Raw genomic sequence first — 230,686 nt, forward strand, 5'->3', positions numbered from 1 at the left:
TTATTGTTGAATAAAGATTGTAAACGGACGGGGATATCGCGTCTGAACCAATATTTCAGTCCTCTGAGTTCAATGTAACGGGGGGATTTTTTTGACATTTCCGACCAAGTTCCGACCAATTGTTACGACTAAGAACATGATCGGGTAATGGGGCCATAGCTCAGCTGGGAGAGCGCTTGCATGGCATGCAAGAGGTCAGCGGTTCGATCCCGCTTGGCTCCACCAAAATCTTACAAAACAATTTATTAGATGAAATCAATGATTTAAATAAACTGCCCCGGTTGTTCGGATGATTTTTGGCCAAGCTATGACCGATTCTTTCTGATGGGGTCAATTACGTTTAAATTGCTTTTAATGGCATCAGTTTTGTTTCTTTTGGGTTATAAAAAACATCAGATAATTCGTTATGTTTTTAGGGCTGATCCTCTAGCGGACTAGATTTTGAAGCTCAGTTAGGTGAGCTTGATGGTGCTCTATGAGCCAACATACGATATGGCTATTAGACAATAATTCGGTGATATAGCTCTGCACCAGGAGCAAATGAGGATTGTCTATTCTATAGATCTTTAGTGTCCGGCCGCTTTTCCTTTCGGAGTCCTGACTATAAGGCATTCGATTTTACCTATAAAAGACTCCACCTGCATATAAATTTTGAAGTGCCATTCTACTTCTCTGGGGAGGATCAATCCATTAATCGTTAATTGTTATTAAGATTGTGATATTTACTTTTTCTAAGATGTGACACACCATCGATTGTCAATGAATTGCTCTTGGGTTCTTAAAAGTACTATTGATGGAGCGCAGTGCTATGAACAGGTTAATGCGACAGCTTATCCAGCCACATATGCCATATTTTCCTGTTCTATGTATGTTTAGATTGCCATGCACTTATACGACTAACAGAGCAGCTATAGCTATAACTGCACTGATCTTGCTTTGTCAGCCCATTCCGCAAGCCCAATCGAATGATCATATGCTGCTCTACGATGCGGACGGCCTTAAAATACGTGCGCATCTACAGGCAGGCCTCAACGGAGTTGCAGAGCAAAATTTATTCTGGAACTTTGCTGACAGTTTTGCTCCGTCATCAGACTACAATCCGCGAAAACAGTGGCTCGAAGGCTATATCAAGCCCGGCATCAGCTTCAATAATGATCTTAATGAGCGATTACATCTCTACGGCAAGGCCTCAGCAGTTGCTTCAGGAACGCTTGGCATTGATGCTTATGACACTGGCAATACTGGCAGGATCACATTGGAAGAAGCATATCTGGGTGTACGCACCGAGATGAGTGCCGGCACATCTTTAGATTTTTCATATGGTCCGCGAGAATATAAAGTGGGCACAGGTATGCTGATTGCCAATGGCGGTAATAGTGGCTTCGAACGGGGCGCGCTAAAATTCGGTCCGCGCAAAGCATGGAAATCTGCGGCGATTGCTAAACTCAGTTATGATGGTTTCAATGCCACGGGTTTCTATCTGCAACCCAACGAACTCCCGGACAGCAGCAGCAATACGCAATTCCTCGGTACCGAGTTGCGTTATAACTGGGGAACAGAAAGTTTTGCCGGTATTACTTACGGTCACGTCGTAAAGTCAAACTCCGCCTATCCGAAAGCAGCGCCCGATGGCATCGGTGCTCCGAGCATCCTTCCGGATGCACGCGAAGGCCTGAATTTCATTAATGCCTATGCAATCGGAAAACCGCTTCCGAATATAATTGAAAATCTGATTGCTGGGGGTGAGTATGCATATGAATGGAATGACCAGATTAATCTTTCCGCCTGGGCCGGCCGCGTTTATATAGGCTATAATTTCACTGATGCCGTCTGGTCACCAGAGTTAGCGGTCGCGTATCAAACTTTTTCAGGTGACGATCCTCATACATCGCGGCTCGAAAGGTTTGATCCACTGTTCTATGAGGGCAATCCGAGCTCATGGTCAACCGGCTCAAAATCTTCCATGGTCTTTATCAACTCCAATGTCAGCGCTTATCTTGTTAGCCTGCGTGTCAAGCCAACAGAACGCGATGCATTAACATTGCGATACGCCCATATTCGCGCCAATGAATTACTTAGCCCTATCCAGTTTGGTCAGGGCACACGGGTTGAAACCAATGATGGAGTGCCCAACCCAATAGCGGGCGTGACCAGCCATCATCTTTCTGATGACGTGTTTCTTGAATATAATCGTGTTTTAAATTCGCATACCTATCTCACAGTCGGGTTCAGTGTATCATTTCCCGGTTCAGGCATAGATTCAATGATCAATGGTAAAGCACCAATCTGGACAGGGGGATTTGCGAATGTTGTCGTTAATTTTTAATTCAGCATGTAGCAAGAGTATGGTTTCCGTCCAAAATACCCCGAGAACATTATTGGCCGCGGCCCTGATCTCAAGCCTCTGGTTAACCACCAGCTTACAGCAAGCCTTTGCGCAAGAGGCAATCACGATGACAGCCCAACAATCCGATCCGCAGCATTTAGGTTGGATGAACGGCTTTCCGCCACCGGTTGATAAAATTATCCGGTTCACTGATCCGGATTACTTCAGTTTTCCAAAATTGCGTTGGACTGTTTGTCACTTTCGCGAACTCATGCCAACCGTCAATGTCAGCCGAGGCATTGGCGCTCCTGCCATGCCGGAGCAGAAGTTTGACCCAGCTATTGATGCTTTGACATTTATGCCCCTCGGCAGCTCCCAAGCGATGACATGGGCTCAGTCATTGGAGGCCAATTATACTGACGGTATTATCGTTTTGCATAAAGGCACTGTCATCTATGAGCATTATTCCGGCTGCTTGAATATCCTTGGCCAGCATGGCGCTATGTCAGTCACCAAATCCATCACCGGGCTTCTGAGTGAGATTTTAGTTGCGGAAGGCATTCTGGATGAAACGGCAACAGTCAGCACCATTGTGCCTGAGTTATCTGACAGCGCTTTTGGTGATGCAACAATTCGTCAGGTAATGGATATGACGACGGCTCTCAAATATAGCGAGGATTATGCTGATCCTAATGCAGATGTCTGGATTTATTCTGCTGCAGGAAGCCCGCTGCCTAAACCGTCGACCTATCAAGGGCCGAAGACCTATTACGAATATTTGCAAACAGTTCGCAAAGAGGGCGAACACGGTGTAGCCTTTGGTTATAAAACCATCAATTCCGATGCATTGGGCTGGATCATTGCCCGGGTCACAGGAAAATCTGTAGTGACCCTGTTATCAGAAAAAATTTGGCAAAAAATGGGAGCCGAACAGGATGCCTATTACACTGTTGATTCCATAGGCACCCCGTTTGCCGGCGGCGGTTTTAATGCCGGCCTGCGGGATATGGCACGTATCGGTCAATTATTGCTCAATGACGGGGTCATCAACGGACAGCGTTTGATACCTGAAGCGGCGATTGCCAGCATACGTGCGGGCGGCAACAAGGAGGCTTTTGCTAAAGCCGGATATAATCTGCTCAATGGTTGGAGCTATCGTGGCATGTGGTGGGTCTCACATAATGAAAATGGTGCGTATATGGCGCGCGGTGTTCATGGTCAGGCACTTTATATCGATCCGAAAGCTGAAATGGTAATTGCCCGCTTTGCATCACATCCGCAGGCAGGAAACACAGCAAATGACCCGACATCATTGCCAGCCTATGAAGCCCTTGCACAATATTTGTTAAAAGGCGCGCCTCAGTAATGATCATCGACGTATCTTAAGCTGATTGAGTCCAGACTGGGTCATAGCACTCGCTCATCCGATGTTGGTTCATTAAATTTGCGCCTTATCACAGCCGCGAAATGCAATGATTTGTCCGCATGCGGCCTTTTCGTAAAATTTTAGCGCATGCAGAACAGCAGCATAGCAGAAAAGTTACCGGCCATTTTAAATCGGCTACAGTAATGTGCTCTCAAAGGGTTATATATACGACATAACGGCTGAACAGGCCGTATAGCTTTTATGAAAACAGATCTCACGCAGAAACGGGATACGTTATGAAAAAGAAGCTTGTGGTCATTGGTGCCGGTTTTGCCGGTTTGCAGGTCGTTCACGGGCTGAAAAATGCCGATGTAGAAATCACTCTGGTGGATCGTCGTAATCATCACCTGTTCCAGCCCTTGCTCTATCAGGTTGCAACCACAGTGCTTGCAACATCAGAAATAGCGTGGCCTATCCGGCATCTGTTTCGCGATCGCCCCGAGGTGACAACGCTGCTCGATGAAGTTGTCGGTATTGATCGTATCAATAAAACAGTGCGCCTGCGTAATAGTGCCGAGCTGCCCTATGATCTACTTGTGCTGGCGACAGGTGCATGTCACGCATATTTCGGCAAAGATACATGGGAAGCCTTCGCGCCGGGTCTGAAGACGCTGGAAGATGCAACGACAATCCGCAGGCGAATGTTGCTGGCTTTCGAGCAGGCGGAACTGGAGATTGACCCTGTTAAGCGGGATGCATTGCTGACATTTGCGGTGATCGGTGCCGGTCCGACAGGTGTTGAAATGGCCGGTATGATCGCAGAGCTTGCCCATCATACGCTGCCGCGCGAATTCCGGCGTATTGATACACGACAGGCCAAGGTTCTGCTGGTTGAGGCAGGGGCGCGCGTCTTGCCGAGCTTCAGTGAAGACTTGTCTGATTATGTCCGCAATGCCCTGACAAAACTTGGCGTCACCGTTCGTACCGGTGTGCCTGTTACAGCCTGTGATGAGAGTGGTATAAAAGTCGGTGAGGAGCCGATTGCCTGTCGCACGATCATCTGGGCGGCCGGTGTGCAAGCATCGCCTGCGGCGCAATGGCTGGGAGCAGAATCGGACCGTGCAGGCAGGGTGGTCGTGACCAAAGATTTGCGGCTTGTTGATGACCCGTCAATTTTTGTGATTGGTGATACGGCCTCGGTGAAATGGGGCGAGGATAAATCTGTTCCCGGCATTGCACCTGCTGCCAAACAACAAGGCAGCTTTGTTGCAAAGTGCATTCGTGCCCAACTGAAAGGGACCGCGCAGCCTGAAGCCTTTACATACCGGCATCAGGGTAATCTGGCGACAATCGGCCGTAAAGTTGCTGTTATAGAATTTGGAAAATTCAAGCTGAAAGGGATCTTGGCGTGGTGGATTTGGGGGCTTGCCCATATCTATTTTCTGATCGGAACACGCTCACGGCTTGCGGTTGCGTGGAGCTGGCTCTGGATTTATCTGAGCGGTTTACAAAGCGCACGTCTCATCACACAAAAAGAAACCATGCGTGATCCTAAAGTTTGAAGTCACAGCATAAAAAAATCCCGCCCCAAGCATTTCCAGCAAAAGTGCGAAGCGCCTCCGCAGGGAAATCAGTTCGCCGGACTGATTTCTTTTCCTGCTGCGATGCGTCGGACAATGCGTGAAAGTAACAGATGGGGCGGGATTTTGTATTTTAGGCTGCGATTTTCCGGCGCATAAACGGGCCATGCGGAATTTCCGGCGGCGCGAAAGTTTCTGCAGAGGCGCGGTCCCAACGGCTGTACCAGTCTGACAATTCTTCAATCTCAGGGCCGGAGACCAGAAATCCGTTTGGCAGATACGGATAGACTTCATTGCCGTCGAGGAATTCATTGTCCTTTTGACGGAACATGAAGTGATACGGCATGAAGTCACGCGGATCGCTGAGACCTGCCGCACCGGCAAGTTCGCCCAGTGCGTGCATCGTATTGCGGTGGAAGCGGGCTACACGATCGCTTTTATCGCCGACATCAATCGCGCGCTGGCGCAGTGGGTCTTGCGTGGCAATACCAACAGGGCAGGTATTGGTATGGCAGGACTGCGCCTGAATGCAACCGACAGCAAACATAAAGCCGCGTGCCGAGTTACACCAGTCCGCACCCAGCGCGAAGGTACGCGCAATGTCAAAGGCTGAGACGATTTTACCTGCTGCGCCGATTCTGACTTCGTGGCGAATACCTGCACCGCGCAGCGTATTATGCACAAAAGTCAGACCTTCAAGCATCGGCATGCCAACACGGTTGGCAAATTCCAATGGCGCTGCGCCGGTGCCGCCTTCTTTACCGTCGACAACGATAAAGTCCGGATAAATTCCGGTTTTCAGCATCGCTTTGACCATCGACATAAATTCGCGGCGATGACCGATACACAGCTTGAAGCCGACAGGCTTACCGCCGGAGAGCTCACGCAACTGGCCGATAAACTTCATCATGCCGATCGGCGTGGAAAAAGTGTTATGTGCAGGAGGCGAAATACAGTCTTTGCCCATCGGAATGCCGCGTGCTTCAGCAATCTCAGGTGATATTTTCTTGGCTGGCAGCATACCGCCATGACCTGGTTTCGCACCCTGACTGATTTTCAGCTCAATCATTTTGACCTGAGGATCAGCAGCCTGAACCGCAAATCTCTCCGGAGAGAATGTACCATCATCATTGCGGCAGCCGAAATAGCCCGATGCAACCTGATAAATCAGATCGCCGCCGCCTTCACGGTGATAGCGGCTGATGCTGCCTTCACCTGTATCATGCGCAAAACCACCTTTTTGCGCGCCCTTATTGAGCGCGAGAATGGCATTGGCAGAGAGCGCGCCGAAGCTCATTGCAGAAATATTATAAAGGCTTGCATCATAAGGCTGTTTGCAGGCAGAGCCGCCGATACGAACACGGAAATCCGTGTCTTTAATCACCATCGGCACGGCAGAATGGGTGAGCCAAGCATAGCCGGAGCTGTAAACATTTTCGATGGTGCCGAAAGGGCGCTTATCTTCAACGCCTTTTGCCCGCTGATAGACCAGTCCGCGGATTTCTCTGCTGAACGGTTCCTCATCGCGGTCACCTTCAATAATATATTGCCGGAGCTCGGGGCGGATGCTTTCGAGAATAAAACGCATATGCCCGATGATCGGGTAATTGCGCAGAATTGCATGTTTTGACTGAAAAATATCATGCACGCCAAGGCCAAGCAGAGCGCTTGAAACCGCGGTTATGATCAGGAGCCATTCGCTGTAAAAAACTGCCCCGATAAACGAGGCAATTGTCAGGAGCGCAACACAAATGAAAACTGTATAACGCTGATAAGAGAACATGATTGTCACCATTTTTATATGAGCCAAGAAGGCGCGCCCTTGATTGATAAGAGTCGCTCACCCGGCCGGTTGGCGTCTCCTTAGCCCACCCGACCTGTGAATGCGAGAGGGATTATTGTTTTGTAGTGGGGGGATTTAAGGGAGATTCTGAGCAATTATTTGTGACTTTGGTTCTGTGCAGGTGTTTTTCCTCGTGAGGCTCAAGGTTTCCATCCTTTAAAAGGAGCAAAAACTGCTTGCGGTCTGCGCGACCGCTTGTCTGCGCTATACACATATCCGCTTATTTGAAAATCCGGCAGTGAAGAAATATTGTTGCGGCAGGTGATGGGGTGTCCAGTAAAGTTATAGTTCATTGAAAATATTATATAAAATTGAATTTTATTGCTAAAAACTCTGATGTTTTCCGCTCCGCCCGGCCGATCACAAGTGCGTTTTGGAAGGAACTTATTAACCTTCATTTTTTATTACTTTGTGGACAGAACTCAGTAGCGTATTTTTGGTTTTTCAGGTCCATGCGTATTCCCCGATCCAATTTCTCCATTGCACCGCCTGACCGCTTCGCGGCTTCCGCTGACATGCGTGAACCGGAATCACTGCCGCAGGAAATGCAGATGCCGGAATTGTCCGCGTCTGGCTCTCACATATCTATGGCACCACAGCAGGCGGCGCAGGCCATCACAGAATCAGAGGCTGCAGAAATTATTCCTGCAGCGCCTCTCAGCTATGCTCCGGCAGTTGTGACAGTCGTCACGCCTGCCGCACCTTCTGCTGCTACCGTGTCCGTTATCCCTTCATACCCGCTTAGGAGTAAGCAGATGAGCAACAATTTTGCGGTTAAACATTGGATGGATCAGGACCGGTCTGTTAAAGCGGAAGAACAAGCCGTTGTTACGCAACCGGCTGTTGAGGCTGTTGCGCAGACCCTTGCTCAGCAAAAAGGTGTTGCTGCTGTGCCTTCAGCACCGGTTGCGCCTTCTGCTCCGGCAAATCCTAAACCTGCAAATCCGACAAAGATCATGACCAGCCCGCATGTCGCCTATCAGGGATTGTCGGTGCGTGAGCAGTTCGGTTCGGGTGAACAGGTTTGGAAGAACGCTTTTGCACTGGCGGAAAATGTCCGTTTTACCCGCACGCCGGAAAATGAGCTGATGCGTTTGCGCGCCAAGCTGATTGAAGAATTCGGTGCGGAAGAAGAAGTTCAGCCAGCGGCTCACCAGCAGGCTGTGATTGAGCCTAAAGAAGTAACCGTGCTATCTGTGGCGCAGGCTGCTCCTGCCGCCGCACAACCAGCACGGACTGCGCCGGTTTTGCGCGGCCCTTCGAGCATGATTGTTGCCGCACGTCTGCGTTTGCCGGTTGTGCCGGTTGCACCGCATGTTGAAGCCGCAGCCCCGCTGGCCGGAGCCGTGGTATCGCCGGTGGTTTCCGTTATACCGGAAGCAGAAGTTGTGAATGCCGTGGTTTCGCACCTGCCTGAAGTGCAGCCGGTTGTTGTGGCGGTTGCACCTGTTGTTGAAAATGAGCAGAGCGGTTTGCAGCTTGCACATTTGTCTGACTTTGCATTCTGGGAGTTTGCCGGGTTGCCGGAAGTAGCACCTGCTGCAACTACGCCGGTTGAAGCTGTTGTAGCAGTTCCTGCACCGGCTTTGACGCTTCCGGTTGAAGAAGTCATCGCTGAACCTGTTGTGGAAGCAAAATCAATTCTGAGCATGTTCCGTTCCGTTGAATGGCGCCCTGCACAGGAAGCTGTAACACCGGTTGAGCCAGTGGCTGAAACCGTTGCCGTTGCAGAGCCGCAGGCAGAAGTCACAGCTGAGATTTCTGCGCCGGTTTTTGAGGCTGTTCCGGTCATGGAAACCGTTGCGCAAGTCATTGAAGCTGTTGCGCCGGTCGCACCTGTTGCGTCTGTCAGCAATCCGTTTCTGCCGTCTTTCAGCTTTGGCCTGTCGGGCTATCAGATGCCTGTCTATTCTATCGCCACGCAGGCGCTGCATGTTCAGCCGTCTCTGGACGAGGTTTCCGTACCGGTTGCAGAAGAGCCGGTTGCAGAAGTCGTTGCCGAACCTGTGGCCGAATATATTGAACCGGTGCAAGAAGCTGTTGTTGTGCAGGAAGAAACACCTGTTGCACCAATTGCAGCGCCGGTTGCCATCAGTGCTGCCGCGCCTGCGCCACGCACTTCGTCTTCTTCGATCAACTTGTCGATCTTCTCGCCAACTGCGATTGAAACTGGCACGGTGATGTCATCAGCAGGTTATGAATATCCGCCGCGTGCTTTGCTGCAGGAGCCGGTCTATAAAGACGGTGCGATTATTTCGCAGGAAATGCTGGAGCGCAGCGCTGGTCTGTTGGAAAGCATTCTCGAAGATTTCGGTGTACGCGGTGAGATTATCCATGTGCGTCCGGGCCCTGTGGTTACACTCTATGAATTTGAGCCTGCGCCGGGTGTTAAATCTTCCCGCGTGATTGGTCTTGCCGATGATATCGCCCGTTCCATGTCGGCTCTGTCTGCCCGTGTTGCGGTGGTGCCGGGACGTAATGTGATCGGTATTGAACTGCCGAATTCGATCCGCGAAACCGTTTATTTCCGCGAGCTGATTGAATCACCTGCTTTTGAACGCACCAATTGCCGTTTGGCGCTCTGCCTTGGCAAGACCATCGGCGGTGAGCCGGTAATTGCTGAATTGGCAAAGATGCCGCATCTGCTGGTTGCCGGTACCACCGGTTCCGGTAAATCCGTGGCAATCAACACCATGATCCTGTCGCTGCTCTACCGTCTGAAGCCGGAAGAATGCCGCCTGATCATGATTGATCCGAAAATGCTGGAGCTGTCGATTTATGACGGCATCCCGCATTTGCTCACCCCTGTCGTGACTGATCCGAAAAAGGCCGTTGTGGCACTGAAATGGACAGTGCGCGAAATGGAAGAGCGCTACCGCAAGATGTCGCGTCTCGGCGTGCGCAATATTGACGGCTATAATGCCCGTGCAGCGGCTGCGCGTGAAAAAGGTGAGACTGTAACCTGCACTGTGCAGGCCGGTTTTGACAAGGCGACCGGTGAAATCCTGTATGAAGAACAGGAAATGGATCTGACGCCAATGCCTTACATCGTCGTTATTGTCGATGAAATGGCCGACCTCATGATGGTTGCCGGCAAGGAAATCGAAGGTGCGATCCAGCGTCTGGCGCAGATGGCTCGTGCGGCCGGTATTCACCTGATTATGGCCACACAGCGCCCGTCGGTTGATGTGATCACCGGTACAATCAAGGCGAACTTCCCGACCCGTATTTCCTTTCAGGTGACGTCGAAGATCGATAGCCGCACTATTCTCGGTGAGCAGGGTGCAGAGCAGCTGCTTGGTCAGGGCGACATGCTGCATATGGCCGGTGGCGGCCGTATCGTCCGTGTTCACGGGCCGTTTGTGTCCGATGAAGAGGTTGAAAAAGTCGTCAATCATCTGAAGGAGCAGGGGCGTCCTGATTATCTGGCCACTGTAACCGCTGATGAAGATGATACGGAAGCGGCTGAAGAGGACAGCGCTGTCTTTGATAAGAGCGAGATGGGCTCTGAAGATGGTGATGATATGTATGAGAAAGCCGTCAAAGTTGTGCTGCGTGATAAGAAATGCTCGACATCTTATATTCAGCGCCGCCTGTCGATCGGTTACAACCGTGCTGCCTCACTGGTAGAGCGCATGGAGCAGGAAGGCCTTGTCGGCGCTGCCAATCATGTGGGTAAACGTGAGATCATCGGGCAGGGTGACGGGGTATAATCCTTGTATCTGTAAAACAAATCCGGATATCTAAGTAATAAAACACCCGCAGATAATAAATCTGCGGGTGTTTTTTTAATTTTCGCATTTTATTTATTGCTGCATTAGATTTTTCCGATGTTTCATTTATCAGTTTTGCTGCGTTAAAATATTATCTCAAGATATGCTTGCTTAAAATTGACAGTTATTTTCAATTGGTGAATGTTCTATCTTTATATGATGTTAACCATATTGGTGCATAAAGAGGGGGAGGGCTCTGAAATGCGTGAGGTGGGTTATGCAACGCTACAGATTTGATCAGAAAACTATCGTCGTACAAGCGATTGTCGAAATGATTAAGCGTGGTGTACCTTCCAGCGAGATGGATATTTATCTCAGTCGTATGGGGCCGGTTGATCTCGACATGCTGCAACAATGCATGGATGAGGTTTATGACTATATTGCTCAGGAAGATGAGAAGCAGCAGACTCTGCATCAGGATCGTGCTGTGGCATGAGACCGGACTATGCGGCAGATATGCCAAAATCTGTCATGCTCTTGAAACAATTGATGTCTATACACATATAGAGTTTAGCGAAATCGCCTGATCTTTGACCACGGATGTACTGGCACTGATTGAGGCGTTTCATGGAAGGTCGGGACATCCCGGCCTTTTTCATTTTCAGGCTTCGCTGCTCCCCGCTCCGGTTTTCTTAAATTTACGCAGGCTTGCCTGTTTGCGGTTTTCGCTTTTGCATCAGCCACAGCGCGAAAAAGTGACCGAGATTCATCTTGCCGTTAGATGCTTTCCTGCTTATAGAAACCGCAAAAGTCTCTGGATGACAGAGTGAATCGGCATTGTGCTGCTGTTTTCCCTGCAGATACTTTTATGGTGAGACGATGAAATGCGTGCTCGCAGTCTCGTCTATGGCAGAGCCGGTTTTATCTTCAATATGAAATGAAGCTGTTCTGACAGGGTTTTCTGAAGTGTTGAGTTAAGCGGCCGGTGTTGAAATGCCGCGCTTTTTTGTTTATGAATTTCAGAATTTACCGAAACTACTGTATGTTCTTCTTCATCTGAAACAAGTTCAGATAAGAAATAATACAGCATTTCAAAGCGGTTAAGGTGCTTTCAAGTTTGCTTATAAACATGAAACACCTTGTTGAATGTTGATATGTAGCCTGTCCCGGGCGCATTCAAGACGGAAAAATTAAATGAAACACAGATTATTCCGCTCAGTAGGCATCGGTGCGGTTCTGGCGCTGACGGCAATTCTTGCAGGTTGCGAGCAGGTTGTACTGTTTCCTAAAGGTGAAGTCGGCATCAAGGAACGTGACCTGATTGTTTTTGCAACAGTCATCATGTCTCTGATTGTTATACCGGTCATTATCGCGACGCTCTATTTCGCGAATAAATATCGCGCCCACAAAGAAAACGAATATCAGCCTGACTGGCATCACTCGAACAAGATTGAAGCCTTTGTCTGGGTTATTCCGTGCATCGTCGTTCTTGTTCTTGCCTATGTGACCTGGGTTAAGACCCATGAGCTGGATCCGTTCAAGCCGCTGGAACATGCTGCAAAACCTGTACAGGTGGATGTGGTTGCGATGAACTGGAAATGGCTGTTCATCTATCCTGAGCAGAATATTGCGACGGTGAATGAACTGGTCGTACCGGTTGATCGTCCGCTGAATTTCCGCATCACCTCCGGCCATATGATGAATTCCTTCTTCATCCCTGCGCTGGGTGGTCAGGTTTATGCAATGCCTGCAATGCAGACCAAGCTGCATCTCATCGGCAATGTTATTGGTACCTATGAAGGTATTTCCGCCAATTACAGCGGCGACGGCTTCTCCCAGATGCGCTTTGCGACCCATGTGCGCTCTGAAGCGGATTTTGATAAATGGGTTTCTGAAGTTCGCGCTTCCGACAAAGTGCTGAACCGCGCCGGCTACATTGAGCTGGATCAGCCGACAGAAAAACATCCTGTAACACATTATGCATCAACAGAGCCGGGTCTGTTCAGCGCCATTATCGGACGCTGCGTGGATGGCAAGACCCCATGTCTCAGTCATGGTGGCGGTAGCGTGCAAAAGCTTTCGCCGTTCATCACGTCTTCTGTGAAAAAAGAATCGCCTGCGGAACCTGCGTCGAACTGACAAGGTGCCGTAATTTTAGGCAGGTAAACCATTGGCCACCCGCGTGCTCAGTGGTTTTACCATTAAAAGTGTAGAGAAATGTTCGGAAAACTTACCCTGGCGGATATTCCGCTTCACGAACCGATACTTGTGGTCACTTTGAGTGCCGTTGTACTCGGCGGTTTGTCTCTGTTCGCAGCCATTACCTATTTTGGTAAATGGGGCGTGCTGTGGCGTGACTGGCTGACAACAGTGGATCATAAGCGCGTTGGTATCATGTATATCATTCTGGCGCTTGTGATGCTGTTCCGCGGCTTCTCCGATGCCGTTATGATGCGCGCCCAGCAAGCTATGGCCTCCGGTGCAAATGAAGGCTTTCTGCCTCCGCACCACTACGACCAGATCTTCACCGCCCACGGCGTGATTATGATCTTCTTCGTGGCGATGCCGTTTATCGTTGGTCTGATGAACTTTGCCGTGCCGCTGCAAATCGGTGCGCGCGACGTTGCTTTCCCTTACCTGAATAGCTTGAGCTTCTGGCTGACAGTTGCCGGTGCTATTCTGGTGAATATCTCACTCGGTGTCGGTGAGTTTGCCCGTACCGGCTGGCTGGCCTATCCGCCGCTGTCCGGTCTGGAATACAGCCCCGGCGTTGGTGTGGATTATTACCTCTGGGCATTGCAGATCTCCGGTATGGGTACGCTGCTCTCCGGTGTGAACCTGATCGCAACCATCATCAAAATGCGCGCTCCCGGCATGACGATGATGAAAGTTCCGGTTTTCACATGGACAGCACTCTGCTCGAACATTCTGATCGTAGCATCTTTCCCGATCCTGACCGTTACCCTGTCACTGCTGCAGCTCGACCGTTATCTTGGTATGCATTTCTTCACCAGTGATTTCGGCGGCAATCCGATGATGTATATCAACCTCATCTGGATCTGGGGCCACCCGGAAGTTTATATTCTGGTTCTGCCTTGCTTTGGCGTGTTCTCTGAAATTATTGCAACATTCTCGGCCAAGCGTTTGTTCGGTTATGCCTCGATGGTTTATGCAACTGTCGCGATTACCGTTCTGGCCTTCCTCGTCTGGGCGCATCACTTCTTCACAATGGGTGGGGGCGCTTCCGTTAATGCTTTCTTCGGCGTGGCGACGATGATTATCTCGATCCCGACGGGGGCGAAAGTCTTCAACTGGCTGTTCACAATGTATAAGGGCCGCGTCCAGATGGATACGCCGGTTCTGTGGACACTCGGCTTCATGTGTACCTTCGTTGTCGGTGGTATGACCGGTGTTATGCTTGCTATTCCGCCTGCGGATTTCGTACTGCACAACTCCGTGTTCCTGATCGCTCACTTCCATAACGTGATTATTTCCGGTGTCTTGTTCGGTTGTTTTGCAGGTTTCATCTACTGGTTCCCGAAAGCATTCGGTTTCCGTCTTGATGAAACATGGGGCAAGCGCGCGTTCTGGTGCTGGCTGACAGGCTTTATTACTGCTTTCATGCCGCTTTATATTCTGGGCTTCATGGGCATGACCCGTCGTGTCAATCACACAGAAAATCCGGCATGGCAGATTTATCTGATCATTGCTGCGATCGGTGCTGCGATTATTCTGGTTGGTATTGCCTGTCAGGTTATTCAGATTCTGGTGTCCATCCGTAACCGCGAAGCGCTTCGCGATCATACAGGTGATCCGTGGAAAAACGGCCGTACACTGGAATGGGCTGTGGCTTCTCCCGCTCCGTTCTACAACTTCTCTGAAACACCGCGTGTTCAGGATGTTGATGCGTACTGGGATATGAAGAAGCGTGGCGTGAAACGCAAAACCGACAAGTTCAAGCCTATCCATATGCCGCGTAATACCGGTACGGGCTTTATTCTCGGTATGGTGGCGATCGTGCTTGGTTTTGCCGGTGTATGGCATATCTGGTGGCTGGCTATTGCCGCTGCTCTGGCCATGATCGCGATCAGCATCATCCATTCCTTCAACAATAACCGCGACTACTATGTCACTGCGGAAGAAGTGCAGCGCATCGAAGATGAATATACGCACAAGCTGCAGTCTTTAGGAGCTAAGCCATGAGCGCCGCTGTAACGCACGCTAATGATCATGCCCACGGGCATGACGACGATCACGAGCACCACGATTCCCGCGGCACGACTCTGATCGGCTTCTGGATCTACCTGATGAGTGACTGTGTCATCTTCTCGGGTCTGTTTGCTACTTTCGCAGTTCTCTCGCGTTCATACGCGGGAGGCCCGACCGGCTGGGAACTGTTCGATCTGGAATTTGTTGCCGTTGAAACAGCACTGCTGCTGTTCTCCAGCCTGACCTATGGTCTGGCGATGATTGCCATGTCGCAGAAAAAACAATCTGTGATGCTCGGCTGGATCGCTGCAACCTTTCTGCTCGGCGCAACCTTTCTGGCGATGGAAATCTATGAATTCCATCACCTGATCGAAATCGGTGCCGGTCCTGGCCGTTCTGCATTCCTCTCAGCCTTCTTTGTGCTGGTTGGTACGCATGGTCTGCACATTCTGTTCGGTCTGATCTGGATTCTGGTGCTGGTAGGGCAGGTTCTGCGTTCCGGTCTCACAGAAGCCAACCAGACCCGTCTGATGTGCCTCAGCCTGTTCTGGCACTTCCTTGATGTTGTCTGGATCGGTGTTTTCTCCGTTGTTTATCTGATGGGAGTTCAGGCATGAGTTCCGCGCATAAAACTGAAGCATCTGCCAGCGAAACCAAAAATTACATCATTGGTTTCATTCTGGCCGTCATTCTCACCGCCATTCCTTTCGGCGTGGTGATGGGGCAGTATTTTGATACCACGACGACTGTTGCCATTATTATGGTCTTCGGTGCGGTGCAGATGATCGTCCATCTGGTTTACTTCCTGCATATGGATTCCAAATCGGAAGGCGGCTGGACATTGCTGGCTCTGCTGTTCACCGTGCTTATTCTGGCGATTGTTCTGATCGGCTCATTGTGGATCATGAACCATCTGGCAGTGAACATGATGGAAGTCAGCCCTGAGGCAGCGCGCGCGCTGCCATAAAAGCCGGATGCGTGAGCCTGTCTCACTCATCAGACTTTAAAATATCAACGGCGTTGCACATGCAACGCCGTTTTTTTATGCGTTTTATATTGAAATGCATGGGTAAGCTGTCTCAATTTACAGTAATTATTCCCTCATAATTTTGATCTTCTTGAATTTATTCAATTTTATTTTGGTGATTTTTATGAAGATTACGAATGTGAGTATGATTTCAATAATTTCAGGGATAATGGTGTTGACCGGAGCCGGTATTACACAGGCGCAGGTTGCATCTGTTTCCGCATCCGTGAATTTGAGGCAGGGGCCGGGCGCGCAATATGCGCGAATTGCGGCTTTGCCGCAGGGGGCTGCGGTTCATATTAATTCCTGTCGTGGCGGCTGGTGCCAGATCAGAAGCAGCTGGGGCATAGGCTGGGTCAGTGGCCGGTATCTGACGCAGGGTTATAATGCTGCGCCGGTCTATAATACGCAGCCGCAAGTCACGTTGGGGCTGAATATCGGGTCAGGTTTCTATGATGATCCTTTTTATGCCCCGTATTACCAACCTTATTGTACTGGGTGGCATCCGCCTTTTTACCAGCCTTGGTATCGCCCCGGTTACAGACCGGGTTTTAATCCGGGCTACAGGCCCTATGGCCCGCATTATTCTCCCCGCCCTTTCGGACGGCAGGGCTGGAACCCGCGTTGGGGTGTGGGGCCCGCGCATTTTCCGCGCGGAGGATGGCGGCGCTAATGACTGGTGTGGTGCTTTCTGTAATCGCTGTGTTGTAGCGGCCAAGTGTTACTGTTGGCTGCTTACTATGTCTGCGAATCCGTTGGCGGGAATGGAGCTCCGCTTACAGGGGCGATTATTTCTTAACGTCTGTCGTGGCGGGAGACGGATTTTTTCTGCGAGGAGGTTTGTTCCTGTATTTTCTATGTTTTAATGGGGGCTTCTGCTGGCATTTAGAAAATACCACAGCGCAAAAATAGTAAAAACTCAGCATTTTCAGAGATTTATGTGATGTGCAATGTCATACTTTATGACTTTGTGCTTTTCTTAATATTAGATATTTTTAAATGATGCTTTATGAGAAATCACAATTTAAGTTCCCCTTTAGGTAAAGAAAAATACAAATTAATATTTTGTTAGGCATAAATTTTAAAAAAGCAGTGTGAGCTTCAGGGTTATACTCTCCAGTAAGTTGATTGTAAGGTAGCGCGCGATGGGTGGAGCGGGCGGTGCCGTGGAATATGTATATTGACCCCGTAGAATGGGATGATATGCAGGTAATAGATTAAGGAGAGCTCCAATCCGTAAAGTCAGCACCCTCCTGCTGTTCACTGCGCTGCTGCCTGCGATGGCGGCATCGCCTGCGCATGCTTTTGAGCTCTTTGGCATAAAACTCTGGGGTAAGGACAAGGCTGAGAATGCCGATGATGTCATTGCCGAACCGAAGCGTTACAGCGTTGAAGTTAAGTCCGACGGTAACCGTACGAATAAAGACGGCAGCGCTGCAGATGTAGACAGCCTTATTAAAGGCGCTTCAAGACTGATCGCCGATGAGGAAAAAGCAGCGTCGGGTTCCGGCGGGCTGCTTGCTAAGGCACGCGGTGATTACCGACGTATTCTGATGGCGCTTTATGGTGAAGGCCGCTATGGCGGCACAATCAGCATTCAGGTTGATGGTCAGGAGGCAGCTAATCTGCCGCCGGACACGCAGTTGCCCGATACATCGAAAATTGTCATCAGTGTTGATCCGGGCCCGCAGTTCCTGTTTGCGCGCGCCAGTATCAATGAACTGGCGCCGCCAACCGATGATCGCCGCGATCAGGTGCAATCCCCTGAAAAAGCCGGTTTCAAAAGCGGTGAACTTGCTAAATCCGGTGCGATCCTGAAAGCAGAGCGACTGGCCGTTGAGGCATGGCGCCAGCAGGGTTACGCCAAGGCGAAAGTAACCCGCGAAGATATCGTTGCGGACCATGAAGGCAATGTGGTGAATGCGGATATCACGCTGGAGCCTGGTCAGGTCGCGCATTACGGCCCTGTTAAAGTGCAGGGCACAGCCCGCATGGATCCGGAATTCGTCGCCTATATGACGGATTTGAAGCCGGGTCAGGAATATGATCCGGATGATATTGAGCGTGCACGCCGCCGTTTGGCGCGTATGGATGTTTTCCGCTCAACCTCCATTCAGGAAGCACAGGAAATTAGTCGTGACGGCATTTTGCCGATTGATCTGATTGTTCAGGAGCGCAAGCCGCGCCGTTTTGGTTTTGGTGGCAGTTACTCGACGCTGGACGGCGCAGGGGTGGAAGCCTTCTGGATGCATCGTAACCTGTTTGGCAAGGCGGAGCGTCTGCGTTTTGATGCTAAAGTGAGCGGGATCGGCGGGTCGCAGGATAATTCCTATGATCCGAAGAACTTCACCTATCTGCTTGGCACCACATTCACCAAGCCGGGCGTGTTTACACCGGATACGGATTTTGTTTCATCTCTGAACGGTAAGCGTGAAGTGCTGGACAATTATACCGAGACTTCGGTGAATGGTCAGGCAGGCTTCACGCATATCTTCAATGAGGATCTGAGTGGCCGTGTATTCGCCAATGTCTCCCGTGCGCAGTTTGACGACGACTATTACGGCAAGCGCCAGTTCTTCACAGTGGGGATGCTGGGCGGCATTTTGCTGGATAAGCGTGACAATAAAACCAATGCCACCTCCGGTTATTATGCCGAAGGTGTTGTTGAGCCGTTTTATGAAATCAAGAATGGCAGCTTCTCAACCAAATTTACCGCAGAAGGCCGTGGCTATTACGGCTTTGGCGAGGATAACCGCGTTGTGCTGGCCGGTCGCGTTAAAGTCGGATCGATTGTCGGCGCAGATATGAGCGATCTTCCGCCGGATAAAGTGTTCTTTGCCGGTGGTGGCGGATCGGTGCGCGGTTATGCCTATCGCAGTATCGGGGTTAAAAAGCCGGGTGATGTTGTCATCGGCGGTCGCTCGCTGATGGAAATGTCCGGTGAAGTACGCACTAAAGTTACGGATAGTATCGGTGTGGTCGGGTTTGTAGACGGAGGATATGTCGGGGAAGAATCTTATCCTGACTTTGCGGAGGATTTGCGTTTGGGAGCAGGTGCGGGCTTGCGTTATGATACGAGCCTCGGGCCAATCCGTTTCGATGTTGCCGTACCGCTGAACCGCAGTAAAGGTGACTCAAGTTTTGCATTCTATGTCGGCATAGGACAGGCGTTTTGAACCGTTTTCTGAGCTTTGTAGCCACTTTCTTTATTATTCTGCCGCTCGGTATTTATATCGGGGCATCGCTGCTGCCTCAGGGAACGGATGGCGTAACCACGCCTGCAACTGGCCAGAGCAATCCTCCTGCTTCGCAACCACAGACCGCACAGGCTGACACTCCTGTTTCCACGCAGGAAGCCGAAGAGGAGAAGTCCTACTTCCTGTCCTTTGTTGAAGAAAAACTGTCTGGCCCGAACCGTAAGATCAGCATTTCCGGTATTGAAGGCGTTTTGTCTTCTGAGGCAAAAGTCGGTTCGATCACTGTTGCTGACCGTGAAGGCGTGTGGCTGCGTATCAAGGATGCCCAGCTTGTCTGGAGCCGCCTGGCACTGCTGCGCGGTCGCCTGAGTGTCGATACGCTCTCCGCTAAGGAAGTCGAATTTATCCGTACACCACTGCCGGATGAAAGCCTGCCGTCACCGGAAGCCGGTGGTTTTGCTCTGCCGGAACTGCCGCTGGCAATTTTGCTGGGTGAATTGGATATTGAACGCCTGAAATTTGGCCAGCAGGTTTTCGGCCTTGCATCGGAAGTGGCGCTCAAGGGCAATCTGACATTGCAGGACGGCTCGCTGCAATCGCTGTTTGATATTCAGCGTCTGGATGGTCCGGGCGGGACAATGAAGCTGAAGGCGAATTATGCCAATGCGGATCAGAACCTTGATCTGGATATGCGCCTTTCGGAACCGGCTAACGGTATTGCTGCAAATCTTTTGAATATTGAGGGTAAGCCGCCGGTAGAACTGGCTCTGACTGGCGCGGGCAAGCTTGATGATCTGAAAATTGATCTGAAACTTGATGCGGACAGCCAGCGTATTCTGACCGGCCTTTTGACCCTCAATCGCAATGCTGACGGCACTGTGACCGGTCGTGTATTTAATGCCGATGTCAAAGGTCCGATTGCTGCCCTTGTACCGGAAAAATTCCGCGATTTCTTTGGCGCAACCTCCAGCCTTGCAGCCAATGGTCTGATCAAGGATGGCGGTGGATTCCGTCTGGATAATTTTAACCTCAGCAATGCCGCGCTGAAAGTTCAGGCTAAAGCTGAAACGGCCAATGATGGTTTTCTGACGCGCCTCAATGTTGATGCGCTGATTGCCGATCAGGAAAAAGGCCGTGTGCTTTTGCCGGTCAGTGGCGGTAAAACATCTTTGGCTTCCGCTCATCTGACGCTGGATTACGGTGATCGTCAAAGCGGAGACTGGACCGGTAAGTTGCAGATTGACGGTTTGCAGGCCGGAGATTTTTCTGCGCAGCAGACAGTGCTGGATATGGGCGGCGCGGCAGAAAACTTGCAGGATGCACAAAACCGTCTTGTCGGCTTCAATGTGACAGGCGCCGTTACCGGTATCAGTGCAAAGCAGCCTGAAGTAGCGCAGGCGCTGGGTGATCGTTTTGATCTGGCCGTTCTGGGGCAGTGGCGTGCAGGCACACCCGTGCAGCTTGAAAAGGTGCAGCTCACCGGCAATGGCCTGAGTGCAGCTTTAAAGGGGGCGATTGATAAGTTTATTTATACCGGCGATATTGAGTTGCAGGCAAACAGCCTCATGCCGTTTTCGGCGCTGGCTGACCGCTCGCTTGCCGGTAGTCTTGACCTTAAAGCGCAAGGTACTGTGGCGCTTCTGACCGGTGGCTTTGATCTGGCACTGGACGGTACTGCTGAAAATATCAAAACCGGTACGGATATTGCTGACCGCATTATCAATGGCCGCTCTACTTTGAGCGGCGGTTTGGCGCGCTCGGAAAACGGCTTTACGGCACGCCAGTTCCGTATTGGTAATAATGCCAATGCAGTGACTGCAAATGGTACATTCTCCAGCAAAGACGCTGATTTTGATTTCGGCGTGGAGCTTGGTGATATTGCTGATCTGTCTGAAAAAGCCTCGGGGCCATTGTCGCTCAAGGGCAGCGCTCGCGGAACGGACAGTCGTATTGCTCTGGCAGCCCGCGCCTCTGTGCCTTCCGGCTCGCTTGAAGGGCGCAAGCTCAATGATGGCCTGCTTGATTTTAACGCAGTGCTGGACGGTTCCGATCCGAAGCTTGCTCCGTCTTTGAGCGGCGGTTTCACCGGCGGCGCATTCCTTGGTGGTGAAAAGCTTGATCTCTCCGGCAATATTGCGCTGGATGAACAGGGTAAGCGCCTGAGCGACCTGAGCTTTGTTGCCGGTGGAACGCGTGTCAGCGGCGATCTGAACCTTGCGGATAAAAATCTGATCGCCGGTCGTTTGAAAGTGGATGCACCGGATATCTCGACTGCGGCTGCTCTGTTCCTTGCCAAAGCAACCGGCAGCGTGAACGCGGATATTGATCTGTCCTATGAAAATGATCGTCAGAATGCGGTGGTTAAAGCAGATATCCGTAATCTGAATGTTGAAGGCAATGTGGTTGGTCAGGCCGATATTAATGCGACGCTGGCCGATTTGTTCAACGTGCCAGTTGTTGACGGTACGGTTAAAGCGCAGACAATTCGCGTCGGTACGTTTGAAATTAACAGTGTAGATGCCACTGCACAGGCCGATGGCAGCAAAACAGTTTTTCAGGCTGCGACTGATCTTAAAATCGGCACAAAAGTTAAAGTTGAAGGCGCACTTGAGCCGAAAGACGGCGGTCTGCTGCTGTCTCTCGCCAATGCTGATCTGCGTCAGGGCGCTATGGTTGCTCGGCTGGCACAACCGGCCTCTTTGGCACTCAAAGGCAGCGATGTCAGCTTTAACAATATTATCATGCAGGTCGGCGATGGTCGTCTGAGCTTGAATGGTGCTTTGGCTGAGCGCTTCGATCTGGATGTGACACTGAATAATCTGCCACTGTCTGTTGCGAACAGCATTCAGCCGGAACTGGGGCTTGGCGGCATCATCAATGGTCAGGCCAAGGTTACAGGATCGCGGACACAGCCTGATGTGAATTTCGATATCAATGCCCGTGACGTGATTGCCCGCCAAACCCGTGAAATGGGGATCGGAGCACTGAATGCTACAGCCAAAGGTGCATCGAGCCAGAACCGTCTGAAAGTGGACAGCCGCATTACCGGCGGTAATGGTCTTGATACACGTATCAATGGTTTTGTGCCGCTGGGCACGGATAAATCGGCCGGTGCGCTGGATGTGAATGTCGAGCTGGCAAATCTGCCGCTGGCCTTGCTCAATGGTGTGGTCAAAGATCAGAATCTGGGTGGTAATGTCACAGGCACGGCCAAAGTCACCGGCGCTCTGACCAATCCTGCCGCCGAGTTCAATCTGAACGGACGCGCGCTGAGCGCAAAGCCTTTGGCTGAAAGCGGCCTTGCGCCGCTGAACCTGAAAGCCGCTGGCCGCTATGGCGATAAGATTGTCAATATCAGTTCACTGGCGATTGATGGTCCGCAAAATCTGAGCGTAACAGCGCAGGGGCGTGTGCCTCTGGCTGGCAGCGGTCTGGGCATTGATGTGACAGGACAGATTCCGCTGGCACTTGCCAATCGTTTTCTGGCTGACCGCGGTGCGCAGGCAACCGGCACACTGGCCGTGACAGCCAATGTCAGTGGTGCGTTCGACAATCCGCAAATCCGCGGCATGTTCTCGACAAGCGGCGCACAGATGGTGGATCCTGAAACCAATATCCGCCTCAATAATATTACCATCAATGGCAGCATGGATGGTCAGACAATTCGTCTGCGTAATGCGAGTGCTGCTTTGTCAACTGGCGGTTCGATCAATGCGGACGGTACGATTTCGATCAACGCAGCGCAGAATTTCCCTGCGGATTTGCGGATCAATTTTGACAAGGCCCGCTATGCTGACGGTTCAATGGTGGTGGCAACCATTAATGGCGGCCTGACAATCACCGGTGCCTTGATGCGTGATCCGCTGATTGCCGGTAAGATTGAAATTGAGCGTGCTGAAATCACCGTGCCGGAAAGCATGGGCGGCGGCGGCGCCAATATTGATGTGCGTCATGTCAATACACCGGCATCTGTGCTGATGACTTTGCAGCGTGCCAAGGTTGAAACCCGCGCCAAGGGTTCAGCGCCTGTGCCGACATCCCGCCCTACTGTGCCGCAACTGGATGTGCGTGTGATTGCGCCAAACCAGATTTTTGTGCGTGGCCGTGGTCTGGATACGGAGCTGGGCGGCGCGGTGCGTCTGACCGGCCCTGTGACCAATGTGCGTCCGGTCGGGGCTTTTGAGCTGCTGCGTGGTCGTCTGGATATTCTGACCCAGCGTGTGACTTTTGATGAAGGGCGCGTCACCCTGATCGGTGATATGAACCCGCAGCTTTATTTCGTTGCCCGTACAGATGGCGGCGATATTACAGTGCTGGTGACTGTGCAGGGTACGGTGGATAACCCGGATATCAAATTCTCTTCGGAGCCGGAATTGCCGCAGGATGAAGTTCTGGCACGCCTGATCTTCAAGCGCTCAATCTCGGAACTGTCTCCTTTCCAGATTGCACAGCTTGCCGCTGCGGCAGCTGAACTGGCTGGCGGTAAAAACGCCAATCTGCTGGGCGCTCTGCGTCAGGGCGTGGGGCTGGATGATCTCGATGTTGTGACCGACAGCAAGGGCAATGCAGCGGTGCGTGCAGGTAGCTATATCCGTGATAATATTTATCTCGGCGTGGAGGCCAGCGGTTCTAATGGTACCAAGGGAACAATCAACCTCGATATTACGCGGAACCTCAAAGCCAAAGGCTCTGTCGGCACGAATGGTGATTCCGGTATGGGTGTGTTCTACGAAAAAGATTACTGATCCGGCTGACCGTCAGATGCTGACCAAAATTGAGAAAACCGGCGCAAATTTGTGCCGGTTTTTTGCTTTTCATTGCATTTATAATGTGTGGTGATTGTTTATGGTAAATGAAGATCTGGCGAGTTTAATGATTTTTCAACCATGCGGGCGCACAATCCGGAACATATTAAGTTTTGAAGTAACGGATTAATCATGGCAAAGCAGGGCAATAAACTGAACCGCCGATTTTTTCTGACCGGCGCCGGTGCTTTTGGTTTGGCTGGCGTGGCCGGATGCTCGCAATCTCTGGATCTATCGGCCTTTCAGCCGAATATTGATATGTCCTCCACGGGCAGTGTCATGCGGCCGCAAATCAGCGTTGATAAAGGCATCACCAGCAATGAGGTGATGTATGCGGCGGTACACGAGAATGGTTACGCGCTTCCTGCTATCCCTTATGAAAAAGTACCGAAGCAGTTCCGCCGTCAGATCGTGCCAGACCCGACCGGAGAAGCTCCGGGCACGATTGTCGTGCGTCTGAATGAGCGTTTTCTTTATCTGGTTATGCCAGGCGGAGAGGCCATGCGCTATGGCATCGGTGTGGGACGTGCAGGCTTTGAATGGTCAGGACGCGCCAATGTGCAGTATAAAAAGCAATGGCCGCGCTGGACACCACCGCCGGAAATGATCAAGCGTCAGCCGGAACTGGAAAAATACCGCAACGGTCAGGAGCCGGGGCCGACCAATCCGCTTGGCGCCCGTGCGTTTTATATTTTCCGTAATGGGACTGATACAGGATACCGTATTCACGGCAATCCTGAATGGTGGTCAATCGGGCAGGCAATGTCTTCCGGCTGCGTGCGTCTGATGAATCAGGATATTATTGACCTTTATGACCGCGTACAGGGCAAAGCACCGATTGTTGTGCAGGCCTGATTACGGGCGTTAGAAAGTTAGAATAAAAGCCGCGCTGAGCCAGAGCATTTTTAAATGCTCTGGCTCTTTATTTTACGCATTTTCATATGCAAAACCGGTTTTTACTTTTACTGAAAATGCTTTAGCGCGGCTTTTGCTGTCTTGGGAGGACAGTGGTCAATTCGGTCAGGATCAGCGGATAATTTTGCCGGTCACAGTGTTCTGAGCGAACATGAGCATATGGGGCACATCTTTCACTGCTTCTTCAGTCATGCTGAGAAAAGGCAGTTTCTGATGTTGCTGGATCGGGTTGGGTGCAACAAACATAGCAGCAGTCAACAGAAATGCTGCCATAACACCTAAGCGCTTTTCAGTCTTCGCGTTCATTTTTTAGTCCTGTCGGTTTTGCCCGAAAATCCGGAGCGCTTCGCTCACCTATTTGGGCGGAAATCATGGTAAAGTTATGAAGGCCGGTTAAGACATTCATATCAGTGAAAAATTTGGCTCCCTGCCGGTGACAGAACACAGTCAACGGCATAATGCGGGATCGGCAGCAATACCTGATCCAGTTCCGCCATTGTCTGCGCATAGTCCTGCGCGGCCTTTTTGACCTCTGCAATCCGGCTGCTGCAAACCAGCGCATCAAGACAGGCGTCACGGGTTGTGTCATCGCCGTTTTGCAATGCGGAGATCAGGCCCATCAACAGGCATTCTTCACGACAAATATGCATGGAACCATAAGGAAAGGCTTTGAGCTGGCAAGCTGCGCAAAAATGCAGGGTGCGAATGAAATGCGAGAGCTCTGTTACAGCGCGCTTGGCATTGGTAAGACCAAGCTCCTGCGTGTAAATCGTCCAGGCCATTTCCCAAGGGATAACGGACCCGGTTTCAAAGCCGGATGTCCAGTGGCGATAGCCTTCAAGAACCAGCTTTTCAGCCTGCCGCTCGAAATAATGACTGGATGTTTCAAAGAGATTGCTGACCTGCATATTCATGATCTGCCTCCCGCCTGAAAGGGACGGGAAGGGGATATGAAAATACGTCGCGGTTGCGGACGCAAAGGCAGAACCGCCCTCGGGCGGCATAGTGTGTGACCAAACATAGGTCCTCCAATCGAAAGGGTTCAAGGCCCAGACATCAAAGGTTAAATCTCGTGTCACAAACATTCAGGATCATTCACTGAGCGCTCTGACAGGGGGAATATGCCGGTGAAACCAGCGGATTGTCAAACCTAAATTACATGGAATATTTAGAAAATCGTTCTTATTTCAATGACTTAGAATTATTCTAGACTATTTTTGTCATGTTTAATCTTTGAAATAACAAGCTATCTATATGAAACCGTGAAGGTTTTGCGTGATTGTCGCATGAGGCCGGATTACACCGCATTCCGGCCGGATCATCACACGATGCGACGTCGCGCCTCACGCAAATTCTGCAATACAGAGCCTGCACAGACCCTGCGTGAGGTGCTTTCTCAGAATCAGCGCTTAATGCTGGCTATGATCATTTGCTTTATCAGCCGAACCTTTGGCCGGATTCACGTGAAACGGTAAATTAACCTTTCCGGCTTTTTCAAATTCCAGCTCAACATTAACTGTTTCACCTTCTTTGAACGGCTTTGCCAGATCCATGAACATGATGTGGAAACCGGATGGTGCCAGTGTTACAGTCTGACCGGCAGGAATAGCCAGTGGTTCGCTCAGTTTGCGCATTTTCATGACATTGTCTTTCATCGACATTTCATGAATTTCCACTTTTCCTGCTGCATCACTGGTGCCGCCGATCAGATTGTCATCTTCTTTGCCATTATTGGTGATCACAATATAACCGCCTGCCACACGCGCATTCGGGATTGTTGCCACACTATGTGCTTTTGAAAGTGTCAGATCGCCGAGCGTTACTGCTTCCGCAGCTTTGTTGTCATGACCATTGGCATGACCGGCATGGGCACTGTGATCTGCGGCTTTTGCAGCGCTAGCGCTGACAAGCAGTTGCGGCGCAGGATTTTTCAGATCATGCGGGTTCTGGCCTTCTGTGGCAATATCCGTCCAGTTTTCAGTTTTATCATTTTCGCAGGTCTGGACGGTCGGAAAAGACAGAGTGGTGTCCTTATCAAAAGAGGCGAGTTTACCGACGACCGCAAATTCATCATAGAAATCGCCTGGCAGCTTGCCGCCCTTCCAGATGATTTCGGTCACGCCGTTTTTCACATCTTTGCCGTGAACTTTATAACTGTGCTGATAATCGGATTTGACAGTTTCGATCTCCCATCCGGCCTTCACCTGTGGCTGGGCAGCGATAAAACCTTCCGGAATTTTGATGCTGACCTGTGTGGTCGCGGCACCCTCACAGCCATGCGGGATTTTCAGAACAGCTTTATAGCCGCTGCCTGCCGCTGCCTGTGCGGTTTCAAGGGAAACATGCGCCTGTGCCAGACCGGTTGCACCGAGAATAAGAGCAGAGATGCAGAGCGGCGTAAAAATCGTTTTCATATATTTATTCCTTGCAGAAACAGGCTTTCTGAACTGCATTTGGACAGACAGAAAGCGTGGGAACGCGCATATGCGCGCGTGACTGAGCAGTCCTGCAACATTTTTGGATGTGCAGGTTTGTTATCAGGCAAGGAAAGGCGGCGCCTGCGGCGGGGCGGCGGGCGGATAAGGTCGGGAGCGGGGCAAAACCTGAGCGGTACGTTTGACGCTGCTATTGTGGTCTTTGCTAACAACAGGGCCGCCTGTTGCGGGCGGTGTAACCAGTGCGAAACCTGCCGAGATGCGGCAGGCCTCACAATCAGCCATCATATTATGGTTCTTGTGATGTTTGTCCGCAGCCGCACTGTTTTCTGAAACACAGATAGAAACAATACTGCCATCCGGCATGGTTTCATAACGGATGAAGACCGGCTCGGCTGCTGTGCCGCTTTGCGCGGTCATTTGTAAAAGCGGCGCGCTGACATCAACAGGTTTATGGGCAAAAGACAGCAGAACAAGCGCCAACACGCACAGAATGCGTATCAGGATTTGTTTGTGCTTTTGCGTTTGAACCATCATTCAAAAACTGTCGGTTTGCTCATTGTCGCTTTTTAACGCGGGGTGTGCAGGAAAGAAAGAGCTTTGCCGCTCAATAATAGCGCAAGTCCGCCCTCTGCCTCATGATGTCACAGAGGTTTGCACGGAAAGAGCTTAAGATAACTTTCTCTCGGACACAAAATCATTTAACGATGATGCACGAAATACCGGTGACGGGGTAGCCTGTTGTTCCGGCAGTGATGAACAGATTTTGCCACGGGGTATGAGACATGTCACAGGTCACGAAAGAGGTGGTACTGGCTCAACTGAAACAGGTCACAGGACCGGATTTTGAAGGTGATATTGTCAGCCTCGGACTGGTGTCTGATATTTTTATTGCTGATAATAAAGTGTTCTTTTCCATTACAGTTCCTTCTGACCGCGCGCAGGCTATGGAGCCGCTGCGTCAGAGAGCCGAAAAGCTGGTCAAGGATATTCCGGGGGTTGCCGGTGCGCTGGTAACACTGACCGCCGAGCGCAAAGGCGGCCGCACCAGCGATGATGCCCCGCAGAACCGTCCTAAACCTGCACCGCAATCTGTGTCTCAGGCGCGTCCTGCTGCACATGCTCACGCAGCCCCGCAGGCACCGGCAAAACCGGGTATCCCGGGTGTGGGCAAGATTATCGCCGTTGCCTCGGGCAAAGGGGGCGTTGGCAAATCCACCACTTCGGTCAATATCGCACTCGGACTTCAGGCTCTGGGATTGAAAGTCGGTATTCTTGATGCCGATGTTTACGGCCCTTCCATGCCACGCCTGATGGGAATTTCCGGCCGGCCGGAAACCACCAATGGCCGTATTATGAAGCCGATGAGCAATTACGGCATCAAGGTCATGTCGATGGGCTTTCTGGTGGAAGAAGAAACGCCGATGATCTGGCGCGGCCCGATGGTGATGTCTGCTCTGACCCAGATGATGCGTGAAGTGGAATGGGGCGATCTCGATGTGATGGTTGTCGACATGCCTCCGGGCACCGGTGACACGCAGCTGACAATGGCGCAGCAGGTACCGCTGGCCGGTGCGGTGATTGTTTCCACACCGCAGGATCTGGCGCTGATTGATGCCCGCAAAGGGCTGAATATGTTTGCCAAGGTCAATGTGCCGCTGCTCGGCATTGTCGAGAATATGAGCTATTTCATCGCGCCGGATACAGGCAACCGCTATGATATTTTTGGTCATGGTGGTGCGCAGCGCGAAGCCGAGCGGCTGAATGTACCGTTCCTCGGTGCGGTGCCGCTGCATATGCAAATCCGCGAATTATCTGATGCCGGTATGCCGGTCACAGTTAAAGATCCGGAAAGCCCGCATGCGCAGATTTATCGCGATATTGCTCAGAAAGTTTGGGCTCAGGTGAGCGGCGGTTCATCCCGCGCGGCACCGAAGATCGTATTTGAATAACAACTTACGAAAAAGCCCCGTTTTAAACGGGGCTTTTTCGTTTGGTCAGGTAATAACGCTTGGTCTTTCGCGGCCGGTATAGCGGGTGATCTTTGTGAGTTCCGCCGCCGCTGCAATCAGTGCGGTTAAAGCACTTTGCGTTTCCAGATCATGCTTGCTGCTGTCAGCCTCATAGCGTTCCAGATAAATGCGGATGGTTGCCCCCGCGGTGCCGGTGCCGGACAAACGCACCACCAGGCGGGAGCCGCCGGCAAAGAGAATGCGGATACCCTGATGCTTGCTCACGGAATGATCAACCGGATCATGATAGGCAAAATCATCGGCTGCCTCCACGACCATGCCCTGCACAGTGGTGCCTTTGAGATCAGGCAGTTTTGCTCGCAATGCATCCATCAGTGCATTGGCACCGTCTGAGGCCACTTCTTCATAATCGTGGCGTGAATAATAATTGCGACCATAGGTCTGCCAATGCTCGTGCATAATCTCGGCGACAGATTGCTTGCGCACTGCCAGAATATTCAGCCACAGCAGCACTGCCCATAACCCGTCTTTTTCACGTACATGGTCCGAGCCGGTTCCGGCACTTTCCTCACCGCAAATGGTCACAAGGCCGGTATCCAGCAGATTGCCGAAGAATTTCCAGCCGGTCGGTGTTTCATGCATACCGATCTTCAGTTTTTCGGCCACACGGTCTGCGGCGCAACTGGTTGGCATAGAGCGGGCAATCCCGGCAATGCCTTTACGATAGGCCGGAGCCAGATGCGCGTTGGCGGCAAGCACAGCCAGAGAATCAGATGGTGCAATATACATGCCTTTGCCGATAATCAGATTACGGTCGCCGTCGCCATCGGAAGCGGCACCAAAATCCGGCGCATTGGCCGACATCAGTTCTTCATAAAGCTCGTGAGCATAAACAATATTCGGATCTGGATGGTGGCCGCCAAAATCTTCCAAAGGCACGGCATTGAAAACGCTGCCCGCTTTTGCACCGAGCCGGTTTTCAAAAATCTCTGTGGCATAAGGGCCGGTCACCGCATGCATGGCATCAAAACGCATTGTGAAGCCGGATTGCAGCAGATTGCGGATGGCCTGAAAGTCAAACAGACTTTCCATCAGCGCTGCATAATCCTTCACCGGATCAATGATCTCAACGACTGTATCGCCGATCTGATGCGAGCCGAGTGTATCAATGTCGATATCGGCGCAATCGGCAATCTTGTAGGAAGTGATGGTTTTAGAATGGGCGAACATCGCTTCGGTCAGCTTTTCCGGAGCGGGGCCGCCATTGCTGATATTGAATTTGATGCCGAAATCACCCTGCGGTCCGCCGGCATTATGGCTGGCCGAGAGAATAATACCGCCAAAGGCTTTATTCTGGCGGATGAGATTGGAAGCTGCGGGCGTTGAGGTAATGCCACCAAGACCAACCAGAATACGGCCAAAACCATTTGCCGCAGCAATTTTGATGGTGCTCTGGATCACTTTGCGATTGAGATAGCGCCCGTCACCGCCAAGCACCAGTGTTTTGCCCTGAAAACCTTCCAGACTGTCAAAGATCGACTGGATAAAGTTTTCCGCATAATGCTCCTGAGCAAATACAGTCACTTTTTTACGCAGGCCCGATGTACCAGGCTTCTGATCGGGAAAAGGTGTGGTGCTGATGGTTTTAAAAGTCATGGTCTGGCTTTGTCCTGACGATAAAGGCTTTCGCAAAAGATAAATGCAGATGCGTTATACCGGTTCCGTTTTATGGCGGATATTAAAGGCACTCTCATGAAGCCCAAGTAAATGATTGCGCATAAAAACCGGTTTATTGTTCAATTTTGGTAAGACAGTTTTACTGTATGTGTTTGAAAAGAACATTCTGATCAAAGAGATAGCGGCTGAAAATTGGCAGTCGTGCTGCTCCCAGAGCTTTGGCGTGAACACCGACAGTCCCTTCCTCAATTACCGGCGGAATAATCCCCTGTAAATTGAGCAGGGCAATTTCCGCCCGTGTCGTTTCAACTATTCTGGCACGGAGCGCTTCCGGCATCCAGCCGTCAATGATGGCAGCAGGAAAATCAATCACACAGGCAGCTGATGATATGGCGTGAGCAAGGCTGCGTGCGGTCAGAATAATCCATTCATCAAGGACAGGGCTGAAGATTTCCCAGTTGTCCGGTGCAGTCCAAAGCGGGGCGGTATCAATGTGTTGTTGTTTGAGGCTGCGCTCCAGAATGAAGAGCGATGCTGTGTCAATCAATTGTGCAGGGCGACTATATTGCTGTGCAGTTGTAACCGTACCGCTGCCCATCGGCATGGAGCCCAAAGCACCGGCATTGCCGCTGCGTCCGGCATAAAGCGTATTGTTGAGCACAACACCGCCGCCAATAAATGAGCCGATGAAAAAATAGACATAATCGGCGTAGTCCGCGCCCGTGCCAAAGGTGAGTTCCGCGCCGCAGGCGGCCGTGGCATCATTCTGGATCAGTACCGGAAAAGGCAGCTTATGGCTCAGTTCCTCGCAGATATCGGTGCTTTGCCAGGCCTGCAAATCGGCAGGCGGTGCGCCGACTTCTTCAACCCAGTTCCACAGCTCGAAAGGCATGGCAATGCCAAGGCCTGCGATGCGGCTTTGCTGTGCAGGTGAGAGCAGGGCGGTAAATTGCTCAATACCGGAGCGTGTAAAATGCAGAATATCATCAGGTACCGGCCAGTCATAAGTCTGGTGCAGGCGGGCACGGATGGTGCCGGTAAAATCCACGAGAACCAGTTCTGCACTGCGGCGACCGATCTTCAGACCAAAGGAAAAGACCCCGTCAGGATTGAGCATCATTGGTTGACTTGGCTGGCCGACACGCCCGCGTTGTTTTTCGCCACTCAGTAGCAATCCGTCCTGTTCAAGATTGCGGATAATCACGGAAACTGTCTGCGCGGACAGGCCGGTTAATCTGGCAATCTCCGCCCGTGGCATAGCACCCTGACGGCGCACGACGGAGAGGATCAGGCGTTCATTATAGGCGCGCATTCCCGCTTGGTCAGAACCACGGCTGGTTGTTGCAGGGTCAAAAGGGGCGCCTTGCGGATATTGCATCGGGTGTCCTGTGCGGAGCGCTATGGATAATGGTTTGGAATAAGAGAATTATTTTTGAAGTAAAGTCTGAAGATCGCATTTTTGTATGACGTTTCCTGTCAGACTGGCACAGCGAATTAATAAATCAAGTGGATTTATTAATTGACAGGGTTGAAATCCCGTGTTTCCATGATCCGGCTTGCGCATATTTCTGGGAGCAATAAATTTCAGCTCTCTCAAATTGCAGAGCAGAGGCGACTGAAGAGGGTGCCTGAGATTGTTGATCTGAGACTGTTATTGGCTGGTCCATCACGGAGTTCATGGACTGAACTCATCGTAGTGAAATGACTCTGGGAGGAGTTCATGAAAAAAACTATTCTTACCTCTGCTTTTGCCCTTCTGGCATTAGGTGTTGCGGGTGTTGGTGCACAGGCTGCTGAAGTCACAGCATGTGTGATTACCAAAACAGATACCAATCCGTTCTTTGTAAAAATCAAAGAGGGTGCGGTTGCCAAATCCAAGGAGCTTGGCATCAATCTGAAATCCTATGCGGGCAAGATTGACGGCGATACGGAAAGCCAGATTGCAGCAGTAGAAACCTGTATTGCTGATGGCGCCAAAGGGATTCTCATCACTGCATCCGACACCAAAGGCATTGTTCCTGTGCTGAAACAGGCGCGCGATGCGGGTATGCTGGTGATTGCGCTCGACACGCCGCTGGAACCGGCAGATGCAGCGGACGCAACTTTTGCAACCGATAATTTTCTGGCCGGTGAACTGGTAGGCAAATGGGCTGCAGGGCGTCTGGGTGATAAAGCCAAAGAGGCTAAAGTTGCCTTCCTCAATCTCACAGCCATGCAGCCAAGTGTTGACGTATTGCGCGATCAGGGCTTTGCCACAGGCTTCGGTATTGATACGAAAAACAAAGACGTGCTTGGCGATGAAGATGACGCACGCATTGCCGGCCGCGATCTGACCGACGGCAATGAAGAAGGCGGCCGCCGTGCGATGGAAAATCTTCTGCAAAAAGACCCGAATATCAATGTTGTTCATACCATTAACGAGCCTGCTGCTGCCGGTGCCTATGAAGCGCTGAAAGCCGTAGGGCGTGAAAAAGATGTGATGATCGTATCCATTGATGGCGGTTGTCCGGGTGTGAAAAACGTGGCCGACGGCGTGATCGGTGCTACAGCACAGCAATATCCGATGCAGATGGCAACGCTTGGTATTGAGGCGATTAAGAAATTCGCTGATACTGGTGAGAAGCCGAAGCCGACAGATGGTAAAACCTTTGTCGATACCGGTGTAATGCTGGTGACAGATCAGCCGGTTGACGGTGTTCAGTCGATCGACACCAAAGAAGGTCTGGCGAAGTGCTGGGGCTGATTGCCGTTTTGCACTTTTAACGCATAAACCGGCATGATATTCATGCCGGTTCCTTTTTCACCGACTGGCAAAACCGGAAACATCCATGACTGAAACCACGCAAAATCATGAAACGGACGTCAAACGCAGGCCGCAGGATTTTGAGCAGGTTCTGGTGAACAGCGCTTCCGGTGTTGCCAGTTTCGACACTGAAGACCGTAGTCTGCTTTATAAAATCCGCACGATTTTACATCAAAATCCGGCAGCAGTGCCGCTGATCGTGTTGGTAATGTCACTGGCGATTTTTGCTGTTCTGGTCGGGTCAAAGTTTTTCTCTGCCTTTGCGCTGACGCTCATTCTCCAGCAGGTGGCCATTACCGGTATTATTGCGTCTGCGCAGACGCTTGTTATTCTCACCGCCGGTATTGATCTCTCCGTTGGCGCGATCATGGTGCTGTCTTCGGTGATTATGGGGCAGTTCACTTTCCGCTATGGTTTGCCGCCGGAACTCTCCATCCTGTGCGGTTTTGCAGTGGGTGCTTTATGCGGGTTTTTCAACGGCTGGTTCGTGGCCTATTGGAAACTGCCGCCTTTCATTGTCACGCTCGGCATGTGGCAGATCGTGCTGGCAACCAATTTTCTTTATTCAGCCAACGAAACCATCCGCGCGCAGGAAATTACGGAAAAAGCACCGATATTGCAGTTTTTCGGCAATAATATCCGGTTCGGCGGAGCGGTTTTCACCTATGGCGTGATTGCTATGGTGTTGCTGGTTCTGGCTCTCTGGTATGTGCTCAATCATACGGCATGGGGGCGGCATGTTTATGCGATCGGCGATGATCCCGAAGCGGCGCAGCTTGCCGGTGTCCGTGTTAAGCCTGTGCTGATGTCTGTCTATATTATTGCCGGTCTGATCTGTGCGCTGGGTGGCTGGGCGATGATCGGTCGTCTCGGTTCGGTTTCCCCGACGGCGGGGCAGTTTGCCAATATTGAATCCATTACGGCTGTGGTGATCGGCGGGATTTCGCTGTTCGGTGGACGCGGTTCTATTCTCGGTACCATGTTTGGTGCATTGATCGTCGGTGTATTTTCACTGGGGCTGCGCCTGTGGGGAACCGATCCGCAATGGACCTATTTGCTGATTGGTGTCCTGATTATTGTTGCGGTTGCAATTGACCAGTGGATCAGAAAGGCTGCGGCATGAGAGATTCAGTTCAGCCGGTATTGTCGGCAAAAGCTCTTGTTAAACGCTACGGCCGTGTCACGGCGCTGGATCATGCGGATTTTGATCTCTATCCGGGTGAAGTGCTGGCGGTTATCGGGGATAATGGTGCCGGAAAATCCTCACTGATTAAGGCGCTGTCCGGTGCCATCCAGCCTGATGAAGGCGAGATTTTTCTCGACGGCAAGCCGGTGAGTTTCCGCTCACCGATTGCGGCACGCGCTGAGGGCATTGAAACCGTTTATCAAAATCTGGCTTTGTCGCCTGCCTTGTCGATTGCCAATAATATGTTTTTGGGGCGCGAATTGCGCAAACCCGGTCTGATGGGTAGCCTGTTCCGTCAGCTCGATCATAAGAGAATGGAGCAGATTGCCCGCGACAAACTCTCAGAACTCGGGCTGATGACCATCCAGAATATCTCGCAGGCGGTGGAAACACTCTCCGGCGGTCAGCGTCAGGGTGTTGCTGTGGCGCGTGCTGCGGCTTTCGGCTCCAAAGTGGTGATTATGGATGAGCCGACTGCCGCGTTAGGGGTTAAAGAATCCCGCCGCGTGCTTGATCTTATTCAGGAAGTGAAATCACGAGGGCTACCAATTGTACTGATTTCGCACAATATGCCCCATGTGTTTGAGGTGGCGGATCGTGTGCATGTGCACCGGCTGGGCAAAAGGCTGGCGGTGATCAATCCCCGCCAATGTTCCATGTCGGATGCCGTGGCGCTGATGACCGGCGCATTAACCCCGACTGATGAAATGCTGGCCGCGTAATGTCGGATGCACAAGTGATGAAACGTGAAGCACTGGCGGCAGATATTCTGGCACGGGCAAAAGGGCGACATCGTCTGATTGTTGCGATTGCCGGTGCGCCGGCTGCGGGAAAGTCCACGCTTGCCGAAGAGCTTTGCCACGACATAAACAGATTGTCTGCTGCACAGCCGTCCATCGTCGTGCCGATGGACGGGTTTCATTATGATAATGCAATTCTGGATGCGCGCGGGTACAGGGCGCGCAAGGGAGCGCCGCATACATTTGATGCCGATGGTTTTAAGGCTTTGCTGGCGCGATTAAAAAATGAAGACGGCGATATTGCCATTCCGGTTTTTGACAGGGCTATGGATTTGGCGCGTGCCGGTGCAGCAATGGTCACAGCGCAACATCAGATTTTGCTGGTTGAGGGCAATTATCTGCTGCTGGATCAGCCGGTATGGCGCGATCTGCGGCAGTATTTTGATCTGAGCATTTTCTTGCAAGTGCCATTCTCTACATTGGAACAACGTCTTATTCAGCGCTGGCTGGATTATGGCGCGGATGAGCATGCTGCGAGAACCCGCGCCCTTGCCAATGATATTCCTAATGCGCAAACCGTTGTGGAGCAGTCGCAACCGGCAGACTTTATCTTGCAGGATTGAAACTTTCCTGTAGGCTCGGGTAAATCCAGAATTTACCAGCCAGAGTTTACCAGTAAGAGAATGCTCATGTCCGACAAGCTGATTTTTCCTGCCCGCCCGCCGGTAACATTGCCGATTGAGGGGAGTGATCAGCACTTTCCGGTGCATCGCATTTACTGTGTCGGACGCAATTATGCGGACCATGCGCGGGAAATGGGACATGATCCAGATCGTGAGCCACCGTTTTTCTTTCAGAAAAATCCGGATAATCTGGTTACGGATAACGGCAATTTTCCGTATCCTCCGCTGTCAAATGATGTGCATCATGAAATTGAGCTGGTTGTGGCACTGCAAAAAGGCGGAAAAAACATTCCGGCAGCACAGGCCGATGAGCATATTTACGGCTACGCGGTTGGGCTGGATATGACACGGCGTGACATGCAGGGGCAGGCCAAAAAACAAGGCCGCCCGTGGGAAACAGGCAAGGCTTTCGAACAGTCCGCACCTTGTTCTGCGCTGGTGCCGGCAAGCCGTATCGGTCATCCTGATATGGGCTCTATCTGGCTGAAAATTAACGGAAAAACCGTACAGAAAGGCGACATTAATCAGCTGATCTGGTCCGTGCCGGAAACAATCTCCATCCTTTCCACGCTTTATGAATTGCAGGCCGGTGATCTGATTTTTACCGGCACACCTGCCGGTGTCGGGCCTGTTGCGCGGGGCGATATTCTGGAGGGCGGCGTTGACGCTATCGGACATCTGACAACAAAAGTTGTCTGATCCTTGACGACTGCTTGCATTTTACGGCTGGCCTCATAGGCGGAATCCCTGTAATTATTTATTTAACCATGAGACAGGGTCCCCGATCTTCGGACTTTGTGACGACTTTTACTGCCTGAGCGATACACTGTTCGGATTGCGTTCAATCAATGCTTTCTGCCGTATCGTTTCATACGCTTTATGACGGGGACATTCCCTTATCTGCGAGCGGAGACAACAAAAAGGATCGCCCGATGGCATTCGAAGAGATCAAGGCGGAAATCGCTTTGTTATTTGAGCAGATGGTCAATCAGCCTGAAGATATGCACGAATTGGCGGAAACCATTCGTGAAAAGCTCAATGCGATGAGAGCCAGCGGCCTGCCGGTACCGGAAGATCTGGTCGAACTCGAAAAACGTCTCAACAGCGATTTAGGTGCCTGATGCAAATTTCATCTCTGGCACTGCGCTCTGCTCTTCTGCTTTCCGGTGTTGTGGTGCTTTCTGCCTGCACCACGACCAATAATCCTAAAACCGCAGCAAACACAGCATCAACACAGGCTGTTGATATGGCTGTGGCGGATATGGCCAAAGCTGTTAACACGCCTGAAACTGTTGCGGGCGTGCCAAACCCTGATGGCAGTGCCAAGGGTGCAATAATTGCTGCCGCTGCTCCCGCCGATGCGGCGCAGGTTGCCGGTCAAACACAGGTTCTGGCTTTGGCAGCAACGGATGTCGCTGATCCGGTTTTGCCTGCCGCTGTACCGTTGCCGATGTTCCGCCAAACGGCAACTGAGGCTTTGCTGGCAACGGCAACACCGTCTCTGGCAACCGGTGCACATAATACACCGGGTGAAGTGAAATATACCGGCGTTACCAAATCCGGTACGGCCAATCATCTGGTAGAGCAGCGCGCCGAGATCGCGGCAGACAGCAAGCCGGAACTGCATAATCTTATCGGGCAATATGCGGCCGCCTATCAGGTGCCGGAGCGTCTGGTGCATCGCGTTGTGCAGCGCGAGAGCCGATATAATCCTGTTGCCCGCAATGGCCCGTATTTCGGTCTGATGCAGATCAGCCATGCCACAGCGCGTGGCATGGGCTATCAGGGCAACGCGCAAGGCCTGCTCAATGCCAATACCAATCTGCGCTATGCGGTTAAATATCTGGCCGGTGCTTATAAAGTTGCCGGCGGTAATGAAACGCAGGCAGTGAAATTCTATGCACGCGGCTATTATTATGATGCCAAGCGCAAGGGGCTTCTGGAAGAAACCGGTTTGCGCACAGGGCCTAATTCCGTGCGCACGGCGTTTATTGAACCGGGTAAGACCACAGAAGCGGCCAAGGCCGTGACAGCCGCTGCAACCGGCAATGCTGTTGATGTGGCACAAACTGATCCTATGGTCACGCAGTCTGTTGCTAAATCTGCAAAAACTGCAGGCAAATCATCCCGCGTTTCCTTTAAGCCGCGGGAAAATATTCAGCGCTGATTTCGGTGCTGTTTATAACCACCTTCTTTTGACCGCTTGCCTTTGAAGTGAGGCAAGCGGTTTTTTATTACCTGTGTTCGGCGCAGCTCTCGGAATTTTAAGAAGCGGTCATTTTGTCGTCATGAATCTATAATCATTCTGACGCATACTTATTATGCGTCAGGCTCTGAAAGGTTCAGATCACACGCTCCGGTAATTTTAGCAGGCGGTCTGATATGAACCAGATTTTACAAAGGGCTGAAGCGTCCGTTGCCCGTCTTTATGACAACGCCGAATTATGGGCAGACGGCATTGTGCATGTGGTCGGTGTCGTGCTGGCCGTGAGCGGTGCCGCAGCAATGCTCTGGTATTTCGCTGGGCAGATATCACCGGTCATTTATATCTCCGCGCTGATCTATGTTCTGAGCCTTGTGGCCGCGCTGACGATCTCTGCAATCTATAATATCTGGCCGGTCTCGCCGGTGAAGCAGTTTCTGCGCCGCTTTGATCATTCCATGATCTATGTGCTGATTGCCGGAACCTATACGCCCTTCATCATGAAAATGGGCGAAGGGGCAGGCTGGCATTTGGGGCTGGTCTGGCTGATTGCGTTTTGTGGTATTGCGCTGAAACTGACAATGCCCGGTCGTTTTGACCGTTTGGCAATCCTGCTCTATCTTGCGCTCGGCTGGAGCGGCGTGCTGATTTACGATCAGCTGTTGCAGTTCCTGCCCCTGCAAGTGGTAGTGCTGATTGCTGCTGGTGGGATCATCTATTCCCTCGGCGTTATTTTCCATGTCTGGGAACGCCTGCGCTTCCAAAACGCAATCTGGCACGGCTTTGTCGTAGCAGGAGCTACTCTCCACTACAGTGCAGTCTTCCTCGCCGTCCATTAATTTTGGCTCTGGCGGCCTGCAAATGGCAATTTCCTCCGATCCGGTGCTCACGCACTAGCAGTGCGCTCCGCTCCGGTTCTCGAAAATCACCATTTTCGTCACGCCATAACCAAAATTCGCTTCGCGTCGCGCTTGTTATCTGAAAAAAGACAAATAAAAAACAGCCGGATTGCTCCGGCTGTTTGTATATTTAGATAATCTGGTTTGATTAGCCGCGGTTGCGGGCTGCCAAAGTGCGCAGACGCAGTGCATTGAGCTTGATAAAGCCTGCTGCATCTTTCTGGTCATATGCGCCGTGATCATCTTCAAATGTCACCAGCTTGTCGGAATAAAGCGACTTATCGCTTTCGCGGCCGGTCACAATCACATTGCCCTTATAGAGCTTGAGTGTGACTTCACCTTCTACGTGACGCTGGCTGAGGTCGATTGCAGCCTGCAGCATTTCACGCTCCGGTGAGTACCAGAAGCCGTAATAGATCAGTTCCGCATAGCGTGGCATCAGTTCATCTTTAAGATGCGCTGCGCCGCGATCCAGCGTAATGCTTTCAATCGCGCGGTGTGCTGCGAGCAGAATGGTGCCGCCCGGTGTTTCATAAACGCCGCGGGATTTCATGCCAACGAAACGGTTTTCAACGAGGTCAAGACGACCGATACCATTGTCACGGCCATAATCATTGAGTGCAGCCAGCAGGGTTGCTGGTGACATGCGCACGCCGTTGATCGAAACCGCATCACCGCGTTCAAAGCCGACTTTGATGATGGTTGCTTTGTCTGGTGCTGCTTCTGGAGAAATAGTGCGCATATGCACATATTCAGGTGCTTCAACAGCCGGATCTTCCAGCACTTTACCTTCTGATGAAGAGTGCAGCAGGTTGGCGTCAACCGAGAATGGGGCTTCGCCCATCTTGTCTTTTGCCACCGGAATCTGGTGCTGTTCAGCAAAGTCCAGCAGATCTGTACGGCTCTTGAACGACCAGTCGCGCCACGGAGCAATGATCTTGATATCCGGGTTCAGTGCATAGGCGGATAGTTCGAAACGAACCTGATCGTTACCCTTACCGGTTGCGCCGTGAGCAATTGCATCTGCGCCGGTTTTTTTAGCGATTTCGATGAGGTGCTTGGAGATCAGCGGGCGGGCAATCGAAGTACCGAGCAGGTAAACGCCTTCATAAACAGCATTGGCGCGGAACATCGGGAAAACGAAATCGCGGACGAATTCTTCACGGACATCTTCAACGAAGATTTCTTTGATGCCGAGCATTTCAGCTTTTTTGCGTGCCGGTTCCAGCTCTTCACCCTGACCGAGATCAGCGGTGAATGTCACAACCTCAGCACCGAGCTCGGTCTGCAGCCATTTCAGAATGATTGAAGTATCGAGACCGCCGGAATAAGCGAGCACGACTTTTTTAACGTCTTTCCAGTTATTCATTTTTGCATCCAGTACGAGCCGGTACGGCTTAGGAGTGGTTTCCGCATCGCAGCGGAGAGAATTCTGGCTTTTCTTTTATCATCTCAATAATGTGAAGCAAGGTGTCTTAATGCCGGAGTTGTCAGATTGTTAAATTTTAGCGACGGACGAGTAAATCCGGTTCCGTGTAAACAATTTCTGCGTTAGCTTGGCAAAATTCATCTGCTTCGGGGCGCATTCATGTCATTCTTAAGTTCTCTGACTTTTATACCGGACTGGCCGGTGCTGGTTCAGTTCGCCATTGCCACATTTATCCTGTCGATTACGCCGGGTCCCGACATGACATTATTTGTCGGCCGCGCTTTGTCTGAGGGTAAGGTGGCCGGTTTTGCCTGTCTCGCCGGTGCCTCCAGCGGCATTGTCATCCATACCACGATGGTGGCCATTGGCTTGTCTGCGCTGATTATTGCTTCGCCAAGTGCGTTCTGGGTGCTGAAAGTTGTTGGTGCCGGATATTTGGTGTTTCTGGCTGTTCAGGCGCTGCGCAAAGGCTCGGCATTCGCGCCGGAAAAAGGCAGCGGTAAAAAGCACACATTGTTTCAGAACTGGGCAACGGGACTGGGAATTAATCTGCTCAACCCGAAAATCATCCTGTTTAACATGACTTTCCTGCCGCAGTTTGTTTCCGCTCATGATCCGCATGCACCGGGAAAACTGTTTTTCCTCGGGCTTTCCTTCATTCCGCTCAGCTTGCCGGTGGTGGTGCCGATGATTTTAGCCGCGGATAAATTTGCAGGGCTTTTGAAGAAGAATCCAACAGTAACACGCTGGGTCGATTATATTTTTGCGAGCGTGTTCTCGGTCTTTGCTATGAAAATTCTGCTGGCCGAAGGCAAGTAATTTATAGCATGTCTCCCAAAAGTGGATACCGGTTTTGGGGCAAAGATATGCGTGAAAAGAAAAACTATTTGGTTTCCGGTGTCTCTTTGCCGGAAACCATATTGGTCCAGCGCCCAGATACCAGCCAGTAGACGAATCCGCCGGTAATTCCGGCGGCAGCAATGCTCATCAGCATCATCGCTTCGTCGGCGTTTTTCACATCTGGTTCAAAGCCTGCAATGAAGAGAATAATGCCTGAAATCATGCCGCCAAGGCTATAAAACAGGCTATCGCGTTTGTTGAAATATTCACCGCATGCGATGAGTACAAGAGCGGGCCAAAAGGCAAGATAACCGACAATTATGGCCATGAACGGCGTAGCAACAAACAGCCCCGCTCCGAAGCCATACTCAAAGCCGTCATTGATAATATCCGGCAGGAAACCGATGGTTGCCAGAAGCAGCACATTGAGTAACAAGCCCGCAGCCAGAACGGCACAGCCATAGCCAAAGATGATGACTGTGAACCGGCCGATCAGTTGCAGGCTTTTATCCATATTGAGTGTATCTTTGATTGAATTGAAGGTTATTTCTTTAAATTATAGTGTACTATATTATTCTCGTTGTGATGGAATATTTGTCCATCGACCTGCAATCATCCAGTATGTTAGGCCACCAATAAAGCCGCAGCTTAAAATTCTTGCAAATATAGCGATTATGCTATCGCCTTGTTTTCCAACATCTGAGTAAGCTGCATACAGAATAAGGTTCATGGTAATTGCGGATAAAATGTAAAATAATTTATCTCTTCTGGAAAATACTTCTCCAAGCGCGACGATAAGTAATGCCGGAAGAAATGTGTAAGGTAAGGTTATATAACTGTAAAATATTGATATTAATGCAATTCCTAAAAGACCTAAAAAATTATTTCCGCCTAAAGGGGGATCTATAAATAGAATATTCGCAAATCCTAAAAAGGCAACTGCAGCAGATACAGCAAGAAAATATCCCAAAAATATTACGAAAATACGTGCAGTTAAATTCGTTAGGGTAATCATTTTGCATCCGTTCTATGTGGAAATCAGCGGATTTTTTCAGTGTAATGATATTTTATTTAACTAATATGCAATTTACATTGCATCACAGTGTAAACTTATGCATGTAACTATATATTTCCAGAATGATTAATAGTTTGTTCTATTAATCATTCTGGAATTGTTTTTTGGATGTATTGAATAGGTGGTGGTGCCGCTTAATCTTCGCCGTGATTGGCAATCATCATGGCTTCAAATGCCAGACGATCGGTTTTGCGCATACGCTCGGATTCTGATTTCAGCTGACCGCAAGCAGCGAGAATATCGCGGCCGCGCGGTGTGCGGATCGGAGAGGCGTAGCCTGCTGCATTTACGTAATCGGCAAAGCGCTCAATCTGTTCCCAATCCGAGCACTGGTAATTTGTACCGGGCCAAGGATTGAACGGGATGAGATTGATTTTGGCCGGAATGCCTTTGAGCAGCTGCACCAGTTTCTTGGCATCTTCTAAGCTGTCATTCACGTCTTTGAGCATGACATATTCAAAGGTGATGCGCTTGGCATTGGAAAGACCCGGATAGGCGCGGCAGGCTTTGATCAGCTCTTCCAGCGGATATTTTTTGTTGATGGGCACAAGCATATCGCGCAGATCGTCGCGCACTGCATGGAGCGAGATTGCCAGCATCACGCCGATTTCTTCACCGGTACGGTAAATTTCAGGCACAACACCGGAAGTGGAAAGCGTAATGCGGCGCTTGGAGAGCGACAAACCATCACCGTCCGAGGCAATGAGCAAGGCCTTCTTCACTTCTTCAAAATTATAGAGCGGTTCGCCCATGCCCATCATCACGATATTGGTGATCTTGCGCCCTTCCGCCGGCACAATCGCACCATCGGGCGTATTGGCTTCAGGGAAATCGCCCAGACGGTCGCGTGCAGTGAGAAGCTGGGAGAGAATTTCCTCAGCAGTCAGATTGCGCACCAGTTTCTGTGTGCCGGTATGGCAGAAAGAGCAGGTGAGGGTACAGCCAACCTGAGAGGAAATGCACAGCGTACCGCGACCTTCTTCAGGAATGTACACACATTCGATTTCAACCGGACGACCGGCGCCACGCGGCGGAAAGCGGAACAGCCATTTGCGGGTGCCATCGGTGGAAATTTGCTCTTCCACAACCTCCGGACGCGCAATCGTATAGTCTTTGGTCAGTGCTGCGCGCAGATCTTTGGAGATATTGGCCATATCGGCAAAATCCGATACGCCGCGCACATAGAGCCAGTGCCAGATTTGCGCGACGCGCATTTTTACCTGTTTGGGGGCGATGCCAACGTCCAGCAAGGCCTGTCCCAGTTCCTCACGGGAAAGACCGATCAATGTCGGCTTTGGCGCCAGCATCGCACGGGCATTAGCGGCCAGAGCATCGCGGGACTGAGGCGTGGTAAGGTCATAGGAAATAGACATCAGCTTTACTTAAGGCTCACAATTGCATGGCCGCATCAGAAGGACAGAAATCCTGACGTATGACTGATAAAGCGGCACTGTTGCATGATTTAAAGGGGGCTTTTTTCGCGGTGAGATCCGCAAGAATACCCTGAAGTGCGGCCTCATAGCATGGAAATGGCGCTACGTCACGCTTTTATCAAGAGGTGGTCTGCGACGTAATTTCTAAAATACCGGCGATGATGCAAAAAAAGCCGGACATTAAGTCCGGCTTTTGAATTTTCAGATTGAACGCTGCGTTTGCGGTACTTCTAGCCTGCCCGCCTTAACGGCATTTTTGACCAGCCCGCTTTAGCGGCACTTCTAGCCTGCTCGCTTTAGCGGCATTTTTGAATTGCAGCGAGAGCTGCTGAAATGCCTTTAAGCGAATAGGTGTAGGTGGTTTTTGTGCCGCGCTTCGATGCCGCATTCACAACCATGTCTGAACCACCGCGCATCGCAGCAATCAGCTTCGGCTCTTCCGCAGCATTTTCCATCCAGCCGGATTTGCCGTTGGTAAACATGTTAAAGCGCGCATTGCCGATGGTGACGACGACTTTAGTATTGGCCTGCAATTCATAGCCGGCCATAAATTGCGGCTCAAAAGATACGTTCTGACCTGGCTTCTGGCTGACGAGGAAGAAATTATCTCCATGATCAACAGATGCAGGCTGCTTCTGGGTCGGGACGGACAGGACATAGCATACCTTACCGTTGCCCGACTGATAGCTGTATGCGCCCCAGGCGTTGAACTGGCTGATCTGGCTCGGGGACTGGGCAAGCGCGGAGCCTGCCATAGCCATTGTGAACACAGAAGCCGCGACGATCGATTTTCCAAGCATAGGTCCTACCGGTTCTCTTTCGTTTGCTTCAAACTCAAAATTCGGGAAACACGCTGATTAAAGCACGTCCCGTTTGTTTGTCTTAATTTGACTTAATCTGGGTTACCAAACCGTGAAGTTTTGAGGAAAATGAGTTGTTTTCCTGCGCAATATGCAAAATTTCTCACTCACCCGCCTGCATATGTGACTTCAGCATCAGGAAAGAGGCAATAATTTGTTCGCTTCGCCGTTGATTCTGGTTTCTTTAAAGCGGCTCGTAGCAGCGCTTGTTTTTCGACAGGAAAATCAGTTTTGCTGCGTATCTGTCTCGGCATCCTGACGCAGCGATTGCTGCGCGGCCGCGTAATGTGCGGGTGTGATGTGGCTGCGAACAGAGGCCAGTGCTGCCATTAAGACCGCCATGTCATCTGTGAAGCCGATACCAATCAGAAGATCGGGCACAAAATCGAACGGCAGGACAAAATAAGCGAGTGCCGCGAGCAGCGTGGCACGGACACGGCGCGGTGTTTTGGGATCGAGCGCGCAATAATAGGAGGCAACTAGCTCCTCGGTAAAAGGAACATGCCGTGCCGCTTTTTTCAGCGTTTTCCAGAAATTTTTACGCACACGATGCGCGCGACTGGTCTGCTCGCGCTCGGAGCCGGGCTGTAAAATTTCACCGATTTTAATATCGTCCATAGCAAATCCTCATCAACGGACAAATGGTGCAGATGATGCGCTATTACAAGATACGGGTGTTTGACGGGACAGGCGTTGCGGCTGTTTTTCAGGCAGCAAAATCATTGATCAGTTTTGCCATACGCATATCAAGTTCTGTCAGGCCTTTGGCCGAATGGGTCGTCAGGGTGATGTCGACTTTATTATAAACATTGAACCATTCCGGATGGTGGTCGAGCTTTTCGGCCGCCAGAGCAACGCGGGTCATAAAAGCAAAGGCTGCATTGAAATCGCGGAATTTAAAACTTTGACGGATGGATAAATGATCTTCCGACAATGCCCATCCTGAAAGCTGTGACAGGGCTGTGCGTATGTCTTCATGGGACAGAGGCGTGCGTGACATGCGAGGGCTCCTTGAACAGGCGGCTATATATGCCGGATTATTTTATAGCATCATATGGTTTTTGTATTGGCGCAGATGGTCGGATACTGCCATTAAACGGCAATTAATTCTGTATTTTGCGTTTTGTACAGTTTCCGTTCATGTTCCTGTCTGTATGAGCCCAATGAATTACTGAATTATCTGAATATATTGTCATATCCGGAACGTTCGGTGTTTTTGACATTTAATGTCAGCGGGGGAACTATGCAGCAGCCATTTTCAATTCTTTTTATCTGTCTTGGTAATATCTGCCGGTCGCCGCTTGCTGAGGGGGCGATGCGTGCGGTGTTGCAGGAGCGCTTTCCGCAGCGGGACTTCATCGTCGATTCCGCAGGCACCAACGGTTATCATACCGGTGAGGCACCGGATTATCGTTCGGTCGCGGTTGGTTTGAAACACGGGCTGGATATTTCCGATCAGCGCTGCCGCCAGCTTGTCGATGAAGACTTTACCCGTTTTAACCTGATCCTGGCGATGGATCAGAACAATCTGATGACGATTAACCGCCTTGCTCCAAAAGGAGCGACTGCTGTGACGGGATTGTTTACGGCTGTCGCACGGGACGGCCTGAGCGGGCATAGTGTGGATCGGGGGGAGGAAATCCCCGATCCTTATTATGGCGATGCTGCGGACTTTGAACGGGTTTATCTTATGGTTCGTGATGCAGCTGAGGCGCTAGCCGATCGGTTGTCCTGAGGCACTAGCCGATCGGTTGTCCTGAGGCACTAGCCGACCGGTTATCTTGAGGCGCTAGCCGACAAGATGGAAGTGGCGCTAGCCTAACGGCTAGCGTGAAACTCCGGCGGATAGTGGATGATGCCTGTGCGGCGCATCATTATTGTTTTCAAAGGCGGATTTGAAAGCTGCACTGCGCAGCGGCCAGACCTCCTCTGTCACATAAGGGCCACCGCCGGTCGATTCCTTGGATGACATTAGGACAAAGCGCGAGACGTTAAACGGCAAAGTGGTGAAATTTCCCCGCTCGGAGAGGTAGCGCGCAAGCTGCATATCCGGCAGTCCTTTCAAACGTGCCAGTGTCACATGCGGGGTAAATTTGCGCGGATCAGGCGGCAGGCGCAACCTTTGGCAGATACGCTCCATTTCTGCCTGCAGGGCCAGCAATTCCGGCACCGGTGTAACACCGGCGTAAATGCTGTGCGGTTTTTTACTACCGAATGCATCAACGCCTGTGAGTTGCAAGGTGAAGCTTTCACGGTCAATCCGGTCTAGCGCATGCACAATCTCATCGGCGACATGTCCCTCGACATCGCCGATAAAACGCAGAGTGATGTGATAGTTTTCCGGATCAATCCAGCGGACAGAGCCTTTGGGGCCGATAAGCCCGCCACGCAATAATGAGAGTGACAGAGCGGCATCCCTGGAGATTTCAAGGGCAGTGAAAAGGCGCGGCATAGCATCCTCCTCAATGGGATATAATCTCAAAATGTGGCTCTGCAAGACGGTACCATTGATTTGCGGTCTGGCTTGCAGCGGACACAGAGCCTGAAAAACGAAGCAGGCTATATGTCCTGATTATAGCGAAACACTGATCTGCCCGTTGCACAAGTGCTTTGTTACGTAAATCCTCAGAGTTTATTCACTGGTTTAAACTTTTGCGGATTATTACCAGATCGTGTGTTTCGTATTGAAGAAGTAGCATACAGATTGTGTCAGTAAGATGAAGCCCGTTTGGTCGGGGTCCATGTTTGTGACATCAGTTCAAATCAATTGATTCCTGATCAAGCATGGCTTTTACAGCAGGCAGAATATTCGCCACCATAACCTTCACGCCTTGCGGATTGGGGTGCATGCCATCATCCAGAAGCAGTTTTTTATCCGCTGCTACACCGTCGAGAAAAAACGGATAGAGTTTGATCTGATATTTATCGGCGAGCGTCTGATAGATCGGATTAAAACCGGCAGCATAATCTGCGCCCATATTCGGCGGTGCAATCATACCAGCGAGCAATACCGGAATGCCGCGTTCCTTTAAGCGCGCCAGCATCTGATCTAAATTTTTCTCACTCAGTTCAGGAGAAATACCGCGCAAGGCATCATTGGCGCCGAGTTCTAAAATGACGAGCTGCGTTTCATCCGGCACCGACCAGTCAAGACGTGCCAGTCCGCCGCTCGTGGTGTCGCCTGAAACGCCGGCATTGGCGACGGAGGCTTTATATCCGGCATTTTGCAATGCGCTTTGTAATTGTGCGGTGAAGCCGTCACTTTGCGCCAGCTGATAGCCTGCCATCAGGCTGTCACCAAAGCCGACAATCTGTACGGTGTCTGCGGATGCTTCCTGTGCCGAAACAGGGGAGGCAACAGAAACGGACAAGCCGAACAGTAAAGCAATGGCTGTAAGATGAGCGAACCGAAGCGACATTCGTTTTGATCCTGTATGAACTCTTTTGTTTGCATATGGCGAATATTATGGGGCATGCAAGAGCCAAATTTATGATCAGCGGAAACAGTATTTAGCTCGCTGCTCTGTACATTCGCCCTGTGTGACCCCAGATAGAAAACAATGTGCCTTTAAGGCCTCCGCCATTTATCAGGGAAATGACGTGACCATGCAGCCTCTACAACCACAATCCGTGAATACACAGTCAGATATCGAGCTGGAAAATATTGATCTGACTTTAGGCAACCATGCCTCCCGCGTCCATGTTCTCAATGATATTTCCCTGAAAATACAAAGCGGAGAATCTGTCGGAATTGTGGGGCCTTCCGGTTCAGGCAAATCAACATTGCTGATGGTGCTGGCGGGTTTGGAAAAAGTTGACAGCGGCAAAGTGCTGATCAGCGGCGAACGCATTGACCGGATGAGCGAAGATCAGGCCGCCGCGTTTCGCGGACGCAATATCGGCATTGTCTTCCAGTCTTTCCATTTGATCCCCAATATGACCGCATTGGAAAATGTGGCTGTGCCGCTTGAGCTGGCAGGGCGTGAAGATGCTTTTGTGGTTGCTGAACAGGCTTTGCAGTCTGTGGGGCTCGGGCATCGCCTGTCGCATTATCCGGCAGCGCTTTCCGGTGGTGAGCAGCAGCGTGTGGCAATCGCCCGTGCTTTGGCGCCAAGTCCGGCGATTTTGATCGCGGATGAGCCGACCGGTAATCTGGACACGGAAACTGGCGGGCAAATTGCTGATCTGCTCTTTGCCAAACAGCAGGAATATGGGCTGACGATGGTGCTGGTCACGCATGATCCGGCACTGGCTGCCCGTTGCGGCCGTGAGATTCAGGTGCGCTCCGGTCAGATCCATGCAGCGTCTGTCCATGCGATACAAAGCCGGACAGATGAGGACACTGTGCAGGCGGAAGCGGCACAATGAAGACAGATACAATGGCGGTTAAGAACTCTTTCTCCCTTGCATTGCGTTTTGCTCTGCGCGAAATGCGAGGGGGGCTGACCGGCTTCTATATTTTTCTGGGTTGTATTGCCCTTGGCGTTGCTGCAATCGGTGGGGTGAATTCGGTTGCACGCTCTATCGCTGATGGTCTGGCCGTCGAAGGGCAGGCCATTCTGGGCGGTGATGTCAGCTTTATGCTGAACCAGCGTGAGGTGAGCGATCAAGAACGGCAGTTCCTGAACGATCAGGGGGCGGTTTCTGAAAATATCACTATGCGCTCGATGGTGCGCTTAACGAACGGCTCCGATCAGGCGCTGGTCGAGGTGAAGGCTGTTGATAGTGCCTATCCGCTCTATGGCACATTGAAATTGCAACCGGATTTGCCCGCATCTGAGCGCTTTGCGCTGCAAGACGGAGCCTATGGCGCGGCCGTGCCGCAACTGTTGCTTGACCGGCTGGGCTTGAAGCTCGGCGATCAGATTATGCTTGGTTCGGCAAAGTTCGGCTTGCGTGCGGTTATTGAGAGCGAGCCGGATATGCTTGCCTCCGGTATGGCTCTGGCACCGCGTTTTTTGACTTCGGTTGAAGCTCTGCGTGCGTCCGGTCTTATTCAGCCGGGCAGTCTGGTCAATTATATTTATAAAATTGCATTACCTGATACAGTACAGGCAGGCGCGCAGGACACCCGTGTGGCAGCCATTGAGCGCGAGGCGGAGAAGGCCTTTCCGGAAGCGGGATGGAATATCCGCAACCGCACCAATGCGGCACCGGCATTATCGGCCAATATTGAGCGGTTTTCGCAATTTTTGACCCTTGTCGGGCTGACCTCGCTGATTATCGGCGGCGTTGGTGTGGCCAATGCCGTGCGCAGTTATCTTGATGGCAAAAGACCAGTCATTGCGACCTTTAAATCGCTGGGCGCATCGGCTGATTTCGTGGTGCTGATTTATCTATGTCAGATTGTGGCGATTGCGCTGATCGGCATTGTTGCGGGGCTGGTTCTGTCGGTGGCTTTGAGTGCTGGTGCAGTTTATGGCCTGTCATCCTATCTGCCGGTGAGTGCGGGATTGAAGCTCTATCCGCAGGCACTGTTGCTGGCGACAGCATTTGGCGTGATCACCACACTGATCTTTGCGCTCTTGCCGCTGGGGCGCGCACGTACAGTTCCGGCGACAGCTTTGTTTCGCCAGAAAGGCTTTGACCAGAGCGGCTGGCCGCCCTTGCTCTACACCCTTTCAGCTGGGCTGTTACTCGCGGCGCTGATTGGCTTGGTGCTGTTTTTTGTTGAGGATCAGCGCATTGCCGGTGTGTTCATTGTCGGCGCGGTTGCGGCTTTTATTATCTTACGCGGCGTTTCGTCTGTGCTGCGGTTACTGGCACGCCGTGCGCCGCGTTTCCGCTCTCCGGCATTGCGTCTGGCGGTTGGTAATATTCATCGCCCCGGAGCGTTAACACCTTCTGTGGTACTGTCTCTCGGTCTTGGTCTGACGCTGGTTGTGGCGCTGGCATTGGTGGATGGTAATCTCCGCCGCCAGATCACACAAAGTCTGCCTGCACATGCACCGAATTTCTTTTTCGTGGATATTCAGAATACGGAGATTGATGCGTTTCGTGATATGCTGGCAAAAACAGCGCCTGAAGGCAAGGTGGTCAGTGCCGCCATGCTGCGCGGACGTATTGTGGCGCTGAACGGTACGGATGTTGATAAGGTCAATGTGCCGCCGCAAGGCGCATGGGTGCTGCGTGGCGATCGCGGAATTACCTATGCCAAGAATCTGCCGGAAAACTCCACGCTGAGCCAAGGCGAATGGTGGCCTGCGGATTATAGTGGCGAACCGCTGGTGTCTTTTGCAGCGAAAGAGGCTGAAGAGCTTGGTCTTAAAATCGGTGATACAGTGACAGTGAATGTGCTTGGCCGCAATATCACTGCGAAGATCGCCAATTTCCGGCAGGTGCAGTGGGAAACGCTGGCGATTAATTTCGTCATGGTCTTTTCTCCCAATACTTTTGCCGGTGCGCCGCATTCATGGCTGGCCACGCTGACCGATGCTGATGCTGCTCCTGCGCAGGAGGCAACAGTGTTGCGGACAATCACCCAGACTTTCCCTGCGGTAACCTCGGTACGGGTCAAGGATGCGATTGAGGTGGCGAATGATCTCATTGGTCAGTTGGCAACGGCAATTCGCTGGGCCGCGTCTGTCGGGCTTTTGGCTGCTATTCTGGTGCTGGCAGGGGCACTGGCTGCCGGAAATCATGCGCGGCAGCATGATGCGGTTGTTTTGAAAACGTTGGGTGCCACACGAATTACGTTAATCCGTGCCTTTATTTATGAATATGCATTGCTGGGTTTCGCAACGGCGGTTTTTGCACTGACAGCGGGTGGTTTGGCGGCTTGGTTCGTTGTTGAGCGTTTGATGAATTTGCAAATGCGCGTGCTGCCGGATGTGGCGTTTTTTACCGTTCTGACCGCGCTGGTTCTGACTGTCGGCTTTGGTCTGGCCGGTACATGGCGGGTGCTGGGGCAAAAGGCAGGCACAGTCTTGCGTGAGTTGTAATGGTGTGAGCAATAAAAATACTGTCCTGCAAAGAGAAAACAGACACCTAAAAGATTCAAAAAATACGGCTTTTTGCTGATATAAGTTTGTTTGGTCTTGTTTTGGACAGTATAAATAACCATTATATCAGGCAGGCATGCTGGGGTTCCGCCAGCGGCGCCTGGGGAGCGCCCCCGACACCGGACGGAACAAGGCAAGAGGAATATTATGGTAGATTTTCGTAATGTACAGGCGCAGAGCCCGGTCGGGGCGCGCGCAGACGCAGCCATCGATCAGGGACTGCGCTCATACATGCTTGGCGTTTATAATATGATGGCGATTGGTCTGGCCGTAACCGGTCTGGCCGCACTCGGCACCTCATATCTCGCCATGAACAATCCGGCCTTCGCACAACTTATGTATGGCAGCCCGCTGAAATGGGTCATTATGCTTGCCCCGTTAGCTGCCGTATTTTTCTTAAGCTTCCGCATTGAGCGTATGAGCGTTGCAACCGCACAGCTGACATTCTGGGTTTATGCCGGTCTTGTTGGTCTGTCGCTGTCTTCGATTTTCCTCGTTTTTACCGGCGAGAGCATCGTGCGCACGTTCTTCATTACCGCGGCCTCTTTTGGTGCCCTGTCGCTCTACGGCTACACCACCAAACGTGACCTGTCGGCAATGGGCTCGTTCCTGATGATGGGTCTTTTCGGCCTTATCATTGCTTCCGTGGTTAACATCTTCCTCGGCTCTTCTGCGCTGCAGTTTGCAGTTTCGGTTCTTGGTGTTCTGATCTTTGCCGGTCTGACCGCCTATGACACACAGCAGATTAAGGAAATGTATTACGAAGGTGATGCATCGGATGCGATGGGGCGTAAGATTGTAATGGGCGCTCTGCGTCTTTACCTCGACTTCATCAACATGTTCATGTTCCTGCTCAACTTCCTGGGCAATCGTGAATAGTGCTGAAGACATTCGGTTTTTGAAATCAGAAAGGGCAGCCGCGAGGCTGCCCTTTTTCTTTGTTTGTTTTACCAGCGTATCTTAAATCCGAGATTGCCGGAGAGGCTGTAATTGTCACTGATATTTTTCGTGGCACCGCTGGTTTCAACTGTCCCGAAGACGGCATATTGGCCGTCATTCCAGCTATAGGTGGAGCCCAGTGTCAGCTGGAGCTGTGTACGCTCATCCCCGCCGGTATAAAAAGGTGTGCCGGATACGAGGGTGAGATCGGAATTGCCGGTGAAGTTTTGCTGCACACCGACCATGCCGTAAAGATCCAGCTTTCTGGTGAAGCCGGCACTGTCCTGCCATGCATTTTCATAATTCGCCGCCAGCGCCAGACGCCCGAGTATATCATTTTCGTTGGAGTGATGAACTCTGGCATTATAAAAATCCGTATAATCTTTCAGGTTCAGGCCTGAATAGGTTATTTGCGCTTGCGGTGTGAAAGACCAGAAATCATTATATTGTATGCGCTTTCCGATCTCTATACCGAGACCGTAGCCGGTGTTGTTATGATCTGAGACATGATTTTTTCTGGTCAGATCAGAGTAAAGATCGGTTTTGTACCAGCTGAACTGCCCTTGTGTATCAATATACAGACCGTTATCGCCGTACCATGTCAAAGCGCCGCCAAAACCATAGGCCTGCGTGTTAATATCACCCGTACCATATCGGGATGATGTTTTGCTTTTAGCGTCAAGATAATGCACCCAGCCGCTACCGATCAGGCGTCCGTTTTCAGTTTCACGCAGCTGGCTGTCCAATCCTGCCTGCACCAGCCAGTAATTTTGGCGGGTTTTACTGGCAATGGTTGAAGACTGCGCGCCAATGCGATCCTGCCCTGCCTCTGTTCGAGCCCAAAACAATCCGGTATCCGTCAGCACTGTACCTGCTTCAGGTGGCTGATAGCCGCGTCCGGGTCCGTCACCTTGGGCAATATGATAGGCACCGGCTCCGCTCCAGTAACGGTTGCCCGCACGGGTATAGAGTGATGACATCAATGTTTGGTTGAGGCTTTTCATGTTCTCAACATTAGCATTATAGAGCGGAACGCCCGGCTGATAGCGAGGATCAGGATTTGGTCCCGGTGGCAAAGGAGGCCCTGGAGGGTTTGGCGGGCCGGGAGGGTTAGGAGGTCCCGGAGGATTTGGTGGCCCAGGAGGATTAGGGGGACCTGGAGGATTTGGAGGTCCCGGAGGGGTGGTTTGGGTGCTTCTCAGATACCAGTTACCATCATCCGTAGCTGGTAGTCCTTTTTCCAGTGTATAGGCATAAGCACCGGCGATAATGGCATCTTTTTCATCTGTTGTGGTGTAGTCGGGGTTGCCAAGTAGGAATGTGGCGTCGGATTGACCGCTTACTTTAACAACCTGAATGCCATTGACAGTGGGTGCGCCAGTTCCATTTTTGTTGCGGATTATCATGGCCGAAGAGCCTAATGTGAGACCTGTAATATCAAGCATGTCGGTGGCGGAGTTATCATCACTCAAGCTGACGTCAATAATAATCTTACTATTTTCATTGCCCACATAATTTCCATTTATTGTCATTTTATAGAAATTTGAATCATCGCCTGGAGATAATGTTGCAGAGTTAGAGATGTTATTGATGCTGACAAACCCGGATAAAACGGATGAATCTCGCAAGTATATTTTATTTTCTATGCTTATTGGATTGTTGATTGACCCTGAATGTATAACAGAATCGTTGAAGGCGTAAATTTCTCCATTTCCTGTAATGTTGTTTTTTAAATTAAATATTCCATCCGTATTAAAAAAATTTATTATTGCAGTTCCAGCGCCTGTTTCTATTGATTTTGCAATAATCTGACCGCCTTTTTGAGTATTGCTGCCAATATTAAGTGTTCCTTTAGATCCTGCATTTTGGGCGATTATAATTTTATTTTCGGCTTGCAGGATTGCGCTGTTCAATAGGGTAATTGTAGCGTCACCAGCTTCACCTAAAATAATATTATCTTTTGAAAGTAATTTGCTATTGGTGTCAGATAATGTTGCCTCTAAATCGGAGTTCTGAAATTTTGCTAAAGTCAAACTTTCAGTAAAAATCTGAGCGCCTTCAAAAATATGTAGATTCGTAAAACCTTTATTTGCGAAAGTTGTATGGCCAAGGGTTGCTTTTGTGTCTGAATCTTTTGCAATAATTTGCAATGAGGATGCATAAGCTTCGCCCGTTAAGAAGATGGAGTTGGTGTTGGTTTGAATTAACTTTGAGCCAGATTGTAGTACAATTTTAGTTGGGCCGGGATTGATCCCATGATTTAAATTTCCGCTAATTGAAAGTTTTCCATTACTGGAAATGCTGATTGTATTTCCAGTTTCTGCTTTCTCAAGTAGAACAAAATCTATTACATTTAGTGTTCCGCCATCAATATTTAAGATAGGAGAGTCTGTACTTTTTGTTGCGCCAAAACTCAACTGATTTATTGTAGTATTGCTTCCTGTTGTAATCGATGGGGCGAAAATAGCCGATTTGCTAAATATTGCCCTGTCGGCTACCCCCGGTATGCCATTGACTTCGGCTCCATTGCCTTTCGCCCAATTGCGTGTATCAAACCAGTTCGTGTTAACTGTTCCGTCCCAAATATATTCTCCTGCATATAATTTATTCACTGGGGAATATAATATCGTTGTAGATAAAATTAATGCGTAATATTTATTTGATGTAAGAACCATGATTATCTCCTTGGTTCTTAATTGATATGTTTAATATTTATTCATATCAGCTGTTATATTTGACAAGATTTAGCGTCGAATGATAATTTAACACTTATAAATCTGCACTGTGTCTTTTATAGCAAAACGCCGCTGAATTTCTTCAGCGGCGTTTTCATTTGTAATATGCGTTGAGCTATCAGGCTTTGGCCAAATCACGCAGAACTGTCTGCAGAATGCCGCCGTTCTTCATGTAGTCCAGCTCATCCAGCGTATCGATACGGCAGATTAATGGTACCTGTTTCACAGTGCCGTCACCATAGGTGATGGTTGCATTGGTCTTCTGGCGTGGACGAATGTCTGCCAGACCTTCAATGGTAACCACTTCATCGCCCTTCAGGCCGAGGGACTGCCAGCTTGTGCCGTCTTCAAACACAAATGGTACAATGCCCATGCCCACGAGGTTGGAACGGTGAATACGCTCAAACGACTGTGAGATCACAGCTTTAACGCCGAGCAGATTGGTACCCTTAGCAGCCCAGTCTCGGGACGAGCCGTTACCATATTCAACACCGGCAAACACAACCAGCGGAACGCCCTCAGCCTTATACTGCATTGCTGCATCATAGATCGAGGTTTCTTCCTTGCTTGGGTAATGAATGGTGTAACCGCCTTCACGACCATTCTCACCCAGCATGTGGTTGCGGATACGGATATTGGCAAAAGTACCGCGCATCATCACTTCGTGGTTACCACGACGTGTACCGTACTGGTTGAAGTCTGCAACAGCCACGCCGTTATCAAGCAGATATTTACCGGCAGGGGACTGTGCCTTGATCGAACCGGCTGGCGAAATGTGGTCAGTGGTGATCTTGTCGCCGAACAGGCCGAGCACGCGAGCGCCCTTAATGTCGGAGATTTCACCAGCTGATTTGCCCATGCCTACGAAATATGGCGGGTTCTGCACATAGGTCGAGTTATCGTCCCATGCATAGGTCTGACCGGCTGGCACCTGAACGGCTTGCCAGTTTTCATCACCCTTGAACACGTCGGCATATTTTTCCGAGAAGATCTTGCGGGTAACGTTCTTGGCAATGAATTCCTGAATTTCAGCCGATGAAGGCCAGATATCGCGTAAGTATACAGGATTGCCGTCTTTGTCTTCGCCAAGTGGTTCTGTGGTCAGATCCTTGGTGACAGTACCGGCCAGAGCGTGAGCAACAACCAGTGGCGGGGAAGCCAGATAGTTGGCCTGAACATCAGGCGATACGCGACCTTCAAAGTTACGATTACCGGAAAGAACCGCAGCACCGATCAGACCTTTTTCATTGATGGTCTTGGAGATCGGAGCAGGCAGGGGACCGGAGTTGCCGATACAGGTGGTGCAGCCGAAGCCGACCAGGTTGAAGCCCAGCGCGTCGAGATCGCTCTGCAGACCGGCGGATTCAAGATAGGCCGCCACAACCTGAGAGCCAGGTGCCAGCGATGTCTTAACCCAAGGCTTGGTTTTCAGGCCTTTGGCAACCGCATTGCGGGCAAGAAGACCGGCAGCAATCAGCACGCTCGGGTTCGAGGTGTTGGTGCAGGAAGTGATCGCAGCGATCACTACATCGCCGTGGCCGAGGTCGAAATCTTCGCCTTCAACAGCATAACGTGCGGTCTGACCGGTTGTCTTCTTATATTCGTTTTCCAGAGAGGTCGCAAAACCGGAGGCAATGCCTTCCAGCGGAATGCGGCCTTCAGGGCGCTTAGGACCAGCCATGGATGGCACAACGTCAGCCATATCCAGCTCAAGAATGTCGGTGAAGACAGGATCAGTGCTGTCCGCTTCACGCCACATGCCCTGTGCACGGGAATAGGCTTCAACCAGAGCAATGCGATGTTCATCGCGGCCGGTTGTGTTCATGTAGTTGAGGGTTTCTTTGTCGATTGGGAAGAAACCACAGGTCGCGCCGTATTCAGGGCCCATATTGGCAATGGTTGCGCGGTCTGCAAGGGTCATATTGTCGAGACCCGGACCGAAGAACTCAACGAATTTACCGACAACGCCTTTTTTACGCAGCATCTGGGTAACGGTGAGCACGAGGTCAGTCGCGGTTACGCCTTCTTTGACCTTACCGGTCAGGCGGAAGCCGATAACTTCCGGCAGCAGCATGGAAACCGGCTGGCCGAGCATCGAAGCTTCCGCTTCAATACCACCAACACCCCAGCCAAGAACGCCAAGACCGTTGACCATCGTGGTATGGCTGTCGGTACCAACGCAAGTATCAGGATAAGCGGTGGTTACGCCGTCTTCTTCCTTGGTCCAGACGCCCTGCGCCAGATATTCAAGGTTAACCTGATGGCAGATACCTGTGCCCGGAGGAACAACGCGGAAGTTCTGGAATGCCTGCTGGCCCCATTTCAGGAAGCGGTAACGCTCGGCATTGCGCTGATATTCGAGATCAACGTTGTTTTTGAAAGCCTGCGGATTGCCGAATTCGTCAACGATCACCGAGTGGTCGATCACGAGGTCAACAGGAACCAGCGGGTTGATCTGTTCGGCATTGCCGCCGAGTGCCACCATAGCATCGCGCATGGCTGCAAGATCAACAACAGCAGGAACGCCGGTAAAGTCCTGCATCAAAACGCGGGCAGGGCGATAGGCGATTTCCGCGCCGGCCTGACCACGGTCTGCAAGCCACTTGGCGACATTTTCGATGTCCGCTTTTTTGACGCTGCGGTCATCTTCAAAGCGCAGAAGGTTTTCAAGCAGAACCTTCATCGAGAAAGGGAGTTTGGATACACCTTCAAGACCGTTCTTTTCAGCTTCGGTCAGGCTGTAATAAACATAGTCTTTGCCGTCGACGGTAAGCGTCTTACGGCATTTGAAACTATCGATGTGAGACACGATGTTCGTCCTTCATGCTTACTGGCCGGAAAACCAGGACGAACGCCTCTGCTGCGTTTCAAGGACGCGCTTAGGTGCGGGTGCAGTCATTTCCGCTGTCCGTCCCGAGGCCTGTGCTTAACAAGGAACTTGTTTAACAAACATCAGGCTTTAGAGATCGGCCAAAAATGGTTTCCACGCCGACCGCTGGCATGGTAGCTGCTATATAGTCAGTTTTTTAAAACTGTTCCAGACTCTTAAAGCGTAAAATTATGCTGTTGCGTCGAAATGTTGCGGCTTGTTTATCCGTCGTTCCTGATAGGGAAAACCGGACAATTTGATGAATATTCGTGTGATCGGAGGCCATATGCGGCTCGTTGCGGAAAATCTGAGTGGGGAGCGGGGCGATAATCTCCTGTTCAACTCTCTGTGCGCAAGTCTGCAAAATGGTCAGGCGTTGATTATTACAGGGCCGAATGGTGCAGGAAAATCAACGCTGCTGCGAATCATCGCCGGTCTTTTGCCCGCCGCTGAGGGGGCGGTCTGGTTGGAGGCGGATGGTGTGCAGGAGCCGGTGATGGCACACAGCCATTATTTGAGTACGCTCAATGCGATGAAGCCGGCGCTGAGTGTTTATGAAAATTTGAAATTCTGGCAGGATTTTCATGGAAGCCCTTTGCACGACATTGATGAGGCTTTGGAAACAGTCGGCCTCTTCAATATTGATCATCTGCCTTATGGCTATCTCTCAACAGGGCAGAAGCGCCGCGTAACCATTGCCACGCTGCTCTGCTCGCACCGGCCTTTATGGCTGCTGGATGAGCCGACCTCGGGGCTGGACACCCATGCGCAAACGATGTTTGCCGGTGTGATGCGTACCCATTTGGCTGCGGGTGGTATGATTGTTGCTGTCACCCATATTGCGCTCGGTCTTGAACAGGCGGGTTCTGATGCGGTGCAGCATTTGCGGCTAGAAGATTACCAGCTTGGCGATCATAGCGCTGAAACGCAGGGCTGGCTGCTATGAAAGCTTTGTTCTGGCGTGATCTGCGCATTGCCATTCGCGCAGGCGGCGGTGCCTTAACCGGCATCCTGTTTTATCTGGCGGTAGCCGCTGTTGTGCCTTTCGCCGTGGGGCCTGACCTCAAACTGCTGGCGCGCATTGGCCCGGCAATGTTGTGGCTCGGCGCGCTGCTGGCAGTGCTGCTCGGCCTTGACCGGCTGTTTCAGGCGGATCGTGAGGACGGTTCGCTGGATGTGATGATCATGGCGCGCGAACGCCATTTCCTGACGCTGACAGTCATTGTGAAATGTCTGGCGCATTGGGTGGCAACGGTTCTGCCGCTGGTGATTGCCGCGCCGTTTCTGGGGCTGATTATGAATATGGAGCCGCTGGCAATCGGCGCTACCACGCTCACCTTGCTGATCGGTACGCCTGCGGTTATTTTTATCGGCGCGTTAGGGGCGGCGCTGGCCGTTTCTATGCCGCGCGGCGGATTGCTTGTTTCGGTGATGATCCTGCCGCTGACCATTCCGGTGCTGATTTTTGGTGTTTCGGCATCTTATGGCGCGGTGACAGAAAACGCAGCATTCATTTCACCACTGCTGATGTTGTCGGCGAATACGCTGATTGCTGCGATTATCGGGCCATTGGCCGCAGGTTACGCGTTGAAAATCTCAACGGATTAAATCGACATCCTGAAGATTGTTTCATAGTTTTCAGGATGTATTCTAAGAATGGCTTAAGCTTGCAAACATATCCGGGTTCCTATGACTGAACGACCAACTCATAAAGCTGCACCACAAGCTGCATCGCGCCGCTTTCAGGCGCTGCTTGATCTGGCAAATCCGACAAGATTCCTGAGCCTGAGCAGTAAAATCCTGCCCTGGCTGTCAGGATTGACCGTGCTGTTGCTGTTGATCGGCCTTTATATGGTGTGGTTTGCACCGGAAGATTATCAGCAGGGACTGACCGTTAAAATCATGTTCATCCACGTACCTTTCGCGTGGCTGTCAATGATGTGCTATACAGTGATGGCTCTTGCAGCGCTCGGCACACTGGTCTGGCGGCATCCGCTGGCCGATGTTTCGGCCAAGGCTGCGGCACCGCTGGGGGCAATGTTTACCGCATTGGCGCTGATCACCGGTTCGCTGTGGGGCAAGCCGATGTGGGGCACATGGTGGGTATGGGATGCACGCCTGACCTCGGTTTTCATTCTGTTTCTGATGTATCTCGGTATTATTGCACTGACCCGCGCGCTGGATGATCAGGCGAAGGCAGCCCGTGCTGCTGCCGTGCTGACGCTGGTTGGCTTCATCAATATTCCGATCATCAAATTCTCGGTCGACTGGTGGAACACGCTGCATCAGCCGGCTTCCGTGCTGCGCATGGAAGGCCCCGCAATGCCGCCGAGCATGCTCTATCCACTGCTGGTGATGGCATTCGCTATGACGATGCTGTTTTTCACGCTGCATTTGATGGCAATGCGCAATGAGATTTTCGGCCGCCGTATCGCAGCGATGCGCAAGATTGCAGCACGCAGCGCCGAGCGTGAGAGCGCAAAAGCACGCACAGGAGCCACAGTATGACGCATCTGACTTATGTGCTTATTTCCTATGGCATTTCAGCCGCGGTGATTATTGCAATTGTTGCTTGGATCATGCTTGCGCAAAACAATTTGCGGGCAGAGCTTGCACGACTTGAAAAACAAGGCATTCGCCGCCGCTCACAAAAGGCAAACTGAAGCATGACCGATCCGGTTGAAACGACGGGTGGCACTGACCTGCCGCCGAAAAAGAAGCGCGTTCTGGTTGCGCTGCTGCCGCTGATCATTTTTGCAGCACTTGCCGGTATATTCACATGGCAGTTGCTGAGCGGAAAAAACATGCAGGAAATTCCGTCTGCGCTGATCGGACGGGATGCACCGCTGACCGACCTTCCGCAACTGGAAGGGCTGTTGCAGGCGAACGGAACGCAGACACCGGGGCTGAAAGGCTCTGATCTTAAAGGGCAGGTTACGCTGGTTAATATCTGGGCATCATGGTGCGTGCCGTGTCGCGATGAGCATCCGCAGATTATGAAGCTGGGGCAGGACGATCGTATTCGTGTGGTTGGTCTGAACTATAAAGATGCGCCGGAAAATGCACTGGAATTCCTGAGCAGCCTCGGCAATCCTTATGATGTTGTCGGCACAGACCGTTCCGGCCGCGCGGGTATTGAATGGGGCGTTTACGGCGTGCCGGAAACTTTCATTGTCAACCGTGAAGGCAAGATTGTTTATAAATTCGTCGGCCCTTTAAGTGACGAGAGCATGGCAAAACAATTCATGCCTGAGGTTGAGAAGGCTTTATCAGATAAGAGCTGATGTCTGAAGAGTGAGATTACACTGCACTTGGTATAAGTGCAGTGTATATTTTAATTGCTGTCGATTTCCTGTAAAAAGCTCTCCAGCATGTTCTTGCTTTTGGCTAGTTTGGCTGTCTTTTGGTTGACCAGATGAATCTGTTCATGCAGGGTTTTTCGCAGTTCATCGCAAGGCTCAAATACGGGTTTTTCTCCTCTTATACAGGGAAGAAATTGCCGGATAGTCGTTAGTGTCATGCCGGCAACGCCAAGCAGTTTGATCCGCTCCACAGTACGAACCGCATTACTATCATAATCCCGATAACCGCTCGTTGAGCGCTGAGGTGTCAGCAGCCCTTCGGCTTCATAATATCGAAGCATCCGTATAGTTACATTGGTTCGCTTTGATAGTTCTCCGATTTTCATTGAACATCCTTGACTCTGACAGTGCTGTCAGACTGTAAAGCATTTGCTCTTTCATGTGAAACCATTCAGGAGCAAAACAATGTCATCAAAAGCAGAACAATTTCAGACTCAGATTAATGGTCTTGCAGCAACAAAAGAAGAGCTGATTCCATTGGCTTTTTCTGGATTTGCTCATTTTACTGCGATGCAGGTACGCAACTGCAAAGTGAAAGGGTTCGATCTGCATCTGGCTCGCTTGCAAGCTGCATCGACTGCTTTTTATGGCAGAGCATTATCTGATGAAGTGCTGAAATCTTATGTTAAAGCCGCAATCAATGCCGGACCAGAGGATCAGTCACTTATTGTGACGGTATTTTCCCGTCATGGTGAGTTCACTGCACAGAGTATGGATGTCGAGCCTGCAGTGCTCGTGCGTTCAACATTGCCTTCTGATGGTCCGGCGGGGCCTCTGCGATTAAGCGCGGTGGTTCACGAAAGGCCGCTTGCAGCCATAAAACACGTCGGTGAGGCTGGAAAAACCTTCTATTTACATGAGGCTATCAGGCAAGGGTTTGACGATGCGGTTTTTGTCGACAGGCAGGGACGGCTGAGTGAGGCAACAATCTGGAATATTGTTTTTTGGGATGGTGAGACGGTTCTTTGGCCAATAGCTGAGATGTTGACGGGGACAATGATGGGCATCGTCCAGCGACAATTGGAGCGCCTTGGGGTTCCTCAACGTCATGAAGAAATAACCATTGCGCGGCTTTCTGAGATAAAAGGAGCGGCGGTTATGAATTCATGGACACCAGCAATACCGGTAAAAGCTATTGCATCGACCCTTATGCCCGAGGCAAAATCATTTATAAATTTGCTTCATAAAGCTTATGAGGCCGAACCGGCTTATTCGCTTTAGAACACCTTTGTGCGCCCAATGGGGTGCCTAGCGCTCTAATGTTGAAAAGGCCCCTGAGAGGGGCCTTTTCAGTATAGTTTGAATTATTCAGGTACGTGTCGCACAGCACCTTTAGCGGCGCTGGTGGCCATTGCTGCATAAGCACGCAGCGCGGTGGTGACTTTGCGCTTGCGCACTTCTGTCGGCTTCCATGCGGCAATGCCTTTGGCTTCCATCTCTGCGCTGCGTTTTGCCAGAACAGCATCATCAACAGCCAGATGGATTTTACGGTTCGGAATGTCGATCTCGATCAGATCGCCTTCTTCAACCAGACCGATCAGACCGCCTTCAGCGGCTTCAGGCGAAACGTGACCGATGGAGAGACCGGAAGAACCGCCGGAGAAACGACCGTCAGTAATCAATGCGCAAGCTTTGCCCAGACCTTTCGACTTCAGATAGCTGGTCGGATAGAGCATTTCCTGCATGCCGGGGCCGCCACGCGGGCCTTCATAGCGGATCAGAACAATATCGCCTTCTTTGATCTTGCCGTTAAGAATGCCGAGAACGGCCGTGTCCTGACTTTCAAAAATGCGCGCTGGGCCGGAGAAGGTCAGGATGCTGTCATCCACACCGGCAGTTTTAACGATGCAACCATCTTCCGCCAGATTGCCGTAAAGTACGGCCAGACCACCGTCCTGAGAGAAGGCATGTTCCTTGGTGCGGATAACGCCGTTTTCGCGGTCGCTGTCGGTGCTGTCAAAATAACGGTTCTGGCTGAACGCAACCTGTGTCGGTACGCCGCCCGGAGCCGCACGGAAGAACTCATGCACGCTCTCATCAGATGTGCGTTTGATATCCCATTTTTCCAGTGCGTTTTTCAGCGTGCCGGAATGGACTGAACCAACATCGGTTTTCAGCAGGCCTGCACGGTCAAGCTCACCGAGAATACCCATAATACCACCGGCGCGATGCACATCTTCCATATGCACATCGGCAATCGCAGGGGCAACCTTGCACAATACCGGCACTTTGCGGGACAAGCGGTCAATATCGGACATGGTGAAATCCATTTCCGCTTCATGAGCTGCCGCCAGCAGATGCAACACGGTATTGGTAGAGCCACCCATAGCGATGTCCAGCGTCATGGCATTTTCAAAGGCCTCAAAGCTGGCAATAGCGCGCGGCAGCACGCTTTCATCATTGCCTTCATAATGGCGCTTGCAGAGATCAACGATCAGACGGCCGGCTTCAAGAAACAGCTCTTTACGTGCCGCATGGGTGGCAAGGGTTGAGCCGTTGCCCGGCAGCGACAGACCAAGTGCTTCAGTCAGGCAGTTCATTGAATTGGCGGTGAACATACCGGAGCAGGAGCCGCAGGTCGGGCAGGCGGAACGCTCAATCGCGTCCACTTCTTCATCCGAATATTTGTCGTCAGCGGCGGCGACCATAGCGTCAACCAGATCGAGCTTCTTGACCTTGTCATTCCAGACAACTTTACCGGCTTCCATCGGACCGCCGGAAACAAACACAACCGGAATATTGAGGCGCAATGCGGCCATCAGCATACCGGGTGTGATCTTGTCACAGTTGGAAATGCACACCATCGCATCGGCGCAATGGGCATTGACCATATATTCAACGGAATCCGCGATGATTTCACGCGACGGCAGCGAATAGAGCATGCCGTCATGACCCATTGCGATACCGTCATCAACAGCAATGGTGTTGAATTCTTTGGCGACGCCGCCTGCTTTTTCAATTTCGCGGGCGACCATCTGGCCGAGATCTTTCAGATGCACATGACCCGGCACAAACTGGGTGAAGGAATTGACTACGGCGATAATCGGCTTGCCGAAATCACCGTCTTTCATGCCGGTTGCGCGCCACAGGCCGCGTGCGCCCGCCATGTTGCGGCCGTGGGTGGAAGTTCTTGAGCGATAGGCTGGCATGATCGTATTCCCTTATACATCGACAGCACTGCACCGGCGGTCTTTCCGGAAATTGCAGAAACGGCACTTTATCTTGTTGAATATGTCTTACAGTACCCGCGCGTACGGTGCAAAGCACAAATTGCCTCACATGAAAATTTCCTGATGATATGGAGACGGTGCGCAGAAATACAAAGGGCATTGCCGTGAAAAAACGGCAATGCCCTGCGTGTTGTTAAGGGAGCTGAACGCGGATCAGAAAGCTTTGAAAGTCAGCGTGGTCAGCGAGCGCACGATATACGGAATATTCAGCACATTATCGTTGATGAATTTGCCGATATCATCGCCTTCCTGAATATAGATTTTTGCCAGCAGGTCATATTCACCGCTGGTGGAATAAAGTTCTGAAGTGATTTCGCGCTCATAAAGCGCATTGGCGACTTCATAAGTTTTACCGGGACTGCACTGGATTTGCAGAAATACTGGTTTCATCTCACATCTTTCCTGTAAGAGAACGGATCATATACAGTTGATCAGCAGACAGATAAGGCTGCTATTTGCGGACACAAATAGCAGCCTGCGTGCTTGAAGGGTAGTGAAAAATCCGTCTCAGTCTTACTGCATGCTTACTGTGCGGCTTTATCCTTGTTCACACAATTGCTGAATAAGGTCTGCTCTTTGGCAGTGTGATCAGCCTCCAGAAATGTCAGCATGCCTTCATCGCCTTTTGTGTGCCAGCGATAGCTGTCCTGTTCATCCAGTGCGATATAGCGTGCGCCTGAGGCCGCAGGCCAGATGCGCATCGGCACCAGCTTGCCGTCAACAGAGAGCACGGCTGCTGATTCATCGTTCTTAAGGCCGTTGATATAAACCACATTCAGCTCAACATTGCGTTCGCACAGATAGGACACTTTGGTGAGCGCCTGCACATCAGTCTTATCCTGCGCTGTAGCGCTGCCCGCAAAGCCGGCGAGTAAAAGACCGGCAGTCAGAGGTGAGATGAGAGCTTTCAGCATCAGTTTATCCTTTTCAGTTATACCGCTATAGCAGGAGCCGGAATCTGACATGAAGAGATCAGAGTGTGTCTGATATCTCAATTGGGATTCTGGCTTTAATGTCCAATAAAAACCGTATCTGGCATAAATAAGTTAATTCATCTGAGTATTTGCGGATGCGGATACTGTTGTTCGGGAAGAGAAGGATATTTTAGCGCGTGGTACAGGCAGGTTTGATATTTCATAAGCTCTTCACCCGGCAAAGTGCGCGCTTCGCGCCATTTCTTGCAGTGGCTGTTCTCGCTGGTTGCGCCGGAGTGAATTATGTTCAGCAGAAATATCAGGGTCTGCCTTCCGTTGAGTTTGTCGGAAAAAGCGGCACAAATTATCGTATTGTCGATAATCAGCCCGAAAGTCGATTGCTGATCGGGCCGGGGCTGGCGGGCACAGCCACACAAAATTTTGTCAAAGGCTTTTCCACCGGCACGGGGCTTGGTGTTACGCCACCGGTCGTGTTTCGCGATGTTGCGGAAGAATATCTGAAATCCACCGGCAGACGATGTGAAACCCGCGATGTGACACTGGTTGTCGATCCTTATTATGAAGTGCGCTACAAGTGCGTTTTGCGCAGCCCCCGCATGAGTCCGGTGATTGGTTTGTGACCGGCACTGAACCGCTCTTTTAGAGAGCGCCTGCAGAGTTACCTTTGGCAAGCGCGAATTTTTATTTTATAATGTGGCGTCTTAAGAAAGATTATTTCTGTGGCGGCGGAGTATTGAGGTTCTTGTAGCATCCTTCTCTGTTGCGGCTCTGTTAGTTTGTTGTTGAACATGAAACGGAGGCCATAATGATATTGATGGGAAATAGCTTTTCTGCCTTTGCTGCGCTGGTGGTTGTATCAGCGGTTTCCATGCCGTTACAGGCTGTTGCTGATCAGGCATTGTTGAATGTTTCTTACGATCCGACACGGGAATTATATAAAGATTATAACGAGGCTTTTGCGAAACACTGGAAAGCTGAAAGTGGCGAAAGCGTAACATTGCGCGCGTCGCATGGTGGTTCAGGCGCACAGGCGCGATCCGTGATTGATGGTATTCCGGCAGATGTCGTGACGCTAGCACTCCAGAGCGATATTGATGCCAGTGTTGAAAAAACCGGCAAGATCAATGCAGACTGGCGGCAGAAATTCCCGAATAATTCTGCCCCTTACACCTCTACGATTGTGTTTCTGACCCGCAAGGGCAATCCCAAGGGCATTAAAGACTGGGGCGACCTGATCAAGGACGGTGTAGAGGTGATCACGCCGAACCCGAAAACCTCCGGTGGTGCACGCTGGAACTATCTGGCAGCATGGGGTTGGGCGCATAATGAATATGGCGGCGATGAAGCCAAAATCAAAACCTATATAACCGAGCTGTTCCGTCATGTGCCGGTGCTGGATACCGGGGCGCGGGGATCAACGACCAGCTTCGTACAGCGTCAGCTTGGCGATGTGCTGCTGGCCTGGGAAAATGAAGCCTATCTCTCGGTGGCGGAATTCGGGCCGGATGCTTTTGATATTGTGGTGCCGCCGCAGTCTATTCTTGCCGAACCGCCGGTAGCCGTTGTTGACAAGAATGTGGATGCCAAAGGCACACGCAAGCTGGCTGAAGCCTATCTGACGTATCTTTATTCCGCAGAGGGACAGACAATTGCAGCCAAGCATTTCTATCGCCCGTCAAAGCCGGAGCTGGTGCCTGAAGCTGAGCGCAGCTGGCTGAAAGAGGTTAAACTTCTCACCATTGATGATCCGATTTTCGGTGGTTGGGCAAAAGCACAACCGGCACATTTCGGTGACGGTGGTACATTCGATCAGATTTATAAACCGGCCAAGTAAAGCCCGTCATTAATGGTATCATCCATGACAGAGCAATTTGCGAAGACCGACAAAAAACGACCAGATCCTTTACCTGCCGGAGCAAATGCCGGCAGGAGAAAGCCGTCTTTCTTTGCGTCATGGCGCAAGCCGACGATCTTGCCGGGTTTCGGCCTGACGCTGGGTTTCAGTATCGCCTATCTCTCATTGCTGATCCTTATTCCGCTGATGGTGTTGATGCTTCATGCTGCCGGAGTAGGGCCTGCACGGTTCTGGCAGCTGGCGACAGATGCCAGACTTGTCAGCGCACTGCAGGTCAGTTTTTTCAGTGCCGTGCTGGCAGCGCTGATCAATGTGGTTTTTGGCGGCCTTGTTGCATGGGTTTTGGTGCGTTACCGCTTTCCGGGACGGCGGCTGGTCGATGCAATGGTGGATCTGCCGTTTGCCTTGCCCACAGCCGTTGCCGGTCTTGCGCTGACCACACTTTATGCGCCGAAAGGCTGGATCGGCGCATGGCTGATGCCGCTGGATATCCGTATTGCTTTTACGCAGGCCGGTATTGTGGTGGCGCTGGTTTTTATCGGCCTGCCATTTGTGGTGCGCACGATCCAGCCGGTGATTGAAGAGATCAGCCGCGAGCAGGAAGAAGCGGCGGCAACACTGGGTGCCAGCCGGTTTCAGACTGTGTTTCGTGTGCTGTTGCCGGGCTTGCAGCCCGCTATTCTGACCGGCTTTTCTCTGGCCTTTGCCCGCGCTGTCGGGGAATACGGCTCGGTGATTTTTATTGCGGGGAACAAGCCTTATTCAACGGAAATTGCACCTTTGCTGATTTTTGTGAAGCTGGAAGAGTTTGATTATTCAGCTGCGACAGTGCTGGCCACAGTGATGATGCTGATTTCATTTGTCATGTTGCTGGTGGTCAATCTGATTCAGACATGGACACGCAGGAGATATGGCTATGGCAGCTAGTGCCGGAAAACTCTTCTCCCGCCGGATGAAGCATCATCATGGACTGCATAACCGGTCTGCGGTGACAGAAACGCCTGCAATGCGCTGGTTTTTAACCGTCATTGCCTTGTTATTCATGGCTTTGTTCATTGTTTTGCCGCTGATCGTGATTTTTGCACAAGCCTTCAGCAAAGGCACCGGCGCTTATTGGGCAGCACTGGTTGATCCGGACGCGCAATCGGCTATCCGGCTGACTTTGCTGGTTGCGGCTATTGCTGTGCCGCTGAATATCGTGTTCGGGATTGCTGCTTCATGGGCAATTGCCAAATTTGAGTTTCGCGGAAAAACGTTCCTCATCACTTTGATAGACTTGCCGTTTTCGGTGTCACCGGTGATTTCAGGTCTGGTTTTTGTGCTGCTGTTCGGCGGTAACAGTGTGCTGGGTCCGTGGCTGCAATCTCATAATATTCAGATCCTGTTTGCGGTGCCGGGCATTGTACTGGCAACAGTTTTTGTGACGTTTCCTTTTGTCGCCCGTGAGCTGATCCCGCTAATGCAGGAGCAGGGCACGGGGGATGAAGAGGCGGCCTTGTCGCTGGGCGCGAGCGGCTGGAAGACATTCCTCTATGTGACTTTGCCCAATATCCGCTGGGGGCTGCTTTATGGTGTGCTGTTGTGTAATGCGCGCGCTATGGGTGAGTTTGGTGCGGTTGCCGTTGTGTCCGGTCGTATCCGCGGGCTGACGACGACGATGCCGCTGCATGTGGAAATGATGTATAGCGAAAATATCGTGGCAGCATTTGCCGTGGCATCCTTGCTGGCAGGGCTGGCACTGATAACACTGGTTTTTAAAACTGTACTGGAAATGCGATTTACGCATGATTAGAGCGCATCCCGAAAAGTGTGAAGCGGTTTTCGGAATAAGATGCGTTTTACGCATGACTGAATATAGATAGACTGTAATGCATTATAGGCATGAGGGTGCCTGAAAGGATTGAGAATGGAAGTACGCGTTGTTGAGGTGCGCAAGGAGTTTGAGCAGTTTCCGGCGCTGCACAACGTTTCGCTTGATATTCACTCAGGCGAGCTGATTGCTTTGCTCGGGCCTTCCGGTTCGGGCAAGACCACATTGCTGCGTCTGATTGCAGGGCTGGAAAGCCCGACAGAAGGCACAGTTTATTTCGGGGATGAGGATGCCTCCAATAAGACGGTGCAGGAGCGCAATGTTGGTTTCGTGTTCCAGCATTATGCTTTGTTCCGGCATATGACACTGGCGCAGAATGTCGGTTTTGGCCTGAAAGTGCGGCCCCATGCGACACGCCCGTCAAAGGCGGAAATTCACAAGCGTGCGGTTGATCTGCTTAATCTGGTGCAGCTGAACGGGCTTGAAAACCGCTATCCGGCACAGCTTTCCGGCGGTCAGCGCCAACGCGTGGCTTTGGCGCGCGCTATGGCGATTGAGCCGAATGTGCTGCTGCTGGACGAGCCTTTCGGAGCACTGGATGCGCAGGTGCGTAAAGAGCTGCGCAAATGGCTGCGTGAAATTCATGACAGCACCGGCCACACGACCGTCTTTGTGACCCACGATCAGGATGAGGCGCTGGAACTGGCTGACCGTGTGGTGGTGATGAGTCAGGGGCGTATTGAACAGGTGGGCACACCGGATGAGATTTACGACAATCCGAACTCGGCTTTTGTTTATGGTTTTATCGGGGAATCCAGCCGGTTGAATATTCGTGCGGAGCATGGCGAAATCTGGCTGGCAGACCGTTCGCTGGGGTTGAAAGCAGACCATGCTGACGGAGAGGCCGTTTTATATTTCCGCCCGCATGATGTGGAGCTTGTCGAGGGCTGCGGCGGCTGCATTGCCGGTGTGGTCACGGCGACACGGCGCGTGGGTGCCAAGCGACGCGTGGAGCTTGAAGTCGGCGGTAATCGTGAAACAGTAGAGATCGAAATTCCGGCAGAAAACGAACCGGTGATTGGCAGCCGTCTGGCTTTCAGACCGAAATACTGGCGGGTTTTTGCTTCTCAAAACTGAAAATGAAGTGCTGCAAAAATGATTCTGTGAGACGCCGGATATTCAGCCAGATATCCGGCGTTTGTTGTTAAAAGAGACCGCTTTCAAAATAATTTAATCCGTTTAAAGTGCGGTCAGGCAACTTTTCTCACCCTGTAACATTGTATCAATGTGCCCAACTTCTGATCTATTCAGGCTCTCTTGGTCTGAGAGGGCATGTTGCAAGGTGTCAGCCTATTGATTTTTATAACGTAAAGTTAAAATCAGCCATGATTTGTGCTTTGCGATTTTGCCAAATTCGACCAAGGCATTCTCTGAGGACGTAATTTGGTCATAACTGTTGAACACCACCGGAAACGGGTGAATTCTCTCTGAATTCACGGAATCTGAAGCATGTGTTTGCGGACATGGAAAAAATTACCATCCGTAGCGGAACTTAAATCTTATAAAAGGCTGTAAAAGGCATATGCCGGCTTTGTCTTTCTCACTTTCGTCGTTGTTTTCCCGCCCTGTTGCTGACCGTCTTTTGCCGGTTCTGCCCTTGCCCGTAAGAGGGCATTATAAAACGCCTGAGGAATTGCAGGTGCTGGCTGCAGCGCTGGCGCGCAATGAGGCTGTGCGGCTGCCCGATTATGAGAAATTTGATTTCAACAAACGTCTGGCTGAAAATGCCGGATTGATCCTGCATGCCTATCGTTCATCAGATGCTGCATCGCGCAGCGGTGAAACAATTACGCCTGCCGCGCAGTGGCTGCTCGACAACTACTATGTCGTTGATAAAAGCATGCAGCAGGCGCGCCGCGATTTGCCGGACAAGTTTTTGCGCCAGTTGCCGCTTGCAGCCAATATCCGTCCGGATGTTGCATCGCCGAAGGGTACAGATGGCGCAGCCTCGCAGCAGACCGAAGGACTGCCGCGGGTTTTTGCGCTTGCCTGGCTTTATGTGGCGCATAGCGACAGTAATTTCTCGCTCAAAAGTCTGAAGGCGCTGATCGACGGTTTCCAGAGTGTTGAACCGTTGCGCATCGGCGAATTGTGGGCGCTGCCATCCGTTATTCGTTTCATGCTGGTAGAGAATACCCGCCGTTTGGCACTACGCGTTGAGCGCGCGCGTGCGATGCGTAATTTTGCCAATCGCGTGGCCGATAAAATTGTGGTCGCCTCCTCACCGGAGGAGCTGCAATCTATTCTCATCGAATATAGTGAACCGGCGCGCGACGGGACTTTTTCCACGCATCTGCTCTATCGCCTGCGCAGTGCATCTACTGCCACAGGACCGGCGATTGAATGGTTGGAATCGCAGCTGATTGCCAGCGGTCACGATGTTGAAGATGTGATCGTCGAAGAACATGCCCGCCAGTCCACCGGCGGTGTGACGATGGGTAATATTATCCGCTCGCTCAAAACCATTGATGACGTGGACTGGACTTCATGGGTTGAGACGGTCAGCATCATGGATGCGATCCTGCGTGAGAACAGCGATTTCGAAGAACTCGATTTTGCCTCGCGGAACAGCTATCGCGTGACGATTGAAAAGATCGCCCGTAATTCAAAACTGACGGAAATTGAAGTTACCAATACGGCGCTGAAACTCGCCCGCGAAAAATCGCTGCGTGAACACAAAATCACAGAGCGCGAGCAGAGCGGCGCAATCGCCTATTACCTGAGCGGTAATGCCCGGACCGAACTGGAACAGGTGTGCAATTATCAGCCGCCTTTGTCATCGCGTTTGCTGCGTTGGTATCGCGGGCTTGGTCTGCTGGGCATTGCCGTGCCTGTCTGGGCAATGACAATCGGGCTGCTGGTTCTGATTTATACCGGCATGGGACGGATCGGTTTCGGTGAAAGCGAACAGCTGCTGTTCACAATCCTGGCGCTGTTTCCGGCCTATGAGGCCTCGCTTGGCCTGTTTAACTCTTTTGTGCCGTGGTTTGTGCAGCCTAACCGCCTTGTCGGCTATGAATATCGTGACGGCCTGCCTGCCGATGCGCGTACGCTGGTGGCGGTGCCAACGCTGATCAACTCGCGTGACAGTGTTGATGAACATATCCGTAATCTGGAAGTGCATTATCTGACCAATCCGCGCGGTGAGGTCTATTTCGCGATTGTCAGTGACTGGACGGACAGCGCATTAGAAGTTACGCCTGCCGATATGGAGGTGCTGGATTATGCACGCTCCGAAGTCGCACGGCTCAATGCGCATTATGCCGGAGAGGGGGCTGCACGGTTCTTCTTCCTGCATCGCCGCCGTCTCTATAATCCGTCACAGGGCTGCTGGATGGGTTGGGAGCGCAAACGCGGTAAGCTGCATGAGCTGAACCTGTTACTGCGTGGCGATCAGGACACCAGCTTCTTTCCGTCGGATGTGCCGTTGCCGCGCGATATCCGTTATGTGATGACACTGGATTCCGACACCCGTTTGACGCCGCAATCGGTGACCAATCTGGTGGGCAAGCTGTCGCATCCGCTCAATCATCCGGTCTTTGATGACAAGACCGGCCGCATCACCAGCGGTTACGGCATTTTGCAGCCGCGTGTGACCCCGTCGCTAACCACCGGCGATGATGCGTCATTCCTGCAGCGCGTATTCTCTGCAAACCGTGGTATCGACCCTTATGTATTCGCGGTTTCTGATGTCTATCAGGATCTTTTGGGAGAAGGTACATTTACCGGTAAAGGCCTCTATGACGTTGATGCCTTTGAAAAGGTCATGCAAGGCAAGATTGAGGAAAACACGGTTCTCAGCCACGATCTGCTCGAAGGCGGCTATGCGCGTTGTGCGCTCGCCAGCGATGTGGAAGTCGTTGAAGATTACCCGACCGGCTATAATGTTGATATTTCCCGTCATCACCGCTGGGCGCGTGGTGACTGGCAGTTGTTGCCGTTCCTGTTTTCAACCGGCAAAGGTGTTAGCAATGTCACTCGCTGGAAAATGGCTGATAACCTGCGTCGCTCGCTCAACCCGATCATGTGGGTGCTTGCCTCATTCGCCGGCTGGTGTTTGCTGCCGATCGGTGTCGCCGCAATCTGGCAGCTGTTTCTGATTTTGGCGATGTTCGTGCCGATGGTCTTCGGCATCGTAACCAATCTTATTCCGGTGAATATGGATTATTCGCTGAAAGGTCATGCGCAGTCGGTTCTCACCGATGTGACGCTGGCTTTTGCGGATATGGCTTTGCGCCTCAGCTTTATCGCGCATAGCGCCACCCTGATGGGTGATGCGATTGTGCGCACGCTTTATCGTTTGTTTGTCTCGCACCGCTATCTTCTGGCATGGCGTGCAGCCGCGCAGATGAAATCCTCAGATACGCTGGACTTTTATGTACGTCTGATGTGGCCGTCGCTGCTGATCGGTGCACTGGCATTTCTGTTGCCGGTCATGGGTGGCAGCAAGGCAGCGCTGATTGCAGCACCTTTCGCCGTGATCTGGATTGCATCGCCGTGGATCGCATGGGCTGTCAGCCGTTCAGCCAAGCCGCAGGATACGCTGGAAGTCCGCTCATCTGATAAGGGTGATCTGCGCCGTTATGCCCGCCGTACATGGCGCTATTTTGAAACCTTCACCAATGAGGAAGGCAGCCATCTGCCGCCGGATAACTATCAGGAAGATCCGGTTGGTATTGTGGCGATGCGTACCTCGCCGACCAATATCGGTGTCTATTTCCTCTCCATTATTTCCGCCCGTGATTTCGGCTGGATCAGCTTCAATGATACTTTGACACGTATCGGCCAGACGCTGGATACGCTGGAAAAGATGGAGAAATTCCGCGGCCATCTTTATAACTGGTATGAGACTGATACGCTGAAACCATTGCAGCCGCTTTATGTGTCGGCGGTGGATAGCGGTAATCTTGCCGGTCATCTGGTCACTCTGTCTTCGGCGCTGGAAGAATGGGCGCAGGCACCGTCCGTTTATCTGCAGGGCGATTTTGAAGGTATTCTCGACGTCAATGATATTCTGGAAGAAGCGATTGCCGCCATTCCGGATGATCGGCGTATTCTGCGACCACTGCGTCGCCGTCTTGAGGAGCGGATTAATAATTTCCGCCGCGCTGTGCGTTCCTTCCGCGAAGAGCCGGAAACGGCTTCGTTCCGCACCATTAATATTTCGCTGTTTGCCAAAGATATTGAAAAACTGGCGCAGGAGCTGGATGACGAGCTGGAAACCATGCAGTCGCAGGAGGCGCTGGAATGGGCGCAGGCTCTGGTAGCTACCTGTAAAGCGCATACGGATGATGCGATCGGCGAGCATAATGCGGAAGAACTGCGCACGCAGTTGCAAAGCCTCGGCCGCCGTTCCCGTCAGCTGGCGTTTGATATGGAATTCGGTTTCCTTGAACGCAAGGAACGTCGTCTGCTGTCGATCGGTTTCCGCGTGCAGGAAAACGAACTGGATGAGAGCTGCTATGACCTTCTGGCTTCGGAAGCCCGTCTTGCCAGCCTGTTTGCCATTGCCAAGGGCGATGTGCCGGTAGAACATTGGTTCAAGCTTGGCCGCCTGTTGGTGCCGGTTGGCTGGAAGGGTGCTTTGCTCTCCTGGTCAGGCTCGATGTTTGAATATCTGATGCCGCCGCTGGTGATGAATGAGCCGCTGGGTTCATTGCTCGATCAGACCAATAAGCTGGTTGTGCAGCGTCAGATGGAATATGCCACCTCGCGCGGCCTGCCTTGGGGTATTTCGGAAGCGGCCTATAATGCCCGCGATCCGCAGATGAATTACCAATATTCCAATTTCGGCGTGCCGAAACTGGGTCTGCAGCGTGGTCTGTCGCGTAATGCGGTGATTGCGCCTTACGCAAGTCTGCTTGCCTCGCAATATCGCCCTGCTGATGCGGTTGCAAACCTGAAGGTCTTGCAAAAGCTTGGCGCTCTGGGGCGCTATGGTTTCCATGATGCCGTGGATTTCACCCCGTCGCGTGTACGTGAGGGTGAAAAATGCGCAGTGGTGAAAAACTATTATGCGCACCACCACGGCATGTCGATTATCGCGGTCAATAACGTGATTTTTGACGGTCGTATGCGCAGCCGTTTCCATTCCGATCCGGTGATTGAAGCTGCGGAACTATTGCTGCAGGAAAAAGCACCGCGCGAAATTCCGATGGTCTATGCCAAGACGGAAAACCCGATGCGCGTGGACAGCGGTGCCTTTGATGAAGCGCCGATGCGCATTATTGAAGAGCCGTTGAAAGCACCGCGCAGTGTGCATTTGATGTCGAACGGTCAGTACTCGCTGATGCTCACCGCAACAGGTTCCGGCTATAGCCGCTGGAACGATCTGGCAATCACGCGCTTTCAGGCCGATGCGTCTGAAGGGATGCATGGCAGCTTCCTGTTCCTGCGTGATGTGGAGAGCGGGCATTGGTGGTCGGCCACCGGTGAGCCGTCGCGTCATTTGGAAACAGAAACCAAAACGGTTTTCACGGAAGATAAAGCGGAGTTCTACAAGACTTCCGGCGATATCAAGACTGTGATGGAAACCATTGTTACCACTGATGCCGATGGTGAGGGACGCCGGATTGATATTATCAATACCAGTTCGCGCGACCGTGTGATTGAAGTTACATCCTATGCGGAACTGGTGCTGAATAATCCGGATACGGATGATGCACATCCTGCTTTTGCTAAGATGTTTGTTGAAACCGAAATCACGCCGGATGGTTCAACCATCTATGCCAAACGGCGCAAACGTGCGCCGTCAGACACAGAAGTGCATGTGGCGCATTTCGTCACCGATCTTTCCGGTGCGGTGCGTGAAACAGAAGCGGAAACCGACCGCCGCGTGTTTATCGGTCGTGGTCGTACCTTGCGCAATCCGGCAGCTTTTGATGCGGGTATGAAGTTTACCGGCAGTCAGGGCACAGTGCTTGATCCGGTTGCCTCGCTGCGCACCCGTGTCCGTGTACCGGCGCATAAAAAAGTGTCGCTGGTATTCTGGACACTGGCAGGTGGTTCCCGTTCTTATCTGGAAGAAAAGGCGGCGCTGCTGCGCTATCCGGAAGCTTTCTCGCGTGAATATACGCTATCATGGACACGCAGTCAGGTGCGGTTGCATCATGTCGGTATCAAACCGGCTGAAGCGACCGATTTCCAGAAAACTGCTGCCTATCTGATCTATCCGGATCGTGCATTGCGCCAGCCGTCTGAAACGATTGCCGCAGGTCTCGGACAGCAGTCTGATCTCTGGCCGCTGTCGATTTCCGGCGATAATCCGATTTTCGTGCTGCGGATTGATAATGACGCTGATCTTGAAGTGCTGCGCGGCGTGCTCAAAGCACAGGAATATTGGCGTGAAAAAGGTCTGATCGCCGATGTTGTGGTGGTCAATGAACGGGCGTTTTCCTATGCGCAGGATACCCAGCGTGCAGTTGAATGGCTGAGCGAGAGTTTCCGCGTGCGTTCGCAGCATCAGGGGCAGAAGCCGCATATTTTCACGGTGCGCCGTGATCAGATGAGTGAGGAATCCTATAATACCCTGCTCGCTGCCGCACGGATTGTTATCCATGCGCAGAACGGCTCACTGGCTGAGCAGCTGAAGCGTATTCAGGAACTTTCCGTTGATCTGGCGAGCCGTAAGGAAATCAAGCAGGAAAGTCTCGATCCGCGCCTTTCCCGTCGTGACAGCCGTCTGGCTGCAGAAGCTGATGCGGCACAAGGCAGTGATAGCGCAAAAACCACGGCAAAATTGCCGGGTGTTGCACCACGCAGTGCTGCACTTGCTCCGGTTCCGTCCGGTGATGGCCTTGAGTTCTGGAACAGCTATGGCGGTTTCGATGCGCAAGGTGATTATGTGGTACGCCTCAATGGCGACCGCACAACCCCGCATCCGTGGATCAATGTGATTGCGAATGCAGATTTCGGTTTCCATGTGTCTGCGGAAGGTTCTGCCTTCACATGGAGCGGGAACAGTCGTGATTATCAGCTGACCCCGTGGTCGAATGATCCGGTTGCCAATTTGCCGGGCGAGGCGGTGTATATTGCGGATCGCGACAGCGGTAAGGTTTTCGCACCTGCGGCCAATGTGGTGCGCGATGAGGGTGTGACCTATGAGACGCGCCACGGTCAGGGTTTCAGTATTTTCACCTCCCGTCATGGCGATGTGTCCTGCGAACTGATCATGACCGTTGATCTGCACAAGCCGGTGCGCCTCACGCGTCTGCGCCTGATCAATCACGGCCAGTCGATGAAGCGTCTGCGGCTTTATAATTATGCGGAATGGGTGCTGGGCAATGTCCGCGCCAAAAATGCTGCTTATATTGTGCCGCGTTTTGATGAAGAGCTGGGCGCACTCTTTGCCCGCAATCCGTATCATACGGACAAGGCAGGGCAGGTGGCCTTCCTCACGGCAACACTGCAACCGGATTCGGTAACCGCAGATCGTCAGGAATTTATCGGTGCCACAGGTTCTGTAACCGAGCCGGACACTGTGATGCAGGGTAAATCCCTGTCAGGCACGGTTGAGGCAGGGCGCGATCCTTGCGCTGCGCTGAACTATGATCTGGAGTTAAGTGCAGGGCAGACCAAAGACATCACCTTCATTCTCGGTAATGCCAAAGATGAAGAGGCGGCACAGGGACTGATTACCTATAGCCGTGGTCTGGATATGGATGATCTGCTGGCGCGTACTTCTGAGCAATGGCAGGATTTCACTGCGCCATTGCAGGTGAAAACACCGGATCGTTCTTTCGACCTGATGGTCAATCGCTGGCTGCCTTATCAGAGCATGGCATCGCGTATTCTGGCGCGTGCGGCGTTCTATCAGGCCAGCGGTGCCTATGGTTTCCGCGATCAGTTGCAGGATACACTGTCGCTACTGATGCTTGATCCGCTGTTGGCACGCAAGCAATTGCTCAATGTCGCCGGTCGTCAGTTTGCCGAGGGCGATGTGCAGCATTGGTGGCTGCCGGTCACGGGTGCTGGCGTCCGCACACTGATCTCCGATGATGTGGTGTGGTTGTCCTATGCGGCAACGCTCTATACGCAGGTGACCGGCGATATGGCGGTGCTTGATGAGCAGGTTGCTTATCTGCAAGGCCGTGCACTGGGGACAAGTGAGCATGATGCCTTCTACCAGCCGGAAGTCTCGGAGAAGACGGATTCGGTTTACGAGCATTGCGCGAAAGGCCTTGAGCTTGCCATGCAGCGCACCGGTAAGCACGGTCTGCCGCTGATCCTTGGCGGTGACTGGAATGACGGCATGAACCTTGTCGGCGTTGAAGGCAAAGGCGAGAGCGTCTGGCTCGGCTGGTTCCTGAGCTATACGTTGCAGCAGTTCATTCCGTTGGCAGCAGAGCGTGGTGACAAGCTGCGTGCTGAGGCGATGCAGAAGCATCTCGATGCTTTGAACAAGGCGCTGGAGGAGCATGGCTGGGATGGCGAATGGTATCGTCGCGGTTATTTCGATGATGGTGCACCGCTTGGATCTCATTTGAGCGATGAATGCCAGATTGATGCGATTGCCCAGAGCTGGGCTGTGTTGTCCGGTATTGCTGATCCTAAACGCGGGATCCAAGCAATGGCTTCGCTTGAAAAGCATCTGCTGGATGAAGAGGGCGGCTTGCTGCGTCTGTTCACCCCACCGTTTGACAAGACCGAGCATGAGCCGGGCTATATTAAAGGCTATCCGCGCGGTGTGCGTGAGAATGGCGGACAATATACCCACGGTGCCACATGGGCGATCATGGCGCTGACCAAGCTTGGTCGCGGCGATGAGGCTTACAAGCTGTTCTCACTGATCAATCCGGTGCATCACGGTGAAAAGCCCGAGACCTATCGTGTGGAACCTTATGTGATTGCGGCGGATATTTACTCCGTTGAACCGCGTCGCGGTCAGGGCGGATGGACATGGTATACCGGTTCTGCAGGCTGGTTCTACCGTGTGGCAACAGAGGGTATTCTGGGCTTGAGCAAGCGCGGTAATGTGCTGTTCCTCAATCCGGTATTACCGTCTGACTGGGATGGCTTTGAACTGGACTATCGCCACGGAGAAGCGACGTATAAAATCACCGTGCGCAATAATGCTGGGCGCGACAGTTTGAAAGTGGATGGCAAAGCAGTCAAAAAACGCGAGGCCGGTATTGCTCTGGCAACTCAGGGACAGCACGAGATTGTGCTTGAGCTGAAGTAAAACTGTTTAAATGAAAAACTAAATAAAGGGCGGTGAGCAATCATCGCCCTTTATTTTTGCTAAATTCTGCTTATGGTTTGCAAATCAAATAATGCTCAGGGTGAGTTTAATCTTGACTGAGCTCGTATAAGGACATCTGGGATGACCAGAACAGATATTGCGCAGCGCGTTTATAACCATACATGGAAACTGGATCCGATTGTCCGCAGTCTGCTGGATACGGATTTCTATAAGCTGCTGATGCTGCAAATGATCTGGGGGCTTTATCCGCAGGTGGATGCCACTTTCTCGCTGATTAACCGTTCCAAAACCGTGCGGCTTGCCGATGAGATTGATGAGGGCGAATTGCGTGCGCAGCTTGATCATGCCCGCTCGTTACGCATGACCAAAAAAGAAATGATCTGGCTGGCCGGTAATACATTCTATGGCCGCAAACAGATTTTTGCGCCGGAATTCCTGCAATGGCTCAGCACATTTCAGTTGCCGGAATATGAGCTGACACGCCGCGACGGGCAATATGAACTGCATTTCCACGGGCCGTGGACACATACGACAATGTGGGAAATTCCGGCACTGGCGATCATCAATGAATTGCGCTCCCGCGCGGCAATGAAATCTCTTGGGCCTTTCGCGCTGGATGTGCTTTATGCCCGCGCCAAAGCCAAGATGTGGGGCAAAGTTGACCGCTTACGTCAGCTGCCGGATCTGAAAATTTCCGATTTCGGCACCCGTCGCCGCCACTCTTTCCTCTGGCAGCGCTGGTGCGTTGAAGCGTTGAAAGAAGGTATCGGCGATGCCTTTACCGGCACCAGCAATGTGCTTTTGGCGATGGACACCGATCTGGAAGCGCTCGGCACCAACGCTCATGAATTGCCGATGGTTCTTGCCGCAATGGCCGATACCAATGAAGAACTGCGCTCAGCACCTTACCGCGTTTTGCAGGACTGGAACCGCTATTATGGCGGTAATCTGCTGATCGTATTGCCCGATGCCTTCGGCACCACGGCTTTCCTGCGTGATGCGCCGGATTGGGTTGCCGATTGGACAGGCTTCCGCCCCGATAGCTCACCACCGATTGAAGGCGGTGAGCGGATTATTGAATGGTGGAAATCCAAGGGCAAAGACCCGCGTGAGAAGCTGCTGATTTTCTCCGATGCGCTGGATGTGGATACGATTGAAGAAACTTACCGCCATTTTGAAGGGCGGGTACGGATGAGCTTCGGTTGGGGCACCAATCTCACCAATGATTTCATCGGCTGTGCACCGCAACATGTGTCCGGTCTGGGCGCAATTTCACTGGTTTGTAAAGTGATTGATGCCAATGGTCGTCCGGCGGTGAAACTCTCGGATAATCCCTCAAAAGCAACCGGCGATCCGGAGGCGGTCAAACGCTATATTGAGTTTTTCGGTGGTGAAGATCGCGTAACTCAGGAAGTGCGCGTGTAAAATACAAAAGGCGGTCTTTTTGCTGAGACCGCCCTTTTTGTTACTTCATCTCATAATCCCACGGCGGATTGGCACCGGCACGCGATACTGTAATCGCCGCAGCTTTAATGCCAAAGGCAATGGCTGTGCTCAGCTGCTCCTGAGAGATTGCAGCAAGAGATTGCTTATTCAGCAGCCCTTGTTTCTCGAGGTTGACCAGCACTCCGGCATTGACCGTATCACCGGCACCTACCGTGTCGGCAACAGTAACCTTTTCGCCACCGATGCTAACTTTGCCACAAGCCGCATAGGCCTCGGCACCGTCTGCCCCTTTGGTGATGATGATGATTTTAGGGCCGCTCTGACCTGCAGGTGCGAGCCAGTTTTGCGCGATTGCCGCATGGTCTGTTCCCAACCCGAACCATGCAATATCTTCATCGGAGACTTTGACAATATCGGCGACTGCAATCATACGCTGCATCCGCGCCAGATGTTTCGGCTTATCGGTAATAAAAGCAGCGCGGATATTCGGGTCAAGCATTGTCACGCGGTTTGTACTTTCCCGAAGCATCAGCGTTTCATAGGTGCTACCGCAAGGTTCTGAAATCAGGCTGATGCCGCCAAACATCAGAGCGCTGACATTATCATCCAGTTCCGGCAGTTGCGCCTCATTCAGCAAGCGTCCGGCGGTGTTTTCATCATAGAAATTATAGCTCGCTTGACCATTCTTCAGTCGCACAAAGGCAAGTGTTGTAGACCTGTCAGAGATGGCACAGAACTTTGTATCAACGCGGGATTTTTCCAGCGTATCGCGCAGGATTTGCCCGAGAAAATCAGAGGAAAGGCCGGAGAAAAATCCGGCCTTTGCGCCAAGTCTGCCAATGGCAATGGCGGTGTTGAACACGGAACCGCCTGCATAAGGCACAAAACCCGTCTCACCGCTCAGCGTTTCACGCGGCAGCATATCAATCAGCGCTTCTCCGCAGGAGAGGATCATGCTCATGTCCTTAAAGGTGCTTGTCTTAGACGTGTTGGCCGCCATTGATGTGAATTTCCGAGCCGGTCACATAGGATGAGGCATCGGAGCATAAATAATAGATGGTTTCAGCCACTTCTGAAGTTTGGCCGAGACGGCGCAGCGGCAGTTGTTCCACCAGTTTTTCCGTGCCCGGTGACAGGATAGAGGTTTCAATCTCTCCCGGTGCAATCGCGTTAACGCGGATGCCGTGAGGGCCAAAATCCGATGCCATTTCACGGGTAAGACCGGCCAGCGCTGCCTTGGAGGTTGCATAGGCGGTACCGGCAAACGGATGCACACGGCTTCCGGCAATCGAGGTCACATTCACAACGGAACCCTGCGCCGCTTCCAGCTCTTTGAACAGCCCGCGTGCCAGCATGATCGGGGCGAAGAAATTCACCTGAAAGACATCGCGCCAAGTCGCCATCTGGGTTTCAATGGAGTTGAGGCGGCGGCCGCCTGTGCCCTTTGGCGAGATACCGGCATTATTGACCAATGCATTGAGCTGGCCGCCATTATCTTCCAGACGACGGCGGATTTCTGCAATAGCGCGGCCGATGTCTTCCGGATCAGCCAGATCGACCTTGATGTGATCTTCAGGCCCCGCCGGCCACGGGCAATTATCCGCAAAGTCCTGTCGTGAGCAGGTGATGACACGCCAGCCTGCCCGTGAAAACCGCTTCACAGTCGCATGGCCGATACCGCGGCTGGCGCCGGTCAGTACGATGGTTTTTTTAGGCGTATCAGTCATTTTACTCAGGCCTTTATCGGATAAATTTAAGTGGACACTATCACTATAGATTTTAAAATTTGCAAGGCGTGTTTAAATTTGGCACTGAATCATTAAACGCACTTTTCAAAAAAAATATGTTTTGAGAATCGGAGATATTTATGTCGAAACTGATTTTGGCAATTGATCAGGGTACAACTTCCAGCAGAGCCATCTGTTTCGATCAAAATCACAAGATCGCCGGTCTCGGACAAAAAGAATTTACGCAGCATTATCCTAAATCCGGCTGGGTTGAGCATGATCCCGAGGAAATCTGGCAAAGCGTTGTGACAACCTGCAAACAGGCGGTGGAAAATGCCAAGGCCAGCATGGCCGATGTGGCGGCAATCGGCATTACCAATCAGCGTGAAACCGTAGTGGTCTGGGACAAGGCAACGGGCAAGCCGGTCTATAATGCGATTGTCTGGCAGGATCGCCGCACGCAGAAAGACTGCCTGAAACTGAAAAAACAAGGGCTGGAGCCGCGCATTCGCCGCAAAACCGGCCTGCTGCTTGATCCGTATTTTTCTGCGACCAAGCTGGCATGGATTTTAAACAAGGTTTCCGGTGCGCGCAAAAAGGCGGAAAAAGGCGAGTTATTATTTGGTACAATTGATTGTTTTCTGATTTGGCGGCTGACCGGTGGAAAAGTACATGCAACGGATGCCACCAATGCTTCCCGCACGCTGCTGTTTAATATTGCAGACAATGGCTGGGATGATGAACTGCTGAAACTGTTCAATATTCCACGCGCTATGCTGCCGGAGGTGAAGGATTGCGCGGATGATTTCGGCACAACGGAAGCGCGTATTCTGGGCGCAGAAATTCCGATCCTCGGTGTAGCAGGTGACCAGCACGCGGCAATGATCGGTCAGGCCTGTTTTGAAAAGGGTATGTTGAAAGCAACTTTCGGCACCGGCTGTTTCGCACTGCTCAATACCGGCAAGGATAAAGTGCTGTCGCGCAATCGTCTGCTGACGACCATCGCCTATCGCCTGAATGGTGAAATTACCTATGCGCTGGAAGGCTCGATTTTCGTTGCGGGAGCTGCGGTACAGTGGTTGCGTGATGGTTTGAAAATTATCAAAAGCGCAGCTGAAACCGGTGAACTGGCACGGCAAGCCGATGAGACGCAGGATGTGTATCTGGTGCCGGCTTTTGTGGGGCTTGGTGCCCCCCATTGGGATGCGGAAGCACGTGGCGCGATCTACGGACTGACCCGTAATTCCGGTCCCGCAGAGATTTCCAAGGCCGCACTGGAATCCGTTGCCTATCAGGCGCATGACCTGCTTGAGGCGATGCATAAGGATTGGAAAACGGACGCCAGTGATATTGTTCTACGTGTGGATGGTGGCATGGTTGCCTCTGACTGGACGATGCAAAATCTGGCGGACATTCTCGATGCGCCGGTGGATCGCCCAGCCATTCTGGAAACCACGGCGCTGGGTGCGGCATGGCTTGCGGGTATGAAGGCAGGCCTCTGGGGGAATATGCAGTCCTTTGCAAAAGACTGGGAGCAGCAGCAGCGTTTTGAGCCGGTGATGGAGCCATCCCTGCGCAAACGTAAAATCACAGGCTGGCGTAAATCTGTGCGCAGCACGCTGAGAGCGAAATAATAAATGCTGATACGGGCGGCGACAGCGGAAGAAGCGGAAATCTGTACGGTTCTGCGCCGCTCGATCACGGAGCTATGTGGTACGGATCATAAGAATGATCCGCAGATTTTAAGCCAATGGCTTGCCAATAAAACCGAAGACAATCTGCGGGCATGGATTGCGCGCGATGGACAGGTCTATCTTGTTGCCGAGATTGATGGGTGGATTGCCGGTGTTGCTGCAGTCTCGTCAACAGACGGTATTTTGCTCAATTATGTTTTCACCGGATTATCAGTATCGCGGTGTCAGTAAGGCTTTGATGGCAGTATCAGAAGGCTGGCTGAAAGAGCAGAGGCTGGTTGTAAGTCGTCTGACCAGCACGGCCACAGCTAAACAGTTTTATGAAAAACTAGGCTATCTGCCTGACGGAGAAGCAAAAACGGGAAGGTCGGGTATGCCGTCCTTCCCGATGAGTAAAACACTATAATTATTCCCCGTTGCCCATAATCACATCGAGCAGCGTGGTGTTTTTGCGCACTGGCTGGCCGCCGACATCACCTTGCGGGCGCGGGCCTTCATAGGCCGGATCACCAGCCACGGGTGGTGGTGCAGACTGTACTGAACCTTGCTGAGGGTAGCCTGAATTATCTGGCAGCGGTGTCGGATACCCGGAGTTATCCTGAACCGGAGGCAGCGTATTTCTTGCCGGTGCGGGAGCATCCTGCACTGGCGCTGGTTGTTGCACTGGCTGATTTTGCTGCGATGGTAATTGTGCACCGTCAGGCTGACGTGGCGCACCGGGAGCCGGTGGCCAGTAAGTCTCATCATTTTCGGGCGCTACAGGATAGCCGCTATTGTCTGATGCTGGCGGTTGCTGGCCGATACTGGCCGAGGCATCCGGCAGCTCGTCGCTACCTCCCGGCAGCACATTCTGAATTTCATAGGTGCTTGGCAAATCAGCAACCGGAACGCCTTTATGCGCTGCTGTCATAAAGGTTTTCCAAGCCATAGCAGGCAGACCACCGCCGGTAACTTTCTTGGTCGGTTTGCCGTCATCATTACCGAACCACACGCCGGTTGTCAGATTGGCTGTATAACCAATAAACCATGCATCACGTGAGTTCTGGCTCGTGCCGGTTTTGCCCGCCGCCGGCCAGTTGCTGAATTTCGCTCGTTTTGCTGTGCCGTCTTCAACAGTACGGCGCAGCATCGCATTCATCATGCCAAGCACCTGCTCGGTGATAATACGCTCCTGCGCTGTGGTCGGGTATTCGTAGAGAACCTTGTCATCACTGTCCGTGATTTTTGCAATCATATGCACCGGCGCGCGATAGCCGCCATTGGCAAAAGGTACAAACGCATCGGTCAGCTCCATCAGGGTGACTTCAGAAGTCCCGAGTGCCAGTGAGGCATTGGTCGTGAGTGCTGATTTGATGCCGAAGCGATGTGCCGTGTCCACAACTGCCTGCGGGCCGACTTCCATCACCAGCTGTGCGGCAATCGAATTGAGTGAGTGCGACAGCGCCGTTGCCAGCGTCACTTCCCCGAAATATTTGCCGTTATAATTGCTCGGCGTCCATTTGCCGATACGCACCGGCGCATCATTGCGAATGGAGTCCGGTGTGCGTCCCTGTTCCAATGCCGTCAGATAGACGAATGGTTTGAAAGTGGAGCCGGGCTGGCGACGCGCTTCCGACGCACGGTCAAACTGGCTGTTAGCATAGTCATAGCCGCCGATCATGGCGCGCACCGCTCCGGTGCCGTCAATGGACACCAATGCGCCCTGACTGACATCCATTTTCTTGCCATTTTGCGAGATGAGATCACGAATGGCCTCTTCGCCAACCTTTTGCAATGTCAGATCAACAGTGGTGTGAATGGTCACGTCACTTTTGGTTTCACCAATCAGTTTCGGTAATTCTGACAGTACGGCATCGGCCACATAATTCTCTGAGCCGGACCAATAGGCGGCGGCACGTGTCGGCGGTTCGCTTTCCGCAATGGCCTGTTCTTTCAGACCAATCATGCCCTGATCGCGCATGGCAGCGAGCATCAGCTTGGCGCGGTCATTGGCAGCTTTCGGGTCGCGGGCAGGCGAGAGGCGCGATGGTGCTTTCAACAGGCCGGCCAGTGTTGCCGCTTCTGTCAGGTTCACATCTTTGGCCGATTTGTCGAAATAGCGCCGCGCTGCGGCATCAACACCATAGGCGCCGGAACCGAGATAAACACGGTTGAGATACATCTCAAGAATTTGGTCTTTGGTATAAGTATGCTCCAGCCAGAAGGCGAGCATGACTTCCTGCAATTTACGTTCCAGCGTTCTGTCCGGCGAGAGGAACAGGTTTTTGGCCAGCTGCTGGGTGATTGTCGAGCCACCCTGAACGGCGCGACCTTTCGTGATATTTGTGAAAACCGCACGGCCCAAACCAATCGGATCAACGCCGTAATGGGAATAAAAACGCCGGTCTTCAATGGCAATGACCGCTTGCGGAATAAAAGGCGACATATCGCGCAAGCCGATAGCTTCACCGCCGGTGGTACCGCGATTGGCAATCAACTCGCCGTTGACATCAAGGATTTTGACATTCGGCGGGCGGTCGGGAATAGCCCAGTTGCTGGTTGGCGGCATCTGCGCGGCGATGTAGATCACCAGACCGGCAAAAGCGATGCCGCCCCAGAGCATCAGCACAAACATCCAGTAAAATAGCCGGCGCAGCCAGCGGAAGGGTCCGGATGAGGGTTGCTTGCGGCTTTTTTTGTCGCCCTGATTTTTGTCTCGCGAGGAGCGCTCTGAGCGAGGTGCGCGTTTTTTAGAATTACTGCCGCTGACACGGTCAGTCTCATCAAAGCGCATGTCGTTATTATCCGCAGGCGTATCTGGCTTTCCGAATGACGGTTCTATGCGTCGGTCTTTTGAGTCTCTGGAGGCCATATGTGTTGGTATACCTGCTAAAATTTAGACCGGAGCATTTCCGGCAACAGTGTGAAACGGGTTTGCCTTAGGATAATGCGGTCACAATAAATCTATCTGTGCTTTGCAGGGTAATTGAGGCAGTTTAAAGAGCAGTAAAGTTTTGCTAAGGGCAAAAACTCATCAACAGAATTTTAAAATACTGCTGTTTATTCAAGCGTATGCTTAAATAATTTGAATTCAAAATTTGCCCAAAATAGTATTCAGATTTTAAGGTGTTTCGTTGTAAAGAAAAATCACAACTGTATCAGATGGGTATATGCGTGACAAAACGGATTGACTGGGTCGATATTGCCAAAGGGGTATGCATCATTTTTGTCGTGATGATGCATTCAACGCTGGGTGTGGAAGAAGCTGCCGGTCAGACCGGCTGGATGCATTATGTCGTCGCCTTTGCCAAGCCGTTTCGGATGCCGGATTTCTTTCTGATCTCCGGCCTGTTTCTGAGTGCGGTGATTGACCGGCCGTGGTTGCGCTATCTCGACCGCAAAGTCGTGCATTTCCTGTATTTCTATGTGCTTTGGCTGACCATTCAGTTTGTGTTCAAAGCGCCGGGTATCATGGCTGAAGGCGGAGCCTCAGGGGTGGTCAGCGCCTATCTGATGGCCTTTATCGAACCGTTTGGCACATTGTGGTTCATCTATCTGCTGCCGTTTTTCTTTCTGGCAACACGTTTCATGCGTGAGGTGCCGAGCTGGCTGGTGCTGACCATGCTGGCTATTCTGGAAATCCTGCCGATCCATACGGGTTGGATCATGATTGATGAGTTTTGCTCACGTTTTGTCTATTTTTATGCCGGATATGCGCTGGCACCGCAGATTTTCCGTATGGCTGACTGGGTAGCACGAAACAAAATTATTGCAGGGACGGGACTGCTGATCTGGGCTGTTGTTGAATACCAGCTGGTCTTCACGCCAGTGCCGGAATTCGGCCAGTCGCTACTGAGCGGACAAGCATGGGCAGCAGGTGGTTTGGGCGGTTACAGTGAGTTGCCATTGGTCTCGCTGTTCCTCGGTTTCCTCGGTGCGCTGGCAATTATCAGCATTTCATCTTTGCTGGCTTGTTTAAGTTCAGCCAATATTGCGCATCGGGTGCTGAGCTATCTGGGAGCGCATTCCATTGTTGTTTATCTGGCATTTTTCCTGCCGATGGCAGCAACGCGTACCGTGCTCTTAAAGACAGGAATTATTACGGATGTCGGCACGATCTCCGTGCTGACAATGGCAATGGGTATTATCCTGCCGGTCATCCTGTATGTGCTGGTTGAGAGAACCGGTTACGGACGCTTCCTGTTTGCACGCCCGCAATGGGCTATCATTGATCGCAGCGGGACTGTTCCGGTGCGTGCCTAAGATAGACAATAAAAAAGCCCGCTGTGATAGCGGGCTTTCTTTTTAGCTGTGAGCGAAAATGTCCTGTTCATCCCAGCCCATCAGATCAAGTTCTGCACGGGTTGGCAGGAATTTGAAGCAGGCTTCAGCCTGTTTTTCGCGGCCATCGCGGGCCAGACGATATTCCAGAACCTTTTTCAGGCGATGCAGATAGAGAACATCTGATGCAGCATATTCAAGCTGTGCCTGAGACAGGTTTTCCGCGGCCCAGTCGGAAGACTGTTGCTGCTTGGAAATCGACACTTCGAGCAGTTCCGAGCAGATTTCTTTCAGGCCGTGGCGATCCGTATAGGTACGGGTCAGTTTCGAAGCGATCTTTGTGCAGAAAACCGGCTGCGGCATGGTGCCAAATGTGTGCGCCAGCACAGCCAGATCAAAACGGCCAAAATGGAAGATTTTGGTGATCGCGCGGTCTTTCAGCAACTTGACCAGATTAGGGGCTTTTTTCAGCCCCTTCTCGATCTGGATAATATCCGCGGTGCCATCGCCCGGTGAAATCTGCACAACGCACAGACGGTCACGCAGGGGATTGAGCCCCAGCGTTTCCGTATCAATGGCGACGGAATCCACCTGATAATTATCAAGGTCAGGCAGATCGTTTTTATGAACGCGGATAGTGGTCATTGAGAGTTCCGTTATCTTATTTCTTTGAAAGTGCGCGCAGAATGCGAGCCCCTTGGCGGCTCTCGCCGCCAAAATTCTGGCCTCACTTGGCGGCGAGAGCCGCCAAAATTCTTGCCCATGAGCGCTGGCCTTTATGGAAGGAGGACAGTTCGTATTTTTCATTTGGTGAATGGATGCGGTCGTCTTCAAGGCCGAAACCGACCAGCAGGGAATCCATACCGAGGAATTTGTCGAAGTCACCGACAATCGGAATGGAACCGCCCATAGCAATCAGCACCGCAGGATTTGGCCATTCGTCAGACAAAGCCTGTTTGGCCTGTGTGACCAGTGGTGAATCATAGGAGAGCTGGATGGCCGGTGAGCCGCCATGCGGGTGGAATTCCACGCGGCAATCGGCAGGAAGACGGGCTTCCACGAATTTGCGGAAATTCGCACGGATTTTAGCCGGATCCTGCTTGTGTACGAGGCGAAACGACACTTTGGCAGAGGCTTCTGCGGCGATAACAGTCTTGAAACCTTCGCCGGTATAGCCGCCGATCATGCCGTTGACTTCAGCAGTCGGGCGCGCCCATGTTTGCTCCAGAACACTGCGACCCTGTTCACCTGATGGCACGGAAAGACCGATAGGGCCGAGGAAGTTCTCAGGGGTGCGGCCAAGACCTTCCCATGATTTCAAAATCTGGCTCGGTGTTTCTTCCACGCCTTCATAAAAATCTTCCACAGTCACGCGACCGGTTTCATCATGCAGGTCGGCAAGGATTTTTGACAGCACATGCAGCGGGTTGGCAGCAGCACCACCGAAGAAGCCGGAATGCAGATCGCGGTCTGCGGCTTTAATGGTGATTTCTTCGCCGACCAGCCCGCGCAGGCCAACGCAAATGGCCGGTGTGTCACGGTTCCACATCGAGGTATCACAGACCAGTGCAACGTCTGCTTTAAGCTCTTCTTTGTGGCTGTCGAGGAATGGCTTGAGCGATGGTGAACCGGATTCTTCTTCACCTTCAAACAGGATAGTTACTTTCACCGGCAGCTGGCCATGCACGGCTTTATAGGCGCGGGCTGCTTCGACAAAAGTCATCAACTGGCCTTTGTCGTCGGATGTACCGCGACCGGTCAGGATTTTGCGTCCGGCTTCAACTTCTTTAACAGCAGGATCAAACGGGTCGTTTTCCCAGAGGTTCAGCGGGTCAACCGGCTGTACGTCGTAATGGCCGTAAAACAGCACATGCGGGGCATCTGCAGTCGGGCCTTCATGATGGGCGACAACCATCGGATGTCCCGGTGTGTCGCGCACACTTGCATCAAAACCAATGCTTTTCAGGTCTTCTACCAGCCATTCCGCAGCTTTGCGGCAATCCGCTTTGAAAGCCGGATCTGTTGAAATGGATTTGATGCGCAGGAGATCAAACAGATGATCGACACTGTTATCGAGATTTTTGTCAAGATGCTGAAGAACAGGCTCAAGTGCAGACATGTTACCCTCATAATAAAGCAGGCTGCGACTCGTAGCCTTGCTCAGATGACTGAAATTCCGGATCGTTTTAACTTATATGCCCGCGGACTGTACAGGGAAGATATTGGGGCAAAATAAAAGCCGTTACGGTGAGGGGAACCGTAACGGCTTATAATAATTGGTGGCAGCCAGAGGGGGGGGAGGCTACCACCCCTGTTTTTCGACGGGGGACATGCCGAAAAACGGAAACCGACAATCTTGCCGATGTGCCTAATGTGGCCAGAAATAGTGGCGATTCAAGGGCTGAATGAGGGCGGCGCAGTCACAAAAAAGTTATTGCTTATGAAGCCATGTTCCGGAACCGGAGAGAAAAAGGGAGTTTATTTTTCACGACTGCGCGCGGTGCGATTTCTTTTTTCCTGCTAATGCTTTACATCTTTTGACCATGAAAAAAGGTGATCATCTCTTCCTCGTCGACGGCTCCGGCTATATTTTTCGCGCTTATCATGCGTTGCCGCCGCTGACCCGTAAATCTGACGGTTTGCCGGTTGGTGCGGTGTCCGGTTTCTGCAATATGCTGTGGAAGCTGCTCAAAGATGCGCGCAATACGGATGTCGGTGTGGTGCCGACGCATTTTGCTGTGATTTTCGATTATTCGTCGCAGACTTTCCGCAAAGAGCTCTATCCGGAATATAAGGCTAACCGCACGGCACCGCCGGAAGACCTGATCCCGCAATTCGGTCTGATCCGTCAGGCGACCCATGCTTTCAACTTGCCTTGCATCGAAAAAGAGGGTTTTGAGGCGGATGATATTATCGCTACCTATGCCCGTCTTGCGGAAGAGGCCGGTGCTACGGTCACGATTATCTCGTCAGACAAAGACCTGATGCAGCTCGTGACGAACCAAGTCTCCATGTATGACGGCATGAAGGATAAGCAGATTTCAATCCCTGAAGTGATTGAAAAATGGGGCGTTCCGCCGGAGAAAATGATCGACCTGCAATCGCTGACCGGCGATTCAACCGATAATGTACCGGGTATTCCTGGCATCGGGCCGAAGACGGCAGCGCAATTGCTTGAAGAATTCGGTGATCTCGACACGCTGCTTGCTCGTGCTTCCGAGATTAAACAGAATAAACGCCGCGAGAATATTATCGCTTTTGCTGATCAGACCCGTATTGCCCGCCAGCTTGTCACGCTGAAAAATGATGTGCCGCTGGAAGTTGATCTCGATGGTCTGATGCTGGAGCCGCAGGACGGACCGAAACTGATCGGCTTCCTGAAAGCGATGGAATTGACCTCGCTGACCCGCCGTGTGGCAGAGGCAACAGATACAGTTGCAGCCGAAATTGAGCCGATTACCGTAGAGACTGAGTGGGGCACGCAAGCACGCGGCCCTGATCTTGATCGCGGAACGGAAACGACGACCGCTTCCGCGCCGGAAAAGGTGATTTCTGCTGAAACAGCGAGCGACAAATTTATGCGGCCGCAGGCTCTGGTGGAAGCGCGTAAGGCACAAGGCGCAGCAACGCAAATTGATCATTCTGCCTATATCGGGATTACCGATATTGCAGTGTTGAAAGACTGGGTTGATCAGGCGATTGAGCAGGGTTTCGTGGCGTTTGACACGGAAACCACTTCGCTTGATCCGATGCAGGCCGAGCTGGTCGGTTTCTCTCTGGCATTGGCGGCAGGCAAGGCCTGTTATGTGCCGCTGATCCACAAATCCGGTCAGGGTGATCTGCTCGGCGGCGGGCTGATTGACGGACAGGTTCCACTCGGGGCTGCACTCGCAGAACTGAAGCGCCTGCTGGAAAATCCGTCTGTTCTGATCATTGCCCAGAATATGAAATATGACTGGCTGGTCATGCATCGTCTTGGCGTAGATATTGCGCGTTTTGACGACACGATGCTGCTGTCCTATGCGCTGGATGCAGGCACCGGCACGCATGGCATGGATGCGCTGGCAGAGCGCTGGCTCGGACACACAACAATTCCTTACAAAGATGTCGCCGGCACCGGTAAATCGGCCGTGACTTTTGACATGGTGCCGATTGATCGCGCTATCGCTTATGGTGCGGAAGATGCCGATGTAACGCTGTGCCTGTGGCAGGTACTGAAGCCGCGTCTGGCTGCAAATGGCATGGCCTCGGTCTATGAGCGGCTGGAACGGCCGCTGGTCACAGTTCTGGCATTGATGGAAGAACGCGGCGTCACGGTTGACCGGCAAATTCTCTCCCGCTTGTCAGGTGATCTGGCGCAGTCTGCTGCGGCCATTGAGGATGAGATTTACACGCTTGCCGGTGAGAAAATGAATATCGCCTCGCCCAAGCAGCTCGGCGATATTCTGTTTGGCAAGCTCGGGCTTCCGGGTGGTTCAAAAACCAAAACCGGTCAATGGTCGACTTCCGCTCAGGTGCTGGAAGATCTGGCAGCGGAAGGTCATGAGCTGCCGCGCAAGATTGTTGACTGGCGCCAGCTTACCAAACTCAAATCCACTTATACGGATGCGCTGCCCGGTTATATTCATCCGCAGACCAAGCGGGTGCATACATCCTATTCTATGGCGGTAACGACCACAGGACGTCTGTCCTCATCGGAGCCGAACCTGCAGAATATTCCGGTTCGCACAGCAGAAGGCCGCAAAATCCGCACGGCCTTTGTGGCACCGCAGGGCAAAAAGCTGGTCTCTGCTGACTATAGCCAGATTGAACTGCGTGTTCTGGCGCATGTCGCGGATATTCAGCAGCTTAAAAAAGCCTTTGATGATGGTATAGACATTCATGCGATGACGGCCTCTGAAATGTTTGGCGTGCCGGTGGAAGGAATGCCGTCCGAAGTACGTCGTCGAGCTAAAGCGATCAATTTCGGCATTATTTACGGTATTTCGGCCTTTGGTCTTGCTAATCAGCTGTCTATTCCGCGTGAAGAGGCAGGGTCTTATATCCGTACCTATTTTGAGCGCTTCCCCGGCATCAAGGACTATATGGAAGCGACCAAGGCAACGGCGCGTGAAAACGGCTATGTCGAAACGATTTTCGGTCGCCGTATTCATTATCCGGAGATCAAGGCCAGCAATCCGCAGGTGCGTGCTTTCAATGAGCGTGCAGCTATCAACGCACCTATTCAGGGCTCGGCTGCAGATATTATCCGCCGCGCGATGATCCGTATGGAACCGGCACTGGCACAAGCAAAGCTCGATGCGCAAATGCTGTTGCAGGTGCATGACGAACTGATCTTCGAGGTCGATGATGCACAGGTTGACCGCACGATTGAGGTGGTGCGTGAAGTAATGGTCAATGCGGCAATGCCTGCTGTTTCGATGGCCGTGCCGTTGCAGGTTGATGCCAGAGCCGCGCAAAACTGGGATGAGGCGCATTGATCTTTTGCGCTTAATGCGTTATGAGGCGTCAGAACATGTTGCAAAACTCCGGTTTTGCAACATAAGCGCCTTAAAAAGCGGATGATAGGTCAACTGCATATAATTGATTGAAACAATCGGTCGTTGCAGATTGACCTTCTTGTCATTCGCGTTTACTTAGCGCAGCATCATCACTTATTGTTGTTTGCTTATTTACGTTACCGGTCACGGATGTGTGAAAGCATGGGTATACGGATACTTTCCGTTTAATCATGAATGAAGCCAGGGATGGGACATTTGCTCTGAACTTTCAGGGCAAAGAATGTCGGGGCCAGTTGATGCGTGGGTGAGCCATTGCTGAAAGTCATTCATGACCCTGCCTTCTACTATTGCACCTGTGCTTGCCGGTGCGCTCAAAGCCCGTGGCTATGAGGAACTCACCTCTGTTCAGGACGCGATGCTGACGCCTGAAAATGATGGCCGTGATCTGCTGGTTTCTGCCCAGACCGGCTCGGGCAAAACTGTTGCATTCGGTATCGCTATTGCACCGGACCTTCTGGAAGAAGGGGGCCGTCTTGAAGCCCCTCGCGCACCGTTGGCTCTGATTATTGCACCAACCCGCGAACTGGCTTTGCAGGTTGCCCGCGAGCTGGAATGGCTCTACGCACCAACCGGCGCACGTATCACCACTTGCGTTGGTGGTATGGATGTCCGCACCGAACGCCGCAATCTGGAACGTGGTGCCCATATTATCGTTGGTACACCGGGCCGTCTGCGCGATCATATTACACGCCGTGCGCTGAACATGTCTGATCTGCGCGCTGTTGTGCTTGATGAAGCTGACGAAATGCTGGATCTCGGCTTCCGTGAAGATCTGGAATTCATTCTCGGTGAAGCACCGGAAGATCGCCGTACGCTGATGTTCTCGGCAACGGTTTCCAAATCCATCGCTTTGCTTGCCAAGCGTTTCCAGAAAGATGCATTGCGCATTACTGCCACTGCATCCCATGAAAAACATGCTGATATTACTTATCAGGCAATGGTTGTGCCACCGCATGAGCGCGAAAACGCGATCATCAACACCTTGCTCTATTACGATAATGTCAACACCATTATCTTTGCTTCAACCCGTGAGGGCGTGAAGCATCTGGCCAGCCGCCTGAACAATCGTGGTTTCTCGGTTGTTGCACTGTCCGGTGAATTGTCACAGGCAGAGCGCACCAATGCGCTGCAATCCATGCGCGATGGCCGTGCCCGCGTTTGCGTGGCAACAGACGTTGCTGCCCGCGGTATCGATCTGCCAAATCTGGATCTGGTTATCCATGCCGATCTGCCGAATAATGGTGAAACACTGTTGCACCGCTCCGGCCGTACCGGCCGTGCAGGCCGCAAGGGTACCTGTATTCTGGTGGTTCCGTTCTCCCGTCGTCGTACGGCTGAGCGTTTGCTGCAAATGGCGCGTCTGGATGCGAAAAGCATTGCAGCGCCGACCATCAATGCTGTGCAGGAAAAAGTTCGTGAGGTTATCCTCAATGATGAACGTCTGAGCGACGAAATTCCTGAAGATATTCAGGAACTGATGCGCGATCTGCAGGCTCGCTATACGCCTGAACAGATTGCCAGCGCTTACCTGCGCCGTGAAATCGAGAGCCGTCCGGCACCGGAAGATGTGTCTGAAGGTCCGGTGCGCGCACTGGGTGCAACCCCGACACGCTCCAATGATCGTAACGATCGTGATCGTGGTGAACGCGCTCCTCGTGAAGACCGTTCAAGCTTTAACGGCGGTGCTTGGTTTACGCTGTCTGCTGGCCGCAAACACCGCGCTGATCCGAAATGGATTTTGCCGCTGATCTGTAAAGCCGGTCAGATTTCCAAGGGCGATGTTGGTGCAATCCGCATTCTCGAAAACGAAACCCGTTTCGAGATTAATAGCGAGAAAGCCAAAGAATATTTCTCAACGGTTGAAGAACGTGGCACAGGCGAAAAAGGTCTGGTAATCCGTACCTCTTCTGCGCCGGAACAGGAAAGCCGTGCTCCGCGCTCGGATCGTCCTCGTTCTGATCGTGATGGCGAGCGTCGTTTTGAAAAACGCGGCGATGATAAAGCCGGATGGGGCGCGCCTAAAGGCAAGCCACGCTTTAAAGGCGGTGAAGGCAAACCTTTTGGTGACAAGCCGAAAGGCCCGCGCAAGCCACGCGAAGGCGGCGACCGCAAATTCTCCCGCTCATAATTTTGAGTTTGAAAAACCCGCTCTCTGAGCGGGTTTTTCATTTTCATAAGGTTATAACTTGCTGTTTCGCAATAGCTGGGCTAGGTCTCTGATATATTAGATTGCCTTTCAGGCAAGGTTATATGCAGGGAGGATACCGCAGCCATGACCGCAACCATTACAATTACACTCGATGAAGCTTACAATCTTGCGGAAAAGACCTTTATCAAGCTTGGTCTTTCTGAAGAGCATGCGCAGGCCAATGCGCGTTTGCTGCAAAGCTGCCAGCGTGACGAGTGCGATTCACACGGGCTTTATCGTGTTTTGAGCTGTGCTCAGACCATTAAAACCGGCGCTGTTGTGTTGGATGCGGTACCGGAAGTGGAAGACCGTGCGGGGGGTATTGTGGCGGTGGATGCCAAGGGCGGCTATTCTTTGCTGGCTTTGGAAAAAGGCCTGCCGATGCTGGTGGAGAAAACCCGCAAGCTTGGCATTGCTGCAATGGCGATTAATCATTGTGTGCATTTCTCAGCTCTTTGGCCGGAGGTGGAAATGCTGGCCGAGCATGGTCTGGTTTCGCTGACTATGGTGCCAAGCCATTCATGGGTCGCACCGGCGGGCGGTAAGACCGGCGTTTTCGGCACCAATCCGATTGCTTTCGGCTGGCCGCGTGCAGGCAAATATCCTTTCGTCTTTGATTTTGCCACCAGTGCTGCGGCACGCGGCGAGATTGAGCTTCATCGCCGTGCAGGCAAGCCTATCCCTGAAGGATGGGCGGTTGATAAAAACGGTGCGCCGACAACCGACGCGCAAACCGCGCTTGAAGGCGCGATGCTGACTTTTGGCGGATATAAGGGATCAGCTCTCTCCGCAATGGTGGAGTTGCTGGCGGGGCCATTGATTGGTGATCTGCTGAGTTTGGAATCTCAGGAATGGGATAATGGCCGCGGCGCTACGCCAAAACACGGGGAAATTGTGATCGCGTTTAATCCGGAAAGCTTCCTCGGCGCAGCAATGGCAGAGCATATGGCGCGAGCGGAAAAGATGTTCTCGGCGATTACAGAGCAAGGCGCACGTCTGCCGTCGCAGCGCCGTTATGAAGCCCGCGAACGCAGTCTGGCCAATGGCACCGTGACTATTCCGCAAAAGCTTTATGATGATATTTCCGCTTTGTAATGGATAAATCCGGCTATCGTTTTGAAACTGCGGCACAAGTATCACGCCTTGTTGAAAAACGTAGTTCATAATTTCTTAAGAATTGACCGTGAAGCGGTGCATTGTTATCGCTTTATATGGAAAAGGTTTTGCTCTTCGCAGCAAATGAAAAGGGAACACGGTGCTTAATCCGTGACTGCCCCCGCAACTGTATTCGGTGAGCGGCCTCCGGTAAGCCACTGCCCTTGTGGGCGGGAAGGCGGAGTGTCCGTGATGACCCGTAAGTCAGGAGACCTGCCTTTTTTGGTCACCAGCCGGTGCACGAGGGGTGCGAAGGCGCGGACGTCCGTGACGGTGACATTGTTAAAATGTTGCCGCATGCGGATATGTGACTGTTATTTCAGCCTGTTTCAGCTGCGGTTTGTATTATTCAGGGCAATGTTACGTTGAAAGCGCGTTGCATTGTCTGCACTCAGGCGGGACAGCATGACACGCAATTTGTTGCAGCATAAAAAAACAATTTTGGTACTCGGAACTGCTTTGACCGTTTTCAGCCTTGGCCATGCATTTGCTGAAGAAAAAAAGCAGGAAACTGTTCAGCTTAAAGAAATTCTCGTGACTGCCGGACGCACGCCAATTGAAGAAGGCAAAACCGGCCGTGCTGTAACCGTGATCACCGGCAAACAGCTTGAGCAAAATCAGGTGCGTTATGTGGCCGATGCGCTGCGTATGGTGCCGGGTTTTGCCGTGTCGCGCACCGGTTCTTACGGTGGGCTGACACAGGTTCGAGTGCGCGGTGCAGAGGCTAATCATTTGCTGGTTATGATTGACGGCGTTGAAGCCGGAAGCCCATCAGATGGTGAGTTTGATTTTGGCGAGCTGGTGTCTGCTGATATCGATCGGATTGAGATTTTGCGCGGCCCTCAGAGTGCTTTCTGGGGTTCCAATGCTTTGGCTGGTGTAGTTAACATTATCACCAAGGGTGGTAAGCGCGACGGTTTCAAAATCAGCGGCACAACAGAAACTGGTAGTCACAACGCTTGGCTCGGTGGTTTGTTGCTGCAGGGTGGTAAAGATAATTATGATATGGCATTTGGGGCATCTTACAGGCGAACGGATGGTTTTAATGTATCATCCTTTGGTAATGAAAAAGATGGCGATGAAAATCTGACCTTGAATGGTAAGGTCAATATTGATTTGTCAGATACGGCAAAACTAGATGCAAGCCTGCGTTATTTTAATCGTACAGCAGACAATGATGGCACGGGTCCGTGGCCGAATGACGGGTATATTCTTGATACCGATGAGCAAAGTAAAACTCGCGAGCTGATTGGCTCTATAGGTTTAACTTGGACAGCGCTTGATGAGGCACTGACACAAAAACTGCGTTTCAACGGCTCAGACGCGAAACGCAAAAATTACGATACTGGTGCATATGTTAGCGGTAATCAAGGAAAGCGTTACACTGGTACTTATCAGGCGACTTATGCTTTCGATACACCGGCTTTTGGCGATGCCCATCATAAAATTACCGGCGGTTTGGAGTGGAAGCAGGAGCGTTTTCAACAGCTTGCAACAGAGGCTGACCTGTCTTCGCCGTGGACAGATATGAGCCAGTTTGATGAGCACAAACGTTCAATGTATTCCTTTATTGGTGAGTATAACGGTGAGTTTGTTGATCAGTTTTTTGTCAATCTTGGTTTGCGTCATGACGTGAATAAGGATTTTGGTGATGCAACAACGTTTTCGCTGAGTGGTGCATGGGCTATTCCTGATACCAATGCGCGTTTGCACAGCTCTGTGGGAACCGGTGTAGCTAATCCGACTTTTTACGAGCAGTTTGGCTATATACCTAATTCATTCATCGGCAATCCGGCGTTGAAACCTGAGAAAAGCCTCGGGTGGGATATAGGGCTTGAATATGCGTTCTTTGATGGTTTGGTAGTAACCGATATCACTTACTTTAATCAGGATCTGAGTGATGAGATTGTAGGCACTATGAATAGTGTTAAAAATCTGGACGGTAGAAGCAAACGGCATGGTGTGGAACTGGCAGCAACATTGAATCTTTTTCATGGCTTTACTGCAGGTGGTAGTTATACTTATACATCCTCACGCGATGCCGAGAGTGTTATTGAGGTCCGTCGACCGCGCCATTCCGGTTCTGTGAATGTGGCCTATACATTCTATGAAGACCGTGCTCGTTTGTTCGGTGAAGCGGTGTTTAACGGCAAAATGGACGACAATGTTTTCGTGACTGGCCTGCCTCCGCGCTTAACTTTGGGATCATACACCGTGGTCAACATCGGTGGCAGCTATAAGTTCACCGATAAGCTGGAAGGTTATGCCCGTATCGAAAACCTGTTCGATAAAAAATATCAGGAAGTCTACGGCTATAATACACCGGGTCGCGGTGCATTTGCCGGTTTGAAAGCTTCTTTCTAAGCATGGTGCGCTTAACCAATCTATTGAAGTATAGCAAAAGGCAGGCCGTTCTCGCGGCCTGCCTTTTGTGCTTCTGTGCTTTGCCAGTAAAAGCACAGGTGATGCCGAAACGGGTGGTTTCGCTTAATCTTTGTACGGATATTCTGGCATTGTCGCTGGCTGATCCGTCGCAGATTATTTCTGTCAGCCATATCGCTGCTGATCCGGTTTCTTCACCTGTCGCGGCGCAGGCAGAGGACTATCATCTCAACCGTTCCGGCCTTGAGGAAATATTGGCGCTAAAACCTGATCTGGTGCTGGCATCGATCTATACGGCACCGGATAAATTGGCGGTTCTGGAACGGGAAGGTATGAGGATTGAGCGCTTCGGCTATGCGCAGAGCTTTGCCGATATTGTTAAACAGATCACGCGAATGGGGCAGGTTCTCGGACAGCAAGAAAAAGCGCAGACACAAATTGCTGAAATCGGTCAGACACTTGGCTCTTTGCAGAAAAGTGCACAGCCGGAAACCGCGCTTCTCTATGAACCCAATGGCTATACGTCCGGTGTGGGAACACTGTCCGATGAGATTATGAAGCTGCTTGGTATTACCAATCTCGGAGCCAGTGACAGCAGGTTGACAGCAGGGCGTGTATCGCTTGAAGATCTCATTCGCCTGAAGCCGGATATGATTATCGAGCCTGAATTTTATGAAAAACCGGCGCTGGCCTATCAGAATTACCGGCATCCGGTTATGAAAACACTGGTCAGCAAACAAGGCCGCAAAACGCAGCATGTGGCTGTGCCTGCGCGCAGCTGGTCTTGCGGTTCAGTCTATACGCTGGAAGCGGTGAGAATTTTGCAGCGTGCCAGACAGGCAAACGGAGAGCGATGATGGATCAGAACCGGCGCTATTATAGTCTGCTGCTTGGGCTGAGCGTGTTGCTGATTGTCCTGTTCGTCATCTCGCTGCTGACCGGCACTTCTTCTATTGGCCTGACGCAGGGGCTGTCCGGCCTGTTTGGCTTTGGCGATACTGATACAGTGCTGATTATGCAGCAATTGCGTTTGCCCCGTGCATTGCTTGGCGCGATGATCGGGCTGACATTGGGGCTGTCCGGTGCGGCTTTGCAGGGCTATTTGCGTAACCCCTTAGCTGAACCGGGGTTGCTTGGCGTCAGCTCTTCTGCTTCGCTTGGCGCCGTTCTGGCACTCTATAGCGGCTTGTCTTTGCTGTTTCCTTTAAGTCTGCCATTGATGGCGTTGGGCTTTGCCTTTGTGGCTGTAGTGCTGGTGCAGTTTTTGGCCGGTGGCAGCGGCTCAACCATCACCGTTATTCTGGCGGGGGTCGCGGTCTCTGCCTTTGCCGGTGCGCTGACATCATTGGCGCTGAGCCTTGCGCCCAATCCTTTTGCGCTGATGGAAATTGTCTTCTGGATGCTAGGCTCCTTAAATGACCGGTCCATGAGCCATGTCTGGCTGGTGCTGCCGTTTATGAGTCTTGGCTGGCTCATGCTGATAATGTCCGGCCGTTCACTGGATGCGCTGACTTTGGGGCAGGAAACCGCTGCCAGCATGGGTGTTGATCTGCGAAAAGTGCAGTTTCTTGTTGTCGCGGGTACTGCGGTCAGCGTTGGAGCAGCAACGGCGGTGGCCGGTGCCATAGGCTTTATCGGGCTGGTGGTGCCGCATATCTTGCGCCCGCTGGCAGGTTCCCGCCCGTCACGCCTACTGCCGGCTTCGGCACTTGGCGGTGCGGTCATGCTGCTGGCGGCTGATATTTTCGTGCGCATTATCATGCCGGAGAAAGATCTGAAACTCGGAGTCCTCACAGCCTTGATTGGCGCACCATTCTTCCTGCATCTGGTGTGGAGATTGCGCAAAGGAGCAGAAATTTGAGCCTGTTAGCCGTCAAAAATCTCTCGGTTTCCCGCCAGAAGCGTACCATCATTGACGGAGTTTCGTTCTCCGTCGGTGAGGGGGAGTTTATCGGTCTGATTGGCCCGAACGGCGCGGGTAAATCCACTCTGTTGCGCGCTATTCTTGCGCAACTGCCTTATGAGGGCTCTGTCAATTTGAGCGGGCAGGAAACTGCGCAGCTTAAAAGTGTCAAGCGAGCGCAGCTCTTATCCTATATTGCGCAGGATCGTGAGATCAGCTGGAATATGCGTGTTGAGGCTGTGGTGCAGCTTGGTCGTCTTGCCCGCCTGTCACAATTTTCTGGTCTTAGTGTGCAGGATCAGCAGCAGGTTAATTCTGCCATAGAAGCGCTGGAGATCGGGCATCTGCGCGATAAACCGGCGCGGGAATTATCCGGCGGTGAGCAGGCGCGGGTTCTGATTGCCCGTGCCATTGCGCAGGATACGCCTTTGATGCTGGCCGATGAGCCGGTGGCAGGGCTTGATCCGGCACATCAGCTTGGCTTAATGCAGATTTTTCGGGAGCTTTCCGCAACTGGCCGCAGTGTTATTTGTACCCTGCATGATCTGGGGCTGGCCGCACGCTGGTGCTCAAGACTGCTATTGGTGAAAGATGGTCGTCTGGTGGCTGATGGTGCACCGGCGGATATTTTGCGTGAAGACGTGATCCGCGATCTCTATGGTGTTGAGGTTTATCGCGCACAAACATCGGACGGATTGATTATCCAGCCGACATATATTGTGAAATAAAAAAAGCCGCCTCAGTTTTGAGGCGGCTTTTTAAATGTGTATGACCTGCGATTACACGTCCAGATTGGCAACGCTGAGCGCATTGTCCTGAATGAATTCGCGACGGGGCTCTACTTCGTCCCCCATCAGGCGGGAGAATAGAACATCGGCGCTGGTCGCATCCGGTACTTTCACCTGCAGAAGCGAACGGGCATTCGGATCCAACGTGGTTTCCCACAGCTGGTCGGCATTCATCTCGCCAAGACCTTTATAGCGCTGTAGCGACAGACCTTTGCGTCCGGTTGCAAAAATCGCTTCCAGCAACTGAATTGCACCGGAAATAGTCTCGGTTTTATCCTTACGGCGCAGGATCGGCGGCGTGGCGTAAATTTCAGTGAGACGTTCACTGAAGCGATTAAGCTGGCGGGCATCTGCAGAACCGAGCAAAGCCATGTCAATCATAGCAGTGTCTTTCACGCCGCGCAGCATCCGTTCAAAACGGAAGCCTTCTTCCGGCGAATAAGAGCCGCTCCAGCCGCGCTCCATATCTTCGGCAATCATATCCAGGCGCTTGGCAACCGCATCAGCCAGAGCTTGTGCTTTGGCCGGATCGTTCGAAGCTTCCACATTCATAGCGCCGGCAATCACAGCTTGCTCAACCACTGCACGGTCATAGCGTGTGTGCAAACCGGCGAGAACCGTGCGCAAATTGCGCGCATCACTGACAACAGTCATCAGATCGGCACTGGCGCGAACTTCACCATTGCCGAGCTGCAATGAGGCTTCTTCCAGACCTGTTTCGATCAGGAAATCCTCAAAAGCGGCCTCATCCTTGATATATTGCGAGGACTTGCCGCGGGTCACTTTGTAAAGCGGCGGTTGCGCAATATAGATATGGCCGCGCTCAATCAGTTCCGGCATCTGGCGAAAGAAGAACGTGAGCAGCAGGGTACGGATATGCGCGCCATCGACGTCAGCATCTGTCATGATGATGATTTTATGGTAACGCAGTTTATCAGGATTGAAACCAGTTGTTTCGTCTTTGCCGATAGACGTGCCAAGAGCCATAATCAGCGTGCCGATCTGGTCGGATGACAGCATCCGGTCGAAGCGGGCGCGTTCCACATTGAGGATTTTACCGCGCAGCGGCAGAATGGCCTGATTTTGACGCGACCGTCCGCCCTTTGCAGAGCCACCGGCAGAGTCACCCTCAACGATGAAGATTTCAGATTTCGCCGGATCACGTTCCTGACAGTCTGCGAGCTTGCCCGGCAGCGAGGTGATGTCGAGCGCGCCCTTGCGGCGGGTGAGATCGCGGGCTTTACGCGCCGCTTCACGCGCGGCAGCTGCTTCCACAACCTTGGCCATCAGAACCTTGGCTTCGCTCGGATGCTCTTCCAGCCATGTGGCCAGCGCTTCATTGACAAGGCTTTCCACGATAGGGCGAACTTCCGAGGAAACCAGCTTGTCTTTGGTCTGGGACGAGAATTTCGGATCAGGCACTTTGACCGAGAGCACAGCTGTCAGACCTTCGCGGCAATCGTCACCGGTCAGATTGACTTTTTCTTTCTTGGTCGTGCCTGAGCTTTCCGCATAGCCGGTCATCTGACGGGTCAGTGCGCCACGGAAACCGGCCAGATGTGTTCCGCCGTCGCGCTGCGGAATATTATTGGTGAAGCACAGAACGCGCTCATGATAAGTGTCGTTCCACCACATCGCGACTTCAACGGTCATGCCGTCTTTTTCGCTGATGATGTAAATCGGCTCATGCAAGAGCGGTTTTTTCGACTGGTCAAGATATTTGACGAATTCCTGCAAGCCGCCGTCATAATGCAGAACCTGCTCAATCACATCTGCATGACGCTTATCGGCCAGCTTGATACGCACACCGGAATTCAGGAAAGCCAGTTCACGCAGACGGCGCTCCAGCGTTTCATAGTCGAACTCAACCATAGTGAAAGTATCAGGCGATGGCAGGAAGCTCACTTCTGTTCCTGTTTCGCTGCCTGCATCACCGGTTTCCACCAGCGGGGCATCGGCCACACCGTGGGTAAAACTCATTTCATGAATTTTACCGGCGCGGCGGATTTTGAGTTTCAGCCAGATAGACAGTGCATTCACCACGGAGACACCCACGCCGTGCAAACCACCAGAAACCTTATAGGAGTTCTGGTCGAATTTACCGCCCGCGTGAAGCTGGGTCATGATAACCTCAGCGGCAGACACGCCTTCTTCTTTGTGAATGTCGGTCGGAATGCCGCGGCCGTTATCGGTAACCGTGCAGGAGCCGTCAGCATTCAGGGTAACGGTGACCAGCGTAGCATGACCGGCAAGCGCTTCGTCAATCGCGTTGTCCACTACCTCGTAAACCATGTGATGCAGACCGGAGCCGTCATCAGTGTCACCGATATACATGCCCGGACGCTTACGCACCGCATCAAGCCCTTTCAGAACGCGGATGGAATCTGCGCCATATTCAGGGTTAGTCGCATTGATATCTGCGGAAAGGTTCTCGCCTTGAGGATTTTCTGTGGTCTCGCTCATGAAAGACTTTCGTTAGCGTTGCCGTCAGGCCTGTGCCTTCCGGTAAAAATTTGGGCTGATCGGAGTTTTTGCACGCGGAATGAACCGAAAGGTGCTGAAACGAATCAGGCTGAAATAGTAAGTTTAATATAGTCGCTGCGGGGCATTTTACCAAATTTTACGGCAGGAAATCGGCACAATTACCAGCTTTTATGCAATAATCCGCACCTGCGACAGAAGGCTTTGCAAGAGCGCATCTGCCGCAGGCGCGGATCACTGTGTTTCAGGCTTTATTCAGCGTCAGGCAGTCACAAATTGTGCCATCATGCCGGTATCTTCATGTTCCAGCACATGACAGTGGAACATGAACGGATGTGAGCGTTTGCCCTCTGCTTTGAAATGCACCAGCAGTTCGGCTTCCCCGTCAACCAGCACAGTATCTTTCCAGCCCTGCTGATAATCCGGTGCGGCCTGACTGTTCTTGGTGAGAACACGGAAATTCGCGCCGTGAATGTGGAACGGATGCCCCATTTCAACAGCTTTCAGTTTCCAGATTTCCATCGAGCCGAGCTTGGCTTCCACATCCACGCGGTTCATATCAAAAGGCTTGTCAGCCATAGACATGGTGATGCCGGATGTGGCAGCGGTCAGTGTCGGCCCCATCTGATCCGCTGAGCGGGCAGAGTGTTCGCCGTGATCCATTGCGCCATTTGCACTGTTGGACATCATCTCCTGCATTTTGGTTGGCGGTTGCATCTGCATCTGCCCCATCTGGCTATGGTCCATTTGCCCCATTGGTGCGGTCTCACCGCCCATCATTTTTTTGCGCATCATTGCCATGTTACCGGCCATGTTTTCATCAAAGATGAAAGAACGCGAACGAACGGATTTTGCAGGATCAGCAGCAGCCGGTTCTTCCAGTACGGAGATGAGCTTTGTCACATCCGCTTTCAGGCCGTCGCTGACCTCAAAACGCATGAGATGCTCAAGATTTGGAGCATCGTTCAGTTTTGGTGTTCTGCCGGAGCCGTCATCAGCAAGGCTTACAAAATCGACCGCCATGCCATTGGAAAAATCGGCTAGCACTTCGTAGCGCTCACCCGGTGCAATCGTCAGAATATCAACTGCAACCGGTTTGGCGAGGAAACCACCGTCTGATGCAATCACATGCATCATGCGCCCGTCCTGAAAGCGGAAATGGTAGTTGCGTGCGTTAGATGCATTGAGCAGGCGCAGGCGCACAATGCTCTGAGGTACAGTTGCAACTGGTGCAATTGCACCGTTGACGGTGAGATATTGACCGCGGAAACCATGCATCAGATCCATAAAGTCCGGCGCATAGACCGTGTCACCGTCGATCACACGGCGGTCTTGAAAAGCGAGAAACAGGTCATCCGTGCCAAATGTATCCGGCAGGCCACGCTCACGGTCGCCGCCATCGCTGACATGCAGAAGTCCCGCTATGCCCATATGTGCCTGACGTGCGGTCTCCTGATGCATATGGGAGTGAAACCAGTTGAAGGATACAGCCTGATTAACATCAAATTCCGGTTGCCATAGTGCACCTGGTTTAATCACATTATGCGGCCCGCCATCCATGTCAGACGGGATCATCAGTCCGTGCCAGTGCAGGGTTGTGGCCTCATCCATGTTGTTTTGAACTGTAAAGCGCACATGGGATTTGTTTTTCAGGCGTACAACAGGGCCGAAATAATTGCCGTTAATACCGGCAGAGGCAGCGCTGGTTTCGGCCTGAAAGCTGTGGCGGGCTTTGGCGATTTTCAGATTGATAAGCCCGCTGCTGTCCGCTTCCAGCAGGGCCGGATGTGGCAGTTTTACTCCGCTTGGCGCGGCAGCTGCGGCAGGGCTCATATTGTGCATGTCATGTGCACCCTGTGCGCTTGCGCGATTGAGGTGCAAAGCTGGCAAAGCAACAGCGGATAGGCCACCGAGGCCGAACAGCAATGCCTGACGACGATTAATGGTTTTCATCGGAATACTCCGTTTATGTCAGAAAAGAGTGTTCATCCGCGCTGGTTGTCAGCGCGTGATGTATTGTCATTTTCAGGCAGAAACTGAGATCGGAGGGCGGTCAGAAAGCGCAGGCGGAAGACCATGCAAAGTCTGCATGCTAGGCGCAGTCAATACGCGTGGAATTGCATCTATTTGCGTCATGACCGGCGGAACCGGCACAGGAACAACGCAACCGCTGACCGAACAGGCCATGCCTTTTGTGCTGTGATGCTGGTCAGTGGACGGAGCTTTGTGCTCTGCGCTGTGGTTCATTGTTTTATGCGCCGGAGCCGCCATTGTGCTAAGGTTGGCAGCAACAGAGAGAGCAGGGGCGTAAGCCTGAGCGGACATCTGAAAAGCACAGAGTTGCAGCATCATAAACGCGAGCAAAAACAGCGCGAGCCTGTAAGGCAGTCTGATGATGCTGTTGATTGCGGATGACACAGAAGCAGGCTTTCATTTTTCTCTGAAGTTAACAGCACATATAGGCAGACAGGTCTTACTTGACCATACCTGCTTTCAAAGTTTCATATCAGATAATTACGGCGAAATTTACGGGACCGCTGTTTTGCCTTATTGTCTTTCTTATATCTGTTTGGGGTAATCGCTGCTTCCGGGGCCGTTTTTTTGAGGGCGTCAGGCTGATACCAGAGCAGCATGATGAAACATTTTCAGGATGGCATCATGACTGAATTGACACGATCTTCTCCTTCAAACTCCGGTGCGCTTCCGGCAAGGCATCCTTTTGTGCCACCGGCACCGGTTCCGCGTAAAGAACCGGTCGGGCGGCTGGAACTGATGCGGATTGTGTATCGCAACCCTTTGGAACTCTGGGGCGAGCCTTCCTATAATGAACCGTGGGTTGAGGTGAACTGGCTTGGCATGCGCACGATTATTGCCAATGATCCGGCGCTGATCCGTCATGTTCTGGTGGATAATCCACAAAACTACCCGATGGGTACCATTCGCCAGCGCGTGTTGCGGCCAATCCTGCGTGACGGGTTGCTGACCGCTGAGGGCTCGACATGGCGGCGGTCACGCAAGGCGATGGCGCCGGTTTTCACGCCACGCCATATTCATGGTTTTGCCGGAGCTATGCTGAAAAGCGCGCAGGATTTTACGAGCCGCTACCGGATTTCCGGCACTGTCACCGATATATCGCGGGATATGACATTGCTGACCTATGACATTCTGGCCGAGACATTGTTTTCCGGCGAAATCGCCGGAGATCCAAAAGAATTTGCCCGTCAGACAGATAAGCTTTTTGAAACAATGGGGCGGGTTGATCCGTTTGATCTTTTGGGCGCGCCGGACTGGCTGCCGCGTCTGACACAGTTGCGCGGTCGCCGCTCATTGAGCTTTTTCCGCTCTATTGTGACTGAGACGATTGAGTTGCGCAAAAAGCGGATGGATCGCGGTGAAGCCGTGCCGAATGATTTCCTGACCCTGCTGTTGCAGGCGGAAACAGCACCGGACAAACCTGATGGCCTGTCGCGGGATGAGATTGAGGATAATCTTATCACTTTCATCGGTGCGGGGCATGAAACGACCGCGCGCGCTCTGGGCTGGACGCTTTATCTGCTGGCGCAGGATGCGCAGGAGCGTGCTGTTGTTGAGGCGGAAATTGATGACTTTATGGCCGGTGAAGGTAAAGATCTGCCGCCACATCAATGGCTGGAAAAACTACCGCTGGCCCGTGCCGCTTTCGAAGAAGCGATGCGGCTTTATCCGCCTGCACCTTCGATCAACCGTGAGGCGCTTGAGGATGACCAGTTTGGTGATCTGAAAATTCCGGCAGGCACAGCGGTGATCGTGATGCCGTGGACAATTCACCGGCACCGGAAATATTGGGAAAATCCTGAGGCCTTTATTCCGGCGCGGTTCCATCCGCAAAACCGCGATAAGATCGACCGTTTTCAGTATCTGCCCTTTGGTGCGGGCCCGCGCGTCTGTATCGGCGGCAGTTTTGCGATGCAGGAGGCGGTTATCGCGCTCGTGGTACTATTGTCAAAACACCGTTTTGACATGGTAGGGGATGCACAGCCGTGGCCGGTGCAAAAACTGACCACCCAACCGAAAAACGGCTTGCTGATGAAGGTTTTGCCGCGCTGAGTTTCAGCGCGGCACATGACACATATTCCGTTTTTGACGTGACGAAAATGGTGTGGTTCGAGAACCGGAGCGCAGTGTACCCTGCATAATCCTTTAATCCTCTTTGATTAAAGATAAGATTATGCAGCTATTTAGATCACGGCATCCTTTGCACGCCCTGTTGGGCGTGCGGTGCCGTGTGTACATGAGCACCGGAAGCGCAGAAACGCGCCATTTGCAGACCGTCAAAATCGAAATATCATAGGCGGGCGGCGTGCCAGCGTAAGTGCTCATCCATAAATGTCGAGATGAAATAATAGGAATGGTCATAGCCTTCCTGCATATTCAACGTCAGCGGGATGGCAGCCTTGGCGCAGGCCTCTTCCAGTAACCACGGGCGCAGACCATCATCGAGGAAACTGTCCGCTGTGCCCTGATCAACCAGCAGGCTTTCAATCCGGTGGCCGTCTTCAATCAGGCTGGTAGTGTCATAGGCGCGCCATGCGCTCTGATCGTGCCCCAAATATTTCTCAAAGGCAGGCTTTGACCATCCGGCCGTGGAAGGCTGGGCAATTGGTGCAAATGCAGATACGGATTTAAAACGCTTCGGGCTTTTCAACGCGATAGTGATGGCGCCATGTCCGCCCATCGAATGGCCGGTAATTGCCTGACGGGACATGTCCAGCGGAAATTCTTTAGCCACCAGTTCCGTCAGCTCTTCCGTAATATAGCGATACATCTGATAGTTCTTGGCAAAAGGGGCTTCAGTGGCATCGAGATAGAAGCCTGCACCTTTGCCGAACTGCCAGTTATCCGGCTCGTCCGGCACATCAGGCCCACGCGGGCTGGTATCAGGGCAGAGGATCGCAATGCCAAGCTCGGCAGCAAGACGGCGATATTCGCCTTTATCCATCACATTCTGATGTGTGCAGGTGAGGCCGGAGAGATACCAGAGAACAGGCACGGAGCTGTGCTCTGCTTGCGGTGGCAGAAACAAAGCAAAAGTCATATCACATTGGCATGCTTCACTTTTATGTCGATAGACGCCCTGAGTGCCGCCGAAGGCTTTTGCCTTTGAAATGGTTTCCATGAACTAACTCCCCAGAGCTACAGCGACATTGACGGCTGCGGCCACAAGTACGGTATTGAAGAAAAAGGAGACGATACTGTGCAGCAGAGTGACCTTGCGCATGGCCGGTGTCGTGACGCTTGTATCGGAGGTTTGTGCGGTCATGCCTATCACGTAAGCGAAATAGACAAAGTCATAACCGGAGGGTTCCGGCGTATTCGGAAATTCAAAGCCGCCTTTATGGGATCGCCCTGAGTTTCCGCTATTAGATTTATCCTGATCCGGCTCCCAATAAAGATGGGCATAATGCAGTGCTGTCATCATATGAATGGTAAACCAGCCAAGCGGCACCGCTGCCAGTGTTGCGGCAAATGTGAACAGGTCATGCTGTTGTTGCTGCTGGTTTATCAGAATGAACAGCGAGGTGATGGAGGAAATCACCGTCGCAAAAGTGACGAGAAAAATGATCCATACTGGCTCATCTGTACTCGCAGCATGTTTTTTCAAGTAAGCCGCAGTTAAATGCGGCAATGCCCTGAAAGTCATCAGCAGATAGAGGATGAAGAAGCAATTGACCGCAATCACCGGTGCCGGTGAGAGGGAAAAAAGCATGCAGATCAGAAAGACTGCCGCGCCGCATGCTGCTGCAATATAAAAGGACATATGGCGGCGCAGCAGAAAATTCATACAGAGGCTCCGTTTGCCGGTTCCAGACGCATGTCGATATGCGGAATACCGTCTTCCAGATATTCCTCTGAGATGGCAACAAAGCCAAAGGAACCGTAGAATTTCTGCAAATGGCTTTGTCCGCCCAGCTCAACAGACTGGTCAGGAAAACGTGCTTGCGCAAATTCAACGGCTTCCTGCATTAGGCGTTGGCCGAGTTTATAGCCGCGATAGGCAGGCGCAACGACAACACGGCCGATTTTCACTGCTTCATTCTCCTCCGGCGGCAGAACCCGCAGCGTTGCTGCGAGTTCCTCACCATCAAGAATGCTCAGGTGAAATGCGCCGATATCCTTGCCGTCGATCTCTGCAAAGGCGCAATTTTGCTCGACGATGAAGACATCCATGCGCAGTTTCAGCATTGCATAGAGTGCGCGTGGTGTCAGATCGTCGATTTCGTTCCAGCGGGAAACAAACTGTTTCATCAGAATGTAATCACCGAACGGATCGACTTGCCTTCATGCATCAGATCAAACGCAGTGTTGATCTCATCCAGCGGCATTTTATGGGTGATAAGATCATCAATATTGATCTTGCCTTCCATGTACCAGTCAACGATTTTCGGCACATCGGTACGACCGCGCGCGCCGCCGAAAGCAGTGCCTTTCCAGACGCGTCCGGTCACCAGCTGGAACGGACGGGTGGCGATTTCCTTGCCGGCTTCCGCAACGCCGATGATGATGCTTTCACCCCAGCCGCGATGACAGCATTCCAGCGCCTGACGCATCACATCGGTATTGCCGGTGGCATCGAAGGAGTAATCAGCGCCACCGTCGGTCAGATCCTGAATGGCCTGCACAACCTTGTCATTACCGATTTCACGCGGATTGATGAAGTCGGTCATGCCGAATTTCTTCGCCATTTCTACTTTGCCCGGATTGATATCAACGCCGATGATCTTGTCGGCGCCAACCATGCGCGCGCCCTGAATAACATTGAGGCCGATACCGCCAAGGCCGAACACCACAACATTGGAACCCGGGCGGACTTTGGCAGTATAAAGCACAGCGCCGATACCGGTGGTGACACCGCAGCCGATATAGCAGATCTTGTCGAAAGGTGCATCTTCACGCACTTTGGCCAGTGCGATTTCCGGCAGAACAGTGAAGTTCGAGAAAGTCGAGCAGCCCATATAATGGAAGATTTCGCCACCGTCACAGGAGAAGCGTGAGGTGCGATCCGGCATCAGGCCCTGACCCTGCGTCGCGCGGATCGAGGTGCAGAGATTGGAGCGTTGCGACAGGCAGGTTTTGCAAGAGCGGCATTCCGGCGTGTAAAGCGGGATCACATGGTCGCCCGGGCGCAGTGAGGTGACGCCTGCACCGACTTCACGCACAATGCCCGCACCTTCATGGCCGAGAATGGCCGGAAACTTACCCTCGGAATCAAGGCCGGACAGCGTGTAGGCATCGGTATGACACACACCGGTCGCCATGACTTCCACCAGCACTTCACCGGCTTTCGGGCCGCCGATTTCAATAGTTTCAATAGTGAGCGGCTTATTGGCCTCCCAGGCAACGGCTGCGCGCGATTTCATGGCTTTGTTCCTCTTAAATCAGTGGTCTTTTATTTCAGATAAGAGCGGATAATCCGCATAAGCTGGTCGATTTCACTATCCATATCAGCCGGTGTCAGAGCTGTGGCCTGCGGCTGTTGAAATGTTTCTTTCAGATGGCTTTCCAGAACCTCAGCCATCAGGCCGGTGGCAGCGCCGCGCATTGCGGCAAGCTGCTGTAAAAGCGCGCCGCATTCCGTGCCTTCTTCAACGGCGCGTTCCAGTGCCTCCACCTGACCCTTAATCCGGCGCAGGCGTGTCATGACGCGTTTCTTGGCTTCCGGTGAATGGGGCATGGTTTTCCGTTGCTGATTGCTATCATAAAAATATATACTATGGGGGAGTATGTCAATTGATTGTCATGTGCGGCCTGATGCTGCATCACAGAAAATAGTATACTGCAAAATATCGCTTATAATTGACTGTTCTTAAAATCACGATCAGGTCCGTGCCTTTGCCTCATTCTTCTGCTGTTTCCCTGCCGCTTCTGCCCGTGCGTGAGGCTCTGCCGCAACTGGATCGTGCCTTGCAGGCCGGTGGTTCTGCTGTTCTGGTTGCGCCTCCCGGTGCGGGTAAGACGACCTTGGTGCCTTTGCATTTGTTGCAGGCAGACTGGCGGAAGGACGGGCGGATTATTGTGCTGGAGCCGCGCAGACTGGCAGCGCGCGCCGCCGCGACACAAATGGCGCGTCTGCTCTGTGAAGAAGTGGGCAAAACGGTCGGATACCGGATGCGCCTCGACAGCCGCTATAATGCGCAGACGCAGGTTCTGGTGGTGACGGAAGGCGTGTTTGCCCGCATGATCCTTGATGATCCGGAATTGTCCGGTATCAGTGCGGTGCTGTTTGACGAGTTTCATGAGCGCAGTCTGGATGCCGATTTTGGTTTGGCTCTCGCATTGGACGTGCAGGGAGCTTTGCGCCCTGATCTCAAAATTCTGGTGATGTCGGCTACGCTTGACGGGGCGCGGGTGGCGGAATTGCTCGATAATGCGTCGGTGGTGGAGAGCGAAGGCCGTAGTTTTCCGGTTGAAATCCGCTATCAGGAACGTAAAGCCGATGAACGGATTGAAGATGCGATGGCAAGAACAATTCGTGCTGCTCTGGCTGATGAACAGGGTAGTCTGCTTTGCTTTTTACCCGGTCAAGGCGAGATTGAGCGCACGTTTCGTGCTCTTGAAGGGCGGGTAGCTGAACATGTGATGCTCTGCCCGCTCTACGGGGCGATGGAAGGGCGCGATCAGGATGCGGCGATCAAACCGGCACCGGAAGGCAAACGCAAAGTGGTGCTGGCAACCTCAATTGCTGAAACCTCCATCACCATTGATGGTGTGCGCGTGGTGATCGACAGCGGTCTGTCGCGTCAGCCGCGTTTTGAACCGGCAACTGGCTTGACAAGGCTGGAAACCGTGCGCGCATCGCAAGCGGCGATTACCCAGCGGGCAGGGCGCGCGGGACGAACTCAATCGGGCATTGCCATCCGGCTCTGGCATGAGGGGCAGATTTCCTCACTGCCGCGTTTTACTACGCCGGAAATTCTGGAAGCTGACTTGTCGTCGCTGCTGCTCGATTGTGCCGCATGGGGCGTGCAAAATGTCAGCGATTTGCGGCTGCTGGATCAACCCTCGGCGGCCAGCCTGAAAGAAGCGGCAACATTGCTGAAACGGTTGGGTGCGCTGGATGCAGACGGACGGCTGACAGCATCCGGCGAGCAGATTAGGAAACTCGCATTGCCGGTGCGGCTTGCCCATATGGTGGCAGAGGCTGCCAATCGCGGAGAGGCATTGCAGGCGGCAGAGCTTGCCGTGCTGATGACCGAGCGCGGTCTTGGCGGTAATGATGTTGATCTCGATGCGCGGCTTTCCCGTTTCCGCCGTGATCGCGGTGACCGTGCGCAAAAGGCACGTGGACTGGCACGCTCGCTGATTAAAGGTTTGCCAGCAGCATATGCACAAAACAAAGAGGATGCCCATGCCGGTCGTCTGCTGCTGGATGCCTATCCTGATCGTGTGGCCAAAGCGCGGGGCAATGGCGGGCAGTTTATTCTGGCCAATGGGCGCGGTGGTGAGCTGGATGCAAGCCAGCATCTCTCCCGCGCACAATGGCTGGTTGTGGCTGACCTGACCGGACGGGCAGGGGCGCAACGTATTCTCTCTACCGCTGAGGTGAGTGAGGACGAAATCCGCACGGCGCTGACTGCCCAGATTGAGGGCGGCCAACAGGTCATTTACGACCCTGAGCGCAAAGCCTTGCGTGCCCGCGAGGCGGTACGGTTGGGGGCAATAACCCTGTCGGAGAAAAATCTGGCGGCACCATCGGGGGAGGCAGCTGATCTGGGTGTTGTTCAGGCGGTACGCCAATACGGACTGGATATTTTACCTTGGGGCAAGGAAGCGCAGACTCTACGCCGTCGTCTCGGTTGGCTTTATCGCGGGCTGGGTGAGCCGTGGCCACAAACGGATGATGAGCACTTGCTTGCGACACTGGAAGACTGGCTGCTGCCGTTTCTGACTGGTGAAGCGCGGCTGGATAAAATCAGCCAATCGGCTTTAATGAACGGCTTACGCTCGCTTGTGCCATTCGATCTGCAAAGGCAAATTGATACGCTGGCACCGACACATTTTACCGTGCCGACCGGCTCCAATATCGCGATTAATTATGAAGGGGATGAGCCGGTGATTGCCGTGCGTGTGCAGGAATTATTTGGCCTCACAAACCACCCTTCCATCGCCCGCGATACGGTGCCGCTTTTGCTGGAGTTGCTGTCTCCGGCGCACCGGCCGATCCAGATTACTCGTGATTTGCCGAATTTCTGGAAAGGCTCATGGGCAGATGTGCGCACTGATATGCGCGGGCGCTATCCGCGCCATGTCTGGCCGGAAAATCCTGCAGAGGCGGATCCGACGCGGCGTGCCAAACCACGGGGCACGTGAGATATTTCGGCTTTGGCGGCCTGCAAATGGCACTCTTCTCCGCTTCCGGTGCTCATGTACCTTAATGTACATTCCGCTCCGGTTCTCGCAGAGCACCATTTTCGGCTCGCCATAACCAAAATATGGCGGGAGCGTTCGGGGGAAATTAGCCTGCGGCAGGATGGCGCAGATTTGCTTGCGTGAGCACAGATTTTGCCGCATAAGGCAATTCTGTGCAGCGCTTATAGGGAAAGACAGAATGGCGAATGGTGATCTGATTAATCGGGCGTCGTCGCTTTCCCGTCGCCTGCGTCTCACTACTCTGGTGCGTGTGCGCTGGTTTGCTATTACCGGCCAGACTGCAGCCGTGTTGTTTGTCTCCTTATCGCTGAATTTTGTGTTCCCGCTTGGTATCAGCTTCGCGCTGATTGCCGTGTCGGCATGGCTCAATCTGTTCCTGTCTTTCCGCTATCAGCTCAATCATCGGCTGGATTTGCGCACAGTGCTGCTGGTGCTGGGTTTTGATATTTTACAGCTCACAGGTCTGCTCTACTTAACTGGTGGCTTGCAAAATCCGTTCGCCGTGCTTTTGGTTGTGCCGGTGATTATTGCGGCAACCGCGCTTTCTGTACGCAGTATTTTGCTGCTCGGTTTGCTGACAATCAGCTGTGCCAGTTTTCTCGTGGTCTGGCATCTGCCGCTGCCGTGGTATAGCGGCGTTGTACTGGAGCTGCCGCTGATGTTCGTGGTCGGTGTGTGGTGTGCCATTGCCTCGACGCTGATTTTTAGCGGGGTTTATGTTTACCGGATTGCCGAAGAAGCTCGTTTGCTGGGTGATGCTTTGAGCGCCACTGAGTTGGTGCTGCAGCGTGAGCAGCATTTATCGGCACTGGATGGTCTTGCCGCAGCTGCTGCCCATGAGTTGGGAACACCGCTGGCGACGATCACATTGGTAGTCAAGGAAATGCAGCGCGCTTTGAAAAATGATGACCGTTATGCGGAGGACATTCAGTTGCTGTCTTCGCAAGCGCAGCGGTGCCGTGAGATTTTGCGACGTCTCACCAGCCTGTCCTCGGAAGGCGAAGAGCATATGTCGAAACTGGCATTATCTTCCCTGATTGAAGAGGTGATTGCGCCGCATCGTAATTTCGGCATCCAGATTGATGTTGAGAAAAAGCTTACAGCAAAAAACACCGGTACTGAGCCGGTTGTCCGCCGCAATCCTGGTGTGATTTACGGTCTTGGCAACCTGATTGAAAATGCGGTGGACTTCGCGAAGAACGAAACGCAGGTGATCTGGGGCTGGGACGAGCAATCGGTACGTATTACCATCCGCGACGACGGCAGAGGTTTCTCGCCGGATATGCTGGACAGGATTGGTGAGCCTTATATGTCGCGCCGCAGTGATGAGCGTAATGGCGGCGGGCTCGGTCTGGGGCTGTTTATTGCCAAGACTTTGCTGGAGCGCTCAGGCGCACATATCAGCTTTAATAATCGTCCGGAGCCGGGACAAAGCGGCGCTGAGATTACGATTGTCTGGCCGCGTCAGGCGCTCACAGCGTAAAGGCGATTCTTTCAGGCTGGGGGCATTTAAAAAGATTCGTTTTATTGTGATTCAATTGGTGGTCTGAAAGCTGCTTTTTGAGTAAATTCTCTGTGAAATGCGATGAATTTAGGCGTTTTACATTAATATTTACATTGCATATTTGACTTTTTGACGCAGGCGCAGCAATAAGTAAAAAGACAAAAGACGAGTAAGGAATACCTGATGGATGATATGAATCAGGATGATCACCTTGCCATCGGCAGTGATCCTTCGCTTCTTCTGGTTGACGATGACAAACCGTTCTTGCAGCGGCTTGCCCGCGCTATGGAAAGCCGCGGTTTTACAGTCACAACGGCTGAATCCGTTGAGGAAGGTATTGCTGCTGTGAAGCTGGCAGCACCCGCTTATGCGGTTGTTGATATGCGGCTTGGTGATGGCAATGGCCTTGATATTATTGAGGCGATCCGCACGAAGCGTGAAGATACGCGCGCAATCGTGCTGACCGGTTACGGTAATATCGCGACTGCGGTCAATGCTGTCAAAATCGGCGCGATTGATTATCTTTCCAAGCCTGCGGATGCCGATGAAGTTTTTGCAGCGCTCACCCGCCGCGATGGTGAAAAAATTGCGCCACCGGAAAATCCGATGTCTGCGGATCGGGTGCGCTGGGAGCATATTCAGCGCGTCTATGAGATGTGCGAGCGCAATGTTTCTGAAACTGCGCGTCGTCTGAACATGCATCGCCGTACTTTGCAGCGTATTCTTGCCAAGCGCGCTCCGCGTTAAGCCTTATATTTCATAGTCATGCCGGCTGAGACATATCAGTCGGCATCGGTAAGTGGCATGGATACGCCTGCCATTTCTGCCAGTGTCAGCCGGTTGGCGCCGATGCGCGCCAGTTGCAGGGTCAAAGCTTTGCGTGTGGCTGGTGCAAGCTTGTGTTCCGGCGCATCGCGCAAAATTTCTCCGCCATAACCGTCCGAAAGAATAAAACCGCAGTCTTCCGGAAAGAGTTCGCGCGGCACCTGAGCATGGGTGGCGAAAAACAGCCGGTCGCAAAAATTACGGTAATCCGGCCATTTCTGATCTGCCTTCCAGTCTTCGACAGAAGATTTTATCTCAATAATCCAGATTTCGCCTTTGCGGGTCAGCCCCACTAGATCGGCACGTCTGCCTGAGCGCAGGGAAATTTCCGGCAATACAGTAATATTCAGATCAAAACACAGACGTTGCACACCACGGCGCACCAGTAATGCCAGTTCAGACTGACGGCCGTCACTGAGCGGATGTTGCTGGAATGGTGAGATGATAGGCATGTTTTTCCGTCAGTATTGGTGGCTGTGTTTGCTTGTATGCGTTCCCGCAGAAAAGATAATCATGGTTAATGTTTGATTAAGGATCACTGGTTAACTTGTTTTCAACAAATGTTCACTGTCATTACGGTTTTCTGAGGGGAAAAATGGTATTCAGAAACACTTTCACAGTCGCCGGTCTTTTATTGACGATGGCGCTGGCCGGTTGTTCAACAACAACACCATTTCAGACCAGTACCGCATCCTATTCCAGCGTGTCGGATGCAGCTTATGTGCTTCCGACTATTCCTGTACAGAAAATTGCGCCGGAATATCGCCGCCAGCGGGTTAAATATGAGACGGCAGAAGCGCCGGGTACAATTGTCGTCGATACGCAAAACAAATTTTTATACCATGTTGAGCCGGACGGCAAAGCAATGCGCTATGGCATTGGTGTCGGACGCGAAGGCTTTCAGTGGAAGGGCAGCGCCAAAGTTGCCATGAAACGTGAATGGCCAACATGGACACCGCCGGCACCGATGATTAAGCGGCAACCTGAACTGGCAAAATATGCCGGTGGTATGAAGCCGGGACTGACCAATCCGTTGGGCGCCCGTGCGCTCTATCTCTACAAGGGCGGACGTGACAGCGGCTACCGTCTGCATGGCACGCCGGAATGGTGGTCAATCGGCAAGAATGTATCATCCGGCTGCATTCGCCTGATTAATCAGGATATTATGGATCTGTATGAGCGCTCAGATGTCGGTGCTAAAGTCGTAGTGCTGTAATTCTTTTTGTCACAGGCAATACAAAACGCGGCTAAACAGCCGCGTTTTGTATTTGTGATTTGTCCGAAGCGTCAGATTGCTTCGACCTGCTGAACTTCAGGCACAAAATGCTTGAGCAGGTTCTGGATACCATGCTTCAGAGTTGCAGTTGAAGACGGGCAGCCGGAGCAGGCGCCTTTCATATGCAGATAGACAACGCCGTGTTCAAAGCCGCGGAAGGTGATGTCGCCACCGTCCTGTGCAACCGCAGGGCGCACACGGGTTTCAATCAGCTCTTTGATGGTTTCAACGATTTCCGCATCCGCATCAGCGAAGAACTCACCTTCGGTATGATCGTGGCCTTTGGACTGTTCCGATGCCATAACCGGCGCACCGGACATCATGTGTTCCATGATCGTGCCGAGAATGGCCGGTTTGAGGTGCTGCCATTCCGCACCATCTTTGCTGACAGTGATGAAATCATAACCAAAAAACACACCATTTACGCCCGGAACTGCAAAGAGTTTGGCAGCAAGCGGTGAGGTATTGGCGGCGCTGTCTGCATCGCGGAAGTCGGCGGTGCCTTCCGGCATAACCACTTTACCCGGCAGAAACTTCAGGGTTGCCGGATTAGGCGTGGCTTCAGTCTGGATGAACATTTAAGTTCTCCCGTGTTAAATGAGGGCTGTAAAGAAAATACGGCAATCATGGCGATAGAATTGCGTGATTGCTCTTAATATAGGTGTTTCAGGCGACGGCATCAATGTCATCGTCAGAAAGATCTGACGGAATGACTGTGACCGGAACAGGGAAGGATGCGCCGCGTCCCGCAATCGACTGTACCAGCGGTCCCGGACCTTCTTTGCCGGAACCGGCAGCCAGTACCAGAATGGCTATATCCTGATCTTCTTCAATCAGGCTGTGAATTTCTTCCGCAGTCTGCCCTTCGCGCACAATCAGCTCAGGCTCAATGCCGTATTGCTCACGTAATTGCGTTGCATATTTATTCAGTGCTGTCTGCGCCCGTTCCAGTGCCTCTGCCCGCATAATATTGCCGACACCAAGGAATTGCTGGAAATCTGACGGGTCGATGACGAACAGCAACACCAATGCGCCATTGGTATTTCTGGCGCGCCGTGAGGCATAAGCCACCGCACGCCCGCATTCGGGCGTTTCATCAATTGAGACAAGAAATTTACGGCGGTGGCCGGCTTCCCGGCTAAGACGTTTTGAAACCATGCGCGGGAATTTGCCATTCAATGCGCCCGACTGCAAGATGACAATTTTGTGGCGCGGCGAAAAATTTAATATTTGGATGTGAAAAATTGCGCCGGTATCAGCCTGAATGGTGCTGCTGAAATCATGTGAGATTTCTTTCCTGCTGTATTTTCAGGCTTTTTATAGCCGAAGAGTGTAGCTATCGTCCTGTATAATTGCCGCTTCACATTGCTGTGTGGCGGAATGGTTTTTTATGTGCAGCAGAGTTCTCACGGCTTCAAACCGGATTTCTGCAGGCTGCGGGAGAGGGCTGAGACTCAAAATGACTAAGACATATGGCAAGCTGGCTTCACGCGTTTACGAGTTGGATAAACCAGTTGGTTGCTCTTTTGGTGATGTGGAGTTCTATCTCGAACGACTGAAGACAGTGGCGGGGCCGGTACTGGAACCGGCAACGGGCAATGGCCGTATGCTGGTGCCACTGGCACAGGCCGGATACAGCGTCAGCGGTTTTGACCTGTCTTCCGAGATGCTTGATCTGTGTAAAATGAATTGTGAGAAACACGGTGTAAAAGCCGGTTTGAGCCAGCAGAATTTCACGACATTTGCCTATGAGCAGAAATTTGCAGCAATCGTGTTGCCAACAGGTTCATTCCAGCTGATGACCGATCCACTTGATGCAATGAGTTTCTTGCGGCGCAGCAAAGAGGCGCTGGCTCCAAACGGCAAATTGCTGCTGGATATTTCTGTGGTTGGTGATTTCATGGATCACAGCCCGCGGGTGCGTCACTGGCAGGACGGGGATGATCTGCTGACTTTGCAGGAAATGCGCACTGCCACAGATTATGCCAAACAGATTGTGACATCCCATCTGCGTTATGAATTATGGCGGGACACGCACCTGGTAACAACAGAGATGGAATTATTCAGCCTGCGCTGGTGGGGGATGTTTGAGCTGGAACTGGCTCTGCGCGAGGCCGGATTTACGCAGGTTAAAATCTTCGGCGATTATCAATCAGGCGCTGTTGATACGGGGCCAGTCAGTACCCTGACATTTGAAGCAGCGTAGATTTTTGCAGAAATAAAAAAGGCAGGGAATTCCCTGCCTTTTTGCAATCAGTCTTGTAAGAAGCCTACAATATCACGCACATTGCGCATGGTATCTTCGGCGATGACGCTTGCGCGTTCACCACCGTCACGCAGAACACTGTCGATATAGGCCGGATCAGCCACCAAACGACGCATTTCATGGGTGATTGGTGACAGCTGCGCAACTGCGAGTTCTGCAAGCGAGGCTTTGAACTCCGAGAACTGCTTGCCGCCGAAGTCGCGCAATACGGATGCTTTATCTGTGCCCGATAGCGCTGCGAAAATACCGATCAGATTGTCCGCCTCAGCACGACCTTCCAGCCCTTCGACTTCTGAAGGAATGGCGTCGGCATCGGTTTTGGCTTTGCGGATTTTCTTGGTGATGGTGTCTTCATCATCAATCAGATTGATGCGCGACAGGTCGGACGGGTCAGACTTCGACATTTTCTTGGTGCCGTCACGCAGCGACATGATGCGCATCGCAGGACCAGAAATCAGCGGCTCTGTGATCGGGAAAAAGCCCGATACAGTTTCATCACCAACGGCCATTTCCACGCCAATGCCAAGCGAGGCAATGCGGTCGGAATAGTCATTGTTGAATTTCTGCGCGATGTCGCGGGTCAGTTCAAGGTGCTGTTTCTGATCGTCGCCAACCGGCACGGCGGTGGCGCGGTAGAGCAGAATGTCGGCAGCCATCAGGCTCGGATAGGCCAGCAGACCCAGCGAAGCATTTTCGCGGTCTTTACCGGCTTTGTCCTTGAACTGCGTCATGCGGTTCATCCAGCCGATACGGGCAATACAATTGAACACCCATGCGAGTTCCGCATGCTGACGCACACGGCTCTGGTTGAAGACAATGTTTTTCTTCGGGTCAACACCGGCAGCCAGATAGGCCGCAGTGATTTCACGCGTGGAATTTAAAAGTTCCACCGGATCCGGCAGAATTGTCAGCGCATGCATATCAACAACGCAATAGATGCAATCATTCTCATCCTGCAAGGCAACCCAGCGCTTCAAAGCGCCAAGATAATTGCCGAGATGGAGATTGCCGGTTGGTTGTGCGCCGGAGAAAATGCGTTCTTTGAAGGTGTTCATTCTTGTTAAATCCTGAAGCTGGTGGAGAGCCGGTCGAGCGTGATTATCGTGCTTTTCGTATATTGATAATCAGAATGCTCTGGGGTTGCTTTTAAGATCGGCATATGTGGTTTGGACGCATGCTGCCGGTCTTGGCTAAAAATTTCGGATTATAAAAAATATCCGGAAGGCAGGCGCAAAATCCTGTCTTCCGGATGCGGTATTACTGCCAGAGTGATGATCGGCAATCAAGCGGAAATATTTGTGTCGTCCGGTGCTGCCACTGCTTTTTTGCGGCGGCGCATATTGCCTTTCAGGGCAGACAGACTGGCGCCGCCAATGGCAAAAACTGTTGTGAAATAGACAAGCATACTACCGGTAACAAGCAGGCCGAGTGTTATGGCCTGCACCGCAAATCCGGCCTGTCTGCTCAAATAGGCTTCAAAATACTGGGATGCAAAATACAAGGCCGTGGCCATGATGGCAGCCGCAATGATCAGACGCGGAATGCGGCGGATCAGACCGGCATCATAATCCCAGTGTTTGCGCCAGATCAGCACGACGAACAGCAAAATGGCATTGACCCAACCGGCGGTGATTTCCGCTGTGGCAATGCCGGTAGGGCCGAGGCGCGGAAACAATGTCAGCGCCAGCGAGACATTCACCACAACTGAGATGCCAGCAAAAATCATCGGCGTGCGGGTATCTTCGCGGGCAAAAAAGCCCGGAATAAAGGCTTTAATCAGCACAAAGGCAGGCAGGCCAAGACCATACACTGCAAGAATTTGCGACACGATCAGCGTGGATTCAGCACCGAACTGGCCGCGTTCAAACAACAGGCGCACCAGTGGTTCGGAGAAAACCAGTAAGGCAGCCGCAGCAGGCAATGTCAGGAATAACGTAAATTCGACCGAGCGGTTTTGCAGATTTCCGGCTTCTTTTAAATTACCACCACGCAGTGCGCGCGATAATTCCGGTAGCAAAACCGTGGCAACGGCAATACCGACCACGCCGAGCGGTAACTGATAGAACCGGTCAGCATAAACGAGAGAAGACACAGCGCCGTCTTGTCCCGAAGCAATATTGGTGTTGATCAGCAGATTGATCTGGGTGATGCCGCCGGTAATCGCCGCAGGCAGCGCCAGCACCAGCAAACGGCGCACATTGGGTGTTAGTTTCGGGCGGCGAAAACCGATTTTCATCCCTGCTTTGCGCACGGCAAACCAGACAATACCTAGCTGCACCACACCCGCCGCCATCACACCCCATGACAGCGCATAGCCGATTTGCAGCGGATCATAATTCTGCACCCATGCCAGCAGCAGAGCGCCGATCAGGATGAAATTCAGGAAAACCGGTGCAATGGCCGCGGCAAAATACTTATGCAGGCTGTTGAGCATGCCGCCCATCATCGCCGCCAGCGACATACAGGCGAGATAGGGAAACATGATCATCGCCAGATTGACCGTGTTCTCGAATTTCACCGGATCATTGGTAAAACCCGGTGCAATCACCGTGCTGACCAGAAACGGCATGGACAGTTCCATCGCGATGGTCAGGCCGAGGAGAATGGTGAACAACACGCCGAACACTTCTTCAGAAAAACGCCGGGCGCCATCCATACCGTTCTGCTCGATCTCTTTGGCAAAGAGCGGCACGAAAGCAGCGTTGAATGCACCTTCAGCAAATAAGCGTCGGAAAGTATTCGGGAAGCGGAAAGCGGTGTTGAAAGCATCCGCCACAGGGCCGGTGCCGAGAAAAGCCGCCATCAGCATTTCACGGGTAAAGCCGAAGATCCTGCTCATCAGCGTGCCGGAAGCAACAGTTGCGAATTTTTTCAGCAGGCTCATGAATTCATCTCGTTGATAGGGAGTAACAGGCAGGCAGTGTGGCAAATCTTAAAAATGCGGATGCCGGTTTAACCTGCCGTTTCGCGCGTTTTCTTTTGATCACTGTTTTTAATTTCCGCTGCCCTGCTATCACTCCCGCTCATCTCAAACAAGCCAAGCAAGCGTTTCTGGATATTGGCCTGTTTGGTGGCGGTCGTTATTTTTTGCCCGTCGAGGCCGGTGACATAAAATGTATCAATGACCTTTTCACCGAATGTGGTGATGTGAGCGGAGGCAATATTGAGGGAAAGATCAGAAATCGCATTGGTAATTTCTGAAAGCAATCCGGTGCGATCCAGTCCTTTTACTTCAATCACCGTGAATTTTTCAGACAGGCTATTATTGATGTTGACGCGTGGCGTGACATGGAAAGCGCGGGCGGAGCGCCGCGCTTTTGTCTTTCGCGCGAGGACTTCCGGCAGATAAGTGGTGCCGGTCAGCACATCTTCAATCAACTGGCCAACACGGGCGGCACGGCGCATCTCATCATCATTGGTGTCAAATTCACGGCTGATCAGGATGGTATCCAGCGCCCGCCCGTCCGTGGTGGTGAAAATCTGCGCATCAACAATATTAGCACCCGCTGCCGAGCAGGCACCGGCAATGATCGACAGCAAACGCGGGTGATCGGGCGACAGGATTGTCAGCTCGGTCACCGCTTCAAACTCATGTGGGCGTGCCAGAATATTGAGGATTTTGCCTGCTTCATCGCTGGCACGGATGAAATCCGCGTGGCGTTTCTGATCTTCCTGCGGCACAGTCAGCAGATAATTATCATAATGCAGCGCCAGCAAATGATCGCGCTTATCCTCCGGCCAGTCGCGGATCTGCTCAGCCAGTTGGCAGCGTGCCTGATTGCTGCGCTCGGTCTGGCTCACTTCAGAAAAGCCACCGGTCAATAGCAGTTCTGTTTCTTGATAAAGCGTGCGCAGCAGCTGGCCTTTCCAGCCGTTCCACACGCCGGGGCCGACAGCCTTGATATCGCAGATTGTGATCATCAGCAGCAGTTTCAACCGTTCGGTGGTCTGCACGATGGCAGCAAAATCGGCAATGGTTTTGCGGTCATTGAGGTCGCGTGATTGCGCAACCTTGCTCATGGTCAGATGTTCCTGAACCAACCATGCGACAAGCTCCGTCTCGGACGGATTAAGCCCGAAACGTGGGGCTAGTTTGCGGGCGATTTTGGCACCGGCCGTGGAGTGGTCTTCCGGTCTGCCTTTGGCAATATCGTGCAGCAGTAGTGTCACATAGAGCAGATGCCGGTCTTTCTTGATGGTGGGCAACAGGCTGTGCGCGAGCGGATGCTCGTTTTTCAGCGTCTCATGTTCAATCTCGGACATGATGGCAATACAACGCAACAGATGCTCATCAACTGTATAATGATGATACATATTGAACTGCATCATCGCGACGATCTTGCCGAAATCCGGAATAAACTGCCCCAGCACACCGGATTCATTCATGCGCCGCAATGTGCGTTCCGGCGTGCGCGGAGAGGCGACAATTTCGAGAAACAGTCGGTTGGCTTCCTTGTCATTGCGCACGTCGCTTTTGATGAGTTTTAACGAGCGGCTCACGCGCTGGATCGTATCAGGATGATATTGCAGCCCATGTTTATCCGCGAGATAAAACAGCCGGATCAGATTGACCGGATCGCGCTGAAACACCTCATCATCGGCAATATTGATGCGGTTATGATCGAGAATAAAATCTGTGCTGCCGGCAATTTTGCGTTTTTTGCGTGCCAGCGTGGAATAAATCTGGCCGGTGCCCGGTGTTTCTTTGAACTGCTCTTCTTCCAGCGCGGCACTGATAATGCGGGTGAGATCGCCGACATCTTTAGCGACCAGAAAATAATGCTTCATGAAGCGCTCAACAGCTGTCTGCCCCGGATGGTCAGTATAGCCGAGGCGGGTGGCGATCTCACGCTGAATATCAAAGGACAGGCGCTCTTCCGCCTTGCCGCTCAGAAAATGCATATGGCAGCGCACCGCCCAGAGAAAATCATCAGCCTTGCTGAACAGTCTTGCCTCGCTGCGGGAGAAGACCCCGCGCTTGATCAGCTCCTCCGTGGAATGAACGCGATAAATATATTTGGCAATCCAGAACAGGGTTTGCAGATCGCGCTGGCCGCCTTTGCTTTCCTTGACATTCGGCTCCACAAGATAGCGTGTTGAGCCCGCTTTTTTGTGCCGGATATCGCGCTCAATCAGCTTGGCCTGCACAAATTCCGCGCCGCTGTCAGCGACGATTTCCTGATCAAAACGGGCGGTGAGTTCATTATAAAGCGCACGGCTGCCGGTCAGGAAACGCGCTTCCAGCAGCGAGGTGCGGATGGTCATATCTTCCCGCGACAGGCGGATGGCATCGTCAATATTGCGCGTGGAATGGCCGACTTTCAGCCCCATATCCCAGAGCATATAGAGCATATATTCCACAACCTGCTCGCCCCACGGTGTCTGCTTATAGGGCAGCAGGAACAGCAGGTCGATGTCAGAACCCGGTGCCAGCCCACCGCGTCCGTAACCGCCAACGGCAATGATGCTCAAATTCTCAGCCTTGGACGGATTAATGGCGGGATAAATGTTCTCAACCGTAAAATCATAAAGCGCGGCGATAATGTGATCCATCAATCCGCTGATCCGCCGTGCGCAGGCGATGCCGCTGCCATCTTCCAGCAACAGGGTTTCCGCACGGGTTTTGCCGTCTTTCCATGCGGATTTAAGCGTTTTCAGAACCTGATTGCGCGCCGGATCTTTGACTGTCTCTGTTTCTGCAGCCTGTTTCAGAGCAGCAGTAAGTGCCTGTCTGTCGATGATGCGGTCAAGATGGAGATCGGACAAGCGCATGGATCATGGTTCCGTAGTATCAAAGTTACGATGCAGAAAACTGAGCATGGATGAAAGCCGAACGCAACGGTAAGTCTGCATTCTGCTCTAAACAAGAAAAGGCCGGAACTGATGTTCCGGCCTTTTGAGTTTGGCTACTGATATAATCAGTTGGTTGCCGCATAAGCGGTGAAGGCCGCCATATTGGTAATGTCGGAATCCTTGGCGCTGAGCGGTACGATCTGCACGGCCTTGTCCAGACCGGTCAGCAGCGGGCCGATCAGGGTTGCGCCGCCCAGTTCCTGCAACATATTCGCGGCAATGGATGCCGTATGATAATCCGGCATGACCAGTACATTGGCAGGAGCCGTCAGGCGGGTAAACGGATAGGTTTCCATCAGGCTGGCATTAAGCGCAACGTCCGCGCTCATTTCACCGTCGAATTCAAAGTCGACATGGCGTTTTTCCAGAATACGCACGGCTTCCTGAATGTTTTCAGAACGCGCACCGGACATATGGCCGAAGGTGGAATAAGCCAGCATGGCAACGCGCGGCACATAGCCCATGCGGCGTGCAACATTGGCGGCTTCCACTGCAATATCAGCCAGTTCTTCTGCTGTCGGCTGCTCGTGCATCGCCGTATCGGCGATGAAAACGGTGCGGCCACGGCACAGAGCCAGAGATACGCCGATCATCCGGTGACCCGGTTTCACATCAATCACGCGGCGCACATCTTCAATGCTGGTGGCATAATTGCGGGTTACGCCGGTGACCATGCCGTCCGCATCACCCATCGCCACCATGCAGGCAGCAAAATGGTTGCGGTCATTGTTGATCATGCGCTGGCAATCGCGGAACAGATAGCCTTTGCGCTGTAGCTTTTCATAAAGGTGATCGGCATATTCCGAGGTGCGTTTTGACAGACGGGCATTGGTGATTTCAATGCCGAGCTTGTCGAGATCAACACCGGTCTGTTCAGCTGTTTCACGGATACGGTCTTCACGGCCGAGCAGGATGGCTTTGCCCAAGCCCTGATTAGCGAAGGAAACAGCGGCGCGGATCACCTGCGGCTCTTCACCTTCAGCAAAGATCACACGTTTGGTGTGACGACGGATACGATCATAAATGCCGGACATGGTTGATGCGATCGGATCGCGGCGCGCAGAGAGTGTGCGGGCATAGGCTTCGAGATCGTCAATAGGCTTGCCAGCAACGCCGCTTTCCATTGCCGCTTTGGCGACGGCCACCGGAATGGTGGAGAGCAGGCGCGGATCAAACGGCACCGGAATAATGTAATTCGGGCCAAAACGCGGACGGTTGCCCTGATAGGCAGCAGCCACATCATCCGGCACATCAGTGCGTGCCAGTTCTGCAAGCGCATTGGCAGCGGCGACCTTCATCGCATCATTGATGGTGGTGGCGCGCACATCCAGTGCGCCACGGAAAATATACGGGAAGCCAAGCACGTTGTTGACCTGGTTCGGATAATCGGAGCGACCGGTTGCGACAATCGCATCGGAGCGGATGGCTGCTACTTCTTCCGGTGTGATTTCCGGATCAGGATTGGCCATAGCAAAGATAATAGGATTGTCAGCCATTGAGCGCACCATGTCGTCGGTCAATGCGCCTTTGGCGGAAACGCCGAAGAAAATATCCGCGCCTTCCATTGCTTCGGCCAGCGAGCGCTTATCGGTTTTCACCGCATGCGCCGATTTCCACTGGTTCATACCCTCGGTGCGACCCTGCCAGACCACGCCTTTGGTATCGCACAGGATTACATTCTCTGATGCAAAGCCCATTGCCTTGACCAGTTCAATACAGGCAATACCGGCAGCACCAGCGCCATTACAAACCATTTTCGTGGTCTTCAGGTCACGGCCGGTCAGGTGCAGTGCATTGAGCATACCGGCAGCTGCGATAATCGCGGTTCCGTGCTGGTCATCATGGAAAACCGGAATATTCATCAGCTCGCGCAGGCGCGCTTCAATGATAAAACATTCCGGCGCTTTAATATCTTCCAGATTGATGCCGCCGAAGCTTGGCCCCAGATAGCGCACGGAATTGATGAATTCTTCCACATCGGTGGTGTCGACTTCAAGATCGATGGAATCCACATCGGCAAAGCGCTTGAACAGCACGGATTTGCCTTCCATCACCGGTTTGGAAGCCAGTGCGCCGAGATTGCCGAGACCCAGAATGGCGGTGCCGTTGGAGATCACGGCAACCATATTGCCCTTGGCTGTATAGTCATAGGCTTTGCTCGGATCTTCCGCGATCGCTTTAACCGGTACAGCCACGCCCGGAGAATAGGCGAGCGACAGGTCGCGCTGCGTTGCCATTGGTTTGGTCGGAGTGATTTCCAGTTTGCCCGGACGGCCGCGAGCGTGAAAGTCCAGTGCTTCCTGTTCTGTCAGGGACGGGCCTTTTCCTGTTTGTGGCTTCTGGGTGCTCTTGTCGTTGGTCATTGACCGCTCCGATCTTTCCTGCGTGGCGGTTGCTTTGAGGGGCTGCAACTGCCTTATTATGTTAATCATCCTGCCGGATGGTTGGCCTGAGTGTTTGGGCCTGAATGGTTTGGCCCGAATGTTTTGGCCCGAATGTTTGGACAGTGTGTTTATATCAAGACTGCTTATTTGGGTAGCGCAATATCTGAAAAGATTTTGGTGTTTAAAGATAATATTCGCAAGATCAATGCATTCCGGCGAGATTCACGGGGATATAAGCAACTGACTGCTTCACAGAGCTTTGCTCAACGCTTTAAACTGGCAATAAGATTTTGAAAAATTATTTCAGGAACATGTGTATTTCCTATGACGCAGCATGAAACAGCTCCCCAAACATCCGAACTCGCTGACGAGCCGCAGAGCACTTATGATGCAGGTCTGAACGCACGTCCCACACCGATGATGGAACAATATATTGAGATCAAGGCTGCCTATCCGGACAGCCTGTTGTTCTATCGTATGGGCGATTTTTACGAGATGTTCTTCAATGATGCGATTGAGGCATCCGAAGCGCTGGGTATTACGCTGACCAAGCGCGGCAAGCATCTGGGTGAAGATATTCCGATGTGCGGTGTGCCGGTGCATACTGCCGATGATTATTTGCAGCGTCTCATCGGCAAGGGCTTTCGCGTGGCCGTCTGTGAGCAGGTGGAAGATCCGGCTGAAGCGAAGAAGCGCGGTTCCAAATCTGTAGTCAAGCGCGATGTGATCCGTCTTGTCACACCGGGCACGATCACGGAAGAAAAGCTGCTTGATCCGGCACAGGCTAATTATCTGATGATCCTTGGCCGTGTGCGTGGTGTGGAAGAGGGCAGGCTGTCGCTGGCATGGATTGATATTTCCACCGGCCAGTTCCGCATGACGGAAACCACACCGGAAAAACTCTATGCCGATATTATGCGCGTTGATCCGAGCGAGCTGATCGTGCCGGAAACAGCCTTCCAGGATCCGCAAATTCGTCCGGTTCTGGATTTGCTGGGGCGCATTGTCATGCCGCAGCATCCGAGCCTGTTTGAAAGCTCTACGGCAGAAGAACGTATCAAGCGCTATTACGGTGTGGCAACTTTGGATGGTTTCGGTGAGTTCAACCGCACCGAGCTTTCGGCGATTTCCGGTGCCATTGCCTATCTCGAGAAAACCCAGATTGCCGAACGCCCGCCTTTGATGCGTCCTGAACGTGAGACGGATGGCGCATCGCTGTTTATTGATCCGGCAACCCGCGCCAATCTGGAACTGATGCGCACGCTCTCCGGCAATCGTGAAGGCTCATTGCTCAAAGCTGTTGACCGCACGGTCACCGGTGCCGGTGCACGGCTGCTGGCCGAGCGCCTGACAGCGCCGTTGACTGACCCTGCGCAGATTGCAGCAAGACAGGACTCTGTGGCTTTCTTTTTGAGTGAAACGTCATTGGCACAGGGCTTGCGTTCTGCCTTGCGCGGTGTGCCGGATATGCCGCGCGCCTTGTCACGTCTGGCCGTCGGACGCGGTGGCCCGCGTGATCTCGGCGCATTGCATGCCGGTTTTCAGGCGGCACATCTGGTGCAGCAGTTATTTCAGGATAAGCAATTACCCGAGGAGCTGGCGCAGGCCTGTCAGTCCATTCTCGCTCTGCCGGAGAGTTATGCCCAGTTTCTGGATCAGACTCTGGCAGAAGAACTGCCACTGCTGAAGCGCGATGGCGGTTTTATCCGCGCGGGCTTTCATGCCGAACTTGATGAAATGCGCAGCCTTCGCGATCAGTCGCGCCGCGTGATTGCCGGTCTTCAGGCCAATTATATGGAAGAGACGGGCGTTAAATCGCTCAAGATCAAACATAATAATGTGCTGGGTTATTTTATTGAGGTGACGGCCAATAATGCTGGTGCGCTGACCGATACAGATGCGGCCAAAGCGCGGTTTATCCATCGTCAGACAATGGCCAGCGCCATGCGTTTCACCACTACGGAACTGGCGGAGATTGAAACCAAAATCGCGAATGCGGCAGACCGTGCGCTGTCGATTGAATTGGCGATTTTTGAAGATCTGGTCAGCCGTACTGTTGAAAATGCCGATGCTATCCGTGCCGGTGCTGCTGCCCTTGGTATCATGGATGTGTCCGCAGCGCTCAGTGTGCTGGCGGGTGAGCAGGGCTATTGCCGCCCGAAGGTGGACGACAGTCTGAGCTTTGCCATTGATGGCGGGCGTCATCCGGTGGTGGAGCAGGCGCTGCGAAAACAGGCCAGTAATCCGTTTGTTGCCAATGATTGTGATCTGTCGCCTCTGGGTGGTCAGAAATTCGGCGCGATCTGGCTTTTGACCGGTCCCAATATGGGCGGTAAATCGACCTTCTTGCGCCAGAATGCGCTGATCGCCATTCTGGCGCAGATGGGCTCTTACGTTCCGGCCACATCTGCCCATATCGGTATTGTAGACCGGCTGTTCAGTCGTGTCGGTGCATCAGATGATCTGGCACGTGGCCGTTCTACCTTCATGGTGGAGATGGTTGAAACCGCGGCCATTCTCAATCTCGCCGGTGAGCGCTCGCTGGTTATTCTCGATGAGATCGGCCGTGGTACTGCAACCTTTGACGGTTTGTCGATTGCCTGGGCGAGTGTGGAATATCTGCACGAGAAGAACCGTTGCCGCGCATTATTTGCTACGCATTTCCATGAAATGACGGCTCTGTCAGAGAAACTGGCACGGCTTGCTAATGTCACCATGCGGGTGAAGGAATGGGAAGGCGATGTCGTGTTCCTGCACGAGGTGGCCAAAGGGGCTGCTGATCGTTCTTACGGCGTGCAGGTGGCACGTCTGGCAGGCTTGCCTGATGCCGTGGTTGAGCGTGCGCGCGATGTGCTGCATCGCTTAGAAGAGGGTGAAACCTCCGGCAAGGCTGAGAAGATCATTGATGATCTGCCGCTTTTTGCAGTCGTTGCCAAGCCGCGTGAAGTGGCAAAACCGGCTCAGGATAGCGTGTTGCTGAGTGCCGTGAGCGAGATCAATCCGGATGATCTGACACCGCGCGAGGCGCTGGAGGCGCTGTACCGCCTGAAGCAATTGTCGGTTAAAAGCTAAGATCTGGCAGGAGGATCGATATGGCAGTTCTGAGGATCGTAGCTAATCTAGCAGGCTCTGATCTTCAGGCCGCACGGGTCTTTTATGAGGAACTGCTGGGGCTGGATGTGATTATGGATCATGGTTGGATAGTGACACTGGCTGCCGGAGTGACCACAGAAAACAGGCCTGTCCAACAACTCAGTTTAGCGACAGAGGGTGGCTGCGGAACGGATGTGCCCCGTCTTTCCATTGAGGACGATAATCTGGATGAAGTCTACCATCGCGCACAGGCTGCAGGATTTGAGATCACCTATCCGCTCACGGAAGAACCGTGGGGCGTGCAGTGTTTCTACGTCCGCGATCCGCTTGGATATGTCATAAATATCTTATCACATCAGAAATAAAAAAGACCGGTATATTGCCGGTCTTTTTTATTCCATCGGTTCACACAAACCGGTCGGCTTCAGCGCCGTAATAATTGATGTAGCGGCTGGAAATACGTTCAACGGGCAACACAATCAGCACATCGGTGGTGCCGAACTGGTGATCGACGACTGCACCGTCACCGATCATTGCACCAAGGCGTAAGTAACCTTTGATTAGCGGCGGCATGGAAAACAGTGCCACTTTTGGATTGATTGCTTCCTGCGGGACAATATCCATTGAACGGTAATGCTGCTCAAGCGCCCGCACATCCCATTCCGTATCGGCGCGGCAATTGTGTTGCAGGAACGAAAGCGACACTGCATGTGCTTCCGGCACTGTGCCGTGGAAAGAGGCACAGCCGAACATCACTTCAATCTTGTGCTGCCGGCAATAGGACCAGATGCCCTGCCACAGCAATTCCACCGTGCGTTTGGAGCGGTATTCCGGCTTCACACAGGAGCGGCCAAGTTCCAGAAATTGCAGGCCGGGTTTGCGGTCTATAAGTTTGCCGATTTCATATTCACCGGCAGAATACAATGTGCGTCCTGCGGTGATCATATCACTGCGCATCAGACGATAAGTGCCAACGAGCTGTTCGGTCTCACCACCGGCTATTGCTGTGTCATAAACAACGAGGTGATCGCAGATCGCGTCATAATGATCTGCGTCGCGCTCTTCGAGCATTGTGATTTGTGATTTTTGTGCGCCGAGCTCAGTATAGAACACATCATAGCGCAGTTTTTGTGCAATACGGATGGTTTCCTGATTGTCCGCAATCCGCACAATCAGACTGCCCATGCGCCCCAGTATCTGGCCGGTCAGGGAGGAAAAACCGGTATCTGCCAGAATGGCGCCTATTTCAAGCGTGTCAGGAGATGTCTGCTTCATGCATGTATCATGCGCGGTTTGTGAAAAAATTCCAAGAGCCTGTGGCAAGATATATCCTCCGCCAGATTCAAATGCCTGAGTTTCGTCTGTAACCGCGTGCCTGTTCAGCCACGTTTTATAGAGAGTCTTTATATAGCTTGTCTGCGTCAGCCATGTGACATGAGAAGGTCAGGAAATAATCAGTTTTTGATGAAGACACTCAGGGCGCGCAGTGAGGCGTTTCCTTATCCGGCAGAGCGCGCACGCTTCCATTGTATAATTTCATCAAGAATAATCAGTCCCGCGCCAGTGGTAATGTAGACATCAGCCATGTTGAACACCGCAAAAGACCAGTTTGGCAGGTGGAACAAAATATAGTCGACAACATAACCAAGCAGGCTGCGGTCAATCAAATTGCCCAACGCACCGCCGATAATCAGCGCAAAACCAAGACGGCTGATCACCCGCTCCGGTGCGGTTGTCCACCACAGATAAGAGACGAAACCGATCACAGCAACTGTCATCGCTATCAGCCCGCCGTCATGCAGCCAGGACAACATGGAGAAAGCGATGCCCTCATTATGTGTACGGTAAAGTGCCAGAAATGGCAGCAGATCAATCTGCTGATTATAGTCCATGCCGCTCTCAACCAGAAATTTGATATACTGGTCTGAAGTGACAGCAAAAACGATAATCAGAACTGACCAGAGAGTGGCACGTTGGGACATAGGGGCATTAAACTCCTGCGCTTTTTATATTAGCGATCATCCAGAACCAGAGCGTCACGCCGGATTTCGTAGAGCATGACACCGGTGGCAATAGCAAGATTAAGCGAATCCGCACGGCCAATTTGAGGGATACGTGCTAAATGCGAGCAAATTGCAGCAAGATCGTCAGGCAATCCCTGCTGCTCATTGCCCATCATCAGCATAACCGGCTGCTTATTATAGGGAATAGTGCGGTAGTCGACGGCACCTTTGAGATGCGTTCCCACCAGCACGCCTTTATAGGACTTGCGCCAGTTGATGAATTCGTCGTGCTTGGCACGGTAAAGCGGCACGGCAAAAACCGAGCCCATTGTCGCGCGCACAGTTTCCATAGAATAAGGATCCGTGCAGTCGCCGATCAGGATAATACCTTTGGCGCCCACTGCATCGGCCGTGCGGATAATGGTACCGAGATTGCCCGGATCACGCACGCGGTCAAGCGCGATATAGGTGTCATTACCCTGCGGGCGCAGTCTTTCCAGCGGTTCAAAACGCTGGTCAAAAACACCGGCGACCATTTGCGGATTGTCTTTACGGGTGATTGCCGCAATCACTTTTTCTGAAGCCTCCAGCACCAGACCACCACCGGCTTTGGTGCGGGCTGCAACTTTCTCCACCAGCGGATTGCCTTTACCCGCCTTGGAAAAGACCAGAGTGCGGATGCGCCAGCCCTGTTCAATCGCGTCGATGACCAGTTTCAGACCTTCTGCCAGAAACACGCCCTGCTGGTCGCGGAATTTCTTCATCGACAAAGCACGCAGGTCTTTGACAATCGGATTGGTCAGACTGGTAACTTCTTTAACGCTACCGGTGCGTGGCGCATCTTTGCGGGAAAAATCATTGTCTTTAGTCATGAATTGGCAATCCAGCGGGAGAACATAGAGGTGGAAAGCGCGCGCTCGGCTGAGCGTTCACGCAGGATAAGCTCGCCCGATTCAATCACGCCGTCGCGTCCGGTAAAGCGGTCGCGCATCAACTCGTGAATGGCAAAGAACGAGGCACGGATTGAATAGGCAGTCAGCACAACGCTGAGGGCATCCGGTGAGAGGATGGCGCGGCACATATCAACCATTTGCGGAAGATTGTCGAAAAGCTGCCAGACCTCACCATTCGGACCGCGACCATAGGCAGGCGGGTCGAGCAGGATAATGTCATAGGTATTGCCGCGGCGTTCTTCGCGCGCCACAAATTTAGTCGCATCTTCGCAAATCCAGCGGATCGGCTTGTCATCGAGACCGGCCAGCGCCTGATTTTCACGCGCCCAGTTAATCGCCTTCTTGGACGCATCAACATGGGTGACTTCGGCACCGGCATGGGCGGCGATCAGCGAGGCAACGCCGGTATAGCCGAACAGATTAAGCACGCGCACAGAACGATTGACCTGTTTTTTACGGGCATCGCGCACCTGTTGTGCCATGAAAGCCCAGTGTGCAGCCTGCTCCGGAAATACGCCGACATGGCGGAACGAGGTGAAGCGGCCGAAAAAGCGCACATCCTGCAGCGCCATTGGCCAGGTTTCACCCAGCTGCTGTTTCGGAAAAAGCCAGCGTCCCATGCCTTCTTCATCGGTGTTGCCGGTGAAGATTGCATCGGCCTTGTCCCATTCGCTCTGCGGCCATGCAGGCTGCCAGATCGCCTGCGCTTCAGGGCGGATGATGCGGTAAGGGCCGTATTGTTCAAGCTTCAGACTGTTGCCGCTGTCGAGCAGGGCATAATCTTCGCTCGGGCTGGTCTCAAGAATAACCGGCAAGTTTTGGCGCGGGCGTGTGCCTGTCAGCTTCAAAAGCGGGCGATTGGCAACCGCCGGTTCAGCAGTCATTTTTTTAGGTGCTGCAGGCGCTGCGTTTTCAAAAGCCGCAGCATTCTGCTCTGTTTTTGCAAATTTCGGGCGTGGTTTTTTAAAACCCTGCAAAGGTGCAGCCGATACCGCTTTACGGTTATCGCGTGACTGTGCGGCAGGTTTTCCCGCAGATCGCGCTGATGAACCACTATGAGATTTTGCGGTTTTTCCTTTTGGCGGTTTCACCCTGTGTGCTCCGGAAATTGTTTAACAGAAGGTATTATACCATCAGATGGTGCAATATTTTCTGTTTCGTAGAGCATGGCAGCCTTTTGGGAAAGCTGAATTTAAACGGGAGTGACTTATAAATGCATCTTTGCTCTGAAAAGCGGCAGCATGTCTCCCAGAAATGGGCGCCGGTTTTGGGGCAAAGACATGCGTCAAAACAAAAAATAGAGCATTTCGAATGATTAATCTTAAATGCGAAATGCTCTAAGTGTTTTCGGCTTTTCAGGGCAAAATAACGGGCATGATTAGCCGTGTTGTTTGCGGCTCTTTTCATAGACCAGAATACCGGCTGCGAGATCTTCCATCGCTGCGCCGACCGATTTGAACAGCGTAATATCCTGATCACTGACGCGGCCTTTGACTGTTCCGCGCGCCAGATCAAACAGATCGCCGAGAACATGATCCGGTTTGATAATACCGTCACGCAAAGGCTGGGTAATGTCGCCGCCTTCTTTCAATGCGCCGTCTTTGGTGTCGACAAATACACGCGAACGCAGCACGGCTTCATCATCACTCTCACGCATATCTGGTGTGAAAGCGCCAACCAGATCAACATGGGTTCCGGGGCGTAAATGTTTCCCGTGAATCAATGGTTTAGTTGCCAGAGTACCGGCGGCAACAATATCAGCTTGCTGAATGGCGGCAATGTGATCTTCGGCAATATAGGCATTAAAGCCTTCATCACGCAGTTCTTTGATTGTTGCTTCGGCACGCTGCGGATTGCGCACGCATAACGCGATATCGGTAATCGGGCGCACGGAACTATGGGCGCGGGCGAGATTGGAAGAAACAGCACCTGCACCCATAATCACAAGGCGGGAAGCATCTTCCCGCGCCAGATAGCGGGCGGCAAGGGCAGAGGCTGCGGCAGTGCGCCAGCGGGTCAGGCTCTGGCCGTCGATCAGGGCTTTTGGTTCGCCGGTAATGCCGTCCAGCAGCAGATAGACGCCCATAACCGCCGGTTTGTCGATCAGGCCGTTGTCAGGGGAGACAGTGACGATTTTGACACCCATATAGCCCTGCGACGGATCGCTGAGCTTGTGAAAATCTGACCATGCAGGCATCAGAAGCAGCATGGACGGGCTGCCTTCAGGGCGCTCAACCGGATGGTGATGGCGCACAGGCTGGATCATACCGTTACGGAAAGCGCTATCCAGCGCATCGACCAGTTCCGGCCAGGTCATCAGGTTATCAACGGCAGCGGCAGAAATATGAAGCATTGTTTATCAGGCCTTTTATGATGCCGCCCATTGTCTCCTGCAATGCACGGGCATTTATATTCATTCACAACAACAGATTGTTCCCACGCCTGAGGGTGGGAGACAAGCACTGATCTGTGCTGAGTTTATGAAAAAGCCTGATAATATATGTGGTTTGTATGGATGCAGTACTAAGATCAGGACAGAGATGATGCGGATGGCAGGTTTTTGGCTTCGGCCTGTTTGGCGCGGTTCAAAAGCGCATCGGCCTCCGCTTTACGCTTGCGCGCCAGTTTACGGTGGCGCCCTTGGGTGAACCAGATCAGCAGCCCGCCGATAATAATGCCGGAAAGAAAAGCACCAAGCACCCACAGAAACAGCGGCGCTGTATAGGTCAGAGCAGGATTTCCGGGATTAAAAGGATCAAGCGTGACGCTGACTGCGCTGCGGTTGGCCACTGAGAGCACGATTAAAATTACCGCAAGCGGCAGCGCAATGACAAGTGTCAGGAAACGGTTGGTCATTTTAAATTACCCGTTATCTCTTATGCTGCACTCCATACATCATATCCACCATCAGGCATTGATGATACCTGATGGCTGAAGTGCCTGATTTTATATCCCGCTTCGCATGCTCCGTATAAAGACGGGTTGTGCATGCGCTACAGTTATGAGCGATTAATCGTTACCGATATTGAGGCGGTCGCGAAGCTCTTTACCGGTTTTGAAAAACGGTACCCACTTTTCCTCAACATCGACCGATTCGCCGGTGCGGGGATTGCGCCCGTTACGGGCAGGGCGGTTTTTAACGGAAAAAGCGCCGAAACCACGCAGTTCCACGCGGTTTCCTTCCGCCAGAGCTTCAGTAATTTCATCGAAGACCGCGCCGACAATATTTTCCACATCACGCTGGAAAAGATGCGGATTGCGGCTGGCGATGATCTGCACGAGTTCAGATTTAATCACTGCGTTCGACCTCTCTGCAATATATTAAAAGTAATGCTCTCAGAACTTGTATGCGAACTGCCCCTTAATTGGTTAGGGGCAGCTTATTATGAATAATACTGCCATGCTATCAATGTTTCATCGCGCTGAAACCTGAAAAACGCACTATATCCTTAATATTCAGCGCATTTCTCCGTTACGGCTGCGATTTTTGCCCGCTGTTACCGTGCCAAACTGCAAGCATGCCGTCAAGGAAGATACGCTGACCGATCTGTTCATCAAATAGTGTGCTTCCCTGTTCAGACAAGCCCATGTTGCGTAACATGAATTTCATTGCGGCAGAGGATAGCAATTCATTGTAGGATGATGGTTCGGCTTTCCATTCCACAACCGGCAGTTCTTTGTCGACGCCTTTGGTTGCAAGCCACGCAATTGAGGTTTCCTGATCGCCGAGCGCATCAATCAATTTGTGCTGAAATGCCTGACGGCCGGTATAGACAGAGCCGTTTGTGAGTTCCGGCAGTTTGTCGGCAGTAATCATCGGGCGGCGCTCTTTAACGAGACCGACAAACCAGTCATAGGTGTCTTTGACCGTATTATCGATCATGGCCTTGGCTTCTTCACTGGCGGGGGAGAAAAAGTTAGGCTCGGCTTTGAGCGGGCTTGATTTGATTGATTCAAATTTTACGCCGACTTTATCCAGAAGACCGCTGATGTCGGGATATTGAAACAAGACGCCTATAGAGCCGATCATTGAGGTTTTATGGGCAATCACATGGTCTGAGGCGATGGCAATCATATAGCCAGCGGAGGCGGCCAGTGTTCCGACCTGCGAGACGACCGGCTTTTTATCTGCGATCCTGCGCACGGCATCGTAAATCACTTCGCCGCCGGTTGTTGTGCCGCCGGGAGAGCTGATATCCAGAATGACGCCTTTGACCATATCGCTCTCTGCGACATCTTTGAGACGTTCCAAAAGCTCTTCATTGTTATAAATGGTGCCGGTAATAGAAATTTTCGCAATATGAGCAACATTGCGGGATGGCTTACTGCCGTTGATGTAAAGCGCTGCAAAGAGTATCATTGCGGCGACAAGCAGGAATGTCACAGCGCGCCAGAAGGTCAGCTTACGGCGGATACGTCGACGTTCGAGAACTGCATCGGCAGTATAAGTCATAGGATATGTCCGTTCTTGGGCTTATATTCGGTCATAGAATGTCGCATGGGCATGATGCGTCATGTTGCGGTAAGGAGACAATGATTGTTTTACTGCAACATATTGGATCAGGGATAATAAACAAAAAGACCGGCAAAATGACATTGTCAGGCACTTTTGTTAAATCGGTTCATGAAAAAGTGATCTGAGTTAACCCTCCGGAGGATTGAACCTGCGCAATTCAGCTTGTTTTGAACGCGGTGTCATCCCATTTATACCACAATAAAAGGCGATTTGAGCGCACTGTTTTTAATAGTCGTACATTTCACTGATAAATATTAATACCTTACGTGTAGGCAGCTGGCAAATGCCGGTTTCAGGAGTTTTGGACTTGTCAGACCATAAAATGGTTTTCGGAGCGTCGCAAAAAAGTACCGCTGTGTTTCATGCTGCACGCAGACACAGTATGCGTGTGCGCGTGTTGAAGACTGCTTTGCCGGTCGTTGCTCTTGGGGTGGCTGCTGTCTTTTCATGGTATACATTTCTGGCCGCACCTGCCACGACGGTAAAAGTCGAGCTTGATCCGTCTGAAAGCGGCAAACTGGTCATGACCAGCCCCCAGCTGAATGGCTATACCAAGGATAACCGCCCTTACTCTATGGTTGCGGCGCGTGCTGTGCAGGATGCCAAACAGAGCGGCGTTATCGTGCTTGAAGGCATTATGGCGCAACTGCCGGTCGGCGATAAAGATAAAGCCGAGATTGATGCTGCATCAGGTATTTATGATAGCGTTAACGGCCATCTGCAGTTTGATAATGATTTCACGGTTAAAACCACCAGCGGCATGGAAGCGAAACTACGCTCTGCGAATGTGAATATGACGAGCGGCGAGATGTCTACGGACAAGCCGGTCGATATCCGTACTGAAAATGCACATATCCGCGCGGAGAAAATGCAGATTCAGGAAAACGGTAAGGTGATGGTGTTTGAAAACAAGGTTCAGCTGACGATTGAGCCGGTTAAAGAAGCATCAACACCGGCTGCCAAAAAAGGCAGCTGATACAGTTTGCGCTGATGTGGCGGTGATTTACATAAATAAGTAATACCCCTGTTATATGGTTGCTGGCGGATAATATATATTCCGGTAAGATATATGGACCGGCAGCTGGGATGTGTTCAGAAGTTTGTTGTTTTATTCTCAAACTTGCGATTTATAACAAGGGTGATTTTCGAGGGATGAATCTGATGCGGCAACAAGCAAGCAGCGGGCTGAAAAAAGGCTCACAAAATACAATGCTGAAACTCTTTGATTTGCGCCTGTCCGGCGCGAAGCGAATTGCTGCTGTTTTGGTGTCAGGTTTATTGGCTTTGCCATTGTCTGTATATGCCGCTCAGGCGCAGCAGGCAGTTCCCTTTGATGGTTTGAAATTGTCTGACAGCAAAGATCCGGTTTCTATTGATGCTGAAAAGCTGGAAATGCGGGACAAAGAAGGCGTTGCCGTCTTCACGGGTAATGTTGCTGTCAAACAGGGCGATATTATGCTGCGTGCCGGTCGCATGCAGGTTTTTTATGCAAAATCCAAAGAAGGCGACGATAAGCCAAAAGGCGGTATCGGCGGCTTGAGCGGCGCGGGTCTTGGTGCCGGCGGTATTGAAAAGCTTGAAGTGGACGGCAAGGTCTATCTGAAATCAGGTACGCAGGTCGCAACCGGTGATGCCGGTGTCTATGATGCGAAAGCGCAGACAATGGTGCTGACCGGTAAGAAGGTTGTGCTGTCCGATGGTGATAATATCGCCACGGGTTGCAAGCTCACCGCGAATACCCAAACGGGTAAAGCCTTTCTCGAAAGCTGCAAAGGCCAGTCCGGCCGCGTTTCCATTATTCTTTCACCGAAAGAAAACTAAGAGCTTTCGCAGGCTTGCCCTGCGCCAAAGCTTATATGATTTAATTTCGCTGTGACTGATTGCAGGCACAGCGCTGAATAACCGGTCTGGATCGCTCTTGTCCTCTTTTAACGCACCAACTGAAAATGCTCTGAATGATGCTGTTGACGGGACTGCTGCGCCTGCGCAGGAGGCCGGGATGGAAGGGCAGCGTCCGCCGCAGGAGCTGTCGCGTCTTAAGGGAACTCTGGTCGCCCGTGGCATCAGCAAGAGCTATCGTGGTCGTCAGGTTGTAAATGGTGTTTCATTTGGCGTGCGTGCCGGTGAGGCGGTTGGTATTCTGGGGCCGAACGGGGCCGGTAAAACTACCTGCTTTTATATGGTGACCGGTCTGGTGCCGGTTGACAGCGGTACAATTGAGATTGACGGTTTTGATGTAACCTCAATGCCGATGTATCGCCGCTCCCGGCTTGGTATCGGCTATCTGCCGCAGGAAGCTTCGATTTTCCGCGGTCTTTCAGTAGAAGATAATATCAAGGCTGTGCTGGAAGTGGTTGAGAAAGACCGCAAAAAGCGCAGCATTGAGCTGGATGCGTTGCTGGAAGAGTTTCATATTACGCATTTGCGCAAGGCGCAGGCTATTTCTCTGTCCGGCGGTGAGCGCCGTCGTCTTGAAATTGCGCGCGCGCTGGCCTCACGCCCGAACTTTATGTTGCTGGATGAGCCTTTTGCCGGTGTGGATCCGATTGCGGTTGCCGATATTCAGCAGCTTGTGCGTCATCTGACCAGCCGTGGCATTGGCGTCTTGATCACAGATCACAATGTGCGTGAAACGCTCGGCCTGATTGACCGTGCCTATATTATCCATGCCGGACAAGTTCTGACGCATGGCCGCCCTAAAGAGATCGTTGCCAATCCGGATGTGCGCAGGCTTTATCTGGGCGATCAGTTCACACTTTAAAATCCTAATGATTTTGGCTATTTGGCGTGTTTTGCCGCGATTATACGGCGGGCGCCTATATAGGTATTGATTGTGGCAATCAAAGAGCATGCCCATTAATCTTTAGTGGCATGCAAAGTTTATTTTATTTTATGTCAGTTCGCTTTGCGCAACGCCTTCGCTTGTGATTAGATTGCTGTGTTCGAATATAGACAGCGAGGTACTGCCACATGAATCTCCGCGTTTCAGGTAAACATATGGACATCGGCGAAGCTTTCCGTATCAGGATTGAAGATCGCGTCCGTGATGCTGTTAGCAAATATTATGAAGGTGGCTATTCCGGAACAATTACAGTCGTTAAATCAGGTTCCCGTTTTAATACGGATTGTACATTACATCTGGATACCGGTGCGACTTTGCAGTCCTCTGCAGAAGCGCAGGATCCGCAATTTTCTTTTGACGCAGCTGCTGAAAAGCTGGAAACGCGGCTGCGCCGGTATATGCGCCGTCTTAAGTCACGTTCACTGGTGCAATCAGCGCGCAATAATCACCAGAGTATTGCTTATAGCGTGATGGAACCGGCTCCTGATGAAGAGGATGATCTGCCGGAAGATTACGCACCGACAATCGTCGCTGAATCGTCAGTATCCCTGCGCACCTTAAGTGTTGCGTCTGCTGTTTTCGAGCTTGATCTGACAGAGCATCCTGTATTGGTCTTCCGCAATGCAGGAAGTGAAGAAGTCAATATCGTGTACCGTCGTCCGGATGGTAATATCGGTTGGATTGACCCGTCCAAAGTAGCGCAGGCAGCGCGGGCATAATATGTTAGTAACAGGCACCACAACTGCATATGTGCAGTTGTGGTGCTTTTTTATGCACTGTTATTTCTTATGCTTTGGTCGCAAAAAAGGCTTGAATGTAAAAGCCCCGATGCGGGAAATATATTTTAACTTATTGAAATTTCATATTTAATATTGCTGTGGTTTAAATACGCTCTCTTCAGCGGATTCTCGCGGGTTTATTCACGTTATCTAGAGATAGGAATTCTTGCGTGACTGGTGTACCTTGAGCGGAATGCCGCAAATCAGGTGTTAATGACGGCGAATTGGGTTCTTTTTTAAATTTTTATTTATGAGTGAAATCAATGCGTTATGAGATTGATGCGTGAAAAGTGTGAGTAGAATCGCGAATTTGACTTGAGTATCTGTTGAATGGGCAGTAGATCACTGCACCTCCCGGTTACGGAGATGAATACTCCGCATGAGAGAAGGAATGGAGAAAATGGATCTTAGCGATCTGATTCAGCCAGGGGCGATTATCCCTTCGCTGAAGGCAAGCTCCAAGAAGCAATTACTGCAAATCTTGGCTGAAAAAGCTGCCGAACTCACAGGTCTTTCTGAGCGTGAAGTTTTTGAAACTGTGACTCAGCGTGAGCGTCTGGGGTCTACCGGTGTCGGCAACGGCATCGCAATTCCGCATGGAAAACTGCCGAATATTAATAAGATTACCGGTGTTTTTGCGCGTCTTGAGCAGCCTGTTGATTTTGAGGCGCTGGATGATCAGCCGGTCGATCTGGTGTTTCTGCTGCTCGCTCCTGAAAATGCAGGGGCAGATCATTTGAAGGCTCTGTCACGCATTGCGCGTTTGCTGCGCGATCCGGATATGGTTGCCAAATTGCGTGGTACGGTTGATGCGCAGGCATTGCATTCATTTTTGATTGCGCCGCCTGCATCCAATGCGGCCTGAAAAGCTGCTGAGATAAAGAGAGAAGGCGGTTGACAGTTTTGTCAGGCAGGCCGTTCTGTTTCTTTCTGAAAAGCAGTGTTGAAATATAAAAAATGCCGCGCATGCTCAGCAGCGCGGCATTTTTTTGAGGTCCCTTTTATAGGATCAATGGCTTGAGCAGCTTTGAAGCGCTTTAAGAAACACTAAACCCGCCTGCGCGCTGCAGGCGGGTTTGCAGGGGATTAGCTTATAAACTCAAGGCTTAATGCAGCATGACTGTGTGCAGTTCATGCTCGTGAGCGCCAGCCAATGCTGTTGCGCGTACGTCAGAAAGCATGATCGGGGTGCCGCTGGCACCAAAGAGAGCCCAGAGTTCCATGCCCGGCGCCATTGGTGGTAAAGCAGGGAAGCGCCGTGACAAATCTTCGGAGCGAACTTTGCGCAAGTAAGCGATTTCACCTTCGCCAAGATGGGCAAATTCGAATTCTGTAAAAATGTGTTTGTCAGCAGTCATTTTAGGCCTCCTGTCTTGGCAGCTCAAAATTGACGCTGCCTGTCGAGAGCATTTGCAATTGCACCTATCAGCAGATAGTGCTGCAATTACGGAACTGATTATAACGACGAACCCTTTACAGTTCTTTTATAATCGTAAGAACGGTCACTCTTTCACGTTTATACTAATACGTTTGACGAGGCGTTCTGGTTCCGGTCTGTCGAGATCAATCGATAATAAACCGTTTTTAAGCTCGGCAGCCACAACCCGCATACCATCCGCAAGAACAAAAACGCGCTGAAACTGGCGTGCGGCAATCCCGCGATGGAGATATTCGCGCTCTGCTTCATCATTCTGCCGGCCGCGGATGACCAACTGATTGTCTTCGGTGGTGACTTCAAGATCATCATCAGAAAAACCGGCGACAGCAAGTGTGATGCGTAGTTTTTCCGGAACGGGCTGTTCCTGATCTTTTGCAGCGCTGCGTAATCTTTCGATATTGTAAGGCGGATAGCCGTCACCGGATTTGGCAATCCGTTCCAGCGTTTTTTCCATCGTATCGAAACCCAGCAGCAAAGGGCTGGAAAAAGGTGTAATTCTGGTCATTGTTCAGTCCTCGGTAAAAGCGACCGTAATATCGAAAACCCGTTCCGGCATTTTCTTAGTCTTTATATGGCTCGGGAAAAGCTCCACTTCAAGAGGAACAGCTGATATGTGCGTTATCACTTACGATTCGTGCTGAAAATAATTTCACTACATTTATAGTGCGCCTGAATTCTCACTATTCAGTGTGCAGATTTTTCGATGAAAGGGATGGCTTTTATGGCCCGCAAAATCATTATCGACACAGATCCGGGACAGGATGATGCATTGGCAATTCTGCTGGCACTGGCAAGTCCGGAGCTGGATGTTCTGGGTATTGTTGCTGTAGCCGGTAATGTGCCGCTGCCGCTGACCCAGAATAATTCTTTGAAAATTGCGGAATTGGCCGGAAAGCCTGAAACAAAAGTCTATGCCGGTGCCTGCAAGCCGCTGATCCGTCCGCTTGTCACCGCAGAGGAAGTGCATGGCCGCACCGGCCTCGATGGTCCTGATCTGCCTGAGCCGGTGATGAAGCTGCACAAACAGCATGGTGTTGATTTCATCGCTGAAACTGTGCTGCGTGAAGAGGCCGGCACGGTTACGCTCTGTGTGCTCGGTCCCCTGACCAATATTGCGCTGGCTTTGAACAAGGCACCGGAAATCGCTTCCCGCATTCAGGAAATCGTACTGATGGGCGGCGGGTTCTTTGAAGGCGGCAATATCACGCCGACTGCTGAGTTTAATTTCTATGTCGATCCGGAAGCGGCCAAAGTGGTCTATGCCTCCGGTGTGCCGATTGTGATGATGCCGCTGGATGTCACCCATAAGGTGCTGACGACGGCAAAACGTATCGAGGCTTTCCGCTCGCTTGGCAATAAGGTGGGCGATGCCTGCGTGGCAATGCTGGAATTCTACGAGCGCTTTGATGAGGAAAAATACGGTACGGACGGCGGCCCGCTGCATGATCCGAATGTGATCGCGTATCTGCTGAAGCCGGAACTTTATTCAGGCCGTCATTGCAATGTTGAGATTGAGACCGCGTCTGAGCTTTGCCTTGGCATGTCGGTGATCGACTGGTGGGGTGTTACCAAGCGCCCGAAAAATGCGATTGTTATGCGTGATGTTGACCATGAAGGTTTCTTCACGCTGTTGACCGAGCGTATCGCAACACTCTAAAATATAGAAGACTATGAAAAAGGCCGGAGATTTCTCCGGCCTTATTTTTTTACTGAACCTCAGCGGCGTAAGGAATGGAAGGCTGTGCACCGGCTTTCAGGCAGGCAAGCGATGCAGCCTTGGCTGCGCGTTGGCAGGCATCACGCAAGGTCAGGCCGCTGTCGAGACCGGCTGCGAGATAGCCGCAGAATGTGTCTCCCGCGCCAACCGTGTCCACCGGTTTGATTGCCAGAGCTGGCAGGCTGTAATGCTCATCCGGCGTTGCAACCATCACACCTTCAGCACCTAGCGTCACAATAACTGTGCGGCCATAATGCTCCGCAAAATCAATCATTTTCGCTTTACGGTCTGCACCGTTCAGCTCCAGCTGAATGCTCGCCAGATCAAACTCTGTTTCATTGGCAACGATAATATCAGCACGCGGCAGCAGGCTTGCGGCATCATCGCGCCAAGGCGCGGTGTTGAGAATGCAGGTCGTGTCACTGGTTTCAGATGTGGCAATGGCTTTTTCCAGTGCAGGCAGCGGAACCTCCATTTGCAGCAGCAGAAAGCCGCCATCCAGATCAGCGACGTTCACATCATCTTCTGTGACCAGCCCGTTGGCACCCGGAATAACGATGATAGTATTCTCACCGCTGTCTTCAACCGTGATCAGCGCAATGCCGGTTGCATCACCGCGTGTGGCAACGCGCGTCAGATCAACACCCTCTGCACGCAGCAGAGCAACGGCCTGCGGCGCAAAAGCATCGCTGCCGACAGCGCCAACCATGCGCACCGGCACACCGGCGCGTGCTGCGGCCAGCGCCTGATTGGCACCTTTGCCGCCAGCAGCTGTAGAGAAATCTCTGCCTGTGAGTGTTTCACCGGGCTCCGGCAGCTTCGGGCTGCGGGCGATGAGGTCAAAATTAATCGAGCCGATAATCGTAATCATAAAACATCCGGTTTAAAAATGATCGTCAGCGGCGGCTGCGGATCAAAGCATTGGAAAAGGCGGTTGCAAAACTTTCGCGGTCGTCTGGCGGCAAAAATCTGCCGATATCCAAAGTCCTGCCGTCTGTCAGCAACTGCATCTTGGTAATGCCGATATCATCTTTGCGGGTAATGTGAAACCGTGTGCGGAACGGATTGAACCGGTAAGCGCGGATATGTCCCGAAGCGGAGACCTGCCGGATGAGTAATTGCTCCCGCGACACCGTGATTTCCTCACGTTGCCGTGCTGCATAATAATTGACACGGAATGCCAGATAAATCAGGGCAATATCCAGTCCGAACAGACCGACAACCGGCCATGCGCCGATCTGCATAAAAACCATGCCGATACAGGCCCAGAGCAAGAGCAGGCTTAAGATCATGATCTGAAAACCGCGCGCACTTAAGGAACGGTAGGGCAGTAAGGTCGCTTTGAAAAACTGTGCGCCATAGGCGTCCGGATCAGCACCGTCCGGATGGTGGGGTGCGTTCATGGTCAAATCTTTTTATCAATTTTACGAACCGGAACCGATAAAAGCTCTGGCTGCGGCAAGCTTGCAGATAGGCTTATTGATTTTAGCTTACTATATAAATGCCATGCAGAACAACCAGATCAATATTCCTGTGAAACCTCAGCGTCGTGTCAGCGGCACGCTTTATACGCCGGCAGAAATCCACGAGATTTTCCGGCGTTTCTCTGTGCAGCGACCGGAGCCGAAAGGCGAGCTTGAGCATGTGAATACATTCACATTGCTGGTGGCGGTGATGCTGTCGGCACAGGCAACGGATGCAGGCGTGAACAAGGCAACACGGGCTTTGTTCGCCATTGCCGATACGCCGCAAAAAATGGTGGATCTGGGTGAAGATGTGGTGGGCGACTATATCCGCACCATCGGTCTTTGGCGCAACAAAGCAAAGAACGCAATTTTACTGTCACAGGCGCTGATTGATAATTTCGGCGGTGAGGTGCCGGGCAATCGTGATGCGCTGGTGACTTTGCCGGGGGTAGGGCGAAAAACTGCCAATGTCGTGCTCAATATGGCTTTCGGTCAGCCGACAATGGCAGTGGATACGCATATTCTGCGTATTGGTAACCGGATTGGTCTAGCACCCTATAAAACGCCTGATGAGATTGAAGCCAAACTGGTCAAAATCATTCCGGCAGAATTTATGATGCATGCCCATCACTGGCTGATCCTGCATGGCCGCTATATCTGCAAAGCACGCACACCGGATTGTGCCAATTGCGTGATCGCTGATATCTGCAAATCGGCGCAGAAAACCAATGCTATTCCCGCACCACTGGTGCGGATTGAAGATTAAACACGGAGCAGAAGCTGGCGCAGGGCTGCGCTCGGTGCATCAAGTACGCGTTCCTCGTGGCGGATGAGTGCTGCGGCATTTGCCATAGACGTCTGCGCCAGAACGACCAGCTGGCTGCTGGCATCATGAGCGGCGTTCGCAGTATCTGCGATTGCCCTCTCATAGGCTTTGATCTCACCGGCACGGAATAAATCCCATGCGCCATCAATCAGCCTGATATCGGGTGCGACCTGCGCCCCGGCAAAGACCTGACGGAACAGCGCTGTCGTCGGCTGCATTGTGGTTGGTGCCGTGCACAACACGGTCACTGACTGGCCGGTTAGCACGGCCTGTTCGGCCAAAGCGCGGTCAGTTCGTAAAACCGGTTTGGCGAAGAGAGTGCGTGCATTATCCGCTATGGAACCCAGCGTTGAGCAGGTAATGAGAACGGCATCGGCCTGCGTGATCAGCGCATTCACGATTTGCAGTGTTTTTGTTTCAACCGCCTGCGTAATGCCGCCGTGTTGTTCGGCCTCATCAAGAAGCTCATTGTGAACCGTATGGCTTAACTGTCCGGCTTTCAACTGCAGACCGGCAGCTGCACGTTCAAAAATATCAATATTGCTGGCGGCCGTATGCAGGCAGGCGATGCGCATGTGTTTTTCAACCGTGTTGTATGCGTGGAACCGGCTTTTTGCCGCTCAGGGCTTTATGCAGATGCACCATCATGGCAGCAGCAAATAGCGGCGTCAGCAGGTTAATGAACGGAGTGGCCATAAAACCGGCAATCACCAGACCGCCGAGAAAGACGTTGATCCGGTTTTGCTCGCGGAAAGCTTTGGCTCCGGCCTCACCGCGATAGCGCATGGCGGCAAATTCAAAGAATTCACGCCCCAGAAGATAACCGTTCACAATGAAAAACGCGATCAGATTAACGCCCGGGATCAGCAGCATGAAAAGCGCCAGCAAATTGCCGAGCAGCACGATACATAAAAACTTGAGCGAATAGACGAGCGAGCGGCCAAGAGGGATCGGCGTGCCTGCGGGTTCATCGCTGTAATCCTCGCGCTCGATAATTTCGGCCACATCATCGAGAAACAGACCTGCAATCAATGCAGTAACCGGCGCGATCAAAAAGGCGAGCAACAGCGCCAGAACGAAACCGGCTGCAATCGCGGCGAACAGGCCGAGCCAGCTTGTCCAGTCCGGCATGGCAGGTAGCAGATTTTCAAACCACGGCCATGCCAGCCAGAAAAAGAACTGGCGCACAAGCGCCCATAAGGCGATCAGGGCAAGCAGTGTCAGGCCGATGGATTTCCATAAAACGGAGCGAAATTCCGGCGAGGGCAGGCGTTTAAGTGCGGTAAGCGCAGCGTCAAAAATCATCGGGGCTCCGTTTCTGTGTCAGCAGTTAAATAGTCAGCCGGACTGTTCTGCACAAGATGACCCGCCTGTTATCAAAGGCGTGCTTTAAGAAAAATGAAAATATTTCATCGCTGGAAAAAACAGCAGGCAGCGATTAAAGCTTATACCCGCAAACAATGCCGGATGCTGTGTTTTGCTGTCCGCAGGCGTTTTATGGGAGTAAAAGCCATTTCTGTCCCTAAATATGATGTATTGTGTATCGGTAATGCGATTGTCGATATTCTTTCCCGCACAGAAGATGATTTTCTGGTCAATAACGGCATCATCAAAGGTGCTATGAATCTGATCGATAGCGAAAGAGCCGAGCTGCTTTACAGCCGCAAAGGCCCTGCTATTGAAGCGTCGGGCGGCAGTGCGGGTAATACGGCAGCAGGCATTGCCAGTCTGGGCGGTCGCTCGGCCTATTTTGGCAAAGTGGCTATGGATCAGCTAGGCAAGATTTTTACGCATGATATTCGTAGTCAGGGTGTGGCGTTTGACACGACACCTTTGCAGGAAGGCGCACCGACAGCCCGCTCCATGATTTTTGTGACGCCGGATGGTGAGCGTTCGATGAATACCTATCTCGGCGCCTGCGTTGAGCTGGGCATTGAGGATATTGAGAGCTCTAAAGTCAGTACGTCCAAAGTTGTTTATTTCGAAGGCTATTTGTGGGACCCGCCGCGCGCCAAAGAGGCAATTTTGCTGGCGGCAAAAATTGCCCATGAGCACGGGCGCGAAGTTGCCATGACCCTGTCCGATCCGTTCTGTGTGGACCGGTATCGCGATGAATTTCTTGACCTGATGCGCTCCGGTACCGTCGATATTGTTTTTGCCAATGAGGCAGAAGTGAAGTCGCTCTATCAGACGTCATCGTTTGAAATGGCGCTTGAGGCACTGCGTGCTGACTGTAAACTTGCCGCTGTTACGAGATCGGAGCTTGGTTCGATTATTTTGCGCGGGCAGGAGACAGTGGAAGTGGAAGCTATTGAGATTGACGTGCTGGTTGATACAACCGGTGCCGGTGATCTCTATGCTGCCGGTTTTCTGTTCGGCTATACCAATGCTTACAGTCTGGAAGAAAGCGGTAAATTCGGCTCTCTTGCTGCGGGCATTGTCATCCAGCAAATTGGCCCGCGCCCGCAGAATAATCTGAAAGATATTGCGGGTCAGGCCGGGCTTTTGAAAAATTAAAGCGACAGGACGGGTAGCAGGCAATGTTACCCGTCACATCATCTTATTCAGAGCGCACAATGCCGTCGCGTTTGAGCTCTTCTTCTGTACGTCCGCGCCGCGCTTTGTGCGCAGGTAGCATCCAGCCGTAATACAGAGCCCCGCCGCGGATCAGAAAAGCGATGCCTGTACCGGCCAGCACAGAAAATGTGATGGGTACACCCAGAGCATTCAGAGCCACGAATGTACAGGAACCGGCAAGCGCTGCGGAAATATATATTTCACGGCGCATTAAGACTGACGGTTGGCCCGCCACCACATCGCGCAAGACACCGCCCATTGTTGCGGTGAAAACACCGGCAACGATGGCAACCCATGCATTGAAACCCAGATGTAGTGCTTTTTCTGCGCCCATCACGCTGAACATTGCCATGCCGATCGCATCAAGCCAGAGCAAAATACGATAGCGGGATTCAACACGGTGTGCTGTGAAATAGACCAGCACAGCAGCACTGGTGCCGATGAGCAGATAAAGCGGTTCGCGCACCCAGTTGACCGGCGTATTGCCGAGCATCAGATCACGCAGAGCACCGCCGCCGACTGCGGTCATATTCGCAAGAAAGATGAAGCCGATAATATCCAGACGGCAGCGCGAGGCTGCCAGCGCTCCGGTTGCGGCAAAGACAAAGACACCGGCATAGTCGATAAAATCGATAAATGTCACGTCTTGTCCTCCCGTTTAAAAGCAGATCTTCCCGGATTGCTTATGTCTGTGTAGCGCAATTTTATGAAAATTCAGTCCAATAAAAAGCGGGTGCCCTAATAAAAAGCGGACGCAAGGAAAGCCTTGCGCCCGTTTTTGTCTTTACCCTGAGCGACTGATGATAAGCCGCAATATCAGAATGTTTTTATTCTTTCGGACCGCCGCGTGACACGCCGACCATTGCCGGACGCAGAACGCGGTCACCGATTGCAAAACCGGTCTGCATGACCTGAACAACTGTGTTGTTCGGCACATCAGGATTCGGTACTTCAAAAATCGCCTGATGGAAATTCGGGTCGAATTTCTGCCCTTCCGGTGAAAGCTGGGTAACGCCGTGGCGCTCAAGAGCGTTCAGCATTGCGCGTTCAGTCATTTCCACGCCTTCAGCCAGTGCTTTCAGACCTGTGTCTTCAGCGAGCGCATCAGCAGGAATAGCATCCAATGCACGACGCAGATTGTCGGATACTGAAAGCATGTCACGGGCAAAATTAGTGACCGCATAGGCTTTCGCATCCTGCATTTCACGGGCGGTGCGCTTACGCAGATTTTCCATATCCGCAGCCAGACGCATCATCTGATCTTTCAGTGCATTGTTCGCAACCTGCAACTCAGCCATCGGGCTGATTGCATCGTCGTCTAACGCTGCATCTTCTTCAGCTTCCGCAACTGCTTCGTCCTTGCGTGCTTTCAGAAAATCATCAGCGGCACGCTTCAGAGCATCACGATCACGCGGATTGTTAAGGTCGCGCTGGCCAAGATCTGGGTTTTCGCTGTTTTTGTTTTCGTCAGCCATTAGTCTCTTCCGTCTTGAATCATATTGTCTGGGATATCGATGTTTGTGTCCTGAAAATCAAGGCCGTTGCTCTGTGACGCGGCAAAATAACAGGTTTAATCAGATTTTAGAGCCGTTTCAGGAAAGCGGAAACCGCTTTATCCGCGTAACAGGCGGGAAACCAGCGAAGCGGTATAATCCACCATCGGTACGATACGGGCATAATTGAGCCTTGTGGGGCCAATGACACCGAGCGCGCCGATCACCCGCTGTTCAGCATCCCGATAGGGCGCAACAACGAGGGAGGAACCGGACAGGGAAAATAATTTATTCTCCGAGCCGATGAAAATCCGCACACCCGATCCGGCTTCGGCAAGATCCAGCAGCTGGATCATGCCCTCTTTGGTTTCCAGATCATCAAAGAGCAGCCGTAACCGCTCCAGATCATCTTGCGCAGAAATGTTTTCCAACAGATTTGAGCGTCCGCGCACAATCAGTCTTGTCTGCTGGTCGCTTGATGCGCCGCTCCACACGGCCAGCCCCTGTTCCACCAAGTGCTGAGAGAGACTGTCGAGAGCCTGACGGGTTTCTTCACGCAGGGCTTCAATCTGGATGCGGGCTTCAGCAAGAGTTTTGCCATGAATATGGGCATTCAGAAAATTCGAGGCTTCAATCAGCTGCGAGGCGGTTACACCGGGCGGCAGATCAATCACACGGTTTTCCACGTCGCCGCTCTGGGTGACCATCACCGCCAGAGCGCGTACAGGATCAAGCCGCACAAACTCGATATGTTTGAGTGCGCCTTCGGCTTTGGTGGCCAGTACCAGACCGGCACCGCGCGACAGGCCGGACAGGATCTGGCTCGCTTCCGTCAGCACATGCTCGACAGAATTGTTATGCCCTGCGGCACGCACCTGATGTTCAATACTACTGCGTTCAGCGGCAGGCAGATCGCTGACTTCCATGAAGGCGTCGACAAAGAAGCGTAAGCCCAGTTGGGTCGGCATACGGCCTGCGGAAACATGAGGAGAATAGACCAGCCCCAGATGTTCCAGATCGCTCATCACATTGCGGATTGTTGCCGGAGAGAGGGATAAAGGCAGCAGACGGGACAGATTGCGCGAGCCGACAGGCTCGCCATCATTCAGATAGCTTTCAACAATGCGCTGGAAAATATCGCGCGAACGCTGATCCAGCACCTGAAAAGGGGCGTGTATCTTGTCTGCACGGTCTGATCTGATCATTCGCTGGTTTGCTCCTTGTATGAGCAATATATAGGCTATTGTGCTGCGGGGGCAAAGGGCAGGATCCGCTGTTTGCGTAATTGCTTTTCGATTTTCCTTTAAATTTGGCCGGTTCGGTACAGAGTGGTTTATTTTAAAACCACTCTGCCTCTTTGCTTGACGCAGTTTCGGACGGATCGCAGCGGGGTAGGGAAATAGTCCGGCGAACTATTTTCCCCGCGAAGGCGGTTCCACTTTTCCTGAAACTGCTCTAGAAGCAGGATAACTGCCTTTCAAAGGTGTCATCAGATTATAATCAGGCTGCCGCCATGTTTTGACGCGGCATTGTTTTAAAAGGAAAATCCATGCGTCCATCCAAGCGCACTCCGGACGAAATGCGTGCCATCTCTTTTGAACGCGGTATTTCCAAACATGCAGAAGGCTCGTGCCTTGTGAAATTCGGCGATACCCATGTGCTTTGCACCGCGAGCCTTGAAGAAAAAGTTCCGGGCTGGATGCGCAACAGCGGCAAGGGCTGGGTCACAGCGGAATATGGCATGCTGCCACGCTCAACCGGCGATCGTATGCGCCGCGAAGCTGCCAGCGGCAAGCAGGGTGGTCGTACACAGGAAATTCAGCGTCTGATCGGCCGCTCATTGCGTGCTGTTGTCGATATGCAGGCACTGGGCGAATATCAGATCACCGTTGACTGCGATGTTATCCAGGCCGACGGCGGCACCCGCACTGCGGCGATTACCGGCGGCTGGGTTGCTTTGCATGATTGCCTGCGCTGGATGGAAGCCCGCCAGATGGTGAAAGTGGACAAGGTTCTCAAAGACCATGTTGCTGCTATTTCTTGCGGTATTTACGAAGGCACACCGGTGATTGATCTGGATTATCCGGAGGATTCATCTGCGCAGACCGATGCGAATTTCGTCATGACTGGTCGCGGCGGTATCGTTGAAGTGCAGGGCACTGCCGAAGGTGAACCATTCTCGGATGAAGAGTTCGCGGCGCTGATGGTACTGGCACGCAACGGTATCAAACGTCTGGTTAACCTGCAGAAAATGGCTGTCGCTTAAGCTGCTGCCAGCGTTTCTGACTGCATTGTGAATTATCCAATAATACACTTGGATAACTCACCTGATCGTGAGCAGAGAATGTTCCGGAACCTGCTATAAACAGACCGGAACATTTTGCACGATGATGATTATCGAAAGGATATTCATAATGCAGACCGGACAGTTGAAACCGAAACAAATACTTGAATCTGCACTCTATGTGCGCGATATCGAGGAAGCGGTGCATTTTTATCGCGGTATTCTGGGGCTGGAACTGGCGCTTCCTTATAATCACCGCAATGCATTTTTCCGTTGCGGTAAGGGGATTTTGCTGGTTTTTGATGCCAAAGAGACAGTAAAACCGGCACCGGAAGGCGCATTGCCCATTCCGACCCACGGCACGACAGGCGCAGGTCATATGTGCTTTGCTGCCAGCCGCGAGGAAATTGCGGCATGGAAACAGCATTTTACGCAGCATAGCATAGAGATTGAGCGCGAATTTGACTGGCCGAATGGCGCGCGCTCACTTTACATCCGCGATCCTTCCGGTAATTCACTGGAATTCGCTGAACCCAAATTATGGAATAATGGATAAACTGATGAGAGAGCTGAACAAAGGCAAGCTGGTTGTTGCAAGTCACAATGCGGGTAAGCTCAAAGAGTTTGCCGATCTGATCGGACCTTTCGGTTTTGATACGCAGTCCGCTGGCCAGCTTGGTCTGCCGGAGCCAGATGAAACCGGCACGACCTTTGAGCAGAATGCTTATATCAAAGCATTCGCTGCTGCTGAGGCAACCGGCCTGCCTGCTCTCTCGGATGATTCCGGCATGATGGTTGATGCGCTGGGCGGTGAGCCTGGTGTTTATACTGCAAACTGGGCAGAACTGCCGGATGGCAGTCGTGATTTCAACATGGCGATGGGCAAAGTCATCGATAAGCTTGCAGCCGCAGGCGCGATGCAGCCTGAACAACGCAAAGGCCGCTTTGTTTCCGTGATCTGCCTGTGCTGGCCGGATGGTCATGCGGAATATTACCGCGGAGAAGTGGAAGGTCAGATTGTGACACCACGCGGCAATGACGGTTTCGGCTTTGACCCGCTGTTCCTGCCGGATGGTTATGACAAGACTTTTGGTGAAATGACTGCAACGGAAAAACACGGCTGGAAGCCGGGTGATACGCATGCGCTGTCGCACCGTGCCCGTGCTTTCAAACTCTTTGCTGAGGCGAAATTTGCAGCGGCGGATGTAAATTGATGCAGTCCCTGTCTGCTGCCAATCCAGCCGTGGTGAACGCGTTGCCCATCTTGCAGGCAGACGGGGATCATGCCTTTGGCATTTATCTGCATTGGCCGTTCTGTATGGCCAAATGTCCTTATTGCGATTTTAATTCGCATGTTCGCCATCAGCCGGTGGATCAGCCACGTTTTGCGCAGAGCTTTTTGCGCGAAATGGCGACGTTGCGCGAGCGGACAGGGCCTCGCACTGTCACCAGTATTTTCTTAGGTGGTGGTACGCCATCACTGATGCAGCCGCAGACCGTCGGTGCTTTGCTGGACGGTATCGCCAAATACTGGTCCGTTGCCGATAATATTGAGGTGTCGCTGGAAGCCAATCCGACCAGTGTGGAGGCAGACCGTTTTCGCGGCTACCGCGCTGCCGGTGTGAATCGTGTTTCGCTGGGCGTACAGGCGCTCAATGACCGCGATCTGAAGCGTCTCGGGCGTTTGCATTCCGTGGCTGAGGCGAAAGTGGCGATTGGTCTGGCGCGTGAGATTTTTCCGCGCCTGTCCTTTGATCTGATCTATGCCCGCCCTGACCAGACGATTGCTGACTGGAATGCAGAATTGCGCGAGGCGATAGCACTCGCTGCTGATCATTTGTCGCTTTATCAGCTGACAATTGAGGAAGGCACGCAGTTCTATAATCTCTGGAAAGCAGGCAAGCTGACCACGCCGGAGCCTGACCATGCGGCTGCGCTCTATGAAGAAACGCAGCGGGTGACCGCAGAGCTTGGTCTGCCTGCCTATGAGATTTCCAATCATGCGGTTGCGGGGCGCGAGTCCCAGCATAATCTGGTCTATTGGCGCTATGGCGAATATGTCGGCATCGGCCCCGGTGCGCATGGGCGGTTCCGCGAGAATGGCACCCGTACGGTGACAATTACCGAGAAGCATCCTGAAACATGGGTGGATAAGGTTGAAGCCTCCGGCCACGGTATTATCGAAGAAGAATATCTGACCTCTGAGCAGGAAGGCGATGAGTTTCTGATGATGGGGCTGCGCCTGAAAGAGGGTGTTGATCTCAACCGCTATCAGAAACTGACCGGCCACGGGCTCAACCCGCAGCGGGTGCAGCAGCTTGTGGAACAAAAATTGCTGGAACTGCGCGATGAGCGTTTCCTGCGTGCAACGCCGGATGGTGCTTTGCTGCTCAATACGCTGGTCGCAGAACTGACAGCTTAGAGCATTTCCAGCAAAAGTGCGAAGCGGTTTTGCGTCGGATAATGCGTCAAAACAAATAGTTACAGCGGTTCCAACGATTCAGTCTTAACTGGAACCGCTGTAAATCTTAGATAAGGATAAGTTGTGGAAGACAATTTACAGGATACGCGCAGCTATGTGGTGGGCGAAAAGAACTTTCGCGCCCGCCCGATTGAGCCTGCGCTCTATATTGTCGCCACGCCGATTGGTAATCTGGGTGATATAACTTTGCGGGCGCTGGAAGTGCTGGCATCGTGCGATATGCTGGCCTGCGAGGATACGCGGGTTACCCGTGTGTTGCTCAACCGTTTTGCCATTGCCCGCCGCCCGATGGCCTATCATGAGCATAACGCCGCTGAAGCAGGACCGAAAATTCTGGAAGCTCTGGCTGCGGGTAAAAGTGTGGCGCTGGTGTCTGATGCGGGTACGCCGCTGGTGTCCGATCCGGGCTATCGTCTTGTCGAAGAAGCCCGCAATGCCGGTTATAAAGTGGTGCCGGTGCCCGGCGCCTCTGCGGTGATGGCGGCTTTGATGGCCTCCGGCCTGCCGACTGACAGTTTCATGTTTTGTGGCTTTCTGCCGTCAAAGCAGGGACAGCGCCGCAATAAGCTCGAAACCTATAAGACCATTGATACGACGCTGATTTTCTTTGAATCGCCCAATCGTACTTCGGATACATTGCAGGATATGGCAGCCGTTTATGGTGCTGATCGTCCCGCTGCGCTGTGCCGCGAACTGACCAAAGCCTATGAGACTTTCTCAACTTCGACTTTGGGCGAACTGTGCGAGCAATATGACGGTGAAGACCGTATTCGCGGTGAGGTGGTGTTGCTGGTCGGTGCACCGTTGCAAAATTCCGTGCCGGTGACCGAGCAGGATATTGATGCCTTGCTGCTGTCGCTTGCACAGGAATTACAACCGTCAAAAGCTGCCGGTGAAGCTTCCCGTATGACCGGTAAGCCTAAGGGCGAATTGTATCAGCGCCTGATGAGCCTGAAGGCGAAGGGCTGATGAGCAACTCTCGTGAGAAAAAGCAGCAGGCATTTTCTCGCGGGATACGGGCGGAGCGGCTGGCTGCTTTTGCCCTGATGCTCAAAGGTTTTCGCATTGTTGAGCGGCGCTATAAAACCCGCTTTGGCGAGATCGATCTGATTGCCAAGCGTGGCAGTCTGGTGCTGATTGTTGAGGTCAAAGCGCGTGCCTCCGTCGAGGCGGCGATGGAAGCTGTCAGCTACACAAATTTACAACGCATCGAAGCGGCAGCCGATCACTGGCTTGCCCGTCAGCCGGGTCATCACCGGCTTTCTTTGCGCTTTGATCTGGTCGCGGTCTTACCGCGTCGCTGGCCGGTGCATATACCGGCCGCAGTGAGTTTCCGGAACTAAATTTCACGAAAATTGCAAAACTCGCAAAAGCGATGCGGATGGCTGGCTTCATCCCGCAAGCCTGTTTCTTATAAGCCTTCGCACAATGAGGGATACTCAGCACAGTTCTAATTCCTTTGTAAAAGGTGCTGATTGTGCGTGCTCATCCTGCCAGATTAACTGCTTTTCCGGCCTTCTTCCGCGTTGACGGCGCGGTGGTGCTGATTGTTGGCGGCGGCGAGGAAGCGCTGAACAAGGCACGTCTGGTGGCGGAAACAACAGCACAAATCCGTATTGTTGCACCGGAGGGTGAGCAACCGGATGCCGGACTGGTACAATTTGTACTGGATGGCGGTTACAGCCTGCGCACCGGTACCTTGCAGGATTATGATTTTACCAATGTAAAACTGGCTTTTGTGGCAACCGGTGATGCCGTGCGCGATGGGCAAATTGCAGCGCAGATACGGGCGCGGCACATTCCGGTTAATGTGGTGGACAGGCCGCACCTGTGTGACTTTTTCACGCCTGCGCTGGTGGCACATGCACCGGTTGCGGTGGCAATCGGTACTGAAGGTGCAGGGCCGGTACTGGCGCAGAAGCTGCGTCGTGAGATCGGTGCAGCGCTTTCTCCGCAGATAGGCGCCTTGGCGCAATTGGCCGCTGACTATCGTGAAAAAGTGGAGCATACCCTTCCTCAAGGTGCAGCCCGCCGCCAGTTCTGGAACGAATTTTTTAACGGTGCGGTCATGCGTGCTGTTGAGCGCGGCGATCTGAAAGCTGCGCGTGATAGTGCGGATGCAGCTTTAAGCGAAGCGGGTATTCCGTCCGGTTATGTCTGGCTGGTCGGAGCAGGCCCCGGTGCTGAAGACCTTCTGACATTGCGTGCGCAACGCGTTTTAATGCAGGCTGATGTTATCCTTTATGATGCGCTGGTGCCGGAAGGCGTGGTGGCAATGGGCAGGCGCGATGCTGTGCGCATTCCGGTAGGTAAGCGCAAGGGCTGCCATTCCAAAAGCCAGAGCGAGATTAATCATCTGCTGGTCGAGTTGGGTATGCAAGGCAAACGCGTAGTGCGGCTGAAGTCCGGCGACCCTTTGATTTTTGGCCGCGCCGGTGAGGAAATGGCCGCTTTGCGCGCTGCCGGTATCGCATTTGAAGTGGTGCCGGGGATTACCTCTGCTTTTGCTGCGGCTGCCGATATGAACCTGCCGCTCACATTGCGCGGCGTTGCATCCTCCCTGATTTTCACGACCGGTCACGATATGGCGGGCGATGAGCTGCCGGACTGGGCGCGGCTTGCTCTCAGCGGCGCAACGATTGCTGTTTATATGGGGGCGAGTGTTGCCGCATCGGTAGCAGGCAGGCTGATGAATGCCGGTCTGCATGAGGACACAGCCGTGGCGGTGGTGGAAAATGCCGGACGTGATGACCGCACCATGCTGCACGGTCTTTTGAAAGATCTGGCACATCTGGAAAATCATAAAGAACTGAGCGGGCCGGTGATGGTGATTATCGGCGATGCGGTTGCAGGCGCTTCACTTGAGCATGCCCGCCCGCTGGCGCAGCAACAGCAGCAAGTTTCTGATGCGCCGAGCTTACGCGTAACCCGCTCTAAAACACAGGAGAAAGCATTATGACAGTCAAGGTTCTGAGTGCCAATCGTTTGAGCGACGGCATGTCGGTGTGGCTCGCCGCTGACGGTCATTGGGCAAACTCCATTCGCGGGGCATTACTTGCGCGTCACCCTGAGGCGGTGGCGGCGCTGGAAGCCGCCGGTCAGCAGGCAAGCCGTTCCGATGAGGTGGTGGATATCAATCTGATTGATGTGGAGGAGCACGGCGATCAGTTGTTCCCAGTGCGCTTGCGCGAGCGTATCCGCTTGTCCGGCCCCACAATCACACCCGTTGTGCGACTGCATTCTGTCGCCGGCTGAGATTTATACAATACGCCTATTGGGGCGACTGTCGGGAGGCCTTTTTTATGTACCGGTATGATGAGTTTGACCGCGAATTTGTGTTTGCCCGTGTGGAGCAATTTCGTGATCAGGTGGCAAGACGTTTAAGCGGTGAGCTGAGCGAGGATCATTTTAAACCGCTGCGGCTGATGAACGGCGTTTATCTGCAACTCCATGCCTATATGCTGCGCATTGCGATTCCTTACGGCACTCTGTCCTCTCTCCAGATGCGTAAGCTGGCGCATATCGCCCGCGTCTATGATCGTGGCTACGGCCATTTCACCACACGGCAGAATTTGCAATTTAACTGGCCGAAACTCACGGATATTCCGGCTATTCTGGAAGAGCTGGCTGAAGTGGAAATGCATGCTATCCAAACATCGGGTAACTGCATTCGCAATGTGACAGCCGATCATTTTGCCGGTGCTGCCCGCGAGGAAGTCGCCGATCCGCGTCCCTATGCGGAAATTTTGCGCCAATGGTCGTCATTGCATCCGGAATTCTCCTATCTGCCGCGTAAGTTCAAAATTGCGGTGACGGGCGCAGAGGCGGATCGTGCGGCCATTCAGGTGCATGATATTGGCTTGCATCTGAAGGAAAATGCACAGGGACAGCGCGGCTTTGCAGTCTATATCGGTGGCGGGCAGGGGCGCACCCCGATGATCGCCAAAAAGGTGCGGGATTTTCTGCCTGAAGCCGATTTACTGACCTATATCACTGCCATTGTGCGGGTCTATAATCTCCACGGGCGGCGCGATAATAAATACAAGGCGCGCATCAAAATTCTGGTTCACGAAACCGGTCTTGAGGATTTGCAGGCACAGATTGAAAGTGAATGGCAGGCGATTAAAGACAGTGATCTGAAACTGCCTGAGGCTGATATCGCGGCCATCAATACCTATTTTGCTGCGCCCCAATTGCATGAACGGGCAGACGGGTATGGCGCGCTGGCACTGGCACGCAAAACCGACGGCGCTTTCGCTTCTTGGGTTTCCCGCAATGTGACTGCGCATAAACATCCGGATTACGGCGTGGTGACAATCTCACTCAAAGCCATCGGGGAAATTCCGGGCGATGCATCTGCCGATCAAATGGATATTGTGGCAGATCTGGCTGAGCAGTATTCGCAGGCCGAAATCCGTGTCAGCCACGAGCAAAATCTGGTGCTGCCGCATGTGGCGCTCACGGATCTGCCTGTGCTTTATGCGCAGTTACAGCAGGCCGGTCTGGCAACTGCCAATGCAGGGCTGATTACCGATATTATTGCCTGCCCGGGTCTGGATTATTGCGCACTTGCCAATGCCCGCTCCATCCCTGTGGCGCAGCGTATTTCCGAGCGTTTTGGCTCGCAGGCGCGGCAGGAGGAAATCGGTGATCTGAAGATCAAAATTTCCGGTTGCATCAATGCCTGTGGTCATCACCATGTCGGCCATATCGGTATTCTCGGCGTAGAGAAAAAGGGCGAGGAGCTGTACCAGATCACGCTCGGCGGTTCCGGTGATGAGCAGACCTCTATCGGCGATATTACCGGTCGTGGTTTTTCTTCTGAAGACGTGGTGGATGCCATTGAAACAGTGGTGAACACCTATCTGGGTTTGCGTAGCGCGCCGCAGGAAAGCTTTCTGGAGACTTACCGGCGATTGGGCGCGCAGCCGTTTAAAGCTGCACTTTACGGTGAGGCTGCTCATGCTGCCTGAAATCCCTGAACCGGCACATCTTAAAGCGCAACGCCTGAATGAGTTTTACGGTGAGGCGGATGCCGCCCGTATTATCGCGGTGAGCCTTCAGGAGTTTGGCACGGGGCTTGCTGCGGTTTCATCTTTCGGGGCGGATTCTGCAATCTTGTTGCATCTGATTGCCCAAGTGCAGCCATCGCTGCCGGTGTTGTTTTTGCAAACCAATAAGCATTTTACGGCGACATTGCGCTATCAGGCGCAATTGGTGCAGGAGCTGGGGCTGACAGATGTCCGCGATCTTTTGCCGGATGTGAGCGCCTTGAAAACCCATGATCCGCTGGGCGCTTTATGTCTGACGGATAAAGACCGGTGCTGTGATTTGCGTAAAACCCAGCCGTTGGCGCTTGGTGTCGCACCTTTTCAGGCGTGGTTTACGGGGCGCAAGCAGTCTCAGGCAGCAACGCGCAATAGCTTACCGGCTTTTGAAGCGGTGGGGCAGCATATCCGCATCAATCCTCTGAAAGACTGGGGCACGGAGCAACTGGAAGCTTACCGTGAAGCGCATCATCTGCCGCCGCATCCGCTGGTGGAACAGGGTTATCGTTCCATTGGTTGCATGCCTTGCACCCGTGCCGTGAGCGATGGTGAAGATCAGAGGGCAGGGCGCTGGGCGGGTTCGGTGAAAACCGAATGCGGTATTCATCTGAACGGTCTGGAACAGCATTTACAGCATAACGGAATCAAGGGAGCAGGGGCATGACAGAGATAAAACTTCCGGTGCTCTGGTCGCGATCCGGTCTGAACGATGATGCTTTTGTGGATGTTGAGGCAATTGAAGAAATCACAAAGCATGATGCGGTGATTGTACCGCTGAAACTGTGGCCGGAGATGAATACCGAGCGGCTGCGTACCAGCAATATCCGCATTGGTGTGCGGGTTGAGGCCGGAGAGCCGCTTGATGTGCTGCTTGTTGATCTTGACCATATTGATCTGCTGGTGCTGGATTTTCCGGCTTTCAATGACGGGCGTTCTTTTTCCAAAGCTGCGCGCTTGCGTTCCCATTACGGTTTTGGTGGTGAAATCAGGGCTGCGGGTATTGTGCGCATTGATCAGGTTACGGCCATGTTACGTGCCGGTTTTGACAGTTTGCAGATCAGTGACAGCCTGACCCTGAAGCGCCTTCAGGATGGTGAGCTGTATGATACAGGGGTTTATTACCAGCCTGCTGCCGGTGGTGTCGCAGCTCCTGAGCAGGCAAATGAACGCTTTACCTGGCGCCGTCGCCAGACCGTGTGATGTCTGTTGTTCGTTTCAGCCAAAGTTCTGGCAGATGTTGTCAATTCGTCGCTCTAAGGTAGCAAAACAGGAAAAATGCTTGTTTTGTGTGCCGAAAACATTATCTACGGTAATGATCCCCCTGTCCTCCGTTGTTCAAAAGGCATCGTTTTGAGTTCTGATACGCTTCTCATTCATGTGACTGATCAAAAAGGTGTGCGCCATACGCTTGAAGCCCTTGAAGGGTTTCGTGTGATGGAAGTCATCCGCGACTGGGGACTGAATATTAAAGCGGAATGCGGCGGTGCCTGCGCCTGCGGAACCTGCCATGTCTATGTAACGCCTGAATGGGCGGGCAAGCTCTATGAGCCGCAGGACGAAGAGCTGGATCAGCTCGATCAGACCTTCCATATTGAAGATAATTCGCGTCTTTCCTGCCAGATCATCATGACTGAAGAGCTGAACGGCCTTGAAATCAGGCTTGCTCCGGGCACTGAAGCTGACCTTGAAGCGGCTTAAGCTTTAAGTGATCCTGTTCACCTTGATTTGAAGATGACTTTTTCGGTTGGCGTGTGATAGATAGCCATTCTTCATGCAAACCGACTGGTTAGGAAAAGATCGTGATACGGCATATTGTGTTTTTCAGCGTCAAAGAAGATCAGGACGTAGAGGATGTATGCCGCCGTCTGCGCGCATTAGCGACGATTCCGCATTCCGAAGTTTTTGAAGTTGTTGTTAACAGTAAGGTTGATCCGATGTGCGACCGGATTGATCTGGTCGTCTATGGTGAGTTTCGCGATGAGGCGGCTTTGGCGGCTTTTAAAGCGCATCCGACCTATGATGCAACAACGCAGGCTGTGCGCCCTTTGCGTGAATTGCGCTATTCGGCTGATTTCACATCCACTGTTTCCTGAATATAATCCCCTGAAAAGCGGTGATATTGCTGTTTTCAGAATGATCAGCGATTGAAGATTACGCAAAATAATGATTGTCTGATTTTGGGAAAATGACAAGTCAGGCATAGTGTGGCCGTGATTTCACCGCAGCTTGTGTTAAAGCTGCTGAAAGACCGGAGCAGCCGGTTCGTATATAGGAAATGCATATGGACGATTATGAAAAATATGCCATGGGCATGATGATTGTTTTCGGTGCCGTGATTATCAGTGCGCTGATGACTGTCAATCTGGTGGTTTATGACAAGGCCGGATTTTTGTTTGCTCTGGGCGCTGCAATTGTTGCGTGGTTTTCGGCCTTTGCAGTGTTGCTGGATAAGCCGCGTGTTTATGGTGCACTGATTGCTGTTGCAATCGGTCTGGTAGCAGCTTCAATCGGCTCTTATGTAACCTGATCAATCATATCATTCATATTGTAAAACGCCGCCTCAACAGGGCGGCGTTTTTGTTTGTTACAATGCGCTCACAGCTTAAATGTAAGGTGAGTAGCACTGGCGGCGCGGGCCGTAATTCGGCTGGAATGTATTGTCGGACGCGCGGTAAGACCGGTAGCGGTTGTAGCACCAGTTGATATGCGCATTACGACCGGAGCGGTAAACCGGTGCCGGACGATAATAGCGTGGCGGTGCCGGACGGTAGTAGCGGAATTGCGGCTGATAATACGGCCTGTAGTAAGGCCGGTAACGCGGCCGGTCCCAACGGGGGCCGTCCCAGTGACGGGGCCGGTCGTAGCGCCTGTCATAACGGCGATCATAATGCCGTCTTTCGCTATAGTGACGGCGCTCAGGATAATATTGTACATTCTGGCTTAGTCCTTGTCGGGACGACGCCAGATCCTGCAGAACAGCACTATGTGTGATCGCTGAAGGCTGTGCCTGCGCAACTGTGCCGAATGACAAGATACTCATCGTCAGCGCTGTCAGCGCCGCAGTAAAATAAGAAATCAGTTTTTTCATCTCTGTTTCTCCTCAGATCAAGGCGCATATATTGTAATACATAAAGCGTTTTGTGACATGCACGCAGAGCATGTTACTGTTCACGAGATGAACGCTGCATGACTTCTGTCTTTATGGAGCAAAAAAACTGAGGCAATTTTGTGCCGCATGCTGTCACAAATCATAACCATTGTGGTGACTTTGGTGAGCAGTCAGAGTGCAATAGTTTGTTTGACATAAAGATATGTTTATGTCATCAACTCAATAAAATTGAGTAACAGGCAGGAAATAAAATGAGCACTTCACTGGATGATCTGTTTGGGCCCGTCGCTGTAAAGCCGGATGGTTCGGAAGTGCTTGCCGCTCTGCAAAAAGCCGCACGGGAACGAATTCTGATTCTTGATGGTGCTATGGGCACGCAGATTCAGGGGCTTGGCTTTCACGAAGAGCATTTTCGTGGTGAGCGCTTCGCCGGTTGCGAATGCCATTTGCAGGGTAATAATGACCTTCTGACCCTGACCCAGCCGCAGGCAATTGAAGAAATTCACTATGCCTATGCGATGGCCGGCGCGGATATTCTCGAAACCAATACTTTCTCTTCCACTTCCATTGCGCAGGCCGATTACAGCATGGAAGAGGCGGTTTATGATCTGAACCGTGATGGTGCACGCCTTGCCCGCCGCGCTGCTTTGCGTGCGCAGCAAAAAGATGGCCGCCGCCGTTTTGTCGCTGGCGCCTTGGGGCCGACAAACCGCACCGCATCGCTGTCGCCGGATGTGAATAATCCGGGTTTCCGCGCCGTGAGTTTTGATGATCTGCGCATCGCCTATGCCGAGCAGATTAATGGTCTGATCGATGGCGGTTCGGATATCATTCTGATCGAAACTATCTTTGATACACTCAATGCCAAAGCTGCTGTCTTTGCCTGCGAGCAGGTTTTTGCGGAAAAAGGCATCCGCTTGCCGCTGATGATTTCCGGTACCATTACCGATCTTTCCGGCCGCACATTGTCCGGTCAGACGCCGACAGCTTTCTGGTATTCGCTGCGTCATGCACGACCTTTCACCATCGGTCTGAACTGTGCGCTGGGTGCCAATGCGATGCGCGCGCACTTGGCAGAGCTTTCAGGTGTCGCTGATACTTTTGTCTGCGCCTATCCGAATGCTGGTCTGCCGAATGAGTTCGGTCGTTATGATGAGACGCCGGAAGTGATGGCGGTGCAGATGGAAGATTTTGCGCGCGAAGGTCTGGTCAATGTGGTGGGCGGCTGTTGCGGTTCGACGCCGGAGCATATTACCGCAATTGCTGAAGCCGTGGTCAAATATGAGCCGCGCAAGCCGGTGAAACTGGCTCCATTAATGCGCCTGTCCGGTCTTGAGCCGTTTACACTGACCAAAGATATTCCGTTTGTGAATGTTGGCGAGCGTACTAATGTCACCGGTTCCGCCAAGTTCAAAAAACTGATCACTGCCGGTGATTACACGACGGCGCTGGATGTTGCCCGCGATCAAGTGAATAATGGCGCGCAGATCATCGACATCAATATGGATGAAGGCCTGATCGACAGCCAGAAGGTGATGGTAGACTATCTCAATCTGGTCGCTGCCGAGCCGGATATCGCCCGTGTTCCGGTGATGATTGACTCATCGAAATGGGATGTGATCGAGGCTGGTCTGAAATGCGTCCAGGGCAAGCCGCTGGTCAATTCCATCTCAATGAAAGAGGGCGAAGAAGCCTTCATTCATCACGCCAAGCTGGTGCGTGCCTATGGTGCCGCCGTGGTGGTGATGGCATTTGACGAGGTGGGACAGGCTGATACCAAAGAGCGTAAGGTCGAGATTTGTACCCGCGCCTATAAAATTCTGACCGAACAGGTCGGTTTCCCGCCGGAAGATATTATCTTCGATCCGAACGTGTTCGCTGTGGCGACAGGGATCGAAGAACATAATAATTACGGCAATGATTTCATCGATGCGACGAAAGAAATCATAGAAACCCTGCCGCATGTGCACATTTCAGGCGGTGTTTCCAATCTGTCTTTCTCGTTCCGCGGTAATGAGCCGGTGCGCGAGGCCATGCATGCGGTGTTCCTTTATCATGCCATTCAGGTTGGTATGGATATGGGGATCGTTAATGCGGGACAGTTGGCGGTTTATGAATCGATTGATCCGGAATTGCGTGAGGCCTGTGAAGATGTGGTGCTGAACCGCCGCGACGATGCAACCGAGCGCTTGCTGGAAATTGCCGAGCGTTATCGCGGGACTGCCGGTAAAGAAGCCAAAGAGAAAGATTTAAGCTGGCGCGAATGGAGCGTTGAGAAGCGTATTGAGCATGCGCTGGTCAATGGTATTACCGAATATATCGAAGCTGATACGGAAGAAGCACGCCAAAGCGCCGAGCGTCCGCTGCATGTGATTGAAGGCCCGCTGATGGCCGGTATGAATGTGGTCGGTGATCTGTTCGGCTCGGGTAAAATGTTTCTGCCGCAGGTGGTGAAATCCGCCCGCGTTATGAAGCAGGCCGTAGCGGTTTTGCTTCCCTACATGGAAGAGGAAAAGGCACAGAACGGCGGGGAAGGTCGCCAGAGTGCCGGTAAAATTCTCATGGCCACCGTGAAAGGCGACGTGCATGATATCGGCAAGAATATTGTCGGTGTTGTACTAGCCTGTAACAATTATGAAATCATCGATCTCGGTGTGATGGTGCCTGCGGCAAAGATTTTGCAGGTGGCAAAAGATGAGAAGGTGGACATTATCGGTCTGTCCGGTCTTATCACGCCGTCGCTGGATGAAATGGTGCATGTGGCTGCAGAGATGGAGCGCGAAGGTTTTGATCTGCCGTTGCTGATTGGTGGCGCAACCACCAGCCGGGTGCATACGGCGGTGAAAATTCATCCGAAATATCAGCGCGGCCAGACCGTCTATGTGCTGGATGCCAGCCGTGCTGTCGGTGTTGTGTCGCAACTTTTGTCGCCGGAGCAAAAAAGCGGCTATGTCGACGATATTCGCGCGGAATATGCCAAGGTCACTGCCGCTCATGAGCGTAGTGAGGCGGAGAAGAAGCGCCTGCCGCTGGCACGTGCCCGCGAAAATAGCGAAAAGCTGGATTGGGAAAACTATACCCCGCCTAAACCATCTTTCCTCGGCACCAAGGTCTTTGAAACCTATGATCTGGCAGAGCTGGCGCGTTATATTGACTGGACGCCATTTTTCCAGACATGGGAACTGAAAGGCCGGTTCCCAGCCATTCTCGATGATGAAAAACAAGGTCCTGCCGCGCGTCAGCTTTATGAAGATGCGCAAGCCATGCTGAAAAAGATCATCGACGAGAAGTGGTTTGCACCGCGTGCGGTCATCGGCTTTTGGCCTGCCAATGTGGTGGGGGATGATATTCATCTCTATCAGGATGACAGTCGTCAGGAGCATACGGATACATTCTTCACGCTGCGCCAGCAGCTATCGAAGCGTGATGGCCGCCCGAATGTGGCGCTGTCCGATTTCATGGCACCAAACGACAGCGGTAAAGCGGATTATATTGGCGGTTTCGTCGTCACTGCCGGTATTGAGGAAGTGGCTATTGCCGAGCGTTTTGAACGCGCCAATGATGATTACTCGTCCATTCTCGTCAAAGCGCTGGCAGATCGTTTTGCGGAAGCTTTTGCGGAAGCGATGCATGAGCGGGTGCGTAAAGAATTCTGGGGTTATGCAACAAGTGAGACTTTCACGCCCGATCAGCTGGTGGGTGAGCCTTATGCGGGCATTCGTCCGGCACCAGGCTATCCGGCACAGCCGGATCATACCGAAAAGACCACTCTGTTCCGCCTGCTCAATGCCACGGCAACGACCGGTGTTGAGCTGACAGAAAGCTATGCCATGTGGCCGGGCTCTTCGGTTTCTGGTCTCTATCTCTCGCACCCCAACAGCTATTATTTCGGCGTGGCGAAAGTTGAACGTGATCAGGTGGAAGATTATGCCGCGCGTAAGAACATGCCGGTTGCGGATGTAGAGCGTTGGCTGGGGCCGATCCTGAATTATATACCGGGGTGATTAGTAATATTGATTGAATTAATAAAATTCACATAAAACAATAAATTAAGTTTTATGAATTTTATGTTCATCTTATATTCATTTTATAAGTAGTAAATATTAAATACATTATCGATTGTTTATTCTTTAATGTATTTAATTATGTTTTAGTATTATTTTTTAGTGTTTTTATATTGAAAGGTATTTTTATGAAGCGTTTAATTATTGCTGTTGCTGCCCTTGGAATTGCTGCGCCGGTTGTTGCTCAGGCAGCGCCGGCCGTACAAACCGCACCAATTTCGAGCGGTGCTAAAACTTACAAGGCGTCTTCCCAGAAAACGACTATTAAGAAAAGCGCATCGTCAGCAGTCAAGAAGAACAAGGTTTCTTCAAAAAAGAAAGCGAAACCTAGAACAAAACGTATTGGTGTGAATAAAAACTATAATCGATAATGTAATTAACTAATTTTATTTGAGAATTTTATTATTTAAAGGTGTTTTTATGAAGCGTTTAATTATTACTGTTGCTGCCCTTGGTTTTGTTGCTCCTGCCGTTGCTCAGACTGCAAAACCTGCTCCTGTTTCGCCACAGAGTCAGAAAGTTCAGCCAGCAAAACCACTGGCTCCAAAGGCTGACCAGAAGAAAATTGATGGTAAAGGCACCATTCAGGATAAAACGAAATCAGCAAAACCAGCAGACAACCTGAAACCCGCTCAGAAGGACGGCAGTAAATCTGTCCCGAAACAGCCGGCAAAATAAAATCTGACTATCTCCATTCAGGCTACAAAGCACAAATATCGTCACGGTATTTGTGCTTTTCCTGTCAATGAACTGAGATGAGATAAAACATTAGTTTCGCAATTTGTTGCAGGCTTTTATAAAACTTGTTCATGTGCCGTTCAGCTAAAATAAGCAATAGTTCAGCTGCGCAATCACAAGATTGCACCAGATCCATCGGTATTAATATTGTTGAGTATTTTCAACAGGATGCCGGTGTCTGCAGCTTAAAAGGTCACTCATTATGAAACGTTTTATTCTCGCAATTGCTGCTCTTGGCATGATCGCTCCGGTTGCCGCTCAGGCTGCCCCTGCAACCCATGCTCCCGCTGCGGTTCAGACATATAAGCCTGCTGCTCAGAAAGTTGAAGCCCATAAAACTGTTAAGGGCAAAACCACCGCTATGCACAAGACTTCCAGTCATTCTGTGAAGAAAGTTGCTGCCAAGCAGGTTAAAAAATAATTTGAATTTTTGAGAGAGCCGGATTTCCCAACCGGTCTTCTCAGAGGGTTCACAGAGAAGAGGCACAAATATCATCGCGGTATTTGTGCCTTTCTTATTTTATGAGAGTGCTGACATGAGCGGCAATAGCGAGGCTTGAGGTTAGCCCCGGGCTTTCGATGCCAAACAGATTAATCAGCCCTGTTATGCCGTGGTCGTCACTGCCGGAAATGTGGAAATCTGCTGCCGTTTCCCCTTTGCCGCTCAGTTTCGGGCGGATGCCGCTATAGGTTGCTTGTAAAACATCGTCCGGCAATTCCGGCCAATATTGGCGGATCGCAGCATAGAAACTGTCGCCCCGCTGCGGATCAACGGAATAATCAAGACCTGCCTGCGGGTTGACCTGATGCAGCCATTCGACATCTGGACCAAAGCGCATCTGCCCGTTGAGATCGAGCGTCAGATGCACGCCCAAGCCCCCGTCTACCGGCACCGGATAGATCAGGCGGGAGAAGGGATTTTTGCCCAATGCAGAAAAATAATTCCCCTTCGCAAGGTGCAATGCAGGGATATGCTCCGGTGCCAGCCCGTTGATGGTCGCGGCAATAGCCTGCGCACCAAGGCCCGCGGCATTGATAAAACGCTCGGCTGTCAGAGTGAATTCCTCACCGCTTTCACGGTCGCGGGTGGTGATGGAAAAGCCGCCGTCAATCTGTTCAACGCTCAGAATTTCGGTGTTGAAGGCAATGGCTGCCCCGTGATTTTCCGCATCGCCTTGCAGGCTCAGCATCAGGGCATGACTGTCAATAATGCCGGTGGAAGGGGAGAAAAGGGCTGCAGTGCACTGCACCGCCGGTTCCAGCGCCTGTGCTTGCGCCGCGCTCAATCGTTGCAGATCATGTACGCCGCAAGCTGCTGCCCGTTCAACGATTGTGTCCAGTGCTGTGTGCTGGGCTTCAGAGGTGGCGACGATCAGCTTGCCGCAGCGTTTATGCGGAATGCCCTGCGCCTGCGCATAAAGATAGAGCCGTTCTTTACCTTCAACGCAGAAACGGGCTTTCAGACTGTTCGGCTCATAATAAATACCTGCATGGATGACTTCGGAATTGCGCGACGAGGTTTGTGTACCGATCATATGTTCGGCTTCAAGCACCAGTGTTTCAAAACCGCGCATTGCCATTTCGCGGGCAATTGCCAGACCAACCACGCCGGCACCGGCAATCACGCAAGCTGTCTTTTCCATTATTCCCCCCGTCTGCTCTCCGGCGGGCAGGTTATGCTGAGCGGCAGAGTGAGCGCAAGTCAAAAGCGCAGGAAAACAGCGCACAGATATTATGAGAACAGCATTCCATGCTTAGGCGCCCTCAAGCAATGAAAATGACATTAGCCGCCGAACTTCAAGATATCATCCTTTCTCTCTTGCCTTGGCTTTAGGCATGATGATGGCAATGTTTCCTTTCCGGATCAGCGTTCTTCAAAGCGTGAAAACAAAGAAACGGACAAAATACGGAATATAGCATGAGCCTTGCCCTGCATGTCGCGGATCTTGTGCCGCTTGTCACTGATTATCCGGCCTCGCACGCGCGTGCGCCGCAATTGCAGCCGCTCACCCATCTGCAAAGACTGGAAGCGGAAGCCATTCATATTTTTCGTGAAGTGGCGGCAAATTTTACCAAGCCGGTGATGCTCTATTCGGTGGGTAAAGATTCATCCGTGATGCTGCATCTGGCGCGCAAGGCATTCTATCCGGCACCGCCGCCATTTCCGTTTCTGCATGTGGATACGACATGGAAATTTAAAGAGATGATCGCCTTTCGCGATGCGCAGGCCAAGGCGCACAGGCTTGATCTTCTGGTGCATATTAACAAGCAGGGCGTTGAGGCTGGCATCAGCCCGTTTGTGCATGGTTCGGGCGTGCATACGGATGTGATGAAGACGCAAGCCTTGCGTCAGGCGCTGGATAAATATGGTTTTGACGCTGCCTTTGGCGGTGCACGGCGCGATGAGGAGAAATCCCGTGCCAAGGAACGGGTATTTTCATTCCGCAATGCGACCCATAGCTGGGATCCGAAAAATCAGCGACCTGAAATGTGGAATATCTATAATACGCGGGTGACGACAGGAGAGTCGATCCGCGTGTTTCCTCTGTCCAATTGGACGGAAGCCGATATCTGGCACTATATTTATCAGGAAAATATCCCGATTGTGCCGCTTTATTTTGCAGCGCCGCGTCCGGTGGTCGAGCGCGATAATATGCTCATTCTGGCCGATGATGAGCGGTTGCAGCTGCGTGCCGGTGAAAAGATTGAAACCCGCATGGTGCGGTTCAGGACGCTGGGCTGCTACCCGCTGACTGCCGCGATTGAATCGCAGGCGCAAACATTACCACAAATTCTCGAAGAAATGCTGCTGACGCGCACATCCGAGCGGCAGGGACGGTTGATTGACCGTGATGAGGCCGGTTCTATGGAAAAGAAAAAGCGGGAAGGATATTTCTGATGGCTGATACGATTATTCGTACTGAATTTGCCGCAACCTCTGCCGAGGTGCAGGGCAACGGAGCAGCCATGACCGCTTATCTGGCAGCACAGGAAAACAAATCCCTCCTGCGTTTTCTCACTTGCGGTTCAGTGGATGACGGCAAATCCACCCTGATCGGACGGCTGCTTTATGATGCTAAAACGCTGTTTGAAGATCAGATTTCGCAATTGCATCAGGACAGCCGCAATCACGGTACCGCAGGTGATGATATTGACTTTGCCTTGCTGGTGGATGGCCTTGAGGCCGAGCGCGAACAGGGCATCACCATTGATGTGGCCTACCGGTTTTTCGCCACGCCAAAACGGCGTTTCATCGTGGCCGATACGCCGGGGCATCTGCAATATACACGCAACATGGTGACCGGCGCTTCCACCGCTGATCTCGCCATTGTGTTGGTGGATGCCCGCAAAGGTCTGCTGGAACAAACACGCCGTCACAGTTTTATTGCGTCACTTTTGGGTATTCGTCATATCGTTCTGGCCGTGAACAAGATTGATCTGGCTGGTTATGATGAGGCCGTGTTTAACCGGATTGTGCAGGACTATCAGTCCTTTGCGAAAGGGCTGGGTTTCAGCACCATTCAGGCCATTCCACTTTCGGCACGCTTTGGCGATAATATTCGCACGCCATCGCAGAATATGCGCTGGTATAAAGGCCCTACATTGCTCGACTGGCTGGAAACCATTGCGCCTGAGACCGGTCAGCTTAAACAGGATGCCGAAGCGCCGTTTCGCTTTCCGGTGCAATATGTCAATCGCCCGCATGCGGACTTTCGCGGGTTTGCGGGCACTGTTGCATCGGGGCAGATCAGTGTCGGCGATCCGGTAATTGTTGCGCGCTCCGGTGTGAGTGCCGCAATCCGTTATATTGTGACGGCAGACGGCGAACTGGAGACTGCACGCACCGGACAGGCCGTGACATTGGTTCTGGAGGAAGAGCGCGATATTTCCCGTGGGGATATGCTGGCGCATCCGCAGTCGCGCCCGCAGGTGAGCGACCGGCTGGCGGCTACGCTGGTTTGGTTCTCGGATGATCCGCTGCGTGCCGGCCGGCAATATTGGTTGCGCAGCCAGACGGATCAGGTGAGCGTGACGATCAATGCGCTCAACCACCGGATCGATATTGAAAATACCGAAACCCAGTTTGCGCAGCTACCGGCTGATCAGTTGCAGATGAATGAGATCGGTCAGGCATCGTTGCAGCTTTCCGCACCGCTGGCTTTTGACCCCTACGGGCAAAACCGCGCTACCGGTTCTTTCATTCTGATCGACCGGCTGACCAATGCCACAGTCGCGGCAGGGCTGATTGACCACTCTTTGCGCAAAGCCTCGCATATTCATTTACAGGCAGCAAAAGTGACAGTGGCTGAACGTGCTGCACAAAAGCACCAGAAACCGGCCTTATTGTGGTTCACCGGCCTTTCCGGCTCCGGTAAATCCGCCATTGCAACAATCTTGGAGCAGCGTCTGCATCTTGCCGGAAAACACACATTCATTCTCGATGGTGATAATCTGCGCCATGGTCTGAATAGTGATCTGGGTTTTAGTGTGCAGGATCGCAGCGAGAATATCCGCCGCGTGGCAGAGGCTTCCCGTCTGATGCTGGATGCAGGGCTGATTGTGCTGGTTTCTGTTATTTCACCATTGGCAGGGGATCGTGCTTTGGGGCGTCGCCTTGCTGGCGACAATGATTTTATCGAGATTTTCGTTGATACGCCGATTGAGGTCTGTGAGGCCAGAGATGTGAAAGGGCTTTATGCTAAAGCCCGCGCCGGTGAGATCGAAAACTTCACCGGTCTTGATGCCCCCTATGAACGGCCGAAAACGCCTGAGCTGCATTTGAACGGACAGAGCCATAGCGCCGAGGATCTGGCAGACAAGATAGAGAAGTATCTCAATCAGCGCGGGATCATTCACAGTTTTGTCGATGAGGGCTGGTCGATTTAGCCTTGTCAGAGATCCATGTTCCTTCGACGGGGAAAATGCTATATGTCGCCTGATCGGGTGTGAGGAACAGCAGAATGAGCACTGAAAAGACGTCACTTGCCAATGATGCATTGATGGCAGTGATGCAACAGGCGGCGCTTGAGGCAGGCTTTGCGATTATGCGGCTTTATGAAGCCGGTTGTGAGATTACGCTTAAATCCGATGCGTCGCCTGTGAGTGAGGCCGATCATGTCGCTGAGGCTATTATTTTAAAGCATCTGCGTGCGTTTCTGCCTGATGTGCCTGTTGTTGCGGAAGAGGAAATGGCGGCAGGGAATGAACCCGCGGATATTGGAGAGCGGTTTTTTCTGGTCGATCCGCTGGATGGCACCAAAGAATTTGTGCTGCGTAACGGGGATTTTACGGTCAATATTGCATTGATTGAAGACGGCGTTCCTGTGAGCGGTGTAGTCTATGCACCGGTCAGCCGCAGGCTCTATTGCGGTTCGCCGTCCGGCGGTTATCAGTATGATGTGCTGCAAAATGCACCCACCCATGAAACTCGTTTAAAAGTGCGAGACTGTGGTGCGCAAAAAACGGCGGTTGCCAGTCGTTCCCATAATACACCGGAAACTGCTGCCTATTTGCAGGAGCAGGCTATCACTTCCTGCGTGTCGGTCGGCTCGTCTTTGAAGTTTTGTCTGCTTGCGGCAGGGCAGGCCGATGTCTATCCGCGTTTTAGCCGCACGATGGAGTGGGATACAGCCGCAGGCGATGCCGTGCTGCGTGCTGCAGGCGGAAAAACCCTGACACTTGATGATAAGCCGCTGACCTATGGCAAACGGAACCAGCTGCCGGAAAGCGACTATGCTAACCCTTCTTTCATTGCTTATGGCGGTGCCGATCCGGTGTGAACCGGCTCAAGTATTAGAGCATTTCCGTTTATCTTGGATCATAGGAAATGCTCTATCTTTTTTGTTTTACGCGTGTCTTATCCAAAAACCGCTTCACACTTTTCGGGGTACGCTCTAGAGCATTTCACAGTCAAGCTGGATCAACTTGACGCCCGTGATAATGCGACCAAATAAAGAATCTAGAGCGAGCGCTATGATCCAATCTGGACGTAAGCCGCTCTAGTTACATACGCCCGCAATTGCGCAGCTGAGCCGCATAACGCTGCGAAATATTGGTGGCTTTTTTGGCTGCGCGCTGCACCATTGCATTGCCGCGCCAGCTACCTTTTGCATAGCCGCCATGACCGGAATAATAAGCCAGATACAGATTATACGGATCGTTCAGAGAGATGCCGTTACTGATATTGCTCTGTTTGTGATACCAGCCGACAAAATGGATCGCATCGCCAAAATTGGTGCGGCTTGCGCCAAAGCGTCCGGTTTCACGCGTATAGCGATCCCATGTGCCGTCCAGTGCCTGCGAATAACCATAGGCTGATGACTGACGCTTCCACGGAATAAAACCGAGCAGTTTGGTGCGCGGCGGACGCGCATAAGGCTGGAAGCTTGATTCTGTATAAATGGTCGCCATCATAATCGGGATTGGCACGCCAAAGTCACGCTCGGCTTTCTTCGCGTCTTTGTGCCAATTGTTCACCCAGCCATCGCGCTGGTCAAAAATCGCACAGGCATTATTGACAGACTTCGGTGCAGAGGCGCAACCGGCCAGAAAAACAACAAAGATAAGAATAAATTTTTTCATGGCAGGGCATCTCTCGGGGGCAACAAATATGTTCCTTACTGCGGTATAAAACAGCCGCAGCAGGTCAAAGTGATAATGTTGAAAATCATAACGTGAAAAATTTTGGCAAAATGTGGTGCAAACGGGTTTTGAGTGGTTATGTTTGCTGGCGTAGTTAATCTACGGTTAATTCTGCCATTGCCATTATTGATGATATAAAAACAAAAGTAACGTGCGATGAAGAATTCATCCACGTTCATAATATTGAATTTTAAAGGAAAATTTAAAAACACCGCTTGAGGTGTAATGGTCGGAGCGAGAGGATTCGAACCTCCGACCCCCTGATCCCAAATCAGGTGCGCTACCAGGCTGCGCTACGCTCCGTTGACCGTGAGGCGGGTTATAGCGTTGCATTTTGCTCCCTGCAAGCGAATTATGCAAAAAAATCAAAACAACTGTTTATTGTTGATTTTTACTATCCCTAAAGTGCTGTCATTTGTGTTTTTGAGGTGTTTTTAGGATGGTGAAAACCCCTGTTTATTCGGCGAATATGCATAATGAAATTGTTTATCAATTTATAAATAAACCAATATAATCAATTATTTAATATCTAATTTTTCAAATTAAAATTTATTGGATTTCACGGTTTTTCATAAAATATTGCTTGGCAAAATTTAATTCTCAGGCCTATGCTCGGATTATTGATGCAAAACAGTTTTAGAGCGATTTTCCACCGGTGCGGATGACATCCGTTCAGGTCATGCATGTTCTTTGATTCTTTTTCGGGGGCAGGTAATGCATTCGAGTGCGATAAATAGAGAGCGATACGCAAATCACTTTGCAGACGAAGTTTCTTCCGACGCTGCGCCGCTCATTCGTCCGGAAGGGTTTCGTGAGTATGATGCCCGCTGGTGGTATGGTTTTGCCGGTTCAGACCGCGCAGCTGAGATTAATCCGGCCGGTGTGCAGGCTGTTGGTTCAGGGCTGGCACATATGTTGCGGCAGCGTGGTGCTGATCCGGCAATCATTGTCGGGCATGATCTGCGCAGCTATTCGTTTGAGGTTAAAACGGCACTTGTTAAAGGACTGATATCCGGTGGTGCGCAGGTTTACGATATCGGCCTTGCGCTGTCGCCAATGGCTTATTACGCGCAATTTGCCTTGAATATTCAGTCTGTTGCGATGGTAACAGCGTCGCATAATGAAAATGGCTGGACCGGTTTAAAAATGGGCTGTGCTCGCCCTTACACCTTCGGGCAGGAGAATATGGCAGAGTTGAAAGCCATTGTGCTTGAGGCTGAGGCGAAGCCGGCTCAGGGCGGAACTTATCACGCTATCGACAATATGGAGAAGCTTTACTCTGCTGCTCTGACCAAGGGGCGCTTTTTAAAACGCCGTCTGAAAGTCGCGGTTGTGTGCGGTAATGGCACGGCAGGACTATTCGCACCGCAGATATTGAGCCGGATCGGCTGTGATGTGGTGGCGGTGGATTGCTCGCCGGACTGGAACTTTCCGCATTATAATCCCGATCCGGAAGCCGCTCCTATGCAAAACGCGATGGTGGAGGCGGTAAAGACCTATGGTGCAGATCTGGCCTTCGGCTTTGACGGGGATGGTGATCGCTGCGGTGTGGTTGATAATGAGGGGAATATCATCTTCGCCGACCGTATCGGCTTGTTGCTGGCGCGGGAGTTTTCCCAAAAACATCGCGGCGCGCATTTCATTGTTGATGTGAAATCCAGCGGTTTGTTTGGCAGTGATCCGGTTTTGCAGGCCAATCAGGCGACGGTTGAATATTGGAAAACCGGCCACTCCTACATCAAGCACCGTATGGGCGTGAGCAATGCATTAGCTGGCTTCGAAAAATCCGGTCATGTGTTTCTGAACCAACCTTTAGGGCTGGGTTATGATGATGGTCTGGCAACGGCAGTCGCAATTTGTGAAATGCTGGCTGCACACCCGCATCAGACATTGGCAGAGCTTCATCGGCAATTACCGGTCAGTTTCGCCACGCCAACACTGAATGTCCATTGTTGTGACAGGAAAAAATACGAAATTGTTGCGCAGATACAGGAGAACCTCGCTGCTTTGGTCAATGCGGGGGGCTCGTTTGCCGGTCAGGCGGTGGCTGATCTTCTCACCATAAACGGGGTGCGGATCACTCTGGCTGACGGTACATGGGGGCTGATAAGGGCCTCATCAAACAAGCCCGAACTGGTTGTAGTGGTTGAGAGTCCGGTGTCGCTTGAAAAACGTAACGCGATGCTGACTGCCTTGGAGAATATCTTGCAGAGTTTCGGGGTAGGAGAACTGACCGGTAATCGGGATTAATACATAATATTGTTAATAGCTTAGCGGGGGCAATGGCTATGGCATTCGATCAGGAAAGTCGCAGATTTAAAGCAATAAACGGCACGAATTTACCTTTGTTGAGCTTCGTGATGAGCGGCGGCAGTGGCTCGCGCTTGTGGCCATTATCAAGGCTCGACAAGCCCAAGCAGTTCCACAGATTGTCGGGTGCGGTTAGTTTGCTGGCAGGCACTCTTAATCGTCTGAATTCGATACAGGCTTTAACCAGCCGCATTTGCGTGATTGGCGTACAAAGTCATTTTGAGCAGATCAAAGATGCAATTTCGGAACATAATGCCCATGCCGGTATTTATGCTGGGGCGGCGTATGAAAATAATGTGCGGATGATCCTTGAGCCTGTGGCGCGCAATACTGCGGCAGTCGCAGCATTGGCAGCTGCCTCTGCCTTGATTGAATATGACGATGCCTTGGTTCTGCTTTGTCCGGCAGATCATGAAATTTCTACCACCGAACAATTCTGGCAAACTGTGGCGCAGGGCATGCCGGCGGCATCGCAGGGGGCAATTGTAACATTCGGACTATTACCGGAGCGGCCTGAAACAGGATACGGCTATATTGAGACAGGGCAGCTCAGCGGGCATGGTTATGAAATCGCGCGCTTTGTTGAAAAGCCCGATCATGACGCGGCGCTGGCTTTTATCCGGCAGAGCAACTTCTTCTGGAATTCCGGCATTTTTCTGTGCCGTGCTTCTGTGCTGCGGGATGCATTTCTTGAACATGCGCTGGAGATTTGGCGCACTGCATATAGCGCCCTGCAAAATTCCAAGCGCGATGACAGTGTTACATCGCTGCCTGAGGCATTCTATTGTGTAGTGCCTTCCGAGTCTTTCGATCGGGCAATTATGGAAAAGGCGGCCAGCCGTGTGTTGATCCCGGCAGCCTTTTGCTGGAGCGATCTGGGGTCATGGCAAGCTTTGCTGCAATTGCAGCAGGATAAAGCCGGTCAGGATATGCACGGCAATGTGGTGGCCGGCGATGTTGTTGCCCATGATTGTCACAACAGTTACTTGCGCAGCGAGAGCAGCCTGCTAGCCATTTCCGGCGTGAAGGATATGGCTGTTATCGCCACTAAGGATGCGACATTTATCGCGCCACTTACACAGAGCCATCATGTGCAGGCAATTGTCGCTCAGTTGACGCGGCAAAACCGCAGAGAATTATACTATGACAAACCGCCGGTGCTTTATGCAGGAAATCGTGAGCGCGTCCATGATTGGCTGTTTGAAAAGGCATTGCCGCACTGGGCAGAAAAAGGCGTTGATCGTCACTATGGAGGTTTCCATGAAAAACTGAGTTTGCAAGGACTGCCGGTTGCAGATTTGCGTCGTACACGGACAATGGCGCGGCAGATTTATGCTTTTGCTAAAAGTCAGGCTGCGGGATGGAACGGAGAGGCTGCAAGCCTGATCGCACATGGTCTGATCTTCATGCAGGCAAAAGGGCGCAGCCGGAGTGGCGGGTGGGTGCAGTCTTTTCATGCTGACGGGCGTGTCGCGGAAAGTCAGGAAAATTTCTATGATCAGACCTGTATGCTGCTGGCACTCGCTTATGCCTATAAAGCCGGACATAATCATGCCTTGCAGCTTGCGCAGGAAACATTCGCTTTTCTGGACACTGTATTGAGGCACGCTGAAGGCGGTTTTTTTGAAACGACGAGTGATCGTAATAATCCGCAAGCCGTGCTGACGAGCAATGCGCATATGCATTATCTGGAGGCTTGTCTGGCATGGCATGAGGTCAGCGGCGACAGTGTATATTTAAATCGCGCCGCAGAGGTGATCGATCTTTGCAGTCGTCATTTCTTCGATGATGAACATTGGTGTCTGGGAGAGTTTTTCACGGCCAACTGGCATCGGCCGTCGGATGAACGGGGCGATCATACCGAGCCCGGCCATGCTTATGAATGGGCGGCATTGCTCTGCGATTACGCCAACCGTACTGGCCACAATGCAGCACGTCGAATGGCAAACCGGCTTTATGCTTGCGCGCTGTCCAGCGGAGCAAACCGTGCAACTGGCCTTGCCTATAATGTTGTTTCCCGTGAGGGCAGGCCGTTGGATACAGCGAGCCGGAGCTGGCAGCAATGTGAAGGTATCAAGGCGGCGATTATGCTCGATGGCTATAATGGCCATGATCTGAAACCGGAGATTGAGGCGCGGATTGCCAATTTGTTTTACCGGCATCTTGATCCGGCAGGTAAAGGCCTATGGATGGATCGTGTTGATGCTGGTGGGCTAGCCTGCTCGGATCATGTGCCAGCATCTATTCTTTATCATCTTGTTGGTGCGTTGACGCTTTATCTACAATTCACGCGAGAAAGCTTGAGAAAAACTGAGCCTTGCCCGCCGGCACGAGCGGAGAGAATGGCTTTGCATGCCTGAAATCAAAGCGATTGCCTGTGGAATTATCTTAAAGCGCGATAAACTTGATTGAATATGATGTTCATCTGCTTGTGTTCAGCTGATGATTAGCTATCCTGAGCGCCGTCCGTTCAATGGGTATTATCAGGCAGATTTTTATGCAGCATTCACCGCGTCATCGTGCCATTCTGGAACAGGCCAAGCTTAAAGGTCAGGTGCTGGTTGATGATCTGGCTGAACAATTTCAGGTCAGCCCTCAGACAATCCGTAAAGATCTCAATGATTTATGCCGCGCACAATTGCTGACACGCACGCATGGCGGGGCGCTGTTTCCCTCCGGCGTGGAAAATCTTGAATATGAAGCGCGCAGGCAGATTGCAGCCTCGGAAAAGCAGGCAATCGGGCAGGCCGCTGCAGCGCTGATACCGGAAGGGGCTTCGCTTTTCATCAATATCGGCACCACCACAGAAGCGGTGAGCCAGCATTTGCTCTCGCATGGCCAGTTAATGGTGATTACCAATAATATTAACGTCGCCAGTCGCTTGCGTGTTTATTCGGGACTTGAGGTGATTATTGCCGGTGGTGTGGTGCGTGCCAGTGATGGCGGCATTGTCGGTGAAGCGGCTGTTGATTTTATCCGCCAATTCAAGGTTGATTATGCGATTATCGGTGTTTCCGCGATTGATGCAGATGGCGCTTTGCTTGATTTTGACTATCGCGAAGTGAAGGTTGCGCAAGCCATTATTGCCAATGCACGGCATGTTATTCTGGTGGCTGATTCAACCAAGATGGAGCGCACCGCTCCGGTGCGTATGGGGCACTTGTCGCAGATTGATACATTCATCACCGATCAGTGTATCGAGCCGTCTTTGCGCCAGATTTGTGCTGACCATGATGTAAAGCTGGTCGAGACCGTGAAGCTTTGACAGGATACAGGTTTAATCTGAGGGTGAGCCTGTTTTTCCACTGTTCGAAATTTTGTGAAGTTTCGTTTTTTCACTCGATTTAGTTTCGTTTTTTACTATATTGCTTTCATATGGCGGCCGTTATTTGATTGCAGACGATTCCGGTGCGCTGTTTTTCATGTGTCACAGCCGTGTCAATTTACCGTGCTTCAAGCAGTTACGTATTGAATTGACATGATTTTCGGCGGAGCTTGCGGCGTGGTTGCAAATACAGACTACGATATTTTCATTATTGGCGGCGGTATTAATGGTTGCGGCATAGCGCGTGACGCTGCAGGGCGTGGTTTTCGCACCGGCTTGGCCGAAATGAAAGATCTGGCAAGCGGAACCTCTTCCCGTGCAACCAAGCTTATTCATGGTGGTTTGCGCTATCTGGAGCATTACGAGTTTCGGCTGGTGCGTGAGGCACTGATGGAGCGCGAAGTGATCTGGGCGAATGCGCCCCATCTGGTTAAGCCTATGCGTTTCATTCTGCCTTATCATCGTGGTGGTGTGCGTCCGGCATGGCTGTTGCGTCTGGGATTGTTCCTGTACGACCATATCGGCGGGCGCAAATTACTGCCTGCAACGCGCACATTGAATATGAAGACCGATAAGGCTGCGGCACCGCTCAAAGACCTGTTTACCAAGGCTTTTGAATATTCGGATGCATGGGTGGATGATGCACGCTTTGTTGCGCTGAACGCGATGGATGCAAAAGAGCGCGGTGCAACGATCAGCACCCGCACCAAGGTGGTTAGTGCCAGACGTGTTGAGGATATCTGGCACATTACGCTTCAGGATTTGCGTTCGGATAAAACCCGCGAAGTGACATCGCGCTTGCTGGTCAATGCCGCTGGTCCTTGGGTGGATCGCGTGCTGGCAGGTATGGAAGGATTGTCAGAGATGCATAATGTGCGCCTTGTTCAGGGTAGCCATATTGTGGTGCGCAAGAAGTTTGACGGCGACCGTTCCTATTTCTTCCAGAATAATGACGGACGCATTATTTTTGCCATTCCTTATGAAAATGATTTCACGCTGATCGGCACCACGGATCAGGATTATCACGGTGATCCGGCGAAAGTGGAAATCACGGAGGCCGAAAGCGATTATCTGTGTTCTGCGGCCAGTGAATATTTCCGTGAGCCGGTGAAGCGCGAGGATATTGTCTGGGCCTATTCCGGTGTACGTCCGCTCTATAATGACGGGGCAGATAAGGCGCAGGAAGCAACCCGCGACTATGTTCTGAAGGAAGATGCCGGAGAGGGCAAAGCCCCGTTGATTAATATTTTCGGCGGTAAAATCACGACCTATCGCCGTTTATCCGAGCATATGATGCAGAAGATTGAGCATTTTCTGGGCAAAAAAGGTGCGCCGTGGACAAATAAAGCGCCACTGCCGGGCGGTGATTTTCCGGTGCAGGATTTTAGCCGGATGAGCGCGAAGCTTAGCACGCATTATCCTTTTCTGACGCCATCTCATGCCGCGCGTCTGTTCCGCATGTATGGCACGCGCGCTCAGTGGATATTGGGCAATGCCTCAGATTACAAAGATCTGGGACAGCATTTTGGTGCAGACCTCTATGAGGTGGAAGTGCGTTATATGATGGTTCAGGAGTGGGCGCTGACGGCAGAAGATATTGTGTGGCGCCGTAGCAAACTCGGCTTAGTGATGACGACACATGAGATCGCTGCACTGGATCAGTTCATGAAAACTGAAACCGGTTATGATGAAAAAGCAGCGTAAACTCGGTTCTTTTGCTCTGGTTTAAGCAAACACCGCAGCCTGATTTATCCGGCTGCGGTGTTTGCATTTTCAGCCATAGTTTCTCCTCCTTTCAGTCTCATCCTCATGCTCTTCACAGCAGCATAAATCTGGACTACCATTCTCTGTGCAGTCTCTGAATGAAGCTCTGGAGGAGAGCAAAGGATGAGCATTCAGTCAGGCGAAATATCCGCCGCGGCAGGTCAGTCAGTCTTCAGCGCTCATGCAGAGCGGGTTCACTCTGCCATCCGTGGCAATGGCGCAGCACGCTCTGCCCTCGTTGCCTCCTGGCAGCGCTCTGCTCGTTTGCACGGGTTGAGACCGCAGGATTCCGGCAAACCACAAACCATAACTGCACAGAAATTGCGTGAAGTTCAGGAGTATGTCGAACCGCTGACGCATCTGGCGCAGCCGGTGCTTGATCGCCTGTTTTTGTCCGTCGGCGGTATCGGTTGCTGTGTTTTGCTGGCTGACAGCGATGGTGTGCCGGTGGAGCGACGCGGGGCTGTTGCCGATGATGATATTTTTCATGAATGGGGATTATGGATCGGCGCAGTCTGGAGTGAAGCCTGTGAGGGAACCAATGGCATCGGCACCTGTATTGTTGAGCAGCGGGCGGTGACAATCCATCGCGATCAGCATTTTCATGCCAGAAATGCAGGGTTGTCCTGCTCTGTTGCGCCAATTCATGACCATTTGGGGCGGCTGATCGCTGTATTGGATGTGTCTTCCTGCCGCTCTGACCTGACAGAGGCATATGCAGGACTGATTTTCGCTGCGGTCAATGATGCGGCGCGCAAAATCGAGACGGACTATTTCCGCTATCAGTTTCAGAAGGCGCGTATTGTACTTGCGCCGGTTGCGGAGCATAATGCCGGTGCGCTTCTGGCGATTGATCGCGACGATATGGTGATAGGCGCCAGCCGCAGTGCCCGTGTTGCACTGGGATTGCGGGATGACGGATTGAAAGATCCGGTGCCTGCCGCAGATTTTTTCGCCGCAGGATGCGAGCGGGATACGGATTTGGCGGAAGCCGAACGTGGCGTGATTGTCCGCGCACTTGCCCGTGCTGAGGGTAAAGTTTCATTGGCGGCAAAAATACTTGGTATGAGCCGTGCAACGCTGCATCGTAAGCTTAATCGTTTGCAGATCGGCCGCCCGCAGATCTGAGACCTGCAAAGGTGCGGAGTGACGGGATGTGTATTCCGGCCGGATACTGTCTCATTCTTGCGACATAACCGGAAGCTGTTCGTTATGAGCGTCCGCTGACCCCATGACAAGGGCAGTAATTCCCGCAACATTATCTGTAAGTATGAAGCCGCATTTGAGGAGAAATGCGGGTGTCCATACGGATATTTAACAGGGAGAGAGAAAATGAATAAGGTCGAAGTGAGCCGGACCATTCATCCGAAATTTGCCAAACGCTATGGTAATTTTATCGGCGGAAAATGGGTGGAGCCAAAATCCGGACGTTATTTTGAGAATATTTCACCTGTAAACGGTCAGGTTCTGTGTGAAATTGCCCGTTCTGATGCCGCTGATGTGGAACTGGCGCTCGATGCTGCCCACGCTGCGAAAGAAGCATGGGGGCGCACCAGCCCCGCAGAACGTGCCCTGATCCTCAACAAAATCGCAGACCGGATGCAGGATAATCTGGCACTGCTGGCAGAAGCTGAAACATGGGATAACGGCAAGCCGATCCGCGAAACCACCAATGCCGATATGCCGCTGGCGATTGACCATTTCCGCTATTTTGCCGGAGCCATCCGCGCGCAGGAAGGCGGTATTTCCGAAATAGATCACGATACGGTTGCCTATCATTTCCATGAGCCGCTGGGTGTGGTCGGGCAGATTATTCCGTGGAATTTCCCGATCCTGATGGCGGTGTGGAAACTCGCACCGGCACTGGCTGCCGGCAACTGCGTGGTGCTGAAACCGGCTGAACAGACACCGGCCTCCATTCTGGTTCTGGCCGAACTGATCGGTGATCTGCTGCCTGCGGGAGTGCTCAATATTGTCAACGGTTTTGGCCTTGAAGCCGGTAAACCTCTGGCTTCCAGCCCGCGCATTGCCAAAATTGCTTTCACGGGTGAAACCACCACCGGCCGCCTGATTATGCAATATGCCAGTCAGAACCTCATTCCGGTGACGCTGGAACTGGGTGGCAAATCGCCGAATATCTTCTTCGAAGACGTGACGGCGGAAGATGATGATTATCTGGACAAAGCGATTGAAGGCTTTGTGATGTTTGCGCTTAATCAGGGTGAGGTTTGTACCTGTCCGAGCCGTGCGCTGATCCATGAGAAAATCTATGACAAATTCATGGAAAAAGCGCTGAAGCGCGTTGAGGCAATTGTGCAGGGTGACCCGCTCAATCCGGCAACCATGATCGGTGCGCAGGCCTCGCAGGAACAGCTGGAAAAAATCCTCAGCTATATGGATATTGGTCGTCAGGAAGGTGCGGAAGTGCTGATTGGTGGTGAGCGTAACCAGCTTAGCGGTGATCTGGCCGGTGGCTTCTATGTGAAGCCGACGGTCTTCAAAGGCCACAATAAGATGCGGATTTTTCAGGAAGAAATTTTCGGTCCTGTGGTTTCGGTCACCACTTTCAAAACAGATGAAGAAGCACTCAGCATTGCCAATGACACACTCTATGGCCTTGGCTCCGGTGTGTGGACGCGTAACGGTAACCGTGCCTATCGCTTCGGCCGTGGTATTCAGGCTGGTCGCGTGTGGACGAATTGCTATCACGCTTATCCGGCGCATGCGGCTTTTGGTGGTTACAAGCAATCGGGTATTGGCCGTGAAAACCACCTGAAAATGCTCGATCATTACCAGCAGACCAAAAATATGCTGGTGAGCTACAGCCCGAAGAAACTGGGTTTCTTCTAAAGGTGAAATCAGTCAAAGGCAGTCTAGAGCGGTTTACGTCCAGATTGGATCATAGTGCTCGCTCTAGATTCTTTATTTGGTCGCATTATCACGGGCGTCAAGTTGATCCAACTTGACTGTGAAATGCTTCAGGTTGCCTTTGATGTAACAGGGAGGTCATCCGCAATGTTGAATAAAGTCAGTGCGACACCGGAAGCCCTGAAATTAATTACCGAGTTGCAGGCAGAATACGGACCGGTGATGTTTCATCAATCCGGCGGTTGCTGCGATGGATCATCCCCGATGTGCTATGCACAAGGAGATTTTCTGGTTGGTGATCAGGATGTGCAACTGGGCGAGATTGGCGGTGCGCCTTTTTATATCAGCGCGTCTCAATATGAAGCGTGGAAACATACTGATCTGATTATTGATGTGGTGCCGGGGCGGGGCGGTATGTTCTCGCTCGATAATGGCCGTGAAGTGCGTTTTCTGACCCGCTCGACAATTTGTAAAGTTTGATTGCGGGAGCGTTTTTCTATTCAAGCCGGATCAGCAAAGCAGGCTTTATTTTAGAGTACACAGAGCGGGGTGCGAAAAAGGGCGGAATTTCCGCCCTTTTTCAGTCTTTGTAATGCGATTTTCGCGTTTATTGCGGCAGTTTATAAGCCATCACATAATCACCGGCCTTGGTGCCCACTGAGCCATGACCACCGGCAACAATCAGCACAAACTGCTTGCCGTCCTTGCCGGTATAGCTCATCGGCGTGGATTGGCCACCGGCTGGCAGGCGTGTCTGCCACAATTGTTTGCCCGTGGTCAGATCATAGGCACGCAAGTAGTCGTCAACCGCTGCACCAAGGAAGGCAACGCCGCCTGCGGTAATCATCGGCCCGCCAATGCCCGGCACGCCGAGTTTCAGCGGAACAGGCACCGGTGCCATATCTTCAACCGTGCCGTTTTTATGTTTATAGGCGATTTTGCCTGTACGCAGATCAACACCGGCCACATAGCCCCACGGAGGCGACTGACACGGAATGCCGAGCGGTGACAGGAGCGGCCCCATAAATACGCCATAAGGCGCGCCGTCATTGCGGTTCAGCCCTTGTTCGCTGGCTTTTTCATCCTGACCTTTCGGCGGAATCTGATCCGCAGGCACAAGACGTGAGGTAAAGGCCAGATAGGTCGGCATGCCGAACATCACCTGACGTTTTGGATCGACCGCCACACTACCCCAGTTGAACACCCCGAAATTGCCGGGATAGACAATCGTGCCCTGTAGGGAAGGCGGTGTGTAGCGGCCTTCATAGCGCAATGAGCGGAACTGGATGCGGCAGGCGAGCTGATCAAACATGGTCGCCCCCCACATATTGGCTTCCGTCAGCGGCGGTGGGTTGAAGCTGAGGCCGGAAAGCGGTTGGGTTGGCGCGGAGAAATCTTCCGGTATTGCACCGGAAGGAGCCGGTACTTCCGTTATCGGAATAATCGGCTCGCCGGTACGCCGGTCAAGCACGTAGATATCGCCCTGCTTGGTTGGGCCGACCAGAGCAGGCACTGCCTGTCCGTCTTTGTTGGTGATGTCGAGCAGCACAGGTTGAGCAGGCACATCCATGTCCCACAGATCATGGTGCACGGTTTGGCGTACCCAGCGCACCTGACCGGTTTTCACATCGAGAGCGACGATGGAGGAGGAATATTTCTCCACCGCTTCACTGCGACCCATGCCGAGTTGATCCGGTACCTGATTGCCAAGTGGCAGATAAATCAGCCCCAGATTTTCATCTGCACTGAACACCGACCAGCTGTTCGGGGAATTGGTGGTGTAATGTTCACCTTCCGCAATTGGCGTGGTAACATCGGGATTGCCGGAATCCCAGTTCCACAATAATGCGCCGGTCAAAATATCAAAGGCGCGGATAACGCCCGACTGTTCTGTTGTCGAGAAATTGTCATTGACCGCACCGCCGACAATAATTTTCCCATCCATCGCGGTTGGCGGCGAGGTGGAATAATAATAACCGGCCGGATTATATTTCATGCCGCGGGTCAGATCGAGCACGCCTTTCTCAGCAAAGCTCTCGCAGATCTGGCCGGTCTTGGCATCCAGCGCGATCAGATGTGCGTCCGATGTCGGCAGATAGACGCGCTCATAGCAGGCCTGATCGGCGACTACGGTCTGATCCTTCCAATAGGTCACGCCACGGCAGGTCTGGTGCTGACGCTGGGTATTGGCGCTGACCTCCGGATTATACCGCCACTTTTCCTTGCCCGTATCCGCATCCAGCGCAATGGCAATATTGTGCGGGGTGCAGAGATAAAGCGTGTCGTTAATTTTGAGTGGAGTCACCTGATAGGTGGTTTCAGTCACATCCTGCGGTTGGCGTACATCGCCGGTGCGATATTGCCAGGCCAGTTCAAGCTTGGCCACATTTTCAGGTGTGATCTGTGTGAGCGGCGAATAGCGCTGACCATATTGCGTGCGGCCATATTGATGCCACTCACCATCCGGCACAGCATTACCGGTATCCGGTGTTGCCGCCACTTCTTCCACGGGCAGAGAGCCGTCGAGATTATGCGGATCTTTTGTTATTGAAACGCCGGCTACGATCAGTGCTGCTGCAATTGCTCCCAGCAGGGGCAGAGGGCTGGCACTGCCTGCGCGCGCCTGCGCTACAGTTGGCGCAATTTCTGTGCTGGCGGGACTGAGAGCTCTGCGGATCGACGGCAATAACAGCCACAGACCGAGCAGCACAATAATGCCGCCGCGTGAACCGAGCGGCCACCAGTCGAAACCAACTTCAAAAATTGCCCATGCCAATGTGCCGATAATAATCAGCGCATAGACCCAGAGTGCCGCAGCACGGCGTGTAAAGAGCAGAAAGGCGGTCAGCAGAAAACCGACCGCTGTAATAATGTAATAAAGGCTTCCGCCCAGCAGGGCGAGTTTTATGCCACCATAACCAAGTGCGATGCCGATGAACGCAAAGAGGATGGCTGTCAAAGAAATCAACACAATGCTACCCCTTCTTTATTGAATGGGGAAAAATATAGATCAGTAAAGCACAGTGGGAAGTGCTTCGAAACATTTATTTGAAGATAGAATAAATGAATCGACACAGATACAGTTAATTCTGACAGGAAAAAGCGCAGACAATTCTGTAAAATGATAAGTAAATCAATTGTGTAATCAATGAAAACGCCGCCCTGTTACGGGCGGCGTTTTGTTTAAAAGCATTGGCCTTGGGAGGATGGTGCTTTTATGTGCGTGTGCTGGTGAAACTGCGCAGGCGCAGCGCATTGGTGAGCACGAATATGCTCGACAGTGCCATGGCGGCCGCAGCCAGTACCGGCGAGAGCAGGATGCCGTAAAACGGATAGAGCAGGCCTGCCGCAACCGGAATGAGCGCTGTATTGTAGGAAAACGCCCAGAACAGGTTCTGACGGATATTGCGGATGGTCGCTTTGGATAGAGCAATCGCATCAACAACGGCAGTCAGATCACCGCTCATCAGCACCACATCGGCGCTTTCAATAGCGATATCCGTACCGGTGCCCACAGCCACCCCCACATCAGCCGCAGCCAGTGCCGGTGCATCATTAATGCCGTCGCCGACAAAGATGATCTTACGGTCAGAGCCTGCAAGACGTTTCAGCGCTTCGACCTTACCATCGGGCAGAACTTCCGCCGAGACTTCATCAATGCCCAGTTCCTTGGCAATGGCATTGGCCACAACTTTGCTGTCACCGGTGATCATTGCCACTTTCAGGCCAAGTTTATGCAGGGCATCAATTGTGGCTTTGGTCGTTGGTTTCAGCTCATCGGCCACGGAGAAAGCAGCAACAAGTGCACCATTTCGAGCCATATAGAGCACGGATTGCGCTTTTGCCGTCATCAGCGCTGCAGCTTCCGCACCAATCGCAATATCAATGCCGAGCTTTTTCATGAAGCGCTCTGCACCGACATGGACGGACTGACCGCCAACCATACCGCTGACACCGAAGCCCGGAATGGCTTCAAAGTCTTTGACTTCGGGCTGTTTCAATCCTTTGTCTTCTGCAGCCTGTACGACAGCAGTGGCAATCGGATGTTCTGAGCGGGATTCCAGTGCGGCTGCCAAAGCCAGCATATCGTCAGCACTCTGATTGCCGAATGTATGGAATTGCGACAGCACAGGTTTGCCGATGGTCAGCGTGCCGGTTTTATCAAAAGCGATAATATCGGCATCACGCAGGCTTTGCAGGGCATCGCCACGGCGGAACAGCACACCCATTTCTGCACCACGACCGGTGCCGACCATGATCGAGGTTGGTGTTGCCAGACCCATCGCACAAGGACAGGCGATAATCAGCACCACAATGGCATTGGCCAGTGCAAAAGTGAAAGCAGGTTCAGGACCGAAAACGAGCCAGATCAGGAAGGTCACAAAGGCGGCCAGCATAACGGCAGGCACAAACCATGTCGTCACTTTGTCGATCAGGTTCTGGATCGGCAGCTTGTCAGCCTGTGCGTCTTCAACCATGCGGATGATCTGAGAGATGACCATATCCGCACCGACCTTGGTGGCGCGATAGGTGAAAGCACCGGTTTTATTGACCGTGCCGCCGACAACCGTATCACCGACATTCTTCGTGGCGGGGATTGGCTCGCCGGTAATCATGGATTCATCAATATAAGATGTCCCCTCGGTGATCTCGCCGTCGACGGGCACTTTTTCACCCGGACGCACCAGCACCAGATCGCCTGCGCGCACGTCTTCCAGCGGAATATCCTGTGCCATACCGTCACGCACAACGCGTGCGGTCTTGGCCTGCAGGCCGAGCAAATGGGCAATGGCGTGCGATGTGCGGCCCTTGGCACGGGCTTCCATCCAGCGGCCGATCAGGATCAGCGTAACAATAACCGCGGCTGCTTCATAATAGACATTGACGGTTTGTGCAGGCAGCACGGCGGGCATGAAAGTCGCAACAACCGAGAAGCCCCAAGCTGCCAGTGTACCCACGGCCACGAGCGAGTTCATGTCCGGTCCGCCACGCAGCAATGCCGGAATACCGATACGGAAGAAGCGCAGACCCGGGCCAAACAGCACGATAGTGGTGAGAATGAACTGGAGATACCAGCTGTTCTGCATGCCGATTGTGCCGGCAATGAAATGATGCAGCGGCGGGAAAAGATGTGAACCCATCTCCGTGATGAAAACCGGCAGTGCCAAAAGGCCGGCAATCAGCACATCACGCTTGAGAATTTTAATCTCGGCGTCATTTTTCTCTGCACGACGTTCCGCACCGCTCGCAGGAGCGGCAGCGGTCACAGGTTGTGCCGGATAGCCGCTTTTGGTGATGATATCCGCCAGCATTTGCGCTGTCACCGACGGATCGCTCACCGTGATGCTAGCGCGTTTGGTCACCAGATTAACGGAGGCAGAAGCCACACCGGCTGAGGATTGCAGCGCTTTTTCAACGCGTCCCACGCAGGAGGCGCAGGTCATGCCGTCAACATCGAGCACAATCTGTGTCGCAGGTTGCGGGACATGCGCTGTATAACCGGCTTTCTTAACGGCTTCCGCTGCCAGAGCTGCATCGGGCTTATTATCAAAGCGCACGGTTGCTTGCTGCGTTGCCAGATTGACAGAAGCGCTGTTCACATTCGGCAAAGCCAGCAGCGCTTTTTCAACGCGCCCCACGCAGGATGCGCAGGTCATGCCGTCAATATCGAGTGTAACGACAGGCAGGGCAGAACGTATCTGCTCGGGATTATTATGTTTTGTCATGGATGAACCCTCTGCTGCTTAGCCGAGTATCTGCGTTTCATAACCGGCGGCATCAATGGCTTTGGCAATAGTTGCGGCGTCTGCCGGTGCCGAAAAACCGATGCTGGCTTGCTTGTTTGGCAGATCAACACTGACCGTGCTCACACCGTCGACGGTTTTGGCAATTTTCTCAATTTTAGCCACGCAGGCACCGCAACCCATGCCACCAACGGAGAGGGTAACGAAAGAAGAGGCGGAATTGGTCATGTCGATTTTCAGGGCGGGAATCTATGAAGAAGTCACAGGAAGCTGAATTCCGGTGAAAGCCCTGCCTTTCTTGCCAGTTATGAGCGCATCAGGTGTGCTCTTGTTGATATCTGACAGAAAGATAGGGCTTCCCATCATGGGAAGGTCAAGGCCATTGTCTGAAAAATTATGAACTATTTTACAGCGTTGTTTTTACTGTGTTTTTTTAAATTTAAAACATTTCCGATGTCGCGGCTGGCGATAAAATCGCACATTTCCTGCTGTGGCATCGGCCTGCCAGTGAAAAAACCCTGCACTTCGCCAAACTGTTCATCCTTGAGACGGGTGAGCTGCTCCTGCGTTTCTACGCCCTCGGCTGTTGTAACAATATTGAAGGCGCTGCCCAGCGAAACCACAGCCTGAATGATTGCCAGATTGCGTTTGTCATTATCGATGTCGGAGACAAAACTACGGTCAATTTTGATTTTGTCGAAAGGAAATGTCCGCAAATAATTGAGCGATGAATAGCCGGTACCGAAATCATCCATCGCAATGCTCACGCCGAGTTTGCGGAGTTCAAACAGCAGTTCAGTATTATGCTCGGTATTGGACAGCAAAACAGTCTCGGTAATTTCCAGTTCCAGACGTTTGGCCGGTAGTCCGCTTTCTTCCAGAGCTGATTTTACCATGTCCAGCATGCCGCGGCTGTTGAACTGAACCGGCGAGAGATTAACGGAGACTTTGATCTTTTCCGGCCAGTGGATTGCATCTTTGCAGGCTTGCCGCAAAACCCATGCGCCGATTGCGGAAATAATGCCGGTATCTTCGGCGACAGGAATGAAATCATCCGGTGCAACCAGCCCGCGTGTCGGATGCTGCCAGCGCAATAAAGCCTCGCAGCCGGTAATAAGATCGGTCGTGAGTGAGAAAATAGGCTGATAAAACAGCACAAATTCGTTGTTCTGCATGGCTGCATGCAGTTCCAATGCCGTGCGATGGCGCTTTTCCACGGCGTCCCGCATTGCCTGTTCGTAAAACCGGTAGATGCCGCGCCTGTCTGCCTTGGCGGCATAAAGCGCCAGATCAGCATTACGCAGAAGCGTATCAATATCCTGCCCGTCATAAGGCGCGATCACAACACCGATCGTGCAGCCGACATATTCAGGGCTGCCATCCAGATGAAAGGGCTGGCGAAACAGATCGGTGAGTTCTTCAGCAAAACGCCCAATCTCCTGCCGGTGATCGGGATTGCTCATATCAAAAGGGTGGATGATGGCAAATTCATCGCCGCCGAGGCGGGCGATAAAATCCTGTGGTTGCAAAAATCCGGTCAGACGGCGTGCAACCTGACAGAGCAGGGCATCACCTGCCGCGTGGCCGATGCTGTCATTAATATGCTTGAAATGATCAACATCCAGAAACAGCAGCGCATGGCCTTGCTGCGTTTTTTCAGCGGAAAACAATCCGGCTGTGTGATGCGAAAAATAAACACGGTTGGGCAGATTGGTCAGGGCATCATGCATGGCGGTGTAGGTCAGATGTGCCTGCAAAGCCTGCTCTTCGGTAATATCTTCCATCAGTCCGATGAGATAGCGCGGGCGCTCGCCGTTCTGGGCGGGGATGGTTCTTTTCACAACCCGCACATGGCGCGTGTAGTTGTGCAGAGGAATTTCATTTTCAATGGTAAGAGTGCTGTCATTATCCATGATATGCTGATCTTGCCGGATAAAGCAGCTGGCATCTTTTTCATTGAAAATCTGATCATCGGGTTTGCCGATGACATGCGCCGCTTCCTTGCCGGTAATGGAGCTGGCCGCTTCATTAAACAGCACATAGCGCCCGTTATCTTTCATATCTTTAACGAAAACACCGATGGGCAGATTCTTGATCAGATTGTCGAGTAATGAACGGGTCTGGCTGATTTCATCGCGCGCCTGACGGATTTCTGTCTGATCCTGAATAATGGCAAGGATCGCAGGTTTGCCATTAAAAGTTGCGCGCCTGCCATAGGTGATAACCTCGACAATTTCCCCGTTTGCTTTCAGATGTTTCCAGATTTGCGGTTTTCCGAAATCATTTTCGGCGTGGATTGCAGCGAGCATCCGCTCATATTCATATTCCGGCCGGATATCGAGCATAGTCATCTTGCTCATCTGCTCGGCGGAATAGCCGTAGAACTGAAAGACTGCATCATTCATGAGCAGAAATTTCAGGGATACGGGGTCGTAAAGCCACATGGGTATGGGGTGCTGCGTAAAGAGCAGACGAAAATCGTTTTCTGAAAATGGTGCCTGAAAATAAGGCCAGGAGTCAGTCTGACCATTCACCGGGAAAGTTGTCATAAAGGCTCCATGTTATTTATTTGGCGAACATCAGACCGGACAGAGCCGGACGGATGTTTTTCCGCAGTCCTGAGCCTATACTACTCATCACAAATCTTAAAACCACATTACAACGCCGCGATAATATTTTTTTTGGTTTATCAGACGTAAATAACATTTTAAAAATGTAACCAGTTGAAAAATAATGTAAATTTTTCGACTGGCCATTTTTCGTATTTTGCAAAATATTTGCCGGTTTTGTTTTTTTCAATACAGATCAGTCCTGAACTCTGTCCGGTGGCGAAATTTGCGCTTTTGCGCTGTTGTTCCATCTTGCTTCGGGCGGCCGGTTTACCTAAAAGCTAGGCCTTGTGTGACGTTTTTATGAAGCTTACGTGACTGCCGATCTGCCCGAAATGCACTGGTTAAACCTGTGCACACAAATGGGATAAAGGGCGGTGCAAGGCTTTAACGCTGCAGGCACCGGAAGGTTCCTGTCATTTTGGAAGCTGCCCATTGAGCAATATCGCGACGCCTGTTCAGCAGAGTGCACCACACTCTGTTCTGTATAATGAGAGTGCATTACACTCCGCTCCTTATACTGAAAGCGTCACCCGTGACGCGGGCAGGCAGAGGGCTGGTGCGCAGACCGCGCGGTTTTGTGCATATTTTTCCCGCAGACATTGGCTCTGGCGCGCTCTGATTGCAACCGGCGGCACATTCGTAATTGCTCTGTCTGTGTTGATGCTGACCGAGTGGCTGATGCGCGGCTCTGTTGCATCCTGGCAGCAATATTTCACCTTGTCGCATCGTCCGCTTTGGACAACACTGGGCTTGATTTTTCTGACATTGCTGGTGCTGGATGGTCTTTTGGGGCGTTTGTGGCAGGGTATGCTGATTGTTGCGCCGGTTTTGTTTGGGTTGGCATGGTTCAGCCGGCAAAAAGGCATGTATCTCGGCGATCCGCTTTATCCGAGCGACTTGCTTTATACCCGTCAGGTTGTGGACCTGATGCCGCTTCTGGTGCGTGATAGGCCGCTTGATGCGGTGCTGATTACACTGGCATCACTGGCTGCGATTGCGGCTCTGTATTTCTTCTGGCGTTATTTCCGGCGTACAATGCCGCGTCTTAGCCGCGTTGCGCGTTTGAGCCGATTGGCTTTTGCATTGCCGGTGTTGATCTGGTTTGGCAGCATTTCTGATTATTCGACATTTTCCTATATCCGTGACCGCATGGGCATTGTGCCGATGATGTGGGATCAAAAGGAAAATTATGCCCATAACGGGCTTGTTGTCGCTTTCATCTTCAATATTCCGATGGCCAATGTGTCTGCACCGAACGGCTATTCACAGTCGCGGATTGAGAGCATTGCGGAATATTTGTTCCCTGCCGATGCGCAGAACGATCTGCTCAACGGCACCGGTGCTGTGCATGGAAATACGATTGTTCCTGTCGCTGCGCGCAATGACGAAAAGCCTGATGTCATTGTCATTATGAGCGAATCCTTCTGGGATCCGACCCGTCTTCCGGGTGTTGCTTTTGATGAAGATCCGATCAGCAATGTGCGCTCTAATCAGTCCGGTAATGTGTTTTCACCGGAATTTGGCGGCATGACAGCGAATGTCGAGTTTGAAGCGCTGACAGGTTTTTCAAACGCGTTTCTGCCTTATGGCAGCATTCCCTATCAGCAATATATCCGTCGTCCTGTTCCCTCGCTGGCGTCGTTCTTCAGCGATCAGGGATATGAAACACGCGCTTTGCATCCTTACCGGCAGTGGTTCTGGAACCGCAGCTCCGTCTACGAGAATTTCGGTTTCGATAAGTTCCTGTCTGAGGAAAATCTGCCAACATTGACCAAGAAGGGGCATCTCGCCTCTGATGAAGAGTTCGCGGGTGAGATCATTCGGGCGGCGGAAGAGGCAGAGCGCCCGCTTTTCCTGTTCGGGGTTTCCTTGCAAGGGCATGGGCCATATGCGCCGAGCCGCTATCCTGACAGCAAGATCAAGGTTGTCACAAATGCCGACAGTGCTGTAAGTGAGGCCTCCAAAGGGTCCGTGCGCTCTTTTGCGCAAGGTGCACAGGATGCCGATACCAGCTTGAAACAGCTGATGGACTGGGCGAAAAAACGGAAGCGCGAAACGATTATTGTCTTCTTCGGCGATCATCTGCCGCCGCTTGGTGATGTTTATGTTGAGAGCGGTTTTATGAAAAACCGCACGGCCAGCCGCATCGACACAGCGGATCATATGCTTGCGCAGCATGAAACACCGCTGGTTCTGTGGTCGAGCCGCACGGACAGCTTGCGCGGTGCCGGTACAATCAGCCCGTCTTTCCTGCCGCTGTATATTCTGGAAATGGCTGGGTTTCAGCATCCGTATTACACCGGATTTTTAGGTAAAGTGCATCAGGAATATAGTGTAATCGACGGTCATATGTTGCTGGATAAAGATTACATGCCTCATACAGGCTGGTTGCAGCAACCGGTCATGCCGCAAATTTTGCAGGACTACCGGCAGGTGCAATATGATATGCTTTTCGGAAATAGTTTTTCGAAAGAAAAGATGTTTCCGTTTCTGAGTGCTGAAGTTTATACGCCTTCGGATCAAGGCCAAAAAACGCAGGTTACATCCCAATATTAGAATAAGATTTTTCGCATTTTTGCTTACTTGCTATGGCCGGATAATTTTTTTATGTTTGGTCAAAGAATGCGATTATCATTCTATTTCTGTGTCGCTGAAAGCGAGGCTGTTGTGTCCGTTTAACCGGATGCCGGAGCAGAAGTAATAGGGAGAAGCAGATTTGAGGCGACATCTCACGCAGTTCGCGCTGGCTCTGTTGCTTCCTTTGATCGTGCTGATTGGCTTTTTTCTATGGCTTCTGGTTTTGCAGGAGCGAAATCATATTGAAAATCAAACCTTTGAAGTCACGCAGTCTTTAACAATCACAATAGACCGTGAGATTTATGGGCTTCAGCGTGCCGCAGAAATTATCAGCTATTCCAGTATTCTGAAGAACGGCAGATTTGATATTCTGCAAAATACCCTGCGTGAAATGGCGCGGGAGCTTAAAATCAATATCACACTTTATGATCCTGAAGCGAAGCTCCTTGTGGCTTCTGACCCTGCGCAGTCAGGGGATGTGCCGCTTTTGAGTACAGCTGATCTGGAGCGTGCTCAAAGAGCCGCGCCAACTTATGTTACAGGGGTGAGACGTGCTCACGATAAAGCCCCTTATTATTTTAGCGTCATCAGGCCGGTTTTTGCAGACGGGAAAATCCGGTATTTTCTGGCGCTGACGATGGAAGCACAGCGCATCAGCGATCTTCTGAATATGGGCGGGCTTTCCAAAAACTGGATTGCGATTGTTGTTGACCAGAATGATCAGGTGCTGGCGCGCAGCAGCAACAGCATTGATTATACGGGGCAGCTGATACCAAGTAATCTGCGTGCCGTAACGCAAGATATGCAAGGGCATTGGGGCGGTAAGATCCTCGATGGCAAAGAAGTTTTCGGCTATTATATCCGCTCTGCACTGAACGACTGGCGTGTTGCTATCGGTGTCAGCCGTTCTGAATATAATCAACCGGTATGGGTCGCATCCGGCTATTTTGTTTTTCTGCTTCTGGGAACATTGTTGCTGAGCGCATTACTGGCCGGTTTTTTCGGGCGCAAAATTTCTGCGCCGGTCAAAAAGCTGGCGGCACAGGCGAAGGCCGTGGGTGATGTGCAGTCGATCAGGCCGTTGCATTCAGGGATCAGTGAGCTGGATGTTGTCAGTGATGCTTTGATTGAGGCCGATAAGCGTAACCGGAACAAAGAACTCAAACTTCTTGAGGCACAATTGCGCCTGCAAATGGCGCTGGATGCCGGCAATATTGGTGTCTGGGAGTATAATCCTGAAGATGCCGGAGTAACCCTGGACGGGCGCGCCAGCCATATGCTGGCATTTCAGGGCAGGCGGCAGATCAGCTTTGTCGAAGATTTCCTACCCGTGGTGCATGAAGAGGATAAGCTTCGTGTGCAATCGGCAATGGAGAATGCATTGCAGTCAGGCGATGTCGTGCGCGAAACTTTTCGGGTTTACGATACAGATCCTCATACGCTCTGGGTCACCGGTATAGGGCGGCGTATCTATACCGACAGCGGCAAGCCGTCGGTGCTTGGGCTGATTGTCAATGTTACGGCCGAACAGATGGCGCTGGAGCAGCGGGAAGTGGTGGCACAGGAGCTGAACCACCGGCTCAAGAATATGTTTGCCGTTATTATCAGCCTGATGAGCCTTTCTGCGCGGGGTAAGTCGGATGTCGAGGATTATGTCCGGCAGATGCGGGAGCGTATGACTGCGCTGGCGGGTGCATTCGAACTGACCTATCAGAAATCAGCACCGGGGCTCGTCAATAAAACGCATATTTCCCTGAATGATCTGCTCAGCCGCCTTGCACGCCCTTATGCATTTTCAGAGCAGGAACGGATCAAGGTTGAGGGGGATGCACTGCTGTGCCCTGTCTCGCATGTAACGCCGATGAGTCTGGTTTTCCATGAACTTGTGACGAATTCTGTCAAGCATGGGGCTTTGTCAGTGCCTCAGGGGCACGTAACAATCCGCCTGTCAAAACATGATGCATTCATGCGTATGGAGTGGCTTGAGAGTGACGGGCCGGAAATTCTGAAAGAACCAGCGCAGCGCGGCTTTGGCTCACGGCTCAAGCAACTGAGTATTGATGTGCAGATGCAAGGGTCGTTTAAGGAAATTTGGGACAGGAAAGGGCTTGTTTGCATCATTCAGCTACCGCTGCCGGATTCTCCGCTGTAGAGACTGCGGAAAATCCGGTTGAGTGAAGCTGTCTTAGTGTTTCGCTCTGTTTTTAACGGCGGCATTTTTGCCGTTTAAGGTCATCTGGTTTTGCAGCGACAGGGCATTGATGATGGCACAATCCGGATCATTATCGCCGTGACAGCGGTTGGCCAGTTGTTGCAGTGTATCAGCCATAGCGCGCATATCCGCAATTTTTGTTTCCAACTCCGCCACATGGGCCAGAGCAATCTGCTTGACCTCGGATGAAGCCCGCTGATCGTTGCGCCACAGGTTCAAAAGCAGCTTGATACGCTCCAGAGAAAGCCCCAAATCCCGGCACTGACGAATAAAGCGCAGGTTTTGCACGTCGCGGTCAGAATAAATCCGGTAGCCGGAAGCGGTGCGGTTTGCCGCATCAATCAGCCCGATAGATTCATAATAGCGGATCATCTTGGCGGAAATGCCGGATGCTTTTTCTGCTTCACCGATTATCATGGTTCGCTCCGATCAGTCATAGTCCTGTTTATATAGGGTGTGGCGCGCATTATCAAAGGACTCATCAAGAGCATTTCACAGTCAAGTTGGATCAACTTGACGGCAGTGATAATGCGACAAGCTAAAGAGTCTAGAGCGAGCACCATGATCCAATCTGGACGTAAACCGCGTTAGACAGCTTTTAAAATTCATATTGCGTGGTGACAGAGCCCGAATTTTCCTGTAATGACTGATATATCACGATCATTCCGAATGATCATTGCTTAATGACGCCTGATCCATAGTCAGCATGCATCAAATGGTATTAGTTTGATGCATCATATACGGGCATTATGCTGGCAGTACGGGTCATCCGGGCGGCATGCAAAGGGGAGTTTGCAGAATATGACATTGCATAAAAATCTGATTGACGGTGAATGGATCAGCGGTGAAGCGATCCCGAATATCAGCCCGTCTGATACCAATGATGTCGTGGGAGAATATGCCCGCGCCACGCAGAGCGATGCGCTGAATGCGATTGCTGCGGCAAAAGCTGCGTTCCCGTCATGGTCACGTTCAGGCATCATGGAGCGCCACGCAATCCTGCGCAAAACCTCGGATGAGATTCTTGCCCGCAAGGACGAGCTTGGCAAATTGCTTGCCCGTGAAGAAGGCAAAACACTGCCGGAAGCCATTGGTGAGACAATGCGTGCGGCGCAAATTTTTGACTTCTTTGCCAATGAAGCCTTGCGCCTTGCCGGTGAAGTGCTGCCGTCGGTGCGCCCGAATATTGGTGTTGAGATCACCCGCGAGCCGGTTGGTGTTGTCGGTATCATCACGCCTTGGAATTTCCCGATTGCTATTCCGGCATGGAAGATTGCACCGGCCCTTTGTTACGGCAATACTGTCGTGTTTAAGCCTGCAGATCTGGTGCCGGGCTGTGCTCATGCGATTGTGGATATTCTGCACCGCGCAGGCCTGCCGAAAGGTGTGCTCAATCTGGTGATGGGCAAGGGCTCGGTCGTTGGTCAGGCCATTCTGGACAGCGCTGATGTTCATGCACTGACATTTACCGGTTCTACCGGCACAGGCCAGCGCGTAGCGGCAGCCTCCATTGTCCATAACCGCAAATTCCAGCTGGAAATGGGCGGCAAGAACCCGTTTATCATCCTCGATGATGCAGACCTTGATGTTGCTGTTGATGCGGCGCTGAACTCCTCATTCTTCTCAACCGGTCAGCGTTGTACTGCTTCTTCACGTCTGATCGTGCAGGAAGGCATTCATGACCGTTTTGTTGATGCTCTCGTCAATCGCATGAAAACACTGGTGATTGATGATGCGTTGAAATCCGGCACGCATATCGGCCCTGTGGTGGATGACAGCCAGCTGAAGCAGGATCTGGACTATATTGCACTTGGCACGCAGGAAGGCGCGAAACTGGCCTTTGGCGGAGAACAGCTGGAGCGCGGTACTCCAGGCTTCTATCTGCGCCCTGCTTTGTTTACTGAGGCGACCAATCAGATGCGCATTTCCCGTGAGGAGATTTTCGGCCCAGTCGCCAGTGTGATCCGCGTTAAATCCTATGAAGAAGCGCTGGCAACAGCCAATGATACGGCGTTTGGTCTGTCTTCCGGTATCGCGACCACCAGCCTGAAATATGCAACACACTTCAAGCGGAACTCTGAAGCCGGTATGGTGATGGTCAATCTGCCGACTGCTGGCGTGGATTTCCATGTGCCGTTCGGCGGACGCAAAGGCTCCAGCTACGGTTCCCGTGAGCAGGGGCGCTATGCGGCCGAATTCTACACAACGGTTAAAACTGCCTATACGCTTGCTGGCTGAGATAATTGAAGCTGGCAATATGAAACGAAAAACGGAGGGTTTCCCCTCCGTTTTTTATTTAAGAGAGCGGCTTCAGATTGCGCTCAATGGCGGCACGGCGGCCTTCAAGAAACGGTGGCAGCGAAAGGGTTTCGCCAAGGCTTTCCATCGGCTCATCCGTTGCAAAACCCGGACCATCGGTGGCAATTTCAAACAGGATACCATTGCCCTCGCGGAAATAAAGCGAGCGGAAATAGAACCGGTCAATTTCGCCGGAAGAGTTTATTTTATGGTCGTTGAGCACACGCAACCATTCATTCATGCCGGCTTCATCCGGTGTGCGGAAGGCAACGTGATGCACTGCGCCTGCGCCCTGGCTGGAAACCGGCAGATCAGGCTGCACAGCAACATGCAGTTCAGCAGCAGGCCCGCCTTCACCCATTTCATAAACATGCACATGTCCCTGACCGTCCGGTGAGGCATAGTCGCGGCTTTTGCGCATATTCATCAGCTTGATGAGAAACGGCTCAGTATATTTCAGATCGGGAACGCTGATCGTAATGGGGCCAAGGCCGCGGATCTGGCGCTCAGCAGGGACTGTGCTTTTTTCTCAGGGATGTGCGTCACCCGTATTTCCGTCATCCAGCAGACGAAAACGCTGCCCTTCGAAATCTTCAAAGTCGAGAGAGGCGCGTCCGTCAATGAGCTGAATATCCGCAGTGCTGACATTGGCATCGCTCAGACGCTTGCGCCAATATTCCAGTGTTTCCTGACCGGACACTCGTAAACCTGTGCGGCTGATGGAATGGGTACCGCGTTTTTCCGGTCTTGTTGCCCAGTCAAAAAAGGTCAGATCGGAGCCCGGCGAAGCCATGCCATCGGCATAGAACAGATGATAAGCGCTGGTGTCATCCTGATTGACGGTTTTCTTAACCAGCCGCATGCCTAGCAAATCTGTATAGAATTGTTTGTTTTCTTTTGCCTGTGCCGTAATCGCGGTCAGGTGATGAATGCCTGTCAGATTGAGTGACATGATGTCCTCCTTTTGCCGGACTTGTAAACAGAAGTGATCCGGCTTGTTGGACTCAATATAGGGCAGCTGTGAACGGGAAACAGGGCTGAATCTGAGACACTGCGTCTTGGCGGTGTATCAATGGCCGTCTGTTCTGAACCGTTCAAGGTGCAGGCTGTGCCTGAGGGGTTTGAACCGTCTCAGGATTGTTGACCACGCTGCCGCTGTCACCGCTGATTGCCTTGAAAGCGCTGAAGTCATTCGCAGTGCTTCCGTCATTATAATAATTCGTATCGCTCCAGAACCAGCGGGTCAGCTCGCTACCTGATAGTGTATAATATATATTATCGCTCAATGTGACGGAGCCTGCCTCAGCAGGGGCAAACTTGGTGATGACGTAGCCTTTTGATCCGGCGCTGAGACGATTGCTGCCAAATTTTATGTTTTTGACGTTGTGGCCGATTTGGAACTCACCGGCATGGATGCCCGCAACATCGCGTGTATTGTTTTGAGATAAAGTATTTCCGGTGATTGTGGTATTCGCGATTCCGCCTGAGCCTGTGGCATCATATCCGCCTGCAAGAATACCGGCGTCGCGGTTCAGGCGTATGATATTGTTGCGCGCTATTATATTTTCGGTGGCTTTGCCGGGTTGCTCACTCAGGAGCCAGATGCCACCGTCATTGGCAAAAACATCATTCCGTTCAATGGTAATGTCCCGCCCGCCATCGACATAGATGCCTATGGCTGCCGCAGCGAAGGTGAGGGCCTGATTGCCTGCGGTTGAAAGATTATACACCGTGTTACCGGCAATCCAGCCGTTTCGGGCACGGTTATATTCTGCCGGATTATTGTAGTAACCGGTTGCATCTATGCCGATGAAATTATTATCGTGAACCAGATTGTTGGTAATTTGCCAGCCATCAATATTGCCCCCGACGGTCAGAGATTCACTCGTTCCCGTTTTAAGGTCAAAAAGTTCATTTCCGTCGATGATAACATTGCGTATCGGAGTTGCAGTCTGCCCGTAAACGGCAATACCCAAAGCATTTGCATTACCGTTTGCAGGCAGATTATTGGCTTCGATCGCGTGGATGGTCGTATTACGTATTTCGATACGCTCTCCGGAGCCTTGCGCGAGAATGCCAATGGCTATGAACTCCGTGGCGGATTTGTAATTGCGGATTTCAAAGCCTTTAATGCGTATATAACTGGCATTGTTCAGGCTTATTAAACCGCGCATCCCTGTTGGTTGTGTCGCGAGGCCGGTTCCGTCGATAATGGCATTTTCACCGGAATATTTTTCCAGCGTGATAAATCCCTTTTCTACTGAGCCGGATTTGTTGATTGTCACTGTTTCATTATAGATCCCGCCGCGCACTATAATGGTGTCTCCGGCCTGTACCTGATCGACAGCGTGCTGGATTGTACGCCAAGGTGCAGACTGCGTGCCTGCATTGCTGTCCGCCCCCGTGGTTGCAACAAAATAGGTTGCACCGGCGCGGCTATAGACAGCATTACAAACTTTAATATTGGCAAGTTCGGTATCATCTTTGGCCGAGACAGCGGTAATGGTGACGTTAACGGCCTCATCCATATTGGCTGGTGCTGTGTAAAGGCCGGTATTTGTTATGGTGCCGATTGCAGGCGCGCCACCCTTAACACCGTCTACCATCCAGATAAGGTCAGGAGAGGTTTCCGCACTACCATTGGCTTCAAACTGCTGCGCTTGATTCGGTTCGGCAGGTTTGCAGTCTGCTGGCGTGCTGACGGAGGTTGCTGATGCATATTGCGGGTAAAGTGCGGTCAATATGATGAGTATTACACTTATCGCGGAGAATCTTCGAAGTCTCGCTAGGGCACGGGGCGCTTTTTTCGAAATACGCATTCGGCTGAACAGTAAAATATTCAAAATGCGCTCCCTTTGCTGCTGATTTGCCATCCGTGAGGGTTTGAATGCCCTGAAACCGGAATTTGATGCTCGCTGGTGTTTAACCAGAGCATTTCAGCATCAATCTGTATGAGGGATATAATAATGCGATCAGTCAAAGAATCCAGAGTGAACACACCACGCTTTTGAGGCGAATCAAACTGATTCTTGCAACAAGCCAGTTGTTGATGAACCGGCGCGTGACGCAACGACACTATAATCATCAATGATTATTTCGTGCGGACGATTTACAAGATATATGTAATGTTGCTTTGGGAGATTTGATGATCGGTTATATCTCAGTTAATAACCGATCATAAGTCTAATGGCGCACCCGAAAGGATTCGAACCTCTGACCCCCAGATTCGTAGTCTGGTGCTCTATCCAGCTGAGCTACGGGTGCTTGCCCTAGAACCGCTCCGTTTCGGTGCGGTAAGCGCTCTCTAAAGGGTTCTCCGTGGCATTGCAAGGGCTTATGCAGAAAAACTTTCAGAAATTTGTATTTTTTTTGAAGCTTGGGGATAAATATAAGAAAACCACGCGGTTGCGTGGCTTTGTTATGCTTGGGTTCGGCTCTTCACCAAAATAATTAAGTGCTGCTATATCGTGTTGCGGTGAATTCGCTGTGAGGGATGAGGATAAACCGGCATATCGGGGAGACGAATCTCAAATAATGCGCCGTCTTTGTAATCTTCCCGCAATTCTATGGTTCCGCCATGAGCGCGAACCAGTTCCTGCGCAATGACCAGCCCCAAACCGGTGCCGTCGCTGCGTGTAGACCCGCGAAAAGCAGTGAAGAGATTGTCCCGCGCTTTCTTAGGCAGTCCCGGCCCTGTATCTGCAACCGCGATATAACAGTTGGTGCCTATCCGCCATGCGCTAATGGTCAGGCTTTTTTCTGTTTCCGGTGCCCTGGTGTGGGTGCTCATGGCCTGAATGGCATTGCGGCAGAGATTATTCAGCACCCGCAGCATCTGTTCTTTGTCGATATAGGCTTCAAAATCGACAGGGATCATATTGCGGAATGTAATCTGCACATCCGCCGGAATCACCAGCATATCTTCCACTTCATGCATGAGCGGACGCAACAGGCGTTGCTGGCGAACCGGTATGGCCTCTTGTGTGCGGCCGTAAGCAATGACTGTTTCAGAATAAGTGATGGCACGGTTCAGCGTGCGGATCAGTTTGGGTGAGAAGCGCTGGACAACCGGATCTTTCGTATCGGCAAGGCTGTCTGACATCAGCTGTGCCGAAGCCAGAATGTTGCGCATATCATGATTGATCTTGGATACGGCCAGACCCAAATCTGCCAGATGTTTGCGCTCATGAAACAAATGCTGAAGATGGGTTTGCATCTGTGCCAGCCGGTTCTGCGCGTAGCCGAGCTCATCTTTGCGGCAAGAGCCGTCAATAATCAGCGTCGGATCATCAGGCTTCTGGCCAAAGGCAAACATATTCTCATACATATGGCCGACAGGGCGCAGCAGCAGGCGGTGAATGATAAAGTAAATCAGAGCGGCAGCAATCAACGAGATCAGCAGGGAGACAGCGGCGATGATCCGTGAGTTTTTGATCAGCCTGTTATGCAAGGCCGTATCGCTCATCACAAACTCAACCGTGGTGCCGGTATAATCAGGCGGACCTGAAACCTTCATGATTTTGTTGCCGCCGCTTGTCAGGGTTTTCAAAGCTCCCCAGAAGTCACTCAGCGGTGTGGCCGTTGTCAGGTCAATATATTCGTCGATCTGCGCTGCTTCGGGCGAGGCGGCCAGTACACGGCCGTTATCGTTACGGGTCACTGTAATTGACTGCGCACCGGTTGATCGCAGAAGCTGATCCTGAATATGCAACTCCAGTGTCGTATCAGGATTTGCATCGAGCAATAACAGGCTGGATGTGGCAATCATGGTATGTTTTGCATTCAGCCACTGATTGCGCATATTCGCCAGTGAAGGTGCGAGAATAATGACCTCGGCGATCAAAACCGCCAGAATGGTCATCAGGAGTAATTTGCTGGATAGCCGGTGACGCAGGGGAATGTGCAGGTCATCCGGATCATCCGTGGCAAGTCTTGATCCGGAATCTGTGAAAACCGGCGGGATAGTCGTGCTCAAAGATGCATTGGCAGCAACGGCGGGCAGGGGTGTTTGTGGCGGTGTGCCGGAAGTTGTGTCAGCGGTTGTTGCCGCGACATCAGTTTGCTCCCGACCGCGCGTTTGTAATTCTTCCGCGCGTTTTTTCTCTGTCTCCGCAGAGGTCTTGCCGGCAGGCCTTTGAAAATCCTCATTTTTCATGAAGGTCATTTTATCCATCCGTCAGGCTAACCGGCCTTTTGCCGTTACCCTTATCCACCCACGGACCCGAAAAGGTCTCGGACTGCCAAATTACATGTATATGCCTGACCGCAAGCCCGTCCCCAAAGGCTAAAATCCTGCAATGTTTCAATATAAGAGCTTTAAGGCGAAATTTCAAATTTCCGTGTGTTTGTCATATTAATTATTTGTCTTGCTGATACGCGCCTCCAATGCCTATAAAACAAAAGTTTTTATTTTAACTTTTGTTTTGATTGTTTCAAATTCGCATGCTATATGCCGCATCACTAAAGATGATGAAACGGAGAGTGGCGATGGTACAGAGCGATCAGGATGCGAACCAGCCGGATATCAGCGGTGCGGCAGCCTTGCAGGATCTCTCGGTTCAGGAACGCGCCGTTCTTGATATGATTATTGCCAATCCTTTTGTCAGTCAGCAGCAGATTGCCGATGCGCTGAAGCTGGCACGTTCAACAGTTGCCGCGCATATTGTGCAGCTGACGCAGAAAGGCTTTGTGCTGGGGCGCGGTTATTATCTGCCTGCCACTAAACGGATTGTCTGCCTTGGCGGCGCGGTCTTTGATCGTAAATATCATGCCCATGCCCCGCTCATCAGCGAAACCTCCAATCCTGTGAGCGGCTATCGCAGTCATGGCGGCGTTGCCCGTAATGTGACGGAAAATCTGGTGCGCCTCGGCGTCAATACCGGCTTTGTTTCCATCCTCGGCGATGATGAAACCGGTCGTGCTATCTTGGATCATTTGCGTGTGCTCGGTGTTGATGTGAGCCGTGCAATTGTCACTACACAAGCGCCGACCGCTGAATATGCTGCAATTCTGGGGCCGGACAATGAGCTGGCACTTGGTATTGCCGATATGGGCATATTTGACCTGTTTAAACCGGAAATGCTGGAGACGATCTGGCCGCATCTGGCTTCCGCCGACTGGGTTTTTGCCGATTGCAATCTGCCGCAGGCAACGCTTGAATTGTTGCTGGCAAAGAAAACCGGCAGTCGTTTCCGCCTGGCAGTTGATACGGTGTCAGCGCCCAAAGCTCTGCGTCTGCCGCAAGATCTCAGCGGCGTTGACCTGCTGTTCCTCAATCTGGATGAGGCGCATAGTCTGCTGCGCCATCCGGCCGGCACGCCACGCCTGACTGCTGAACAGGCCATCGGCGCACTGCGTGAGCGCGGCGTAGCCAAAATTGTTATGACGATGGGCGCAGCAGGCGTTCATATCGGCGATGAAACCGGCATCCGGCATATTGCCAGTGTACCGGCGCAACCCGTGGACATTACCGGTGCGGGCGATGCTCTGATCTCAGGCACGCTTTATTGCCTGCTCAACCGGCAGGAACTGCCCGATGCAGTGCGCACCGGCACATTGCTTGCCACATTGACAACCGAAAGCGACGCAAGCGTCCATCCGTATTTGTCCGCGCATTTTCTCGAAGCGAACCTTCACCGCATTCGCAACTGATTACTCTCAATTAAACTCCCTCAGAAAGGCTGCTCCAGCTATGACCCGTTTGACTATGCATTTTAGCGCCGAAGTCCGCTCCGCCCTTGATAAGGGCGCACCAGTTGTTGCTCTTGAATCAACAATCATCACCCACGGCATGCCTTATCCGCAAAATCTGGAAATGGCGCGTAAGGTTGAAGCCGTTATCCGTGAAAACGGTGCGGTTCCTGCCACAATCGCTGTGCTGAAAGGCGAAATTCATGTTGGTCTCGGCGATGCTCAGCTGGAACAACTGGCGCAGACAACCGATGCGGTGAAAACATCGAGCCGTGATCTGGCCGCTGATATGGTGCAGGGACTGACTGCCGGTACCACTGTTTCGGCAACCATGCGTATTGCTGCGCTGGCCGGTATTGAAATTTTTGCAACCGGTGGCGTCGGTGGTGTGCATCGCGGTGCGGAAGACAGCTTCGATATTTCCGCCGACCTGAACGAGCTGGGAATGACCAACACTACTGTGGTTTGCGCCGGTGTGAAATCCATTCTCGATATTCCGAAAACCCTTGAATATCTTGAAACCCAGCGCGTGCCGATTATTGCGCATGGCAGCGATGATTTTCCGGCATTCTTCACCCGTTCGAGCGGTTGCAAAGCCGATCACCGCCTGAACAGCGCTGAAGAAATTGCGAAAGCAATGGCGCTGCATCATGCGCTTGGTTCCGGCACCGGTATTCTGATTGCCAATCCGATCCCTGAAGAAGATGCACTGACACCGGAATTCATTAACGGCACGATTGAAGCCGCTGTTAAGGAAGCTGCCGATCAGGGCGTTGGCGGTAAAGATGTGACACCGTTCCTGCTGGCGCGCATCAATGAATTGTCGGAAGGCCGCAGCCTGAAAGCCAATATTGCGCTGGTGCTGAATAACGCCAAGCTGGCAGCCCGTATGGCCGTTGCCTATAAGGCTCTCGTATAAGTCGCAGGCGTATCTTTTATGAAAACGGGCGGGAACATCATGTTTCCGCCCGTTTTACTTTGTCAGATGGTGGTCATATTTAAATATTATTAACCATATCACCTCATCTCAGGGCATGAGACGTGGTTCAAACAGGGCGGAATGCTGGTTTTACGGGCTTTCCGGCACTTTGCCGCAACAGGATTACAGAAATTTAATTAGACCTGCGGGCGCAGATTACGCATTTTAAAGGTCGAAGATAGCGGGCTTGCTTTTGCAGGCATCGAATTACGCTGCGGCAAGATCGGAATATGATGAAAAACTGGAAGCAGATTGCAGTTTGTGTGGTTGTGGCAGCTGCCGCCTTTGGCGGTTGGAGCTGGTATAATGCTGAACGCACCGAAACGCAGTCAACGGCAAGTGTGGCGCCATCTGCAGGGCAGAACAGCGGCGCGCGCAATGCACCACTGGTGGTGGTGAAGCCTGCTCAGAAGCAAGTCGTCAATGACAAGCTGAGTGCAATCGGTACTGGTGTGGCACTCAATACAGTTGCTGTTACGCCTTACACAAGCGGAACGATACGTCAGTTTCTGGTCGGTGCCGGTACTGTTGTGAAGAAAGATCAGGTCATTGCCGAGCTTGATGCGGAAAATGAGCAGATTGCCGTTGAAAAAGCGCAGGTGCTGCTGAAAGACGCAGAAATCACACAGCAGCGCATGGCAACTTTGCGCGCATCCAATACGGCTACGCAGGTGCAGGTGGTTGCCGCCGATCTGGCACTTGCTACTGCGAAACTGGCTGTAAAAGATGCGCAACTGGCACTGAGCCGCCGTTCGGTTACTGCGCCCATTGCCGGTATTGTTGGTATTTTGCCGGTGGATGCGGGGAATTATGTGACATCCTCCACAACCATTGCCACGATTGATGACCGCTCAAAGCTCTTGATTGATATCTGGGTGCCGGAGCGTTTTGCCCCGCAATTGCGCATCGGACAGGCTGTAACAGCTATGCCGACAGCCCTGCCGGGTAAGAGCTTTCAGGGGCAGGTCAGTGCTGTTGATAATATGATTGATCCGGCCAGCCGGACTTTGCGGGTGCGGGCGGAAATTACCAATCCGAGCGATGTGCTGCGCGCCGGTATGTCTTTCACCATCAGTATTCTCTTCCCTGGTGATCAGTATCTGGCGGTCGATCCGCTTTCTATACAGTGGGATGGCGACGGCTCTTATGTCTGGCGTATTACCAAAGACGGTAAGGTCGAGCGCGTAGCTGCACGGATTATCCAGCGCAATGCCAATGCGGTGCTGGTTGATGGCGCACTGACTGAGGGCGATACGATCGTCACCGAAGGTGTGCAGAATGTTCGTGAAGGCGGCAGCGTGACCATTAAGGGCGCGGGTAACACTGCCAGCCCGAAAGAACCGGCCACAGCTCAGGCAAATAGTAAGCAGGCGGGATGATGATGAATTCAGACAAGTCATCCACCGGTACAGACAAATCACCGGAACTGATCGAAGCGCAGGCCGAATCTAAGGTTGAGGCCGAGCCGCAGCATAATCCGCAGACCGGCGGCTTTACGGCGCTGTTCATCCGCCGTCCGGTTTTTGCTTTTGTGCTCAATGTGTTGATTGTAGTGGCAGGCCTTGCCGCTCTCACCGGCGTGGATATCCGCGAATTGCCGGACGTTGACCGGCCGGTGATTTCCATCAGCACGACTTTTGACGGTGCATCTGCAGAAACTGTTGACCGTGAGGTCACGCAGGTTCTGGAAAATGAAGTTGCCCGTGTCTCCGGTGTGAAGAATATTTCTTCAACCTCTTCCTTTGGCCGCAGCCGTGTAACGGTTGAGTTCAATGACGGCGTGGACATCAATGTTGCCGCCGCTGACATGCGTGACTCGATCTCGCGTGTGGCCAACCAGATGCCGGAAGAGGCCGATGCCTCCCGTATCATCAAGGCGGATTCCAATGCCGATGCGGTAATGCGTTTGGCAATCGCGTCTGAAACACTCAGCGTTGATGATATGACGGTGATTGTTGAGGATCAGATTGTCGATGTGCTTTCCGCCGTGCCCGGTGTGGCCGATGTGGAAACCTATGGTGACCGTGACAAGATTTTCCGTATTGATATTGATCATAAACGTCTTGCCAGCTACGGCCTGACCTTTGCCGATGTCAGCTCAGCGCTGGCTTCAATGGCGCTGGATCAGCCTGCCGGATCGCTGCGTAGTGCCTCGCAGGCGATTGTGGTGCGGGCAACGGCATCCGTGTCCTCACCGCAGGATTTCGAGAATATCATCATCAAGGGGCAGACCCGCATTCGCGATGTTGCCAATGTCACGCTGGGGCCGGATATTGAAAGCTCGGCAGTGCTCAACAATGGCCGCAACAGTATCGGCCTTGGTATTATCCGTCAGGCACAATCCAATACGCTGGATATTTCCGATGGTGTGCGCGCCGAAGTCGAACGCCTGAACAAGACATTGCCGCAAGGCATGACAATGCGTGTGACCAGTGATGATGCGAACTTCATCCGTGGCGCTATGCATGAGGTGGAAATCGCGCTGACTGCGGCGATCCTCATTGTTATTGCTGTCATCTATATGTTCCTGCGCGATATCCGTGCGACGCTGATCCCGACAGTTTCCATTCCGGTGGCGCTGGTCGGTACTGTTGCGGCGATTTATCTGGCAGGGTTTTCCATCAATATTCTGACACTTCTGGCGCTGGTTCTGGCGACCGGTCTGGTGGTGGATGACGCGATTGTGGTGCTGGAGAATATTGTCCGCCGTCGTGCAATGGGGCTGGGGCCGCGTGCGGCAGCGGTGCTCGGCACGAAGGAAGTGTTCTTTGCGGTTATCGCCACAACGCTGACACTGGTGGCCGTGTTTGTGCCGATCTCGTTTTTGCCCGGACAGGCAGGCGGCTTGTTCCGCGAGTTCGGTTTTGTGCTGGCAATTGCTGTTCTGCTGTCCTCCGTGGTGGCGCTAACACTGTGTCCGATGCTGGCCTCACGGTTTCTCACCGCTGAAGCTGTGGCACATGAAACCGGCGCAGATCAACCGCGCGGGTTTGTCTATCGTATCAGCACTTGGCTGGCCTCATTCTATCGCCGCAGTCTGCACTGGTGCCTTAACGCGCCGTGGATTGTGGTTGCGGCGGCTCTGGTCTTCGCCTTCTTCTCGTTAAGTGCCTATACGACTTTGCGTCAGGAACTGACCCCGAATGAGGATCGTTCGGCCGTTATGCTGCGTATTTCCGGGCCGCAAGGCATCAGTATCGACTTTTTGCGTTCGCAGCTTGAACAGATTGATGCGGCGCTCAAGCCGCTGCGGGATAGTGGTGAAATTGTAAATTCCTATGCCATTGCCGGTTCCGGTGGTGCATCCAATAACGGTTTTATGGTGCTGACACTGGCCGACTGGTCAGAGCGTGAGCGCAAACAGCAGGATATTGTTACCGATATCAACAAACGCCTGCGCCCCATCACCGGCGTGCGTGCTTTCACTTTGCAATCGAACAGTCTGGGTATCCGTGGTGCCGGTAACGGTCTGCAATTCACACTGGTCGGCAATGATTATGCGACGATCCAGCCGGTGAGCCGTGCACTGCTTGCAGAGATGGAAAAAGATCCGCGCTTCCAGCAACCGCGCCTGTCGGTGGATGCAACACAGCCGCAGCTCTCGGTGCAGATTGACCGTGAACGGGCATCGGATCTCGGCATTGATATTACCGGCCTTGCCAATGCGGTACAGTCGGTGCTCGATGGCCGCAAGATCGGCGCGGTTTATATCGGCGACCGCTCCTATGACGTGAAAATGATGGCAACCTCCAATCCGATCAATGATCCGACGGATTTGGAAAATGTTTTCATGCGCACCGGTGACGGGCGTTATGTCTCTATGGCAACGATTGCTTCGGTCCGCGAAATCGCGGTGCCGCCGCAGCTGGCGCGTGAACAGCGCCTGCGCTCCATTGCGATTACCTCAGGTCTGAGCAGTGATTTTGCTTTGGGCGATGCTTATAAGGTTGTGCAGGAACTGGCCGCGCCATTGCTGCCTGCCGGTGTGCAAATGGTGCCGCTGGCCGAAGCTGCAACGCTGGGTGAAACCTCAACTGGTCTGTTTCTGGTGTTCGGCTTTGCGGTGGTGATTATTCTGCTGGTTTTGGCTGCGCAGTTTGAAAGCTTCGTCAGTGCGCTGATCGTGATGGCGACAGTGCCGCTGGGGCTGGGTTGTGCGATTGTGGCGCTGATCCTCACCGGCACCAGTCTGAATGTTTATAGCCAGATCGGGTTGGTGCTGCTGGTCGGGATCATGGCGAAGAACGGTATTCTGATCGTGGAGTTTGCCGATCAGTTGCGCGACCGCGGCCTGTCTTTGCGGGAGGCCGTGGAAGAAGCATCGAATATCCGCCTACGCCCTGTCTGCATGACAATGATCTGTGCGGTGCTTGGCGGTATTCCGCTGGTCATCGCTTCCGGTGCCGGTGCAGAAGCCCGTATTGCGCTGGGCTGGATTATCGTCGGCGGTCTTGGTCTGGCAACCATTGCCACACTCTATGTGACACCGGTTGCCTATCTGCTGCTCGGCCGTTTCACCAAGCCGAAAAGCGATGAAGAAAAACGTCTGGATCGCGAGCTGGCTCATGCGGCCACGCTGGAAATGAAACCGGAATAAATGAAAACGGCGGGATAAATACTCGCCGTTTTTATAAGCTTTATATGTGATCACACACCAATCGGCATCAGCGCCGGATCACGTTCTACTTTGCGTGGTGCGACGACCTCTTTCCAGACAGACAAAGCCTGCTGTTGCGGTGTATTCGGCGCGCGTTCAATAAAGCGCCCGTCACCGGGCTCTGCCAGAATTTTTCCCTGCGCATAGGCAACGCGTCCGCCGCTGATAGTCATGCGTGGCAGGCCGGTGACTTTCATGCCTTCAAACACATTGTAGTCAATCGCCGAATGCTGATGTTTCGCCGAGATTGTCTTGGTTTCATTCGAATCCCAGATGATGAGGTCGGCATCCGAGCCTTCCAGCACCGCTCCTTTGCGCGGATAAATATTGAGAATTTTCGCCGCATTGGTAGAGGTAACAGCGACAAATTCATTTTCAGTCAGGCGACCGGTGCGCACGCCGGTCGTCCAGAGCACCGGCAAACGCTCTTCCAGTCCTGCTGTGCCATTCGGGATTTTGGTGAAATTACCAACGCCGTGGCGCTTCTGCTCGGTGGTGAAAGCGCAATGATCGGTGGCCACACATTGCAGACTACCGGCGCTCAAACCTGCCCATAGACTGTCCTGATTGATCTTGTCGCGAAACGGTGGTGACATCACGCGCCGCGCCGCATAGTCCCAGTTCTTATTCTGATATTCGCTTTCATCCAGTGTCAGATGCTGGATCAAGGGTTCACCATAAACGCGCATGCCTTTTTGGCGGGCACGGCGGATGGCTTCATGCGCCTGTTCGCAGGAAACATGCACCACATAGAGCGGCACGCCTGCCTGATCGGCAATCATGATAGCACGGTTGGTGGCTTCGCCTTCCACTTCCGGCGGGCGGGAATAGCTGTGCGCTTCAGGCCCTGTATTGCCTGCTGCCAGCAGATTTTGCTGTAATTGCGCGACAATATCACCGTTTTCGGCATGCACCAGCGGCATGGCACCGATTTCCGCACAACGGCGGAAGGAAGCAAACATCTCGTCATCATTGACCATCAATGCGCCTTTATAGGCCATGAAATGTTTGAATGTATTGACGCCGCGAGCCACCACTTCCGGCATTTCATTATAGCAGCGCTCACTCCAGCCGGTGACGGCCATGTGGAAGGAATAGTCGGTGCGTGCTTTGCCTGCTTTCTGAAACCAGTCCTGTAGGGCTTCCAGCAGATTGCCCTCCGGTGAGGGCAGCACAAAATCCACCACCATTGTGGTGCCGCCAGCCAGTGCCGCAGCGGTGCCGCTGTCAAAATCATCGGAACTATGGGTGCCCATAAACGGCATTTCCAGATGGGTGTGAGGATCAATGCCCCCCGGCATAATCAGGCAACCATAGGCATCAATTGTGGTGTCGCCCTGCAAATCATGGCCGATAGCGGCGATTTTGCCATCTGCAATCAGAATATCCGCATCGTAAGAGCGGTCTGCGGTAACGATTTTCCCGCCTTTAATCAGTGTTGTTTTCTTATCTGCCTGTGACTTAGTATGCGATCCGGAATATGACATTGTTCGTTTCCCCTTATGGTTTTTTGCGAACAGATGCGGATTAATCAGAAGGGTGAGGGCTCCGGCACAAATGACTTATGCCGGAGCAGATATTTATACGATTTCAGCGGTCTCCAATGCCGCATACAATAGCACATCCGCGCCATTGCCTGCCCATTCTTTGGTGATGTCTTCCGCCTCATTGTGGCTCAGACCATCAACACAAGGGCACATAATCATGGCCGACGGTGCGACCTGATTGATCCAGCAGGCATCATGACCGGCACCGGAAATAATATTGCGGTGTGAGAGGCCGAGACGCTCGGTTGCCTGACGAATGGTCGAGAGGCATGTTTCATCAAAGCTGATCGGATCAAACGCGCCGACCTCTTCAATCTGATAGGTCAGGCCGATTTTCTCACAGATTTCCACAACGGATTTCTCCAGTTTCTGAGCCATTTTGGCGAGTTCTGCTTTATCCGGATGGCGGAAGTCGGCGACAAAAACAGCAGTACCCGGAATAATGTTGCGCGAATTCGGGCTGATATGGGCATAGCCCACGGCACCCACGCCATTTGGTGCGTGTTCCCATGCAATCTCATCCACACGCTCGGTGATGCGCGCCATGCCAAGCCCTGCATTCACACGTTTGCGCATCGGTGTTGAGCCGGTATGGGCTTCTTTACCGGTCAGCGTAATTTGCAACCATTTCAGCCCCTGTCCGTGGGTGACAATGCCGATATCCAGACCTTCATCTTCCAGAATAGGCCCTTGTTCAATATGCAGCTCATAATAGGCTTTGATCGGGCGCTTAGTTGTCGGGATTGAACCTTCAAAGCCGATGCGTTTCAGCTCGTCGCCAACGGTTTTTCCTTCCGCATCCGTGCGGGATTTCGCCCACGCCTCATCAAAAAGACCGGCGAAGACGCCGGAGGCCAGCATCGCTGGCGCAAAACGCGCGCCCTCTTCATTGGTCCAGTTCACCACCTCAATCGGATGACGGGTTTTAATGCCGAGATCATTGAGGGTGCGCACCACTTCCAGCCCGCCGAGCACACCGAGCACACCGTCGAATTTACCGCCGGTCGGCTGTGTATCCAGATGGCTGCCGAGCATCACCGGCGGCAAGGACGGATCACTGCCCTCGCGGCGGGCAAACATATTGCCCATCGTGTCGATGCCCATAGTCATTCCGGCATCTTCGCACCATTTCTGAAAAAGCAGCCGACCTTCGCGGTCTTCATCGGTCAGGGTCTGGCGGTTATTTCCCGTTGAAATGCCAGGGCCGATTTTAGCCATATCCATCAGGCTGTCCCAGAGGCGGTCAGCATTGGTTTTGAGATTGCTGTTCAGATGCGTGTTCATGTCTGTTTCCGTATGCGGTCTGTATTGATCATGTCAGGTTCATAAAGGCACGGGGAGACGGCATGTGGATTTCCTCCTCATAAGCGCATGCTCCGAAAACCGTGACAGGTTCTCGTGTTCTGATGCGCGTTGTTTCAAAGCCGCAGAGTAAAAAGAGCCTTGATTGTTTCCCCAAAAAAACGTTGATTACAGCTCCGTTCTGTTGCGGAGTATTTTATGTGGCCAGCCAATCGCTTGCGCGAATAACCGGTTAGCGTATCATTCACTAAAATTCGCTCAGGACAAGAGAATATCAGCGACGGAATTTGCCTGTAACGCACACTATTTGCAGGCAGTATGAAAATGCGGGGAAGAGCAGCATGGTACGGAAATCTAAACCGGCTAAAGACATTTCCGTGATGCAGCAGGAACAGCCTGAAAGCCTGTCGCGTATTCAGGAGATGAACCGCAAGCTCATTCTTGAAGCCGCTCTGGATGTGTTCTCGACCTATGGTTTCCGTGGCTCCACCATAGACCAGATCGCGCTGAAATCCGGCATGTCGAAGCCTAATCTTTTGTATTATTTCCGCCGCAAGGAAGATATTTACAACACCGTTTTGCAGCAGACGATGGAAGAATGGCTGGCCTCGATGCAGGCCATTGACCCGCAGGGTGAGCCGCTGGAAGAGCTTGGCTCTTATATCCGAAATAAGATTGAAATGGCGTTCCGCAATCCTGCTGCTTCGCGCCTGTTCGCCAATGAAATCATGCATGGCGCACCGGCAATCGGCACTTTCCTGCAAGAGGATATGCGCGCACTGGTGGATGAAAAAGCGGCCATGATCGGGCAATGGATGGAGGAGGGCAGGCTGGCAAAGACTGATCCGCATCATCTGATTTTCACGATCTGGGCGACGACCCAGCATTATTCCGATTTTGAAACGCAGTTGCGTGCCGTGCTCGGTGAAAAATTTGATGCGCCGGATTGTTGTGAGAAAACGGTGCAGGCGGTCAGCGCCATTCTGCTCAACGGTATTCGTCCCCGTTAAGCAGGAAGGGGTTGAGCAGGGAAAGACAGCGGCAGAATATTCTCCGCCGCTCTCAGTTTTACGGGTTCTGATGACCGCCTGTCCTGTCACCGTTTACCGCTCCTATTCCGCAGCCTGTTTGTGTTTTGCCATCGGATTGTTCGGATGGGTCGTCCAGTTGGCATAATCAGGGCTGATCGGCTCTTTGGTGCGCGGATCAATACCGGAGACCTGCTCCATCGTGATACAATCCTGCACAGGGCAGACGCTCACGCAGAGATTGCAACCGACACATTCCTCATCAATCACCTCGAAATGGCGCACGCCGTCCACCATCGAAGTAATCGCCTGATGGGAGGTGTCCTCACAGGCAATGTGACAACGGCCGCATTTGATGCAGGCATCCTGATCGATCCGCGCTTTGGTGACATAATTAAGGTTGAGATATTGCCAGTCGGTGACCTGCGGGGTTGCACGGCCACGGAAATCATCCAGTGACTGATAGCCTTTGCTGTCCATCCAGTCGGAGAGACCGTCGATCATTTCCTGCACAACCTTGAAACCATAGGTCATGGCTGCCGTGCAGACCTGCACTGTGCCGCAACCGAGCGAGATATATTCCGCCGCATCGCGCCATGTGGTGATGCCGCCGATACCAGAAATCGGCAATCCGCGTGTTTCCGGATCGCGGGCAATTTCCGCCACCATATTGAGCGCAATCGGTTTGACCGCAGGGCCGCAATAGCCGCCATGCGAGCCGCGTCCGTCGATGCTCGGTTGTGGGGCAAAATTGTCGAGATCAATGGAAACAATGGAATTGATGGTATTGATGAGCGATACCGCATCGGTTCCGGCATTTTTAGCAGCCCGCGCTGGCATCCGGATATCGCTGATATTCGGGGTGAGCTTGGTGATAACCGGCATGCGGCTATATTGTTTGCACCATTTCACCACCATCGCCACATATTCCGGTACCTGACCGACAGCGGCGCCCATGCCGCGCTCGCTCATGCCGTGCGGACAGCCGAAATTCAGCTCAATACCGTCGGCACCGGTTTCTTCCACCCGTGGCAGAATGGCTTTCCATGCTTCTTCTTCGCAGGGCACCATGATGGAGGCGATCAGAGCACGATCTGGCCAGCGGCTTTTAACCTCTTTCATCTCGCGCAGGTTGATTTCCAGAGAGCGGTCGGTGATCAGCTCAATATTGTTGAAACCGAGCAATCTGCGATCAGCGCCCCAGATGGCGCCATAACGTGGGCCGTTGACATTGACGACCGGCGGGCCTTCCGCGCCCAGCGTTTTCCAGACAACGCCACCCCAACCGGCTTTGAAAGCACGCTCCACATTATAGGCTTTATCGGTTGGCGGGGCAGAAGCAAGCCAGAACGGATTAGGTGAACGGATTCCGAGAAAATTCGTGGTCAGATCAGCCATGTCAGTGATCCTTTGCCGAAGATGAGGTCGTGTGATTGTGAGCTGACGGTGCATGCGGATGGAGGCTCGGCAGATCTTTGCGATTGGCTGCCAGAACCGCTTCGGCAAAGCCGCTCACCGCTTCCGGCAATTGCATCAGATGCTGATGAATGGATTGCGCCGCGATCTTGCCATCCTGCACGGAGGCAACAGTGAGATCCTGACCGCCTGCCACACAGTCGCCGCCAGCCCAGATACCTTTGGCGCTGGTGCGGTTTTCTGTATCGACCTTGATGCGTCCGCCACTCATTTCTATGCCGCAGGTACCAAGGCCCTGACCATCGAGTTTTTGGCCGATGGCCTTGTAAATCTGGTCGGCGGGCAATGTGAGTGTAGCACCCGTTGCAACGAGTTTTCCGTCACGTTGCTCAGTGTGAGCAAAGCGGATGGCAACAGCCTGCCCCTGCTCGTTGAGCAGGATTTCTTCCGGTTGCAGGCAATCGCGGATCCCCACGCCTTCGGTCTGCGCCAGTTGCTGTTCATAGAGGCTGGCATTCATATGTTCGCGGTCACGGCGATAGGCCAGCGTCACATTCTCTGCGCCCAGCCGTTTGATCTGGATAGCAATATCAATTGCGGTCATGCCGCCGCCGATAACGACTATATTTTTGCCGATATTCTGGCGAGAAAGGTCGGAGCTTTGACGTAACTCAGCGATGGTGCGCACAGCATCCAACACGTTGTCGGCATCTTCACCGGCAATATGCAGCCGGTTTGTGCCGCCAAGGCCTAGCCCTAAAAATACCGCATTATAACCGGAGCGTAAGGCATCCAGCTGGATGTCTTTGCCGAGCGCTTTGCCGGTTTCAATAGTAATGCCGCCGATTTTTAGAATGAATTCCAGTTCACGGGCAGCAAAATTATCGACGCTCTTATAGGAGGCGATGCCATATTCATTGAGGCCGCCGCCTTTCGGGCGCGCTTCAAAAATCGTCACCGTATGGCCTTCGCGTGCCAGCGCATGGGCGCAGGCAAGACCGGCAGGGCCTGCACCGACAACAGCCACGCTTTTTCCCGTAACCGGCGCACGGGTGAAAGGATGGACGCCGCTTTCCATCAGATGATCGGTGGCATGCCGCTGCAATAGTCCGATGCGCACCGGTTTGCCTTCTGCGGTTTCACGCACGCAGGCTTCTTCACACAGGGTTTCAGTCGGGCAGACACGGGCGCACATACCGCCGAGAATATTCTCGCTCAGAATGGTGCGCGCTGCGCCTTGCGGATTACCGCCTGCGATCTGGCGGATGAATTGCGGGATATCAATATGGGTCGGGCAGGCCGTCATACATGGCGCATCATAGCAGAAATAGCAGCGGTCGGCCTCTACCAGTGCCTCATGCTTGTCGAGCGGCGGATGTAGGTCGGCAAACACATCCTGATAATTATCGAGACGGTTCGGTCGGATATCTGCTGCTGTATTGTTGTGCCTGTCATGCGAATGCTGGTCACTCATGCTCCTGTCACTCCTCCCGGCATAGTCGCAGTTTAAACTAGCGGTCATGCACTTATAATAAATGTCAGAGGTGCCGGATGGCTGCTTGCGCTGACGCACTGGGCAAAATCCGGTTATGCAAATGCTGTCTCAGAACGCATAGTGATGCGCGTCCCGCAGTGGTTCATTGCTGCATGGTGGGGAAGCGGCGTGGTTCCCTTATTGAACGCCGGTTCCGCAATCTGTCAGAGCCGAGCACTTTTTGGTGTGTGTGCTTTTTGCTTCTGTACACTCAGCATGACAGATTTTTGCGGAAGGTCAAATTTTTTATCATATGGTCAAATATGACAATTATACTCATGAAATAGCGCTGATTTATACGGTTTTCTGACGCACGCTTTGCGCTGCGGCTTCGCCGATATTGGCGAAAAACCGGTCAGCAATTTTGCGTGCTGCATTGCCTAGCAGTTTGGTGCCGAGTTGGGCAATTTTGCCGCCTGCATCACCATTGATGGTATAGCGCAGAATGGTCACATCAGGGCTTTCTTCGATTAGTTCCACGTCGGCACTGCCTGCTGCAAAACCGGCCAGCGAGCCCTGACCTTCACCGCTGATCGTATAGGAAAAAGGCGGGTTGAGATTGGAGAGGATCAGCAAGCCGTGAAAGCGGATTTTGATGAGGCTGAGATTAACAAGAATGGCCGCCTGAATGTCGGTTTCCGAGAGCCGCTCCAGTGTTTCGCAACCCGGAATACAGGGCTTGAGAACGTCTACATCATTCATCGCATCCCATACAGCCTGTCTTGGTGCCTGAATGCGTTCTTCACCGGTCAGATCCATATCCATCCTTTAAAACTTATGTAGTGCAGAATATTTTTAACCCGCTATCTTGTTAATGATATCGGTTTCAATCACAAGAAAACAACGTCTGAATTTTGTTTTTATTTATCATACCCTTAAAACACTTCAATCGGTTCATATTTAAAGTGTTATAGGTTTTATTTGAGAAGCAGTTATTCTTTATTCGGGAGTGGTTGGCATGGCAGGAAATGAAGCGGCAATTGCGGCAGGTATTGCTGCGCTGAAAGCACATTGGCAGACAGCTGCGCAGCAGCAAAATATGCGTACAGCCTTTGCCGCAGATCCGCAGCGTTTTGCCCGCTATTCCCTGAAACTGGATGATTTGCTGCTCGACTGGTCGAAGTGTCGTGTCAATGATGAGACTATGGCGCTGCTGAAAAATCTGGCTGTGGCCTGCGATGTTGAAGGCCAGCGCAATGCCATGTTTGCCGGAGAGCCGATCAATACCACGGAAAACCGTGCGGTATTGCATGTGGCGCTGCGGACAAAGCAGGATGATGTGATTATAACAGACGGTGAAAATGTCGTGCCGCAGGTGCAGGATGTGCTGCACCGTATGGGCCTTTTTAGCGAGGCAATCCGTGCCGGTGAACTGGCGGGTGCAACAGGACGCACAATCACTGATGTGGTGAATATCGGGATCGGCGGTTCAGACCTCGGGCCGGTGATGGCAACGCTCGCACTGACGCCGTATCATGACGGGCCGAATACCCATTTCGTTTCCAATATTGATCCGGCGCATATTGCCGATACGCTGCGCGATCTTGATCCGGAAACCACGCTGGTCATCATCGCTTCCAAAACTTTCACGACGATTGAAACCATGACCAATGCGAAAACTGCCCGCAAATGGGTGGCAGATGCTCTGGGCGAAAAAGCTGTTGGCGCGCATTTTGCCGCCGTTTCGACAGCGCTGGATAAGGTTGCTGCCTTCGGTATTCAACCGGAGCGGGTGTTCGGTTTCTGGGACTGGGTTGGCGGGCGCTATTCCGTGTGGTCGTCCATCGGTCTGCCGGTGATGCTGGCGATTGGTGCGCATAGGTTTCAAGAATTTCTAGCCGGTGCCCATGCAATGGACGAGCATTTCCGCACCGCGCCGTTTGAGCAGAATCTGCCGATGATGCTGGGCATGATCGGCTATTGGCATCGTGAAATCTGCGGCTTTGGCAGCCGCGCAATTATCCCATACGATCAGCATCTGGCGCGTTTACCTGCCTATTTGCAGCAGCTGGATATGGAATCCAACGGCAAGAGTGTGAAGCGTGACGGTACGCCGGTTTCCGGTGTCACCGGCCCTGTGGTCTGGGGCGAACCCGGCACCAACGGGCAACATGCTTTCTTCCAGCTTTTGCATCAGGGAACCGATACAATCCCACTGGAATTTATGATCGCAGTGCATACGCATGAGCCGGAATTGCTGGAACAGCATCAGATGTTGCTGGCCAATTGTTTTGCCCAGAGCGAGGCTTTGATGAAAGGCCGCACACTGGAAGAGGCGCAGACGCAGTTGCGCGCGCGCAAATTGCCGGAAGCAGAAGTGGAGCGCATTGCCCCGCATCGTGTTTTCTCCGGCAATCGCCCGTCGGTCACTATTCTCTATGACAAGCTGACACCTTTTGCCCTTGGGCGTCTGATCGCGCTTTATGAACACCGTGTTTTTGTTGAAGCACAGCTCTTTGGTATCAATGCGTTTGACCAGTGGGGTGTTGAGCTTGGCAAAGAACTGGCAACAGAATTGCTGGATGTCGTTACAGGGCAACAAAGTGCCGGTAATCGTGATGTCTCAACGCAAGGTCTGATTGCGCATGTGCATCAGGCATCACAGATGTAAAAACCTGATCCTCATACACTGAAAAATTATTCGTCGAGACGTGACAATCATTCGTTTTTCGTGTTTGTTGATAATGGTTTATGGAGTAACCGCCGGAATAAGGTGATTGAAAATCCTGTCCGGCGGTCAATGGGTGGAAGACATTATGAAAACTGATCGGATACAGTTTGCCGGTGATGTGCCGGGCATTCAGGTCGAATTGCGTGTGCTGCGTTTTGAAGGCACAGATACAAGCGCGCCGACAGCTTATTTGCAGTCATCATTGCATGGCGCTGAATTGCCAGGGCAGGCTGCGCTGCATTTCCTGATTCCGATGCTGCGCAAAGCGGCAGATGAAGGCCGCATCAAAGGCGATATCACAATTGTGCCGCAGGCCAATCCAGTGGCTTCCAATCAGTGGCAGAGCCATCAGCATCTTGGCCGTTTTGATTTCTTCTCTGGTGTGAATTTCAATCGTAATTTCCCGCTTCTGGAGAATTTTGACACCTCTGCACTGCCACAGCCTGATGCACCGATTTCGCTTGATAAACGCATCAAGGCCATGCTTGTCCGCATGGCGCTGAAACATGAGATTGTGCTTGATCTGCATTGCGATGATGAGAGCGAAAACTATCTCTATGTGCATGAGAATTATGCGGAAGATCTGCGTGATCTGGCAACGGCACTGCGCTCGACCGCTATTCTCGCGGGCGATTCAACTGTCAGCGCGGCTTTTGAAGAGGCCTGCGTTAATCCGCTTTTGCATATGAAGGAGGGCGAGCGCGATATGCGCCGTCGCGCGGTCACAACTGTTGAGTTCCGTGGTCTCAATGATGTTGATCCGGCCACAGGTCTGGCTGATGCGGAAGGGCTCTATCGTTTCCTCGTGCATCGCGGCGTGGTGGAAGATGCATCCAGCCAGCTTGGCGAAGCATTTAACGGCCCGATTGCACCGTTCTCTCGTGTAGAGATTCTCCGTGCCCCGCAGGGCGGCATGGTGCTGTATCATGTGGCGCTGGGTGAGATTGTCAAAAAAGGCGATCTGCTGGCAACGATTGTAACCGTACCGGGTGAGCCTGAGCATGATATCAAGCTCTGCGCGCCGCAGGCCGGTCGCGTTTTAACCTATCGCAGCCTGCGCTATCTGCGCCGTGGCGATGATGTGATGAAGCTGATCGGTGATGAACCATCGGCGCAGGCAAAACCTGCGGGCTCGCTGGAGGCATAATGTCAGAAACTGTAGCAGTGCCGTCCGGCTCTAAAAAGATGATCCGTGCCATTCTTTTCGACAAGGATGGCACGCTGGTTGATTTTAACAGGACCTGGTATTCCATCTCCTGTGAACTGGCCAGACGCTCTGCTGCCGGTGATGATGTGCTGGCACAATCCTTGCTGAATGCCGGTGGTTATGATGCTGAGGCGGAAAAATTCCGCGCCAACTCAGTCATCGCGGCCGGTACGGTTGAGGATATTGTCGCGCTCTGGCATCCGCAGGATACAGACGAGCAACGCCGTGCACGCGTGGCTGAATATGACACTTACGGTGTTGAAGAGGGCGCAAAGCAGGCGGTTGCCGTTGAGGCGCTGAGCCAGACCTTGCAGGCGCTGAAAGATGCCGGTTTTGTCCTTGGCATTGCTACCAATGACTCCGAGGCCGGTGCGCGGGCAACGGCTGCAGCGCTTGGCATCAGTGATCTGTTCTCCGGCTTCATCGGCTATGATACGGCAGCGCGTGCTAAGCCTTATGCCGATCCGCTGCTGCATTTTGCGGCAGAAGTCGGTGTGGCACCGGAGCAGGTGGCGATGGTTGGCGACAATCCGCATGATATGGAATGCGCCAGAGCGGCCAAAGCGGGTCTCGCTGTTGGCGTGCTGACGGGCAATAGTCCGCGTGAAGTGCTTGAACCGCTGGCCGATATTGTGCTGCCGTCTATTGCGGATTTGCCGGACTATCTGGCCGGAAAGTAATTTCTGTTTTTATTAAAATTAAAGGCCGGTGTTTTGCACCGGCCTTTAATTGTTTTTAGCGCAATTCGCGGCGCAGGATTTTACCGACATTGCTTTTCGGCAGGCTGTCGCGGAATTCAATCATGCGTGGGCGTTTATAATTGGTCAGCCGTTCTGCACAGAAAGCTTTCAGTGCCTCCTCGGTCAGTTCGGGGTCGCGCCGCACGACAAAGAGTTTCACCACTTCGCCGGAATGTTCATTGGCAATGCCGATAGCGGCTGCTTCGACAACGCCGGGATGTTCCGCAGCCACTTCCTCAATCTCATTTGGATAGACATTGAAGCCGGAGACAAGGATCATATCCTTTTTGCGGTCGACAATCTTGGTGAAACCAGCTTCATTCATGAAACCCATGTCGCCGGTACGGAAGAAACCATCGGCAAAAATTGCCTTGGCTGTTTCATCCTGCCGGTTCCAATAGCCTTTCATGACTTGCGGGCCGCGCACGCAGACCTCACCGACTTCGCCCAATGGCACGTCATTGCCGTCATCATCGCGGATAGCAACATCGGAACCCGGTACCGGCAGACCGATTGTGCCGGAAAACTCCGTGGCATCGAGCACATTGGCTGTGGCAACCGGCGAGGTTTCAGAAAGGCCATAGCCTTCCGTAATCAGGCAACCGGTCATTTTCTCCCAGCGCTCGGCAACAGGACGTTGTACTGCCATGCCGCCGCCAAGTGTGAGGATCAGCGGTTTGAAATCCAGCCTGCGGAAATCCGCATTCTCCATCAGGGCATTGAACAGGGTGTTCAGACCCGGAAAAATATGGAACGGCGCTTTTTGCAACTCTTTCACAAAAGCCGGAATATCACGCGGATTAGGAATCAGCACATTGCGCGCGCCCTGCTGAATGCCCATCATTGCATTCACGGTGAGTGCAAAAATATGATAGAGCGGCAAGGCGCAGATATAGCTGATATTTTCCGGCCGTCCTTTGCGCCGGAAGGCAACATCCAGCCACAGCCGCATCTGCTCCACATTAGCGAGGATATTGCTTTGCATCAGCATGGCACCTTTGGAAATACCGGTGGTGCCGCCTGTATATTGCAGAAAAGCCAAATCATCCGGCGCGATGCTGACCGGCTTTAAAGTCTGTTTTGCACCGGAGGCGAGAACAGATTTGAAGCTGTTATGTGCCGGAATGTTCCATGCAGGCACCATTTTCTTGACGCGCCGCACGACGAAATTGATCAGCGCACCCTTCAGGCCATGCATATCGCCCATAGAGGCGACAATCACATGCTTGACCGGTGAGTTGGCCAGCACTTTCTCGAGTGTATGGGCAAAATTCTCAAGAATGATGATCGCTTTGGCACCGGCATCACTGAGCTGATGTTCCAGCTCGCGCGGGGTGTAAAGCGGGTTCACATTCACAACAACAAGGCCTGCGCGCAAAATAGCAGTAATCGCAATCGGATATTGCAGCACATTCGGCATCATCACGGCCACGCGGTCGCCTTTGACCAGCCCGCGTGATTGCAGCCATGCAGCAAGTGCCTCGGATTTTTCATCCAACTCTTTATAGGACAGCGATTTGTCCATGCAGGTGAAAGCAGGGCGGTCACCGTATTTTTTGCAGGATGTCAGGATCAGATCGGCAATCGACTGATAGGGTGATGGTTCCAGCTGATGCGCCACGCCTTGTGGATAGCTGTTGAGCCACGGCTTTGCGTCATAAGGGCTGGAACGGACGGCGGCTTTTTGCGCCGCAGGAGCCGTTTTTTTGGAAGATGCAGCGGTCACTGCCACGTCATCAGATTTTTTTTCAACGACGGCCGGTTTGGTTGCTGCGGCTTTGGTTGTCACTTTTTTTGGAGTGGTTTTCGCCGCTGCTTTGCTCTCCGTTGCCGGTTTGGCCGGAGCTTTTACCTTGGTGGTGTTTGCAGCCGCGTCTGCTTTTTTGGCCGCAGTCTTTGGCGCGGCTTTTACTGGCGCTGCTTTTGTCGCTGTTGTTTTTTTAGCTGCGGTTTCTTTGACCGGTTTCACTTCGGCTGATTTTGCAGCAGTAGTTCCGGCTTTCTTTGCAGTGCTTTTGGTTGCACCGGCTTTGGCATTCCCATCACTCGAACGTGTCATTCTGCCTCCCAGAATTCCTGTTGTGTCGGCATATGCCCCCGGAGAATAATCCGGTGTTCCGGCTCTCCTCGCTGTAACCGGGCTGCCAACAACTTAACCAAGATTATGCCGAGATCAATATCCGGACATAAACTTTCCATTGACGTAAACGTAAATTCTTTATCAGGCAATATGCCTGACAACACTATCCGTTTTGAATATCGGATTGGCAGACAATTTTTCGTCACTACGGACATAGTGTGCTGAGCGCAATAAAATTTCTGCGGACGAGGCTTTTCGAAATGGTAATCTCATAAATCTCTCATAAATAAACAAAAAACTGAAGTTAATAGCAGTGTTATAAAATTATGTGTCTTTTGATGCGCCGCGTAAGCTTTATGCTCTGAAAAGTAGATTCCAAAGACAGATATCACCTGATTGCTGAGTGATTTCGGGCATCACGCAGCTATTATGATCTGTATAGGAGCCAATCGCAATGCGCTTTCCGGCAGCTTTCCCATCTGTTTTACAATTGATCGGCCGTACGCCTCTGGTTGAATTGCACGGCTTTGAAACAGGCCAATGCCGCCTGTTTGCGAAACTGGAAAGCCAGAACCCGTCCGGCTCTATCAAAGACAGAGTGGCATTAAGTCTTATCTCAGCGGCAGAACAGTCCGGTCAGTTGCGGCCGGGTGGTACGATTGTGGAGGCCACGGCCGGAAACACAGGGCTTGGTCTGGCGCAGGTTGCGGCTTTGCGCGGATACCGGTTGATTTTGGTTGT

182 protein-coding genes, 3 tRNA genes, 1 pseudogene and 1 riboswitch (1 of these 187 cut by a window edge) are annotated in these 230,686 nt (G+C 52.2%); of the genes and pseudogenes, 108 read left to right on the forward strand and 78 right to left on the reverse strand.

Annotated features, from left to right (window positions below; all coding sequences use genetic code 11):
- The first annotated feature begins 149 nt into the window (after nucleotides 1–149).
- The 4 genes from P8H26_RS02225 (at nucleotide 150) to P8H26_RS02240 (ending at nucleotide 5,254) form a co-directional block, all read left to right on the forward strand.
- A tRNA-Ala gene (locus P8H26_RS02225) sits at nucleotides 150–225 on the forward strand.
- Between the two features lie 748 nt (nucleotides 226–973).
- On the forward strand, nucleotides 974–2,326 hold the full coding sequence (locus tag P8H26_RS02230; RefSeq protein ID WP_289631234.1) for an alginate export family protein: 1,353 nt from the start codon (nucleotides 974–976) through the stop codon (nucleotides 2,324–2,326).
- A gap of 127 nt (nucleotides 2,327–2,453) precedes the next feature.
- A complete protein-coding gene (locus tag P8H26_RS02235) occupies nucleotides 2,454–3,692 on the forward strand; it encodes a serine hydrolase (protein WP_289631524.1) in 1,239 nt (412 codons plus the stop codon).
- 296 nt (nucleotides 3,693–3,988) lie between these two features.
- A complete protein-coding gene (locus P8H26_RS02240) occupies nucleotides 3,989–5,254 on the forward strand; it encodes an NAD(P)/FAD-dependent oxidoreductase (protein WP_289631235.1) in 1,266 nt (421 codons plus the stop codon).
- 151 nt (nucleotides 5,255–5,405) lie between these two features.
- Here P8H26_RS02240 and P8H26_RS02245 read toward each other — a convergent pair whose 3' ends face one another.
- Nucleotides 5,406–7,067, reverse strand: a complete 1,662-nt coding sequence (locus P8H26_RS02245) for an FMN-binding glutamate synthase family protein (protein WP_374708213.1) — start codon at nucleotides 7,065–7,067, stop codon at nucleotides 5,406–5,408.
- Between the two features lie 1,004 nt (nucleotides 7,068–8,071).
- On the opposite strand from P8H26_RS02245, the gene P8H26_RS02250 reads away from it, so the two are divergent.
- From P8H26_RS02250 to P8H26_RS02295, 10 genes are all read left to right on the forward strand, one after another.
- On the forward strand, nucleotides 8,072–10,828 hold the full coding sequence (locus tag P8H26_RS02250; RefSeq protein WP_374708214.1) for a DNA translocase FtsK: 2,757 nt from the start codon (nucleotides 8,072–8,074) through the stop codon (nucleotides 10,826–10,828).
- A gap of 277 nt (nucleotides 10,829–11,105) precedes the next feature.
- A complete protein-coding gene (locus P8H26_RS02255; protein WP_289631236.1) occupies nucleotides 11,106–11,324 on the forward strand; it encodes a hypothetical protein in 219 nt (72 codons plus the stop codon).
- A gap of 698 nt (nucleotides 11,325–12,022) precedes the next feature.
- Nucleotides 12,023–12,967 (forward strand): ubiquinol oxidase subunit II, encoded by a 945-nt coding sequence (gene cyoA, locus P8H26_RS02260; RefSeq protein WP_289631237.1) that lies wholly within the window; start codon nucleotides 12,023–12,025, stop codon nucleotides 12,965–12,967.
- A gap of 78 nt (nucleotides 12,968–13,045) precedes the next feature.
- Nucleotides 13,046–15,031, forward strand: a complete 1,986-nt coding sequence (gene cyoB / locus P8H26_RS02265) for a cytochrome o ubiquinol oxidase subunit I (protein WP_289631238.1) — start codon at nucleotides 13,046–13,048, stop codon at nucleotides 15,029–15,031.
- Nucleotides 15,028–15,654 (forward strand): cytochrome o ubiquinol oxidase subunit III, encoded by a 627-nt coding sequence (gene cyoC, locus P8H26_RS02270; RefSeq protein WP_289631240.1) that lies wholly within the window; start codon nucleotides 15,028–15,030, stop codon nucleotides 15,652–15,654. Before cyoB ends, cyoC begins: the two co-directional genes overlap by 4 nt.
- A complete protein-coding gene (cyoD, locus tag P8H26_RS02275) occupies nucleotides 15,651–16,004 on the forward strand; it encodes a cytochrome o ubiquinol oxidase subunit IV (protein ID WP_289631241.1) in 354 nt (117 codons plus the stop codon). The genes cyoC and cyoD overlap by 4 nt, the downstream gene beginning before the upstream one ends.
- A gap of 229 nt (nucleotides 16,005–16,233) precedes the next feature.
- Nucleotides 16,234–16,737: an SH3 domain-containing protein gene (locus tag P8H26_RS02280; RefSeq protein ID WP_289631242.1), complete on the forward strand. Its 504-nt coding sequence runs from the start codon at nucleotides 16,234–16,236 to the stop codon at nucleotides 16,735–16,737.
- Nucleotides 16,738–17,344: 607 nt separating this feature from the next.
- On the forward strand, nucleotides 17,345–19,240 hold the full coding sequence (locus tag P8H26_RS02285; protein ID WP_289631243.1) for an autotransporter assembly complex family protein: 1,896 nt from the start codon (nucleotides 17,345–17,347) through the stop codon (nucleotides 19,238–19,240).
- On the forward strand, nucleotides 19,237–24,006 hold the full coding sequence (locus P8H26_RS02290) for a translocation/assembly module TamB domain-containing protein (RefSeq protein ID WP_374708203.1): 4,770 nt from the start codon (nucleotides 19,237–19,239) through the stop codon (nucleotides 24,004–24,006). Before P8H26_RS02285 ends, P8H26_RS02290 begins: the two co-directional genes overlap by 4 nt.
- A gap of 192 nt (nucleotides 24,007–24,198) precedes the next feature.
- A complete protein-coding gene (locus P8H26_RS02295) occupies nucleotides 24,199–24,921 on the forward strand; it encodes a L,D-transpeptidase (protein ID WP_289631244.1) in 723 nt (240 codons plus the stop codon).
- A gap of 171 nt (nucleotides 24,922–25,092) precedes the next feature.
- Here P8H26_RS02295 and P8H26_RS02300 read toward each other — a convergent pair whose 3' ends face one another.
- The 4 genes from P8H26_RS02300 to P8H26_RS02315 all read right to left on the reverse strand — a co-directional run bounded on the left by P8H26_RS02300 (nucleotide 25,093) and on the right by P8H26_RS02315 (nucleotide 27,953).
- Nucleotides 25,093–25,287 carry a hypothetical protein gene (locus P8H26_RS02300; RefSeq protein WP_289631245.1) on the reverse strand — a complete coding sequence of 65 codons (195 nt, stop codon included), beginning with the start codon at nucleotides 25,285–25,287 and terminating at the stop codon, nucleotides 25,093–25,095.
- 101 nt (nucleotides 25,288–25,388) lie between these two features.
- Nucleotides 25,389–25,895: a hypothetical protein gene (locus tag P8H26_RS02305; RefSeq protein ID WP_289631246.1), complete on the reverse strand. Its 507-nt coding sequence runs from the start codon at nucleotides 25,893–25,895 to the stop codon at nucleotides 25,389–25,391.
- Between the two features lie 495 nt (nucleotides 25,896–26,390).
- On the reverse strand, nucleotides 26,391–27,395 hold the full coding sequence (locus P8H26_RS02310) for a DUF1775 domain-containing protein (protein ID WP_289631247.1): 1,005 nt from the start codon (nucleotides 27,393–27,395) through the stop codon (nucleotides 26,391–26,393).
- A 123-nt stretch (nucleotides 27,396–27,518) separates the two neighbouring features.
- The gene (locus tag P8H26_RS02315) at nucleotides 27,519–27,953 is read right to left on the reverse strand and encodes a hypothetical protein (RefSeq protein WP_289631248.1); all 435 of its coding nucleotides are present in this window, start codon (nucleotides 27,951–27,953) and stop codon (nucleotides 27,519–27,521) included.
- 248 nt (nucleotides 27,954–28,201) lie between these two features.
- Between P8H26_RS02315 and P8H26_RS02320 the strand changes: the two genes are divergently transcribed.
- Entirely contained in the window at nucleotides 28,202–29,368 is a 1,167-nt protein-coding gene (locus P8H26_RS02320) for an Mrp/NBP35 family ATP-binding protein (RefSeq protein WP_289631249.1), read from the forward strand.
- A 45-nt stretch (nucleotides 29,369–29,413) separates the two neighbouring features.
- Here P8H26_RS02320 and P8H26_RS02325 read toward each other — a convergent pair whose 3' ends face one another.
- Nucleotides 29,414–31,045 carry an alpha-D-glucose phosphate-specific phosphoglucomutase gene (locus P8H26_RS02325; RefSeq protein WP_289631250.1) on the reverse strand — a complete coding sequence of 544 codons (1,632 nt, stop codon included), beginning with the start codon at nucleotides 31,043–31,045 and terminating at the stop codon, nucleotides 29,414–29,416.
- 160 nt (nucleotides 31,046–31,205) lie between these two features.
- On the reverse strand, nucleotides 31,206–32,444 hold the full coding sequence (locus P8H26_RS02330) for an ROK family transcriptional regulator (RefSeq protein ID WP_289631251.1): 1,239 nt from the start codon (nucleotides 32,442–32,444) through the stop codon (nucleotides 31,206–31,208).
- Between the two features lie 342 nt (nucleotides 32,445–32,786).
- On the opposite strand from P8H26_RS02330, the gene P8H26_RS02335 reads away from it, so the two are divergent.
- The 8 genes from P8H26_RS02335 to P8H26_RS02370 all read left to right on the forward strand — a co-directional run bounded on the left by P8H26_RS02335 (nucleotide 32,787) and on the right by P8H26_RS02370 (nucleotide 39,520).
- Nucleotides 32,787–33,809 (forward strand): substrate-binding domain-containing protein, encoded by a 1,023-nt coding sequence (locus P8H26_RS02335; protein WP_289631252.1) that lies wholly within the window; start codon nucleotides 32,787–32,789, stop codon nucleotides 33,807–33,809.
- Between the two features lie 85 nt (nucleotides 33,810–33,894).
- Nucleotides 33,895–34,992 (forward strand): ABC transporter permease, encoded by a 1,098-nt coding sequence (locus tag P8H26_RS02340; RefSeq protein WP_289631253.1) that lies wholly within the window; start codon nucleotides 33,895–33,897, stop codon nucleotides 34,990–34,992.
- Nucleotides 34,989–35,777, forward strand: coding sequence for an ATP-binding cassette domain-containing protein (locus P8H26_RS02345; RefSeq protein WP_289631254.1), 789 nt, complete (start codon nucleotides 34,989–34,991; stop codon nucleotides 35,775–35,777). Before P8H26_RS02340 ends, P8H26_RS02345 begins: the two co-directional genes overlap by 4 nt.
- Entirely contained in the window at nucleotides 35,777–36,418 is a 642-nt protein-coding gene (locus P8H26_RS02350; RefSeq protein ID WP_289631255.1) for a nucleoside/nucleotide kinase family protein, read from the forward strand. Before P8H26_RS02345 ends, P8H26_RS02350 begins: the two co-directional genes overlap by 1 nt.
- 66 nt (nucleotides 36,419–36,484) lie before the next feature.
- Nucleotides 36,485–37,177, forward strand: coding sequence for a fumarylacetoacetate hydrolase family protein (locus tag P8H26_RS02355; RefSeq protein ID WP_289631256.1), 693 nt, complete (start codon nucleotides 36,485–36,487; stop codon nucleotides 37,175–37,177).
- A 233-nt stretch (nucleotides 37,178–37,410) separates the two neighbouring features.
- Complete coding sequence (locus tag P8H26_RS02360) at nucleotides 37,411–37,599, forward strand: hypothetical protein (protein WP_289631257.1); 189 nt, start codon at nucleotides 37,411–37,413, stop codon at nucleotides 37,597–37,599.
- Nucleotides 37,599–38,645 carry a lytic transglycosylase domain-containing protein gene (locus P8H26_RS02365; protein ID WP_289631258.1) on the forward strand — a complete coding sequence of 349 codons (1,047 nt, stop codon included), beginning with the start codon at nucleotides 37,599–37,601 and terminating at the stop codon, nucleotides 38,643–38,645. The genes P8H26_RS02360 and P8H26_RS02365 overlap by 1 nt, the downstream gene beginning before the upstream one ends.
- Before the next feature lie 215 nt (nucleotides 38,646–38,860).
- A complete protein-coding gene (locus P8H26_RS02370; protein WP_289631259.1) occupies nucleotides 38,861–39,520 on the forward strand; it encodes a hemolysin III family protein in 660 nt (219 codons plus the stop codon).
- 208 nt (nucleotides 39,521–39,728) lie between these two features.
- Here the strand turns inward: P8H26_RS02370 and P8H26_RS02375 are convergent, their stop codons facing one another.
- Nucleotides 39,729–40,949 (reverse strand): argininosuccinate synthase, encoded by a 1,221-nt coding sequence (locus tag P8H26_RS02375; RefSeq protein WP_289631260.1) that lies wholly within the window; start codon nucleotides 40,947–40,949, stop codon nucleotides 39,729–39,731.
- Between the two features lie 219 nt (nucleotides 40,950–41,168).
- Here P8H26_RS02375 and P8H26_RS02380 point away from each other — a divergent pair, with 219 nt between their 5' ends.
- Complete coding sequence (locus P8H26_RS02380; protein ID WP_289631261.1) at nucleotides 41,169–41,828, forward strand: LysE family translocator; 660 nt, start codon at nucleotides 41,169–41,171, stop codon at nucleotides 41,826–41,828.
- A gap of 64 nt (nucleotides 41,829–41,892) precedes the next feature.
- Here P8H26_RS02380 and P8H26_RS02385 read toward each other — a convergent pair whose 3' ends face one another.
- The 6 genes from P8H26_RS02385 to P8H26_RS02410 all read right to left on the reverse strand — a co-directional run bounded on the left by P8H26_RS02385 (nucleotide 41,893) and on the right by P8H26_RS02410 (nucleotide 46,217).
- Nucleotides 41,893–42,363, reverse strand: coding sequence for a hypothetical protein (locus P8H26_RS02385; protein WP_289631262.1), 471 nt, complete (start codon nucleotides 42,361–42,363; stop codon nucleotides 41,893–41,895).
- A 57-nt stretch (nucleotides 42,364–42,420) separates the two neighbouring features.
- A complete protein-coding gene (locus tag P8H26_RS02390; protein WP_289631263.1) occupies nucleotides 42,421–42,864 on the reverse strand; it encodes a hypothetical protein in 444 nt (147 codons plus the stop codon).
- Between the two features lie 194 nt (nucleotides 42,865–43,058).
- A complete protein-coding gene (gene rlmN, locus P8H26_RS02395) occupies nucleotides 43,059–44,297 on the reverse strand; it encodes a 23S rRNA (adenine(2503)-C(2))-methyltransferase RlmN (protein WP_289631264.1) in 1,239 nt (412 codons plus the stop codon).
- A 356-nt stretch (nucleotides 44,298–44,653) separates the two neighbouring features.
- Entirely contained in the window at nucleotides 44,654–45,157 is a 504-nt protein-coding gene (locus P8H26_RS02400; protein WP_289384698.1) for an invasion associated locus B family protein, read from the reverse strand.
- Nucleotides 45,158–45,442: 285 nt separating this feature from the next.
- Nucleotides 45,443–45,835 carry a YkvA family protein gene (locus P8H26_RS02405; protein WP_289631265.1) on the reverse strand — a complete coding sequence of 131 codons (393 nt, stop codon included), beginning with the start codon at nucleotides 45,833–45,835 and terminating at the stop codon, nucleotides 45,443–45,445.
- An 88-nt stretch (nucleotides 45,836–45,923) separates the two neighbouring features.
- Complete coding sequence (locus P8H26_RS02410; RefSeq protein ID WP_289631266.1) at nucleotides 45,924–46,217, reverse strand: 4a-hydroxytetrahydrobiopterin dehydratase; 294 nt, start codon at nucleotides 46,215–46,217, stop codon at nucleotides 45,924–45,926.
- A gap of 243 nt (nucleotides 46,218–46,460) precedes the next feature.
- Here P8H26_RS02410 and P8H26_RS02415 point away from each other — a divergent pair, with 243 nt between their 5' ends.
- Nucleotides 46,461–46,952, forward strand: coding sequence for a low molecular weight protein-tyrosine-phosphatase (locus P8H26_RS02415; protein ID WP_289631267.1), 492 nt, complete (start codon nucleotides 46,461–46,463; stop codon nucleotides 46,950–46,952).
- A gap of 90 nt (nucleotides 46,953–47,042) precedes the next feature.
- Here the strand turns inward: P8H26_RS02415 and thpR are convergent, their stop codons facing one another.
- Nucleotides 47,043–47,669, reverse strand: a complete 627-nt coding sequence (thpR, locus tag P8H26_RS02420) for an RNA 2',3'-cyclic phosphodiesterase (RefSeq protein ID WP_289631268.1) — start codon at nucleotides 47,667–47,669, stop codon at nucleotides 47,043–47,045.
- A gap of 301 nt (nucleotides 47,670–47,970) precedes the next feature.
- Entirely contained in the window at nucleotides 47,971–48,636 is a 666-nt protein-coding gene (locus P8H26_RS02425; RefSeq protein WP_289631269.1) for an arylesterase, read from the reverse strand.
- A 187-nt stretch (nucleotides 48,637–48,823) separates the two neighbouring features.
- Between P8H26_RS02425 and P8H26_RS02430 the strand changes: the two genes are divergently transcribed.
- The 3 genes from P8H26_RS02430 to P8H26_RS02440 all read left to right on the forward strand — a co-directional run bounded on the left by P8H26_RS02430 (nucleotide 48,824) and on the right by P8H26_RS02440 (nucleotide 53,097).
- Nucleotides 48,824–49,585: an ABC transporter ATP-binding protein gene (locus P8H26_RS02430; protein ID WP_289631528.1), complete on the forward strand. Its 762-nt coding sequence runs from the start codon at nucleotides 48,824–48,826 to the stop codon at nucleotides 49,583–49,585.
- A gap of 11 nt (nucleotides 49,586–49,596) precedes the next feature.
- Nucleotides 49,597–52,158 carry an ABC transporter permease gene (locus tag P8H26_RS02435; RefSeq protein ID WP_289631529.1) on the forward strand — a complete coding sequence of 854 codons (2,562 nt, stop codon included), beginning with the start codon at nucleotides 49,597–49,599 and terminating at the stop codon, nucleotides 52,156–52,158.
- Between the two features lie 207 nt (nucleotides 52,159–52,365).
- The gene (locus P8H26_RS02440) at nucleotides 52,366–53,097 is read left to right on the forward strand and encodes a Bax inhibitor-1/YccA family protein (protein ID WP_289631270.1); all 732 of its coding nucleotides are present in this window, start codon (nucleotides 52,366–52,368) and stop codon (nucleotides 53,095–53,097) included.
- A 68-nt stretch (nucleotides 53,098–53,165) separates the two neighbouring features.
- Here P8H26_RS02440 and P8H26_RS02445 read toward each other — a convergent pair whose 3' ends face one another.
- Together P8H26_RS02445 and acnA are read right to left on the reverse strand one after the other, a co-directional pair.
- Nucleotides 53,166–55,832, reverse strand: coding sequence for an autotransporter outer membrane beta-barrel domain-containing protein (locus tag P8H26_RS02445; RefSeq protein ID WP_289631271.1), 2,667 nt, complete (start codon nucleotides 55,830–55,832; stop codon nucleotides 53,166–53,168).
- 178 nt (nucleotides 55,833–56,010) lie between these two features.
- Nucleotides 56,011–58,701: an aconitate hydratase AcnA gene (acnA, locus tag P8H26_RS02450; RefSeq protein WP_289631272.1), complete on the reverse strand. Its 2,691-nt coding sequence runs from the start codon at nucleotides 58,699–58,701 to the stop codon at nucleotides 56,011–56,013.
- A 346-nt stretch (nucleotides 58,702–59,047) separates the two neighbouring features.
- Here acnA and ccmA point away from each other — a divergent pair, with 346 nt between their 5' ends.
- The 5 genes from ccmA to P8H26_RS02475 all read left to right on the forward strand — a co-directional run bounded on the left by ccmA (nucleotide 59,048) and on the right by P8H26_RS02475 (nucleotide 62,045).
- A complete protein-coding gene (ccmA, locus tag P8H26_RS02455) occupies nucleotides 59,048–59,707 on the forward strand; it encodes a heme ABC exporter ATP-binding protein CcmA (RefSeq protein ID WP_289631530.1) in 660 nt (219 codons plus the stop codon).
- On the forward strand, nucleotides 59,704–60,369 hold the full coding sequence (ccmB, locus tag P8H26_RS02460; protein ID WP_289631273.1) for a heme exporter protein CcmB: 666 nt from the start codon (nucleotides 59,704–59,706) through the stop codon (nucleotides 60,367–60,369). The genes ccmA and ccmB overlap by 4 nt, the downstream gene beginning before the upstream one ends.
- A gap of 81 nt (nucleotides 60,370–60,450) precedes the next feature.
- The gene (locus P8H26_RS02465; protein WP_289631274.1) at nucleotides 60,451–61,269 is read left to right on the forward strand and encodes a heme ABC transporter permease; all 819 of its coding nucleotides are present in this window, start codon (nucleotides 60,451–60,453) and stop codon (nucleotides 61,267–61,269) included.
- Nucleotides 61,266–61,424: a heme exporter protein CcmD gene (gene ccmD / locus P8H26_RS02470; RefSeq protein WP_289631275.1), complete on the forward strand. Its 159-nt coding sequence runs from the start codon at nucleotides 61,266–61,268 to the stop codon at nucleotides 61,422–61,424. The genes P8H26_RS02465 and ccmD overlap by 4 nt, the downstream gene beginning before the upstream one ends.
- Nucleotides 61,425–61,427: 3 nt before the next feature.
- Nucleotides 61,428–62,045 carry a DsbE family thiol:disulfide interchange protein gene (locus P8H26_RS02475; protein WP_289631276.1) on the forward strand — a complete coding sequence of 206 codons (618 nt, stop codon included), beginning with the start codon at nucleotides 61,428–61,430 and terminating at the stop codon, nucleotides 62,043–62,045.
- Nucleotides 62,046–62,095: 50 nt separating this feature from the next.
- On the opposite strand, the gene P8H26_RS02480 is transcribed toward P8H26_RS02475, so the two are convergent.
- Nucleotides 62,096–62,449, reverse strand: coding sequence for a MerR family transcriptional regulator (locus tag P8H26_RS02480; protein ID WP_289631277.1), 354 nt, complete (start codon nucleotides 62,447–62,449; stop codon nucleotides 62,096–62,098).
- A gap of 79 nt (nucleotides 62,450–62,528) precedes the next feature.
- On the opposite strand from P8H26_RS02480, the gene P8H26_RS02485 reads away from it, so the two are divergent.
- Nucleotides 62,529–63,344, forward strand: coding sequence for an aminotransferase class IV family protein (locus P8H26_RS02485; RefSeq protein WP_289631278.1), 816 nt, complete (start codon nucleotides 62,529–62,531; stop codon nucleotides 63,342–63,344).
- Between the two features lie 83 nt (nucleotides 63,345–63,427).
- Here the strand turns inward: P8H26_RS02485 and ilvD are convergent, their stop codons facing one another.
- From ilvD to P8H26_RS02500, 3 genes are all read right to left on the reverse strand, one after another.
- Complete coding sequence (gene ilvD / locus P8H26_RS02490) at nucleotides 63,428–65,272, reverse strand: dihydroxy-acid dehydratase (RefSeq protein WP_289631279.1); 1,845 nt, start codon at nucleotides 65,270–65,272, stop codon at nucleotides 63,428–63,430.
- A 234-nt stretch (nucleotides 65,273–65,506) separates the two neighbouring features.
- The gene (locus P8H26_RS02495) at nucleotides 65,507–65,743 is read right to left on the reverse strand and encodes an Lrp/AsnC ligand binding domain-containing protein (RefSeq protein ID WP_289631280.1); all 237 of its coding nucleotides are present in this window, start codon (nucleotides 65,741–65,743) and stop codon (nucleotides 65,507–65,509) included.
- Nucleotides 65,744–65,877: 134 nt separating this feature from the next.
- Nucleotides 65,878–66,267, reverse strand: coding sequence for an MliC family protein (locus P8H26_RS02500; protein WP_289631281.1), 390 nt, complete (start codon nucleotides 66,265–66,267; stop codon nucleotides 65,878–65,880).
- Nucleotides 66,268–66,563: 296 nt separating this feature from the next.
- Here P8H26_RS02500 and P8H26_RS02505 point away from each other — a divergent pair, with 296 nt between their 5' ends.
- The 7 genes from P8H26_RS02505 to pncB all read left to right on the forward strand — a co-directional run bounded on the left by P8H26_RS02505 (nucleotide 66,564) and on the right by pncB (nucleotide 81,639).
- Nucleotides 66,564–66,908 (forward strand): hypothetical protein, encoded by a 345-nt coding sequence (locus P8H26_RS02505; RefSeq protein ID WP_289631282.1) that lies wholly within the window; start codon nucleotides 66,564–66,566, stop codon nucleotides 66,906–66,908.
- A gap of 185 nt (nucleotides 66,909–67,093) precedes the next feature.
- Entirely contained in the window at nucleotides 67,094–68,122 is a 1,029-nt protein-coding gene (locus P8H26_RS02510; RefSeq protein WP_374708204.1) for a sulfate ABC transporter substrate-binding protein, read from the forward strand.
- Nucleotides 68,123–68,146: 24 nt separating this feature from the next.
- On the forward strand, nucleotides 68,147–69,070 hold the full coding sequence (gene cysT / locus P8H26_RS02515; RefSeq protein ID WP_289631283.1) for a sulfate ABC transporter permease subunit CysT: 924 nt from the start codon (nucleotides 68,147–68,149) through the stop codon (nucleotides 69,068–69,070).
- Between the two features lie 25 nt (nucleotides 69,071–69,095).
- Entirely contained in the window at nucleotides 69,096–69,935 is an 840-nt protein-coding gene (gene cysW, locus P8H26_RS02520; RefSeq protein WP_289631532.1) for a sulfate ABC transporter permease subunit CysW, read from the forward strand.
- Nucleotides 69,936–70,049: 114 nt separating this feature from the next.
- Nucleotides 70,050–71,090, forward strand: coding sequence for a sulfate/molybdate ABC transporter ATP-binding protein (locus P8H26_RS02525; protein ID WP_289631284.1), 1,041 nt, complete (start codon nucleotides 70,050–70,052; stop codon nucleotides 71,088–71,090).
- Between the two features lie 445 nt (nucleotides 71,091–71,535).
- Entirely contained in the window at nucleotides 71,536–80,193 is an 8,658-nt protein-coding gene (locus tag P8H26_RS02530) for a GH36-type glycosyl hydrolase domain-containing protein (protein WP_289631285.1), read from the forward strand.
- A 141-nt stretch (nucleotides 80,194–80,334) separates the two neighbouring features.
- On the forward strand, nucleotides 80,335–81,639 hold the full coding sequence (gene pncB, locus P8H26_RS02535) for a nicotinate phosphoribosyltransferase (RefSeq protein ID WP_289631286.1): 1,305 nt from the start codon (nucleotides 80,335–80,337) through the stop codon (nucleotides 81,637–81,639).
- Between the two features lie 40 nt (nucleotides 81,640–81,679).
- Here the strand turns inward: pncB and P8H26_RS02540 are convergent, their stop codons facing one another.
- Together P8H26_RS02540 and P8H26_RS02545 are read right to left on the reverse strand one after the other, a co-directional pair.
- On the reverse strand, nucleotides 81,680–82,615 hold the full coding sequence (locus P8H26_RS02540; RefSeq protein ID WP_289631287.1) for a carbohydrate kinase: 936 nt from the start codon (nucleotides 82,613–82,615) through the stop codon (nucleotides 81,680–81,682).
- Between the two features lie 25 nt (nucleotides 82,616–82,640).
- A complete protein-coding gene (locus tag P8H26_RS02545) occupies nucleotides 82,641–83,387 on the reverse strand; it encodes an SDR family NAD(P)-dependent oxidoreductase (RefSeq protein ID WP_289631288.1) in 747 nt (248 codons plus the stop codon).
- A gap of 140 nt (nucleotides 83,388–83,527) precedes the next feature.
- Between P8H26_RS02545 and glpK the strand changes: the two genes are divergently transcribed.
- From glpK to P8H26_RS02560, 3 genes are read left to right on the forward strand one after another with little or no spacing between them, the layout of a single operon-like run.
- Entirely contained in the window at nucleotides 83,528–85,021 is a 1,494-nt protein-coding gene (gene glpK / locus P8H26_RS02550) for a glycerol kinase GlpK (RefSeq protein WP_289631289.1), read from the forward strand.
- A 3-nt stretch (nucleotides 85,022–85,024) separates the two neighbouring features.
- The gene (locus tag P8H26_RS02555) at nucleotides 85,025–85,312 is read left to right on the forward strand and encodes a hypothetical protein (RefSeq protein ID WP_289631290.1); all 288 of its coding nucleotides are present in this window, start codon (nucleotides 85,025–85,027) and stop codon (nucleotides 85,310–85,312) included.
- Nucleotides 85,275–85,487 carry a GNAT family N-acetyltransferase gene (locus P8H26_RS02560; RefSeq protein ID WP_289631291.1) on the forward strand — a complete coding sequence of 71 codons (213 nt, stop codon included), beginning with the start codon at nucleotides 85,275–85,277 and terminating at the stop codon, nucleotides 85,485–85,487. Before P8H26_RS02555 ends, P8H26_RS02560 begins: the two co-directional genes overlap by 38 nt.
- Here P8H26_RS02560 and P8H26_RS02565 read toward each other — a convergent pair whose 3' ends face one another.
- Nucleotides 85,488–87,932 (reverse strand): PBP1A family penicillin-binding protein, encoded by a 2,445-nt coding sequence (locus P8H26_RS02565; protein ID WP_374708205.1) that lies wholly within the window; start codon nucleotides 87,930–87,932, stop codon nucleotides 85,488–85,490.
- A 290-nt stretch (nucleotides 87,933–88,222) separates the two neighbouring features.
- On the opposite strand from P8H26_RS02565, the gene P8H26_RS02570 reads away from it, so the two are divergent.
- Nucleotides 88,223–89,323: an acyltransferase family protein gene (locus P8H26_RS02570; RefSeq protein WP_374708206.1), complete on the forward strand. Its 1,101-nt coding sequence runs from the start codon at nucleotides 88,223–88,225 to the stop codon at nucleotides 89,321–89,323.
- Between the two features lie 42 nt (nucleotides 89,324–89,365).
- Here the strand turns inward: P8H26_RS02570 and P8H26_RS02575 are convergent, their stop codons facing one another.
- The gene (locus P8H26_RS02575; protein ID WP_289631293.1) at nucleotides 89,366–89,986 is read right to left on the reverse strand and encodes a ribonuclease D; all 621 of its coding nucleotides are present in this window, start codon (nucleotides 89,984–89,986) and stop codon (nucleotides 89,366–89,368) included.
- A gap of 82 nt (nucleotides 89,987–90,068) precedes the next feature.
- On the reverse strand, nucleotides 90,069–91,460 hold the full coding sequence (locus P8H26_RS02580) for a dipeptidase (RefSeq protein ID WP_289631294.1): 1,392 nt from the start codon (nucleotides 91,458–91,460) through the stop codon (nucleotides 90,069–90,071).
- Nucleotides 91,461–91,884: 424 nt separating this feature from the next.
- Between P8H26_RS02580 and polA the strand changes: the two genes are divergently transcribed.
- The 7 genes from polA (at nucleotide 91,885) to P8H26_RS02615 (ending at nucleotide 103,258) form a co-directional block, all read left to right on the forward strand.
- Entirely contained in the window at nucleotides 91,885–94,821 is a 2,937-nt protein-coding gene (gene polA / locus P8H26_RS02585; protein WP_289631533.1) for a DNA polymerase I, read from the forward strand.
- Between the two features lie 349 nt (nucleotides 94,822–95,170).
- Nucleotides 95,171–97,030, forward strand: coding sequence for a DEAD/DEAH box helicase (locus tag P8H26_RS02590; RefSeq protein WP_289631295.1), 1,860 nt, complete (start codon nucleotides 95,171–95,173; stop codon nucleotides 97,028–97,030).
- A gap of 144 nt (nucleotides 97,031–97,174) precedes the next feature.
- Nucleotides 97,175–98,185: an Ldh family oxidoreductase gene (locus P8H26_RS02595; RefSeq protein WP_289631296.1), complete on the forward strand. Its 1,011-nt coding sequence runs from the start codon at nucleotides 97,175–97,177 to the stop codon at nucleotides 98,183–98,185.
- Between the two features lie 106 nt (nucleotides 98,186–98,291).
- Nucleotides 98,292–98,481: riboswitch (cobalamin riboswitch) on the forward strand.
- Nucleotides 98,482–98,650: 169 nt separating this feature from the next.
- A complete protein-coding gene (locus P8H26_RS02600) occupies nucleotides 98,651–100,609 on the forward strand; it encodes a TonB-dependent siderophore receptor (protein WP_289631297.1) in 1,959 nt (652 codons plus the stop codon).
- Between the two features lie 101 nt (nucleotides 100,610–100,710).
- Entirely contained in the window at nucleotides 100,711–101,484 is a 774-nt protein-coding gene (locus tag P8H26_RS02605; RefSeq protein ID WP_289631298.1) for an ABC transporter substrate-binding protein, read from the forward strand.
- Nucleotides 101,484–102,488 (forward strand): iron ABC transporter permease, encoded by a 1,005-nt coding sequence (locus P8H26_RS02610; RefSeq protein WP_289631534.1) that lies wholly within the window; start codon nucleotides 101,484–101,486, stop codon nucleotides 102,486–102,488. Before P8H26_RS02605 ends, P8H26_RS02610 begins: the two co-directional genes overlap by 1 nt.
- A complete protein-coding gene (locus P8H26_RS02615) occupies nucleotides 102,485–103,258 on the forward strand; it encodes an ABC transporter ATP-binding protein (protein WP_289631299.1) in 774 nt (257 codons plus the stop codon). Before P8H26_RS02610 ends, P8H26_RS02615 begins: the two co-directional genes overlap by 4 nt.
- A 51-nt stretch (nucleotides 103,259–103,309) precedes the next feature.
- Here P8H26_RS02615 and gyrB read toward each other — a convergent pair whose 3' ends face one another.
- The 3 genes from gyrB to P8H26_RS02630 form a co-directional block, all read right to left on the reverse strand.
- A complete protein-coding gene (gyrB, locus tag P8H26_RS02620; protein WP_374708207.1) occupies nucleotides 103,310–105,781 on the reverse strand; it encodes a DNA topoisomerase (ATP-hydrolyzing) subunit B in 2,472 nt (823 codons plus the stop codon).
- A gap of 279 nt (nucleotides 105,782–106,060) precedes the next feature.
- Nucleotides 106,061–107,752: a multicopper oxidase CueO gene (gene cueO, locus P8H26_RS02625; protein WP_289631300.1), complete on the reverse strand. Its 1,692-nt coding sequence runs from the start codon at nucleotides 107,750–107,752 to the stop codon at nucleotides 106,061–106,063.
- Between the two features lie 72 nt (nucleotides 107,753–107,824).
- Entirely contained in the window at nucleotides 107,825–108,217 is a 393-nt protein-coding gene (locus P8H26_RS02630; protein ID WP_289631301.1) for a hypothetical protein, read from the reverse strand.
- 240 nt (nucleotides 108,218–108,457) lie between these two features.
- On the opposite strand from P8H26_RS02630, the gene P8H26_RS02635 reads away from it, so the two are divergent.
- Complete coding sequence (locus P8H26_RS02635) at nucleotides 108,458–109,885, forward strand: cytochrome P450 (RefSeq protein WP_289631302.1); 1,428 nt, start codon at nucleotides 108,458–108,460, stop codon at nucleotides 109,883–109,885.
- Between the two features lie 238 nt (nucleotides 109,886–110,123).
- Here P8H26_RS02635 and fghA read toward each other — a convergent pair whose 3' ends face one another.
- From fghA to P8H26_RS02660, 5 genes are read right to left on the reverse strand one after another with little or no spacing between them, the layout of a single operon-like run.
- Entirely contained in the window at nucleotides 110,124–110,954 is an 831-nt protein-coding gene (fghA, locus tag P8H26_RS02640) for an S-formylglutathione hydrolase (RefSeq protein ID WP_289631303.1), read from the reverse strand.
- 3 nt (nucleotides 110,955–110,957) lie between these two features.
- Nucleotides 110,958–111,620 carry a DUF1345 domain-containing protein gene (locus P8H26_RS02645; protein WP_289631305.1) on the reverse strand — a complete coding sequence of 221 codons (663 nt, stop codon included), beginning with the start codon at nucleotides 111,618–111,620 and terminating at the stop codon, nucleotides 110,958–110,960.
- A complete protein-coding gene (locus P8H26_RS02650; RefSeq protein ID WP_289631306.1) occupies nucleotides 111,617–112,084 on the reverse strand; it encodes a GNAT family N-acetyltransferase in 468 nt (155 codons plus the stop codon). The genes P8H26_RS02645 and P8H26_RS02650 overlap by 4 nt, the downstream gene beginning before the upstream one ends.
- Nucleotides 112,084–113,196 (reverse strand): S-(hydroxymethyl)glutathione dehydrogenase/class III alcohol dehydrogenase, encoded by a 1,113-nt coding sequence (locus tag P8H26_RS02655; RefSeq protein ID WP_289631307.1) that lies wholly within the window; start codon nucleotides 113,194–113,196, stop codon nucleotides 112,084–112,086. Before P8H26_RS02655 ends, P8H26_RS02650 begins: the two co-directional genes overlap by 1 nt.
- Before the next feature lie 29 nt (nucleotides 113,197–113,225).
- Nucleotides 113,226–113,510: a metal/formaldehyde-sensitive transcriptional repressor gene (locus P8H26_RS02660; RefSeq protein WP_289631308.1), complete on the reverse strand. Its 285-nt coding sequence runs from the start codon at nucleotides 113,508–113,510 to the stop codon at nucleotides 113,226–113,228.
- Nucleotides 113,511–113,668: 158 nt separating this feature from the next.
- Here P8H26_RS02660 and hrpB point away from each other — a divergent pair, with 158 nt between their 5' ends.
- The 3 genes from hrpB to P8H26_RS02675 all read left to right on the forward strand — a co-directional run bounded on the left by hrpB (nucleotide 113,669) and on the right by P8H26_RS02675 (nucleotide 118,457).
- Entirely contained in the window at nucleotides 113,669–116,146 is a 2,478-nt protein-coding gene (hrpB, locus tag P8H26_RS02665; RefSeq protein ID WP_289631309.1) for an ATP-dependent helicase HrpB, read from the forward strand.
- Between the two features lie 238 nt (nucleotides 116,147–116,384).
- Nucleotides 116,385–117,689: an ActS/PrrB/RegB family redox-sensitive histidine kinase gene (locus P8H26_RS02670; protein ID WP_289631310.1), complete on the forward strand. Its 1,305-nt coding sequence runs from the start codon at nucleotides 116,385–116,387 to the stop codon at nucleotides 117,687–117,689.
- Between the two features lie 204 nt (nucleotides 117,690–117,893).
- Nucleotides 117,894–118,457 (forward strand): ActR/PrrA/RegA family redox response regulator transcription factor, encoded by a 564-nt coding sequence (locus P8H26_RS02675; RefSeq protein WP_289631311.1) that lies wholly within the window; start codon nucleotides 117,894–117,896, stop codon nucleotides 118,455–118,457.
- 35 nt (nucleotides 118,458–118,492) lie between these two features.
- Here the strand turns inward: P8H26_RS02675 and P8H26_RS02680 are convergent, their stop codons facing one another.
- Nucleotides 118,493–118,987, reverse strand: a complete 495-nt coding sequence (locus P8H26_RS02680) for an MmcB family DNA repair protein (RefSeq protein WP_289631312.1) — start codon at nucleotides 118,985–118,987, stop codon at nucleotides 118,493–118,495.
- 143 nt (nucleotides 118,988–119,130) lie between these two features.
- Between P8H26_RS02680 and P8H26_RS02685 the strand changes: the two genes are divergently transcribed.
- Entirely contained in the window at nucleotides 119,131–119,751 is a 621-nt protein-coding gene (locus tag P8H26_RS02685) for a L,D-transpeptidase (RefSeq protein ID WP_289631313.1), read from the forward strand.
- Between the two features lie 71 nt (nucleotides 119,752–119,822).
- On the opposite strand, the gene P8H26_RS02690 is transcribed toward P8H26_RS02685, so the two are convergent.
- Both P8H26_RS02690 and P8H26_RS02695 read right to left on the reverse strand, forming a co-directional pair.
- A complete protein-coding gene (locus P8H26_RS02690) occupies nucleotides 119,823–120,389 on the reverse strand; it encodes a NifU family protein (protein ID WP_289631314.1) in 567 nt (188 codons plus the stop codon).
- Nucleotides 120,390–120,477: 88 nt separating this feature from the next.
- Nucleotides 120,478–120,969, reverse strand: coding sequence for a universal stress protein (locus P8H26_RS02695; RefSeq protein ID WP_289631315.1), 492 nt, complete (start codon nucleotides 120,967–120,969; stop codon nucleotides 120,478–120,480).
- 301 nt (nucleotides 120,970–121,270) lie between these two features.
- On the opposite strand from P8H26_RS02695, the gene P8H26_RS02700 reads away from it, so the two are divergent.
- Nucleotides 121,271–122,017, forward strand: coding sequence for a bifunctional 2-polyprenyl-6-hydroxyphenol methylase/3-demethylubiquinol 3-O-methyltransferase UbiG (locus P8H26_RS02700; RefSeq protein ID WP_289631316.1), 747 nt, complete (start codon nucleotides 121,271–121,273; stop codon nucleotides 122,015–122,017).
- Nucleotides 122,018–122,064: 47 nt separating this feature from the next.
- On the opposite strand, the gene trpS is transcribed toward P8H26_RS02700, so the two are convergent.
- From trpS to P8H26_RS02720, 4 genes are all read right to left on the reverse strand, one after another.
- Entirely contained in the window at nucleotides 122,065–123,132 is a 1,068-nt protein-coding gene (gene trpS / locus P8H26_RS02705) for a tryptophan--tRNA ligase (RefSeq protein ID WP_289631317.1), read from the reverse strand.
- A gap of 227 nt (nucleotides 123,133–123,359) precedes the next feature.
- On the reverse strand, nucleotides 123,360–124,961 hold the full coding sequence (murJ, locus tag P8H26_RS02710; protein ID WP_289631318.1) for a murein biosynthesis integral membrane protein MurJ: 1,602 nt from the start codon (nucleotides 124,959–124,961) through the stop codon (nucleotides 123,360–123,362).
- A gap of 68 nt (nucleotides 124,962–125,029) precedes the next feature.
- Nucleotides 125,030–127,849: a [protein-PII] uridylyltransferase gene (locus P8H26_RS02715; RefSeq protein WP_289631319.1), complete on the reverse strand. Its 2,820-nt coding sequence runs from the start codon at nucleotides 127,847–127,849 to the stop codon at nucleotides 125,030–125,032.
- 146 nt (nucleotides 127,850–127,995) lie between these two features.
- Nucleotides 127,996–130,293: an NADP-dependent malic enzyme gene (locus P8H26_RS02720; RefSeq protein ID WP_289631320.1), complete on the reverse strand. Its 2,298-nt coding sequence runs from the start codon at nucleotides 130,291–130,293 to the stop codon at nucleotides 127,996–127,998.
- A 417-nt stretch (nucleotides 130,294–130,710) separates the two neighbouring features.
- Here P8H26_RS02720 and mutS point away from each other — a divergent pair, with 417 nt between their 5' ends.
- Both mutS and P8H26_RS02730 read left to right on the forward strand, forming a co-directional pair.
- A complete protein-coding gene (gene mutS / locus P8H26_RS02725; protein ID WP_374708215.1) occupies nucleotides 130,711–133,386 on the forward strand; it encodes a DNA mismatch repair protein MutS in 2,676 nt (891 codons plus the stop codon).
- A gap of 20 nt (nucleotides 133,387–133,406) precedes the next feature.
- Nucleotides 133,407–133,772, forward strand: coding sequence for a VOC family protein (locus tag P8H26_RS02730; protein ID WP_289631322.1), 366 nt, complete (start codon nucleotides 133,407–133,409; stop codon nucleotides 133,770–133,772).
- A 40-nt stretch (nucleotides 133,773–133,812) separates the two neighbouring features.
- Here P8H26_RS02730 and P8H26_RS02735 read toward each other — a convergent pair whose 3' ends face one another.
- The 8 genes from P8H26_RS02735 to sppA all read right to left on the reverse strand — a co-directional run bounded on the left by P8H26_RS02735 (nucleotide 133,813) and on the right by sppA (nucleotide 140,816).
- Nucleotides 133,813–134,682, reverse strand: a complete 870-nt coding sequence (locus P8H26_RS02735) for a GNAT family N-acetyltransferase (RefSeq protein ID WP_289631323.1) — start codon at nucleotides 134,680–134,682, stop codon at nucleotides 133,813–133,815.
- Nucleotides 134,683–134,906: 224 nt separating this feature from the next.
- A complete protein-coding gene (gene lspA / locus P8H26_RS02740; RefSeq protein WP_289631324.1) occupies nucleotides 134,907–135,389 on the reverse strand; it encodes a signal peptidase II in 483 nt (160 codons plus the stop codon).
- A gap of 29 nt (nucleotides 135,390–135,418) precedes the next feature.
- Nucleotides 135,419–136,282 (reverse strand): RNA methyltransferase, encoded by an 864-nt coding sequence (locus P8H26_RS02745; protein WP_213596189.1) that lies wholly within the window; start codon nucleotides 136,280–136,282, stop codon nucleotides 135,419–135,421.
- Nucleotides 136,279–137,247 (reverse strand): class I SAM-dependent rRNA methyltransferase, encoded by a 969-nt coding sequence (locus P8H26_RS02750; RefSeq protein ID WP_289631536.1) that lies wholly within the window; start codon nucleotides 137,245–137,247, stop codon nucleotides 136,279–136,281. The genes P8H26_RS02745 and P8H26_RS02750 overlap by 4 nt, the downstream gene beginning before the upstream one ends.
- A 494-nt stretch (nucleotides 137,248–137,741) precedes the next feature.
- Nucleotides 137,742–138,716 carry an ornithine cyclodeaminase family protein gene (locus P8H26_RS02755; protein WP_289631325.1) on the reverse strand — a complete coding sequence of 325 codons (975 nt, stop codon included), beginning with the start codon at nucleotides 138,714–138,716 and terminating at the stop codon, nucleotides 137,742–137,744.
- Nucleotides 138,717–138,892: 176 nt separating this feature from the next.
- Nucleotides 138,893–139,219, reverse strand: coding sequence for a LapA family protein (locus tag P8H26_RS02760; RefSeq protein ID WP_289631326.1), 327 nt, complete (start codon nucleotides 139,217–139,219; stop codon nucleotides 138,893–138,895).
- Between the two features lie 153 nt (nucleotides 139,220–139,372).
- Nucleotides 139,373–139,660, reverse strand: coding sequence for an integration host factor subunit beta (locus tag P8H26_RS02765; protein WP_289631327.1), 288 nt, complete (start codon nucleotides 139,658–139,660; stop codon nucleotides 139,373–139,375).
- A 175-nt stretch (nucleotides 139,661–139,835) separates the two neighbouring features.
- Nucleotides 139,836–140,816, reverse strand: coding sequence for a signal peptide peptidase SppA (sppA, locus tag P8H26_RS02770; RefSeq protein WP_289631328.1), 981 nt, complete (start codon nucleotides 140,814–140,816; stop codon nucleotides 139,836–139,838).
- Nucleotides 140,817–141,201: 385 nt separating this feature from the next.
- On the opposite strand from sppA, the gene lptC reads away from it, so the two are divergent.
- The 5 genes from lptC to ptsN all read left to right on the forward strand — a co-directional run bounded on the left by lptC (nucleotide 141,202) and on the right by ptsN (nucleotide 145,365).
- The gene (gene lptC / locus P8H26_RS02775; RefSeq protein WP_289631537.1) at nucleotides 141,202–141,855 is read left to right on the forward strand and encodes an LPS export ABC transporter periplasmic protein LptC; all 654 of its coding nucleotides are present in this window, start codon (nucleotides 141,202–141,204) and stop codon (nucleotides 141,853–141,855) included.
- A 233-nt stretch (nucleotides 141,856–142,088) separates the two neighbouring features.
- Nucleotides 142,089–142,700, forward strand: coding sequence for an LptA/OstA family protein (locus tag P8H26_RS02780; RefSeq protein WP_374708216.1), 612 nt, complete (start codon nucleotides 142,089–142,091; stop codon nucleotides 142,698–142,700).
- Between the two features lie 178 nt (nucleotides 142,701–142,878).
- Nucleotides 142,879–143,640, forward strand: a complete 762-nt coding sequence (gene lptB / locus P8H26_RS02785; RefSeq protein WP_289631539.1) for an LPS export ABC transporter ATP-binding protein — start codon at nucleotides 142,879–142,881, stop codon at nucleotides 143,638–143,640.
- Between the two features lie 209 nt (nucleotides 143,641–143,849).
- On the forward strand, nucleotides 143,850–144,440 hold the full coding sequence (hpf, locus tag P8H26_RS02790; RefSeq protein WP_289631329.1) for a ribosome hibernation-promoting factor, HPF/YfiA family: 591 nt from the start codon (nucleotides 143,850–143,852) through the stop codon (nucleotides 144,438–144,440).
- A 460-nt stretch (nucleotides 144,441–144,900) separates the two neighbouring features.
- Nucleotides 144,901–145,365 (forward strand): PTS IIA-like nitrogen regulatory protein PtsN, encoded by a 465-nt coding sequence (gene ptsN / locus P8H26_RS02795; RefSeq protein WP_289631330.1) that lies wholly within the window; start codon nucleotides 144,901–144,903, stop codon nucleotides 145,363–145,365.
- 241 nt (nucleotides 145,366–145,606) lie between these two features.
- Here ptsN and P8H26_RS02800 read toward each other — a convergent pair whose 3' ends face one another.
- Nucleotides 145,607–145,858: a DUF1150 family protein gene (locus P8H26_RS02800; RefSeq protein ID WP_289631331.1), complete on the reverse strand. Its 252-nt coding sequence runs from the start codon at nucleotides 145,856–145,858 to the stop codon at nucleotides 145,607–145,609.
- A gap of 144 nt (nucleotides 145,859–146,002) precedes the next feature.
- Nucleotides 146,003–146,443, reverse strand: a complete 441-nt coding sequence (locus tag P8H26_RS02805) for an Hsp20 family protein (protein ID WP_289631332.1) — start codon at nucleotides 146,441–146,443, stop codon at nucleotides 146,003–146,005.
- Nucleotides 146,444–146,659: 216 nt separating this feature from the next.
- On the opposite strand from P8H26_RS02805, the gene P8H26_RS02810 reads away from it, so the two are divergent.
- A complete protein-coding gene (locus P8H26_RS02810; RefSeq protein ID WP_289631333.1) occupies nucleotides 146,660–147,595 on the forward strand; it encodes a nucleoside hydrolase in 936 nt (311 codons plus the stop codon).
- Between the two features lie 49 nt (nucleotides 147,596–147,644).
- Here P8H26_RS02810 and P8H26_RS02815 read toward each other — a convergent pair whose 3' ends face one another.
- Together P8H26_RS02815 and P8H26_RS02820 are read right to left on the reverse strand one after the other, a co-directional pair.
- Complete coding sequence (locus P8H26_RS02815) at nucleotides 147,645–148,526, reverse strand: ribokinase (protein ID WP_289631334.1); 882 nt, start codon at nucleotides 148,524–148,526, stop codon at nucleotides 147,645–147,647.
- A gap of 25 nt (nucleotides 148,527–148,551) precedes the next feature.
- Complete coding sequence (locus tag P8H26_RS02820; RefSeq protein WP_289631335.1) at nucleotides 148,552–149,058, reverse strand: DUF2244 domain-containing protein; 507 nt, start codon at nucleotides 149,056–149,058, stop codon at nucleotides 148,552–148,554.
- Nucleotides 149,059–149,161: 103 nt separating this feature from the next.
- Here P8H26_RS02820 and nth point away from each other — a divergent pair, with 103 nt between their 5' ends.
- Complete coding sequence (gene nth, locus P8H26_RS02825; RefSeq protein WP_289631540.1) at nucleotides 149,162–149,887, forward strand: endonuclease III; 726 nt, start codon at nucleotides 149,162–149,164, stop codon at nucleotides 149,885–149,887.
- On the opposite strand, the gene P8H26_RS02830 is transcribed toward nth, so the two are convergent.
- Together P8H26_RS02830 and P8H26_RS02835 are read right to left on the reverse strand one after the other, a co-directional pair.
- A complete protein-coding gene (locus P8H26_RS02830) occupies nucleotides 149,884–150,522 on the reverse strand; it encodes an aspartate/glutamate racemase family protein (RefSeq protein WP_289631336.1) in 639 nt (212 codons plus the stop codon). The genes nth and P8H26_RS02830 overlap by 4 nt on opposite strands.
- A 7-nt stretch (nucleotides 150,523–150,529) precedes the next feature.
- Nucleotides 150,530–151,252: a sulfate transporter family protein gene (locus tag P8H26_RS02835; RefSeq protein ID WP_289631337.1), complete on the reverse strand. Its 723-nt coding sequence runs from the start codon at nucleotides 151,250–151,252 to the stop codon at nucleotides 150,530–150,532.
- A 192-nt stretch (nucleotides 151,253–151,444) separates the two neighbouring features.
- Between P8H26_RS02835 and P8H26_RS02840 the strand changes: the two genes are divergently transcribed.
- Entirely contained in the window at nucleotides 151,445–152,464 is a 1,020-nt protein-coding gene (locus tag P8H26_RS02840) for an adenosine kinase (RefSeq protein ID WP_289631542.1), read from the forward strand.
- A 43-nt stretch (nucleotides 152,465–152,507) separates the two neighbouring features.
- On the opposite strand, the gene P8H26_RS02845 is transcribed toward P8H26_RS02840, so the two are convergent.
- From P8H26_RS02845 to hrcA, 3 genes are all read right to left on the reverse strand, one after another.
- The gene (locus P8H26_RS02845; RefSeq protein ID WP_289631338.1) at nucleotides 152,508–153,167 is read right to left on the reverse strand and encodes a trimeric intracellular cation channel family protein; all 660 of its coding nucleotides are present in this window, start codon (nucleotides 153,165–153,167) and stop codon (nucleotides 152,508–152,510) included.
- 184 nt (nucleotides 153,168–153,351) lie between these two features.
- The gene (gene grpE, locus P8H26_RS02850) at nucleotides 153,352–153,999 is read right to left on the reverse strand and encodes a nucleotide exchange factor GrpE (RefSeq protein WP_289631339.1); all 648 of its coding nucleotides are present in this window, start codon (nucleotides 153,997–153,999) and stop codon (nucleotides 153,352–153,354) included.
- 137 nt (nucleotides 154,000–154,136) lie between these two features.
- Nucleotides 154,137–155,222 carry a heat-inducible transcriptional repressor HrcA gene (gene hrcA, locus P8H26_RS02855; RefSeq protein ID WP_289631340.1) on the reverse strand — a complete coding sequence of 362 codons (1,086 nt, stop codon included), beginning with the start codon at nucleotides 155,220–155,222 and terminating at the stop codon, nucleotides 154,137–154,139.
- Nucleotides 155,223–155,566: 344 nt separating this feature from the next.
- Between hrcA and rph the strand changes: the two genes are divergently transcribed.
- The 14 genes from rph (at nucleotide 155,567) to P8H26_RS02925 (ending at nucleotide 166,358) form a co-directional block, all read left to right on the forward strand.
- Nucleotides 155,567–156,283 (forward strand): ribonuclease PH, encoded by a 717-nt coding sequence (gene rph, locus P8H26_RS02860; RefSeq protein ID WP_289631341.1) that lies wholly within the window; start codon nucleotides 155,567–155,569, stop codon nucleotides 156,281–156,283.
- A gap of 163 nt (nucleotides 156,284–156,446) precedes the next feature.
- Nucleotides 156,447–156,857 (forward strand): VOC family protein, encoded by a 411-nt coding sequence (locus P8H26_RS02865; protein WP_289631543.1) that lies wholly within the window; start codon nucleotides 156,447–156,449, stop codon nucleotides 156,855–156,857.
- Nucleotides 156,858–156,861: 4 nt separating this feature from the next.
- The gene (rdgB, locus tag P8H26_RS02870; protein ID WP_289631342.1) at nucleotides 156,862–157,515 is read left to right on the forward strand and encodes an RdgB/HAM1 family non-canonical purine NTP pyrophosphatase; all 654 of its coding nucleotides are present in this window, start codon (nucleotides 156,862–156,864) and stop codon (nucleotides 157,513–157,515) included.
- On the forward strand, nucleotides 157,515–158,723 hold the full coding sequence (hemW, locus tag P8H26_RS02875) for a radical SAM family heme chaperone HemW (protein ID WP_289631343.1): 1,209 nt from the start codon (nucleotides 157,515–157,517) through the stop codon (nucleotides 158,721–158,723). Before rdgB ends, hemW begins: the two co-directional genes overlap by 1 nt.
- 123 nt (nucleotides 158,724–158,846) lie before the next feature.
- Nucleotides 158,847–159,752, forward strand: coding sequence for a 16S rRNA (cytidine(1402)-2'-O)-methyltransferase (gene rsmI, locus P8H26_RS02880; protein WP_289631344.1), 906 nt, complete (start codon nucleotides 158,847–158,849; stop codon nucleotides 159,750–159,752).
- Nucleotides 159,752–160,126 (forward strand): YraN family protein, encoded by a 375-nt coding sequence (locus tag P8H26_RS02885; protein ID WP_289631345.1) that lies wholly within the window; start codon nucleotides 159,752–159,754, stop codon nucleotides 160,124–160,126. The genes rsmI and P8H26_RS02885 overlap by 1 nt, the downstream gene beginning before the upstream one ends.
- 128 nt (nucleotides 160,127–160,254) lie before the next feature.
- On the forward strand, nucleotides 160,255–161,742 hold the full coding sequence (gene cysG, locus P8H26_RS02890; protein WP_289631544.1) for a siroheme synthase CysG: 1,488 nt from the start codon (nucleotides 160,255–160,257) through the stop codon (nucleotides 161,740–161,742).
- Complete coding sequence (locus tag P8H26_RS02895; protein WP_289631346.1) at nucleotides 161,739–162,038, forward strand: DUF2849 domain-containing protein; 300 nt, start codon at nucleotides 161,739–161,741, stop codon at nucleotides 162,036–162,038. Before cysG ends, P8H26_RS02895 begins: the two co-directional genes overlap by 4 nt.
- 47 nt (nucleotides 162,039–162,085) lie before the next feature.
- Nucleotides 162,086–163,756 carry a nitrite/sulfite reductase gene (locus P8H26_RS02900; RefSeq protein ID WP_289631347.1) on the forward strand — a complete coding sequence of 557 codons (1,671 nt, stop codon included), beginning with the start codon at nucleotides 162,086–162,088 and terminating at the stop codon, nucleotides 163,754–163,756.
- Nucleotides 163,746–164,495: a phosphoadenylyl-sulfate reductase gene (locus P8H26_RS02905; protein ID WP_289631348.1), complete on the forward strand. Its 750-nt coding sequence runs from the start codon at nucleotides 163,746–163,748 to the stop codon at nucleotides 164,493–164,495. Before P8H26_RS02900 ends, P8H26_RS02905 begins: the two co-directional genes overlap by 11 nt.
- On the forward strand, nucleotides 164,492–165,031 hold the full coding sequence (locus tag P8H26_RS02910) for a DUF934 domain-containing protein (RefSeq protein WP_289631349.1): 540 nt from the start codon (nucleotides 164,492–164,494) through the stop codon (nucleotides 165,029–165,031). The genes P8H26_RS02905 and P8H26_RS02910 overlap by 4 nt, the downstream gene beginning before the upstream one ends.
- Nucleotides 165,032–165,181: 150 nt before the next feature.
- A complete protein-coding gene (locus P8H26_RS02915) occupies nucleotides 165,182–165,529 on the forward strand; it encodes a 2Fe-2S iron-sulfur cluster-binding protein (protein ID WP_289631350.1) in 348 nt (115 codons plus the stop codon).
- A 101-nt stretch (nucleotides 165,530–165,630) separates the two neighbouring features.
- Nucleotides 165,631–165,924: a Dabb family protein gene (locus tag P8H26_RS02920; protein WP_289631351.1), complete on the forward strand. Its 294-nt coding sequence runs from the start codon at nucleotides 165,631–165,633 to the stop codon at nucleotides 165,922–165,924.
- A 188-nt stretch (nucleotides 165,925–166,112) separates the two neighbouring features.
- The gene (locus P8H26_RS02925; protein WP_289631352.1) at nucleotides 166,113–166,358 is read left to right on the forward strand and encodes a hypothetical protein; all 246 of its coding nucleotides are present in this window, start codon (nucleotides 166,113–166,115) and stop codon (nucleotides 166,356–166,358) included.
- A 75-nt stretch (nucleotides 166,359–166,433) separates the two neighbouring features.
- On the opposite strand, the gene P8H26_RS02930 is transcribed toward P8H26_RS02925, so the two are convergent.
- Nucleotides 166,434–166,919: a BA14K family protein gene (locus P8H26_RS02930; RefSeq protein ID WP_289631354.1), complete on the reverse strand. Its 486-nt coding sequence runs from the start codon at nucleotides 166,917–166,919 to the stop codon at nucleotides 166,434–166,436.
- A gap of 272 nt (nucleotides 166,920–167,191) precedes the next feature.
- Between P8H26_RS02930 and metH the strand changes: the two genes are divergently transcribed.
- The 4 genes from metH (at nucleotide 167,192) to P8H26_RS02950 (ending at nucleotide 172,163) form a co-directional block, all read left to right on the forward strand.
- Nucleotides 167,192–170,944: a methionine synthase gene (metH, locus tag P8H26_RS02935; protein WP_289631355.1), complete on the forward strand. Its 3,753-nt coding sequence runs from the start codon at nucleotides 167,192–167,194 to the stop codon at nucleotides 170,942–170,944.
- Between the two features lie 188 nt (nucleotides 170,945–171,132).
- Nucleotides 171,133–171,375: a hypothetical protein gene (locus tag P8H26_RS02940; RefSeq protein ID WP_289631357.1), complete on the forward strand. Its 243-nt coding sequence runs from the start codon at nucleotides 171,133–171,135 to the stop codon at nucleotides 171,373–171,375.
- A gap of 49 nt (nucleotides 171,376–171,424) precedes the next feature.
- Nucleotides 171,425–171,682, forward strand: a complete 258-nt coding sequence (locus P8H26_RS02945; RefSeq protein ID WP_289631358.1) for a hypothetical protein — start codon at nucleotides 171,425–171,427, stop codon at nucleotides 171,680–171,682.
- Between the two features lie 262 nt (nucleotides 171,683–171,944).
- Complete coding sequence (locus tag P8H26_RS02950) at nucleotides 171,945–172,163, forward strand: hypothetical protein (RefSeq protein ID WP_289631359.1); 219 nt, start codon at nucleotides 171,945–171,947, stop codon at nucleotides 172,161–172,163.
- 94 nt (nucleotides 172,164–172,257) lie between these two features.
- On the opposite strand, the gene P8H26_RS02955 is transcribed toward P8H26_RS02950, so the two are convergent.
- Nucleotides 172,258–173,385: an NAD(P)/FAD-dependent oxidoreductase gene (locus tag P8H26_RS02955; RefSeq protein ID WP_289631360.1), complete on the reverse strand. Its 1,128-nt coding sequence runs from the start codon at nucleotides 173,383–173,385 to the stop codon at nucleotides 172,258–172,260.
- A gap of 275 nt (nucleotides 173,386–173,660) precedes the next feature.
- Between P8H26_RS02955 and cysD the strand changes: the two genes are divergently transcribed.
- From cysD to cysQ, 3 genes are all read left to right on the forward strand, one after another.
- Nucleotides 173,661–174,641: a sulfate adenylyltransferase subunit CysD gene (gene cysD / locus P8H26_RS02960; RefSeq protein ID WP_289631361.1), complete on the forward strand. Its 981-nt coding sequence runs from the start codon at nucleotides 173,661–173,663 to the stop codon at nucleotides 174,639–174,641.
- Complete coding sequence (cysN, locus tag P8H26_RS02965; RefSeq protein WP_289631362.1) at nucleotides 174,641–176,629, forward strand: sulfate adenylyltransferase subunit CysN; 1,989 nt, start codon at nucleotides 174,641–174,643, stop codon at nucleotides 176,627–176,629. Before cysD ends, cysN begins: the two co-directional genes overlap by 1 nt.
- Nucleotides 176,630–176,703: 74 nt before the next feature.
- Nucleotides 176,704–177,522, forward strand: a complete 819-nt coding sequence (gene cysQ, locus P8H26_RS02970) for a 3'(2'),5'-bisphosphate nucleotidase CysQ (protein ID WP_289631363.1) — start codon at nucleotides 176,704–176,706, stop codon at nucleotides 177,520–177,522.
- Nucleotides 177,523–177,745: 223 nt separating this feature from the next.
- On the opposite strand, the gene P8H26_RS02975 is transcribed toward cysQ, so the two are convergent.
- Both P8H26_RS02975 and P8H26_RS02980 read right to left on the reverse strand, forming a co-directional pair.
- Nucleotides 177,746–178,324 carry a hypothetical protein gene (locus P8H26_RS02975; RefSeq protein WP_289631364.1) on the reverse strand — a complete coding sequence of 193 codons (579 nt, stop codon included), beginning with the start codon at nucleotides 178,322–178,324 and terminating at the stop codon, nucleotides 177,746–177,748.
- Between the two features lie 286 nt (nucleotides 178,325–178,610).
- Nucleotides 178,611–178,687, reverse strand: a tRNA-Pro gene (locus tag P8H26_RS02980).
- A gap of 411 nt (nucleotides 178,688–179,098) precedes the next feature.
- Here P8H26_RS02980 and P8H26_RS02985 point away from each other — a divergent pair.
- The 7 genes from P8H26_RS02985 (at nucleotide 179,099) to P8H26_RS03015 (ending at nucleotide 189,131) form a co-directional block, all read left to right on the forward strand.
- Nucleotides 179,099–180,634, forward strand: a complete 1,536-nt coding sequence (locus P8H26_RS02985) for a phosphomannomutase/phosphoglucomutase (protein ID WP_289631365.1) — start codon at nucleotides 179,099–179,101, stop codon at nucleotides 180,632–180,634.
- A gap of 38 nt (nucleotides 180,635–180,672) precedes the next feature.
- Nucleotides 180,673–183,054, forward strand: coding sequence for an AGE family epimerase/isomerase (locus tag P8H26_RS02990; RefSeq protein ID WP_289631366.1), 2,382 nt, complete (start codon nucleotides 180,673–180,675; stop codon nucleotides 183,052–183,054).
- A gap of 137 nt (nucleotides 183,055–183,191) precedes the next feature.
- Nucleotides 183,192–183,959, forward strand: a complete 768-nt coding sequence (locus P8H26_RS02995; RefSeq protein ID WP_289631367.1) for a DeoR/GlpR family DNA-binding transcription regulator — start codon at nucleotides 183,192–183,194, stop codon at nucleotides 183,957–183,959.
- A gap of 237 nt (nucleotides 183,960–184,196) precedes the next feature.
- Nucleotides 184,197–185,723: a glycerol-3-phosphate dehydrogenase gene (glpD, locus tag P8H26_RS03000; RefSeq protein WP_289631368.1), complete on the forward strand. Its 1,527-nt coding sequence runs from the start codon at nucleotides 184,197–184,199 to the stop codon at nucleotides 185,721–185,723.
- Nucleotides 185,724–185,906: 183 nt separating this feature from the next.
- A complete protein-coding gene (locus P8H26_RS03005) occupies nucleotides 185,907–186,911 on the forward strand; it encodes a GAF domain-containing protein (protein WP_289631369.1) in 1,005 nt (334 codons plus the stop codon).
- Nucleotides 186,912–187,115: 204 nt separating this feature from the next.
- The gene (adh, locus tag P8H26_RS03010; protein ID WP_289631370.1) at nucleotides 187,116–188,633 is read left to right on the forward strand and encodes an aldehyde dehydrogenase; all 1,518 of its coding nucleotides are present in this window, start codon (nucleotides 187,116–187,118) and stop codon (nucleotides 188,631–188,633) included.
- Nucleotides 188,634–188,798: 165 nt separating this feature from the next.
- Nucleotides 188,799–189,131: a DUF779 domain-containing protein gene (locus P8H26_RS03015; RefSeq protein WP_289631371.1), complete on the forward strand. Its 333-nt coding sequence runs from the start codon at nucleotides 188,799–188,801 to the stop codon at nucleotides 189,129–189,131.
- Between the two features lie 127 nt (nucleotides 189,132–189,258).
- On the opposite strand, the gene P8H26_RS03020 is transcribed toward P8H26_RS03015, so the two are convergent.
- From P8H26_RS03020 to P8H26_RS03035, 4 genes are all read right to left on the reverse strand, one after another.
- The gene (locus tag P8H26_RS03020) at nucleotides 189,259–191,622 is read right to left on the reverse strand and encodes a glucose/quinate/shikimate family membrane-bound PQQ-dependent dehydrogenase (RefSeq protein WP_289631372.1); all 2,364 of its coding nucleotides are present in this window, start codon (nucleotides 191,620–191,622) and stop codon (nucleotides 189,259–189,261) included.
- Between the two features lie 244 nt (nucleotides 191,623–191,866).
- Nucleotides 191,867–194,377: a heavy metal translocating P-type ATPase gene (locus tag P8H26_RS03025; protein ID WP_289631373.1), complete on the reverse strand. Its 2,511-nt coding sequence runs from the start codon at nucleotides 194,375–194,377 to the stop codon at nucleotides 191,867–191,869.
- Between the two features lie 18 nt (nucleotides 194,378–194,395).
- Entirely contained in the window at nucleotides 194,396–194,623 is a 228-nt protein-coding gene (locus tag P8H26_RS03030) for a heavy-metal-associated domain-containing protein (RefSeq protein ID WP_289631374.1), read from the reverse strand.
- Between the two features lie 173 nt (nucleotides 194,624–194,796).
- Nucleotides 194,797–196,944, reverse strand: coding sequence for a bifunctional diguanylate cyclase/phosphodiesterase (locus P8H26_RS03035; protein WP_289631375.1), 2,148 nt, complete (start codon nucleotides 196,942–196,944; stop codon nucleotides 194,797–194,799).
- 495 nt (nucleotides 196,945–197,439) lie between these two features.
- Between P8H26_RS03035 and P8H26_RS03040 the strand changes: the two genes are divergently transcribed.
- Complete coding sequence (locus P8H26_RS03040) at nucleotides 197,440–199,563, forward strand: LTA synthase family protein (protein ID WP_289631376.1); 2,124 nt, start codon at nucleotides 197,440–197,442, stop codon at nucleotides 199,561–199,563.
- Nucleotides 199,564–199,723: 160 nt separating this feature from the next.
- Nucleotides 199,724–201,736, forward strand: a complete 2,013-nt coding sequence (locus tag P8H26_RS03045) for a sensor histidine kinase (protein WP_289631377.1) — start codon at nucleotides 199,724–199,726, stop codon at nucleotides 201,734–201,736.
- Nucleotides 201,737–201,769: 33 nt separating this feature from the next.
- Here the strand turns inward: P8H26_RS03045 and cueR are convergent, their stop codons facing one another.
- A complete protein-coding gene (cueR, locus tag P8H26_RS03050) occupies nucleotides 201,770–202,213 on the reverse strand; it encodes a Cu(I)-responsive transcriptional regulator (RefSeq protein WP_289631378.1) in 444 nt (147 codons plus the stop codon).
- Nucleotides 202,214–202,597: 384 nt separating this feature from the next.
- On the opposite strand from cueR, the gene P8H26_RS03055 reads away from it, so the two are divergent.
- The gene (locus P8H26_RS03055) at nucleotides 202,598–204,034 is read left to right on the forward strand and encodes an aldehyde dehydrogenase family protein (RefSeq protein WP_289631379.1); all 1,437 of its coding nucleotides are present in this window, start codon (nucleotides 202,598–202,600) and stop codon (nucleotides 204,032–204,034) included.
- 58 nt (nucleotides 204,035–204,092) lie between these two features.
- On the opposite strand, the pseudogene P8H26_RS03060 reads toward P8H26_RS03055, so the two are convergent.
- From P8H26_RS03060 to P8H26_RS03075, 4 genes and pseudogenes are all read right to left on the reverse strand, one after another.
- A pseudogene (locus tag P8H26_RS03060) lies at nucleotides 204,093–205,046 on the reverse strand (ring-cleaving dioxygenase).
- A 142-nt stretch (nucleotides 205,047–205,188) separates the two neighbouring features.
- Nucleotides 205,189–206,835 carry a nitrous oxide reductase family maturation protein NosD gene (locus P8H26_RS03065; RefSeq protein WP_289631380.1) on the reverse strand — a complete coding sequence of 549 codons (1,647 nt, stop codon included), beginning with the start codon at nucleotides 206,833–206,835 and terminating at the stop codon, nucleotides 205,189–205,191.
- 446 nt (nucleotides 206,836–207,281) lie between these two features.
- A tRNA-Arg gene (locus P8H26_RS03070) sits at nucleotides 207,282–207,358 on the reverse strand.
- A gap of 196 nt (nucleotides 207,359–207,554) precedes the next feature.
- A complete protein-coding gene (locus P8H26_RS03075; protein WP_289631381.1) occupies nucleotides 207,555–209,258 on the reverse strand; it encodes a HAMP domain-containing sensor histidine kinase in 1,704 nt (567 codons plus the stop codon).
- Nucleotides 209,259–209,560: 302 nt separating this feature from the next.
- Between P8H26_RS03075 and P8H26_RS03080 the strand changes: the two genes are divergently transcribed.
- The 4 genes from P8H26_RS03080 (at nucleotide 209,561) to P8H26_RS03095 (ending at nucleotide 216,360) form a co-directional block, all read left to right on the forward strand.
- Nucleotides 209,561–210,745: a carbohydrate kinase gene (locus P8H26_RS03080; RefSeq protein ID WP_289631382.1), complete on the forward strand. Its 1,185-nt coding sequence runs from the start codon at nucleotides 209,561–209,563 to the stop codon at nucleotides 210,743–210,745.
- Between the two features lie 40 nt (nucleotides 210,746–210,785).
- Complete coding sequence (locus P8H26_RS03085) at nucleotides 210,786–211,703, forward strand: pseudouridine-5'-phosphate glycosidase (RefSeq protein ID WP_289631383.1); 918 nt, start codon at nucleotides 210,786–210,788, stop codon at nucleotides 211,701–211,703.
- A 293-nt stretch (nucleotides 211,704–211,996) separates the two neighbouring features.
- The gene (locus P8H26_RS03090) at nucleotides 211,997–213,142 is read left to right on the forward strand and encodes an efflux RND transporter periplasmic adaptor subunit (protein ID WP_289631546.1); all 1,146 of its coding nucleotides are present in this window, start codon (nucleotides 211,997–211,999) and stop codon (nucleotides 213,140–213,142) included.
- Nucleotides 213,139–216,360: an efflux RND transporter permease subunit gene (locus tag P8H26_RS03095; protein WP_289631384.1), complete on the forward strand. Its 3,222-nt coding sequence runs from the start codon at nucleotides 213,139–213,141 to the stop codon at nucleotides 216,358–216,360. The genes P8H26_RS03090 and P8H26_RS03095 overlap by 4 nt, the downstream gene beginning before the upstream one ends.
- A gap of 50 nt (nucleotides 216,361–216,410) precedes the next feature.
- On the opposite strand, the gene hydA is transcribed toward P8H26_RS03095, so the two are convergent.
- The gene (hydA, locus tag P8H26_RS03100; RefSeq protein WP_289631385.1) at nucleotides 216,411–217,907 is read right to left on the reverse strand and encodes a dihydropyrimidinase; all 1,497 of its coding nucleotides are present in this window, start codon (nucleotides 217,905–217,907) and stop codon (nucleotides 216,411–216,413) included.
- Between the two features lie 93 nt (nucleotides 217,908–218,000).
- Nucleotides 218,001–219,251: a Zn-dependent hydrolase gene (locus P8H26_RS03105; RefSeq protein ID WP_289631386.1), complete on the reverse strand. Its 1,251-nt coding sequence runs from the start codon at nucleotides 219,249–219,251 to the stop codon at nucleotides 218,001–218,003.
- A 359-nt stretch (nucleotides 219,252–219,610) separates the two neighbouring features.
- Here P8H26_RS03105 and P8H26_RS03110 point away from each other — a divergent pair, with 359 nt between their 5' ends.
- Entirely contained in the window at nucleotides 219,611–220,279 is a 669-nt protein-coding gene (locus tag P8H26_RS03110) for a TetR family transcriptional regulator C-terminal domain-containing protein (protein WP_374708208.1), read from the forward strand.
- 102 nt (nucleotides 220,280–220,381) lie between these two features.
- Here P8H26_RS03110 and preA read toward each other — a convergent pair whose 3' ends face one another.
- The 3 genes from preA to P8H26_RS03125 all read right to left on the reverse strand — a co-directional run bounded on the left by preA (nucleotide 220,382) and on the right by P8H26_RS03125 (nucleotide 224,006).
- Entirely contained in the window at nucleotides 220,382–221,695 is a 1,314-nt protein-coding gene (gene preA, locus P8H26_RS03115; RefSeq protein ID WP_075654127.1) for an NAD-dependent dihydropyrimidine dehydrogenase subunit PreA, read from the reverse strand.
- A 1-nt stretch (nucleotide 221,696) separates the two neighbouring features.
- Nucleotides 221,697–223,187 (reverse strand): NAD(P)-dependent oxidoreductase, encoded by a 1,491-nt coding sequence (locus tag P8H26_RS03120; protein WP_289631387.1) that lies wholly within the window; start codon nucleotides 223,185–223,187, stop codon nucleotides 221,697–221,699.
- Between the two features lie 354 nt (nucleotides 223,188–223,541).
- The gene (locus tag P8H26_RS03125) at nucleotides 223,542–224,006 is read right to left on the reverse strand and encodes a CoxG family protein (protein WP_289631388.1); all 465 of its coding nucleotides are present in this window, start codon (nucleotides 224,004–224,006) and stop codon (nucleotides 223,542–223,544) included.
- Nucleotides 224,007–224,205: 199 nt separating this feature from the next.
- Between P8H26_RS03125 and pgi the strand changes: the two genes are divergently transcribed.
- The 3 genes from pgi to P8H26_RS03140 all read left to right on the forward strand — a co-directional run bounded on the left by pgi (nucleotide 224,206) and on the right by P8H26_RS03140 (nucleotide 227,805).
- The gene (gene pgi / locus P8H26_RS03130) at nucleotides 224,206–225,858 is read left to right on the forward strand and encodes a glucose-6-phosphate isomerase (protein ID WP_289631389.1); all 1,653 of its coding nucleotides are present in this window, start codon (nucleotides 224,206–224,208) and stop codon (nucleotides 225,856–225,858) included.
- Nucleotides 225,859–226,003: 145 nt separating this feature from the next.
- On the forward strand, nucleotides 226,004–227,065 hold the full coding sequence (locus P8H26_RS03135) for a succinylglutamate desuccinylase/aspartoacylase family protein (RefSeq protein WP_289631548.1): 1,062 nt from the start codon (nucleotides 226,004–226,006) through the stop codon (nucleotides 227,063–227,065).
- Nucleotides 227,065–227,805, forward strand: a complete 741-nt coding sequence (locus P8H26_RS03140; RefSeq protein ID WP_289631390.1) for an HAD family hydrolase — start codon at nucleotides 227,065–227,067, stop codon at nucleotides 227,803–227,805. The genes P8H26_RS03135 and P8H26_RS03140 overlap by 1 nt, the downstream gene beginning before the upstream one ends.
- 55 nt (nucleotides 227,806–227,860) lie before the next feature.
- Here the strand turns inward: P8H26_RS03140 and P8H26_RS03145 are convergent, their stop codons facing one another.
- Complete coding sequence (locus P8H26_RS03145; protein WP_289631391.1) at nucleotides 227,861–229,924, reverse strand: long-chain-fatty-acid--CoA ligase; 2,064 nt, start codon at nucleotides 229,922–229,924, stop codon at nucleotides 227,861–227,863.
- Between the two features lie 475 nt (nucleotides 229,925–230,399).
- On the opposite strand from P8H26_RS03145, the gene P8H26_RS03150 reads away from it, so the two are divergent.
- Nucleotides 230,400–230,686, forward strand: partial view of a cystathionine beta-synthase gene (locus tag P8H26_RS03150; protein WP_289631392.1) — the 5' end (the start) only. The gene runs 1,117 nt beyond the window's last position; 287 of the gene's 1,404 nt are visible here — the first part of the coding sequence; it begins with the start codon at nucleotides 230,400–230,402; the stop codon falls past the right edge of the window.

The organism is Pseudochrobactrum sp. sp1633, assembly GCF_030376605.1.
Classification (GTDB): Bacteria; Pseudomonadota; Alphaproteobacteria; order Rhizobiales; family Rhizobiaceae; genus Pseudochrobactrum.

Coding starts and splice junctions, on each gene's coding strand:
- P8H26_RS02230 (WP_289631234.1), top strand. CDS start 974: ATGCTGCTCTACGATGCGGACGGCCTTAAAATACGTGCGCATCTACAG.
- P8H26_RS02235 (WP_289631524.1), top strand. CDS start 2,454: ATGACAGCCCAACAATCCGATCCGCAGCATTTAGGTTGGATGAACGGC.
- P8H26_RS02240 (WP_289631235.1), top strand. CDS start 3,989: ATGAAAAAGAAGCTTGTGGTCATTGGTGCCGGTTTTGCCGGTTTGCAG.
- P8H26_RS02245 (WP_374708213.1), bottom strand. CDS start 7,067: ATGGTGACAATCATGTTCTCTTATCAGCGTTATACAGTTTTCATTTGT.
- P8H26_RS02250 (WP_374708214.1), top strand. CDS start 8,072: ATGACCAGCCCGCATGTCGCCTATCAGGGATTGTCGGTGCGTGAGCAG.
- P8H26_RS02255 (WP_289631236.1), top strand. CDS start 11,106: ATGCAACGCTACAGATTTGATCAGAAAACTATCGTCGTACAAGCGATT.
- cyoA (WP_289631237.1), top strand. CDS start 12,023: ATGAAACACAGATTATTCCGCTCAGTAGGCATCGGTGCGGTTCTGGCG.
- cyoB (WP_289631238.1), top strand. CDS start 13,046: ATGTTCGGAAAACTTACCCTGGCGGATATTCCGCTTCACGAACCGATA.
- cyoC (WP_289631240.1), top strand. CDS start 15,028: ATGAGCGCCGCTGTAACGCACGCTAATGATCATGCCCACGGGCATGAC.
- cyoD (WP_289631241.1), top strand. CDS start 15,651: ATGAGTTCCGCGCATAAAACTGAAGCATCTGCCAGCGAAACCAAAAAT.
- P8H26_RS02280 (WP_289631242.1), top strand. CDS start 16,234: ATGGTGTTGACCGGAGCCGGTATTACACAGGCGCAGGTTGCATCTGTT.
- P8H26_RS02285 (WP_289631243.1), top strand. CDS start 17,345: ATGGCGGCATCGCCTGCGCATGCTTTTGAGCTCTTTGGCATAAAACTC.
- P8H26_RS02295 (WP_289631244.1), top strand. CDS start 24,199: ATGGCAAAGCAGGGCAATAAACTGAACCGCCGATTTTTTCTGACCGGC.
- P8H26_RS02300 (WP_289631245.1), bottom strand. CDS start 25,287: ATGAACGCGAAGACTGAAAAGCGCTTAGGTGTTATGGCAGCATTTCTG.
- P8H26_RS02305 (WP_289631246.1), bottom strand. CDS start 25,895: ATGAATATGCAGGTCAGCAATCTCTTTGAAACATCCAGTCATTATTTC.
- P8H26_RS02310 (WP_289631247.1), bottom strand. CDS start 27,395: ATGAAAACGATTTTTACGCCGCTCTGCATCTCTGCTCTTATTCTCGGT.
- P8H26_RS02315 (WP_289631248.1), bottom strand. CDS start 27,953: ATGATGGTTCAAACGCAAAAGCACAAACAAATCCTGATACGCATTCTG.
- P8H26_RS02320 (WP_289631249.1), top strand. CDS start 28,202: ATGTCACAGGTCACGAAAGAGGTGGTACTGGCTCAACTGAAACAGGTC.
- P8H26_RS02325 (WP_289631250.1), bottom strand. CDS start 31,045: ATGACTTTTAAAACCATCAGCACCACACCTTTTCCCGATCAGAAGCCT.
- P8H26_RS02330 (WP_289631251.1), bottom strand. CDS start 32,444: ATGCAATATCCGCAAGGCGCCCCTTTTGACCCTGCAACAACCAGCCGT.
- P8H26_RS02335 (WP_289631252.1), top strand. CDS start 32,787: ATGAAAAAAACTATTCTTACCTCTGCTTTTGCCCTTCTGGCATTAGGT.
- P8H26_RS02340 (WP_289631253.1), top strand. CDS start 33,895: ATGACTGAAACCACGCAAAATCATGAAACGGACGTCAAACGCAGGCCG.
- P8H26_RS02345 (WP_289631254.1), top strand. CDS start 34,989: ATGAGAGATTCAGTTCAGCCGGTATTGTCGGCAAAAGCTCTTGTTAAA.
- P8H26_RS02350 (WP_289631255.1), top strand. CDS start 35,777: ATGTCGGATGCACAAGTGATGAAACGTGAAGCACTGGCGGCAGATATT.
- P8H26_RS02355 (WP_289631256.1), top strand. CDS start 36,485: ATGTCCGACAAGCTGATTTTTCCTGCCCGCCCGCCGGTAACATTGCCG.
- P8H26_RS02360 (WP_289631257.1), top strand. CDS start 37,411: ATGGCATTCGAAGAGATCAAGGCGGAAATCGCTTTGTTATTTGAGCAG.
- P8H26_RS02365 (WP_289631258.1), top strand. CDS start 37,599: ATGCAAATTTCATCTCTGGCACTGCGCTCTGCTCTTCTGCTTTCCGGT.
- P8H26_RS02370 (WP_289631259.1), top strand. CDS start 38,861: ATGAACCAGATTTTACAAAGGGCTGAAGCGTCCGTTGCCCGTCTTTAT.
- P8H26_RS02375 (WP_289631260.1), bottom strand. CDS start 40,949: ATGAATAACTGGAAAGACGTTAAAAAAGTCGTGCTCGCTTATTCCGGC.
- P8H26_RS02380 (WP_289631261.1), top strand. CDS start 41,169: ATGTCATTCTTAAGTTCTCTGACTTTTATACCGGACTGGCCGGTGCTG.
- P8H26_RS02385 (WP_289631262.1), bottom strand. CDS start 42,363: ATGGATAAAAGCCTGCAACTGATCGGCCGGTTCACAGTCATCATCTTT.
- P8H26_RS02390 (WP_289631263.1), bottom strand. CDS start 42,864: ATGATTACCCTAACGAATTTAACTGCACGTATTTTCGTAATATTTTTG.
- rlmN (WP_289631264.1), bottom strand. CDS start 44,297: ATGTCTATTTCCTATGACCTTACCACGCCTCAGTCCCGCGATGCTCTG.
- P8H26_RS02400 (WP_289384698.1), bottom strand. CDS start 45,157: ATGCTTGGAAAATCGATCGTCGCGGCTTCTGTGTTCACAATGGCTATG.
- P8H26_RS02405 (WP_289631265.1), bottom strand. CDS start 45,835: ATGGACGATATTAAAATCGGTGAAATTTTACAGCCCGGCTCCGAGCGC.
- P8H26_RS02410 (WP_289631266.1), bottom strand. CDS start 46,217: ATGTCACGCACGCCTCTGTCCCATGAAGACATACGCACAGCCCTGTCA.
- P8H26_RS02415 (WP_289631267.1), top strand. CDS start 46,461: ATGCAGCAGCCATTTTCAATTCTTTTTATCTGTCTTGGTAATATCTGC.
- thpR (WP_289631268.1), bottom strand. CDS start 47,669: ATGCCGCGCCTTTTCACTGCCCTTGAAATCTCCAGGGATGCCGCTCTG.
- P8H26_RS02425 (WP_289631269.1), bottom strand. CDS start 48,636: ATGTCGCTTCGGTTCGCTCATCTTACAGCCATTGCTTTACTGTTCGGC.
- P8H26_RS02430 (WP_289631528.1), top strand. CDS start 48,824: ATGCAGCCTCTACAACCACAATCCGTGAATACACAGTCAGATATCGAG.
- P8H26_RS02435 (WP_289631529.1), top strand. CDS start 49,597: ATGGCGGTTAAGAACTCTTTCTCCCTTGCATTGCGTTTTGCTCTGCGC.
- P8H26_RS02440 (WP_289631270.1), top strand. CDS start 52,366: ATGGTAGATTTTCGTAATGTACAGGCGCAGAGCCCGGTCGGGGCGCGC.
- P8H26_RS02445 (WP_289631271.1), bottom strand. CDS start 55,832: ATGGTTCTTACATCAAATAAATATTACGCATTAATTTTATCTACAACG.
- ccmA (WP_289631530.1), top strand. CDS start 59,048: ATGCGGCTCGTTGCGGAAAATCTGAGTGGGGAGCGGGGCGATAATCTC.
- ccmB (WP_289631273.1), top strand. CDS start 59,704: ATGAAAGCTTTGTTCTGGCGTGATCTGCGCATTGCCATTCGCGCAGGC.
- P8H26_RS02465 (WP_289631274.1), top strand. CDS start 60,451: ATGACTGAACGACCAACTCATAAAGCTGCACCACAAGCTGCATCGCGC.
- ccmD (WP_289631275.1), top strand. CDS start 61,266: ATGACGCATCTGACTTATGTGCTTATTTCCTATGGCATTTCAGCCGCG.
- P8H26_RS02475 (WP_289631276.1), top strand. CDS start 61,428: ATGACCGATCCGGTTGAAACGACGGGTGGCACTGACCTGCCGCCGAAA.
- P8H26_RS02480 (WP_289631277.1), bottom strand. CDS start 62,449: ATGAAAATCGGAGAACTATCAAAGCGAACCAATGTAACTATACGGATG.
- P8H26_RS02485 (WP_289631278.1), top strand. CDS start 62,529: ATGTCATCAAAAGCAGAACAATTTCAGACTCAGATTAATGGTCTTGCA.
- ilvD (WP_289631279.1), bottom strand. CDS start 65,272: ATGCCAGCCTATCGCTCAAGAACTTCCACCCACGGCCGCAACATGGCG.
- P8H26_RS02495 (WP_289631280.1), bottom strand. CDS start 65,743: ATGAAACCAGTATTTCTGCAAATCCAGTGCAGTCCCGGTAAAACTTAT.
- P8H26_RS02500 (WP_289631281.1), bottom strand. CDS start 66,267: ATGCTGAAAGCTCTCATCTCACCTCTGACTGCCGGTCTTTTACTCGCC.
- P8H26_RS02510 (WP_374708204.1), top strand. CDS start 67,094: ATGATATTGATGGGAAATAGCTTTTCTGCCTTTGCTGCGCTGGTGGTT.
- cysT (WP_289631283.1), top strand. CDS start 68,147: ATGACAGAGCAATTTGCGAAGACCGACAAAAAACGACCAGATCCTTTA.
- cysW (WP_289631532.1), top strand. CDS start 69,096: ATGAAGCATCATCATGGACTGCATAACCGGTCTGCGGTGACAGAAACG.
- P8H26_RS02525 (WP_289631284.1), top strand. CDS start 70,050: ATGGAAGTACGCGTTGTTGAGGTGCGCAAGGAGTTTGAGCAGTTTCCG.
- P8H26_RS02530 (WP_289631285.1), top strand. CDS start 71,536: ATGCCGGCTTTGTCTTTCTCACTTTCGTCGTTGTTTTCCCGCCCTGTT.
- pncB (WP_289631286.1), top strand. CDS start 80,335: ATGACCAGAACAGATATTGCGCAGCGCGTTTATAACCATACATGGAAA.
- P8H26_RS02540 (WP_289631287.1), bottom strand. CDS start 82,615: ATGATCCTCTCCTGCGGAGAAGCGCTGATTGATATGCTGCCGCGTGAA.
- P8H26_RS02545 (WP_289631288.1), bottom strand. CDS start 83,387: ATGACTGATACGCCTAAAAAAACCATCGTACTGACCGGCGCCAGCCGC.
- glpK (WP_289631289.1), top strand. CDS start 83,528: ATGTCGAAACTGATTTTGGCAATTGATCAGGGTACAACTTCCAGCAGA.
- P8H26_RS02555 (WP_289631290.1), top strand. CDS start 85,025: ATGCTGATACGGGCGGCGACAGCGGAAGAAGCGGAAATCTGTACGGTT.
- P8H26_RS02560 (WP_289631291.1), top strand. CDS start 85,275: ATGTTTTCACCGGATTATCAGTATCGCGGTGTCAGTAAGGCTTTGATG.
- P8H26_RS02565 (WP_374708205.1), bottom strand. CDS start 87,932: ATGGCCTCCAGAGACTCAAAAGACCGACGCATAGAACCGTCATTCGGA.
- P8H26_RS02570 (WP_374708206.1), top strand. CDS start 88,223: ATGGGTATATGCGTGACAAAACGGATTGACTGGGTCGATATTGCCAAA.
- P8H26_RS02575 (WP_289631293.1), bottom strand. CDS start 89,986: ATGACCACTATCCGCGTTCATAAAAACGATCTGCCTGACCTTGATAAT.
- P8H26_RS02580 (WP_289631294.1), bottom strand. CDS start 91,460: ATGTCTGCACTTGAGCCTGTTCTTCAGCATCTTGACAAAAATCTCGAT.
- polA (WP_289631533.1), top strand. CDS start 91,885: ATGAAAAAAGGTGATCATCTCTTCCTCGTCGACGGCTCCGGCTATATT.
- P8H26_RS02590 (WP_289631295.1), top strand. CDS start 95,171: ATGACCCTGCCTTCTACTATTGCACCTGTGCTTGCCGGTGCGCTCAAA.
- P8H26_RS02595 (WP_289631296.1), top strand. CDS start 97,175: ATGACCGCAACCATTACAATTACACTCGATGAAGCTTACAATCTTGCG.
- P8H26_RS02600 (WP_289631297.1), top strand. CDS start 98,651: ATGACACGCAATTTGTTGCAGCATAAAAAAACAATTTTGGTACTCGGA.
- P8H26_RS02605 (WP_289631298.1), top strand. CDS start 100,711: ATGCCGAAACGGGTGGTTTCGCTTAATCTTTGTACGGATATTCTGGCA.
- P8H26_RS02610 (WP_289631534.1), top strand. CDS start 101,484: ATGGATCAGAACCGGCGCTATTATAGTCTGCTGCTTGGGCTGAGCGTG.
- gyrB (WP_374708207.1), bottom strand. CDS start 105,781: ATGAGCGAGACCACAGAAAATCCTCAAGGCGAGAACCTTTCCGCAGAT.
- cueO (WP_289631300.1), bottom strand. CDS start 107,752: ATGAAAACCATTAATCGTCGTCAGGCATTGCTGTTCGGCCTCGGTGGC.
- P8H26_RS02635 (WP_289631302.1), top strand. CDS start 108,458: ATGACTGAATTGACACGATCTTCTCCTTCAAACTCCGGTGCGCTTCCG.
- fghA (WP_289631303.1), bottom strand. CDS start 110,954: ATGGAAACCATTTCAAAGGCAAAAGCCTTCGGCGGCACTCAGGGCGTC.
- P8H26_RS02645 (WP_289631305.1), bottom strand. CDS start 111,620: ATGAATTTTCTGCTGCGCCGCCATATGTCCTTTTATATTGCAGCAGCA.
- P8H26_RS02650 (WP_289631306.1), bottom strand. CDS start 112,084: ATGAAACAGTTTGTTTCCCGCTGGAACGAAATCGACGATCTGACACCA.
- P8H26_RS02655 (WP_289631307.1), bottom strand. CDS start 113,196: ATGAAATCGCGCGCAGCCGTTGCCTGGGAGGCCAATAAGCCGCTCACT.
- P8H26_RS02660 (WP_289631308.1), bottom strand. CDS start 113,510: ATGCCCCATTCACCGGAAGCCAAGAAACGCGTCATGACACGCCTGCGC.
- P8H26_RS02670 (WP_289631310.1), top strand. CDS start 116,385: ATGGCGAATGGTGATCTGATTAATCGGGCGTCGTCGCTTTCCCGTCGC.
- P8H26_RS02675 (WP_289631311.1), top strand. CDS start 117,894: ATGGATGATATGAATCAGGATGATCACCTTGCCATCGGCAGTGATCCT.
- P8H26_RS02680 (WP_289631312.1), bottom strand. CDS start 118,987: ATGCCTATCATCTCACCATTCCAGCAACATCCGCTCAGTGACGGCCGT.
- P8H26_RS02685 (WP_289631313.1), top strand. CDS start 119,131: ATGGTATTCAGAAACACTTTCACAGTCGCCGGTCTTTTATTGACGATG.
- P8H26_RS02690 (WP_289631314.1), bottom strand. CDS start 120,389: ATGTTCATCCAGACTGAAGCCACGCCTAATCCGGCAACCCTGAAGTTT.
- P8H26_RS02695 (WP_289631315.1), bottom strand. CDS start 120,969: ATGGTTTCAAAACGTCTTAGCCGGGAAGCCGGCCACCGCCGTAAATTT.
- P8H26_RS02700 (WP_289631316.1), top strand. CDS start 121,271: ATGACTAAGACATATGGCAAGCTGGCTTCACGCGTTTACGAGTTGGAT.
- trpS (WP_289631317.1), bottom strand. CDS start 123,132: ATGAACACCTTCAAAGAACGCATTTTCTCCGGCGCACAACCAACCGGC.
- murJ (WP_289631318.1), bottom strand. CDS start 124,961: ATGAGCCTGCTGAAAAAATTCGCAACTGTTGCTTCCGGCACGCTGATG.
- P8H26_RS02715 (WP_289631319.1), bottom strand. CDS start 127,849: ATGCGCTTGTCCGATCTCCATCTTGACCGCATCATCGACAGACAGGCA.
- P8H26_RS02720 (WP_289631320.1), bottom strand. CDS start 130,293: ATGACCAACGACAAGAGCACCCAGAAGCCACAAACAGGAAAAGGCCCG.
- P8H26_RS02730 (WP_289631322.1), top strand. CDS start 133,407: ATGGCAGTTCTGAGGATCGTAGCTAATCTAGCAGGCTCTGATCTTCAG.
- P8H26_RS02735 (WP_289631323.1), bottom strand. CDS start 134,682: ATGAAGCAGACATCTCCTGACACGCTTGAAATAGGCGCCATTCTGGCA.
- lspA (WP_289631324.1), bottom strand. CDS start 135,389: ATGTCCCAACGTGCCACTCTCTGGTCAGTTCTGATTATCGTTTTTGCT.
- P8H26_RS02745 (WP_213596189.1), bottom strand. CDS start 136,282: ATGACTAAAGACAATGATTTTTCCCGCAAAGATGCGCCACGCACCGGT.
- P8H26_RS02750 (WP_289631536.1), bottom strand. CDS start 137,247: ATGACTGCTGAACCGGCGGTTGCCAATCGCCCGCTTTTGAAGCTGACA.
- P8H26_RS02755 (WP_289631325.1), bottom strand. CDS start 138,716: ATGCTTCATATTTCTGCCGCTGCCGTTGATAACCTGATGACCTGGCCG.
- P8H26_RS02760 (WP_289631326.1), bottom strand. CDS start 139,219: ATGACCAACCGTTTCCTGACACTTGTCATTGCGCTGCCGCTTGCGGTA.
- sppA (WP_289631328.1), bottom strand. CDS start 140,816: ATGACTTATACTGCCGATGCAGTTCTCGAACGTCGACGTATCCGCCGT.
- lptC (WP_289631537.1), top strand. CDS start 141,202: ATGGTTTTCGGAGCGTCGCAAAAAAGTACCGCTGTGTTTCATGCTGCA.
- P8H26_RS02780 (WP_374708216.1), top strand. CDS start 142,089: ATGCTGAAACTCTTTGATTTGCGCCTGTCCGGCGCGAAGCGAATTGCT.
- lptB (WP_289631539.1), top strand. CDS start 142,879: ATGGAAGGGCAGCGTCCGCCGCAGGAGCTGTCGCGTCTTAAGGGAACT.
- hpf (WP_289631329.1), top strand. CDS start 143,850: ATGAATCTCCGCGTTTCAGGTAAACATATGGACATCGGCGAAGCTTTC.
- ptsN (WP_289631330.1), top strand. CDS start 144,901: ATGGATCTTAGCGATCTGATTCAGCCAGGGGCGATTATCCCTTCGCTG.
- P8H26_RS02800 (WP_289631331.1), bottom strand. CDS start 145,858: ATGACTGCTGACAAACACATTTTTACAGAATTCGAATTTGCCCATCTT.
- P8H26_RS02805 (WP_289631332.1), bottom strand. CDS start 146,443: ATGACCAGAATTACACCTTTTTCCAGCCCTTTGCTGCTGGGTTTCGAT.
- P8H26_RS02810 (WP_289631333.1), top strand. CDS start 146,660: ATGGCCCGCAAAATCATTATCGACACAGATCCGGGACAGGATGATGCA.
- P8H26_RS02815 (WP_289631334.1), bottom strand. CDS start 148,526: ATGATTACGATTATCGGCTCGATTAATTTTGACCTCATCGCCCGCAGC.
- P8H26_RS02820 (WP_289631335.1), bottom strand. CDS start 149,058: ATGAACGCACCCCACCATCCGGACGGTGCTGATCCGGACGCCTATGGC.
- nth (WP_289631540.1), top strand. CDS start 149,162: ATGCAGAACAACCAGATCAATATTCCTGTGAAACCTCAGCGTCGTGTC.
- P8H26_RS02830 (WP_289631336.1), bottom strand. CDS start 150,522: ATGCGCATCGCCTGCCTGCATACGGCCGCCAGCAATATTGATATTTTT.
- P8H26_RS02835 (WP_289631337.1), bottom strand. CDS start 151,252: ATGATTTTTGACGCTGCGCTTACCGCACTTAAACGCCTGCCCTCGCCG.
- P8H26_RS02840 (WP_289631542.1), top strand. CDS start 151,445: ATGGGAGTAAAAGCCATTTCTGTCCCTAAATATGATGTATTGTGTATC.
- grpE (WP_289631339.1), bottom strand. CDS start 153,999: ATGGCTGACGAAAACAAAAACAGCGAAAACCCAGATCTTGGCCAGCGC.
- hrcA (WP_289631340.1), bottom strand. CDS start 155,222: ATGATCAGATCAGACCGTGCAGACAAGATACACGCCCCTTTTCAGGTG.
- rph (WP_289631341.1), top strand. CDS start 155,567: ATGCGTCCATCCAAGCGCACTCCGGACGAAATGCGTGCCATCTCTTTT.
- rdgB (WP_289631342.1), top strand. CDS start 156,862: ATGAGAGAGCTGAACAAAGGCAAGCTGGTTGTTGCAAGTCACAATGCG.
- hemW (WP_289631343.1), top strand. CDS start 157,515: ATGCAGTCCCTGTCTGCTGCCAATCCAGCCGTGGTGAACGCGTTGCCC.
- P8H26_RS02885 (WP_289631345.1), top strand. CDS start 159,752: ATGAGCAACTCTCGTGAGAAAAAGCAGCAGGCATTTTCTCGCGGGATA.
- P8H26_RS02895 (WP_289631346.1), top strand. CDS start 161,739: ATGACAGTCAAGGTTCTGAGTGCCAATCGTTTGAGCGACGGCATGTCG.
- P8H26_RS02900 (WP_289631347.1), top strand. CDS start 162,086: ATGTACCGGTATGATGAGTTTGACCGCGAATTTGTGTTTGCCCGTGTG.
- P8H26_RS02905 (WP_289631348.1), top strand. CDS start 163,746: ATGCTGCCTGAAATCCCTGAACCGGCACATCTTAAAGCGCAACGCCTG.
- P8H26_RS02910 (WP_289631349.1), top strand. CDS start 164,492: ATGACAGAGATAAAACTTCCGGTGCTCTGGTCGCGATCCGGTCTGAAC.
- P8H26_RS02925 (WP_289631352.1), top strand. CDS start 166,113: ATGGACGATTATGAAAAATATGCCATGGGCATGATGATTGTTTTCGGT.
- P8H26_RS02930 (WP_289631354.1), bottom strand. CDS start 166,919: ATGAAAAAACTGATTTCTTATTTTACTGCGGCGCTGACAGCGCTGACG.
- metH (WP_289631355.1), top strand. CDS start 167,192: ATGAGCACTTCACTGGATGATCTGTTTGGGCCCGTCGCTGTAAAGCCG.
- P8H26_RS02940 (WP_289631357.1), top strand. CDS start 171,133: ATGAAGCGTTTAATTATTGCTGTTGCTGCCCTTGGAATTGCTGCGCCG.
- P8H26_RS02945 (WP_289631358.1), top strand. CDS start 171,425: ATGAAGCGTTTAATTATTACTGTTGCTGCCCTTGGTTTTGTTGCTCCT.
- P8H26_RS02950 (WP_289631359.1), top strand. CDS start 171,945: ATGAAACGTTTTATTCTCGCAATTGCTGCTCTTGGCATGATCGCTCCG.
- P8H26_RS02955 (WP_289631360.1), bottom strand. CDS start 173,385: ATGGAAAAGACAGCTTGCGTGATTGCCGGTGCCGGCGTGGTTGGTCTG.
- cysD (WP_289631361.1), top strand. CDS start 173,661: ATGAGCCTTGCCCTGCATGTCGCGGATCTTGTGCCGCTTGTCACTGAT.
- cysN (WP_289631362.1), top strand. CDS start 174,641: ATGGCTGATACGATTATTCGTACTGAATTTGCCGCAACCTCTGCCGAG.
- cysQ (WP_289631363.1), top strand. CDS start 176,704: ATGAGCACTGAAAAGACGTCACTTGCCAATGATGCATTGATGGCAGTG.
- P8H26_RS02975 (WP_289631364.1), bottom strand. CDS start 178,324: ATGAAAAAATTTATTCTTATCTTTGTTGTTTTTCTGGCCGGTTGCGCC.
- P8H26_RS02985 (WP_289631365.1), top strand. CDS start 179,099: ATGCATTCGAGTGCGATAAATAGAGAGCGATACGCAAATCACTTTGCA.
- P8H26_RS02990 (WP_289631366.1), top strand. CDS start 180,673: ATGGCATTCGATCAGGAAAGTCGCAGATTTAAAGCAATAAACGGCACG.
- P8H26_RS02995 (WP_289631367.1), top strand. CDS start 183,192: ATGCAGCATTCACCGCGTCATCGTGCCATTCTGGAACAGGCCAAGCTT.
- P8H26_RS03005 (WP_289631369.1), top strand. CDS start 185,907: ATGAGCATTCAGTCAGGCGAAATATCCGCCGCGGCAGGTCAGTCAGTC.
- adh (WP_289631370.1), top strand. CDS start 187,116: ATGAATAAGGTCGAAGTGAGCCGGACCATTCATCCGAAATTTGCCAAA.
- P8H26_RS03015 (WP_289631371.1), top strand. CDS start 188,799: ATGTTGAATAAAGTCAGTGCGACACCGGAAGCCCTGAAATTAATTACC.
- P8H26_RS03025 (WP_289631373.1), bottom strand. CDS start 194,377: ATGACAAAACATAATAATCCCGAGCAGATACGTTCTGCCCTGCCTGTC.
- P8H26_RS03030 (WP_289631374.1), bottom strand. CDS start 194,623: ATGACCAATTCCGCCTCTTCTTTCGTTACCCTCTCCGTTGGTGGCATG.
- P8H26_RS03035 (WP_289631375.1), bottom strand. CDS start 196,944: ATGACAACTTTCCCGGTGAATGGTCAGACTGACTCCTGGCCTTATTTT.
- cueR (WP_289631378.1), bottom strand. CDS start 202,213: ATGATAATCGGTGAAGCAGAAAAAGCATCCGGCATTTCCGCCAAGATG.
- P8H26_RS03055 (WP_289631379.1), top strand. CDS start 202,598: ATGACATTGCATAAAAATCTGATTGACGGTGAATGGATCAGCGGTGAA.
- P8H26_RS03075 (WP_289631381.1), bottom strand. CDS start 209,258: ATGACCTTCATGAAAAATGAGGATTTTCAAAGGCCTGCCGGCAAGACC.
- P8H26_RS03080 (WP_289631382.1), top strand. CDS start 209,561: ATGATGAAACGGAGAGTGGCGATGGTACAGAGCGATCAGGATGCGAAC.
- P8H26_RS03085 (WP_289631383.1), top strand. CDS start 210,786: ATGACCCGTTTGACTATGCATTTTAGCGCCGAAGTCCGCTCCGCCCTT.
- P8H26_RS03090 (WP_289631546.1), top strand. CDS start 211,997: ATGAAAAACTGGAAGCAGATTGCAGTTTGTGTGGTTGTGGCAGCTGCC.
- P8H26_RS03095 (WP_289631384.1), top strand. CDS start 213,139: ATGATGATGAATTCAGACAAGTCATCCACCGGTACAGACAAATCACCG.
- hydA (WP_289631385.1), bottom strand. CDS start 217,907: ATGTCATATTCCGGATCGCATACTAAGTCACAGGCAGATAAGAAAACA.
- P8H26_RS03105 (WP_289631386.1), bottom strand. CDS start 219,251: ATGAACACGCATCTGAACAGCAATCTCAAAACCAATGCTGACCGCCTC.
- P8H26_RS03110 (WP_374708208.1), top strand. CDS start 219,611: ATGGTACGGAAATCTAAACCGGCTAAAGACATTTCCGTGATGCAGCAG.
- preA (WP_075654127.1), bottom strand. CDS start 221,695: ATGGCTGATCTGACCACGAATTTTCTCGGAATCCGTTCACCTAATCCG.
- P8H26_RS03120 (WP_289631387.1), bottom strand. CDS start 223,187: ATGAGTGACCAGCATTCGCATGACAGGCACAACAATACAGCAGCAGAT.
- P8H26_RS03125 (WP_289631388.1), bottom strand. CDS start 224,006: ATGGATCTGACCGGTGAAGAACGCATTCAGGCACCAAGACAGGCTGTA.
- pgi (WP_289631389.1), top strand. CDS start 224,206: ATGGCAGGAAATGAAGCGGCAATTGCGGCAGGTATTGCTGCGCTGAAA.
- P8H26_RS03135 (WP_289631548.1), top strand. CDS start 226,004: ATGAAAACTGATCGGATACAGTTTGCCGGTGATGTGCCGGGCATTCAG.
- P8H26_RS03140 (WP_289631390.1), top strand. CDS start 227,065: ATGTCAGAAACTGTAGCAGTGCCGTCCGGCTCTAAAAAGATGATCCGT.
- P8H26_RS03145 (WP_289631391.1), bottom strand. CDS start 229,924: ATGACACGTTCGAGTGATGGGAATGCCAAAGCCGGTGCAACCAAAAGC.